The 230686-nt window shown below is 66.4% G+C and carries 217 protein-coding genes, 4 tRNA genes and 2 pseudogenes (2 of these 223 only partly in view); 91 read left to right on the forward strand and 132 right to left on the reverse strand.

The window, feature by feature from the left end:
- The 9 genes from GO591_RS13870 to GO591_RS13910 all read right to left on the reverse strand — a co-directional run.
- On the reverse strand, positions 1-296 hold the beginning of the coding sequence (locus tag GO591_RS13870) for an electron transfer flavoprotein subunit alpha/FixB family protein (protein ID WP_157157357.1). 688 nt of this gene lie to the left of the window's left edge; the window shows 296 of its 984 coding nt (coding positions 1-296); the start codon lies at positions 294-296; the stop codon falls past the left edge of the window.
- Between the two features lie 14 nt (positions 297-310).
- Positions 311-1087 (reverse strand): electron transfer flavoprotein subunit beta/FixA family protein, encoded by a 777-nt coding sequence (locus GO591_RS13875; protein ID WP_157157356.1) that lies wholly within the window; start codon positions 1085-1087, stop codon positions 311-313.
- Positions 1088-1219: 132 nt separating this feature from the next.
- Positions 1220-2014 (reverse strand): HpcH/HpaI aldolase/citrate lyase family protein, encoded by a 795-nt coding sequence (locus GO591_RS13880; RefSeq protein ID WP_157157360.1) that lies wholly within the window; start codon positions 2012-2014, stop codon positions 1220-1222.
- Positions 2011-2496 carry a MaoC family dehydratase gene (locus GO591_RS13885; RefSeq protein ID WP_157157361.1) on the reverse strand — a complete coding sequence of 162 codons (486 nt, stop codon included), beginning with the start codon at positions 2494-2496 and terminating at the stop codon, positions 2011-2013. Before GO591_RS13885 ends, GO591_RS13880 begins: the two co-directional genes overlap by 4 nt.
- Positions 2493-4484 (reverse strand): acetyl/propionyl/methylcrotonyl-CoA carboxylase subunit alpha, encoded by a 1992-nt coding sequence (locus GO591_RS13890; RefSeq protein ID WP_157157362.1) that lies wholly within the window; start codon positions 4482-4484, stop codon positions 2493-2495. Before GO591_RS13890 ends, GO591_RS13885 begins: the two co-directional genes overlap by 4 nt.
- A 5-nt stretch (positions 4485-4489) precedes the next feature.
- Positions 4490-6046, reverse strand: coding sequence for a carboxyl transferase domain-containing protein (locus GO591_RS13895; RefSeq protein WP_157157363.1), 1557 nt, complete (start codon positions 6044-6046; stop codon positions 4490-4492).
- Positions 6046-6687 (reverse strand): biotin transporter BioY, encoded by a 642-nt coding sequence (locus GO591_RS13900; RefSeq protein WP_157157364.1) that lies wholly within the window; start codon positions 6685-6687, stop codon positions 6046-6048. Before GO591_RS13900 ends, GO591_RS13895 begins: the two co-directional genes overlap by 1 nt.
- Before the next feature lie 228 nt (positions 6688-6915).
- On the reverse strand, positions 6916-7752 hold the full coding sequence (locus GO591_RS13905) for an MBL fold metallo-hydrolase (RefSeq protein ID WP_232466187.1): 837 nt from the start codon (positions 7750-7752) through the stop codon (positions 6916-6918).
- 76 nt (positions 7753-7828) lie between these two features.
- Positions 7829-9187 (reverse strand): MFS transporter, encoded by a 1359-nt coding sequence (locus GO591_RS13910; RefSeq protein ID WP_157157365.1) that lies wholly within the window; start codon positions 9185-9187, stop codon positions 7829-7831.
- Between the two features lie 123 nt (positions 9188-9310).
- Between GO591_RS13910 and GO591_RS13915 the strand changes: the two genes are divergently transcribed.
- Together GO591_RS13915 and GO591_RS16160 are read left to right on the forward strand one after the other, a co-directional pair.
- Positions 9311-9874 (forward strand): cysteine hydrolase family protein, encoded by a 564-nt coding sequence (locus GO591_RS13915; protein ID WP_157157366.1) that lies wholly within the window; start codon positions 9311-9313, stop codon positions 9872-9874.
- A 146-nt stretch (positions 9875-10020) separates the two neighbouring features.
- Positions 10021-10791, forward strand: a complete 771-nt coding sequence (locus tag GO591_RS16160) for an alpha/beta fold hydrolase (protein ID WP_370455356.1) — start codon at positions 10021-10023, stop codon at positions 10789-10791.
- 66 nt (positions 10792-10857) lie between these two features.
- Here the strand turns inward: GO591_RS16160 and GO591_RS13925 are convergent, their stop codons facing one another.
- From GO591_RS13925 to GO591_RS13990, 14 genes are all read right to left on the reverse strand, one after another.
- Positions 10858-12048: an acyl-CoA dehydrogenase family protein gene (locus GO591_RS13925; RefSeq protein WP_157157368.1), complete on the reverse strand. Its 1191-nt coding sequence runs from the start codon at positions 12046-12048 to the stop codon at positions 10858-10860.
- Positions 12049-12154: 106 nt separating this feature from the next.
- Positions 12155-13117, reverse strand: coding sequence for a MaoC family dehydratase (locus GO591_RS13930; RefSeq protein ID WP_157157369.1), 963 nt, complete (start codon positions 13115-13117; stop codon positions 12155-12157).
- A 279-nt stretch (positions 13118-13396) separates the two neighbouring features.
- Positions 13397-14629, reverse strand: a complete 1233-nt coding sequence (locus tag GO591_RS13935) for a CoA transferase (protein WP_157157370.1) — start codon at positions 14627-14629, stop codon at positions 13397-13399.
- A 79-nt stretch (positions 14630-14708) separates the two neighbouring features.
- Positions 14709-15824, reverse strand: a complete 1116-nt coding sequence (locus GO591_RS13940) for a CaiB/BaiF CoA transferase family protein (RefSeq protein ID WP_157157371.1) — start codon at positions 15822-15824, stop codon at positions 14709-14711.
- Positions 15821-16897, reverse strand: coding sequence for an FAS1-like dehydratase domain-containing protein (locus tag GO591_RS13945; RefSeq protein WP_157157372.1), 1077 nt, complete (start codon positions 16895-16897; stop codon positions 15821-15823). Before GO591_RS13945 ends, GO591_RS13940 begins: the two co-directional genes overlap by 4 nt.
- Positions 16894-18099, reverse strand: coding sequence for an FAS1-like dehydratase domain-containing protein (locus tag GO591_RS13950; protein ID WP_157157373.1), 1206 nt, complete (start codon positions 18097-18099; stop codon positions 16894-16896). Before GO591_RS13950 ends, GO591_RS13945 begins: the two co-directional genes overlap by 4 nt.
- Entirely contained in the window at positions 18096-18953 is an 858-nt protein-coding gene (locus tag GO591_RS13955; protein WP_157157374.1) for an enoyl-CoA hydratase-related protein, read from the reverse strand. The genes GO591_RS13950 and GO591_RS13955 overlap by 4 nt, the downstream gene beginning before the upstream one ends.
- Before the next feature lie 59 nt (positions 18954-19012).
- Entirely contained in the window at positions 19013-19795 is a 783-nt protein-coding gene (locus tag GO591_RS13960; RefSeq protein ID WP_157157375.1) for an SDR family NAD(P)-dependent oxidoreductase, read from the reverse strand.
- 1 nt (position 19796) lies between these two features.
- Positions 19797-20597 (reverse strand): enoyl-CoA hydratase/isomerase family protein, encoded by an 801-nt coding sequence (locus tag GO591_RS13965; protein WP_157157376.1) that lies wholly within the window; start codon positions 20595-20597, stop codon positions 19797-19799.
- A complete protein-coding gene (locus GO591_RS13970; protein WP_157157377.1) occupies positions 20594-22366 on the reverse strand; it encodes an AMP-binding protein in 1773 nt (590 codons plus the stop codon). Before GO591_RS13970 ends, GO591_RS13965 begins: the two co-directional genes overlap by 4 nt.
- Complete coding sequence (locus GO591_RS13975; RefSeq protein WP_157157378.1) at positions 22332-23522, reverse strand: acyl-CoA dehydrogenase family protein; 1191 nt, start codon at positions 23520-23522, stop codon at positions 22332-22334. The genes GO591_RS13970 and GO591_RS13975 overlap by 35 nt, the downstream gene beginning before the upstream one ends.
- Positions 23523-23750: 228 nt before the next feature.
- A complete protein-coding gene (locus GO591_RS13980; protein ID WP_157157379.1) occupies positions 23751-25106 on the reverse strand; it encodes a vWA domain-containing protein in 1356 nt (451 codons plus the stop codon).
- On the reverse strand, positions 25103-25981 hold the full coding sequence (locus tag GO591_RS13985; protein WP_232466189.1) for an AAA family ATPase: 879 nt from the start codon (positions 25979-25981) through the stop codon (positions 25103-25105). Before GO591_RS13985 ends, GO591_RS13980 begins: the two co-directional genes overlap by 4 nt.
- Complete coding sequence (locus tag GO591_RS13990) at positions 25978-26766, reverse strand: SDR family oxidoreductase (protein ID WP_370455292.1); 789 nt, start codon at positions 26764-26766, stop codon at positions 25978-25980. The genes GO591_RS13985 and GO591_RS13990 overlap by 4 nt, the downstream gene beginning before the upstream one ends.
- Positions 26767-26876: 110 nt before the next feature.
- On the opposite strand from GO591_RS13990, the gene GO591_RS13995 reads away from it, so the two are divergent.
- The gene (locus GO591_RS13995; RefSeq protein WP_157157381.1) at positions 26877-27554 is read left to right on the forward strand and encodes a GntR family transcriptional regulator; all 678 of its coding nucleotides are present in this window, start codon (positions 26877-26879) and stop codon (positions 27552-27554) included.
- Between the two features lie 57 nt (positions 27555-27611).
- Here GO591_RS13995 and GO591_RS14000 read toward each other — a convergent pair whose 3' ends face one another.
- From GO591_RS14000 to GO591_RS14035, 8 genes are all read right to left on the reverse strand, one after another.
- Positions 27612-28790, reverse strand: a complete 1179-nt coding sequence (locus tag GO591_RS14000; RefSeq protein ID WP_157157382.1) for a CaiB/BaiF CoA transferase family protein — start codon at positions 28788-28790, stop codon at positions 27612-27614.
- A 212-nt stretch (positions 28791-29002) separates the two neighbouring features.
- Complete coding sequence (locus GO591_RS14005) at positions 29003-29677, reverse strand: GntR family transcriptional regulator (protein ID WP_157157383.1); 675 nt, start codon at positions 29675-29677, stop codon at positions 29003-29005.
- Positions 29678-29790: 113 nt separating this feature from the next.
- Positions 29791-31137, reverse strand: coding sequence for an amidase (locus tag GO591_RS14010; protein ID WP_370455293.1), 1347 nt, complete (start codon positions 31135-31137; stop codon positions 29791-29793).
- A gap of 84 nt (positions 31138-31221) precedes the next feature.
- A complete protein-coding gene (locus GO591_RS14015) occupies positions 31222-32733 on the reverse strand; it encodes an ABC transporter substrate-binding protein (protein WP_157157385.1) in 1512 nt (503 codons plus the stop codon).
- 74 nt (positions 32734-32807) lie between these two features.
- Complete coding sequence (locus tag GO591_RS14020) at positions 32808-33641, reverse strand: ATP-binding cassette domain-containing protein (RefSeq protein ID WP_157157386.1); 834 nt, start codon at positions 33639-33641, stop codon at positions 32808-32810.
- Positions 33641-34624, reverse strand: coding sequence for an ABC transporter ATP-binding protein (locus GO591_RS14025; protein ID WP_157157387.1), 984 nt, complete (start codon positions 34622-34624; stop codon positions 33641-33643). Before GO591_RS14025 ends, GO591_RS14020 begins: the two co-directional genes overlap by 1 nt.
- The gene (locus tag GO591_RS14030) at positions 34621-35496 is read right to left on the reverse strand and encodes an ABC transporter permease (RefSeq protein WP_157157388.1); all 876 of its coding nucleotides are present in this window, start codon (positions 35494-35496) and stop codon (positions 34621-34623) included. Before GO591_RS14030 ends, GO591_RS14025 begins: the two co-directional genes overlap by 4 nt.
- Positions 35493-36446: an ABC transporter permease gene (locus GO591_RS14035; protein ID WP_157157389.1), complete on the reverse strand. Its 954-nt coding sequence runs from the start codon at positions 36444-36446 to the stop codon at positions 35493-35495. Before GO591_RS14035 ends, GO591_RS14030 begins: the two co-directional genes overlap by 4 nt.
- A gap of 215 nt (positions 36447-36661) precedes the next feature.
- On the opposite strand from GO591_RS14035, the gene GO591_RS14040 reads away from it, so the two are divergent.
- The 5 genes and pseudogenes from GO591_RS14040 (at position 36662) to GO591_RS14060 (ending at position 41558) form a co-directional block, all read left to right on the forward strand.
- The gene (locus GO591_RS14040) at positions 36662-37834 is read left to right on the forward strand and encodes a CaiB/BaiF CoA transferase family protein (protein WP_157157390.1); all 1173 of its coding nucleotides are present in this window, start codon (positions 36662-36664) and stop codon (positions 37832-37834) included.
- Positions 37835-37936: 102 nt separating this feature from the next.
- The gene (locus GO591_RS14045; protein ID WP_232466190.1) at positions 37937-38461 is read left to right on the forward strand and encodes a TetR/AcrR family transcriptional regulator; all 525 of its coding nucleotides are present in this window, start codon (positions 37937-37939) and stop codon (positions 38459-38461) included.
- A 548-nt stretch (positions 38462-39009) separates the two neighbouring features.
- Positions 39010-39834 carry a helix-turn-helix domain-containing protein gene (locus GO591_RS14050; RefSeq protein WP_157157392.1) on the forward strand — a complete coding sequence of 275 codons (825 nt, stop codon included), beginning with the start codon at positions 39010-39012 and terminating at the stop codon, positions 39832-39834.
- Positions 39810-39893 (forward strand): annotated as a pseudogene (locus tag GO591_RS16165) (hypothetical protein); the annotation flags it as partial. The gene GO591_RS14050 and the pseudogene GO591_RS16165, both read left to right, overlap by 25 nt.
- A 461-nt stretch (positions 39894-40354) precedes the next feature.
- A pseudogene (locus GO591_RS14060) lies at positions 40355-41558 on the forward strand (IS481 family transposase).
- Positions 41559-41616: 58 nt separating this feature from the next.
- Here GO591_RS14060 and GO591_RS14065 read toward each other — a convergent pair.
- Both GO591_RS14065 and GO591_RS14070 read right to left on the reverse strand, forming a co-directional pair.
- Positions 41617-41706 (reverse strand) — tRNA-Ser (locus GO591_RS14065).
- A 98-nt stretch (positions 41707-41804) separates the two neighbouring features.
- Positions 41805-43010: a flavin-containing monooxygenase gene (locus GO591_RS14070; protein WP_157157393.1), complete on the reverse strand. Its 1206-nt coding sequence runs from the start codon at positions 43008-43010 to the stop codon at positions 41805-41807.
- A gap of 216 nt (positions 43011-43226) precedes the next feature.
- Here GO591_RS14070 and radA point away from each other — a divergent pair, with 216 nt between their 5' ends.
- Positions 43227-44576, forward strand: a complete 1350-nt coding sequence (radA, locus tag GO591_RS14075) for a DNA repair protein RadA (protein ID WP_157157394.1) — start codon at positions 43227-43229, stop codon at positions 44574-44576.
- Positions 44577-44663: 87 nt separating this feature from the next.
- Here the strand turns inward: radA and GO591_RS14080 are convergent, their stop codons facing one another.
- From GO591_RS14080 to GO591_RS14105, 6 genes are all read right to left on the reverse strand, one after another.
- A complete protein-coding gene (locus GO591_RS14080; RefSeq protein WP_157157395.1) occupies positions 44664-45062 on the reverse strand; it encodes a dehydrogenase in 399 nt (132 codons plus the stop codon).
- 103 nt (positions 45063-45165) lie between these two features.
- The gene (hpaD, locus tag GO591_RS14085; protein WP_157157396.1) at positions 45166-46308 is read right to left on the reverse strand and encodes a 3,4-dihydroxyphenylacetate 2,3-dioxygenase; all 1143 of its coding nucleotides are present in this window, start codon (positions 46306-46308) and stop codon (positions 45166-45168) included.
- A gap of 51 nt (positions 46309-46359) precedes the next feature.
- Entirely contained in the window at positions 46360-47874 is a 1515-nt protein-coding gene (gene hpaE / locus GO591_RS14090; protein WP_157157397.1) for a 5-carboxymethyl-2-hydroxymuconate semialdehyde dehydrogenase, read from the reverse strand.
- Positions 47871-48833, reverse strand: a complete 963-nt coding sequence (gene dapA, locus GO591_RS14095; protein ID WP_157157398.1) for a 4-hydroxy-tetrahydrodipicolinate synthase — start codon at positions 48831-48833, stop codon at positions 47871-47873. The genes hpaE and dapA overlap by 4 nt, the downstream gene beginning before the upstream one ends.
- The gene (locus tag GO591_RS14100) at positions 48830-49537 is read right to left on the reverse strand and encodes a GntR family transcriptional regulator (protein WP_157157951.1); all 708 of its coding nucleotides are present in this window, start codon (positions 49535-49537) and stop codon (positions 48830-48832) included. Before GO591_RS14100 ends, dapA begins: the two co-directional genes overlap by 4 nt.
- 14 nt (positions 49538-49551) lie before the next feature.
- The gene (locus GO591_RS14105) at positions 49552-51051 is read right to left on the reverse strand and encodes a fumarylacetoacetate hydrolase family protein (RefSeq protein WP_157157399.1); all 1500 of its coding nucleotides are present in this window, start codon (positions 51049-51051) and stop codon (positions 49552-49554) included.
- A 194-nt stretch (positions 51052-51245) separates the two neighbouring features.
- Here GO591_RS14105 and GO591_RS14110 point away from each other — a divergent pair, with 194 nt between their 5' ends.
- Positions 51246-52898 (forward strand): thiamine pyrophosphate-binding protein, encoded by a 1653-nt coding sequence (locus GO591_RS14110; protein WP_157157400.1) that lies wholly within the window; start codon positions 51246-51248, stop codon positions 52896-52898.
- Between the two features lie 7 nt (positions 52899-52905).
- On the opposite strand, the gene GO591_RS14115 is transcribed toward GO591_RS14110, so the two are convergent.
- From GO591_RS14115 to GO591_RS14130, 4 genes are all read right to left on the reverse strand, one after another.
- Complete coding sequence (locus GO591_RS14115; RefSeq protein ID WP_157157401.1) at positions 52906-54825, reverse strand: FAD-binding monooxygenase; 1920 nt, start codon at positions 54823-54825, stop codon at positions 52906-52908.
- Positions 54826-54971: 146 nt separating this feature from the next.
- On the reverse strand, positions 54972-55592 hold the full coding sequence (locus GO591_RS14120) for a DUF4232 domain-containing protein (RefSeq protein ID WP_157157402.1): 621 nt from the start codon (positions 55590-55592) through the stop codon (positions 54972-54974).
- Between the two features lie 71 nt (positions 55593-55663).
- Positions 55664-56164: an amino-acid N-acetyltransferase gene (locus GO591_RS14125; protein WP_157157403.1), complete on the reverse strand. Its 501-nt coding sequence runs from the start codon at positions 56162-56164 to the stop codon at positions 55664-55666.
- Between the two features lie 182 nt (positions 56165-56346).
- A complete protein-coding gene (locus GO591_RS14130) occupies positions 56347-58851 on the reverse strand; it encodes an ATP-dependent Clp protease ATP-binding subunit (RefSeq protein WP_157157404.1) in 2505 nt (834 codons plus the stop codon).
- A gap of 291 nt (positions 58852-59142) precedes the next feature.
- On the opposite strand from GO591_RS14130, the gene GO591_RS14135 reads away from it, so the two are divergent.
- Positions 59143-59799 (forward strand): hypothetical protein, encoded by a 657-nt coding sequence (locus GO591_RS14135; protein WP_157157405.1) that lies wholly within the window; start codon positions 59143-59145, stop codon positions 59797-59799.
- Complete coding sequence (locus GO591_RS14140; protein WP_157157406.1) at positions 59736-59954, forward strand: helix-turn-helix domain-containing protein; 219 nt, start codon at positions 59736-59738, stop codon at positions 59952-59954. The genes GO591_RS14135 and GO591_RS14140 overlap by 64 nt, the downstream gene beginning before the upstream one ends.
- A gap of 26 nt (positions 59955-59980) precedes the next feature.
- On the opposite strand, the gene GO591_RS14145 is transcribed toward GO591_RS14140, so the two are convergent.
- Positions 59981-60364, reverse strand: a complete 384-nt coding sequence (locus GO591_RS14145) for a tautomerase family protein (protein WP_157157407.1) — start codon at positions 60362-60364, stop codon at positions 59981-59983.
- Positions 60365-60475: 111 nt separating this feature from the next.
- Here GO591_RS14145 and GO591_RS14150 point away from each other — a divergent pair, with 111 nt between their 5' ends.
- Together GO591_RS14150 and GO591_RS14155 are read left to right on the forward strand one after the other, a co-directional pair.
- Positions 60476-61186: a hypothetical protein gene (locus GO591_RS14150; RefSeq protein WP_157157408.1), complete on the forward strand. Its 711-nt coding sequence runs from the start codon at positions 60476-60478 to the stop codon at positions 61184-61186.
- 12 nt (positions 61187-61198) lie between these two features.
- Entirely contained in the window at positions 61199-62233 is a 1035-nt protein-coding gene (locus GO591_RS14155) for a pirin family protein (RefSeq protein ID WP_157157409.1), read from the forward strand.
- 113 nt (positions 62234-62346) lie between these two features.
- On the opposite strand, the gene GO591_RS14160 is transcribed toward GO591_RS14155, so the two are convergent.
- From GO591_RS14160 to tilS, 17 genes are all read right to left on the reverse strand, one after another.
- A complete protein-coding gene (locus tag GO591_RS14160; RefSeq protein WP_157157410.1) occupies positions 62347-63873 on the reverse strand; it encodes an ATP-dependent DNA ligase in 1527 nt (508 codons plus the stop codon).
- Positions 63874-63987: 114 nt separating this feature from the next.
- Positions 63988-64161, reverse strand: coding sequence for a hypothetical protein (locus tag GO591_RS15815; RefSeq protein WP_167137957.1), 174 nt, complete (start codon positions 64159-64161; stop codon positions 63988-63990).
- A 163-nt stretch (positions 64162-64324) separates the two neighbouring features.
- Complete coding sequence (gene lysS / locus GO591_RS14165) at positions 64325-65818, reverse strand: lysine--tRNA ligase (protein WP_157157411.1); 1494 nt, start codon at positions 65816-65818, stop codon at positions 64325-64327.
- A 31-nt stretch (positions 65819-65849) separates the two neighbouring features.
- Positions 65850-66728, reverse strand: coding sequence for an alpha/beta fold hydrolase (locus tag GO591_RS14170; protein WP_157157412.1), 879 nt, complete (start codon positions 66726-66728; stop codon positions 65850-65852).
- Between the two features lie 7 nt (positions 66729-66735).
- Positions 66736-67281 (reverse strand): hypothetical protein, encoded by a 546-nt coding sequence (locus GO591_RS14175; protein WP_157157413.1) that lies wholly within the window; start codon positions 67279-67281, stop codon positions 66736-66738.
- Positions 67282-67325: 44 nt separating this feature from the next.
- The gene (gene panC / locus GO591_RS14180) at positions 67326-68156 is read right to left on the reverse strand and encodes a pantoate--beta-alanine ligase (protein ID WP_157157414.1); all 831 of its coding nucleotides are present in this window, start codon (positions 68154-68156) and stop codon (positions 67326-67328) included.
- Positions 68153-68869, reverse strand: coding sequence for a DUF2520 domain-containing protein (locus GO591_RS14185; RefSeq protein WP_157157415.1), 717 nt, complete (start codon positions 68867-68869; stop codon positions 68153-68155). The genes panC and GO591_RS14185 overlap by 4 nt, the downstream gene beginning before the upstream one ends.
- Entirely contained in the window at positions 68866-70542 is a 1677-nt protein-coding gene (locus GO591_RS14190; protein ID WP_157157416.1) for a PH domain-containing protein, read from the reverse strand. The genes GO591_RS14185 and GO591_RS14190 overlap by 4 nt, the downstream gene beginning before the upstream one ends.
- Positions 70539-71036, reverse strand: a complete 498-nt coding sequence (locus tag GO591_RS14195) for a PH domain-containing protein (RefSeq protein WP_157157417.1) — start codon at positions 71034-71036, stop codon at positions 70539-70541. Before GO591_RS14195 ends, GO591_RS14190 begins: the two co-directional genes overlap by 4 nt.
- Before the next feature lie 9 nt (positions 71037-71045).
- Positions 71046-71522 (reverse strand): DUF3180 domain-containing protein, encoded by a 477-nt coding sequence (locus tag GO591_RS14200; protein WP_157157418.1) that lies wholly within the window; start codon positions 71520-71522, stop codon positions 71046-71048.
- Complete coding sequence (gene folK / locus GO591_RS14205) at positions 71519-71995, reverse strand: 2-amino-4-hydroxy-6-hydroxymethyldihydropteridine diphosphokinase (RefSeq protein WP_157157419.1); 477 nt, start codon at positions 71993-71995, stop codon at positions 71519-71521. Before folK ends, GO591_RS14200 begins: the two co-directional genes overlap by 4 nt.
- A complete protein-coding gene (folB, locus tag GO591_RS14210) occupies positions 71992-72357 on the reverse strand; it encodes a dihydroneopterin aldolase (protein WP_198295484.1) in 366 nt (121 codons plus the stop codon). The genes folK and folB overlap by 4 nt, the downstream gene beginning before the upstream one ends.
- Positions 72354-73214 carry a dihydropteroate synthase gene (gene folP / locus GO591_RS14215; RefSeq protein ID WP_232466192.1) on the reverse strand — a complete coding sequence of 287 codons (861 nt, stop codon included), beginning with the start codon at positions 73212-73214 and terminating at the stop codon, positions 72354-72356. Before folP ends, folB begins: the two co-directional genes overlap by 4 nt.
- Complete coding sequence (gene folE, locus GO591_RS14220) at positions 73204-73791, reverse strand: GTP cyclohydrolase I FolE (protein WP_232466193.1); 588 nt, start codon at positions 73789-73791, stop codon at positions 73204-73206. The genes folP and folE overlap by 11 nt, the downstream gene beginning before the upstream one ends.
- 7 nt (positions 73792-73798) lie before the next feature.
- Entirely contained in the window at positions 73799-75802 is a 2004-nt protein-coding gene (gene ftsH, locus GO591_RS14225) for an ATP-dependent zinc metalloprotease FtsH (RefSeq protein ID WP_157157421.1), read from the reverse strand.
- Positions 75803-75932: 130 nt separating this feature from the next.
- A complete protein-coding gene (hpt, locus tag GO591_RS14230; RefSeq protein ID WP_157157422.1) occupies positions 75933-76484 on the reverse strand; it encodes a hypoxanthine phosphoribosyltransferase in 552 nt (183 codons plus the stop codon).
- Positions 76485-76504: 20 nt separating this feature from the next.
- Positions 76505-77683: a tRNA lysidine(34) synthetase TilS gene (gene tilS / locus GO591_RS14235; protein ID WP_157157423.1), complete on the reverse strand. Its 1179-nt coding sequence runs from the start codon at positions 77681-77683 to the stop codon at positions 76505-76507.
- A 46-nt stretch (positions 77684-77729) separates the two neighbouring features.
- Here tilS and ppa point away from each other — a divergent pair, with 46 nt between their 5' ends.
- The gene (gene ppa / locus GO591_RS14240; protein WP_157157424.1) at positions 77730-78221 is read left to right on the forward strand and encodes an inorganic diphosphatase; all 492 of its coding nucleotides are present in this window, start codon (positions 77730-77732) and stop codon (positions 78219-78221) included.
- Positions 78222-78362: 141 nt separating this feature from the next.
- Here the strand turns inward: ppa and GO591_RS14245 are convergent, their stop codons facing one another.
- Both GO591_RS14245 and GO591_RS14250 read right to left on the reverse strand, forming a co-directional pair.
- On the reverse strand, positions 78363-79709 hold the full coding sequence (locus GO591_RS14245; protein WP_157157425.1) for a C40 family peptidase: 1347 nt from the start codon (positions 79707-79709) through the stop codon (positions 78363-78365).
- A gap of 28 nt (positions 79710-79737) precedes the next feature.
- A complete protein-coding gene (locus GO591_RS14250) occupies positions 79738-80988 on the reverse strand; it encodes a M23 family metallopeptidase (protein WP_157157426.1) in 1251 nt (416 codons plus the stop codon).
- A 298-nt stretch (positions 80989-81286) separates the two neighbouring features.
- On the opposite strand from GO591_RS14250, the gene GO591_RS14255 reads away from it, so the two are divergent.
- The 3 genes from GO591_RS14255 to GO591_RS14265 all read left to right on the forward strand — a co-directional run bounded on the left by GO591_RS14255 (position 81287) and on the right by GO591_RS14265 (position 81589).
- Positions 81287-81362, forward strand: a tRNA-Glu gene (locus GO591_RS14255).
- 19 nt (positions 81363-81381) lie between these two features.
- A tRNA-Asp gene (locus GO591_RS14260) sits at positions 81382-81455 on the forward strand.
- Between the two features lie 58 nt (positions 81456-81513).
- Positions 81514-81589 (forward strand) — tRNA-Phe (locus GO591_RS14265).
- 35 nt (positions 81590-81624) lie between these two features.
- On the opposite strand, the gene GO591_RS14270 is transcribed toward GO591_RS14265, so the two are convergent.
- Positions 81625-82797: a M20/M25/M40 family metallo-hydrolase gene (locus GO591_RS14270; protein ID WP_157157427.1), complete on the reverse strand. Its 1173-nt coding sequence runs from the start codon at positions 82795-82797 to the stop codon at positions 81625-81627.
- Between the two features lie 150 nt (positions 82798-82947).
- On the opposite strand from GO591_RS14270, the gene GO591_RS14275 reads away from it, so the two are divergent.
- Positions 82948-84228 (forward strand): wax ester/triacylglycerol synthase domain-containing protein, encoded by a 1281-nt coding sequence (locus tag GO591_RS14275; RefSeq protein ID WP_232466194.1) that lies wholly within the window; start codon positions 82948-82950, stop codon positions 84226-84228.
- An 18-nt stretch (positions 84229-84246) separates the two neighbouring features.
- Here GO591_RS14275 and GO591_RS14280 read toward each other — a convergent pair whose 3' ends face one another.
- Both GO591_RS14280 and GO591_RS14285 read right to left on the reverse strand, forming a co-directional pair.
- The gene (locus GO591_RS14280) at positions 84247-84888 is read right to left on the reverse strand and encodes a response regulator (protein WP_157157428.1); all 642 of its coding nucleotides are present in this window, start codon (positions 84886-84888) and stop codon (positions 84247-84249) included.
- Positions 84885-86876, reverse strand: coding sequence for a sensor histidine kinase (locus tag GO591_RS14285; protein ID WP_198295485.1), 1992 nt, complete (start codon positions 86874-86876; stop codon positions 84885-84887). The genes GO591_RS14280 and GO591_RS14285 overlap by 4 nt, the downstream gene beginning before the upstream one ends.
- Positions 86877-87000: 124 nt before the next feature.
- Here GO591_RS14285 and GO591_RS14290 point away from each other — a divergent pair, with 124 nt between their 5' ends.
- The 13 genes from GO591_RS14290 (at position 87001) to GO591_RS14350 (ending at position 100582) form a co-directional block, all read left to right on the forward strand.
- The gene (locus tag GO591_RS14290) at positions 87001-87435 is read left to right on the forward strand and encodes a hypothetical protein (protein ID WP_157157430.1); all 435 of its coding nucleotides are present in this window, start codon (positions 87001-87003) and stop codon (positions 87433-87435) included.
- Between the two features lie 222 nt (positions 87436-87657).
- Complete coding sequence (locus GO591_RS14295; protein WP_157157431.1) at positions 87658-88389, forward strand: ZIP family metal transporter; 732 nt, start codon at positions 87658-87660, stop codon at positions 88387-88389.
- A 56-nt stretch (positions 88390-88445) separates the two neighbouring features.
- A complete protein-coding gene (locus GO591_RS14300) occupies positions 88446-89093 on the forward strand; it encodes an acyltransferase (RefSeq protein ID WP_157157432.1) in 648 nt (215 codons plus the stop codon).
- Positions 89094-89095: 2 nt separating this feature from the next.
- Positions 89096-89713: a hypothetical protein gene (locus GO591_RS14305; protein WP_157157433.1), complete on the forward strand. Its 618-nt coding sequence runs from the start codon at positions 89096-89098 to the stop codon at positions 89711-89713.
- Positions 89714-89716: 3 nt separating this feature from the next.
- A complete protein-coding gene (locus tag GO591_RS14310) occupies positions 89717-90967 on the forward strand; it encodes an MFS transporter (RefSeq protein WP_370455296.1) in 1251 nt (416 codons plus the stop codon).
- The gene (locus tag GO591_RS14315; protein ID WP_157157434.1) at positions 90964-91968 is read left to right on the forward strand and encodes a hypothetical protein; all 1005 of its coding nucleotides are present in this window, start codon (positions 90964-90966) and stop codon (positions 91966-91968) included. The genes GO591_RS14310 and GO591_RS14315 overlap by 4 nt, the downstream gene beginning before the upstream one ends.
- 172 nt (positions 91969-92140) lie before the next feature.
- On the forward strand, positions 92141-93274 hold the full coding sequence (locus GO591_RS14320; RefSeq protein ID WP_157157435.1) for a hypothetical protein: 1134 nt from the start codon (positions 92141-92143) through the stop codon (positions 93272-93274).
- Positions 93271-94083, forward strand: a complete 813-nt coding sequence (locus tag GO591_RS14325; protein ID WP_198295486.1) for a WecB/TagA/CpsF family glycosyltransferase — start codon at positions 93271-93273, stop codon at positions 94081-94083. Before GO591_RS14320 ends, GO591_RS14325 begins: the two co-directional genes overlap by 4 nt.
- 5 nt (positions 94084-94088) lie before the next feature.
- Positions 94089-95345 (forward strand): UDP-N-acetyl-D-mannosamine dehydrogenase, encoded by a 1257-nt coding sequence (wecC, locus tag GO591_RS14330; protein WP_157157436.1) that lies wholly within the window; start codon positions 94089-94091, stop codon positions 95343-95345.
- A gap of 12 nt (positions 95346-95357) precedes the next feature.
- Positions 95358-96500: a non-hydrolyzing UDP-N-acetylglucosamine 2-epimerase gene (wecB, locus tag GO591_RS14335; protein WP_157157437.1), complete on the forward strand. Its 1143-nt coding sequence runs from the start codon at positions 95358-95360 to the stop codon at positions 96498-96500.
- Positions 96501-96760: 260 nt separating this feature from the next.
- The gene (locus GO591_RS14340; RefSeq protein ID WP_167137904.1) at positions 96761-98176 is read left to right on the forward strand and encodes a DUF4082 domain-containing protein; all 1416 of its coding nucleotides are present in this window, start codon (positions 96761-96763) and stop codon (positions 98174-98176) included.
- A gap of 94 nt (positions 98177-98270) precedes the next feature.
- Complete coding sequence (locus tag GO591_RS14345) at positions 98271-99479, forward strand: GNAT family N-acetyltransferase (RefSeq protein ID WP_157157439.1); 1209 nt, start codon at positions 98271-98273, stop codon at positions 99477-99479.
- A complete protein-coding gene (locus GO591_RS14350; RefSeq protein ID WP_157157440.1) occupies positions 99437-100582 on the forward strand; it encodes a glycosyltransferase family 4 protein in 1146 nt (381 codons plus the stop codon). The genes GO591_RS14345 and GO591_RS14350 overlap by 43 nt, the downstream gene beginning before the upstream one ends.
- Here the strand turns inward: GO591_RS14350 and GO591_RS14355 are convergent.
- Positions 100541-101449 (reverse strand): glycosyltransferase, encoded by a 909-nt coding sequence (locus tag GO591_RS14355; RefSeq protein WP_157157441.1) that lies wholly within the window; start codon positions 101447-101449, stop codon positions 100541-100543. The two genes, GO591_RS14350 and GO591_RS14355, sit on opposite strands and share 42 nt — an antisense overlap.
- Before the next feature lie 100 nt (positions 101450-101549).
- Between GO591_RS14355 and GO591_RS14360 the strand changes: the two genes are divergently transcribed.
- Entirely contained in the window at positions 101550-102395 is an 846-nt protein-coding gene (locus GO591_RS14360; protein ID WP_157157442.1) for a glycosyltransferase, read from the forward strand.
- Here GO591_RS14360 and GO591_RS14365 read toward each other — a convergent pair.
- The gene (locus GO591_RS14365; protein ID WP_157157443.1) at positions 102355-103038 is read right to left on the reverse strand and encodes a hypothetical protein; all 684 of its coding nucleotides are present in this window, start codon (positions 103036-103038) and stop codon (positions 102355-102357) included. The two genes, GO591_RS14360 and GO591_RS14365, sit on opposite strands and share 41 nt — an antisense overlap.
- 92 nt (positions 103039-103130) lie before the next feature.
- On the opposite strand from GO591_RS14365, the gene GO591_RS14370 reads away from it, so the two are divergent.
- The 3 genes from GO591_RS14370 to GO591_RS14380 are packed head-to-tail and all read left to right on the forward strand — an operon-like array spanning position 103131 to position 106287.
- Positions 103131-103847 (forward strand): hypothetical protein, encoded by a 717-nt coding sequence (locus GO591_RS14370; protein ID WP_157157444.1) that lies wholly within the window; start codon positions 103131-103133, stop codon positions 103845-103847.
- 5 nt (positions 103848-103852) lie between these two features.
- Complete coding sequence (locus tag GO591_RS14375; protein WP_157157445.1) at positions 103853-105253, forward strand: O-antigen ligase family protein; 1401 nt, start codon at positions 103853-103855, stop codon at positions 105251-105253.
- The gene (locus GO591_RS14380) at positions 105250-106287 is read left to right on the forward strand and encodes a glycosyltransferase (RefSeq protein ID WP_157157446.1); all 1038 of its coding nucleotides are present in this window, start codon (positions 105250-105252) and stop codon (positions 106285-106287) included. Before GO591_RS14375 ends, GO591_RS14380 begins: the two co-directional genes overlap by 4 nt.
- A gap of 8 nt (positions 106288-106295) precedes the next feature.
- On the opposite strand, the gene GO591_RS14385 is transcribed toward GO591_RS14380, so the two are convergent.
- The 12 genes from GO591_RS14385 to GO591_RS14440 form a co-directional block, all read right to left on the reverse strand.
- Positions 106296-107393 (reverse strand): glycosyltransferase family 2 protein, encoded by a 1098-nt coding sequence (locus GO591_RS14385; RefSeq protein ID WP_157157447.1) that lies wholly within the window; start codon positions 107391-107393, stop codon positions 106296-106298.
- Positions 107377-108546: a glycosyltransferase family 4 protein gene (locus GO591_RS14390; RefSeq protein WP_157157448.1), complete on the reverse strand. Its 1170-nt coding sequence runs from the start codon at positions 108544-108546 to the stop codon at positions 107377-107379. The genes GO591_RS14385 and GO591_RS14390 overlap by 17 nt, the downstream gene beginning before the upstream one ends.
- On the reverse strand, positions 108546-110066 hold the full coding sequence (locus GO591_RS14395; protein ID WP_157157449.1) for an oligosaccharide flippase family protein: 1521 nt from the start codon (positions 110064-110066) through the stop codon (positions 108546-108548). The genes GO591_RS14390 and GO591_RS14395 overlap by 1 nt, the downstream gene beginning before the upstream one ends.
- Positions 110063-111220, reverse strand: a complete 1158-nt coding sequence (locus GO591_RS14400; RefSeq protein WP_157157450.1) for a DegT/DnrJ/EryC1/StrS family aminotransferase — start codon at positions 111218-111220, stop codon at positions 110063-110065. The genes GO591_RS14395 and GO591_RS14400 overlap by 4 nt, the downstream gene beginning before the upstream one ends.
- Complete coding sequence (locus GO591_RS14405; RefSeq protein WP_157157451.1) at positions 111217-111855, reverse strand: NeuD/PglB/VioB family sugar acetyltransferase; 639 nt, start codon at positions 111853-111855, stop codon at positions 111217-111219. The genes GO591_RS14400 and GO591_RS14405 overlap by 4 nt, the downstream gene beginning before the upstream one ends.
- A complete protein-coding gene (locus GO591_RS14410; protein WP_157157452.1) occupies positions 111848-113005 on the reverse strand; it encodes a DegT/DnrJ/EryC1/StrS family aminotransferase in 1158 nt (385 codons plus the stop codon). Before GO591_RS14410 ends, GO591_RS14405 begins: the two co-directional genes overlap by 8 nt.
- The gene (locus tag GO591_RS14415) at positions 113002-113994 is read right to left on the reverse strand and encodes an NAD-dependent epimerase/dehydratase family protein (protein ID WP_157157453.1); all 993 of its coding nucleotides are present in this window, start codon (positions 113992-113994) and stop codon (positions 113002-113004) included. The genes GO591_RS14410 and GO591_RS14415 overlap by 4 nt, the downstream gene beginning before the upstream one ends.
- Positions 113991-115055, reverse strand: coding sequence for a Gfo/Idh/MocA family protein (locus GO591_RS14420; RefSeq protein WP_157157454.1), 1065 nt, complete (start codon positions 115053-115055; stop codon positions 113991-113993). Before GO591_RS14420 ends, GO591_RS14415 begins: the two co-directional genes overlap by 4 nt.
- 28 nt (positions 115056-115083) lie before the next feature.
- Positions 115084-120663: a DUF4082 domain-containing protein gene (locus GO591_RS14425; protein ID WP_157157455.1), complete on the reverse strand. Its 5580-nt coding sequence runs from the start codon at positions 120661-120663 to the stop codon at positions 115084-115086.
- A 156-nt stretch (positions 120664-120819) separates the two neighbouring features.
- Complete coding sequence (locus tag GO591_RS14430; protein WP_157157456.1) at positions 120820-120981, reverse strand: hypothetical protein; 162 nt, start codon at positions 120979-120981, stop codon at positions 120820-120822.
- Between the two features lie 33 nt (positions 120982-121014).
- Complete coding sequence (ypfJ, locus tag GO591_RS14435; protein WP_157157457.1) at positions 121015-121881, reverse strand: KPN_02809 family neutral zinc metallopeptidase; 867 nt, start codon at positions 121879-121881, stop codon at positions 121015-121017.
- A 3-nt stretch (positions 121882-121884) separates the two neighbouring features.
- Positions 121885-122568 carry a pyridoxamine 5'-phosphate oxidase family protein gene (locus tag GO591_RS14440; protein WP_157157458.1) on the reverse strand — a complete coding sequence of 228 codons (684 nt, stop codon included), beginning with the start codon at positions 122566-122568 and terminating at the stop codon, positions 121885-121887.
- Between the two features lie 66 nt (positions 122569-122634).
- Between GO591_RS14440 and pdxR the strand changes: the two genes are divergently transcribed.
- Complete coding sequence (gene pdxR, locus GO591_RS14445; RefSeq protein WP_232466195.1) at positions 122635-124032, forward strand: MocR-like pyridoxine biosynthesis transcription factor PdxR; 1398 nt, start codon at positions 122635-122637, stop codon at positions 124030-124032.
- A 6-nt stretch (positions 124033-124038) separates the two neighbouring features.
- Here the strand turns inward: pdxR and GO591_RS14450 are convergent, their stop codons facing one another.
- The 8 genes from GO591_RS14450 to GO591_RS14485 form a co-directional block, all read right to left on the reverse strand.
- Positions 124039-124815 (reverse strand): PIG-L deacetylase family protein, encoded by a 777-nt coding sequence (locus GO591_RS14450; protein WP_157157459.1) that lies wholly within the window; start codon positions 124813-124815, stop codon positions 124039-124041.
- 91 nt (positions 124816-124906) lie between these two features.
- Positions 124907-125617, reverse strand: a complete 711-nt coding sequence (locus GO591_RS14455) for a lysophospholipid acyltransferase family protein (RefSeq protein ID WP_232466196.1) — start codon at positions 125615-125617, stop codon at positions 124907-124909.
- A gap of 94 nt (positions 125618-125711) precedes the next feature.
- Positions 125712-126239: a GNAT family N-acetyltransferase gene (locus tag GO591_RS14460; RefSeq protein WP_198295487.1), complete on the reverse strand. Its 528-nt coding sequence runs from the start codon at positions 126237-126239 to the stop codon at positions 125712-125714.
- A 52-nt stretch (positions 126240-126291) separates the two neighbouring features.
- The gene (recQ, locus tag GO591_RS14465; RefSeq protein ID WP_157157462.1) at positions 126292-128109 is read right to left on the reverse strand and encodes a DNA helicase RecQ; all 1818 of its coding nucleotides are present in this window, start codon (positions 128107-128109) and stop codon (positions 126292-126294) included.
- A gap of 47 nt (positions 128110-128156) precedes the next feature.
- Positions 128157-130070 carry a dipeptidyl-peptidase 5 gene (locus tag GO591_RS14470; RefSeq protein WP_157157463.1) on the reverse strand — a complete coding sequence of 638 codons (1914 nt, stop codon included), beginning with the start codon at positions 130068-130070 and terminating at the stop codon, positions 128157-128159.
- Positions 130071-130117: 47 nt separating this feature from the next.
- Complete coding sequence (gene cysE / locus GO591_RS14475; protein WP_157157464.1) at positions 130118-130627, reverse strand: serine O-acetyltransferase; 510 nt, start codon at positions 130625-130627, stop codon at positions 130118-130120.
- A 4-nt stretch (positions 130628-130631) separates the two neighbouring features.
- On the reverse strand, positions 130632-131567 hold the full coding sequence (gene cysK / locus GO591_RS14480) for a cysteine synthase A (protein WP_157157465.1): 936 nt from the start codon (positions 131565-131567) through the stop codon (positions 130632-130634).
- 154 nt (positions 131568-131721) lie between these two features.
- The gene (locus GO591_RS14485) at positions 131722-135741 is read right to left on the reverse strand and encodes an ExeM/NucH family extracellular endonuclease (protein ID WP_157157466.1); all 4020 of its coding nucleotides are present in this window, start codon (positions 135739-135741) and stop codon (positions 131722-131724) included.
- A 187-nt stretch (positions 135742-135928) separates the two neighbouring features.
- On the opposite strand from GO591_RS14485, the gene GO591_RS14490 reads away from it, so the two are divergent.
- From GO591_RS14490 to galU, 4 genes are all read left to right on the forward strand, one after another.
- The gene (locus GO591_RS14490) at positions 135929-136858 is read left to right on the forward strand and encodes an EamA family transporter (protein ID WP_157157467.1); all 930 of its coding nucleotides are present in this window, start codon (positions 135929-135931) and stop codon (positions 136856-136858) included.
- A gap of 261 nt (positions 136859-137119) precedes the next feature.
- Positions 137120-137995, forward strand: coding sequence for an endonuclease domain-containing protein (locus tag GO591_RS14495; RefSeq protein WP_157157468.1), 876 nt, complete (start codon positions 137120-137122; stop codon positions 137993-137995).
- Positions 137996-138314: 319 nt separating this feature from the next.
- Complete coding sequence (locus tag GO591_RS14500; protein ID WP_157157469.1) at positions 138315-139193, forward strand: universal stress protein; 879 nt, start codon at positions 138315-138317, stop codon at positions 139191-139193.
- 82 nt (positions 139194-139275) lie between these two features.
- Positions 139276-140226: a UTP--glucose-1-phosphate uridylyltransferase GalU gene (galU, locus tag GO591_RS14505; RefSeq protein WP_157157470.1), complete on the forward strand. Its 951-nt coding sequence runs from the start codon at positions 139276-139278 to the stop codon at positions 140224-140226.
- Positions 140227-140286: 60 nt separating this feature from the next.
- Here galU and GO591_RS14510 read toward each other — a convergent pair whose 3' ends face one another.
- Complete coding sequence (locus tag GO591_RS14510; protein ID WP_157157471.1) at positions 140287-141540, reverse strand: NAD(P)/FAD-dependent oxidoreductase; 1254 nt, start codon at positions 141538-141540, stop codon at positions 140287-140289.
- 135 nt (positions 141541-141675) lie between these two features.
- On the opposite strand from GO591_RS14510, the gene GO591_RS14515 reads away from it, so the two are divergent.
- Complete coding sequence (locus tag GO591_RS14515) at positions 141676-142905, forward strand: NAD(P)/FAD-dependent oxidoreductase (RefSeq protein ID WP_157157472.1); 1230 nt, start codon at positions 141676-141678, stop codon at positions 142903-142905.
- Positions 142902-143789, forward strand: a complete 888-nt coding sequence (sigJ, locus tag GO591_RS14520; protein ID WP_157157473.1) for an RNA polymerase sigma factor SigJ — start codon at positions 142902-142904, stop codon at positions 143787-143789. The genes GO591_RS14515 and sigJ (GO591_RS14520) overlap by 4 nt, the downstream gene beginning before the upstream one ends.
- 48 nt (positions 143790-143837) lie before the next feature.
- On the opposite strand, the gene GO591_RS14525 is transcribed toward sigJ (GO591_RS14520), so the two are convergent.
- Positions 143838-145826, reverse strand: a complete 1989-nt coding sequence (locus tag GO591_RS14525; RefSeq protein ID WP_157157474.1) for a DEAD/DEAH box helicase — start codon at positions 145824-145826, stop codon at positions 143838-143840.
- Between the two features lie 211 nt (positions 145827-146037).
- Here GO591_RS14525 and GO591_RS14530 point away from each other — a divergent pair, with 211 nt between their 5' ends.
- Together GO591_RS14530 and GO591_RS14535 are read left to right on the forward strand one after the other, a co-directional pair.
- Positions 146038-146997 (forward strand): alpha/beta hydrolase, encoded by a 960-nt coding sequence (locus GO591_RS14530; RefSeq protein ID WP_157157475.1) that lies wholly within the window; start codon positions 146038-146040, stop codon positions 146995-146997.
- A 15-nt stretch (positions 146998-147012) separates the two neighbouring features.
- Positions 147013-148371 carry an MFS transporter gene (locus GO591_RS14535; RefSeq protein WP_232466197.1) on the forward strand — a complete coding sequence of 453 codons (1359 nt, stop codon included), beginning with the start codon at positions 147013-147015 and terminating at the stop codon, positions 148369-148371.
- A 3-nt stretch (positions 148372-148374) separates the two neighbouring features.
- Here GO591_RS14535 and aroQ read toward each other — a convergent pair whose 3' ends face one another.
- Entirely contained in the window at positions 148375-148818 is a 444-nt protein-coding gene (gene aroQ / locus GO591_RS14540) for a type II 3-dehydroquinate dehydratase (RefSeq protein ID WP_157157476.1), read from the reverse strand.
- Between the two features lie 216 nt (positions 148819-149034).
- Here aroQ and GO591_RS14545 point away from each other — a divergent pair, with 216 nt between their 5' ends.
- The 3 genes from GO591_RS14545 (at position 149035) to GO591_RS14555 (ending at position 151801) form a co-directional block, all read left to right on the forward strand.
- The gene (locus tag GO591_RS14545) at positions 149035-150609 is read left to right on the forward strand and encodes a peptidoglycan DD-metalloendopeptidase family protein (RefSeq protein ID WP_157157477.1); all 1575 of its coding nucleotides are present in this window, start codon (positions 149035-149037) and stop codon (positions 150607-150609) included.
- Between the two features lie 187 nt (positions 150610-150796).
- A complete protein-coding gene (locus GO591_RS14550) occupies positions 150797-151462 on the forward strand; it encodes a DUF4386 domain-containing protein (RefSeq protein WP_157157478.1) in 666 nt (221 codons plus the stop codon).
- A 9-nt stretch (positions 151463-151471) separates the two neighbouring features.
- Entirely contained in the window at positions 151472-151801 is a 330-nt protein-coding gene (locus tag GO591_RS14555; RefSeq protein WP_157157479.1) for a hypothetical protein, read from the forward strand.
- 10 nt (positions 151802-151811) lie between these two features.
- Here the strand turns inward: GO591_RS14555 and GO591_RS14560 are convergent, their stop codons facing one another.
- Positions 151812-155162, reverse strand: a complete 3351-nt coding sequence (locus GO591_RS14560) for an efflux RND transporter permease subunit (RefSeq protein WP_157157480.1) — start codon at positions 155160-155162, stop codon at positions 151812-151814.
- Positions 155163-155329: 167 nt separating this feature from the next.
- Between GO591_RS14560 and yczE (GO591_RS14565) the strand changes: the two genes are divergently transcribed.
- Positions 155330-155935 carry a membrane protein YczE gene (gene yczE, locus GO591_RS14565; protein WP_157157481.1) on the forward strand — a complete coding sequence of 202 codons (606 nt, stop codon included), beginning with the start codon at positions 155330-155332 and terminating at the stop codon, positions 155933-155935.
- 102 nt (positions 155936-156037) lie between these two features.
- On the opposite strand, the gene yczR is transcribed toward yczE (GO591_RS14565), so the two are convergent.
- Complete coding sequence (gene yczR / locus GO591_RS14570) at positions 156038-157456, reverse strand: MocR-like transcription factor YczR (RefSeq protein ID WP_157157482.1); 1419 nt, start codon at positions 157454-157456, stop codon at positions 156038-156040.
- A gap of 62 nt (positions 157457-157518) precedes the next feature.
- Here yczR and yczE (GO591_RS14575) point away from each other — a divergent pair, with 62 nt between their 5' ends.
- Positions 157519-158151 carry a membrane protein YczE gene (yczE, locus tag GO591_RS14575; RefSeq protein WP_157157483.1) on the forward strand — a complete coding sequence of 211 codons (633 nt, stop codon included), beginning with the start codon at positions 157519-157521 and terminating at the stop codon, positions 158149-158151.
- A 96-nt stretch (positions 158152-158247) separates the two neighbouring features.
- Here the strand turns inward: yczE (GO591_RS14575) and GO591_RS14580 are convergent, their stop codons facing one another.
- A complete protein-coding gene (locus GO591_RS14580; protein WP_157157484.1) occupies positions 158248-159012 on the reverse strand; it encodes a MerR family transcriptional regulator in 765 nt (254 codons plus the stop codon).
- Between the two features lie 188 nt (positions 159013-159200).
- Here GO591_RS14580 and GO591_RS14585 point away from each other — a divergent pair, with 188 nt between their 5' ends.
- On the forward strand, positions 159201-160001 hold the full coding sequence (locus GO591_RS14585; protein WP_157157485.1) for a DUF4097 family beta strand repeat-containing protein: 801 nt from the start codon (positions 159201-159203) through the stop codon (positions 159999-160001).
- The gene (locus tag GO591_RS14590) at positions 159998-160579 is read left to right on the forward strand and encodes a PadR family transcriptional regulator (RefSeq protein WP_157157486.1); all 582 of its coding nucleotides are present in this window, start codon (positions 159998-160000) and stop codon (positions 160577-160579) included. The genes GO591_RS14585 and GO591_RS14590 overlap by 4 nt, the downstream gene beginning before the upstream one ends.
- A 4-nt stretch (positions 160580-160583) precedes the next feature.
- Here GO591_RS14590 and GO591_RS14595 read toward each other — a convergent pair whose 3' ends face one another.
- Positions 160584-161222 (reverse strand): hypothetical protein, encoded by a 639-nt coding sequence (locus tag GO591_RS14595; protein WP_157157487.1) that lies wholly within the window; start codon positions 161220-161222, stop codon positions 160584-160586.
- Positions 161223-161257: 35 nt separating this feature from the next.
- On the opposite strand from GO591_RS14595, the gene GO591_RS14600 reads away from it, so the two are divergent.
- The 3 genes from GO591_RS14600 to GO591_RS14610 are packed head-to-tail and all read left to right on the forward strand — an operon-like array spanning position 161258 to position 164059.
- Complete coding sequence (locus GO591_RS14600) at positions 161258-161641, forward strand: fluoride efflux transporter FluC (protein WP_157157488.1); 384 nt, start codon at positions 161258-161260, stop codon at positions 161639-161641.
- Entirely contained in the window at positions 161638-161991 is a 354-nt protein-coding gene (locus tag GO591_RS14605; protein WP_157157489.1) for a fluoride efflux transporter FluC, read from the forward strand. The genes GO591_RS14600 and GO591_RS14605 overlap by 4 nt, the downstream gene beginning before the upstream one ends.
- Before the next feature lie 46 nt (positions 161992-162037).
- A complete protein-coding gene (locus tag GO591_RS14610) occupies positions 162038-164059 on the forward strand; it encodes an APC family permease (protein ID WP_232466198.1) in 2022 nt (673 codons plus the stop codon).
- Here GO591_RS14610 and GO591_RS14615 read toward each other — a convergent pair.
- Positions 164056-164253: a hypothetical protein gene (locus tag GO591_RS14615; protein ID WP_157157490.1), complete on the reverse strand. Its 198-nt coding sequence runs from the start codon at positions 164251-164253 to the stop codon at positions 164056-164058. The genes GO591_RS14610 and GO591_RS14615 overlap by 4 nt on opposite strands.
- Complete coding sequence (locus GO591_RS14620) at positions 164250-165350, reverse strand: NAD(P)-binding domain-containing protein (RefSeq protein ID WP_157157491.1); 1101 nt, start codon at positions 165348-165350, stop codon at positions 164250-164252. The genes GO591_RS14615 and GO591_RS14620 overlap by 4 nt, the downstream gene beginning before the upstream one ends.
- Positions 165351-165468: 118 nt before the next feature.
- Here GO591_RS14620 and GO591_RS14625 point away from each other — a divergent pair, with 118 nt between their 5' ends.
- Complete coding sequence (locus tag GO591_RS14625; protein ID WP_157157492.1) at positions 165469-165666, forward strand: DUF3073 domain-containing protein; 198 nt, start codon at positions 165469-165471, stop codon at positions 165664-165666.
- Positions 165667-165777: 111 nt separating this feature from the next.
- Here the strand turns inward: GO591_RS14625 and purM are convergent, their stop codons facing one another.
- On the reverse strand, positions 165778-166884 hold the full coding sequence (gene purM, locus GO591_RS14630) for a phosphoribosylformylglycinamidine cyclo-ligase (protein WP_157157493.1): 1107 nt from the start codon (positions 166882-166884) through the stop codon (positions 165778-165780).
- A 126-nt stretch (positions 166885-167010) separates the two neighbouring features.
- Here purM and purF point away from each other — a divergent pair, with 126 nt between their 5' ends.
- Positions 167011-168468 carry an amidophosphoribosyltransferase gene (gene purF, locus GO591_RS14635; protein ID WP_157157494.1) on the forward strand — a complete coding sequence of 486 codons (1458 nt, stop codon included), beginning with the start codon at positions 167011-167013 and terminating at the stop codon, positions 168466-168468.
- A gap of 31 nt (positions 168469-168499) precedes the next feature.
- Here the strand turns inward: purF and GO591_RS14640 are convergent, their stop codons facing one another.
- Complete coding sequence (locus GO591_RS14640) at positions 168500-168829, reverse strand: hypothetical protein (protein WP_157157495.1); 330 nt, start codon at positions 168827-168829, stop codon at positions 168500-168502.
- Positions 168830-168889: 60 nt separating this feature from the next.
- A complete protein-coding gene (locus tag GO591_RS14645; protein WP_157157496.1) occupies positions 168890-169258 on the reverse strand; it encodes a sterol carrier family protein in 369 nt (122 codons plus the stop codon).
- 54 nt (positions 169259-169312) lie between these two features.
- On the opposite strand from GO591_RS14645, the gene purD reads away from it, so the two are divergent.
- The 4 genes from purD to GO591_RS14665 all read left to right on the forward strand — a co-directional run bounded on the left by purD (position 169313) and on the right by GO591_RS14665 (position 172990).
- On the forward strand, positions 169313-170554 hold the full coding sequence (gene purD, locus GO591_RS14650; RefSeq protein ID WP_157157497.1) for a phosphoribosylamine--glycine ligase: 1242 nt from the start codon (positions 169313-169315) through the stop codon (positions 170552-170554).
- A complete protein-coding gene (locus tag GO591_RS14655; RefSeq protein ID WP_157157498.1) occupies positions 170551-171477 on the forward strand; it encodes a phosphoribosylaminoimidazolesuccinocarboxamide synthase in 927 nt (308 codons plus the stop codon). Before purD ends, GO591_RS14655 begins: the two co-directional genes overlap by 4 nt.
- 1 nt (position 171478) lies before the next feature.
- Positions 171479-171928 carry a GNAT family N-acetyltransferase gene (locus GO591_RS14660; protein WP_370455299.1) on the forward strand — a complete coding sequence of 150 codons (450 nt, stop codon included), beginning with the start codon at positions 171479-171481 and terminating at the stop codon, positions 171926-171928.
- Positions 171929-172123: 195 nt separating this feature from the next.
- The gene (locus GO591_RS14665; protein WP_157157499.1) at positions 172124-172990 is read left to right on the forward strand and encodes a VOC family protein; all 867 of its coding nucleotides are present in this window, start codon (positions 172124-172126) and stop codon (positions 172988-172990) included.
- Here the strand turns inward: GO591_RS14665 and GO591_RS14670 are convergent.
- The 3 genes from GO591_RS14670 to GO591_RS14680 form a co-directional block, all read right to left on the reverse strand.
- Positions 172974-173558 carry an alcohol dehydrogenase catalytic domain-containing protein gene (locus GO591_RS14670; RefSeq protein WP_157157500.1) on the reverse strand — a complete coding sequence of 195 codons (585 nt, stop codon included), beginning with the start codon at positions 173556-173558 and terminating at the stop codon, positions 172974-172976. The two genes, GO591_RS14665 and GO591_RS14670, sit on opposite strands and share 17 nt — an antisense overlap.
- A gap of 113 nt (positions 173559-173671) precedes the next feature.
- Positions 173672-175165, reverse strand: coding sequence for a catalase (locus tag GO591_RS14675; protein ID WP_157157501.1), 1494 nt, complete (start codon positions 175163-175165; stop codon positions 173672-173674).
- The gene (locus tag GO591_RS14680; protein ID WP_157157502.1) at positions 175158-175655 is read right to left on the reverse strand and encodes a Fur family transcriptional regulator; all 498 of its coding nucleotides are present in this window, start codon (positions 175653-175655) and stop codon (positions 175158-175160) included. Before GO591_RS14680 ends, GO591_RS14675 begins: the two co-directional genes overlap by 8 nt.
- 187 nt (positions 175656-175842) lie before the next feature.
- Here GO591_RS14680 and GO591_RS14685 point away from each other — a divergent pair, with 187 nt between their 5' ends.
- The 5 genes from GO591_RS14685 (at position 175843) to GO591_RS14705 (ending at position 178679) form a co-directional block, all read left to right on the forward strand.
- Positions 175843-176355: a PadR family transcriptional regulator gene (locus tag GO591_RS14685; protein WP_157157961.1), complete on the forward strand. Its 513-nt coding sequence runs from the start codon at positions 175843-175845 to the stop codon at positions 176353-176355.
- A 2-nt stretch (positions 176356-176357) separates the two neighbouring features.
- Positions 176358-177125 (forward strand): alpha/beta fold hydrolase, encoded by a 768-nt coding sequence (locus GO591_RS14690; RefSeq protein WP_157157503.1) that lies wholly within the window; start codon positions 176358-176360, stop codon positions 177123-177125.
- A 42-nt stretch (positions 177126-177167) separates the two neighbouring features.
- Positions 177168-177446 carry a phosphoribosylformylglycinamidine synthase subunit PurS gene (purS, locus tag GO591_RS14695; protein ID WP_157157504.1) on the forward strand — a complete coding sequence of 93 codons (279 nt, stop codon included), beginning with the start codon at positions 177168-177170 and terminating at the stop codon, positions 177444-177446.
- The gene (gene purQ / locus GO591_RS14700; protein WP_157157505.1) at positions 177443-178141 is read left to right on the forward strand and encodes a phosphoribosylformylglycinamidine synthase subunit PurQ; all 699 of its coding nucleotides are present in this window, start codon (positions 177443-177445) and stop codon (positions 178139-178141) included. Before purS ends, purQ begins: the two co-directional genes overlap by 4 nt.
- 70 nt (positions 178142-178211) lie before the next feature.
- The gene (locus tag GO591_RS14705) at positions 178212-178679 is read left to right on the forward strand and encodes a VOC family protein (RefSeq protein ID WP_157157506.1); all 468 of its coding nucleotides are present in this window, start codon (positions 178212-178214) and stop codon (positions 178677-178679) included.
- Positions 178680-178685: 6 nt separating this feature from the next.
- Here the strand turns inward: GO591_RS14705 and GO591_RS14710 are convergent, their stop codons facing one another.
- Together GO591_RS14710 and GO591_RS14715 are read right to left on the reverse strand one after the other, a co-directional pair.
- The gene (locus GO591_RS14710) at positions 178686-179486 is read right to left on the reverse strand and encodes an alpha/beta fold hydrolase (protein ID WP_157157507.1); all 801 of its coding nucleotides are present in this window, start codon (positions 179484-179486) and stop codon (positions 178686-178688) included.
- 114 nt (positions 179487-179600) lie between these two features.
- Positions 179601-180767, reverse strand: coding sequence for a mechanosensitive ion channel family protein (locus tag GO591_RS14715; protein ID WP_157157508.1), 1167 nt, complete (start codon positions 180765-180767; stop codon positions 179601-179603).
- Positions 180768-180909: 142 nt separating this feature from the next.
- Here GO591_RS14715 and purL point away from each other — a divergent pair, with 142 nt between their 5' ends.
- Positions 180910-183207 carry a phosphoribosylformylglycinamidine synthase subunit PurL gene (gene purL / locus GO591_RS14720; RefSeq protein WP_157157509.1) on the forward strand — a complete coding sequence of 766 codons (2298 nt, stop codon included), beginning with the start codon at positions 180910-180912 and terminating at the stop codon, positions 183205-183207.
- A gap of 8 nt (positions 183208-183215) precedes the next feature.
- Positions 183216-183668, forward strand: coding sequence for an NUDIX domain-containing protein (locus GO591_RS14725; RefSeq protein WP_157157510.1), 453 nt, complete (start codon positions 183216-183218; stop codon positions 183666-183668).
- Here the strand turns inward: GO591_RS14725 and GO591_RS14730 are convergent.
- From GO591_RS14730 to GO591_RS14745, 4 genes are all read right to left on the reverse strand, one after another.
- A complete protein-coding gene (locus GO591_RS14730) occupies positions 183665-184531 on the reverse strand; it encodes a D-hexose-6-phosphate mutarotase (protein WP_157157511.1) in 867 nt (288 codons plus the stop codon). The genes GO591_RS14725 and GO591_RS14730 overlap by 4 nt on opposite strands.
- Positions 184528-184842, reverse strand: coding sequence for a chorismate mutase (locus tag GO591_RS14735; protein WP_157157512.1), 315 nt, complete (start codon positions 184840-184842; stop codon positions 184528-184530). The genes GO591_RS14730 and GO591_RS14735 overlap by 4 nt, the downstream gene beginning before the upstream one ends.
- A 9-nt stretch (positions 184843-184851) precedes the next feature.
- A complete protein-coding gene (locus GO591_RS14740) occupies positions 184852-185775 on the reverse strand; it encodes a DMT family transporter (protein WP_232466199.1) in 924 nt (307 codons plus the stop codon).
- Between the two features lie 78 nt (positions 185776-185853).
- Complete coding sequence (locus GO591_RS14745) at positions 185854-186510, reverse strand: GNAT family N-acetyltransferase (protein WP_157157513.1); 657 nt, start codon at positions 186508-186510, stop codon at positions 185854-185856.
- A gap of 83 nt (positions 186511-186593) precedes the next feature.
- Between GO591_RS14745 and GO591_RS14750 the strand changes: the two genes are divergently transcribed.
- Positions 186594-187199: a maleylpyruvate isomerase family mycothiol-dependent enzyme gene (locus GO591_RS14750; RefSeq protein ID WP_157157514.1), complete on the forward strand. Its 606-nt coding sequence runs from the start codon at positions 186594-186596 to the stop codon at positions 187197-187199.
- A gap of 155 nt (positions 187200-187354) precedes the next feature.
- Here the strand turns inward: GO591_RS14750 and GO591_RS14755 are convergent, their stop codons facing one another.
- From GO591_RS14755 to GO591_RS14765, 3 genes are all read right to left on the reverse strand, one after another.
- Positions 187355-188641: an adenylosuccinate synthase gene (locus GO591_RS14755; RefSeq protein ID WP_157157515.1), complete on the reverse strand. Its 1287-nt coding sequence runs from the start codon at positions 188639-188641 to the stop codon at positions 187355-187357.
- A 166-nt stretch (positions 188642-188807) separates the two neighbouring features.
- The gene (locus GO591_RS14760) at positions 188808-189182 is read right to left on the reverse strand and encodes a nuclear transport factor 2 family protein (protein WP_157157516.1); all 375 of its coding nucleotides are present in this window, start codon (positions 189180-189182) and stop codon (positions 188808-188810) included.
- A 50-nt stretch (positions 189183-189232) separates the two neighbouring features.
- Positions 189233-189898, reverse strand: coding sequence for a TrmH family RNA methyltransferase (locus GO591_RS14765; RefSeq protein WP_157157517.1), 666 nt, complete (start codon positions 189896-189898; stop codon positions 189233-189235).
- A gap of 75 nt (positions 189899-189973) precedes the next feature.
- On the opposite strand from GO591_RS14765, the gene GO591_RS14770 reads away from it, so the two are divergent.
- The 3 genes from GO591_RS14770 to GO591_RS14780 all read left to right on the forward strand — a co-directional run bounded on the left by GO591_RS14770 (position 189974) and on the right by GO591_RS14780 (position 192403).
- On the forward strand, positions 189974-190843 hold the full coding sequence (locus tag GO591_RS14770; RefSeq protein WP_167137700.1) for a DNA-methyltransferase: 870 nt from the start codon (positions 189974-189976) through the stop codon (positions 190841-190843).
- Between the two features lie 107 nt (positions 190844-190950).
- Entirely contained in the window at positions 190951-191445 is a 495-nt protein-coding gene (locus tag GO591_RS14775) for a P-loop nucleotide/nucleoside kinase family protein (RefSeq protein ID WP_198295489.1), read from the forward strand.
- A gap of 160 nt (positions 191446-191605) precedes the next feature.
- Entirely contained in the window at positions 191606-192403 is a 798-nt protein-coding gene (locus tag GO591_RS14780; protein WP_157157518.1) for an HAD-IIA family hydrolase, read from the forward strand.
- A 50-nt stretch (positions 192404-192453) separates the two neighbouring features.
- On the opposite strand, the gene GO591_RS14785 is transcribed toward GO591_RS14780, so the two are convergent.
- Together GO591_RS14785 and pyrE are read right to left on the reverse strand one after the other, a co-directional pair.
- On the reverse strand, positions 192454-193305 hold the full coding sequence (locus GO591_RS14785) for a hypothetical protein (RefSeq protein WP_157157519.1): 852 nt from the start codon (positions 193303-193305) through the stop codon (positions 192454-192456).
- The gene (pyrE, locus tag GO591_RS14790) at positions 193302-193853 is read right to left on the reverse strand and encodes an orotate phosphoribosyltransferase (RefSeq protein WP_157157520.1); all 552 of its coding nucleotides are present in this window, start codon (positions 193851-193853) and stop codon (positions 193302-193304) included. Before pyrE ends, GO591_RS14785 begins: the two co-directional genes overlap by 4 nt.
- A 33-nt stretch (positions 193854-193886) precedes the next feature.
- On the opposite strand from pyrE, the gene GO591_RS14795 reads away from it, so the two are divergent.
- Entirely contained in the window at positions 193887-194510 is a 624-nt protein-coding gene (locus tag GO591_RS14795) for a hypothetical protein (protein ID WP_157157521.1), read from the forward strand.
- A gap of 9 nt (positions 194511-194519) precedes the next feature.
- Positions 194520-195359: an exodeoxyribonuclease III gene (locus GO591_RS14800; protein ID WP_157157522.1), complete on the forward strand. Its 840-nt coding sequence runs from the start codon at positions 194520-194522 to the stop codon at positions 195357-195359.
- Between the two features lie 66 nt (positions 195360-195425).
- Here the strand turns inward: GO591_RS14800 and GO591_RS14805 are convergent, their stop codons facing one another.
- Both GO591_RS14805 and GO591_RS14810 read right to left on the reverse strand, forming a co-directional pair.
- Positions 195426-196346, reverse strand: coding sequence for an AEC family transporter (locus GO591_RS14805; RefSeq protein WP_157157523.1), 921 nt, complete (start codon positions 196344-196346; stop codon positions 195426-195428).
- Positions 196347-196386: 40 nt separating this feature from the next.
- On the reverse strand, positions 196387-196848 hold the full coding sequence (locus GO591_RS14810; protein ID WP_232466200.1) for a hypothetical protein: 462 nt from the start codon (positions 196846-196848) through the stop codon (positions 196387-196389).
- 116 nt (positions 196849-196964) lie between these two features.
- On the opposite strand from GO591_RS14810, the gene GO591_RS14815 reads away from it, so the two are divergent.
- From GO591_RS14815 to GO591_RS14860, 10 genes are all read left to right on the forward strand, one after another.
- Complete coding sequence (locus tag GO591_RS14815; protein ID WP_157157524.1) at positions 196965-197756, forward strand: IclR family transcriptional regulator; 792 nt, start codon at positions 196965-196967, stop codon at positions 197754-197756.
- A 181-nt stretch (positions 197757-197937) separates the two neighbouring features.
- Positions 197938-199287: an FAD-binding oxidoreductase gene (locus tag GO591_RS14820; RefSeq protein WP_157157525.1), complete on the forward strand. Its 1350-nt coding sequence runs from the start codon at positions 197938-197940 to the stop codon at positions 199285-199287.
- Between the two features lie 59 nt (positions 199288-199346).
- The gene (locus GO591_RS14825; RefSeq protein ID WP_157157526.1) at positions 199347-200162 is read left to right on the forward strand and encodes an alpha/beta fold hydrolase; all 816 of its coding nucleotides are present in this window, start codon (positions 199347-199349) and stop codon (positions 200160-200162) included.
- A 128-nt stretch (positions 200163-200290) separates the two neighbouring features.
- Positions 200291-201673 (forward strand): DUF6421 family protein, encoded by a 1383-nt coding sequence (locus GO591_RS14830; RefSeq protein ID WP_157157527.1) that lies wholly within the window; start codon positions 200291-200293, stop codon positions 201671-201673.
- 117 nt (positions 201674-201790) lie between these two features.
- Positions 201791-203050 carry a sensor histidine kinase gene (locus GO591_RS14835; protein ID WP_157157528.1) on the forward strand — a complete coding sequence of 420 codons (1260 nt, stop codon included), beginning with the start codon at positions 201791-201793 and terminating at the stop codon, positions 203048-203050.
- A complete protein-coding gene (locus tag GO591_RS14840) occupies positions 203047-203760 on the forward strand; it encodes a response regulator (RefSeq protein ID WP_157157529.1) in 714 nt (237 codons plus the stop codon). Before GO591_RS14835 ends, GO591_RS14840 begins: the two co-directional genes overlap by 4 nt.
- Positions 203761-203827: 67 nt before the next feature.
- Complete coding sequence (locus tag GO591_RS14845; protein WP_157157530.1) at positions 203828-204166, forward strand: ArsR/SmtB family transcription factor; 339 nt, start codon at positions 203828-203830, stop codon at positions 204164-204166.
- The gene (locus GO591_RS14850; RefSeq protein WP_157157531.1) at positions 204159-204614 is read left to right on the forward strand and encodes an SRPBCC family protein; all 456 of its coding nucleotides are present in this window, start codon (positions 204159-204161) and stop codon (positions 204612-204614) included. The genes GO591_RS14845 and GO591_RS14850 overlap by 8 nt, the downstream gene beginning before the upstream one ends.
- Positions 204615-204696: 82 nt before the next feature.
- On the forward strand, positions 204697-205581 hold the full coding sequence (locus GO591_RS14855) for an ABC transporter ATP-binding protein (RefSeq protein ID WP_157157532.1): 885 nt from the start codon (positions 204697-204699) through the stop codon (positions 205579-205581).
- Positions 205578-206672, forward strand: a complete 1095-nt coding sequence (locus GO591_RS14860; protein ID WP_232466201.1) for an ABC transporter permease — start codon at positions 205578-205580, stop codon at positions 206670-206672. The genes GO591_RS14855 and GO591_RS14860 overlap by 4 nt, the downstream gene beginning before the upstream one ends.
- A gap of 87 nt (positions 206673-206759) precedes the next feature.
- On the opposite strand, the gene GO591_RS14865 is transcribed toward GO591_RS14860, so the two are convergent.
- Positions 206760-207374, reverse strand: a complete 615-nt coding sequence (locus GO591_RS14865) for a GyrI-like domain-containing protein (RefSeq protein ID WP_157157533.1) — start codon at positions 207372-207374, stop codon at positions 206760-206762.
- 52 nt (positions 207375-207426) lie between these two features.
- On the opposite strand from GO591_RS14865, the gene GO591_RS14870 reads away from it, so the two are divergent.
- Both GO591_RS14870 and GO591_RS14875 read left to right on the forward strand, forming a co-directional pair.
- On the forward strand, positions 207427-208515 hold the full coding sequence (locus tag GO591_RS14870; RefSeq protein ID WP_232466202.1) for a threonine aldolase family protein: 1089 nt from the start codon (positions 207427-207429) through the stop codon (positions 208513-208515).
- A gap of 77 nt (positions 208516-208592) precedes the next feature.
- On the forward strand, positions 208593-210293 hold the full coding sequence (locus GO591_RS14875) for a long-chain-fatty-acid--CoA ligase (protein WP_157157535.1): 1701 nt from the start codon (positions 208593-208595) through the stop codon (positions 210291-210293).
- A 43-nt stretch (positions 210294-210336) separates the two neighbouring features.
- Here the strand turns inward: GO591_RS14875 and GO591_RS14880 are convergent, their stop codons facing one another.
- From GO591_RS14880 to GO591_RS14915, 9 genes are all read right to left on the reverse strand, one after another.
- Complete coding sequence (locus GO591_RS14880; RefSeq protein ID WP_198295490.1) at positions 210337-210834, reverse strand: DNA alkylation repair protein; 498 nt, start codon at positions 210832-210834, stop codon at positions 210337-210339.
- The gene (locus GO591_RS15820) at positions 210741-211097 is read right to left on the reverse strand and encodes a DNA alkylation repair protein (protein ID WP_198295491.1); all 357 of its coding nucleotides are present in this window, start codon (positions 211095-211097) and stop codon (positions 210741-210743) included. The genes GO591_RS14880 and GO591_RS15820 overlap by 94 nt, the downstream gene beginning before the upstream one ends.
- 29 nt (positions 211098-211126) lie before the next feature.
- A complete protein-coding gene (locus tag GO591_RS14885) occupies positions 211127-212143 on the reverse strand; it encodes an alcohol dehydrogenase catalytic domain-containing protein (RefSeq protein WP_157157536.1) in 1017 nt (338 codons plus the stop codon).
- A 79-nt stretch (positions 212144-212222) separates the two neighbouring features.
- Positions 212223-212957: a FadR/GntR family transcriptional regulator gene (locus GO591_RS14890; RefSeq protein WP_198295492.1), complete on the reverse strand. Its 735-nt coding sequence runs from the start codon at positions 212955-212957 to the stop codon at positions 212223-212225.
- 51 nt (positions 212958-213008) lie between these two features.
- Positions 213009-214415, reverse strand: coding sequence for an Nramp family divalent metal transporter (locus tag GO591_RS14895; protein ID WP_157157538.1), 1407 nt, complete (start codon positions 214413-214415; stop codon positions 213009-213011).
- 173 nt (positions 214416-214588) lie between these two features.
- Positions 214589-215425: an ABC transporter permease gene (locus tag GO591_RS14900; RefSeq protein ID WP_157157539.1), complete on the reverse strand. Its 837-nt coding sequence runs from the start codon at positions 215423-215425 to the stop codon at positions 214589-214591.
- The gene (locus GO591_RS14905; protein ID WP_232466203.1) at positions 215422-216363 is read right to left on the reverse strand and encodes an ATP-binding cassette domain-containing protein; all 942 of its coding nucleotides are present in this window, start codon (positions 216361-216363) and stop codon (positions 215422-215424) included. Before GO591_RS14905 ends, GO591_RS14900 begins: the two co-directional genes overlap by 4 nt.
- Before the next feature lie 100 nt (positions 216364-216463).
- On the reverse strand, positions 216464-217273 hold the full coding sequence (locus GO591_RS14910; RefSeq protein WP_157157541.1) for a DUF4097 family beta strand repeat-containing protein: 810 nt from the start codon (positions 217271-217273) through the stop codon (positions 216464-216466).
- Between the two features lie 52 nt (positions 217274-217325).
- Complete coding sequence (locus tag GO591_RS14915; RefSeq protein ID WP_157157542.1) at positions 217326-217829, reverse strand: toxin-antitoxin system HicB family antitoxin; 504 nt, start codon at positions 217827-217829, stop codon at positions 217326-217328.
- A 199-nt stretch (positions 217830-218028) separates the two neighbouring features.
- Between GO591_RS14915 and acs the strand changes: the two genes are divergently transcribed.
- Positions 218029-220083: an acetate--CoA ligase gene (gene acs, locus GO591_RS14920; RefSeq protein WP_157157543.1), complete on the forward strand. Its 2055-nt coding sequence runs from the start codon at positions 218029-218031 to the stop codon at positions 220081-220083.
- A gap of 60 nt (positions 220084-220143) precedes the next feature.
- On the opposite strand, the gene lhgO is transcribed toward acs, so the two are convergent.
- Positions 220144-221349 carry an L-2-hydroxyglutarate oxidase gene (gene lhgO, locus GO591_RS14925; protein ID WP_157157544.1) on the reverse strand — a complete coding sequence of 402 codons (1206 nt, stop codon included), beginning with the start codon at positions 221347-221349 and terminating at the stop codon, positions 220144-220146.
- A 245-nt stretch (positions 221350-221594) separates the two neighbouring features.
- On the opposite strand from lhgO, the gene GO591_RS14930 reads away from it, so the two are divergent.
- Together GO591_RS14930 and sigJ (GO591_RS14935) are read left to right on the forward strand one after the other, a co-directional pair.
- Positions 221595-222146, forward strand: a complete 552-nt coding sequence (locus tag GO591_RS14930) for a carboxymuconolactone decarboxylase family protein (RefSeq protein WP_157157545.1) — start codon at positions 221595-221597, stop codon at positions 222144-222146.
- Positions 222125-223018: an RNA polymerase sigma factor SigJ gene (gene sigJ, locus GO591_RS14935; protein WP_198295493.1), complete on the forward strand. Its 894-nt coding sequence runs from the start codon at positions 222125-222127 to the stop codon at positions 223016-223018. Before GO591_RS14930 ends, sigJ (GO591_RS14935) begins: the two co-directional genes overlap by 22 nt.
- Here sigJ (GO591_RS14935) and GO591_RS14940 read toward each other — a convergent pair.
- The 3 genes from GO591_RS14940 to GO591_RS14950 form a co-directional block, all read right to left on the reverse strand.
- Positions 222999-224060, reverse strand: a complete 1062-nt coding sequence (locus tag GO591_RS14940) for an FUSC family protein (protein ID WP_157157546.1) — start codon at positions 224058-224060, stop codon at positions 222999-223001. The genes sigJ (GO591_RS14935) and GO591_RS14940 overlap by 20 nt on opposite strands.
- A gap of 4 nt (positions 224061-224064) precedes the next feature.
- Positions 224065-226227 (reverse strand): ATP-dependent Clp protease ATP-binding subunit, encoded by a 2163-nt coding sequence (locus GO591_RS14945; RefSeq protein WP_157157547.1) that lies wholly within the window; start codon positions 226225-226227, stop codon positions 224065-224067.
- Positions 226228-226338: 111 nt separating this feature from the next.
- Positions 226339-227019 carry a helix-turn-helix transcriptional regulator gene (locus GO591_RS14950; RefSeq protein WP_232466204.1) on the reverse strand — a complete coding sequence of 227 codons (681 nt, stop codon included), beginning with the start codon at positions 227017-227019 and terminating at the stop codon, positions 226339-226341.
- A 181-nt stretch (positions 227020-227200) separates the two neighbouring features.
- On the opposite strand from GO591_RS14950, the gene GO591_RS14955 reads away from it, so the two are divergent.
- Positions 227201-227896, forward strand: a complete 696-nt coding sequence (locus tag GO591_RS14955; RefSeq protein WP_157157549.1) for a hypothetical protein — start codon at positions 227201-227203, stop codon at positions 227894-227896.
- A 71-nt stretch (positions 227897-227967) separates the two neighbouring features.
- Here GO591_RS14955 and GO591_RS14960 read toward each other — a convergent pair whose 3' ends face one another.
- A complete protein-coding gene (locus GO591_RS14960; protein ID WP_157157550.1) occupies positions 227968-228831 on the reverse strand; it encodes a DUF817 domain-containing protein in 864 nt (287 codons plus the stop codon).
- Entirely contained in the window at positions 228831-229589 is a 759-nt protein-coding gene (locus tag GO591_RS14965) for an SDR family NAD(P)-dependent oxidoreductase (RefSeq protein WP_157157551.1), read from the reverse strand. Before GO591_RS14965 ends, GO591_RS14960 begins: the two co-directional genes overlap by 1 nt.
- A gap of 158 nt (positions 229590-229747) precedes the next feature.
- Between GO591_RS14965 and GO591_RS14970 the strand changes: the two genes are divergently transcribed.
- A protein-coding gene (locus GO591_RS14970) for an LLM class F420-dependent oxidoreductase (RefSeq protein ID WP_157157552.1) crosses the window boundary here: on the forward strand, positions 229748-230686 show its 5' portion. The gene runs 54 nt beyond the window's last position; only the first 939 of its 993 coding nucleotides appear in the window; it begins with the start codon at positions 229748-229750; its stop codon lies beyond the right edge, outside the window.

The raw sequence follows: 230686 nt of genomic DNA on the forward strand, positions 1-230686 counted from the left end.
TTCGAGATCAGCACCGCATCTGGACGCACCGCATCCACGGCCGCGACGAGAGCATCAACCACCGGCACGGTCAAGCTTGCCGGATCTGCGTTCTCAGCGACGACCACGTTCGCGGCACCCAGAGCGCCAGCGGCGTCGGCTGCGGCATCCCCCGCACCTGGCGCGGTCACCACCAGCGCCACCGGGGTGCCGACCTGAGCGGCCGCGCCCAGAAGGCCCGCCGCGTTGCCCGCGAGCCCGCCGGACGGCGTCAGCTCGACCAGGACGAGAATGGAATCTGCTGCGTAATCGGTCATGGTTAGTTAGTTCCTCACACGAGTCGGTTCTGCAGGAGGAAATCGGCGAGCTGCTCGCCCGCGTCCCCCTCGTCGACAATCTTCACGCCAGCGTCGCGGGCCGGCTTCTCCGCGATCGCGATCATGATCGACCGTGCGGCCTCCGAACCATCCGTATCGATCGAAAGATCGGCCAGAGACAGCGTCTCGAACGGCTTCTTTTTCGCCGCCATGATCCCCTTGAAGTTCGGGAACCGCGCATCCGGCAGCGCCTCCGTGATCGACACCACGGCCGGGAGCGGTGCGCTCACCTGCATCGTGCCGCCGTCCGTTGAGCGAACCCCGGTCACGGTGTCTGCGGCGATCTCGATCGAGGTCAGCGAAGTGGCGTGAGGCACCCCGAGCAATTCGGCGACCATCGCCGGGAGAACGCCGCCCGTGCCGTCGGTGGACAGGTTCCCGGCGATCACCAGATCGAACCCGGTGCGCTGGATTGCGGCGGCGAGTACCTCGGCGGTGAGCCCGAGGTCCGCGCCTGAGAGTGCCTCGTCGGAAATTTGCACAGCGGATGCCGCGCCCATCGCGAGCCCCTTGCGCAAGGTCGCTGCGGCGGTTTCAGGAGCCATCGACAGCACCACTACCTCGGTGTCGGCGTTCTTATCCGCAAACGAGAGCGCGACCTCGAGCGAGCGCTCCCCGATCTCATCGAGCACGACATCCCCGGCGGCGCGATCGGCGAGCCCCGTCTCCAGGTCGAGCTTGCGATCCCCGTACGTGTCGGGAACCTCTTTCACCAAAACGATAATTTTCATCAAGATCTCCTCACGCCGCCATGTTGGTCGCGACGGCTGTCGCAATCACCCACTCAGAGAATGAGCGTCCCACCGCTCCCCACTCGACGATGGGCGAATTCCATCGAAACGGTCCACGCCCGCCACTGGGCATCAGCCGACAATTCGTCTAGCTTGTCGCAGGATGGGCTCGTCGATCATCCGGCCGCGAAAGCGGAAGACCCCCGGCGCTATGCGCGCCTCCGCCAACACGGCTTCCGCCCACTCGCGCTCTTCAAACCCCACCCCATAGGCCTCACGGATCACATTGGCTTGGGCGGGATGGATGCAGGCGGTCGCTGCGAACCCGGATTGTGCTGCATCCTCCGACTCCGCGCGCAGCCCGGCGACATCGGCGATGTCGACGTGGACAGCGTCGATCGCATCCTTCCCAGCAGCGGCAGCCGCGACCAGCAGGCGCGAGCGGGCATACCGTGCCACGTCACGGTAGCGGCCGTCCGTGAACCGGCTGGAGCGACCAGCCATACTGACGATGAGATCCTCCGCGCCCCACATCAGGGCGACTACTGCCGGATGCCGGGCGATCTCGCTGACGTTCTCGATCCCGGCCGCTGTCTCGCAAAGAGCGATGACGCTATAGTCTGCCTCGTGCAGGTGGTCGAGCTGCGCGGCGGATTCCGCCTTCGCGAGCATGAGAGTGCGAAATGGCGCGCCGCTGAGCGTCTCGAGGTCAAGCGCGTGCTCGACTGTGTCGACGGCGTTGACCCGCACGATCGTGGACGCTGGGTCCAAGGTCGAAGCTGCGACGTACGCCCGTGCTGCTGGCCTGTCGGCAGCCGCAACCGCATCCTCGAGGTCGAGAATGACGGCATCCGCCGCTCTCGCCGCCTTCTCGAACCGATCTGGTCGATCGGCCGGGCAGAACAGAATGGCAGGTCCGAGTGTCATTTGACCCCACCTTCCGGCGAGACCTGCATCAGCGTCGAGCGCTTCGCCATCGCGACGACGACGCGGTCCTGATTGCGGAGGGTGTGCTGGAATACGACGATGCCTTGGTTCGGCCGCGACGCCGACGGCCGCTTTGATTCGATCAGCGTTTCGGCATAGATGGTGTCGCCGACCCTGACCGGCGTCGGGAAGGCAACCTCGCCGAAGCCGAGGTTCGCCACGATTGTCCCCTGGGTGAGCTGCGAGACTGAAAGTCCGACCATGGTCGACAGCGTGAACATGCTGTTCACGAGCCGTTCGCCGAATTCGGTTTCGGCCGACCATGCGGCGTCCAGATGCAGCGATTGGGCGTTCATGGTGAGAGTCGTGAACAGTACGTTGTCGGCCTCGGTTACCGTGCGACCGGGGCTATGAACATACACCTCCCCTGCCTCCATCTCGTCGAAGTACAGGCCTCGCTGCACGATGCGTTTCTCGGTCATGCCGCCTCCTCGCCGTCGGTGTTATTGGTGGTCGGGGTGATGACCGCCAGAGTCTGCCCGCGCGTCACGGTGTTCCCCACCGCCGCGTGCAGTGTCACATCACCCGCGATGTTCGCGCGGATAACATGCTCCATCTTCATCGCCTCGACCACGATCACCGCGTCACCCACCGCCACGACATCACCGTCGCCGACCGGTGTGAGGACGACCGTGCCTGGCATCGGAGACTCGAGCGTCGGGTTCGAATTCACCTCGCCGTCCGTCGTGTGATCGGTCACGGCAAGTGTGAGCGTGAATACGGCGCCCTCTCGCGTGAGGTGTACCTCATGCTGGCCAACAACGATGGCGATAAAGGTTCGCGCGACGCCACCGATGGTCACGGTGACGCGGTCGTCGCCGTGCCAGCGGACCTGCCCCGGGCTCTCTCCGGAGTCGGTGATGACAAGTGGGGCATCGAGGGTACCCGCGAGACGCACGGTCTGCACGGTGCCGACCGCGGCGAGCGGGAACCGTCGCGGTGCGGGGTTGCCCAGACGCCAGCCGTCCCGACGTCCCCAGGGATCGGATGCGGCACTCCGCGCGACATCCAAAATCAGGGCGGCTTCCTGGAACGTCCGGTCGTCCGGACTGGCGAAGGCAATCCCGTCGAACTCGCGCGCGATTAGCCCAGTGTCGAGGTCGCCAGCGATGACCGGGGGAAGCTCAAGCAGCGCGCGTAGGAACTCGACGTTGGTGGTGAATCCCACCACTGCGGTGTCCTCAAGCGCGCGCACCATCCGACGTCGCGCCTCTTCCCTGTCGTGCCCCCAGGTAATCACCTTGGCGAGCATGGGGTCGTAATCGACCGAGACCGCCAATCCGTCCTCGATCGCGGTGTCCACACGCACGCCCTCCGCCCGGGGATGCCGCACCTTGGTAACAGTCCCACCGGTGGGCAGGAAACCCGCGGCCGGGTCCTCCGCATAGACGCGTGCCTCGATCGAGTGGCCACGCAGCACGACGTCCTCCTGCCGGAGCGCGAGCGGCTCGCCTGCTGCAATCCGCAGCTGCTGCTCAACGAGGTCCACGCCGGTGATCTCCTCGGTCACCGGGTGCTCCACCTGTAGACGGGTGTTCATCTCCATGAAGAAGAACTCGTCCGGGCGGTCGGCGGCGACAATAAACTCGACCGTCCCCGCACCGCGGTACCCGACGCTGCGGGCTGTTTCGCAGGCCGCCTCGCCGATACGCGCACGTGTGGCCCCGTCGAGGAGCGGGGAGGGCGCCTCTTCGATCACCTTCTGATGCCGGCGCTGGAGCGAACACTCTCGCTCGCCCAGATGAATGACGTTGCCGTGCGCATCCGCGAGCACCTGTACCTCGATGTGGCGCGGTGTCAGCACGTACCGCTCGAGGAAGAGCGCGTCATCACCGAAGCTTGCCGCGGCCTCCCGCCGCGCGGCCGCGAGGGACGTGACGAGCTGATCTGCGGACTCCACGACGTGCATCCCCTTACCCCCACCGCCCGCGGAGGGTTTGATCAACAGGGGGTAACCCACCTCATCTGCCGCGGCGGCGAGCTCAGCATTCGTCAATCCCGGCCTGGCGATGCCAGGAACCGTTGGCACGTTGCGCTCCTGCACAGCGAGCTTCGCGGTGATCTTGTCACCCATCACCGAGATCGCGTGCGGCGTGGGACCGATGAAGATGATCCCGGCGTTCTCGCACGCCTGGGCGAACGCGGCGTTCTCGGCGAGGAAGCCGTATCCGGGGTGGATCGCCTCCGCCCCGGCTGCCTTCGCCGCCGCGATCACGGCGGGAATGTCTAGGTAGCTCTGCGCAGCGGGGGCAGGACCGAGCCGCACGGCGACATCAGCAAGGCGCACGTGACGGGCGTCGGCATCCGCATCGCTGTACACGGCCACTGCGCGGATCCCAAGCTTGCGAAGCGTGCCAATCACCCGGCAAGCGATCTCGCCGCGATTGGCGATCAATACGGTTTTGAACATGGCGCTCACATCCTGAAAACGCCGTAGCCCGGCGCGTCGAAGGGTGCTCGCATGCATACATCGAGGGCGAGCGCGACGATGTCGCGAGTCTGAGAGGGTTCGATGATCCCGTCGTCCCACAATCGAGCCGTGGAATAGTAGGGGCTGCCCTGGTGCTCGTACTGTTCCCGAATCGGAGCCTGGAAGTCGGCCTCCTCCTCGGCGCTCCACTCGCCGCCGGCGCCCTCGATCTGATCGCGGCGAACGGTCGACAGCACGGACGCCGCCTGCGGGCCGCCCATCACTGAAACACGCGCGCCGGGCCACAACCAGAGGAAGCGCGGCGAGTAGGCACGCCCGCACATTGAGTACGTGCCGGCGCCAAACGAGCCGCCAACGACGACGGTAAGCTTCGGCACTGATGCGCAGGCGACAGCGTTAACCATCTTCGCGCCGTGCTTGGCGATACCGCCGGACTCGTACTCGCGGCCCACCATGAAGCCAGTGATGTTCTGCAGGAACAGCAGCGGGATGCCGCGCTGATCGCACAGTTCGATGAAGTGTGCCCCTTTCAGCGCAGACTCACCGAACAGCACGCCGTTATTGGCCAGGATGCCGACACGGTGGCCGTGAATGCGGGCGAACCCGGTGATCAGGGTGGTGCCGTACTCGCGTTTGAACTCGTGCAATGTGCCGGCATCGATGATCCGGGTGATTATCTCCCGCGCGTCGTACGGCGTGGTCAGCTCGACTGGTACCACGTCCGTGAGCGTCGCCGGCGATTTCTCCGGCTCGATAGTCGCCTCTAGTGGATGTGGCAGCGGCGGCGTCGGCGGGAGGGTCGCAACGATGTCACGCACAATCTGCAGCGCGTGCTCGTCATTCTCGGCGAGGTGGTCGGTGACCCCTGACACCCGAGAGTGCACGACGCCGCCGCCGAGGTCCTCGGCCGTGACGATCTCACCAGTCGCGGCCTTCACGAGCGGCGGCCCTCCAAGGAAAATCGTGCCTTGGTTGCGGACGATGACCGTCTCGTCGCTCATCGCCGGCACGTAAGCGCCGCCCGCGGTACTGGATCCGAGCACTGCCGCGATCTGAGGGATGCCGTCCCGGGACATCCGTGCCTGATTGTAGAAGATCCGCCCAAAGTGGTCGCGGTCGGGGAATACCTCGTCCTGCATCGGCAGGAATGCACCGCCGGAGTCCACGAGGTAGATGCACGGCAATCGGTTTTCAGCCGCGATCTCCTGTGCACGCAGATGCTTCTTCACGGTGATCGGGTAGTACGTACCGCCCTTCACGGTTGCGTCATTAGCCACCACCATGACGTGGCGACCCTGGATCAAGCCGATCCCCGCGACGACACCACCGGCCGGAGCGTCGTCTCCATACATGTCGAAGCCGGCGAGCGGAGCCACCTCGAGGAATGGGCTACCCACATCCAACAGCGCATCGAGGCGCTCGCGTGCGAGTAGCTTGCCCCGGGCCCTGTGTTTCTCGCGCGAATTCGCCGGTCCTCCTACCGCGGCCGCTTCCCGGCGCTCGTGCAGCTCAGCGATAAGTTCTGCGTAGGTCGTGGACATCAGCTCCGACCGCCTTCGCTGCGTTCGTTGAAGCGGGCCAGGCGACGGTGCACCGACCACGCCAGCGGGAGGGCGAGTGCAGCGATGATTGCCTTTAGGACGCCGCCCGGGAGGAACGGGAGCACTCCCCATTCCATCGCCTGAACGAACGACGGCGCTTGGCCGCCAAGCGCGAGGATGGCGGCCATGTAGGGTACCCCGAGCGCGAAGGGCACGATGCTTGCGACGGTGTTCGCGAAGATACCGCGCCCGAAAGTTCGATCCCAGCCGCGCTCCGCGAGCCGCCCCACGATCCAGGCGCAGGGAATGAAGCCAAGGATGAAGCCGAATGAGGGCGACAGCAGGTAGCCGAGCCCGGCGCCGGGGCCCGCAAATATCGGGAGACCCGCGAGACCGAGCACCGCGTAGAAGAACATTGTGACCGCCCCACGAGCGGCGCCGAAGGCAGCGCCGACAAGCAGGACGCCGAGCGTCTGCCCTGAAAGCGGAACGGGACCCAAAAAGATACTGACTTTCGCGAGGAGAGCGACAAGCACGACTCCACTTGCGACGACGCCAATTTCCACCGCCCAGCGCTGCGAGCGACCAACGAGAGCTCCGCCTACGAGCGTCTGACTCGGATGAGTGATTGCCGTGGACATTCTTACCCTCCATTGGGTTATCAAGTAGTAACTGAATTTAGGTTACCGGATGGTAACCTAAATTGTCTAGGACGGTTTTTCGATCGCACCGCCCAACCGCTGCGCTTCGCCGGGTACTCTGCCGATTTGCTGCGCAGCCGCGTAACGCACCACGGGATATTGGTCATATCGCGTTCCGCTTTATCGAGAGTGAGCCGCCGCGCTCCATGGACCGGCACGGAACGACGCCTACAGCGCGTCCCTGTCCTCACTGATCAGATACTGCAGTTGTGCTCGGGCGCTATGGCGCGCCGCGGGAAGTAGCCCCTCGTCGACAGCGCCGTACACGTGCTCGACGATCGTCGCGATGGTCGCCTCATCCGTCGCGGCTACCATCGCGAGCGCTCGCAAAGCCGCTCGCACCTCTGCTATGCGTGATTGACGGTGCGCCAAAATCTGGTCGCAGACCACAGTGAGGGAGGGATGCATTCCACCGTGTCCGGGCAAGACTGCCACTGGACCGAACTGTCTCAGCCGGGTCAGTGATCGAAGATAATCACTTAGAGCATCATCACCGCCTAGCAGCACGGTCGTGCCCCGCCCGAGGATCGTGTCACCGGTCAGCATGACCCCGTCCGCGCCCGCATGTGGGGCACCGCCGCTGACGTGGAAGCACACCGAGTCGGTGGTGTGGCCCGGTGTCGCGACTACCTCTATCTCGTGCCCTCCAGCGCGTATCACCTCGCGGTCTCGAAGCGGGGGTGCATCCACGCAGAGCTCGGCGTCGAATGCGCGCACCGTTGCGCCTGTCATCCGCGACAGTGTCACGGCACCCTCGGTGTGGTCAGTGTGATGGTGCGTCAGCAGTATCAGTTCAACCTCGCCGCACCCGACAAGAGTGCGCAGGTGCTCCCCGTGGTCCGGTCCCGGATCCACCACGACGACCCGATCCGATGAGGGCGATTGCACGACGAGCGAGTTGGTGCCCTCCAGAGTCATCGGGCCGGCGTTGTCGGCGAGAACCCGGACTGCGTGCTCCGTCCACCCCTCCATGCGTATCCCGGCAATCATGTGCCTGTCTATCACTGGGACCACCACCTTGTCTCTGCGTGTATGTCGGCCTACGCGCAGAGAACCCCAGGCACGCAAGCACGAGGAATTGCTAGCCGCCAAGCCGCCGCAGGCGCGTCAGCCACGTGGCGAGGCCCGCGAGAATCCAGATGGCTCCTCCTATTATCAGGGTTACGTCAGCGACTGAACCTGCCGAGGTGCCGCCGCCCGCGGGCGCCCATGAGGTCATTGCTCCGGCGAGCGCGCTGCCACTCGCAAACCCGACAAACTTCAAAAGCTGATTGAACGCCAATGCGCTTCCCAACTCGTGGAATGGGACCGCTCGAGCAATCGCTATTGGCAACATGGCGAAGACGCCACCGCCTCCAACCCCTGCCAACGTCATCATCAGGAAGAGCACGACCAATGAATCCGGAAGCACGACTAGCCCCAACATTGCAACCGCGAAAGCAAGACAACCGATGGCGAGAGTCGTTGCCGGACCACCCTTTGCACTCAGCGCCCGAGCGCCGTAACTTCCGACGAGGCTCATGATCGAATAGGGCACGAGTAGTAGTCCTGCGATTGTGATCGGCTGGGCAAAGCCGCCTAGCGCCTCCGGCGCTTGCACGACCAGCATCACAACGCTAAGTAGGACATACATACCCGTCCCGGCTAATGCGCCAGTGAGGTGCACGCCCCCAATGTCGCGACGCAGGGCGAGCCGCAGATCGACCAAGGGCGCGGCCGTGTGGAGAGACCTGCCGACCCATGCTGCTAGCGCTGCGATTGAGGTGACGATCAACGTTATTACTGCCCAACCTTGCCAAAGGCCAAGCGAGGAAAGAAGCAGGAGGACTGCGCAGACGCCGATGCCCAGAAGGATCACTCCTGGCCAGTCCAATTGCACACGGGGAGAGTCATCTCGACGAGGTATTACCAAGAACACCAGGACAATGGTCGCCGCGACGAGGATCATCCCAGCGAAGTAGGCCATGGAAACGCCGAACTCCTCAGCAACCCAGGCTGCGAGAGGATATCCGAAACCCGCACCTACAAGGGTGCTAACTGAAAGGATGGCAAGCGCCCTCGGGGCACTTGAGGCCGGAAGTAGTCGGCGCGCGAGGGTCATGGTGACGGGCACCAGCCCCAAGCCGATTCCCTGGACGCCGCGTGCCACGAGGAGAACGACGAACGACTGAGTGATAGCTGCTACGAACAAACCCGAGCCGACCAAAGCCAAGGTCACGATTACAACCCACGTCGCCTTGGAGCCCGTCGCCAGTCGGCCGAGGAGAGGCACGGAGATCGCTCCGGCGAGGAGGGCAATCGTAAGCGTCCACTGGGCGTCGGCGAACGACACGATGAATGTTACTGCGAGTGCTGGCACCAGGGGCGCGCCTAGACTGGTCACGAGCGCGGTGATGCTCGTGACCAGTGCCAACGTCGGGAGAAGGAGGCGTCCGCGCACCGGATGCGCCGATGGCCTTGTCAAGTTACCCCAGGTAATGCATTAATAGATCCAGTATACCGTATATCAATTGGATACCGGGAACGTGCGGTTCTCCGGAGTTAACTCAAAGGGGAGTTACACATGTCTCAGATCAAAAGTGCACTGCTGCTCATGGATTTTATGCCGATCGTCGTTCCCGCTTTCGGCGGCGACGACAATGTCTTGGCGCGGGCTAACGAGGCGTCGGCGCGGGCTCGTGAGAAGGGGGTGCCGGTAATCCACGTGCGGGTGAGGTTCCGGCCGGGTTATCCCGAGGTTGACGCCAGTAACCGTATTTTTGGTCCGTTGAGCGAAGCGTTTGATTTCACCGAGGCGAACCCAGCCACCGGCGTGCATGAACTTGTTGATGTCGAGGCGTCGGACATCCTCGTGACCAAACGTCGGGTGAGTGCATTCGCGGGCAGCGATTTGCAAGAGCTGCTCAGGGGGTTCGGCGTTCGGGAGATCGCGCTCAGCGGTGTGGCGACCTCCGGTGTTGTCCTATCAACTCTGCGGCAGGCCGCCGATCTCGATTACCGGATTGTCGTGCTGGAAGACGCTTGTGCGGACGATGATCCTGAGGTTCATAGCGTCTTGACGGAGAAGGTCTTTCCACGGCAAGCGGAGGTCACTTCGACGGCCAACTGGATTTCCGCGCTCGGATAGTGACTACCGATGAGTTCGCATGGCTTCCTGATGTCGCCAAGCGAGTGGGATTTGGCGGTGCCCTCCCACCCGTGAAGAGGCACGACGGCGACGACCGTCACCTGAGTGCGCTCATATGGGGAAGCGGAAGCCACCCAGCGGAAACAGTGTTCTTGCACGGCGGTGGTCAAAATGCCCACACATGGGACCCAGTCATAGTTGCGCTCGACAAGCCGTCTGTCGCGATCGATCTGCCGGGTCACGGTAGGTCGGCGTGGCGCGTCGACCACGACTACGGCCCGAGCGCCAACGCCAGCGCGGTCATTCGGCTGCTTGATGAACTTGCGATTACGCCGAAGGTGCTTGTGGGGATGTCATTGGGGGGGCTTACTGGAATTCAGCTCGCTGTGCAGCGCCCCGACCTCGTTCCCCAGCTGGTTCTGGTGGATGTGACACCGAACTCTGGGATTCGCGTGCGTAACCTTGGCAAGAGACGGCCCAGTTCGCTCTCCCTGCTGAATGGTCCAGTATCCTTCCCCTCGTTTGACGCGATGCTCGAACACGCGCAAAACCTTAGCCGCGGGCCGGCCCGGCCGTCTCTGTACTCCGCAGTCTGGCACAACGCTGTCGAGGGTGATGACGGGCGCTGGCGCTGGCGCTCAGATTTGCATGGGGGCCCGGGTTCCTGGTCGCCGACTGACCACAGCGGGATGTGGCCGCTGCTTAGCCTCGTTCAGGCCAGATTGACATTGGTGGTCGGCCGGTCGGGCATCGTCACTCACGGCGACATCAGACAAGTTCGCGATCGCTGCCCCGAAGTCAGAGTTATCCATCTGGACAGCTCCGCACACTCCTTGCAGAGCTCACGGCCCATCGAGGTCGCCGACATAGTCCGAGCGGCGTGGGAATCGGCGCGCAAGGGCTCAAGGCTGCCCTGAAATTCCACGGCGCGTTCGCCTGCATCACCGGCCGCGTACTCGTTCGGGAGGTCCGAAAAGCCTGCTCTAGCTGTACGCGCGGAGAAGAGCGCGCCCGATGATCATCTTCTGGATATCAGAAGTACCTTCGCCGATCAGCATGAATGCCGCCTCGCGGTACAAACGCTCAATCTCAAACTCCTTGGAGTAGCCATATCCGCCGTGGATACGGAACGAGGCCTCCACGACCTCGTTGCAATACTCCGAGGCGAGCATCTTGGCCATACCCGCTTCCACGTCGTTGCGCTCGCCGGCATCCTTCTTCCGTGCGGCTCGAACGACCATTGCATGCGCGGCTTCGACTTTGGTTGCCATCTCCGCCAATCGAAACAAAATGGCTTGGTGATCGGCGATCCGCTTTCCGAAGGTCTCACGCTGCTGGGCGTACTCGATCGCAAGCTCAAAAGCCCGGTTGGCGATGCCAACGGCGCGCCCGCCGACATTGACCCGGCCAACCTCCACGCCGTCCATCATCTGGTAAAAACCACGGCCAGCGGCGCCCCCCAAGATCTGATCCGAGGCGATGTTGTGGCCGTCGAGGACCAGCTCCGTTGTCTCCACCCCCTTGTAGCCCATTTTTTCGATCTTGCCTGGAACGGTGATGCCTTGTGCAGTCTCACCGAAGCCCGGCTCTTTCTCAACGAGAAACGTGGTCAGGTTACGGTACGGACTCTCCGACCCCTCATCAGTCTTTGCGAGCAACGCGACGAGAGTGGACGTGGCTCCATTGGTCACCCACATCTTCTGACCGGTTATTGCATATGAGCCGTCAGCCTGTCGCGTTGCTTTCGTAGACACCGCTGCGACATCCGAACCCAACCCGGGTTCGGACATAGAGAATGCGCCGCGCACCTCGCCGGTGGCCATACGCGGAAGATACTTTGCCTTTTGTTCTTCAGTGCCGTGCTGGACGAGTAGGTAGGCGACGATGAAGTGGGTGTTGATGACCCCCGCTACGCTCATCCACCCGCGGGCGATCTCCTCAACCACGAGGGCGTATGTGAGGACCGACTCGCCAAGACCTCCATACTCCTCGGGTATTGTGATGCCGAAGATGCCGAGGTCCTTGAGAGCCTCGATGATCTCGGTTGGATATTCGTCCGCATGCTCCAAACTGTTTGCTACAGGAAGAATTTCCTTATCAACGAAATCACGAACTGTCCGGAGGATCTCCTCCTGCACGTCAGTGAGGCCATCGGTGGTTACTAAGCGAGTCATTGCATTCCGTTCCGTCGAGGGCCCACAGTCCGCGTCCCCCGGGACCCGGACTTTTCCCTGTTTTTATGTATACCTTGATGGACGAGCGCAATCCTCGACCCAGAGCTCACCGGCTTAGAGCAACGAACCTCCAGTCGAGAACTTGGTCATTCTGGGCCTCCGCCCTCTTCGCATACACGAGTACCCGTAGCGTCAGCGCGCGCAATCCCTCACCGACTTCGGCTACATCCTCCACCGAGATAGTTGATGCGAGCGTGTCACCTTCACGAACCGGGCCGCTGTGGTCGCAACTGTGCCAGGCCGCGACAGTGATGATGTCGGGAAGTGTGCGAGTTACCTGCGCGAGGGCGATCCCGATGGTGTGACCGCCGTAAACGAGCCGACCGTTCGGCTGCGCGAACCGATCATGGTGAACGTGAGCCACGTTGAGTGTCAGGCGAGCCAATTCCGGGGCGCTGGTGACGACGTCGCCAGCGTTGAGTGCCCAGGAGTCGCCGGCAACAATGGTGGGAGCATCCGGGAGTGCGTCGAGGTTCCAGCTGCGAACCGCGTTCATGATCGGCTCGACGGACCCTTCACTTCCTACGGTGCCCAGATCATCCGAGAAGCCGGTCCGCACGTCGGGTGAGCTGAGTGGCAGCATCGCGCAACGCCAGAAGTCGAGTACAAGCCGGTCGTCCTGGTCTCGCGTCGTTACACGCAAGGCAGCGAGACCAGCGGGACGACTCGAGGCCTGACGCAGGCCGACGACTTCTGTCAGGGTGTGTAGCGTGTCACCGGTTGAGGGCAGGTGATGGAAGGCGAGCCCCCTGTAGAAGAGGTTTGCAATTACCCGCCGGGTGACCACCGTGGACTGGCCTATCGCTACATCCCAGACGAATGCCGGATCCGCGAGCTCGACGCCCGCCGTCGCCCGCGATAGATGCGCGTCGAGCGAAAGCCGAAGCCGACTGCCAAGGATCGCTTGGTGCGCTGCCGCGCGTCCGGAGGTCAGCGTCAGGCTCGGCGCGCTATCGAATGTGTCTCCCACCTTGAGCTCGTCGAAGTACGGTCCTTCATCTGCTCTCACGCGGATCTCCTGACGTTAAAGTTCGGCGGGCCCCCGCGGCGATGGCCTCATCGAGCATTCGCCCGCGCCACTCCACCGCGCCACGGGCCGCAGTATCCGTGGCGATAACTCCCTGAGCGCGCGACTCCATGTCGGACAGGGCTCGTCGAGCAAAGTCCTTTAGCCGCAGCGGCACCGAGTTCTCCAGATCAACGACGATCTCACCTGCACGGCAGGCTGCGGCCCTAATGACTTTCGCCGGTTCGCTCCCAGAGACGGAATCTACTGCACGACGGGCCGTCATACTGTCGTGCCGATGACTCCGGCAGCGCTCAATTCGCTGATCTCGCGGCTGCTCAAACCAAGCAACTCCTCCAACACTTCTTCGGTATGCTCTGCCAGAGAAGGTGCAATGTGCGTGTCACCGTATTCCGATCCTGCACGCAACGGGGAACGAGCCGAGACGACCCTACCGGTGCCGGGTTGATCGATGTCTACAAGCACGGACGAATCCGGAGCTTTACGGAAGTCGGCTAGCGTCTCAGTAAAAGTCCGGTACTTGCTCCAGAGCGCTCGTCCCTGCGTCAGAGCAGCGGAGACTTCATCCATCGTGCGCACGGAGAACCATGGTCGCAAAATCGAGGTAATGACTTCTCGGTGAGAGAATCGCGCACCCTCATCAGCCCAATCGACGTCCAATGCGTCCCCTAACGCGGCAAAGATGGCTTCCGTACCCGTGACACGGCATAGCGCATCCCATTGCCGACCGGTCAGCGCAACCACCATTAGTCTCTCGCCGTCACTCGTGCCGAAATCCACCCCGTAGCTGCCATAGAGATAGTTTCCAACGCGATCGCGATCGTGGCCGAGTTCGTCTGCCTCAGTGAGCCATCCCATGTTCGCGACCCCTGCGAGCGCGACATCCGCGAGCGCAATTTCGATGTTTGCGCCTTTACCGGTGTGGTCACGATGACGCAGCGCGGCGAGTAGCCCGCTCGTTGCCGTCATACCGGTGAGCAGATCCCACGCCGGCAATGCGTGGTTGACTGGCAGGACGTGATCCTCCGGGCCCGTGATGCTGGGCATACCGACTTCCGGGTTGACGGTGTAGTCAACGGCTCCACGCCCGTCTGAGTGTCCCTGAATGTGGACTTTGATGACGTCGGGACGTCGCGCCGCGAGGCTTTTATAATCCAGCCAGGACGCGTTCGGCGTGTTGTCGATGAGAATTCCGGCGTTATCGTCTGGTGCTGTCGCAAGTGCGATGAGCAGTTCGCGCCCCTCAGCACATCGAGTATTGAGTGCGATGGAGCGTTTGCCTCGATTGAATGACGACCAGAAGAGGCTGTGGCCCGAACGCTGCGAAACGGGCCAGCGACTGTAATCGGGGGCACCTCCCAGAGGGTCGACACGAATGACGTCGGCGCCCAGCTGTGCGAGCGTCACGCCCGCGGAAGGGCCTGCGACAAAGCTCGCATGCTCGATCACCCGCAAGCCAGTAAGCGGCTTCGCTGGGGGAGTGAGAGATGCCATGAAGATCTCCAGTTTTAGATATGTGAAACGAAATGATCACCTCCGCAGCGCCTCGCGCTCTGAAGAGGAGAGCGCGGGCTCAACCGCCCTGTGATTTGACCCCGAGCTCACTGAGGATCTCTTCGGTGTGTTCGCCAAGGGCGGGAACCCGGTACTCAAGCTGGCCGTGAAAACCTCGCGTCAATGGGGAGCGCACGGCGAAATGCGTCCGGCCCTGTGCATCGACGGCAGTAACGAACATGTTGCGAGCAACCACATCCGGTGCCGTTGCTACATCCTCCAAGCGTCGAGCCTGGGAGCAAGGAACTCCGCGAGGCGCCAGCCGGCGCATCCATTCTTCATCCGTTTCTGCTGACAGGGCAGATGCGATGAGTGGCCGCAGTTCGTCCCTCCGATCCACACGTGCATCGTGATCAAGATCAGTAAAACGCTCCAGACCCAGCTCAGCGCACAGCTCGCGCCAGAAGAGGTCCTCGAAGGCGATTCCCAGGGTGAGGTACCCGGCCTTGCACTCGAAAACGCCCCAGGCAGCTTCTCGCCGTGTCCAGGTCTCCGCCCCTGCCAGCGCTCGCGTGAGGGGAGGCGCCAGAGCGAGCAGCAGCGCGTCCGCGATGGCGATGTCCAAGAACGTTCCGACCCCACTCTTCGACGCTTCATGCACCGCGGCCACAACGGCGAGTGCCGCCGTCATGCCCGCCATGATGTCGCCGAACGGTAGGGCGGCCTCGTTGTAGAGAGGTCCGTCCGGATAGGTGAAAGGGTCGAGAGCTCCCACGACCGCTTCGTAGTTGATGTTGTGACCCGTCAATGCCTGGTTCGGGCCCGACTGTCCGAAGCCAGACATCGAGCAATACACAAGCCTCGGATTCAACGATCGAAGGTCATCGTAGGCGAGGCCGAGGCGGGACATCACACCTGGTCGGAAACCCTCAACCAGGACGTCAGCCGAGCGGACTAAAGCCAAGGCGGCTTCCTTGCCAGAGACTGTTTTCAGGTCGAGCGCGACGCTCTTCTTGTTGAGTGCCGCCGCGCGATGCAGTTCGGGATTCAAATCGCGTTGTGGATCGCCCTGTCCAGGGCGCTCCACCTGAATAACCTCCGCGCCCAGCTCTGCGAGCAGGAACGTGGCGAGCGGTCCCGGGTACTGTTCTGCAAGTGAAATGACTCGAATACCGTCCAAAGCACGCTTGATCACGCTACCTCCCCAACTCGTCGATCCAGCTCTACTCGCGCGGTTCCTCGACCGGTCACAACACCGAATTGGTTCTCAGTCCAAACCTCGAGAACCACGACTCCGCGACGTGACTCCTTCTCACCCTCAATTGCAACGACACGCCCGCGGCACCAGCTCGTGTCACCGAGCATTACCGGCACCAGAAGCTGTTGCTCGAACGAGCGCAGTGATCCGCGCGGGCCCATCCATGAAGAGGGCAAGGAAGCAGCATAGGAAACGCGATCGATCCCTAAGTCGTGGGCGGCCGGGAAACCAAGCTGTTGGGCGCTGGTGTCATCGACACACCCGGCACCATACGTTTCGTATGTCCCGGACCGCGGGTGAATGAACGAGGGCATTTCACCCGCCAAACGTGCCCTGGTGAAGCTCTCCAGGCCAGGGATTGGCCGGGTGGCGCCCACGAACATGGTCATCTCTTCTGAGGTGACCGGCCCCCGCACGATCGGTTCCAAGTCCTCCCCAACCGTGAGGTCATCGATGTAGCGAACATGCCTTGGCCGTGCGTCCTCGGCGTCGTACGCAGCTTCGATTTTCAAAAGCTGTTCTTCGGTGTATCGTGTCCGAACCCAGGCAGCATACTTCTGACGCTTCCGCGCCTCAACGGGATCGATGTGAAACAGTGTGGTGCGAGTGGTGGCGAGTACCTCGTCACGAACATCCAGATAGTCGACCTCTACCACCTGCACGAGGGTCAGGCCGGCGTGTTGACCCGAAACCTGTCGTTCAGAAATCAGACGTCCTTGAGGGCGGATGATGTCGCCACAACGCACTGCGCGATGAAACGTCCAGGAGGCGTCAGCAACCACCGGAACGAGCTGCGCCCCGCCGACGTGCACAACTGTGTCATGGACGCTGTAGAGCCAGCACGGATGCGCCTCGAAATTACCGTCTGACGGGGTGCGTGTTTCGCTGTCGTCCACGTAACGGGGATTGCGTTCTCCGATAGCTCGCGCCCAGAATCGAAGACTCGACGAAGTCGCAACCGAATTATGCGCGATGAGGGGCAAGACATCGCCCGGTACGACTTGCTTCATGACCCCAGCCCTCCCTTTGACACGCTGCGCGTCAGAAGTGCGATAGATGCCTTACCCGTCACGGTCACTTCATCGTGCTGGTTGCGGCCGAACAATTCGCATTCGATGATCGCTTCTTCTCCGCGGCCAGACTTGCTGACCACCCGACCACCGATCCACGTGACATCGCCGACGATATTGGGGCGGCGCAGCCAGCCTTCCAAGGAAAGTAGGCGAGCGTCGTCGCCCATCCAATCCGTGACCACGCGCGTAAGCCACCCGAGGCGTTGATAACCGATGTCGTAGATGCCGGGCATACCGACCTCGTCAGCCATGTACTGCTCCCAGTGGCCTCGATGCGGGTGCTCCGTCACGCCAGTTTCCGGGTTCACAAAACTGTCCGCGGGGTGGGCACGATAATGATCGAGCATGTAGCCGTAGCCGCCGTTGTCTTCTCGACCGCCGCCGACTATTCCGTAGACGATCGTGCCGCGAGTAAGCGCGATGTCGCTCAATCTCAACGGGCCGCACAGCACCAATGGGATCTCCTCACCCACCGAGGTGTCGTCCCAATAGCGGATCTCCCGCCCGCGGACCAAGCCCTCTTGGCTAACGAGCGTCTCAGCGAAGCCGTCCAGCTCGCCCTGGGTCCAAGACACTGCACGGGGAGCGTAGTTCAAGCTACCCTTGCCCGCTCCACGGCGTGGGATGCGCATGGTGTAGACCTCCGTCTCGACAATCAAGCGTCCAGCGGCGTCACGGCACTGGGTTACGCCCTTCTGCATGATCATCGAGGACGCAGCTCGTCCGGACTTCTCTTCGGCGGACACCAACCGCCCACTCTGTGACAGCACATCGCCCGGCCCGTAGAGACCGTGAAAGCGCCAGCGCGCTCCACCATAGATCCATTGGACTCCGCGCAATCCGGGCGCGATGATGGCCGTTCCAACCATGGTGGGTGGCGCGAGCGGCCGCCCCCAACGAGAACGATGGCCGCGCGTTGGATCGCGATATAGTGGATTGGTGCTGCCGATGTAGCTCGCGTAGTCGCGGGTGTTGTCCGCGGAAACCTCGATGGTCGTACGAGCGCCCCGGAAGTCGTAGCCCAAGAGCCTTCGCGCGTCCGCCAGGCTCTCATCGGTGAGGTCGGATCTTAGAGCTGAGCGACGAAGCACATCCGCCTCCGACCCGCTTAGCGAGCCGGAGAGAGCCTTGTCAGTCATCTTGCTGCCTGGCCCTCTACAACACGCTCAGGGTCACGGAACTTCCAGAAGTCAGGCTCGCGCTTCTCCCAGAAGGCGGTCTGCGCTTCCTGAACTTCGGGCCCAAGTGGGAACTGCGGGGCCATCATCTGCACGAAACGGCGAATCGAACCAGACATCTCATCCACCTCTGAGTCGAAGGTTGCCTTCAGAATCTCGATGCAGGTCGGGTTCTTCGTGAGAATCTCTTCGGCCCATCGGTCCGCTTCGGCGTCCACCTCGTTGAGCGGGACCACCGTGTTCACCAAGCCCATCTCGAGGGCTTGGGCAGCGTCGTATTTCCGGCAGAGCATCCACATCTCCCGTGCCTTCTTCGGGCCCACCACGCTTGAGGCGTAACGGACGAAGTAGCTGTCTGCGGGACTGGCGACTACCGGACCGTTCTGACCAAAGACGGCGTTCTCCGCAGCAATCGTGAAATCACACGTGTATGCAAGGTGGTTTCCGCCGCCGATCGCGTAGCCTTTGACGACCGCTATGACGGGCTTGCGGCAGAAGCGAATGATGCGGTTGAGTGGCTCATCCATGAAGAACTGCGCGCGGGTTCGAACGCCCTCCCACTTGATGTCACCGCCAGCGGAGAATGCCCGATCGCCGGCACCGGTCAAAATCACGACTCCGACCAGCGGGTCGTTGCTCGCATCGTCGAAGGCTTCGACCATTTCATCGACGGTGTGGTCAGTGAAAGAGTTCAGCCGCTCTGGCCTGTTGAAGGTGACTCGAGCAACCTTGCCACCCTCGACACGATCCTTTTTCTCGTAGATGAGGTGATCAAAATCAAATCCCTCAACGCGTTCCCATTCTTTCCAAGCCATGACCATTCTCCTTTGCTAAACCAGCCGAATAGATTCGTGCGATTGCCTTGCTCGCAAAGTCACATCGTGTAACCACCGTTCACGCTGATGTTCTGTCCGGTGATGAAAGATCCGGCATCCGAACCCAAGAACACAATGAGGTTTGCAACTTCGCTCGGCCGCCCCACCCTACGGAGGGGGTAGCGCTTGATCACCTTTGCCAGGAACTCTTCCGAATGGTCACGATCGCGATGCATTGAGTGGGCGCCTACTTCGTCGCTCGACTCGGGGAGCGTCATACTTGGGCACACTCCGTTGACCGTGATCCCGTGCCGACCGACCTCGCGAGCGAGAGTACGAACGAAGCCCATTACTCCCGCCTTCGCCGCCGAATAGATCGACTCGGTGTACTCTCCCGTCTTCCCGGCATCCGAGGAAATGCAAATCACACGCCCGGACTCCCGCTTGAGCATGCCGGGAAGGACTGCCTTCGTGACGTACAGCGTCCCCCACAGATTGAGATCGACCTCCCGCTCGGCCACAGCCCAATCCTTCTCCACGAACAAGCGGTGCTCAGACCAACCCACGTTGTTGACAAGAACGTCGGGAACACCGAACTTCTCGACCGCCGTCTCCACCAACCGATCTGCATCGTCACGGTTTGTGACGTCGCACTGGACAGCGATCGCGTTCCCGCTTCCACGACTGTCGACTAGTCGCGCTAGGGTCTCTGCCGCTTCTAAGTCAATGTCAGCGATGACGACATTCGCACCCTCTGCGGCGAACTGGAGCACCGCGGCCCGTCCAATGTTGGACGCACCCCCGGTGACAATTACGCACCTGTTCTCCAGGTCAAGTTGCATATCAGACGCCCTTCTCGTTGAACGCCACAACGCCTGCAGTAGCGTCCGGGTAGCAGCTGAAATACTCTTGAACGGTCAACCGCTCAAGATCCAACGCGTCCCGCAACGGAAGCTCGACGCCGCGGGCGGCAACGCGTTTCGTCATACCGAGTCCGGTCCGGCTTTTGGGCCGAAGCTGGCTCAACAGCTCTTCCAAGCCCGCATCCAGATGCTCTCGTGGGTAGCTTCGGAGCGCGATGCCATATGCCACTGATTCTGGACCGTTGAGTCGGCGACCTGTGTACAGCAGTTCCAGTGCGGGCTGCATGCCTACGCGCCTAGGCAAACGTTGCGTACCGCCAGCGCCTGGGATCAGGAACCTGTTGGCATGTTGGTCACCGATGGACGAGTCGTCCGTGCAGATGATCAGATCACAACACAAGGCCAGTTCAAGCCCCCCCGCAAGCGCGTAGCCGTCGATGACCGCGATCGTGGGCAATTCAAGATTCTCGACTTTGAGGAAGAGATCCCGCATCGCAGCCGTGAAAGCGAGGTGGCGGCCAGCATCTTCCATCATGTTCTCTTCATGAAGTGCCTTCAGGTCTCCGCCTGCCGAGAACGCGCGCCCGCCTGCTCCGCGAACCACCACTGCGACAACTGAAGAATCTTCCTTGGCAACATCGAGTGCCCCAGAAAGATCGTCCATGAAGTCCCAGTTGATGGCATTCATCGCGTGCGGACGGTTCAGCGTTATATGGGCAACGCGATCTCGAATGTCGAGTAAAACGGCCTGATTGCTCTCGGAAACATTTGTCTGGGTCATTTTTCCCCCATTGTCGTGTGGTTGGTCTGAGGCAGCGCCTCACTTCTCTCGAGCTCGCGCCGAGCCAGAATTTTTTCCTTAAGGGCGAACTTGCGTAGTTTGCCCAGCGAGGTCCGCGGGAGTTCATCGACTGTTTCCACGTATTCGGGAATGAACTGTCGCGTCAACCCCGCCTCATCGAGGTATTCGCGTATCTCCTCGACGGTTAATTGCTCGCCAGGATCGACCAGCTCAAGGACCGCACACACTCTCTCGCCAAGCCGTCGATCTGGCAGCCCGATAACGGCGGCTTGACGGATCCTCGGATGGCCGTTAAGGAGATGCTCCACTTCCACGACCGGGACGTTCTCCCCTCCGCGAATGACCAGTTCTTTTGATCGACCCGCGATCGTCAGGAAACCATCTTCATCAAGGAAACCAAGGTCGCCACTACGAAACCAGCCGTCGGCGGTCAAAGCCTGCTGCGTCAGGTTCTCACGTCCGTAGTAACCCGGCGTAACCGAAGGTCCGCGCACCGCAATCTCCCCGACGCTGCCGGTGGGCACGCTTTCGCCGGCCGGCCCGAGGACCCGGATCTCGGCCGACAAAAGAGGTCGTCCGTCAGACGTGGCTAGCTTCTCGGCTGGATCGTCAGGACTTCCACAGGTACCGTAAAGAACCTCGCTCATCCCCCACCCCGGGCACAGCCGAAGCCCTGGCATGCGGTGCTGAAGCTCGGCTATGACCTGGCGAGGAATCGCGCCACCACTCACCCGAACTCGTGTCCAGCTAGAAATGTCGCGCTGGCTGAAATCGCTGTGGTCCAGAATGTCCATGAGGTAGGTGGGCATAGCCGGCCCATAGGTGACCCGCTCGTCCTCGATTACCCTTAGCGCGGTGCCTGCATCCCACGAGTCCATATATATGGTGGTGGTCCCCAACGCCAGTGGGACATAAAGCCCGTTGAGGAAGCCTGCCGCGTGCCCGAGCGTGGTGGGGACGAAGAACCGGTCCTCGCTCGTCAATTCCAGTCGCTCGATCAACGCGCGCGCGCTGGACAGAATTGTACGGGCGGTATGCATGACACCCTTCGGCTCACCCGTTGTTCCGCTCGTGAAGTTCAGGAGGAGGAGGTCGTCCGGCCCCCGCACGAACTCGCCAGCGCCGATTGCGGCGCGGGCGCCGGCAAGCTCGGGTGCGTTGCCTGCTTCAAGAAGCTCCTCCCAAATCAAGGCGCCCTCGGTGTCGCCGGTCTGTCCGATTGCGATGACCTGCCGAAACAGAGGAATTCCGCCGGCGCTGGCAAGGTCGAGGGCCTCGTGGACGTACTCACGCTTCCCCAGCCGCGCCGGGACGAACATCGTAGTCGCCCCACCGATGGCGAGCTGGCGTGACAGGTCACGGCCGCGGTAGATCGTAGAGATCGGCATCACAACGGCGCCTATTGCGGTGGCCGCAAGGTAAGTCACGTACGACTGGTGCCAGTTCGGGACCTGCAGGGCGAGAACATCTCCCGCTCCGACCCCAAGCTTCTGTAAGGCAGCACCAAATGCCGTCACCTGATCCCAAAGCTCGGCTACCGTTAGCCTGCCACTGAGGACTGGCGCGCCGTCTCGTTTCGATGCGGCGACATCGTATGAACAGACCGCCTCTTGCTCCGGCGACCGCTGCCTCCAGGACCTCAAGAGTGAGATGACGTTCAGCTGCATGCCCTCACCACCTATCGGTTCACGCTTCCTGAGGTTCGGCGTCATTTCAAGCAGCAGGTTTGCTATAGGGGAGGGACTCACTCACCTTAGGCTTGCCATAGGGGAGGGACTCACGACCGATCACCTCACGCGCGACAATCATCTTCATGATCTGAGCGGTTCCGTCACCGAGTTCGAAGCCCATAACGTCCCTCATACGGCGATCGTGCGGGAGATCGGAACTGAATCCGGGCCAACCGGCAAGAAGGACGCAATCGTGCAAGGCCTGGAAAGCTGCCTCGCAGCCGTACCACTTGACCATTGCGGCCTCCTTCGAGTGCGGAAGGCCCGCGTCCTTTTGCGCGAGAACCTTGTAAGCCAGCAGCTTTGCGGCTTCGAGCTTTGTGGCATGTTCAGCGATTGGGAAGTTCACTCCCTGAAACCGGGAAAGTGAGCCACCGAACGCCTGCCTAGCCCGGACGTACTCGGTAACCTCCGCGAGGGACTTCTCTGCGGCTCCGATGCACACGAGGGCGAGGAATGCGCGGTTGTAGTCAAAGAACTGCATAGCCTCCCGGAATCCCTCGTTCTCGCGGCCGATCAGATTCTCAGCGGGGATCCGGAGGTTGTCGTAGTACGCCTGCCCCCGTTTGGTGACACGCTGTCCCGCGCTCTGATAGATGCGGGATTCAATCCCGTCGACATTCCAGTCCGTGGCGAAGAGCGACACACCTTTGGCACCAGGGCCACCCGTCCGCGCAAAGATGAGCCCCCAGTCGGCCAGGCCTGCATAAGAGACCGACCCCTTCTCACCACTGATCACCCATTCGTCACCATCACGCTCAGCGGTAGTCCGCAATGAGCCGGCGTCGGAGCCTGCCTCAGGCTCGGTGATTGTAATGGCGAAGGGAGAACCGGCGGCGACCATCGGAGCATATTTATCACGAACAGTTGGGCTCATCAAGTGCATGAGTTCACCGAAGAAAACGCCGTTCACGACCATAATCGCAAGCCCGACGTCGGCGCGTCCCATCTCGTAGGCCGCTGCGCCACACTGGACGAACGTTGCGGAGGAACCGCCATTCTCCGACGGGATGCGGAGACTCGTCAGGCCGGTTTCGGCGAGGTCCTTAAAGATCTGAGGATCAATCGTTTCTCCGCGGTCCCAAGATTCGGCGTGCGGGACGATGCGTTCCTCACAGAATGCGCGTGTCATGTCCGCGAGTGCGATCGCGTCTTCGTCCAGTCTGAAATCCATGGCTATTCAACCCTCCGATGTCGTGTGTATCCTGTATACCGCATCGCCATGGGCGCCGCAACACAGGCGTCCCAGATGATAGAAACCACGGGTTGCGAAAGGAGAGCGTCTACCTCGCGGGGGCCGCTTTAGAGGCGATAGTCGCGAATATCGATGGGTTTTAGAATGCTGGATGGCTTGCTACGATCAGCAACCTCAAGCGCAGTGAATGGTCGACGGGCCAATCAGTCAGCCAGTGAGGGTCCGCCGCACAAAATGCTCCAACTGCGCGACGTTGCGGCATTCGTGCATGGCGACAGCCGTGGCATACTCCGAGGCGTGGGAGTCCCCCGTTCCCCATAGGGCGAACCGCTCGGGATTCAGCCAGTAGAGTCGCCTCGCTCGAGCCGCAATTTCCCTGAGCGCACCGGTGCAGGGTGGACGTCCGTTGCTCCGAGCATCACCGAGAATCAGGACAGTAGTTCTAGGGCTAACCGCCGCAAGATGCTGCTCACAAAACTCCTCGAAGACTTGTCCGTAATCGCTGTTCCCGTGCCCCGATCGGATTCGCGGATCATCGACGAGCCCGGTCAGGAACGCATCTGGAGATCGAGTCTGGCGTAGCAACCCTGTCGATTCAGCGACCCGGTTGACGAATGGATACAGCCGGACTTGCCGAACACTTTGCGCAATTCCCGCGAGCAGCATTGAGGTGAAGCCAGAGAATCCAGCAACTGAACCCGACACATCACAGAGGACAACCAGTCGAGGACGCGTCGGCCTCCGCCGCTTTGCCACAGGCTTGACCGGGATGCCACCCGTCGAAAGTGCGGCGCGCATAGTCCGACGTACGTCAATGTGCCCGCGACGACTCTGGTGCGATTTCAGCGACATGGCGCTCGCTATCTGCCGCGCCAGGGGCGATACGAGACGCTGAATCTGTTCGAGTTCGTCAGCGCTCGCGTTGAGAAAGTCTCGTCGATTAATGTTCGCTAGTACCCCGTAATCGGCTACCCGCTGGGCGCCTTTCTGTGCGCCCGTCCGGAGCCGGACCTCCCGCTGGATGCGTTGCGAGAACACATCCCAGCCCCTGGAAGACCGGGCAGCGATGATGCTCCCACCAACTTCGTCGTCCAGCCCTCTTGCCAGTGTCAAGACCTCGTCTCGACCAACTGCTCCCAACGTCTGCAATGCGGACCAGGCCGAGAGGGATCCACGGGACTTGGCGACGCGTCCGTGCGCTTCAACCGCGACTACAGCCAAGCGTTCCACCGTGCGTATGTCGCCCGTTCGGAGCGCGCGAGCGAGGCGAGCGTTCAGATCATCGACGGACGCATCCGCAGGATACCGATCCGAGTCAGAAGGCCCCCCAAACCACAAATCGAAGAGCGCATCAAAAGTGGTCTGGTCGCCGCCGCGCCGGATCAAGGTCGCCTTTAAAGCCTCTCGGACCGTGTCTCGGTCGGAAACGCCAAGCGCCACCATCGCATTCGCGGCGTCGAGGGTTTCCCCTGTCCCAACGGGTATTCCCTTATCCCGGAGGGAGGACACAAGCGTGAGCAGGGTGGCTGTCAGACCACGATCATCTTGCGTTGCAGTAATCACGATGCCAGTTCAGTCAGGGCTGTGGTCGCCTTCTCAATGTCGTCGTGATGTTTCAGCACTACACCCAGTGTCTCGGTGATGACGCCGCCCGTCATCTCAGTCGCACCCATGGCCACCAGGGTTCGGGCCCAATCAAGCGTCTCGGACATGGAAGGCGCTTTTCTGAGGGGCAGCGCTCGAAGATCGTCTACGAGGGCCACGAGCGCACTCGCAAGCTCGCCGTCGAGCTCCGGGACTTTCAGGCGGACGACACGTTCCTCGAACTCACGCGTCGGAAAGTCGAGGTGAAGGAACAGGCACCGCCGCCTTAGCGCCTCGGATAGCTCGCGAGTTGCGTTCGAGGTCAGTATTACGAACGGCTTTCGTTTGGCGCGAATCGTTCCCAGCTCGGGGATAGTTACTTGAAACTCCCCCAGCACTTCGAGCAGGAGGCCCTCGATCTCAACATCGGCCTTATCTGTCTCGTCGATGATCAGAACGGTAGGCTCGGTCGACCTGATCGAAGAGAGGAGCGGCCGCTCCAACAGAAACTCCTCCGAGAAGATGTTGTCCCGAGCCTCTTCCCACCCGCGTTGCTTCTCTGCAGTCAGCCATAGAATCTGGCGCGCGTGGTTCCATTCATACAAGGCCCTGGACTCATCGACGCCCTCATAGCACTGCAGCCTCACGAGCCGCGCACCAGTGGCCTCGGCTACCGCGCGGGCAAGTTCTGTCTTTCCGACGCCTGCCGGTCCCTCGATCAGGAGAGGCTTGTCGAGCGCGTCAGCGAGGAAAACTCTTGTCGCAACAGCTCGGGTTGCGAGGTATCCGACATCAGCGAGCCGATGAATGACGTCGTCGACCGAAGAGAACAGACGGTCTTCTTGAATGCTCACAGTGCTGGGTTCCTTCCACCTGCGACGACGATTAACTGTCCAGACACCTGACCCGAATTCGGACCGACCAGGTAAGCGACCGCCTCGGCGACATCAGCCGGTTGGTTACGCCGGCCCGTAGGAGGAGGACTATCCGGCAACTCCACGTCGGTGCGCCCTCCGAAGCCGGTGTCAGTCCTTCCGGGGGCAACTGCGTTCACCGTTACGCCGAAAGGCGCAAGGGCGTCAGACGCCGAACGGGTCAGGGCCACCAATCCGGCTTTCGCAGCGGAGTAGTGGGCACGAGCCGCATCGCCCGCCCAAGCCACTGAGCTAGTGTTCACGATTCGGCCGAAACCCTGCTCGCGCATCCGTCGGCCAGCCGCGCGCATGGAGTAGAAGGCAGACGAAAGATTCACTCGGAGCGTGCCGTCCCAGGCTTCATCATCGATGTTCCAAAACTCCGTGGTCACGTCGCCAACGATGCCGCCCACGACGTTCACGAGAACATCAAGCCGCCCATACGTTGAGTAGACGCTGTCGATAAGGTCCTCCACCGCGGCGCTCCGAGTGACATCCGCCACAAACCCTTGGGCACTATGAACGACTGGTCGAAGCTCATCGAGGGCGGCACTGACGAGCTGTTCGCGTCGGTCAGCGATGACGAGATGCACATCGCTTGCCGCCAGGCGGCGAGCGACAGCTAACCCCATTCCGCTCCCGGAGCCGGTGATCAGTACTACCCGTAGATCCATAGTGCCCTCCCGTATACAGGATACCTTGTACTGGGGTGCTAAGTTTGCCATTTAATTGGCAGTTTCCCCTTGGTCGCGAGCACGGAGGGCCAGAGAGGTCAGAGTTCGAGTTTCGAGCTGGCCTAGTAAAGGATTACGGCATTAGGAGAGGACAGCATCAGATGGCGAGAAGCCCAATCAAGCGCCGACCGCTGAACGAGCAGGTCGCCGACCGGATACGCGGCGAAATTCTTTCTGGTGTGATCAGGCCTGGTTCGCGCCTGGTTCAAGGTGAGTGGGCTGAGTCCCTCGGAGTGAGTCGCATGCCTGTTCGTGATGCGTTTCTGCAGCTTCAGTCGGAGGGTGTCCTGACCTCGGGCGGTGACGGAACGGCTGTGGTCGCCGCCACGACACAGGAAGAGATCCACGACATGTACCAACTCGCTTCGGTGGCCAGCGCCATCGCGGCTCGAAGGGCGTGCATGCGTATGTCAGAGCAGGACCTGGAAGAGTTGGACGCCGCCCAGACCGGCTTTATCGAGGCCGTGCGCCACGAAGACACCGATACTGCGTTCGGCAGTAACAACACGTTTCACCGGTTAGTGAATATTCACAGCGAATCACCACGACTCATCGCGCTTCTGCGAAATATCTCCGCGGGTATGCCCGCCCTTGGAGTCCGCGAAATTCCCGAGTGGCGAGGGCAAGCCATTCACGCTCATGAGGAACTCTTGGACGCCTTCCGACTGCGCGACGCGTCGAGGGCGGCTGAGGTCATGGAGGCTCATGTGCTCAGTGCCGCTGACGTCGTTATCGATCATCTGAGTAAGAGCGGACTCTGGGACGAGGTCGACGTCTGACCCGTGCCGGCGGCACTTTCCAATGGTTCGGGCCCGCTTGGCGCTCACCCGATGAATCTAGATGATCCGTTGAGCCCGCAACTCGTTCCGTTCCTCGTTGGAATAGCCGAGTTCCGCGAGCACGTCATCCGTACTCGATCCCAGACCCGGGACGCCAAGACGACTATATGGACGCGAACCATCAATCCGGAAGGGAGCTTTGAGCATGCGAATTTTTCCCGCGTACGATTCGACGTCGTCGGCGACGGCGTCTGGATTGCGGGCCGCGAAGAACTCCAACGATTCCTCGATCTCTAGGACAGGTGACACAGGAACGTCTTCCCGTTCAAATGTCTCGACCCAGTAGGCAAGGGTGTGCTTGCGCAGTTCCGCAGTCACAATGGCATTGATTTGATCGCGATGCCGTACACGCAGGGCGTTGTTCTCGAATTCAGGGACTTCCAAGAGATCCTCTCGCTCGATCGCGCGACAGAATCGCCGCCACGACTCCTGATGGAAGGCTCCTACGACCACGAACTGGTCATCCTTGGTCGGATAGGACTCATAGGGAACCAGCTGAGGGTGACCGCTCCCCAAGCGCCGGAACTGGGGGGAACCGTTCAGAACGCTCGCCGTGAAGTTCGGCATCAGGGCGTGTCCCGCCTCGATCAAAGAGGTTTCAATCCGCGCACCTTGACCCGTTGTCATCCGGCGAACTAGGCCCGCCAGAATGCTGATGGTCGCCATGCATGCCGTTGCGACATCGATCACGGGGGCCCCGGCTTTCGAGGGCGCCTCCTCAGCCCTTCCAGTCATCGCCATCAGGCCAGAGTAGGCCTGAGCGACGATATCGTTCCCGCTGCGCCCCTCGAATCCGCGCGCTTCCGCGAATGCGGAGACTGAACAATAGATGATGTTGGGCTGGACCGCTTTCACATCCTCATACGAGAGTCCCCACTTATCCATCATGCCGGGGCGGAAATTCTCGACGACGACGTCTGCCTCGCGACACATCTGAAGTGCAATATCGCGACCCTGAGGCACACGAAGGTCGAGGGTGACGCTTCGTTTCCCGCGGTTCATGCCAAGAAAGTACCCACTCTGGCCAGAGATGTATTCGTCGGTGTAGCGGATCAGATCGCCGCGCAACGGTTTCTCGATCTTGATCACCTCGGCACCCAGATCGGCGAGCAGCATGGCCGCGTAGGGTGCAGCTAGAGCTGATCCGAAGTCCAGCACCTTTAGTCCGTTCAACATTATTGCCTCCAATGGATACCGTATACCAACCATACACAAGGTCGCTCGGTTGCATGCCGCAGGAAGTGCGGCAAATCACTTGGCCGACCCCCTTGCGTCTACGAAGACCACAAGAACTGTCAGCTCTTAGCGCAAGCCACCGCGCGGTCCGGATCTGCATGGCGGCGCGGTGGTCGGCCGCCGCGCGCTCTACCACCGATCCCTATCGAGCTTCAGTCGCTCCAAAAACCCCGTTTCCTCAGATGCGCCACCACTACATCAGCGGCTTCCATAATGTGCGACTGCATGAGCCCCCTAGCTCGCTCGGCGCCGCGAGAGCCCTCCAGAAGCGCCTCGAGGATTAAGGCATGACTCTCTACCGATCTTGCGCGCCAACTCGGCAGGGTCCGGGTCCCCACGTGCGGAAGACTGGCGGAGAGCAGTTTCAGCACCGAGACGAGGCGCGGGGAGTTGCTTTGAAGGTTGACCAGCCGGTGGAAGCCATGGTTTGTGTCGAGAGCCCGGGCGACATCTCCATTCTCGACCGCGCACGCGAACTTCGCGTGGATCGATTCCAGAGCGTCCGCCGACGTCCGCGTCATATTCAGCGCAGCTCGCTGCGCAGCGATGGACGCCGCGAAAGCGTTGAGCTCGTAAGCATCACGAATATCTTGCTCGGAGAGTAGAGCCACCATCGCGGCGCCCTTGTCGGCGGCCGTCAGTATTCCCTCGGATTGCAGCCGAAGGAAGGCGTCGCGCACCGGCATCCGGCTCGTACCAAGCTTGTCTGCCCACTCCGCCTGAACCATGCGGGTCCCAGGCAACAGTTCCCCTGAGAGTACCTGTTCGCGGATGTGAGACGTTACCTGATCATTCAAGGGTAGCCGTGAAACCGGGTTGGTAGGCATAACTCGTCTAATCCACGCGATTCATCTCGCGATCCCTGCGGCCTGGACAACAGCACCCGAGACCCGACGCTGCGGGTGCCCCAAGGGCAACCGTCCGACAGTCCCCGGCCAGGTCATACGCCGACCGCGCGTGGGGGCAGATGCGTGTGCCACTCGGTCACACGCTGGTACGCAACCGCGGCCCTGAGGAGGACGTCGTCGCGCCACCAAGGCGCTGACAGCTGCATGCCGACCGGCATCCCGTCACGATGGAAGCCGCATGGCACCGAGATCGCCGGAATACCCGCGAAAGCCTGCGCATACGTGAGCCGCGTAAGCGCGCCACCCTCTGTGAACTTGTCGTCGGGTTCAGCTCTGGGCGTAGGAATCGCGACGGTCGGCGACAGGATGACGTCCACGGTCTCGAAGACGCCGGCGAGGTTGTGAATCCACTCCTGCCGAAAACTCGCCGCATCGGCGAACTCCGTGCCAGAAACCGCGCGACCCAGCTGCAATCTTCGAGTAATGTCCTTGCTGATGAGATGCGGGTGCGTATCAAGCAAGTGTCCGTAGATGGCGGCGTAGTCAGCTGTGAGCATTTTGGTCATGTGCGGTTGTGTCAGATCCGCGCCTGGCACGTCGCATTCGATGAGCTCCGCCCCCAGACTCTCCAACACCTTTGCGCTCTCGCGGACCAGCCGATCTATGTCCGCATCGATATTTTCGAAGAAGAAGCGGGTTGGAACGCCGATGCGCAGCCCCTCGATACCCTCATGCAGGGAGCTTAGGACGCTCACGCGCCGTCCGGGCTGCGCCACTTTATCCCGAGGGTCGTACCAGTCCAGAACATCCATCATGCGTGCAACATCGACCGCCCGACGTGCCATTGGGCCCGCAACCGAAAACATGCCCACACTATTCTTCGCACCGCGGTAATTGGAGACCCGCCCTGCAGTTGGGCGCAGCCCAACAACCCCGTTCAAGCTCGCCGGAATACGGACGCTACCGCCCGAATCCGTGCCAATCGAGATCTGAGACATCCCCGCGGCGACGCCGGCGCCGGACCCACCGCTAGAGCCCCCAGGAATTCGCTCCAGGTTCCACGGGTTCCTACACCCACCATGATGCGGATTCTGGGTCGTTGCACTCAAGCACAGCTCTGGAAGGTTCTCCTTGGCGATGAGCACGCCGCCCGCCTGCCGGATTAGCCGAACCACCGTGGAGTCTTCAGACGCGATGTACGACAGCTCATGCGCGAGGCCGTTCGTCGTGCGTACGCCTGTGACGTTGAGATTGTCCTTCAACGACACCGCGACGCCATGGAGCAAACCTAGCCATTCCCCACGCTCTGCTGTTTCATCGGCCCAAGCTGCTGCTCGTTGAGCCTGATCCCGCATGACCGTGATCGTCGCACGCAGTTCCCCATCGGTTCTGTCGATGTTGGCCATGCACCGCGCTGTAACCTCTGCAGATGTCAACAAACCTGATCTCTCCTAAATATCAAAAGTGCCGGTGGTGGGACCCTGAAGTCCCACCACAGCTCAACAGCCTGGGTGTCCCTGAACTCACTTCATGACAGCAGAGGTGAGATTGATGGAGAACGCGATGTTGTCAGCACGGAAGCTCTCGACTTTGTTGGTGTTGATAATGCCCAGCGCTGGCTGCTCAAAGAGCGGGACGGTCGCTACATCTTTCGTGACGATCCGCAAGACTTCCTCGTATGCCGCATCCCGATCCTCGATTGTGGCGGCCGCGTCACCCTCCGCGAGAAGCGCCGCCACTTCCGGGTTGTCGTAGTGATAGTAAATGCCAGGGTTGCCGAAGTAATAGAGGTCCCCGAAGCGGGTCTGAATGCCAATTGTCATGTCGTAGTCTTGCGCCCCGGAAAAGACATCAGCGATCCAAGATGCCCATTCAATGTTCTGAATTTCAACATTCATCCCCACTGCATTGAGTGAGTTCGCAAGGAACTCCGAGGATTTGCGGGCGAAGGATTGCGGCGGCGCCAAGATGGTTAGTGGCGTCGAAGCGTCGTAGCCCGCGTCGGCAAGCAGTTGCTTGGCTCGGTCAGGGTCGTACTGGTAGTCAGTAGTGAAGTCGACGTACCACGGATCAACGGTGACCGAGTAACCCGCAATGGGGTCACCGTATCCGCCGTAGACCGATTTGATTAGCGCATCCCTATCGATGGCAAAACTGATCGCTTCCCTGATGCGGACATCTGTAAACGGTTCCCTCGCGTTGTTCACCGCCAAGATGATCTTCCCGGCTGTCTTGCCCTGGATTACTTCGAGATTGGGAGCGCCTTCGACGGTAGGCAGCAGCTCGGGCGAGGTGAGGTCGTCTAGCACGTCGACAGCACCCGTTCTCAGCGCGTTGATTTGCGCATTCGGATCCGCAATATATTTGAACGTGACCTTTTCGACTTGGGGTTTCTCACCCCAATATTCATCGAACCGTTCCAAGACAAGGCTGTCGCCGCGGCGCCATTCAACGAACTTCAGAGGACCCGTTCCGACGGGATTTGCCTCCTGGGTGGCGTACGACTGTTCCGAGACAATGACACCTGCTGGGCCGGCCATCGATGTGAGCCATCCCCAGCTAGGGCGGGAAAGCGTCACACTGACAGTCTTATCGTCGATGACTTCAACGCCTTCTACCAGCGCCATCTCGGCTTTGAAGACGCTTGGTACTGCCTGATCCGCGTTGTGGAGTCCGATTGAAAACTTGACGTCGTCAGCGGTCAGAGGAGTTCCATCATGGAACGTCGCATCGACCAAGGAGAACTTATAGGTCGTCCCGTCCGGCGAAATCTCGTACGACTCCGCAAGCAAAGGCTCGATTGTGCCATCATCGGACAAGCGCACGAGGCCTTCGACCATGTTGTACAACTGATACTCGGTGGTTGCAGATGAACGATTCCCGAAGATGTTGAGGGCGGGTGGTTCGACTTCTACCGCAATCCGCAGATGGCGGTCCTGTGCCGGCGTGCCCTCAGACGCAGTACTGCACCCAACTAGCGTGGTTACGACCAGTGCCCCCACCAGCAAGCTGGTGCCGATCTTAAAGAATTTCATGCGTGCTCCTTTGCACCTTTGAACGAACAACTTGACAACTCTTCAGAATTAACGCCTTGTGGCGCCGATACTCACTAGGACGTCCCTGCCCGCGCTGATTGACGTGCCCCCTCGCCTTCGGCTCGTTTCGGCATGCGAGGGACCGCTGCCAGCAATGACTTGGTGTACGAATGTTGAGCGTTACCAAACACCTGATCCGTCGCACCCTGTTCGACAACGATGCCTCGCTGCATAACGGCAACGCGTTCGCAGGCGTGCCGCACAATGTCCAGATCGTGAGCAACGAGGAGCAGGGTGAGCCCTTGAGACTCCTTGAGATCGGTGAGAAGATTCAAAATTTGGGCTCGGATGGATACATCCAATGCACTGACTGGTTCGTCTGCGATAAGCAGTCGCGGCCTCGGGGCGAGAGCCCGGGCAATGGCGATGCGTTGGCGTTGGCCCCCCGAGAATTCATGCGGCTTGCGCCCCGCCGAGCCTGCAGGCATCCCGACGGCGTCCAACAATTCTTCAACGCGCGCTTTGATATTCACCCTCATGCGGAACGCTCGAAGTGGCTCGGCCACGATGTCGAAGACATCCATGCGCCCGTCCATGGCATCGGTGGGATCCTGCATGACGACCTGAACGCCTCGACGCAGCTGTCGTAGGTCGCTCTTGCCGGATCCGAGAACACGCTTGCCATCAAAATGAACGCTGCCGCTCGTGGGCGTCTCGAGCCCCAACAGGATCTTCACGAGGGTTGTCTTTCCTGAGCCAGACTCCCCGACCACGCCGAATGTCTCATTCTCATCAACTTTGAGCGTCACATGATCAAGGGCAGTGAGCGTTGGCCTAGGCGAGAAGAGCGACGTCTTGCGAAGTTCGAATACCTTCGATAAGTCTTCGACACGTAGCAGCTCAGCCATTAAAGTCCCACCTCTGAAAGGTCGTGCCAGCAGGCTACGTGGCGAGCGGACCCGTCAGAGCGCCCCGACGAAAGCACACGCGTGGCGGGCATCTCACTGCATAGCTCGTCCGCAGACGTGCATCGGTCGCGGAACGGACATCCGCTTGGAAAGCCGTTCAGTGGCGGAACGTGCCCTGGAATGGTCGGCAATCTCACGAGCCGACCGTTGCCCCAATCATCAGATGGCGTCGCGGCCACCAGCCCCGCGGTGTACGGATGAAAGGGGTGAACTAATGTGGAATCGATCCGACCGGCCTCAACGATGCGCCCCCCATACATAACCAAGACCTCGTCACACAACCGAGACGCGACGGGCAAGTCATGCGTAATGAGAAGGAGCGAGGTACCCGTCTCGCGCGTGATCGATTTGAGCAACGATATGATTTCAGCCTGGACTCGCACGTCCAAAGCAGTTGTGGGCTCGTCTGCTATCAAGACCTCCGGCTCGCAGGCAAGCGCCATCGCGATGACGACCCGCTGGCGTTGGCCGCCCGAGAGCTGGTGTGGGTAAGCGCGGAGTCGGGTCTCCGGGTCCGGAATACGTACCATGTCGAGGAGCTCGATCGCGCGACGCCTTGCCGCAGCCCCGGACGGTCCACCATGAAGGCGCAAGCATTCGACAAGCTGCCGACCGATCGTGTGCACCGGGTTCAGAGCACTTAGAGTGTCTTGAAAGATCATCGCGACCCGCGGACCGCGCATCTTCACGAGTTCTGGTTCAGCCAGTGCCAGCAAGTCGGTGTCACCGAGGATGGCTCGCCCGCCAGCCACGTGCATGTTCTCCGGAAGCAACCCCATTATCGCAAGGCCGGTAAGGCTCTTTCCTGAGCCGGACTCCCCAATCAGCGCGGTTGACCCGCCCGGTTTAAGCGCGAACGTTACGTTCCGGACAACCGGGATGTTATCGAAGTGAATCGACATATTCTCGACGGACAGAGTCATCGCTTGTTCCTCCTCATCCGTGGATCGAAGCGGTCTCTCAACCCGTCCCCCAAAAGGTTAAAACCCATGACACCGCCCATGATCGCCAGTCCCGGCCAAATCGCCAGTCCCGGCGCTATGCTGGCAAACGTTTGCCCTTCGCGTAGCATCGCTCCCCACGACGGCGTAGGGGGTTGCGCACCCAGCCCCAGGTAGGACAGACCAGCCTCCGCCAGCAACGCGTATGCAAACAGGACGGTTGCTTGGACCGTGATCACCGCACTGATGTTGGGTAGGGCATGCCTGACGTAAATGAAGATCGACTTTCGACCGTAGGTTCGCGCGGCCGCCACGAAACCCCTCTCAAGTACTTGCATCGCGGCGCCACGAGTCGTGCGAGCGACGATCGGAGTGTACGCAATACCAATCGCAACCATGGCCGCGAGGAGACCCGGCCCAGTAATGGTGATGAGGAGGATCGCCAGAACGACGGCTGGCAGCGCGAATATCACGTCGCTTATGCGCATCAAGACCTCATCGACCCACCCACCCCTAGCCGCTGCGAGCCCGCCTAATGGGATCCCAATCAGCATCGCAACCGTGACAGTCAGAACCCCGACCAGAAGCGCGCTTCGAGCGCCGAACATTAGCCGACTAAGGACGTCCCGCCCGAAATTGTCCGTTCCAAGGATGTGGTTCACGCTCGGACCTTCCAACGCCTGTCCCGCCCACATGGCAGTAGGGTCGTACGGGGTCCAGAGGTACGAGAGCAGTGCGCCGGAAACAATCAGCCCCACTAGCGCGGCTCCGATGATGAGGTTCCACGGCTTGCGGCGGGCACCAGGAATCTGGACTGAAGCGTCAGGAAGAACGCGCAAGCGCAGGATGCTCATGCGCGCGCTCCATGCCGGAGCCGAGGATCGAGTAGCCGGTAGCTGATGTCAACGAGGAAATTCACGATCAGGATGGTTGCTGCGATCAGCATGACGATCGACTGGACGACGATGACGTCCCGAGCAAGGACGGAACTTAGGATAAGCGAACCCAGCCCCGGTAGGAAGAAGACTGCCTCGACGACGATCGTTCCCCCGATCAAGGCGGCGAGCTCCAGTCCCAGCACGGTCACCAAAGGGATAGACGCATTCTGAAGTCCGTGACGCCACAGAGCGCCAAGACGGGTCAGTCCTTTCGCTCGTGCTGTTCTTATGTAATCCGATCGCATCGTCTCGAGGATCGATGATCGAACGTACCGGGTGAGCACCGCCCCCTGGGCCAGGGCGAGAGCAAGCACTGGCAGGATGAGCGACCTGAGCCAGTCGATCGGGCTCTCGCCAAAGGGTACGTAGCCCCCTGATGGGAGCCACCCGAGACGAACGGCGAAGAACGTGACGAACATCAGGCCGGCCCAGAACGCCGGAACAGCGATACCTAGCTGAGTTAGCGCGCTGATCAGGTGGTCTGCGAGTCGCCCGTGATATGCGCCAGCCAGGATTCCCAGGGGGACTCCGATGATGATCGTGCCGAGAAGCGCGAGAACAGCCAGTGGCGCGGTCACGGCCAAAGCCCGCTCGGCGGACGCCGCCACACTAAAGCCGGAAATGTACGAGACCCCCATGTCCCCCCGGATAAGACCACCGATCCACTCCACGTACCTCATAAGAGCCGGTTGGTCGAGACCGAGTTGTGCCTCGAGAGCCGCGACAGACTCGTCGGTTGCCTCCGAACCAAGGATGGCGTGCGCCGCACTACCGGGAAGAACGTTGAGAACCGCAAAGATGACGGCGGACGCGAGAAGGAGGGTGCCGACGAGAATCCCTACCCGCCTCACGACATATATGATCATCGCTTCTCCGTCACGAACATCATTGTTTGATCTGCAGCCTTGCCATTTCGCGGCTTTGCATACGGGATACCGTATAGCGATGATCAGAACCCGTCAACCGTATTGCGCAACGAGCTCGTCGCCTCTTGGAGTTCTTTCCCACATGATCCGATTTGCTCGCGACTAAACCAGCCGGCGGGAACGCCCGCAGAAACACGGACAAGGGTATTTCTAGTATGACTTCTTCGCCTCTGCCCCTCAGCGGCATTCGCGTGGTCTCAATGGAGCAATATATCGCGGGGCCATACTGCACTAGCATTCTCGCTAGTCTCGGCGCCGAAGTACTTAAGATCGAGAACCCCCGCAAGGGCGGAGATCCTCGCCGCGCATACACCCCTCAACGCGGAGGCCTCAGCAGCGGCTTCGCGAGTTATAACCGCGGCAAGCGTTCGGTGGCTGTCGACCTCGACGCGCCCGCTGATGTCGCGCGGCTGAAGGCGCTCATCAGCGAGGCTGACGTCCTCGTCTCCAATCTGCGCCCTGGCGTGCTACACAAGCGAGGAATCGGTGCGGATCGACTGCGAGCGGAACATCCGGCTCTGATTATCTCGGAAATTTCTGGTTTTGGCACGACGGGCGGCCCATATGGCGACTGGCCCGCTTTCGACTCCGTCATCCAGGCTATGAGCGGGTTAAGTAGCCTTCTGACACCACGTGATGGGGACCGGCCGGCCCTCGCACCAATGTCGACGACGGACATCCAGGCTGGCACATGGGCGGCGTTGGGGATTCTCGCGGCGCTCGTTCGTCGCGCGGTGACACCTGACGGGGTCCATATCGACGCGGCAATGTATGACATCACCGTGGCATCACTCGAGCGTCCACTCGCGCTCCTCGAGTTCGGCATGGAGAGCAATTCGGCCGGATCAGACTCCCAGAGTCCCGTCGGCACCTTTCGCGCGATCGGCGGATGGGTGGCAATCGTGGTGCCCACGGACGAGATGTGGCGCCGCTGCTGCACTGCCATCGACCGCGAAGATCTACATAACGATCCGCGGCTTGGAACGATCGAAGATCGGGCGGCCTTGATGGACTCGATCATCATTCCCGCATTGGAGAACTGGGCCATCGAGAACCGGCTCGACGAGCGTGAGTGTGCCGCGCAACTGAGAGCGTATGGCCAACCGGCGGGACCGGTTCAGACGATCGAGGAGGTCCGCACGTGCCCGCAGCTGGCCTCTCGAGCCTTCTTTGAGCCGCTTGTCGGCGGACCGAGTGGGGAAAACGGCGCTCCCATCGCACTTGCGCGCTTCCCCTTGCTCTTCGATGGCGAGCCGCTTCGCTCTGGACAAGTACCTCAGTTGGGCGAATACAACCCCTCCGAAGCCGATCAATCGATGGAGGCATGAGCCGGGAGACGCGAGAGCCGCATTGCCAATGGTCCGAATACCATGGGCAGCATGACACCGACCTGGAGGGCGACTCAAAAAGCGAATCGTCGAGCCTCACTCATGCGTTCAGCGGCGAAGTTGTTCGCCGAGCGTGGCTTCGCCGCGGTGTCCACCGTCGACTTGGGCGACGCGGTCGGCATGAGCGGCCCCGCCCTTTATAACTACTTCCCGAGCAAGGAATCGCTGCTCGCGGAGTTGCTGATCGACGCCAGCGAACGGCTCCTGAATGGATGTCAATCGATCCTCGCGGACACCGATAACCCCGATGAGGCACTGACGCTGCTCATCAAGTTTCACCTGGAGTTCGCTACCGCTGACCCCGACATCATCCGGATCCAGGATCGCGAACTCCCTCAACTCGCGGTGGACGTGAGTCACCGCGTACGCCGGCTACAGCGCCAGTACGTCCAGACGTGGGACGAGGTGCTCAGGCAGCTGCGGCCAGCCCTCGATGACGATGAGCGTCAGACGCGACTTCTCGCGACCTTCGGTCTTCTAAACTCCACGCCGCACAGCGCGCAGGGGACCGAAGGACGCGCGGGTCCGATTCTCGCGGGCATGGCCCGCCGGGCGTTGCTCGACTGACGCCGATGAGCGTCAGCATCTCGGAGCCCCAGATTTCGATGAGGCGGATCGAGTACCCGCTGCACTGACCGACGTGGCGTGGCGCTCATAGGCGTCTCGTATTTCTTCCCCAGCTGATTCGACGCTTCGTGCACGAGGCCCTGGCCAGCCACAGCGAGCACTACCGGCACCAGACCGCGCAGTGCCTCGCATCCTCGTGACCCGCTTCAGCGAACCCGCCCGGAGCGAGCCGCGCGGGACCTCCCCCAACGGGCAGGCATTTACTCTCCACGGGAACTGCTGACGTTCAGCTCGGCTGCGCGACGCAGCAACCTCAAGCGACGTGCCAACGCGAACCTGTTGCTCGGCCTCGGCGCAGTTGCCGGCTTGTGTGCGGAAAAGCATGAAAAAAACTCCGAGAATTCGGAGCCCACTCTTGTTTTGGGAATCTAATCGACCTGTTCTCGGCTGATCCCAATGGCAATGGCGGTACCGGTGGTGTCTGGTTTCAGGACCTTGTGAACGGGTTTCGCACGACATTGTGAACGGCGCAATGGCGTCCACACCGGATGTCGCACGACCTTGTGAACGCCTCGACCGGGCACCGTCAGAAGGTGAGCAAACCGGAAGTCCTGATCAAGGCGGTCACCGTCCTCGGCTTCAGCTATGGCCAGACCGCGAAACGCTACGGCGTGTCCAAGACCCTGGTGCACCGCCTGCACCACCGCTGGCTCGAGGAAGGCGACCAAGCATTCCAAGCACGGTCCTCCCGGCCGAAGACACAACCCGCGCGGACACCCGATTCAGTTCGCGACCGAGTGCTGCAGCTGCGTGAGCATCTCACCAGAGATGGCCTGGACGCCGGCGCCGACACCATCCACACCCACCTCACCGCCGAGGGCCACCAGCTCAGCCGCGCCACCGTCTGGCGGATCCTGAAACGCGCCGGCCGGATCACCCCGCAACCGCAGAAACGTCCACGCAGCTCCTACATCCGCTTCAACGCCGACCGCCCCAACCAGATGTGGCAATCCGACTTCACCCACTGGACCTGCGCCGACGGCACCGAGGTCGAGATCATCGGCTGGCTCGACGACCACTCCCGGTTCCTGCTACACCTGTCCGCCCACCACCGGGTCACCGGGAAGACCGTCACCGACACCTTCACCCACACCGCCACCGCCACCGCCTCCGCCACCGCCACGGCTACCCGACCTCCACGCTCACCGAGAACGGCAACGACTACACCACGAGATACGCCCGCGGCGGCCAGGGACGCGGCGGCCGAAACGCCTTCGAAACCCTCCTCGCCCTGGAAGGCATCACCCAGAAAAACGGTCGCCCCTACCGACCCACCACCCAAGGCAAGATCGAACGCTTCTGGCAGACCCTGAAGAAACACCTCACCGCCCGCGCACCCGCCGACGTCCACGACCTCCACGACGCCCTCGACAGCTTCCGCGACTACTACAACACTCAGCGTCCGCACCGGGCACTGAACCGGAAGACCCCGCGCTTCGCCGACACGCTGATCCCGAAAGTCACCCCGACCAAACCCACCGACCCCGGCATCTGGCGAGTGCGCTACGACACCATCGACAGCACCGGCAAGGTCTCCCTCCGCCACGCCAACCGCATCATCGCCCTCATCCGCAACGCCCAGGCACCGTGATCACCCTCGACGGCACCGTCCTCGGCGACTACGAACTCGACCCAACAACCAGCTACCAGCGCAAAACGAAAAACGGGTGAACCCACTAAACCGTGGGTTCACCCGTTCACAATGTCCTGAGACATCACATGGCGGTACCGGTGGTGTGTTCCATCAGGACATAGGAGACACATCTCTCAAGACATCGGAGACACGTCTCTCAAGTGATCGGAGACAGCAGCCGGATCGGCTGATCCTCGATCATGTCGAAGGCCCGCCTGGTGATCACCGCCCTGTTCATTGACCGTCAACCGCCGCCGAGGTCGCCGCCCGCTATCAGGTGAACCGGTCCTGGGTCTACAAACTCAAAGCCCGCTACGAAGCCGAGGGCGAAGCCGCGTTCGAGGCCCGCTCGCGGCGGCCGAAGACCTCACCGACGGCAATCCCCGCGGCCACCGTCGAGCTGATCGTCCGGCTCCGCAACGAGCTGGCCACCGCCGGTCATGATGCCGGCCCCGACACGATCGCCTGGCACCTTCAGCACCGGCACGACATTGTGGTGTCGGTCGCCACGATCAGCCGCTACCTCACCCGGGCCGGACTGGTCACCCCGCACCCCAAGAAACGCCCCAAGTCCTCCTACATCCGCTTCCAAGCGGCGCTGCCCAACGAAACCTGGCAATCCGACTTCACCCACTACCGGCTGGCCGATGGCCGTGACCTGGAGATCCTGACCTGGCTGGATGACCACTCCCGCTACGCCCTGTCGATCACCGCGCACAACCCGGTCACCGCCGATGCCGTCGCCAACACCTTCCGCCGCACCGTCACCAGCCACGGCATCCCCGCGTCCACCCTGACCGACAACGGCATGGTCTTCACCACCCGCCTGTCCGGACGCGGACGCCACGGCGGCCGCAACGCCCTCGAACACGAACTCCGCCGCCTGCACGTCAGCCAGAAGAACTCAAGCCCCGGCCACCCCACCACCTGCGGCAAGGTCGAACGCTTCCAGCAAACGATGAAGAACTGGCTGCGCGCCCAACCGGTCCAACCCGCCACCCTCGCCGAGCTGCAGCAACTCCTCGACCAGTTCCAAGGCGAATACAACCACCGCCGGCCACACCGCTCCCTGCGCACCGGGCAACCCCGGCAGCCGCCTACGCCAGCAAACCCAAGGCCCTGCCCACCACCAGCCGCGACGCCGACACCCACGACCGGATCCGCCACGACCGGGTCGACAAAACCGGCTGCGTCACCCTCCGCCACAACAGCCGACTACACCACATCGGCATCGGCCGAACCCACGCCGGAACCCACGTCGTGCTCCTCGTCCAGGACCTCGACATCCGCGTCATCAACCCGATCACCGGCGAGGTGCTCCGCGAACTCACCCTGGACCCGAACCGCGACTACCAACCCCGCGGAACCCTCCACCGGCCGGCCACTCGATCAGCCCAGAAATGACAAAGGCCGAACCCACGCAAATGGGTCCGGCCTGTCTCCGATCTCTTGAGAGATCACATGGCGGTACCGGTGGGATTTGAACCCACGGTGGGCGTAAACCCACACAACTTTTCGAGAGTTGCACCTTCGGCCGCTCGGACACGGTACCGCCGACGAGTTTAGTACACGATGAGCAGTGAGTTGAAACAGGGGATTGCTCGGCTCGAGGTCTCGGCAGGCTCGACCAGAGGGGAGAACAGGATGGGACTACGCCGCTACCCGCCGAACAAGCTCCGCGGCATCCTCCCCAACCCCAAGCACCAGCGGCGACTTGCGCGTCCGCATCCACGGCATCCCAAGGAAGTGCAGCCCGTGCACCCTTGCGCTCTCCCCTTCACGGTGATGCGGGAACCCCATCTCGTCGACGAGCCCCGGCACCTCAATCCAGCCATAGTCAGGACGGAAGCCACACGCAACAACCACCGCGTCCAGGTCATCCAGACTCGGGGTCGGCGCTGCGACCACCGAATCCGACTGCATCACCGGCAGGTCAGGCACCGGCCATCCGCGCCCCTCGGCGACCCGCACGGCGAGCTGAATGATCTGCTGGTAGCCCTGCTCCGCGCCCGCGACGGTCTCCGCCAGGCCATCGTCGATGACCAGCCGGCCATCTTCCACGCCGCGCACACGCCCGATCAGCTGCACACCATCGGCAGCCAACGTGTGCAGGTTCAGGTCCCTTCCCCCGTGGGCGCCCGTGACCGTCGGGTTTGCGGCGAAGCGCACGGCAGGCCCAGGCATGTCGACGAGGGTCTGGTCGAAGAACCCCGCATCCCACAGCCAGTCGAAGATGTCCCGCCCCGCGATCCGCCTAGGCATCGCCGGAGCCCGACCGGGCGCGAGCGTCACCTGACGCCCGCTGCGTTGCAGCTCGTCGGCGATCTGAGAGGCCGTTTGCCCGCCGCCGATGACGAGCACTCGGCTTCCCGGCACGGTGGCGGGTGAGCGGTACTCGGTCGACCGGATGACCGGCAGCTTCCGCTCCAAGTCGGTGGTGAACGAGGGCACGTACTCACGCTGATAGGCGCCGGTGCAGACCACAACGTGTCGAGCGCGCACCGTGCCACCGCTCGTGATGGCGGTGAAGCCACCATCAGACGGCGTCAGCGCCTCAACCTCGACGCCTTCCTCGACCGGCGCTCCGAATGAGGCGCCATAGTCGCGTAGCAACGCCACCATCTGATCGCGGCTCAAGAAACCGTCCGGCTCGTCGCCCGCGTACTCGCCCCCGGGAAGCCGGATCAGGTGATTGGGCGTCACCAGGCAGAAGGAATCCCAGCGGTGTGCCCAGGCCGTTCCGACCGACTCACGCTCCAGCACGACATGATCGACCCCGGCCGCCGTCAACTCATGACTGGCCGCGAGCCCGGCTTGCCCAGCACCGATGATAAGCACGTTCACGTCCGTGAACATTCCCACAGGATACGCCGGGCTCCCGCATGAGGGACCGGATGCCGCCAACTCAACGAGCTCAAACCAATGAGCCGTCCGCCGAGCAGTTGGCATCGCCGGCGTAGGGGGTCTCGGCACGCTCGACCAGCGGGGTGCTCGACCGGCGCTTCGTGCTCGAGAAGCGGGGAGACCAGCGGAGGACGGGCAGTGTCGGCGGCCGCAACTAGGCTTGCCCGCATGGCCCGCCCCTCCACCACCTTCCGTTGCTCCGAGTGTGGTTGGACAAGCGTCAAGTGGGTCGGCCGCTGCGGCGAATGTCAGCAGTGGGGCACCGTCGTCGACTCCACCGAGCCGACCGCCCGCGTCACCCCGGCCCGGGTCAGCGACGCCCGCGCAGCAAAACCGATCACCGAGATCACCTTCGACGATGCCTCTTCGCACTGGCCGAGCGGCATCGAGGAGTTCGACCGCGTACTCGGCGGCGGCATCGTCCCGGGCGCCGCGATCCTGCTCAGCGGCGAGCCCGGCGTCGGCAAGTCCACGCTGCTGCTCGAAGTCGCCCGCACCGCCGCCGAGGTCGGCCGCCGCGTGCTCTACGTCAGCGCCGAAGAGTCCACCGGCCAGGTGCGCCTGCGCGCGGAACGCACCGGCGCGGTGCATCCGCAGCTCTACCTCGCCTCGGAAACCGACCTGGCCACCATCCTCGGCCAGATCGACGCAGTCAGCCCCAGCCTGCTCATCGTCGACTCGGTGCAGACCGTGTCAGCCTCGACCACCGACGGCCTCGCCGGCCAGCCGGCCCAGGTGCGCGAAGTCGCCGCGACCCTGATCCGCGTCGCCAAGGAACGCAACCTGCCCACGCTGCTGGTCGGTCACGTCACCAAGGACGGTTCGATCGCCGGCCCCCGCCTGCTCGAGCACCTGGTCGACGTGGTCTGCCACTTCGAGGGCGACCGGCAGACCAACCTTCGCTTCGTGCGCGCCCTGAAGAACCGGTTCGGCCCGACAGATGAGGTCGGATGCTTCCAAATGACCGGCGACGGCATTGAAGAGGTCAGCGAGCCGAGTGGTCTGTTCCTCTCCCGCGGCACCATGCCGGTCAGCGGAACCTGCGTGACGATCGCCCTCGAGGGTCGACGCGCGCTGCCGGTCGAAGTGCAGGCGTTGGTCGTGAAGTCCGGTGCCCCGCAGCCGCGACGCGTGGTCAACGGGGTGGACGCCTCCCGCGTGGCCATGCTGCTCGCCGTGCTCGAACGCCGCGCCGGGCTCAAGCTGAGCGAGTTCGACGTTTACGTGTCGACGGTCGGCGGCATCCGGCTCACCGAACCCGGCGCCGACCTCGCCATCGCCATCGCGATCGCCAGCGCCTATAGCGACAAGACACTCGCCATCAACATGGCTGCCGTCGGCGAGATCAGCCTCGCCGGTGAGATCCGGCCCGTGGCCCAGGCCAAGCAGCGCGCGAACGAGGCTGAGCGGCTCGGCTTCGCCTCGATGATCGACTCCGAGGCGATCCACCTCCGCGAGGCGCTGCGCAAGGCGTTCGCCGGCGCGAGCGATCAGCGGGTTGCGGTTCCCGAGTTCTAAACGGCGGATGTCGCCGGCGGATGCCGCGAGCGGATGTCGCAGCAGGCGGATGTCAGGACCTGAGTCGTCCGGCTATGAATTGACGCTCTACGCCTCGAGCGCCCGCAGCAGCTCGGCGGGCGGCGCCTGCATCGGGTGCGGCCCGGCGATGTCGAGGAACACCGTGGTGATCGTCTCCTCGTGCTCAGCCAGGAATGACCGCAGCCACTCGGGACTCTGCAGCCCGACCGCGGGCGGCAGGTTTGCCGGCTTGTTCTTCGCGTCGCTGAACAGGAGCAGCGCGACGTCGCCGGTGTTCGGGTCGCGGAAGGTCCAGACCTCGCCGGCGCCGCCCTTGGCCGCTGGCTTCAGCAGCGGCACCACGGTGTTGCCGTTGCGCAGCGCGAACGCGACTGCGGCCATGTCCTGACGCTCGAGAGCATCGGCAAGCACCTGCGAACGGAACTGCGGGGTCGGCTTTTTCGCGGGCTTCTTGCTCTTCGGCATTGCTCCAGCCTACGAGGCACCCTTCGCGAGCCTGCACAAATGGGGGTTATGGCGGTTGCATAACCCCCATTTGTGCAGGCTCACGGCCGGATCCTCCAGAGGCTCAGAGGGATACGCCCAGCTTGAAGCCCTGGTCGACGTCGTCCTTCCGCGTGTACGAGAAGCCATCCGCACCGACTGTCACGGCCATTTCGCTGGCGTCAGTGCGGGCAACCACGGGCTGCGGGTTGCCGTCCAGATCGAGCACGGTCGACGCCTCGGTGTACCAGCTGGGCACGACCGGGTTGCCCCACCAGTCGCGACGCTGGTTGTCGTGCACATCCCAGGTGACCACCGGGTTGTCGGGGTCGCCGGTGTAGTAGTCCTGCGTGTAGATCTCCACCCGGTGCCCGTCGGGGTCGCGCAGGTACAGGTAGAACGCGTTCGAGACGCCGTGCCGACCGGGGCCACGCTCGATCACGTCCGACATCCGCAGTGCGCCGAGCTTGTCGCAGATCGCAATGATGTTGTGCTTCTCGTGCGTCGAGAACGCGATGTGGTGCATGCGCGGACCGTTGCCACCCGTCATCGCGGTGTCGTGCACGGTGGGCTTGCGGCGCATCCACGCGGCATAGGTGGTGCCTTCCTCATCCTGGATGTCCTCGGTCACCCGGAAGCCGAGGTCCTCCATGTACTTCACCGCGCGCGGCACATCGGGGGTGACCTGGTTGAAGTGGTCGAGCCGCACCAGCGCACCCGGCGTGTACAGGTCGTAGCGCCAGGCGAGACGCTCGACGTGCTGCACGTCGTAGAAGAACTCGTAGGGGAAGCCGAGGGGATCCTCGACCCGCACCGAGTCGCCGATGCCGCGGGTGAAGCCCTCGGCGCGGCGCTCGACGCGGCATCCGAGCTCCGTGTAGAACTCGACCGCACGGTCCAGATCCTCGGGCGTGCGCACCCGGTACGAGAATGCGGCGGCCGCGGCGATCGGGCCCTTTCGCAGCACCAGGTTGTGGTGGATGAACTCCTCCATCGAGCGCAGGTAGACCGCGTTCTCGTCCTCTTCGGTGACCACGAGGCCGAGCACGTCGACGTAGAACGCCCGCGACACCGCGAGATCGGTGACGACGAGCTCCATGTACGCGCAGCGCACGATGTCCGGCGGGGTCGCCGACGGCGTCGGGATCGGGTTGCTCGGGGCGGGAATCGGGTCGGTGGAGCTGACGGCGGGCTCGGGGGCGCCGTCGCTGATGATCGGTTCCGTCATGGTGATGGTGCTTTCTCTTCGTTGAGCGGATGTCTCGGCGCGGGCGCCGAGTCAGCGGGCGCCGAACCGGGGCGAGTGTGCCTCGTTCAGCGTGATGTGCACCGCCTGCTGGTCGGTGTAGAAGTCGATCGAACGGTAGCCGCCCTCGTGGCCCAGGCCCGATGCCTTGACGCCACCGAACGGGGTGCGCAGGTCGCGCACGTTGTTCGAGTTCAGCCAGACCATGCCCGCGTCGACCGACTGCGAGAAGTTGTGGGCGCGCTTGAGGTTGTTCGTCCAGATGTAGGCGGCGAGGCCGTACTTCACGCCGTTCGCAAGTTCGAGCGCTTCTTCCTCAGTATCGAACGGGGTGATCGCGACCACCGGTCCGAAGATCTCCTCCTGGAAGATCCGGGCATCCGGCTTCACATCGACGAACACCGTGGGGGCGATGTAGTTGCCGGTGTCGAAGCCTTCCGGGCGGCCACCGCCGGCGACGAGGCGCCCCTCGGTCTTGCCGATCTCGACGTAGCTCATCACCTTGTCGTAGTGCTCGGGGTGCACCAGGGCGCCGACCTCGGTCTTCGGGTCGTGCGGGTCGCCGACGACGATGTTCTTCGCCCGCTCGGCGTACCGCTCGACGAACTCGTCGTAGATCGGGCGTTCGACCAGGATGCGCGAGCCGGCGGTGCAGCGCTCGCCGTTCAGCGAGAACACCCCGAACACGGTGGCGTCGAGCGCCGCTTCGAGGTCGGCGTCGGCGAACACCACGGCTGGGGACTTGCCGCCGAGTTCCATCGACATGCCCTTCAGGGTCGCGGCGCAGTTGGCGAAGATGATCTGCCCGGTGGAGCTTTCGCCGGTGAAGGAGATCAGTTGCACGTCCTCGTGCTTGACCAGCGCGTCGCCGGCCTCCTCGCCGAATCCGTTGACCAGGTTGAAGACGCCGTCGGGCACCCCGGCCTCGCGGAAGATGTCCGCCCAGAGGCTCGCCGACAGCGGCGTGAACTCTGCAGGCTTCAGCACCACGGTGCAGCCGGAAGCCAGCGCCGGCGCGAGCTTCCAGCTCTCGAGCATGAACGGGGTGTTCCACGGGGTGATCAGACCGGCGACGCCCTTGGGTTTGCGGTTCACGTAGTTGACCTGCCGGCCGGGCACCTTGTAGGTGTCATCGGCCTGGGCGACGATCAGGTCGGCGAAGAACCGGAAGTTCTCCGCCGCCCGCTGGGCCTGCCCGAGGGCCTGGGTGATCGGCAGGCCGGAGTCGAACGACTCCAGTTCGGCGAGGCGGGCGTCGCGCGATTCGACGATGTCGGCGATGCGGTTGAGCACCCGCGACCGGGCGCGCGGCAGCATCCGCGGCCAGGGTCCTTCATCGAAGGCCTTGCGGGCGGCGGCGACCGCGCGATCCACGTCTTCCCGCTGGCCGGCAGCGGCCTGCACGTAGGTCTGGTTCGACACCGGGTCGAGCACGTCGAACGTGGCGCCGCCGATGCTGTCGACGAACTCGCCGTCGATGTAGTGCTGGATGCGCTCCGGCAGCCCCTCGGGGATGTGCTGGATGCGCGGGCTCTGTTGGATCGTCATGATTGATTTCCTCCGACGCTGAGTTCGACGTTGAAATCCCCCGTGGGGGTGAGGTAGTCGGCGCCCTGCTCGAGGTACGCCCGGATCTTCGACAGGCCGCCGTCGGTGGGCGTGATCAGCGGCGGGCGAACGTAACCGGAACGGATCAGGCCGCGCTGCTCGAGCACCCACTTGGACGGTGCCGGGTTGGTCTCGACGAACAGCAGGTCGACGAGCGGGTGCAGTCCGTAGTGGATCTCGCGGGCCGCTTCGATGTCGCCCGCCTCCCACAGTTCGTACATCCTGGCGTGGGCGGCCGGGGCGATGTTCGCGGTGGCGGAGAGGAAGCCGATGCCGCCGAGCGCGAGCAGCGGCAGGCAGAGCAGTTCGATCCCGGACCAGACGATCAGCTCCTTGCCGCACAGCTGCAGCACGCGGGAGAAGTGCTCGAAGTCCTTGGTGGTCTCCTTGACGCCGACGAAGTTGTCCACGTCGCGGTAGAGCCGGGCGATGGTCTCCGGAGCGATGTCGACCGCGGTCCGCACCGGCACGTTGTAGGCGAGGATCGGCAGGTTCGGGAACTCTGCGGCGATCGCCTTGTACCAGACGTACAGCGCCTCCTGGGTGGGCCGGGCGTAGTAGGGCGTGATGATCAGCGAGGCGTCGATGCCGGCGTCCACGGCGCGACCGGTGAGCTCAATGGTCTCATCGAGTTTGGCGCTGCCGGTGCCGGCCACAACGGGGACGCGACCTCCACCCGCGTCGATGACGGTCTTGATCGCCGCGAAACGTTCATCGATGCTCTGCGAGCTCGGTTCACCGGTCGACCCGCCGATCGAGAGGCCATGCGTGCCGTTGGCGAGCTGCCAGTTCACCAGATTGGCCAGGCTCTCGTGGTCGACAGCACCCTCGGCGGTGAACGGGGTCACCAGCGGGGCGATCGATCCGCGAATCGAATGGGGGTTGGTTCGGAACGTCATCGTCCTGCGCTTTCGGTCTGGTGAGTGGCTTGGTAGGAGAGCATGGCGTCGAGCGTGCTGGTGCGGTGGGCTCGGGCAGCGAGCTCGATTTCGAGGGGAGTCGCGCCCGTTTCGATCAGCTGCAGCAGGCGCTCGTGCTCGTCAACGGATTCACGGGCGCGGCCGGGCACGAAACTGAAAGTGGAGTCGCGCAGCACGGCGAGCCGCTTCCAACCGCGGTGCACGAGGTCGAGCACGTGCGGGTTCGGGCAGTGCTCGAAGATCACGGAGTGAAAGGCCCGGTTCAGCTCCGTGAACTGGCGCGGGTCGAAATGCTCGAGGCTGTCGATCATCTTGCCGTTGATCTCGCGGGCCTGAATGAGGTCGCTGCCGGTCACGAACGGGGCCGACAGCGCGGTGGCAGCGCCCTCGACGAGGCTCAGCGTCTCCATCGTGTAGAAGTATTCGCGTTCGTCGACCATCGCGACCTGGGCGCCGACGTTGCGCTCGAAGGTCACGAGTCCCTCGGCCTCGAGGCGGCGGATCGCCTCGCGCACGGGCACCACGCTCACGCCGAGTTGCTTGGCGATCTGGCCGAGCACCAGGCGGAAGCCGGGCGTGTAGCGACCATCGTCGATGCGGGCGCGGACGAACGCGTAGGCCTGCTGGGACTTGCTCGGCCTCGAGCTCGGCTGGGAGTTACTGGGCACCGCAGCATCCGTCATGGAGTCCGTCGCTTTCATCGTTCGCGGGCCTCCTCGTAGCGCTTCTTCCAGGTCGCGTTCATCGGGTAGAGCCCGTCGACGCTCTCCCCCGCGGCGACCTGCTCGGCGATGTACTGCTCTTCGCGTTCCTGGACGATGGCGGCTTCGACGACCTCCTCGACGTACCGCGGCGGGATGACCAGCACCCCGTCGTCGTCGCCGACGATCACGTCGCCCGGCTGCACGGCGGTGCCGCCGCAGGCGATCGTCAGATCGGTGTCCCACGGCACGTGCCTGCGGCCGAGCACCGCGGGGTGCCCACCCTGCGAGTAGGCGGGAATCGTCAGCGCCGCCACGGTCGCCAGGTCGCGGATGCCGCCGTCGGTCACGATCCCGGCGGCCCCGAGCACCTGTGCCCGCAGCGCGAGGATGTCGCCGACCGTTCCGGTGCCGGCTTCGCCGCGCGCCTCGATCACGAGCACGTCGCCCTCACCGAGCGAGTCGAAGGCACGCTTCTGGGCGTTGAAGCCTCCGCCATGCGATTCGAAGAGGTCTTCCCGGTTCGGGATGAAACGCAGGGTGCGCGCGCGGCCGATCATCCGCTCGCCGGGATGCGTCGGGTGCACGCCATCGATGGTCACGTTGTCCAGGCCGCGCTTGCGCAACTGAGCGCTGAGCGTGGCGGTGCCCACCGAGGCGAGCTTCTCGCGCAGCGAAGCGGTGAGTTCGAACGGCTTCGGCGCAGCGGGGATGCCCGCCGCCTCAGGGCTGCCCCAGGCTTCCGCGCGCTGGAGGTCGTCGACCTTCGGCCCCGCGCCGTGTGCGCCGGGTGCGACCCGGCCCTCGACGACGCTGGTGACGAGTCGGCCGCTCGATGGCGCACCCGCGGCGCCCGGGGCATCCACTTCCACTTCCACGGTCTGCCCCGGCGCAACCACGCTAGACCCGGCTGGGGTGCCGGTGAGGATGACATCTCCCTCTTCCAGGGTGATCAGCTCGGACAGGTCGGCGACCAGCTGGTCGAACGTGAACGCCAGTTCGGCGGTGGTGTCATCCTGGACGAGCACACCGTCGACCCAGGTGCGGATGCGCAGCGCGGCCGGATCGACCGAGCGCGCGTCGATCAGGCGCGGTCCGAGCGGCGTGAACCCGTCGCCGCCCTTCGACCGCAAGTTGGAGCCCTTGTCGGCCCAGCGCAGGTCGTAGACACCGAAGTCGTTGGCGGCGGTCACCGCGGCCACATGCGACCAGGCGTCCTCACGAGCGACGTTCTTCGCTGCGGAGCCGATCACCAGGGCGATTTCGCCCTCGAAGGCGAGCAGTTCGGTGCCGGCCGGGCGTTCGATCACACCGCCGCTGGAAGCCACCGACGTGCTCGGCTTGAGGAAGTAGGAGGGCTGCTCAGGCGCCCGGCCACGCTGGGCAATGCGGCTGGGGTAGTTCAGATGCAGCGCGATAATCTTGCCGGGCCGTCGCAGGCTGGCTTCGGCGTCGATGCCAGTCCCGGTACGGCCCGCAGGCTCATGATCGGTCATATTTTGATCGTATATCTTTTCGTACATTTGTCTAGCCCTCGGCCGGATCACTAGACTCGCGACGTCCGGTCGGCTCACTGCCGACGAGTGCTCGAAAAATGGGCACGAAGCCAAGCGGCACTGCATCTGGTCGCACCGCCGCCGCGCGAGACACATACGGAACCTGTCCCGTCCCTGTCTCGAAAGGCTTGCGCATGCCTTGCGTTTCCGCCCACGTCGCCATCACGCTGGCCCGCCACGTCGACCACGTTTTCGGGGTGATGGGCAACGGCAACGCCTACTTCCTCGACGCGCTCGAGCGCGAGACATCCGCCTCCTTCACCGCGGTTCGCCACGAGGGCGGCGCCGTTGTCGCGGCCGACGCCTACCACCGGTCGGGCGGCGGCCTGGCCGCGGCAACCGCCACCTACGGTGCAGGGTTCACCAACACGCTCACGGCCCTGGCCGAGGCGGTGCAGGCGCGGGTGCCACTGGTGCTCGTTGTGGGCGACGAGCCGACTTCCGGGCGCCGGTCGTGGGATGTCGACCAGATCGCGCTCGCGTCGGGAGTCGGCGCGCGCACCTACACGGTGGGGCGAGCGGATGCCGCGGCCACCACCATCATCGCGATCGAGCATGCACTGTCCTACCGGGTGCCCACGGTGCTCGCGATCCCGTACGACGTGGCCACCGTCGACGCCGGCCCGGTTCCGGTCACTCCCGAGCCGCAGCTGCCCGAACCGCTGATCCCCACCGGCCCCTTCGCCACCGCCGCAGTGAAAGATGCGGCGGCAGCGCTGGCCGGCGCGCACCGGCCGGTGCTGTTGGCCGGTCGTGGGGCCTGGCTGGCCGGCGCCGGCGAGGCGCTCGGCGCCCTGGCCGAGGCCACCGGTGCCCTCACCGCGTCGACCGCTCTCGGCCGCGGCCTCTTCCCCGACGCACGCTACGATCTCGGCGTCACCGGAGGGTTCGGCGCCGAGGCTGCGATGGCCCTGATCCACGACGCCGACGTCGCCGTGGTGTTCGGTGCCTCGCTCAATCAGTTCACCATGCGGTTCGGCGGCCTGTTCGCGCCCGGCACCCGCGTGATCCAGGTCGATGTCGCCCCGACGGCCACGCACCCACACATTGGAGCGTTCATTCGCGGCGACGCAGCAGTCGTGGCGAATGCCCTGGTCGCGGAGCTCGGTGCTCGAGGAGCGGCGCCGCGCGGATGGCGCGAATCGCTGGACCTCAGCGGAGTCACCGAGCACGATCCCGGCGAGCCCCTCGCCTCCGACGGCCGCCTCGACCCGCGGTCGGCGGCGCGACGGATCGCTGAGCTGCTGCCGTCCGATCGAGTGGTGGTCTCCGACGGCGGCCACTTCCTCGGCTGGTCGAACATGTACTGGCCGGTTGCGTCGCCGGATCGGATGGTCATGGTCGGCACCGCGTACCAGTCGATCGGCCTTGGCTTCCCGAGCGTGCCAGGAGCAGCGATGGCCAAACCAGACGCCACCATTGTGCTGAGCACGGGCGACGGCGGTGGGCTCATGGCGCTGGCCGACCTGGAGACCGCGGTGCGCGTCGCCGGCGGGCGCGGGCTTGCCGTGGTCTGGAACGACGCTGCCTATGGCGCCGAGGTCAACCTCTACGGGCTGAAGGGTCTCGCCGACGGCCCGATGCGCATTCCCGAGGTCGATTTCGCATCCCTCGCGTCCGCTGTCGGCGCCGAGGGCGTGGTGGTCCGGGAACTGCCCGATCTGGACACGCTCGCCGACTGGACCGACCGGCCAGCCGACGAGCGACCATTCCTGTTGCTGGATCTGCGCATCTCGGGCGAGATCATCGCGCCGTATTACCAGGAGATTTTCCGCGTGAACAGCTGACCCGAACTCAGGCCTCAGCGAGTTCGGCGCGCGCACCGTGCGCTCCGTGCGCGGCGAGCATGTTTCCGGCGAAGAACTCAGCGAGTTCGGCGGTCGCGGTGAGCGGCAGGACGTGCGCCACGTACTGGTCGGGGCGCACCACCACCAGGCATCCGGCCTCGCGGTCGATGCCGCGCTGCTCGAAGATGTCCTCGTCGCCCGCCGCGTACACCTTCTCGTAGTCGATCAGCTCGAATGGGCCGACGCGGGGCAGGAAGATCTCGGGGACGCTCATGATGTCGACTTCGACGTGCGCCCCGGGGTAGACCACCTTGACGTCGAACACGCTGTCGATATCCGCATCGGCCGGCGTGTAGGCCACGACCGGTGATTCCGGTGCGGTCGCCAGCCACTCGGCCCAGTCACGGAAGACCGCGTCACCGCCTGATCCAGCCCTGCCGGGGAAGGCGTACATCCGCCACCGGCCATCCGCGCGGTGGTGGTGCCCCAGGTGAATGGGGTTTCCGTCGGCGACCCGCATGACCGGCACCGACTTGAAGCGCTTGCCGATCGGGAACCCGGTCGCGAGGTCTTGATGCGTCGCCTCGCCGATCAGCATCGACGGCGGATACTGCGTCATGAACCCGGCCGGGAATTCGGCGGTGCGCACGTAGAACTCCCCCAATTCCTTGGGGCTCTCGAACTCCTCGGGTTTCTTCGCCATCATCGTCGACCACACCTTGTCGAAGTCGATGAGGTTCTGCGCGATCACCTGCCGCTCGTCGGAGTAGGTCTGCAGCAGCTTTTCCGGGCTTCGACCGGTGAGCACGTGTGCGAGCTTCCAGCCGAGGTTGAAGCCATCCTGCATCGACACGTTCATGCCCTGGCCTGCCTTGGCACTGTGCGTGTGACACGCGTCGCCGGTGATGAACACGTGCGGCGAGCGGCCGGTCTCGGGGGTCGCGTCGTCGAACTTGTCGGTGAGACGATGGCCGACCTCGTAGACGCTGTACCAGGCGACGTTCTTCACGTCGAGCGTGTAGGGGTGCAGGATCGCATTGGCCTTGACGATCGCTGTCTCGACCGTCGTCTGCCGGACCCTGTGGTGGTCTTCGTCCGCGATCTCTCCGAGATCGACGTACATGCGGAAGAGGTAACCGCCTTCGCGGGGGATGAGCAGGATGCTGCCGACCTGCGACTGGATCGCACACTTGGTGCGGATGTCGGGGAAGTCGGTTACTGCCAGCGTGTCCATCACCGCCCAGGCATGCTTGGCGTGGGTGCCGACGAGCTTCCTGCCGATCGATTCACGCACGGCGCTGCGCGCGCCGTCGCACCCGACGACGTACTTGGCACGCACCTGGCGTTCCTCGCCTGCCCGATCCCCGGCACCCTCCCGCAGCGTCACGGTTACGGGGAAATCGCCCTCGTCGGCTACCTCCAGTCCGACGAACTCGAGCGCGTAGTCCGGGGTCAACCGGGTCGGCGAATTCGCCGCCACCTCGGCGAAGTAGTCGAGCACCCTGGCCTGATTCACGATCAGGTGCGGGAACTCGCTGATGCCGGTCTCGTCGTCCACGGCCCGATCGGTCCGGATGATCTTCGTCGGATCCTCCGGATCCGGGCCCCAGAAGCACATCTCGGTGATGTGGTAGGCCTCGCTGGAGATCTGCTCGGCGAAGCCGAACGCCTGGAAGGTTTCGACGCTGCGAGCCTGGATGCCGTCGGCCTGGCCGATCTCGAGGCGACCGGGCCGCTGCTCGATGATTCGCGTGTTGATCTGCGGGAACTGGGAGAGTTGTGCAGCCAGGATCATGCCTGCCGGCCCGGAGCCCACGATGAGCACGTCGACCTCGTCGGGAAGCTGCTCGGGGCGGTTCACCCCGGTGCCTGCCGGGGGACTGATGCGCGGATCGCCGGATACGTAGCCGTGGTGGTGGAACTGCATGGGGTCCTCACATGTCGCCGTTGACTTCCTTCGACGGCGCTGTCGAAGGGCGTTTCCATTATTGAACGGACCGGCCCGCAGTGCGGCGAGGACCAAGGGTTTCGAGACGCGTGCTCGCAAGCTCGCGCACTCCTCACCCACCGGAATTAGTAGAGCAGGAACCGCTTGCTCTCGGACTCGATCTCACCGAGGCGCACGGTCAGGTGGTAGCTCGCACCACCGGCGGTGACCTCGGGGCGGTCCTGCTGCTCGCAGGTGTCCACCGAGGAACGGACCCGCTCCCACGGGATCGGCGAGGTCGTCTGCGGCTTGCCCGGTTCGAGCGTGATCGGCGCTGCCGCCGGGTTGGTCTGGCAGTCCTTCGACGACCAGTACTGCTCCTGGCCACTGCCGACCACGAGTTCCTGCACGTCGGTGCCGGCGTTGATTGTGCACGCCACGGCGCCGTTGTTGGTGAGGGTCATCGAGATCATCGGCGTCTCGCCGGCCGCGTATTCGCCCTTGTCGGTTACCGCGTCAAGCTTCAGCACCGACGGGTCGCACTCAGTCGGATCGCCCGTCGCCGCCGGCGCGGATGACTCGCCATCCGTCGGCTGGTTGGACTCAGTCGCCCCGGTCGGCTCCTTGCCGGCATCCGCCGATCCGGGCCGCGTGACGATGAGCACGATGATCACAACTACGGCGATCAGGCCGAGCAGCACGATCAGGCGCCGCCGCCAGTACACGCTGCTGGGCTGCGGGCCGACGGGATTGCGGAACGTCGACATGTGCACAGGGTAACTAAGCGTCCGTCAGCATCCGGGGATTGGCCTGCGTGTCCGCCGCACTCCCACCGGATTCAAAGGTGTTTCAGCATGCGGGTGTTGCCGAGCGTGTTCGGCTTCACGCGGGCGAGGTCGAGGAACTCGGCGACGCCCTCGTCGGTGGACCGCACGAGTTCGGCATAGACATCCGCATCGACGATCTCATCGCTCATCGCCTGGAAGCCGTGCCGGGCGAAGAAGTCCACCTCGAACGTCAGGCAGAACAGCCGGCTCAACCCGAGCGCCTGCGCGTCGGATTCCAGGGTGTCGAGCAGCGCATGCCCGACGCCGCGGCCGAGCCAGTCCCGGGCGACGGCCAGCGTGCGCACCTCACCGAGGTCTTCCCACATCACGTGCAGGGCGCCGCAGCCGATGAGGTTGTCGTCGGCGTCCTCGGCGACGCGAAACTCCTGCACGGCCTCATAGAACGACACCCGTTCCTTGCCGAGCAGGATGCGCTCGTGAACAAGCGGTTCGATCAGTCGCTGGATGCCGGGCACATCACTGGTCCGGGCGGGGCGCACAGTGAAGGTCACGTCACGATCCTAGGGGTGCACCGATGGCCGGCCTGTCGCCGACGGCCAGACTTTCCGCCCATGGCGCACGCCGAAACCCCTGCCATCGACGGAAAGGTCGGCCGCGGCGGCATCCGGGCACGCGAAAGGGGGCGGCGGATGTCTCCGCCGCCCCCTGTGGTCTCGACAAGCTCGACCAGCTACTACTTGGCCTCGCCCGCGGTGATCGCCGGGTCGGCGCTTGCAGCGAGGGCGTCCTCGCGGCCGGGCTGCCGGCTGGTGCTGAAGATGAACTCGCCACCGACCATGTCCACGTGCACGTGGTCGCCCGCGTTGAGCTCGCCGTGCAGGATCTTCTCGGACAGGCGGTCCTCGATCTCGTGCTGCACCGCGCGCCGCAGCGGACGCGCGCCGAGCGCCGGGTCGAAGCCGAGCGTGATCAGCTGCTTCTTAGCTGCTTCGGTCAGGTCGATCGTCATGTCGCGGTCCATCAGGCGCTCACGCAGCCGCTTGACGAACAGGTCGACGATCTGAAGCAGCTCGTCCTGGCCCAGCTGCGGGAACACGATGGTCTCGTCGACACGGTTCAGGAACTCCGGCTTGAAGTGCTTCTTCAGCTCCTCAACCACCTTCGCGCGCATCGCCCGGTACGAGTTCTCGGTGTTGCCCTCGAGCGTGAAGCCCACGGGACCGCCGGTGATGTCCTTCGTACCGAGGTTCGTCGTCATGATGATGACGGTGTTCTTGAAGTCGACCACGCGGCCCTGACCGTCGGTCAGGCGACCTTCTTCCAGAACCTGCAGCAGCGAGTTGAAGATGTCCGGGTGGGCCTTCTCGATCTCGTCGAACAGCACAACGCTGAACGGCTTGCGTCGCACCTTCTCGGTGAGCTGGCCGCCCTCTTCGAAACCGACGAAGCCTGGAGGGGCGCCGAACAGCCGCGAGACGGTGTGCTTCTCGCCGTACTCACTCATGTCGAGCGAGATCAGCGCGTCCTCGTCGTCGAACAGGAACTCGGCGAGCGCCTTGGCCAGTTCGGTCTTTCCGACGCCGGTCGGGCCGGCGAAGATGAACGAACCGCTGGGACGCTTCGGGTCCTTGAGTCCGGCGCGGGTGCGGCGGATGGTCTTGGACAGCACCGAGACGGCCTCGTCCTGGCCGATCACCCGCTGGTGCAGGGCCTTCTCCATGAAGATGAGCCGGGCGGATTCCTCCTCGGTGAGCTTGAACACCGGGATGCCGGTGGCCTGCGCCAGCACTTCAGCGATGACACCCTCATCGACGGTGCCGCTGGCCGCGACATCCCCGCTGCGCCACTGCTTCTCGAGCCGCAGCCGCTCGCCGAGGAGTTTCTTCTCCTCGTCGCGCAGCGATGCCGCCTTCTCGAAGTCCTGGTCCTCGATCGCGTCTTCCTTCTGCTTGCGCACAAGGGCGATCCGCTCGTCGAACTCACGCAGCTCCGGCGGGGCCGACAGGATCGACAGGCGCAGGCGGGCGCCGGCCTCGTCGATCAGGTCGATGGCCTTGTCGGGCAGGAAGCGGTCCTGCACGTAGCGGTCGGCGAGGTTCACTGCCGACACCAGCGCGCCATCGGTGATGGACACCTTGTGGAACGCCTCGTACTTGTCGCGCAGGCCCTTCAGGATGTTGATCGCGTGGGCGAGCGACGGCTCCTGCACCTGCACCGGCTGGAAGCGGCGCTCGAGCGCGGCATCCTTCTCGAAGTGCTTGCGGTACTCGTCGAGCGTGGTCGCACCGATGGTCTGCAGCTCGCCGCGGGCAAGCAGCGGCTTCAGGATCGAGGCCGCGTCGATCGCGCCCTCGGCGGCACCCGCACCAACCAGGGTGTGGATCTCGTCGATGAAGACGATGATGTCCCCGCGGGTACGGATCTCCTTGGTGACCTTCTTCAGGCGCTCTTCGAAGTCACCGCGGTAGCGGCTACCGGCGATGAGCGAGCCGAGGTCGAGCGAGTAGAGCTGCTTGTCCTTCAGCGTCTCGGGCACATCACCCTTGACGATGGCCTGGGCAAGGCCCTCGACGACGGCGGTCTTGCCGACGCCGGGCTCACCGATCAACACCGGGTTGTTCTTCGAGCGGCGGGAGAGGATCTGCATGACCCGCTCCATCTCCTTCTCGCGTCCGATGACCGGGTCGAGCTTGCCCTCGCGGGCCGCCTGGGTCAGGTTGCGACCGAACTGGTCGAGGATCTGCGAACCCTTGGCGTCCGCGGCAGCATTGTCGACGCCTGCCGCGACGGCTTCCTTGCCCTGGTAGCCCGAGAGCAGCTGGATGACCTGCTGACGCACCTTGTTCAGGTCGGCGCCGAGCTTGACGAGCACCTGGGCGGCGACGCCTTCACCCTCGCGGATCAGGCCGAGCAGGATGTGCTCAGTACCGATGTAGTTGTGGCCGAGCTGCAGCGCCTCACGCAGGCTCAACTCGAGGACCTTCTTCGCGCGCGGCGTGAACGGGATGTGCCCGGTCGGCTGCTGCTGGCCCTGGCCGATGATGTCCTGCACCTGGTCGCGCACCGCGTCGAGCGAGATGCCGAGCGCCTCAAGGGCCTTCGCGGCGACGCCTTCACCCTCGTGAATCAGGCCGAGCAGGATGTGCTCGGTACCGATGTAGTTGTGGTTGAGCATCTTGGCCTCTTCTTGGGCCAGGACGACGACACGACGGGCTCGGTCGGTGAATCTCTCAAACATTTCGAACTCCCAAAGGGCACTGGGCAGGGACAGTGCCGATCTATACATCGAGGGTAACGAGCCGAGGGGTCGAAAACTGCCCCTGTTCGCCGTAGGCGTGACGGGAGTGCGCACGAGGTTCCGGATGACTCGAGCCTGAGGCATCCGGACGCATTCTTGCCTCAATCACCCGTTGCCATGGTTATCGAGAATCGTTATGTTAACGATTGTCGTTGTGGTCATTGAACATTGGGGTTGTGGTCATTGAACATTGGGGATGGAATGCGTGCAGTCAGAGGTAACGGACTTCGGATGTCGGAGCGCCTGTCGCTCGTGCTGTTCGCGGTGCTCGCAGGGGTGTACGGGATCGCCGCGACGGTGACCGCAGTGACGGCGTTCATCGAAGTGGTCGGAGGAGCCGAGGCGACCGTGACGCTCAGCACCCAGTACCCGGTGCCGCCGGACGCGGCGGTCGGTACGGCGACGGTGCTCTCAGGCAATTTCGACAGTGCGACCGTGGTCGTCTCCGGGTTGGACTGGTGGTCGCGGGCGTTCCTCGGAGGCGGCATCCTGGTCACCGCGCTGATGCATCTGACGATTGCCGCGACGATCGTCTACCTCTGCCTCGGTCTGGTCCGGGGTCGCCCGTTCGCCCGGCCGATGACCTGGCTGCTGGCGACAACAAGCGGCGTGCTCATTCTTGGCGGCCTGATCGGGGCGGGCTTGACGATCGCCGGCCAGTTCTCGATCGCGTCGCAACTGGATCCGGATCCCGCCGAGACGGTGTTCCCGATGGCCGGATACGCCGACTTGGCGCCACTCGTCGTCGGTGTCGCCCTTGCCGCGGTCGCCGCCGCCTTCGAACTCGGCGAGCGCCTGCAGCGCGACACCGAGGGGCTGGTCTCATGGGCGAAGAGCTCACCGGAATTCACTGCCGTCTCGACGAACTGCTTGAGGAGCGCGGGATGACCCTGACCCGACTCAGCGAACTGGTCGGGGTCAGCATCGTGAACCTGTCCGTGCTGAAGAACGACCGGGCCAGGGCCATCCGCTATTCGACCCTGCGCGCCGTCTGCGACGCGCTCGAGTGCGAGGTCGGCGACCTGCTGGTGCTCGCGGACTAAGCCACCGGGCCGCTGCCGTGACCGGATTACTCGGTTACGTACTGGGCTTCCCCGTTGCCGAAGGACCAGTTCTCCTTGGGCACCTCGATGAGCCCGATGAACACGTCTTCGGTGCGCAGTCCCACCCGCTCGTGAAGCCCGTCGGCGATCGCGCGATACAGGTCCTTCTTCACCTGGGTGGTGCGCCCGGCGTTGAACGTGATCTGGATGATCAGCGCGCGGTCGGTGCGCTCGACCATGTATGTGGGGTCCATGACGAGGTTGCCGGGCTTGTGCTCGGACACCACCATGAACCGGTCAATCTCCGGCACCCCGGCCACTCGCCTGAGGGCGTCGTAGACCACCTCGACGATTGCCGCCCGGTAGTCCGGGGATGTCCCCTCGGTGAGATCGATACGCACTAGCGGCATGGCTCTTCCATTCGTTTGACAGCAGTTCACCCCGACGGTGCAACAGAGAGACTCTCACAGACTCGGCCTCAGAGACCGTGGGTAGGCTGGCGCCCGGATAGGGGTGATTGCATGCCACAGGACCCGAACATGCCCGGACCGAACGACGACTCCACGAAGCCGCTGCCAGCGGTACCCGGGGGTGAGCCGGGGGCCGGGCAACCGGCGGCCGACGAGCCGACCGCTCCGCTTCCGCCGGCCACGGCGCCCGGATCCGACGCCGATGCGACGCAGGTTCTCGGCACCCCGGGGCTTCCGCCGGATGAGGGTCAGGGCGATCTGCCGGCCGCCGCCACGGTCCCGATCGCGCCCCACGTGCCGATCGCCGACGTCGGCGCGCCGACGGGTGCCGCTGCAGGGGCCACCGCGACCGAACCCGTCGCCGGTGGAGCAACCGCGGCCGGGACATCCGGGAAACGACCGGTGCTGCCCTGGGTGCTCGGCGGCCTGGCTTTGCTGATCGTGATCGCTCTGGTGCTGCTGGTGCCGATGCTGTTCCCCTCCACGGAACCGGTGTCCACGCCCACTCCGACCCCGACGGCGCCCACTCCGACGCAGACGCAAACCCCGACTCCCACTCCCACGCCGACGGAGACCGCGACGCCGACACCGACGCAGACGCCGACTCCTACCGAAACGGCACCGCCCCCGACCGAGACGGCCCCGCCGCCGCCACCGCCAACCGAGACGGCACCGCCACCGCCGCCGACGGAGACAACGCCACCAACTCCCCCGACGACACCGCCAGCGACTCCTCCCGCAACTCCTCCGAGCGGGCCGTAACCTCGAAGCACGATGAGCAACCTTGAAACCGACCCCCAGGAACTGATCTGCGAAGACGAACCCGGCAACGGGCGCGTCGAGATCCTTGAGCCGCGCGAGGTTCCTCTAGGCGGGCCGCGCGCGATGCCCGTGCGTCGCACCCTGCCGCAGCGGGGGCGCTCGCTGATCGGCCCATGGTGCTTCGTCGACCATTACGGGCCGGATCCGGTGGCGATGGATGTTCCCCCGCACCCGCACACCGGGCTGCAGACGGTGAGTTGGCTGTTCGCCGGCGAGATCGAGCACCATGACTCCTCGGGCGGAGCCGCGATCGTGCGGCCTGGGGAGCTCAACCTGATGACCGCCGGGCGGGGCATCCAGCATTCCGAGGTGTCGGTCTCGGCAGGCTCGACCAGCGGGGTGGGCTCGACCACGGAGGTGGGCCTGACCAGCGGAAGCGGCTCGACCGGTGGGGCCGGCATCCTGCACGGCGCCCAGCTGTGGACCGCACTGCCCGACGAGCACCGGCACGCAGCGCCGTTCTTCGAACGCTATGTGCCGCCGGTGACCCTGCACCAGGGCGCCCGAGTGAGCGTATTCCTTGGCAGTCTGCTTGGTCAGACCTCGACCGCGAGAGCGTTCTCGCCGATCGTCGGCGCGCAGATCGACCTGCCGCCGAACACCGAGATCGCGCTCCCGGTCGACCCGAGCTTCGAGCACGGGGTGCTGGTCGACAGCGGCGCCGTCACCGTCGACGACGAAACCGTCCCCGCCCATGCGCTCGGCTACCGGGCCCCCGGCGCTGAGACCCTCGTGCTCGCCGCCGGCGATGAGCCAGCCCGTCTGCTGCTGATCGGCGGCACCCCGTTCGGCGAGCAGATCGTCATGTGGTGGAACTTCATCGGCCGCTCCCACGACGAGGTGGTCGCCTTCCGCGAAGAGTGGCAGCGCGACGTGATCGACGGGCAGACGGATGCCGGACGCTTCGGCCGCGTCGACGGCTACGACCGTGGCGGGGCGTTACCCGCGCCGACCCTGCCCACCGTGCGGCTCAAGCCGCGCGGCTAGCACTGTCTGATCCAGTTCGGTGCGTTTGTGCATGCTGGGGACATCCGTGCCTGCTCGAACGGGCACCAACGCCCCAACGGGCACGAACATGGCCCCGCACGACCCACGACACGTCACCCCGATGCGAGCAGCGCCCGCAGTGTCTGGATCGTGTCGGCGTCTTCGGGACGCTTGTCGTCGCGATAGCGCTTGACGCGGGCGAATCGCAGCGCGATCCCGCCCGGGTACCGGCTTGACCGTTGCACCCCGTCGATCGCGATCTCGACCACCGTGGTCGGCGCAACCCACACCGTGTTGGCCGTGCGCCGTACCTCAATCTGCGGGAAGTATTCGGTCTGCCAGCGCAGCACCGCGTCGGTCAGGCCTTTGAATGTCTTGCCCACCATGACGTAGTCGCCCGGCTCGCCGAACTCTCCCACAGGATCGAGCGCGCCCAGGTGAAGGTTGGAGAGCCAGCCCTCGCGCCGCCCCGACCCCCACTCGCATGCCAGCACCACGAGGTCGTAGGTGTGCACGGGCTTCACCTTGATCCAGCTCGATCCTCGGCGGCCAGCAGCGTAGGGAGAGCCGATCGCCTTCACGACCACTCCCTCCTGGCCGGCGGCGAGGGCGTCGCTGGCCACGCGCTCAGCGACTTCGGCGTCGGCGGTGACCTCGCCGGGAATCCGGTGCTCGCCGGCGATGCGCTCGAGCTCGGCCAGCCGCATCGAGAGCGGCTCATCGAGCAGGTCGCGCCCGTCGACATGCAGCACGTCGAAGAACCACGGATGCAGCAGCGTCTCCCGCGCGGCATCCGCACCGAATCGAGACATCGTCTCCTGGAACGGGCGCGGCGCGCCGTCCTCATCAAGCGACAGCGTCTCGCCGTCGAGGATGACGTCGCGCACCGGCAGAGCACGCACCACCTCGACGACCTCGGGCAGTCGGTGGGTGACGTCGGCGAGGTTGCGGGTGAAGACCCGCACATCATCGCCCAGGCGATGCACCTGGATGCGCGCGCCGTCGAGCTTGTATTCGACGGATGCCTCGCCGGTCGTCTCGAGCGCCGCGGACACGCTCGGCGCGGTCGCCGCGAGCATCGGCAGCACCGGGCGCCCGACCTCGAGCCCGACTGATTCGAGTTCCGCCTCACTGCCGGTGAGGGCGATGCGCGCGGTCTCGCCGAGGTCGCCCGAGAGCATCGCGGCCCGCCGCACGAGGTCGCCGGGACGGTCGGCCGCCCGCGCGATCGCGTCGGTGAGCACACCCTCGAGCGCGCCGGTGCGCATCTCGCCGAGGAGCACCCCGCCGAGGAACCGTTGCTCGCGGGCGGTGGCACGCGCGGTCAATTCGCGCAACTCTCGGGCCCTTTCCCCTGCCGACCCGGCACCGGTTGCCCCGGCCAGCCGGTCGAGCAGTGCGTCGACCTCGGCGATGGTGATGCTCGGAGCATCCGCTTCCTCGCCCATCGCCGCGCTGAGACCGCGCCAGCCGATGCCCACCCGACCCTGGCGCGGCTTGCCCACGAGGTAGCCGACGGCGATCGCGATCTCGTCGGGATCAAGCCGACCCAGTAGCGCCGCTAGGGCGTCGACTTTGGCGAGCCGCGATCGCGTCGAGGCAACAGTTTCGGCGGTGGTGACGAGCTCGTCGAGCAGCACGGGGCCAGTCTGGCACCGGCATCCGACATCGGGGGTGCGCTTCTGATCCAGTTCGTCGTGACTGAGCCGGTGCGCGGTGGCTCAGACGCGACAGAGTGGCTCAACCGCCCGCAGCTAGGAGCCGGAGTGCTCCGCCTCGAACTTGGCGCGCTCTTCGGCCTCGATCTTCGCGTAGACCTTGCGCTCGACACTGTCGGCCCGAATCACGGACCGCATCACGAACCAGAAGAGCAGCCCGACGAGAACGGTCGGAGTGACGCTCCACAGCGCGGCGGTCCAGAAATCCATACCTCGAGGGTACCTGTTGTTGCTGGGTCAGGCCTTGGCGAGGATGCCGATCACGCCCGACACGACCGAGTATGCGGCGACCAACCCGACCATCACCCAGAGGGCGATCCGCGGCAGCGGCGGCTTCTTCTTTGGTTCCTCTGTCATCGCTGGACGGGCCTCGCTACTTGACCAGCGGGAACAGGATCGTCTCGCGGATGCCGAGCCCGGTCAGCGCCATCAGCAGGCGGTCGATGCCCATGCCCATTCCGCCCGACGGCGGCATGCCGTGCTCCAGGGCGCGCAGGAACTCCTCGTCCAGGCGCATCGCCTCGAGATCGCCGCCGGCGGCGAGCTTCGCCTGCTCGACGAACCGTTCGCGCTGGATCACCGGGTCAACGAGCTCCGAGTACGCCGTCGCCAGCTCGAAACCGCGCACGTACAGGTCCCACTTCTCGACCACGCCGGGCTTGGTGCGGTGCGCCCGGACCAGCGGGCTGGTGTCCACCGGGAAGTCCATCACGAAGGTCGGCCGCACCAGGTCGCCCTTGACGTAGTGCTCCCACAGTTCCTCGACGTACTTGCCGGGCAGCGGGTGCGGCACCTCGATCTCAACGGCGTCGGCCATCTCCCGCAGCTTGGCCATGGGCGTCTCGGGCGTCACCTCGGTGCCGGATGCCTCGGACAACGACTCGTACATCGAGAGGCGTTCCCACTGCCCGCCGAGGTCGTACTCGGTGCCGTCCGCCCAGGTCACCACGTGTGAACCGGCGACGGCCGTCGCGGCGTTTTGGATCATCTCCTGGGTGAGGTCGGCCATCTGGTTGTAGTCGCCGTACGCCTGGTACGCCTCGAGCATTGCGAACTCGGGGCTGTGTGTGGAGTCGGCGCCCTCGTTGCGGAAGTTGCGGTTGATCTCGAACACCCGCTCCAGCCCGCCGACAACCGCGCGCTTCAGGTACAGCTCGGGCGCGATGCGCAGGAACAGCTCGGTGTCGAACGCGTTCGAGTGGGTGACGAACGGACGAGCGGATGCCCCGCCGTGCATCGTCTGCAGCATCGGCGTCTCGACCTCGAGGTAGTCGTGGTTCGCGAAAGTCTGCCGCAGTGAGCTCACCGCGAGCGCACGCGCCCGCACGGTCTGCCTGGCCTGGTCGCGGGAGATCAGGTCGAGGTAGCGCTGACGAACCCGGGTCTCTTCGTTCAGCTCGGAGTGCAGGTTCGGCAGCGGCAGGATCGCCTTGGCTGCGATCTGCCAGTCCTTCACCATGATCGACAGCTCACCGCGGCGGCTGGAGATCACCTCGCCCGAGACGAAGACGTGGTCACCGAGGTCGACGAGTTCCTTCCAACGGTCGAGCGACTCCTGGCCAACCTCGCCGAAGCTCACCATGGCCTGGATCCGGGCGCCGTCACCGGACTGCAGCGCGGCGAAGCAGAGCTTGCCGGTGTTCCGCGAGTGCACCACGCGACCAGCGATACCAGCGATGACGCCGGTGGTGGCATCCGCCTCCAACTCGCCGTACTCCGCGCGGATCTGCGGAATCGTGGACGTGATCGGCAGGCTCACCGGGTAGGCCTCACCGTCCTCGAGCAAACGCTCGCGCTTAGCGAGGCGCACGGCCTTCTGCTCCGAGACCTCAGCCTCGGTCAGTTCTGCCTGCTCGGTCTCGCTCATGTGCGCTCCTGTGGTGCCGTTTGCCAACCTGTCAATGGTAGTTGGTCGCGGCTGGGCGAATCCGGCGGACGAAGTGCAGGAGCAGGGCGGCGACCCGGTCGGGGTCATCCCAGAGCACCAAATGGCCCGCACCGTCGACGATGGCGAGCTCGCCGCCGAGGTCACGGCGCAGCGCTTCAGCATCGCTCAGGTCGAGGAAGGAATCATCCGCCCCGTGCATCACGAGCGTCGGCGGTGGATGCCGCGGCGGTATGGGAGGCGGCGCAGAAGTCAGCCCGGTCAGCGTCTGCTGCCAGACGCGCGCGGGGATCAACCGCGCATCCCGGGCCACCGCGTCGCTGACCGCTTTGGGGAGCGTCGGAGGTGCCGGGAACAGGTCGAGAATCGGCGCGAGTGACTCAGGGGAGATCGGGTCTTGCAGTTGCTCGACCGCGTCGGCGAAGCCCGGCCGCCGTCCATGCAGCGAGTACGGCGAGCCGATAAGCACAAGGCCGGCTATCCGATCGGGATACGCGGAGGCCGTCGCTCGCGCAATGTAGCCGCCGCTGGAGTGCCCGACCAGGATCGCGGTCGCGGTGTCCACTTCGCCACGCGCGTCGACCGGATTGACCCCGTCGACCCCGTCGAACGGGTCGACCGCGTTGACCGCGTCAAGGAAGAGAATCATGTCCTCGGCGAAGTCGGCGAGCGCGTACCCGTTCTCCGGGGCGTCGGCGCCGCCGTGGCCGCGACCCGCCGGGACGAGCGCGTGAACCGTCGACGGCAGCCGGTCAAGCAACGGCCGCCAGAACTCAGGCGAGTCACCCCAAGCGTGCAGCAGGACCACCGGCGGGGCTCGTCCTCGATCACCCTGTTCCAGGTACGGGATTCGCAACCCGTTCCCAAGCCGAACGGCGAGATGCTCGGACACTGGAACCCTAGACGTCGGTGCCGAACGCCCGCTTCGTCAGAATCTGCACGTCACGGTCGAGGTTGTCCAGACGCTTGTCGATCGAGTCGACCCGGCGGTCGATCGAGTCGACTTTGGTGTCGATCGCCGCGAAATTGCCGTTGACCTCGGTGCGCAGGCCTTCGAACTTCGCATCCATCGCCTCGAAACGGTTCTCCAATTTGGCATCCATCGCCTGGAAGCGGGACTCAAATTTTGCGTCCGTTGCATTGAAACGTTCATCCATTCGCGCAAACCGCGCGTCCATCACCTCGCGAAGTCCGCCGATCGAGGAGTTCACCTCCCGCAGTGAGGCACGCAGCGTGACGCTGAACATTGTCGTCATGACACCCAGCACAGCGAAGATGGCTGCGGCGAAAACACCGATCAGCACCCAGACCTGTGGTTCGGACATGTTGCCCATCCCTTTCATTGTCTGGCACGAACACCGCTGAGGATAGGGGTGGGGTGTGACATGGGTTTCGATACGCGCTGGAGCTAAAGGGATCGCGTCAGCGATCCGCGACGCCAGCACCACCGGAGCCTACGACGGTGGTTCTCGTCTTCGTCGGCCGCTATTCAGCCGATGGTGAGACGCGCAGTGTCGATCAGCCGGGTGGTGCCGACTCGGGCAGCGATGAGGGCAGTGGCGGGGCCGGTGTAGGCAGCGTCGACAGGAAGGAACGTTGCCGGGTTCACCAGGGCGACGTAGTCCAGCGCGACATCCGGAACCGCATCGATGGTCGCGTAGGCGGCCGTCAACGCGGCTTCCGGCGACGACGCGGATGCCACGGCCGCATTCAGCGCACGGGACAGGGTCAGCGCCGCCTGCCGTTGGGCGTCCGACAGGTACTGGTTGCGGCTGGAGAGCGCCAGTCCATCGTTCGCGCGCACCGTGTCCACCACCTCGATCTGCACCGGCAGGTTCAGATCGCGCACCATGCGCTGCACGAGGAAGACCTGCTGGGCGTCCTTCTGGCCGAACACAGCGATGGCCGGCTGCACCGCGTTGAGCAGCTTGGCGACGACGGTGAGCATGCCGTCGAAGTGGCCGGGCCGCGACGCTCCATCGAACAGGGTGCCGACCACGCCGGCACTGACCCGGGTCTCCACGTCGCCATTCGGGTACATCTCGGTGACCGTCGGCGCGAACACGTACTGCACGCCGCGATTCTCGAGCGCGGCGACATCCGCATCCAGGGTGCGCGGGTACTTGTCGAGGTCCTCGGTCGGGCCGAACTGCAGCGGGTTGACGAAGATCGAGACCACCACGGTCTCGGCAAGCTCCAGCGCCCGGTCCACGAGCGCGAGATGCCCCTCGTGCAGCGCGCCCATGGTCGGCACGAGCGCGACCGGGCGACCGCCCAGTTCGCTGCGCAGTTCGGCGATGGTCGTGATGACGCGGGTCACAGTCGGTCCTCCGGGGGAATCAGGTCGGGGTCGGATGCCGCGGCCAGCGCGTTGTCGACCGATGAGCGCACCAGGGAACTGAGCACGGACCCGGGCGACTCGACCCCGATGCCGGCCAGCAGCGAGACCGCCTGGCCGATGATCGCGGCCGAGAAGCTCGTCGCCGTCTCCACCGCCTCGGCGTAAGCGGGTCGGTCGGCCTCGGCGACGAGCACCGGTTCGGCTCCCATCTCGACGACGAGTGCCTGGCCGATCGGCTGCACCGGTCCCGGCGCCGTCACCGCGCACCAGCTCTCGCGCAGGCGCACCAGGTCGATGCTGGTCCCGGTGAACGACATCGCGGGGTGCACCGCCAGCGGGATGACCCCGGCCGCGGTGGCCGGGCCAAGCACGCCGTACCCGTAGCGGGCGGAGGTGTGCATCACGAGTTGTCCGGGAATCCAGGAGCCGGTGGCGGCAAGTCCTGCGACGAGGCCCTCCAACTCGGCATCCGGCACCGCAAGGATCACCAGTTCGCTGCGCTCGATGACCTGCGGCACGTCAAGGATCGGTACGCCCGGCAGGATAGCGTCGGCACGTTCGCGGCTCTGCTCCGAGAGCGCGCTGATGCCGGTGAGCGCGTGACCGGCGCCCGCGAGCGCGGCGCCGAGGATCGGTCCGACCCGGCCGGCACCGACGATGCCGACGCCGAGCCGCGCGGAGGGTGCACTCACGCCGTCGGTCCCGGCTGGGGCGGCTGCTGGCCGCCGCCCGGAACGTGCACGGGCGCGGGCGCGTCGAGGGATGCGGGGACGTCGACTGGCGCAGCGACGTCGACCGGCGCTGCCGCGGCCCCGCTCGCACGCCAGCGATGCGTCGTGTCCTGCGCGGCGGACAGGACCGCGGCATCCGCCACCGTCCCGAAGAAATGAAGCGCCTGGTCACGATCGATCGCACCGAGGGTCGGCGTGATCGGACCGGCGACCGTGTGCACATGTATGGCCGCGAGCCGCAGCCAGCGCAGCAGCGGACCCTGGCGTACCGCCACGCTTTGCAGGCGGGCGTGCGGCACGATCACCAGCGAGCGCCAGATCGCGCCCTTCCGCAGCACGAGTTGGCGAGGCAGGATCGCGAACCCGTTCCGGCGCCAGCTGAACCAGCGCAGCACCGCCGCGCGCGGCGGCGAGTTCACGAAGCCGTCATCCCCACCCTTGGAGATCAGCGCCGAGGAGCCGATGCGCGCCTGGTCGAAGTCGGGCATCACCAGGGCGAGCACCCGTCCGACGTCTTCGGCGGTGCCGACCGGAAGAATCGTGGTGTTCGCCTGGCCGGCGGCTCCCTGGGTGGATGAGCGCGAGGCCCGGTTGACCTTGACCTCCCACCAGCCGAGTCCGCGCCAGAGCAGCGACTGGCTGATCTGCACCGAGTGCACGCGCCCCGGAGGGAGGGTTTCGTTGCTCGTCGAGAGCAGCCCGTAGCCGATGCGCACCCCGTCGGGGGTGCCTGCGATCGAATAGCGCAGCGACTTCGTGAACCGCGACACCAGGTAGCTGCCCATACCGAGGATGGCCGGGATCACGCCGAACGCGGCGACGAACTCACCGGACACCAGGATGGCGATCATGGAGCCGATGGTGATCAGGTAGAAGATGATCGCGGTCTCGCTGAGCGCGATCGCACCGGCCAGCCGGCCCGCGTGCATCTTCACCACCGACTCGATGGGTGCGGCGTTCGGGTCGAGTTCAGGGGCAAGCAGCTCCTGCACGCGGCGGTCGATGATGCTGCCGGATGCCTCGGCCCGAGCCTCCGCTGCTGCCTGCTCGGCACGCTGAGTGCCGGACGCGAGCAGCAGGATGTCGCGGCGTAGGTCATCGGCGTTGGTACTGCGAAGGTAGGCGAGCTGCACGTTGGCGTCCTGGCCGGCCTGGTTCACCTCAAGCTTCGCGGCGCCGAACAGGCGGGCGAAGAACGGTCGCACGATGTTGATGCCCTGGATCCGGTCGAGCCTCGCCCGCCGGTTGGTGCGGAAGAGGATGCCGCTGCGCACCTCGACGACCTCGTCGGTGATCCGGAACGTGTGCATCCGCCAGCTGAGGTAGAAGCCGACCACGAAGAGCACCAGCACCAGCGCGACCACGCCCAGCACCATGGGCAGCAGACCCTCGCTGAGCACCCAGTCGATCGGATCCTCGCCCGGTCGCCCGGCGCCGACGAACAGGTCGATCAGTCGCTCACGCAGGTTGGCGATGATGATGCCGAGCATGGCGATGAGCGCGATGCCACCCTTGAGCAACGGCGTCGCCGGGTGCAGCCGGTGCCAGTTTCCGTCAGCAAGCCCGGTGGAATCGTCAAAGACCTGCCTGACCTCACGGCCAGTCGGCTCGGGAAGGGCGTGCGATTCGGTCACAGCCCGGCCCGGCGGCTTTCGGCGAGGGCGACCAGCTGGTCACGCAGGTGCTCCGCGTCGGCCATCGCCAGCCCCGGGATGGTGATCGCGGTGGACGCGGCGGCGGTGACGAACTTGAGCTCCGACAAGCCAACGGCGCGCGCGAGCGGCCCCCGGTTGATGTCCACCAGCTGCATCCGGCCGTAGGGCACGGCGACGAAGCGCTGGAACAGGATGCCGCGGCGATAGACCAGGTCGTCGGCGCGCAGCTGATAGCCGATGGCGCGGACCCGGCGCGGGGTGAGCGCAATCGTGATCAGGAAGATGATCGCCAGCGAGGCGGGCAGCGCCCACAGCCAGACGTTTCCGCTCAGGATGGCAGGCAGGGCGACTGCGCCGACCGCGATGATGCCGAAGATGACGTAGCCGATGACGTCGACGACGATGTACTTCGGCGATACCCGCTGCCAGGTGGTGTCCGACAGCTCGAGGCTTCTTGCGTCAGTCTGGCTCACTGGGTCCTTCTAGAGTCTGGACGCCGCCGGTCCTTGCTCGGGACTGTCGTCGTCAGGCGGGAGGGTGCACATTCGTTCGGCGATCAGTCCGGCGGCGAGCAAAATGGCCGCCCCCACGACTGTGGCGACCGCCATCAGGATCGAGCTTACTCCGGGCACCACCGTGCGGCTCAGCAGGTACACCGTGATTCCGAGGCCGAATCCGGCGAGCAGCGCCCCGGACAGGCTCGAGGCCTTGGCCAGCACCACCGCGCGGGTGGCGTAGAAGGGGTCCACCCGGTTCAGTTCGCGGGTGCGCACCGCCGTGCGCACCGGCCAGGCGATGACGACGACGATCACGCCGATCAACATCAACGCGAGCGGCAGGGTCAGCGGTGGAATCACGACGGGACGTCCGGATGCCGCCAGCCCAGCATCGAGGAACCAACCACCGACGGTCCCGATCACGGCAAGCAGAATCAGCGGGCCGGCGGTCGACGGTCTCACAGGTGTCCTCGCAACTTGGCGAGGACGAACTCCACCCGGCCGCGACCCGAAAGCTCGGCATCCTTGTCGACCTCGAGCCACGGGGCGAGCACGAACTCGCGCTCGTGCGCGTGCGGATGCGGCAGCACCAGGCGCGGAGTGTTGCGGCGCTGGCCACCGAAGTCGACGATGTCGAGGTCGAGGGTGCGGTCCCCCCAGCGTTCCGTGCGCACACGACCATGATGGTCCTCAATCGCGTTCAGGGCGTCGAGGAGCACGTCCGCGTCGAGGTCCGTGTCGATCAGGATGACACCGTTCAGATACGCCGGCCTGCTCTCATCGACCCCGTCCGGGGTGACCGCAGGAGTTTCGATGAAGGAGGAGACCGCGACCAGGTGCACATCGTCGAGCTCGGCGATCTCGCGAACGGCGTGGGTGACGGTGGCCTTACGGTCGCCGAGGTTCGCGCCGACGGCGATGACGGCGCGGGTCACGACCGACTCCGGGAGATGGTCACGGCGACGTCGGTGAACGGCACGGTGAGCGGTGCCTGCGGCTTGTGCACGGTGACGGTGGTGGACTGCACGGCCGGATGGGCGAGCACCACCTCGGCGATCCGCTCGGCGAGGGCTTCGATCAGGTCGACCGGGTCGCGTTCGGCGGCGGCCACCACCTGCTCGGCAAGCTCGCCATAGTTCACGGTGCGCGCCAGGTCGTCGCTGGCCGCTGCGGTGCGCAGATCGAGTTCCGCGGTGACATCGATCACGAAGTCCTGGCCGTCGCGGCGTTCGAAGTCGTACACGCCGTGGTGGCCTCGCGCGACGAGGCCGGTGAGGGTGATCGAGTCGAGGCTCACCGTCGGCGCCCCGCGGTCCACGCCGACGCGACCTCGAGGGCCTTGCGCGTGGATTCGACGTTGTGCACGCGCACGCCCCAGGCTCCGGCCTCGGCCGACAGCGCCGAGATGATCGCCGTCGCGTTGTCCTTGTCGCCGCCGAGGTCTCCGAGGAAGCGCTTGCGGCTTGCGCCGATCAGGATCGGATGGCCGAGCGCGGCGAGTTCGTCGTAGCGGGCGAGCAGCTGCCAGTTGTGCTCGGCCTTCTTCGAGAAGCCGAGTCCCGGATCGATGATCACCCGGGCGGGATCAATGCCCCAGACGATCATCTCGGCCAGGCGCTGTTGCAGCTCGTTCTTCACATCGGTGACGACATCGCCGTACACGGCGAGCTTGTCGAGCGCGCTGGAGTCCTTCTCGCCGAGCAGGCCCCGCCAGTGCATGGCGATGTACGTGGCCTCGTTCCCCGCCATCACCCGGTACATGTCGGGGTCGGCGAGACCACCGGAGACGTCGTTGATGAACTCGGCACCGGCCGCGACGGTCTGCTTCGCGGTTTCGGAGTTCATGGTGTCGACGCTGACCCGGATGCCCTTCTCGGCCAACGCGGTGACCACAGGCAGCACGCGCGCGAGCTCGTCAACCACGCTGACGCGGGGCGCACCGGGCCTGGTCGATTCGCCGCCGACGTCGATGATGTCGGCGCCCTGCTCGGTGAGCTCGAGGGCGTGCGCAATGGCGGCATCCGCGTCAAGGAATTCGCCGCCGTCGCTGAAGGAGTTCGGTGTGACGTTCACAATCCCCATGATCAGGGTGCGCTGGCTTGCCGCGGAGCGGCGCGCGCGCCGGCGACGCACGGTTTTCCGCTCAGCCGTCATCCCGGCCTCCGATCAGGGCCACCACCTCGGCGCGGGAGACCGGGTCGGTGAGCACCCCGCGGCTGGCCATGGTCAACGTCGTGCTCTGGCTTTGCCGGGTGCCGCGCGCGGTGACGCAGCTGTGTCGTGCGTCGAGCACCACCAGCACCCCGCGGGGGGCCAGTCCTTGATCGAGCGCGTCGGCGATCTGCTCGGTCAGGCGTTCCTGCAGCTGCGGGCGGGAGCTGAGCGTTTCGACCACCCGCGGCAGCTTCCCGAGGCCGACTACGCGGTCCCCGGGCAGGTACGCGATGTGGGCGACGCCGATGAACGGCAGCAGGTGGTGTTCGCACATCGATCGGAACTCGATGTCGCGCAACAGCACGAGCTCGCCGGTTTCGTCGCCGACGCCCACCGTGTCGGTGAGGTGCTGCTGCGGGTCGGCGGACACTCCGGCGAAGAAGTCGGCGTAGGCCTCGGCGATCCGTTGCGGCGTCTGGGTGAGGCCCTCGCGGTGCGGGTCTTCACCGATCGCCAGCAACAGTTCGGTGACCGCCGCTTCGATCCGGCCGGTGTCGATCGATGTGGACGTGGGCACGGCGCGCCTACGCCGTGGCGATGCCGGGCGACTTGCGCGGCCGGGGAGTGCGCTTCGGCTTGCTCGGCTCGGAGTCCACACCGCCGTCGACGGCCTCCGGGTCGATCGGGGTCTTCGCCGCGATCGTGATCGGGGGCACGTCAGACACCGGGCGCTTGTCGCTGGACAGCCACTGCGGGCGCTCCGGGAGCTTCCTCACGTCGGCGAAGATCTCTTCCAGCTGCAGGTGGTCGAGCGTCTCCTTCTCCATCAGCTCGGTCGCGAGGCGGTCGAGGATGTCGCGGTTGTCGTTGATGACCTGCCACGCCTCGTCATGCGCCTGGTCGATGAGCACGCGCATCTCGGCGTCGACCGTCTCGGCGATGGTCTCCGAATAGTCACGCGGCTGCTGCATGTCGCGGCCGAGGAACGGCTCGCCGGCACCGTGGCCGAGCTTGATCGAGCCGACCTTGGCGCTCATGCCGTACTCGGTGACCATCCGACGCGCGATCGACGTGGCCTTCTCGATGTCGTTCGAGGCGCCGGTGGTGGGGTCGTGGAAGACGATCTCCTCGGCGACCCGGCCGCCCATCGCGTAGGCGAGCTGGTCGAGCAGCTCGTTGCGGGTGACCGAGTACTTGTCCTCGATCGGGAGCACCATGGTGTAGCCGAGGGCACGGCCGCGGGGCAGGATCGTGATCTTGGTGACCGGGTCGGTGTGCCGCATCGCCGCCGCAGCGAGGGCGTGGCCACCCTCGTGGTAGGCGGTGATGAGCTTCTCTTTGTCGTTCATCACCCGGGTGCGGCGCTGCGGGCCGGCCATCACGCGGTCGACGGCCTCGTCGAGGGCCCGGTTGTCGATGAGCTGCGCGTTGCTGCGGGCGGTGAGCAGCGCGGCCTCGTTCAGCACGTTGGCCAGGTCAGCGCCGGTGAAGCCGGGGGTCTTGCGGGCGAGCACGGCCAGGTCGACGTCGTCGGCCATCGGCTTGCCCTTGGCGTGCACGTCGAGGATCTGCTCGCGGCCCTTGAGGTCCGGGGCATCCACCGCGATCTGCCGGTCGAAGCGGCCGGGACGCAGGAGCGCCGGGTCCAGCACGTCTGGCCGGTTGGTCGCGGCGATCAGGATGACGTTGGTCTTGACGTCGAAGCCGTCCATCTCAACCAGCAGCTGGTTGAGGGTCTGCTCGCGCTCGTCGTTGCCGCCGCCGATGCCGGCGCCGCGGTGGCGGCCGACGGCGTCGATCTCGTCGACGAAGATGATCGCGGGCGCGTTCTCCTTGGCCTGGGTGAACAGGTCACGTACGCGGCTGGCACCGACACCGACGAACATCTCGACGAAGTCCGAACCTGAGATCGAGTAGAACGGCACGCCCGCCTCACCGGCGACCGCGCGAGCGAGCAGGGTCTTACCGGTGCCGGGAGGGCCGTAGAGCAGCACACCCTTGGGGATGCGCGCGCCGACGGCCTGGAACTTCGCGGGTTCCTTGAGGAACTCCTTGATTTCGTTCAGCTCTTCGATGGCCTCGTCGGAGCCCGCGACATCCGCGAAGGTGACCTTCGGGCTCTCCTTCGAGACGAGCTTCGCGCGGGACTTGCCGAACTGCATGACCTTGTTGCCGCCGCCCTGCATCGAGGACAGCAGGAACCAGAAGATCGCGCCGATGATGATGAAGGGGAGCAGGATGCCGAGCAGGCTGAGCACCCAGTTGGTCTGCGGGACTTCGTCATCGAAGTCTGCTCCGGCCGCGGAGTTGACCGCGTCGATGACCTCATCGCCGCGCGGGGCGACGTAGTAGAACTGCACCTGCGTGCCGTTGTCACCGTCGGCCTTGCTGAGGGTCAGGTCGACTCGCTGCTCGCCGTCGACGATGACTGCTTTGTCCACGGTGCTGCCGTCGAGCAGCTCCAGACCTTGCTGCGTAGTGATCTCGCGGAATCCCGAACCACCGATGAGGCTGAAGCCGATCCACACGGCAATCGCCCCGACCAGCACGTAAAGCAGGGGCCCGCGGAAAATACGCTTAAAGTCCATGATCCTGCAAGGTTACAGCCCGGGCGCTGGACGGGCTCTGGATGTTCGCCGTGAGGGGAACGGCGCATTCCGGTGACCCCGGAGCGCCGCGAGCGAAGCGAGTGACGTGTCTCGAAATCCCCGGCGGAGCCTACGAGTACACGTGCGGGGAGAGCACTCCGACGCCGCGCAGGTTGCGGTAGCGCTCGGCGTAATCCAGCCCGTAGCCGACGACGAACTCGTTCGGGATCTCGAAGCCCACGTACTTCACATCGACCTCGACTTTCGCGGCATCCGGCTTGCGCAGCAATGCGCAGATCTCGACCGAGTTCGCGCCGCGGCTTTCGAGGTTGGCGCGCAGCCAGGACAGGGTCAGACCAGAGTCGATGATGTCCTCGACGATTAGCACGTCGCGTCCGGTGAGGTCGGAGTCGAGGTCCTTCAGGATGCGCACCACACCGCTCGACTGCGTGCCGGCGCCGTATGAGGACACTGCCATCCAGTCCATGTCGATGTGCAGCTTCAATTCGCGGGCCAGATCCGCCATCACCATCACCGCGCCCTTCAGCACGCCGACCAGCAGCGGGCGCGTGTCCGCGTAATCCACCTCGATCTGCCGGCTGAGCTCGGCGATCTTGTCGTTGATCTGCTGCTCGGTGACGAGCACCTTGGTCAAGTCGGCCGAAACGTCGGTGAGTTCCATGGGTCCTATTCCGCGAGGTCTTATCCGGTTGCGCGCGCTGCCGTGAAGACGATCAGTCCGTCCGCACGTTCCACTCTAATGCCGGGCAGATCAAGGGGTCCCTGCCCGTGCCAGTCGGTGACCAGGCGCGCGACTTCGAGGGTGTGTGCCCGGCTGAGAGACAGGTGGAACTCGCTCTGCACGGCCAACCTGATCAGCCGATGCCGGAGCGCAGGCGGGTTCGCGGCGAGCGCGCCGACCGGTAGGGAGATGCCGGCTTCGGCAACCTCGGCGAGTTCCTCGGCAACCTCTTCGGCGAAGTGGTCGAGCGCCGCGGCATCCTCGCGCAGCTGCTCGGCGGTGCGGACGAGCGCCTCGGCGATGCCTGGGCCGAGCTCGTCCTCGAGCAGCGGCAGCACCCGCTCGCGCACCCGCACCCGCGTGTACGCGTGCTCGGAGTTGTGCGGGTCGGTCCAGTAGTCCAGCCCGGAGTCATCGCAGAACTGCGCGGTCGTCACCCGGCGGATCCCGAGCAGCGGCCGCAGGAAGAGCAGTTCACGTTCCCCTGCGCCGGGTGCGCGGGACGTCGTGTTCACCAGACCGTCGGGCAGCTCGATGCGCCAGTCGTTCGCGGATGCCGCCGGGACCGGCACCGCGAGCGATGCCGCCATGCCCTGCAGGCTGGTCGCACCACTGCCCCGCGCAAGTCCAAGCAGCACGGTTTCTGCCTGGTCGTCGAGCGTGTGGCCGAGCAGGACCGCGGTCGCCCCGTGCTGAACAGCGGCAACGGTCAGCTCGTCGTACCTCGCGGTGCGGGCGGCGGCCTCGGGCCCGCCCTCGCGGCCCACCATTACTCGGCTGATCTGCACCGGGTCGAGCCCGAGCTGGGTGGCCTGGCGGGCGGCGCGGGCAGCGACATCCGCGGACCCTTCCTGCAGCCCATGGTCGACGATCACCGCCCCCGCCCTGAACCCCGCGCGCGGCGCCTCGAAGGCGGTCGCCGCCGCGAGGGCGAGCGAGTCGGCCCCACCGCTCAGTGCGACGAGCACGAGTGGCAGACCCGACGCTTCTCCGCGTGAGAATGCTGGTCGCCCGCCGCCCGGACTAGCGTTTTCGGCTAACTCAGAAGAGAGGGTGGCTCGGACGGCACGGCGCACGTCGGCGATGGCGGGGGTCAGCCGGGGGCGGCGGGGCCCGGACTCAGGCGGCGCAGAGTGCATCCGATAACGTTATTGCAGCTATCACCAGACTTGAGGAGTACGCCCTATGGCCGCTTACGACGCCGTCATCGAAATCCCCCGCGGGAGCCGCAACAAGTACGAAGTCGACCACGAGACCGGCCGTGTCTACCTCGACCGGGTGCTCTACACGACCTTCGTCTACCCCACTGACTACGGCTATTTCGAGAACACTCTCGGCCTCGACGGCGACCCGGTGGACGTGCTCGTGCTCACCTCGTACCCGCTGTTCCCGGGCGTCGGCGTGAAGGCGCGACCGGTCGGTGTGTTCAACATGACCGACGACGGCGGTTCCGACGCGAAGGTCATCGCGGTTCCCGCTGGCGACCCGCGCTGGGATTACATCCAGGATGTCGCGGACATTCCTGAGTACACCCGCAAGGAGATCGAGCACTTCTTCGAGCACTACAAGGACCTCGAGCCCGGCAAGTGGGTCAAGACCGAGGGCTGGGGTGACGCGGCCGAGGCCGACCAGATCGTGCGCGACGGCATTGAGAAGCTCAAGGCGGAAGGGCACTAGTCCTTCGGCTTGCCGCTAGCGAAACGGCCCCGCGCTCCCGAAATCTTGGGAGCGCGGGGCCGTTTCTGTAGCGCCAAGCGCTGGGAGCAACCGGTTCGGCCGGCGGGGTCGTGCCGCTGAACCAGCGGGCAGGCCGCTGGCTCAGCCGGTCGGGCGGCCGACGTAGGGCTTGAGTTCTCCGTAGCGGACGTTGGCGATGCGCACCGGGACTCCGCGGCGCGGAGCCTCGATCATCTGCCCGCCGCCGATGTACATGGTCACGTGGTAGAAACCCTGGCTGCCCGAGTAGAAGAGCAGGTCACCGGGCTGCATCTGGTTGTACGGCACGAGCAGTCCGCGCGCGGCCATGGTGTTGTACTGGCTGCTGACCAAGTGCGCGCCGATATGGATGCCAGCTGCCGCGTAGGCCGCCTTGGTGAGGCCGGAGCAGTCCCAGACATCCGGACCGGCGCCGCCCAGTTGGTACATCTTGCCGAGTTGCGCCTTGGCGAACGCGATCGCGGTCTGCACTGCGCCCTGGTTCGGCTGCGGAACCGGGTTCGGCGCAGGTGTCGGCGCGGGAGCCGGTGCCGGAGCCGGCGCTGGATTGGAGGGTGCCGGGTTCGACGGGGCCGGGTCGGCCGGGTCGGTCGGAGTCGGCGCAGGTGCTGGCGCTGGGGCAGGAGCCGGCTCGGGCGCAGGGGCGGGGGCCGGCTGTTGCAGCACCGGCGGCACGGGCGGCGGAGATCCGGCGGCCTGCCGGCGTTCCCATTCCAGCCCTTCGTAGTACTCGCGCTCGGTTGCGGCGCTCGTTCCCCGCAGCGCGGCCAGTTGCGCGAACAACTCGTCGCGCACGGTGCCGTGCGTGGCGACGTTCGCGACCGAGGTATCGGCGCTCGCCTGCGCCTCGGCGAACACCTGCTCGGCCGAGGCGGCGATCTCGTCACGCTCGGTCTGTGCCGCTTCCGCCTGTTCGGCGAGGGAATCCGCGAGGTGACGGTCGGCGATCGCGGAATCGTACAGCGACGCCGACTGCCGGGTGAGCTTCGAGGCGGTGCCAAGACTGCGCAGCAGGTCGTTGCCAGCGCCGCCAGTCACCAGTGCGAGGGTGACGTCGCCGCCGCCGGTGCGGGCCATGCTTGCCACCAGAGCGCCGACCTGACGGGCGGATGCCGCAGCCTGCGCGGCTGCGGTCTCGGCGGCTTTCTGCAGGCGTTCTGCCTTGGCGGTGGCCTCGTCGAGGGCGATTCGTGCGGCGTTGTACTCTTCACCGTGCACCAGCGCGGCCTTGCCGAGCTCGGCGGACTCGTCGCTGAGGGTGGCGAGCAGCGCTTCAATTTCGGCGACCTTGGCCTGAGCTGTGGCTTCGCTCGAGCGTGCTGCTTCCACTTCTTCCCAGGTCGGGAAGTCCGGAGCTGCGTAGGCAGCACCACTCGTGCCGACGGTGACCCCGAGGGTACCGGCGAGCAGGAGGGCTAGTGAGCCTGAGGTGCGGCGAGGGCGGGGCATCCGAAACCCTTACCTGCCCGCTGAAGTGTCAGCCAACGGGGACCCCCTTGGCCCGCACGAAGTCAAGCGGGTCGATCGGCACATTGTTGCGGCGAATCTCGAAGTGCAGGTGGTTGCCGGTGGACGGGCCGGTGCTGCCCATCAGGCCAACGAGCTGGCCGGCGCCCACGTGCTGCCCGTGCGAGACCCGCAGGCCGCCGTTCAGGATGTGCGCGTAGATGCTCGACATGCCGTTGCCGTGGTCGATCTTGACGTAGTTGCCGAAGCCACTGCTGTAGCCCGAGTAGATCACTCGGCCGGCGGACGTGGCGTAGATCGGGGTGCCGCCGCCGTTCGAGACATCCTGGCCGTTGTGCATGCGCATGTAGTTGTAAATCGGATGCAGCCGCATGCCGTAGCCACTGCGAAGGGTCCCGGCGGCGGGCCAGGCCCAGCCGTTCACTACCTGACCGGAGGCGACGCTGCCGCCGCCGCTGTGCGAAGTGCCCCCAGCTGCCGCAGCAGCCGCAGCAGCCGCAGCAGCCGCAGCTGCACGCCGCTGCCGTTCCTGCTCTTCACGAACGCGCACGCCCTCGGCGAACCCGGCCTCAGTCACTTCCTCAGTCGCCTCAAGTGCCCGACGCTGCTCCTCGAGGACGATCCGATGCTCTTCCTGCTCGGCGAGCGCGGCTTGGGCGGCGTCGTAGGCGACCTGCGCGGCCGCCATTGCCTCCTCGGCCTCGACCCGCAGACGCTCGCGCTCCTCGGCGGCGACGTCAGCTTGATCGGTGAGCGCCTGGGCGGAGTTCATATCCTGCAGAGCCTTGGAGTAGAGGCCCTCGGACTGCTCGGTCAGCTTGCTGGCGTAACCAAGTTTCGACAGCAGGGTGTCGGCCTCGCCGGCGTTGACGAAGAGATTCGCGCTGAGATCGCTGCCTCCTTGGCGAGCGAGTTGGGCGACCATCTGGCCGGCTTGCAGCCGGGACTCTTCGGCAACGGTGTGCGCGGCATCCGCCTGGGACTGCAGGCTCTCGGCCTTCTGCGCAGCCTCAACGAAGGCGGCGTCGGCTGCTTCGAAGACGTCCGCCGCCGCCCGGGCTTCGGCTTCCTTGGTCTCGACGTTGACCTGCAGCTGCACCAGCAGGTCGTCGATGCGCTTGATCTCGGCTTGCTTGGCTGCGGTGTTCGCGCGCGCCTTTTTGACGTCATCCCACGTCGGGTAGTTCAGCGCATAGGCGGCAGGCGCAGGGGCGCCGAGCGTGATGGTGCCGGTCGTGGCGATGCCAACGGCGATCGCCAATGCGATCATTCGGCTCCGGCGCACACGTCGAGATGACGCCCGCTCCCCCCAGCTGGTGTCCGTCGTGCGCAATCGGTCCCCTTTTATAACGCCAGTCACATCCGTAACGCCGTTAACAGTAACAACGTTCGGCAAAGTTTCAACAACTACTTGAACCTAACCACGGAGAACGGTTTTAGGCCGCTCATTTCGGGGGCGTTTTGGGGGCGCGGCGTGGGTTCGGATCGCTCGGTTTTGCATTTCCCGAGCGTCCACGTATGCTTGTCCCTCGGTAAAGCTATGAGGTTCTGAACCGCATGGCCCCATCGTTTAGTGGCCTAGGACACCGCCCTTTCACGGCGGCAGCACGGGTTCGAATCCCGTTGGGGTCACCAAACCAGAATTAAATAGCAAGGCCCTGTAGCGCAGTTGGTTAGCGTGCCGCCCTGTCACGGCGGAGGTCGCGGGTTCAAGTCCCGTCAGGGTCGCTCAGGCGACGAGCCCCTCTCGAGGGGCTCTTCTCCTAATAGGGGGCAGAGTCCCTCTGGCTCTGTAGCTCAGTTGGTAGAGCGTTCGACTGAAAATCGAAAGGTCACCGGATCGATGCCGGTCGGAGCCACCAATGAAACCCCCGAGAAATCGGGGGTTTTTTGCGATTCAGGATGCTGCGAATCGCAAGACCGCCTCGACGACGGCGACCGGGAATGCGCGCAGTTGATTCAGATCAACCCACTCGTCGATCGCGTGCAGTCCCCCACCTGCTGGCCCGCAGACGACGGTCGGGACGCCGGCCTCATCCCACAGCGCCGCCTCCATCCAGTACGGAAACCCTCGTCGCCTGGGTTTCGATGCGCCGGCGTCGACGAGTGATTCGGCGAGGTGGACGCTCAACTCCTGTGCCGCACCGTCGGTCGCCAATTGCCACGCCGACCGTCGGATGAGCGACCGAGCCGATGCACTCATCCCGGCCGGTAGCTCGAGCGAGGCGAGGATCGCGTTCACCTCCTCGTACCCGGCATCTGCCGACTCGGAGGGCAGCGTGCGCCGTTCGACCAGGATTTCGGCCGACGCCGCGATGGTGAACGGCGCAGACCCGGCGCGGACCACGGTCGCCATCAGCGAGCCGCGATCGAGTTGCGGGTCCGGGGTGATCCGCTGAAGTTCGCGGTCACGCTCGGCGATGGCCGACAGCGTGTGCGCTACGACCGGGATGACGTCGAGTCCCTCATGCGGCTGAGAGGAATGCGATGCACGGCCCGTCAACTCGACCCGGACAACCTCGTAGCCCCGGTGAGCTTCCGCAATGTCGAGCCAGGTGGGCTCAGCGATGAGGCACACGTCGGGACGGCCTGCGATCCGCTCGAGCTCCGCGAGAACGGCCGTCGCTCCGATGCTTGCATCCTCCTCGTCAGATACGAGCGCGACGATCTGCCGGCCTGGTGCGTCCAACGCGGCGAGCTCCTCGGCAGCGACAACCAGGCCGGCGACCCCGCCCTTCATGTCGCTGGCGCCGCGACCGTACAGCCGGTCGCCGTCGACCCGCGGGACGAACGGCTCAGCCATCCCGTCGACGGGAACCGTGTCCAGGTGACCGTTCAGCACCACGGACCGTCCGGGCCGTGAGCCGTCACGAATCGCCACCACGTTCGGGCGACGGGGATCGGATGAGGGGATGCGCTGCACGGCGAACCCGGCCATGGCGAGCCGGCCAGCTACGACGTCGGCGATCCGTTCCTCACCGGGGGCTCCAGGCGCCAGGCTCGGGCTGACTGAGTCGATGGCGATGAGCTCCGACGTCAGTTCGACGGCGCGATCCCCGAGGTCATTCATTGACACAGGGGCTAACGTACCGAGCCCGGCGCCCTGTCCTGCGCACGACCCGCGCCGCGGCACGCGACTTATCGTCCGCTGGTGATCGCCTGCCGGATGCGAGACGGTTTCCATGTTTGTTCAGGTCATTCGCGGAAGTAGCCTGCGAGCATGCGCACGGCGAAGCCGCGGATCGCAGCAGTCGACCAGGCGAATCTGGTGCTCGACCACACGGGCCAGGTGAATGTGTTCCTCGTGGCCGGTCTGCTCGCGAACGAGGGGTTCGTCGGCGCGGACGGCGCCGTGGACATGGCACGTCTTCGCACAGCGGTCGGCGAGCGGATCGCGTCACGCCCCCAGCTGAGCAAGCTGTCGGTGGTAGTCGGGCGCGGGCACCATTGGGCAGAGGCGACGCCCGATCTTCGGCACCACATTCGCATTACGGAGGCGGTCGATGGCGTCGAGGGACTCGAGCGCCTCTGCGGGGAGTTGATGAGCGCACCGCTGCCACGGGATCGACCGATGTGGGAACTTCTACTCGTGCCCGGCACAGGTGTCGGTCGAATCGCGGTGGTGCTGCGCATCCATCACGCGATCGCCGACGGGATGGCGGCCGTCGCGATCGTGCGACAGCTGTTCGAATCAGAGGCGGAAAGCCGGATGCCAGCGCCCGAGCCGGTCGTCACTGAACTCCCACGGCCGCAGCAACCCACCACTCACCGGAACCTGCGGCGCACCCTCGGCAAGTTTGCCTTCGGGTTGTCGCGCATGCGGATGACCCTCAGCGGCCGGGAGGTCGCAGAGACCGTGTTGCTCGGTGAGCGCAGCCCGCGCCGAGGAGTTGCGTTCCTGACCGCTGACCTCGCCGCGCTCGAGACGAGGGCACGATCGCTCGGTGCCACCGTGAATGACGCTCTCCTTGCTGCTGTCGCGGCCGGTTACCGAGCGGCGCTGCCCGCCGCCCACGAGGAGCTCCCGGCCTGGTTGCCCGTCTCGGTTCCGGTGGCACTGCAGCGGCACGGGACATCCGGAAACCAGGTGGGCGTCATGCTTGTGCCGCTGCCGCTGGGCGAACCTCAGCCAGACGAGCGCCTCCGGTTGATCGCCAAGCAGACTCAGGCGGAGAAGGTTCGCGCACGGGAGCAGGGCACGCTCGAATTCATGCGCGGCCCGCTCGGCGCGCGCATCATGGACCGGGTCGCACACCGGCAACACCTCGTCGCCGGCTTCGTCACCAACGTTCCAGGGCCGGGCGAAACCCTCCGCCTCGCGGGAGCACGAATCGTCGCAATCTGGCCGGTGGCCGTGCTCGCTGCCAACGTTCGGCTCGGGGTGGCAGCTGTCTCCTACTCCGGTCGGTTGTATCTCGGCATCCACTTCGACGCCGCGAACGTGCCCGGCGCGGAGTTCACGCAGGCCGTGACCGACGAGCTCAGGCGCCTCGGCGCGTGACGGTGGCTTAGCGCCGGCTCATTGCCCCATGCCCGCGTCGCGAGCCCGAGCGACCGCTTCGGCCCGTCCCGCCACGTGCAGCTTGGCGAAGACGTTCGACACGTGGTTGCGAACGGTCTTGTCGCTGACGAACAGTCTCCTGGCCACTTCGGCGTTGGTGAGTCCGCGGGCGACCAGGTCGAGCACCTCCCGCTCTCGCTCGGTCAGCTCGGGAAACGGCGCCGATTCGATCGATCGCCCGGTCGAGAAGTAGGCGAGCACCCGCCCGGCGATCGCGGACGAGAACGCCACCTCGCCATGCGCCGCGGCGGTGATCGCCCGCCCGATCTCTGCACGATCGGCACCCTTGAGCAGGTAACCGCGCGCGCCAGCCCGCATCGCCGAGAAGACCGACTCGTCTCCCTCGAGCATGGTGACCACCAGAACCGCAATCCCCGGGTCGGCTGCGACGATCTGCCGGGTCGCGTCGGCGCCGCCGAGCGTCGGCATGTTCAGGTCCATCAGCACGACGTCTGGCCGGAATTCAAGCGCCGCCGCAACCGCCTCAGCACCATCAGCGGCCTGGGCGACCACCTCGGTACCCGGCATCGCGTCCACCGCAGCAGCGAGTCCTTCGCGGTAGAGCGGGTGGTCATCCGCGATCAGCACCCGCACGCTCATGTCGCCGTCACCCCCACCCGGTCGATGTCGACAGCCGGGACGTCGGGCTCAGAGGTGATCGGGATGCGTGCCCGCACGCTCGTCCCGATGGCCTGCGACGACACCGTCAACTCCCCACCGAGTTCCTCGGCCCGCTCCCGCATCGAGCGGAGACCGATTCCGGGCACGTGATCGTCGGGCAACCCGACGCCGTCATCCGTCACACTGACGCTCAGAGTCTGCTCGTCCACCGTCAGATCCACCTGGATTATCGACGCTCGCGCGTGACGAACCGCGTTCGTGACCGCCTCGGCGGTGATGCGGTAGACCGCCACCTCAACCGCAGCCGAAAGCTCGGGAAGCTCAGGGATGCGCGCCTGCACCGGGGTACCGGAGGTCGACATCCTGACGGCGAGTTCACGCAACGACACCGTCAAGCCGAAATCGTCAAGGGTCGGCGGGCGAAGCTCGTGCACCAGCGCCCGGACATCCGCGACCGCGGAATTCAGCCTCGGCACCAGCTTCCCCAGCATCTGCGCCGCGGCCTGAGGCTGATCCGCAGCCAGGTCGCGGGCGAGTTCGGCCTGGAGGGCGAGTGCGGCGAGCGCCGGGCCGATGTCGTCGTGCAGGTCGCGGCGCAGTCGCCGCCGCTCTTCCTCCCTGGCGACAACCACCGACTCTCGGGCGCGGTGGGCATCGTGGGCAAGCAACACCGTGTGCGCGGCAACCGCCGCCTGCGCTGCCAGCCGTGAGAGCACCACGAGGTCCGACTCGCTCAGGCCGCCGCGGCGCGACACCGAGAGCTCGCCCGTTGAGTACCCGGCGTGGCTCAGCTGCACGGTCGTGGCGCTGCCGGCGTCCAATCTGCCGAAGGAGGCACTTGTTCCATCCACCAGCACCAGCCGGGCGCCATCGAGGTGAAGCGAGCGAGTGACCTGCTCGACCACGGCCGGCAGCACTCGTGCAGAGATTTCGCCTGGATCGGATGCCGCGGCCAGCCGGTCGCCCAGCCGTGCCAGCGCGATATGCGGCTCATCGGCCTCGCCATGCACGATGAGGTTCACCCTGCGTTGAAGCCGAGCGTGCAGCGGCAGAACACCGAGCGCTGCTAGCGCGGTGGCGATGACGGGGACACCGGTCCAATCTCCCAGTGCGGAGCCGAGCAGCCACACTGCTCCCAGATAGATCCCGATCACCGCAACGGAGAGCACGACGTAGACGATCGACCTCGAGATCACGACGTCGATCTCCCAGAGGCCGTGCCGAAGCACCGCGACGGCGATGCTCAGCGGAACCGGCAGCATTGCGAGCGCCACGACGACTTCTCCCAGGGGCATCGGGAGCACCTGCGCGATCGCGGCAAGGCCCACCGTTGACGCGACGCCAAGCACCACCCACTTGAGCTGCTGCCGCTCCACGCCGCTGGACCGGCGCCAACGCCCAGCAAGCGACAGTGCCGCCACCACTGTCGCCACGATGAGCACCGCCACCGTCACCGCGATCACCACAGGCTCAGCGGCGACGGATAGCCCGAAGGGATTCCGCGCATCGAGGTGAGGGTGCGGGTAGTCCTGCCGGTCGTAGGGTGTCGTCGCCCACAGAGCCGAGACGAGGACGACAGCCACGATGGACAGCCACAGTGCCGGCATCCGCAGCGGGGCGATCGCGCGCGGCAACAGGTGCGGCAGCACGGTCAGGATCACCGCGTACGCCGGCGCCCAGAGCCAGGACCCGACCCACAACGCGGCGGCGGCCGGCGGGCCTTCGCCAAGCCACGCCGCTTCCCGGGCAAGGAGCGCGATGCCGCCGGTCAGGCCGATGAACGCCGCAGCATGCCGGATCCAGGCCGCCTTGCTGTGGCGCAGCAGGATCGCCACCGCGCCATACGCCACCGCGATCGATAGCCCCATGAGCCAGAAGGACGGGCTCTGGGCTCGCCCAGCCGCGTCATTCACGGCATGCAGCATGGCACCGCCGAGGGCAGCGAGGATCGCAACCGCGCCAGCCACTGCCGCTCCCATAAGCCTGATTATTCCGCGAGAAGGGCTCAGGGTCACGGGACAGGAAGTCCCGAGTCAAATCAGGACCAGAACCCCTGCCCCGTGGGACCGCGCCCGCGGCACCGTTGGGGCCATGAACACACAGAACATCACCTCAGATTCCCGATCCGTCGAAACCCGTCCGGCCACGACTCGCCTGCCCGCCACTGTGATCGTGGCAGCGGTGCTGACCGTCCTCGTTGCTGCGGTGGGCACCTACGGCGCCGTGTACTTCTCCGGGTTGGACGGCTATGACCCGATCGACGCCACCTTCATCTCCGTCTACGGCTATTTCTCGGTCGTGGGCGCCGGGGCTGCGATCGCCCAAGTGCGGGGCAGCAGGATCGGCCGCGCCGGGGTCATCATGTGGGCCATCTGGATGCTCGTCTTCACGATGGTCAAGATCGTCACCATCCTCGAGACCGAAGCCATCCCGTTCGGCGTCGTCGCACTCGTTGTGCTCGCCCTCACGCTCGCCTCGCCTACCCGACGCTTCATCGACGCTCACAACACGCCGGCACGCCACTGACCGCCCGTCCGTTGGGCGAGCGTGTCGCTTGGCGCTAGCGTTTCGGCTCCACGCCAGCGGAATTCTGCGCGCTGAAGGCCGAAACACTGGCGGCAGTGGATGCGACACGTTCGACCAGCGGATGGTCCGCTCAATGCATTCACCCGGAAACGGGCGTTCAATGGGCGCAGTTTCGTGAGGACCGCCGGAGCCTGACGCCGGAACGGAGGGCGGTGACATCCGATGGGTGCAGCATTCCTCTGGGGCGCCATCGCCGCGTCGTCGCTGATCATCGGCGCACTGCTCGCGTTGTGGGTGAATCTGTCCTATCGCCTGATCGGGCTGATCATGGCGTTCGGTTCCGGCGCACTGATCAGCGCCGTCGCCTTCGACCTGGTCGAGGATGCCACCGAGCTGGCGACGGGGTTCGGCTGGGCCGCCGTCGGACTGTTTGCGGGCTGCTTCGTGTTCTTCGGCGGCGACTGGCTGATCGATCGGCTCGGCGGCGGCGACCGCAAGAACAAGACCGGCCTGCAGTCGACGGGGTCCCCGCTGGCGATCGTGCTGGGCACCGTGCTCGACGGTATTCCCGAGTCCGCCGTGATCGGCCTGACGATCTTCCAGGGCGGCGAGGTGGGCTTCGCCTATCTGGCCGCGGTCTTCCTCTCCAACCTGCCGGAATCGATCTCGTCGACGACGGGTCTGGTGGCGGGCGGCTGGAAACGCGGGCACGTGCTCTGGATGTGGGTGGGAATCGCCGCCGTGTCGGCGCTGTCCTCGCTGGGCGGCTTCGTGCTGTTTCAGGATGCCCCGCCAGACACCATCGCGTTCGTGCTGGCATTCGCGGCCGGGGCCATTCTCACCATGCTTGCCGACACGATGATGCCCGAGGCGTTCGAACACGGCGGGAAGCTTGTCGGCGTTGTCGCCACCGTCGGGTTCGCCGTGGCTTACGGACTGCACATCATCGCCTGACAATCGCGACGACTTTGGCTCTAGCGGGTTCTGCCCCCGCGCCCTACTCTTTCTCCATGACAGGGAACCCGAACCTGATCAGCTCCTCCGTCGCCGCCACTGCCGATGTCGCTGCCAGCGCCGATATCGCCGCCACCGCCGATGTGGATGACCGAGCCATCATCGGCGACAAGGTCAAGATCTGGCACCTCGCCCAAGTACGCGAGCACGCCCGCGTCGGCCCCGGCTGCACGCTGGGCCGAGGCGCCTACGTGGGACCCGGTGTCGTGCTCGGCACCAACTGCAAGGTGCAGAACTACGCACTCGTCTACGAACCTGCGGTCCTCGAGGACGGTGTCTTCATCGGCCCGGCCGTCGTCTTCACCAACGACGTCTACCCGCGAGCGGTCAACGTGGACGGTTCGCTGAAGAGTGCGGATGACTGGACCCCCGTCGGCGTAACCGTGAGGACCGGGGCATCCATCGGCGCCCGCGCCGTCTGCATCGCACCGGTCACCATCGGCGAATGGGCCCTCGTCGCCGCTGGCTCGGTGGTCACCCGCGATGTGCCCGCGTTCGCGATCGTCGCGGGCGTGCCCGCACGCCGGGTGGGCTGGGTCGGGCGGGCGGGCGTTGCGCTCGTGCCGCAGCCGGATGCCACGTACCGCTGCCCGAAAACCGACGAACTCTATCGGGAAGACGACGGCGTCCTGGCGCTGGTGTGATCATGACCAGACGACGCCTCCTCTTCACCATCCTCGGAGTGCTCGCGGCGGCAGCGCTGATCACGGTCGTGCTGGTCAACCTGGGTGGCGCACCGGCCGCCACCCCGGCCACCCAGGCAACGCCGAGCCCGACGCCGACCGCGGGCCCGGGCCGCGAAGCGCGCAGCGACCCGCCCGGCGACACGGAGACCAAAGCCGATACCGACGGCAAGATTCCCGGCGAGACGACGCTCCCACGACCGCCAGCCGACGATCGCCCGCCGCTCGTGCAGCAACCGCTGCCGCCATCGGGCAGCGCACAGGGCGAACTGGTGGCGGGCTTCCCGTCCGACCTGCTGCCGATCGCGACCGAGGATGCCGTGGCCCGCAGCTCGGTGACCACCGAGGGTAACCACATGCAGGCGGGGGTCGAAGCCAGCTCACCGCGCTCCGCGACCGAGGTGATCGCCTACTATCAGGCCACCTACGCCACCCTTGGTCTTGCAGCCCGCGAGATCGAAGCCGTCAGCGGATCCACCGCTTACGCCTTCGCCCGGGGCGACAACACCATCACGCTGACCGTTGTTCCCGCCACCTCGGGCAGCACCTTCACCCTGTTCGGCGCGTTCCGGGCCGGGTGACCCGTGTACATTTCGCTGCGCAACTCCCCCGAGAATGCGACCACGCCCCGGGCCAGCACCACCGCCCGAGTGTCCTCCGTCGTCATCACGCTCGGGATCGTGAGCATGCTGACCGACATCTCGTCGGAGTCGGTCTCCGCGATCCTGCCGCTGTACGTCACCGGCGTGCTCGGCCTGACGACGATCGCCTATGGCTTCCTTGATGGCCTCTACCAGGGGGTCAGCGCGCTCGTGCGAATCGCTGCGGGCTGGGCTTCCGACACCGGCGGACATCCGAAATGGGTGGCCATGCTCGGTTACGGTCTCTCCGCCATCGCGCGCGTCGGCTTTCTGTTCGCCTCCGGGTTCGGCGCGCTGACCGCCGTGATCACCGCCGACCGGATCGGCAAAGGCATCCGCACCGCCCCGCGAGACGCCATGATCAGCGAGGCCTCTGAGCGGCAGAATCTCGGCCGCTCGTTCGGCGTGCACCGCATGCTCGACACCGTCGGCGCAGCGATCGGCCCGCTGCTGGCCTTCGTCATCCTGCTGGTGATCCCGGGCGGCTACAGCACGGTCTTCGTGGTCTCGCTGGCGTTCGCCGTGCTCGGTGTGGCCGTTCTGGGGCTGATGGTGCCCGGCCGAGCCCGATCCAGGCCGGCAGCCACCGACCGCCGCCCCCGCTTCCGTTGGAGCCAGCTGCGCGATCCCCGGCTGCGTCGACTGCTGGTGGCCGCCGGGCTGTTCGGCCTGCTGGCCATCGGTGACGGGTTCATCTACCTGCTGCTCGCGAGCCGTGGAGCGTTCGCCGCCGAGTGGTTCCCGCTGTTCTACGTCGGCACGAACGTCGCCTTCCTGGCCCTCGCGATTCCGTTCGGGCGTCTGGCCGACCGCCTCGGCCGCGCTCGCATCTTCGTCGTCGGCCAGCTGCTGCTGCTGGCCGCGTACGTGGCCGCCGCCGTCCCGGTCAGCGGCCCGGTGATCGCGATCACCTGCCTGCTGCTGCTCGGTGGCTTCTACGCGGCCACCGACGGCATCCTCGCCGCCCTGGCCGCAGAGTTCACGCCGCCGGAGGCCGTGGCCACCGGCATCGCAGCCGCCCAGACCGTGGTCGCGGTGGCCCGCCTGATCGCTGCGACCGGCTTCGGTGTGCTCTGGTACGCGTTCGGCCGGGAACCCGCCGTGATCGTCGCATCGCTCGCCCTCGCCCTGGTCATTCCGGTCGGCGCCGCCCTGCTGCTGCGCGGCAGCCGTACCGCGCCGGAGGCACCATGAACCCCCGGCGTCGTATTGCCCTGCTCGCCGCGATCGCCGCGGTCGTCCTGGTCGGCGCGACGCTGTACGGCGTTCTCCAGTGGCAGCGGATGCAGCAGCCACCGTCCGTCGCCAGCACGGTGGCTGTCGCCACCGGCCCGGAGCTCGAGGGCGCCCGCATCGTCTTTCGCAACACCGCGAGCGGTGAGGGCTACGGGCACGTCGCCGCGGTGCCGCTGAACAATCCGGGCGCACCCCGCTCGGTCGGCGACATGGTCTGCGACCGCGTGGATGCGACATCCGCTGCCACAATCTGCCTGCGCACCAAGCGCGGCATCGTCACCACGTTCGAAGCCGAGCTCTACACCGACCAGGCACTGGCCCGCAGTTGGCCCCTCGCCGGAATCCCCAGCCGCACCCGCCTCTCGTCGGATGGTGAACTGGTTGCCACCACGTCGTTCGTGACCGGGCATTCCTACGCGGCGGTGGGCTTCTCGACGGAGACGGTGGTGACGGATGCCTCGGGCGCAAGCCATGGCAACCTCGAAGAGTTCACGCTCAGCGTCGACGGCGCCCCGCTGTTCGCGATCGACCGGAACCTGTGGGGCGTGACCTTCGCCGACGACGGGAACACCTTCTACGCGACGGCCGCCTCGGGTGGACGCACCTGGCTGGTCGAGGGTGACCTCGAGCGCCGCACGCTGACCGCGGTCAGAGAGGGCGCGGAATGCCCGTCCCTGTCCCCGGACGGCACCCGTGTCGCCTACAAGAAGAACGTCGGAACCGGCTCGGAAGCGCGCTGGAGCATTGCCGTCTATGACTTCGCCACCGGCGAGGAGACGCTGCTGCCGGTGGAGACCGTCGACGATCAGGTCGAGTGGCTCGATGACGACACCCTGCTCTTCGGCCTCGCCCGCGCCGACACCCCGGGGGACAGCGACATCTGGGCGGTGACCGCGGATGGCGGAAGCGAACCCCGGCTGTTGATCGAACACGCCTGGTCACCGGCGGTGATCCCATGAACCCGTGGCACCCGTTCGGGGGTGATGCGCCGAAGAGTTGACGCGATACTCTCCTACCGAACACACATGAGGGGCTCGAGCCGTCGACGGCGCCAAGCGTCAGCTCGCGACCTGGGCTCTCCAGGGATGACTCCCTACCCGACCCCATACCTGTAGACCCGAAATGCAGGCCATGTCCAGTGATTCCGTTCGCCTACCCGACCCCAAAACTCACCGCGCCTCAGCCCGTGCCAAGGCCCTGATCCCGCTCGCGGTGCGCGGGCTCGCCGCCTCCTACGTGCCCGACACCGCCGAGTTCGTGCAGACCATGCGGTTGCACCGAACCGACGGCAGCCTGCGCCAGGAAGGCAGAAGCCTCCGGTATGCGGCGATCGCCGCTCTCGGACTCGCCCGCGCCGGGCGCGCCGCCAGCGATGACGTCCTGCGCGGCCCCACCCTCGAAGAGTTCACCCGCACGGTGGCCAGGCGTGCCCTCGATCATCCCGACCCCGGAGCGGTCGCGCTCGCTGCCTGGGCGGTCGCCGAGGTGCTCGAGGATCCCCACACTCCTCTGCTTGACCGGCTGCTCGCCATCCTCACCAGCGAGCATCCACTCGCGACCGTCGACACCGCGTGGATGCTGACCGCCGCGGTCGCCGCCGGCCGCGACGACCTCTCCGTGGTGGCGCGCGCCCGGCTGCTCGATGCCCAGGGCACCGACGGCATCTTCCCGCACGCGATCCCGGCACGCTCACTCGGCCGATGGCGAAGCCATGTCGGCAGCTTCGCCGATCAGGTGTACCCGATCCAGGCCCTGGCCCGCTTCGCGGGCAGGAACGCGGATGCCGCCGCCCTCGCCGCGGCGAACCGCACGGCTGCCCGTCTCTGCGACCTGCAGGGCTCCGCCGGGCAGTGGTGGTGGCACTACGACGCCCGCGACGGATCGGTGGTCGAGGGCTACCCGGTGTACAGCGTGCACCAGCACGGGATGGCACCGATGGTGCTGGCCGATCTCGCGACCGCCGGCGGCGACGACCACAGTGACTCCGTCGACCTGGGCGTGGACTGGCTCGCCGCCAGGCCCGAGAGCACCCGGTCGCTGGTGTCGCAGAAGCACTCGATGATCTGGCGCAAGATCGGGCGTCGCGAACCGGCGAAGTTCGTGCGCAAGGCCTCGGCGGTGACCACGTCGCTGCGCGCCGGCTTCCACCTTCCCGCGCTCGACACGCTCTTCGCGCCCGGACCAGTCGACCACGAATGCCGCCCTTACGAACTGGCGTGGCTTCTCTATGCATGGGCGGCGCCCGCCGCCAAGGAGTCGAAATGACTGAGGCAATGTTCCACCTGGGCACCCGGCAGCCGTTGTTCGGGTTGCGGGTCAACGCGCTCACCATGGAGCAGGTGCTCCAGGAGGCCGCGCTCCACGCCGCCGACCGATCCCGTTTCCTGATCGGTGTGGTCAACGCGGCGAAGATCGTGAAACTGCGCAAGGATCCGCTGCTGCGCGACTCCCTGCTGGTGCCGGATGTGCTGCTCGCCGACGGGCAGTCGGTCGTCTGGGCCAGTCGACTGCTGGGACACCCGCTTCCCGAACGGGTCGCCGGAATCGACCTCTTCGAACGCCTGCTGGCACTTGCCGACGAGGATCATCGCTCGGTCTACTTCCTCGGCGCGAAGCACGAGGTGCTCGAGGCGATGGTCGAGCGGGTGCAGGCCCGCTACCCGGGGCTCGTGGTCGCCGGATATCGCGACGGCTACTTCGCCGTCGACGACTCAGCCGAAGTCGCGACCGAGATCGCCGCGACCGGCGCCGACATGTTGTTTCTCGGCATCACCTCGCCGAAGAAGGAGATCTTCCTCGCCCGCCACGGCGACCATCTGGGCGTCCCGATCCTGCACGGGGTCGGCGGGTCCTTCGACATCCTCGCCGGCGTCACCAAACGTGCCCCCGAGCGCTGGCAACGCCTCGGCCTCGAGTGGGCCTACCGCTTGCTGCAGGAACCGCGCCGCCTGTTCGCCCGGTATGCCTCCACGAATTCGGTGTTCATCGCGTTGACCATTCGCGAGCGCTTCCGCCCCACCCGCACCTACGAGCTCTCCGCGCCGCCCGGCGCGCCGACCGACAGAAAGAGCTGACACCCATGGATGAAGTGTTCACCGGTCGCGTCGCGATCCTCGGGCTGGGCTACATCGGCCTGCCCACCGCGGTCGCGCTAGCCACCCGTGGGATCGAAGTTGTCGGCGTCGACATCAATGAGAAGACCGTGAAAGCGGTCTCCGAAGGAATCGTCCCGTTCGTCGAACCCGATCTCGCCATTGGCGTGAGCGGCGCGGTCGGCGTCGGCCGGCTCACCGCGACGACCACCGTGCCGGAGGCGGATGCGTTCATCATCGCCGTGCCGACGCCGTTCCTGGACGACAAGACCGCCGACCTGTCGGCGATCCAGGCGGCCGCGACGCAACTGGCGCCGCGCCTGCAACCGGGCAATCTGGTGGTGCTCGAGTCGACCTCACCGCCGGGCACCACGGAGCAGGTCAGCCGCTGGATCGGGGAGTTGCGGCCCGACCTGCACATGCCGCACAACACCGAAGGCATGCCGGACATCTGCGTCGCGCACTGCCCCGAGCGGGTGCTTCCCGGCAAGATCATGATCGAGATCGTCACCAACGACCGGGTCATCGGCGGGGTCACCCAGCGCTGCGCCGCGAAGGCGGCGAGCCTGTACCGGGTGTTCACGCAGGGCGCGATCCTGACCACCGATGCGGCGAGCGCCGAGATGGCGAAGCTGGTGGAGAACGCCTACCGCGACGTGAACATCGCCTTCGCGAATGAGCTCTCCCTGATCAGCGACCGGCTGAAGCTCGACGTGTGGGAGATCATCCGACTGGCGAACCGCCACCCGCGGGTGAACATCCTCTCCCCGGGTCCTGGCGTCGGCGGGCACTGCATCGCCGTCGACCCGTGGTTCATCGTCGGGGCTGCCCCGGATCTCGCCAAACTCGTCCGCGTCGCGCGTGAGGTGAACGACTCGAAACCGCACCACGTCGCCCGGCAGGTACTCGAGCGCGCATCCCGGTTCCGGGAACCCACCATCGCGTGCCTCGGCCTCACCTTCAAGGCCAACGTCGACGACATGCGCGAAAGCCCCGCAGTGGACGTGGTCCGGGCCTTGGCCGACGCGGCACCGGATGTCGACATCCGCGTCGTGGAACCGTTCAGCCAGACCCTGCCACCGTCCCTGGAGGGACTCGCCCACGTGCGCATGCAAGCCACCGGGGACGCGATCGATGAGGCCGACATCGTCCTGCTGCTGGTCGACCACGACCAGTTCAAGACCATCCCCCGCTCGCGCCTCGAAGGGCGGGTGGTATTCGACACCCGCGGCGCCTGGCGCTGAGCCGAGGATGTCATGCACAAGGTTCTGGTGGTCTACGGCACCCGCCCGGAGGCGATCAAACTTGCGCCGGTGATCCACGCGCTCGCGGCATCCGCTCACCTGACCCCGGTCGTCGCGGTCACCGGCCAGCACCGGTCGATGCTCGACCAGGTGAACTCGCTGTTCAGGATCGAACCCCAGTACGACCTCGACCTGATCCGCGACCGGCCGAATCTCGCCGGGATCACGTCGGGCGCGCTGACCGGGCTCGAACCGATCCTGGAGCGCGAGCATCCCGACCTCGTGATCGTGCAGGGCGACACCACGACCGTTTTCGCGGCAGCGCTGGCGGCGTTCTATGCGCAGATCCCGGTCGCTCACGTTGAGGCGGGGCTTCGCACCGGCAAGCGCTACGACCCATATCCCGAAGAGATCAACCGGCACCTGACGACGTCGCTGGCGAGCCTGCACTTCGCGCCGACACCGACGTCGCGCGCCAACCTGCTGGCCGAGAACGTCTCCGACGAGGACATCTACGTGACCGGCAACACGGTGATCGACGCGCTGCTGGATGTCGCCGCCCGGCGACTGCCCATCAGCGACGTCGCCCTGACCCGCCTCGCCGATGCCAACCGGGTCATCTCGGTCACCAGTCACCGCCGCGAGAACTGGGGCGAACCGATGATGCGCACCGGGCGGGCGATCTCCCGGCTGGCCAGGCGGTACCCGGACACCCTCGTCGTGCTGCCGGCCCACCTCAACCCGATCGTGCGGGAGTCGCTGCTCCCGCCGCTGGAGGGGCTCGCCAACGTGCTGGTGACGGAACCGCTCGGCTACGTCGACATGGTGAACACCCTGGCGGCGTCGCACATCGTGGTCACCGACAGCGGCGGCATCCAGGAGGAGGCGCCCAGCCTCGGCAAACCTGTGCTGGTGCTGCGCGAGACCACCGAGCGGCCGGAAGCCGTCACCGCGGGAACTGTGCGATTAATAGGTACTGACGAGGACCGCATCGTCGACGAGGTCACCCGCCTGATGAGCGACCCCGCCGCGCACCTCGCGATGGCGCGCGCGGTGAACCCCTACGGAGACGGGCGGGCATCGGCTCGGATCGTCGCCGCGATCGAGCATTTCTTCAGGGAGGGACCGCGACCAGAACCGTTCATCGCAGTGTGAGACACAACACCGATGTGTAATAGTGGAGATGCTTCACCGTGGCCCCCATTGTGGGGACGGCACTGAGGCCGCAACAGAATATCTCCCACGCATATCCCCGGTTCTCCCAACACATTGGAGTACCCGCGAGCATGGATCGACACGTCCCTTCGCAGGAAGATCCGAAGCCTACGATCAGAAAGGCGCCGAGGTGGTTCGCCTTCGTCGGTGTGGCAGGCATGGTGATCGTGGGCTCCGGCGCGCTCCCTGCGGACCCGAGCGTGACAGGTTTGACCGCCACCGCGACGATCTGGAGCGACGCGACGCCAGGTGAGGCAACCGTCGACGGCGATGGCGAGAGTGTCGAACTCGGGCTGAGATTCACTCCCACCGTGGCGGGCGAGATCCGCGGCATCCGGTTCTGGAAGACCGCCGAGAACACCGGCACCCACGTCGGTAGTCTCTGGAGCTCGACCGGGAAGCGACTGGCGTCGGCGAAGTTCACCAAGGAATCGAAGAGCGGATGGCAGACCGTCACCTTCGCGAAGCCGGTCGATGTCGCCGCCGATAAGACGTACGTCGCGTCATATCTGGCTCCGAAGGGAGGCTACGCGTCGACCGTCGACTACGACAGCCGAGCAGCCTCCACCGACCTGATCACGCTGCCGAGTCGCGCAGGCGTGTACTCGTATGGCACGGAGCGTTCCTTCCCCTCTGAGACTTGGGAGTCGAGCGTGTACTGGGTGGACGTGCTGTTCGCCCCTCAGAACGCGCCGAGCGAGCGGACGCCCGCCACCACCGAGCCGGAGCAGGACGATCCGGCGCCAGCCGATCCGGCGCCGAGCACTCCGACCACCGCGCCCGCGCCCAGCGGTCCCAGCGCGGGCACCACCTCCTCCGCATTCGCGAACGCGTCGAACACCGGACCGCAGGCGGCCGGCTTCGCACCGACCGTGCCGTACACCGGCCCGATGACGATCACGCAGCCGGGCACCGTGGTGCAGAACCAGATCATCCCCGCCGGGTTGCGGGTGGAAGCTGACAACGTCACCATCCAGGGCAACCTCATCGTCGGGGCAACGGATGTCACTTGGGACGACCCTGCCCTGTATGTCGAAGGCTCCAACGCGAAGGTGCTCGACAACGAGATCCGCGGTGAGTCGGCAACGGACTGGCGCAAGACTCCCGTGAATGGCGTGAAGCTGTACGGGGATGACGTTCAGTTCGAGCGCAACAACGTGCATCAGATCGCAGGGGACGGCATCACGCTCGATGCGGCGAATGCCCGCGTGATCGGGAACTGGGTGCATGACTTCGTCGTGCGGACCGACGGGGCACATTACGACGGACTGCACTACCCCATCGACTCGATCTCATCTCCCGGGCTGATCAAGGACAACACTGTAGAGCTCTGGATCATGAATGCGGGATCCAGTGGCATGACAGCATCCCTCGCATTCCCCGATCACGCACCGAAGTTGGTTGTCGAGCACAACCTCATCGCCGGAGGCGGCTACGGCATCATGGGAGGCAGCGACGGAATCACGTTCAAGGACAATGTGTTCTGGACGAAGTTCTCGCCCAATGTGGGCGAGTACGGCCCGGTGGCGCATGTTGGCAAGTACGGCACCATCACGTGGACCGGGAACCGGTACACCGACGACGGAGTGACAACGCGCGGCATTGTCCGCTACTGAGGTCAGCTACTGAGGCGATCGGTCCTGTCCTGATCGCGACCAACGGCACCTGGACCCCTCGACAATCGCGATCGCGATCAGTCACAATGCAACAGTGACCCCCGAGCCCGATCGGATCCAGGTAACCTCGAGCACCGTCTCGGGCCCCGTCGTGTCGGTCGCCAGGACGACCGACGAGGTCGAGGCGCTCCGACCGCTGTGGAGTTCACTCCCCGTCTCAAACCTCGACGCGGACATCGACTATTTCCTCACCGTGGTCGAGAAGCATCCGTCGGTGATCAGCCCGTACGTCCTGTCGGTCACACCAGCCGGACGCGAGCCCATGCTCGTGGTCGCCCGTCTCGAGAAGCACGAGTTCCCGGTGACTGCCGGATACCGCACGCTTCTACGGCTTCGGCTGCGGACACTCGTCGTGTCGTTCGACGGAATCGTCGGGGCGACCACGCCGGAGGATGTCGCCACCTGCATAGGCGCTGTCCACCAGGCGCTTCGCCGGCGTGACGCCGATGCCGTCGCGTTTCAGAAGCTCGAGCAGGACGGGGCACTCCACGAGCAGGTGCTCGCCAGCAGCACCAAGATCACCCGGGTGCGTGGGCTCGACTCCGTGACCCGGTGGGTGGCGGATGTGCCGGACTCCATGGAGGCGTTCCTCGCCCGGCGGTCAACATCGTCGCGACAGCGCATTCGCACAGACAACCGCAAGCTGCTGAAGAAGTATGGCGAGGTGCGAGTCGAACGGCTGCACACCGGTGACCTCGAGTTCATGCTGGATGAGCTGGAGAAAGTGTCGAGCAAGGCGTACCAGCGCGCGCTCGGTGTGGGCGGCACGAACACCGCTCTCGGCCGAGCCCTGATCTCCACCTGTTTCGAGCATCGCTGGCTCCGGGCCTGGATGCTCTACCTCGACAATGAGCCGGTCGCGTTCTGGCTGGGTAGCCTGCACGACGGGGTCTTCTCGATCGACTCCCCGGCGTTCGATCCCGCGTACACCAAAGACAGCGTTGGCATGTATGCGATGTACGCCATGGTCGAGGACCTGTGCGCCGACCCTTCGGTTCGCGTGCTCGACTTCGGTCACGGCGACGCGGAGTACAAGCGTCGCTGGTCGAACCGCACAAGCGTCCTGCGCGACGAGACGGTTGTCGCCTCCAGGCCGCTGCCCGTGCTCACCGCAATCGTGCTGAGCGCGCTGTACTCGGCCCGTGGGATCGCGTATCGCGCCGCCCGCGACACGTCGTTCGGCCGGGGCCTGCGACGAGCGTGGCGGTCGAAACTAACCGCCAAGAACTCGACCGCGAGCTGACGATGACGGCCGCGCTTCCCCGGGTGAACATCCTGTTCCGCTCTGAGACCGATGTTGATGCCTGGCGCACGGCGCACGCCAGACGGGAACGGCCGGATGCCACTCCCTATGGCCTGCACCGGATTGGCGAGCACGGCTTCGACGTGTCCTGGGAATCGGCAGCCCCTGCGTCGAGACTGCAGAAGCTCAGCCTGCTCGCACCAATGCGGCCCACCAGTGCCAGCTCGACCAACGGTGCCGGCGCCGGGCTCGCGGTGACGTGGGATGAGCACACCGCCATGCGTATGCAGGTGGCCAAGAGGGGCGGGCTCCAGGCGACCGGGGTGATTTGGGCAACGGACACTCTGTCAGCTGCGCGCCTGCGGGCTTCTATCGAGCTGGCCGTCCTGCGCCGGGTTCTGCGCCGGATGACCATGCTGTGGTGTCTGAGCCGGGCGCAGCTTGACCCGTTATCCAGGTGGCTCGGTCCGGGCCACCCGCCGATCGAGTTCATCCGGTTCGGGATCGACGAGGACTTCTTCCGGCCAGCCGCGAAGCCAGGACAACGCACGATTCTGAGCCTCGGCAACGACCAGGACCGCGACCCGCGCTGTTTGCTCGATGCATTCTCGATTGTCCGCGAACGCCTGGGTGATGTCGAACTGCGACTGCAGACGAAAGAGGATCTGCCGCTGCCTGAGGGCGCGACGCGTCTGCCGCACCTGCCGCACGCTGCCCTCACCGCCGAGTACGCGCGAGCACATGTCGTCACGGTCGCCACCAAGCCGAACCTGCACGTCTCTGGCATGACGACCGTGCTGGAGGCGATGGCGTCTGCTCGCCCGGTCGTGCTGAGCGATACGCCAGGCGCGTCGGACTACGTGGCCGATGATCGCTGGGGTTACCGGGCGGTGCCGAGCGACCCGCAGAGCCTTGCGCAGGCGATGATCCGGGCACTCGACGCCGACACCGGCGCGCGTCTCGGCGCGGCGGGGAGGCAGGCCGTCGAGGAACGGTTCACCTCGCGGCACATGGTGGCAGCGCTGTCCGTCGCACTGCACAAAGCGGCAGCCCTGGCGGCGTCAGGTTCCCGGTTGCGCCGCGACGCCACGCCGGCCGAGTAGCCCCAGCAGCGCTGCACGGTGCACCGGGTGCGCCGAACGAATCAGTTCAGCGACCAGCGCACCGAAACGGAACGCCGCCGTGCTAATCGGCCCGTGCCTCTTGCGGAACAGCCGCACGCGATTGACCGCGAGGAGCGCATACAACGAGGGTGATTGGTGCGAGTCCCCCTCGAAGTGCACCGCGAGGGCATCCGGCGTGTACCGCACCGAGAAACCGGCGTCTCGCGCGCGAAGCGCGAAATCCGTTTCTTCCGAATAGAGGAAGAAGGACTCATCCCAGGCTCCGACAGCGCGTGAGCACTCGCGCGAGATGAGCATTGCCGCGCCCGTCGCCCAGTCCGTGGAACAAGGGGAGCGATACATCCACTCACGGCATTCCATCTCGCCGAGCAGGGCAACCCGACCGGCGCGGGTGCCTCCGAGCAAAGCCTCACCCCAGGCGCGGAGGACCGACGGGTCTCTGCGCATTGACCAGCGCAGCACGCCGGACTCGTCGGTCAGCCGGGGTACGACAATGCCTGCACCGGACGCACGCTGCTCGTCCACGAGTGCCTGAATCGCGGCGGGATCGAGTCGAAGATCCGGATTGACCAGCAGGTAGTAGTCGGCATCTGGGACCGCTGCGACGCCACGATTCGCGCCCGCCGCGTACCCGGCGTTGCGTCCGGTGGGGATCACGCGAGCTTCCGGCAAAACCTGAGCAGCAACCGCGGCGGTGTCATCGGAAGAGTCGTTATCGACCACCACCACGACAATCTCGCCCTCGAAGTGCGAGTCTCGGACAGACCGGAGCAGCCCCGGAAGGACGGCGGCGCTGTTCCACGTGACCGCGACCACCGCGACCTTTATGGTTCGTCCCGTCGTCATCGCCCGCCCCGGTCTCGTCGGTCGGAATCGCGCGACCGGACTGGTCGCCGTTGGGGTTGAATCTCTAGCCTGAGCAGGAGCATACCGATAGGCTCACGCCATGTCACAGGGTGGGCTGTCGGCGACGATCGTCATTCCCGCGCACAATGAGGAAGCCGGGCTCAGGCGCCTGCTCCCCGCCCTTCTGCGCGATTCAGCACCCGGCGAACTGCGCGTGATCGTTGTGTGCAACGGATGCTCGGACGACAGCGCCGCCGAGGCGAGGCGCCACGGGCCGGACGTGGAGGTGACCGAACTCCCGGAACCCTCAAAGGCACAAGCTCTGAAGGTAGGCGGAAGTCTCGTCACCGACTTCCCAGTGGCATTCATCGACGCTGACGTCGAACTTGACACCACCTCGGTGCGTCGCCTCGTTGCGGCTCTGCGCGATCCGGGCACGCACGCAGTGGCCCCTGCCCGTCGGCTTGCCCGCGCCGGCGTGTCCAGGCGCGCACGGTGGTACTACGACGTCTGGGAAGAACTGCCGGCCGTACGCTCCGGGCTTTTCGGTCGAGGTGTCATCGCCCTATCCGATGAGGGCTACAACCGGGTCGTGCGCCTGCCGCACTACCTGTCGGACGACCTGGCGTTCAGCGAGGCATTCGACGTGAGTGAACGCGCAATCGTGCAGGACGCGGTAGTCACGGTTTGGCCAGCACGCACCTGGCAGGCGTTGAAGCAGCGTCGCATCCGAGTCGTGCGCGGAACGGCAGAAATGCGGGACGCCGGCGCGCTGAGTGAGTCAGCGACCACTCACCCCAGTGACCTGCTTCGCCTGATGCTCCGCGATGTCCGATTGGTACCGAAGATGCCATTCTTTCTGGCGATGACGATCGCCGCACGCCGCAAGGCGCGAGGCGGCGGGGTCACCGAGTGGAATCGGGACGAGTCGAGCCGCGTGCTGTGAGGTCTGATTTCGGATCAGCGGACCGACCACGTCGACCTGGCATGCCGAGCGCCAGGAACGTGACGAGCCCTCCTGCTGCCAGCGTTCCCGCGAGGGCCCGCACTCTACTGCCGCCGTACTCCATGACCTGCGGTTCGCTTGGGCTCAGTTGAAGGCGAACGCGGGAGTGGGCCGGCACATCGAGCCGAGCCTGCATCTCGGTCAGTTCGCCCTTGATCCTGGTGACGGCGCCGGCGATCTCCCGTTCGACGGCTTCCCCCGTTGCTCCGACTGCCTGGACATCGAGCGCGGGGGTGTCGAACGCGTACGCCCATTGGCCGCCGATGTTCGGTTGGCGGATGGCGTGCCCGTCACGCTCTCCCTCACCCACCATGGTGACACCCTGAGAAACCGATCGCGCGTCGCTACTGCCGCCCTCCAATGCACGACCGACCGCGCCGGCGAGTTCGACGAGCGACTGGGATGTGCGCGCGTAAGGGTTCGGTGAGATGTCTGCCGGGGGAAGGAAAACAACCCGGACCTCGGCAAAGTAAACCGGGCGGGCGTCAAGGACCCAAACGGCGGCTCCAGCCGTGAGCAACAACCCGGCGAGCAGAATCGGCCAGCGGCGCAGGGCCCGTGCCAGCACATCCCAGAAAGTCATTGCTGACCAGCTTTCCTGCAGCCCTGTCCATCAGGCGACCGTTTCCCTATACTCGACCCTACTTCCCTAGTACCCGACGATGGGAGTGTCCCGTGAAGCTTGCCGACATCCTCCGCGCTGCCGGACGCCGATGGTATGTGCTCGTCGCAGGTTTCCTCGCCACCGCCGGACTCGCTTACGGCATCCTGCAGATCGTTCCGATCACCTACGACCTTCGCGCATCCTTCCTTTTGATTCCGCCGCCGCTCAGCACGGAGGAGCGCGACGCGAACCCGTTCCTGCACCTCGGCGGGTTGGATATCGTGGCCGGCGTCCTCGCGAAGGCCCTCAATGACGAGTCCACGGTGGAGGAGGTCATTCCCAAGGGCGACACCACGGAGTACACCGTGCAGGCCGACGGCAGCGTACCGGGTTCAGTTCTGGAGATTGTCACCGTCTCCGAAGAACCGGACGTGGCGCTCAGTGTCACAAGAGATGTGCTCGCTCGGGCAGAAGTGCGCTTGGCGGAACTCCAGGACGCGGTCGATGCGCACCCACGCGCCGAGATCGGCATGATGGTCATCACCGACAACACGAAGGCGACGCCGGACCCGTCTGGCCTCGTTCGCGCGCTCATTGCTGCGATTGGGGCCGGCCTCGCCATCACTTTCCTCCTTGCCGTCTCTGTCGACGCCCTCGTCCTTCGCCGTCGGGATCGCCGCAGCCAGCGGAGCGTCGGACACGCGGATGCCGTTCGGCGGCAGCCTTCACGGGCGATCCCCGGAACAGTGGCGCCCCAGGCAACCGCAGTGGGACACGACGCGAGATGAAGCGGATGTCGCGGCCGGGAATGCCGGATACTGCGCGCCTGTGGCCCCTTTCGGGCGTGCTGCGACCGGAGCCGCGACGCGCGCATCTCGCCGCTACCGGCCTCACCCCGCGAGGAGTCGACGCCCTGTGGTTGGTCAGTGCGTACGTGATCGCGCTCCTGGCGATTCCGGCGAACCTTACGGTCCCCCCTCTCGGGTCTGTCGGCACGCCTGCGGTCATTATTGGGCTGGGTGCGCTGATGTGGTGGATCAGCGCGCAGATGAACAAGAGCCGCGCCACCCTGTCGCCGTCCCAGCCGGTACGGCGGTCCATGATCTGGTTCACGGTGGCCGTCCTCATCAGCTACGTCGCTGCTACCACGCGGCCCATCGAAGCGGTTGAGTTGTCCGGTTCCGACCGAGGGTTGCTGCTGATCGCGTCGTGCCTGGGCATAGTGCTGCTCGCTTCGGATGGGCTTCGCAGCGTGTCAGAGATCGAGCAGAGCCTGCGGGTCCTGGTCGCTCTGGGCGGCCTCGTCGCAGTACTCGGCGTCACCCAGTTCGTCACCGGTCAGCCGATCATCGATGGGATCCAGATTCCCGGGTTGAGTCCGAACAACGCGATCCAGAACATCACCGACCGGGACGGGTTTGTTCGTGCGGCGGGCACATCGACGCATCCCATCGAATTCGGGGTCGCCCTGTCCATGATCCTGCCGTTGGCGCTGCACCTTGCCTTCGCCGACCCGACGAGAAACCGTCTTGCCCGCTGGTTCCCGATTGCCGCCATTGCCATTGCAGTGCCGATTACGATCTCACGCTCTGCCCTGGTCGGCGTTGTCGTCGGCCTGGTCATGATCTTGCCCTCGTGGCCGCGCCACCGTCGGCACATGGGCTATCTTGCGATCGGAGTGCTGGCGGTTGGCATCTACCTCACGATCCCGGGCATGCTCGGAACTCTCACGAAGATGTTCACGGGCATCGGGGAGGACGGAAGCGCCGCCTCCCGGGTCGACAGTTATGCGCTGGCGTTCGACTTCATCGCCCGGTCACCGATTATCGGACGTGGACTGTCCACGTTCTTGCCGCAGTACCGAATTCTGGACAACCAGTACCTCGGGTTGCTGATCGAAGTGGGCATCGTCGGCACGGTGGCCCTCCTGGCGGTGTTCTTCGTGGCAATCCGGACCGCGCTGATCACGCGTCGCCGCAGCGCTGATGAACGAACCAGAAGCCTGGCACTCGCCCTCGCGGCCTCGGTGGCCGCCGGAGCGTGCAGTTTCGCGACATTCGATGCGTTCGGGTTCCCGCAGGTGTCCTGCGTCGTGTTCCTCTGTATCGGGATGATCGGTGCCTTGTCGAACCTCATGGGGCGTGAAATCTTGAGCAGCGGCCTGCCAACTCCAACCACCGTGAGGACGCGATGAGCGCGGTGCCGCCAACGAGGACGCTTGAAGCAATCGCCAGGATGCGTGCCGCCAGAAGACGGGCCCTGCCGCGGCTGAGTGTCGGGCCGGCCACGGAGGTGACCAGCGTCTATTACCTCTCTCCCCACGGGCGCCAGCCGAGCGGAGGCGTGCGGGTGATCTATCGGCACGTGGATCTGCTCAATGAACTCGGCATTCCGGCAGCCGTGCTGCACGAACCGGAGGGCTTCCGTCACACCTGGTTCGCCAACAGCACACCAACGGTGTCGCCTCGCACGATCAACCTGCGCGAGAACGACATCCTCGTTGTTCCCGAGTACTACGGAGCGGGTCTGCGCGGCCGCCGCCCTGCCGTCCGGACCCTTGTCTTCAATCAGGGCGCGTACCACACCTTCGACGAGATCAGCTTGTCTGATTCCGGGCGAGGTGCACCGTACTCCGGGGTTGATCAGTTGATTGGCTTGATCACCGTGTCAGTCGACAGCGCGGCACTGCTGCGCTACGCCTTCCCTGACCTGCCGGTTCATCGAGCCCGCCCGGTGGTCGATCCGACGATCTTTCACCCACGGACTGGCCCTCGTCGCCGCGCGCTGGCATATTTCCCGAGCCGACGACCGGCGGAGCGCCACCAGCTGATGCATCTTCTTCGCGCGCGCGGAATTGACTGGGAGTTGGTGCCGATTGCTGGCAAGGGTGAGGCAGAGGTCGCCGCCCTGCTGCAGCAATGTGCCATTTTCCTGAGCTTCAGCGAAAGGGACGGTTTCGGCCTTCCGCCGGCAGAAGCCATGGCGAGCGGGTGCTACGTAGTCGGCTACCCCGGTGGCGGCGGTAAGGAGTTCTTCGACCCGGACTACTGCACGCCGGTAAGTGACCTCCTCCAGTTCGCGCAGGCCATCGAGGACGCAACCGGGAGAGAGCTGTCAGATCTTGCTGCGGCCGGCGAACGGGCATCCCGTCGAGTGCTCGCCGATTACAGCGTGGATGGCCTGCGCGAAGATCTGCGCAAGCTCTATGAGCCGCTGTGGCACGGGTAGGTGCGCGCTCAGTACCCGTACCGCCGCCACCGCCGCCAGCGCATCCGGCCCTCAAGATCGCGTTGAATCGCTCTCGCCCAAGCGGCGGAACTGGGGCGCACGGCGCCGGCGGCCAGGTCTCCTGCCTGCACACCCAGCAGCTTCTGGCAGTCTCTCCAAAGCGGGGAACGTGTGACATCGGGATCGACGGCGGTGGCGAACGCGATGGCCCTCGGTCCCAGCTGCTCCGACGAATCCGAGCCGGTTCGCACGGCGTCGACGACCAAGCCCAGCGCTTCACTTGCCAGGCGCTGTGCGGCGAGCTTTCGCCATGCCTCCGCTTTGGCTGGTTCGACTCGGGTGCGTGTCAGGAAACTCTCATATGCGAGGCGGCGGTGCTCGAGGTCATCGACCGGAGCGGAGAAGTTGGTTTGCATCATGCTTGCCTGGTGGACCCGACGGTACGCCTGGTCAGGGCCGTTCACGCGGGCCACATCGGCGATCTCAGCGATGCGCAGCCACATCTCGAGATCGCCAGAGTGGGGTAGCTCTGGTCGGTAGTAACCCGCTTCGTGATGCACCGACGTCCGCACGACGGCCTCTGGGCTGTAGATGATGCTGAGGCCGCGACGAAGCTGAGCGGTGATCCAGTCGAGACCCTTCCAGATCGACCAGTTGCGTAGCCGGGCTTCCCGAATGGTCGGCGCAGTCTCGAACGACTGCGGGTGCCCGTACACGAGCCCTACTTCGCGCCGATGCTCCATGATTGCGGTCGCCCGCTCGAGCGCTCCGGGAGCCAGCAGGTCGTCGGCAGAGAGCAAGACAACGTAGTCGGAATCAGCCTGTGAGAGGCCCTCGTTGTAGGTGGCGATGTGGCCCCTGTTGATGCGGTGCTCGGTCAAGCGCACGTCACGGTAGCGGTCGACGAGGCGCTCGGCGACGCGGACGCTGTCGTCGGTCGACGCATCGTCGATGATGTGTACTTCTGCGGTGACACCCGGCTGCTCGACGATGCTGCTGACGCAACTCTCCAGGAAGTGGCCGTAGTTGTAGCAGGGCACGACGACCAGCACGTGCGGCCGTCGCCCGGCTGGTAGTCGTCTGGCTGTGCTAAACACCGGGCTCACCAGCCAGATCCCGGTCGGCCCTAACAGCACGATGCATCCCTGGTTGGCTGGGGAATGCATCGAGGATGCGGGAAGCGACCTGCTGCCAGGTTGCGTCCGCGGCAGCCGTCGAGGCGGCTGATCCCCGACGCGGCCCATCCACCGGATCGGTCAGGCGCAACATTGCTGCGGCGATCGCGTTGATGTCACCAGGCGGCACAGTCAGAGCTCCTTCGCCAAGCAACTCGCCCGCGCCTCCTTCGCTCGTTGCAACCACCGGTAGACCCGCCGATCCAGCCTCCAGGTAGGCGATCGGCGACGGGTCGAACTTGCTCGGCAGCACAAAACAGGTCGAGCTGGCGAAGAGCTCGTCAAGAAGCTGCTGCGCAGCGAAATCGTCGCGTTTCAGCAGACCATGTGAAACCACGCCTGGCTCGTGGATCGGCGGAATACGACCGACCAAGTGCAGTGTCGCGGTCGGCTGCCGTTCCCGGACCAGCCGGAACGCTGCGATGACGGCATCCCCGTTCTTCCGCTCCCAATCGATGCCGACGAACAAATAGCGGGGGCTCGACCAGTCGCGGAGGTTCCCGCCCAGTTGGCTTCGTGAGCGATGTCCCATTCCGACGACTCGGACGGATTCGGCGGGAACTCCGTAGTGCCGGGAGAACGATGCCGCCGCCCATTGCGTGCTGACGCAGTTCACGTCCGCGGCCCCAGCACTTTGGCGCTCCCAGTGAATCCAGCGCTCGACAAAGCGGCGCTCGTAGCCGTATTGGCGGAGGTCGGAGTCCGGATGCTCCCACATCTGGGCCAGCGTGGCATCGTCGTACGTGACACAGGGAACGCCCTCCGGGATCACAGCAGCGAGGTCGTAGAGCTCGGTGCTCATCGCAACTATCCCGTCGAGGGGAAGCGCCCGCTCAATCGTCAGACGGAGCACAATCCCTCGTGCGGCGCGCCGTATCGGCAGCCGTTCATTGATCGCCATGTTCCGAGTGCGAATCCTGGCCAGGAGGGCGACCGCATGGTGGAACCCGGGAGGGAGGCCGGCACCGATAGGCACGACCTCGACGCCGAGGGCAGCGAATCCGCTTGCCAAACCGGCCGGAGTGCCGGACCATTCGGTCGGCCCGATGGGATCGTCGCTGGGGTAGAGCAGGCCGATTCGCATTATTGCCTCCTTCGCCGAAGCGATATCCGGCGCCAGCGCGTGGGCAACTGGCGCAGCAGGATTTTTCGTGTCGCAAACGCGTACGATGCGGCCCCCACGACAAGGCCGATGATCAGGCGTAACCACTCAGGCTGCACGGTCACTGTGACGGCCCACGCAAGCAGGCCCGCCGCAATTGCTGCCGCGGACGGGAGCATCAGAGCGCGAAGCATCGCAGTGAGGCGAACTCCTGAAACGTGCCGGAGCACCGTGAGATACACCGGGAGCGTCACCAGGGCGGCGACGATGATGTGCGCAGCAGCCACCCCTGGCAGGTCCCAGAAGGTGATCCCGATCCACATGACGGGGGCCAGCACGGCAAGCACCGCAAGCTGCACCCCCAACAGCACGCGCGTTCGGCCGAATGCGATGACAATGTTGGCGTAAAGCAGCCCGAGCACTGAGATACCGCCGTAGCAGGCGAGAACCCGGAGCACTTCGGCGGCTTCGCGCCACTGATCGCCGTACAGCGTCACAATCAACGGTTCTGCGAATACAAACAGGCAAGCCGCGAGCGGGAACGCTACCCAAGCCACCAGTTGTGTCGCGTTGACGATTGCGGCGGGGACGTCGCCATCGTCGCGGCGAACTGCCGAGATGGCCGGCAGCACCAGCCCGTTGAGCATTGCCCCGATGATGGCCGTTGCCCACATCGAGACCCCGAAAGCGAGGGTATAGAGCCCGAGGTCTACGACTCCGAGCATGCGACCGATGAATACATAGTCGATGTTGGCCACCAGCTGACTCAGAAGGTTTGCAGCCGCGAGCGGCAGCCCGAACGCCAAGAGGGGGCCTACGAACCCGCGATCGAATCCGGGCCAGTATCGGGCGGAGGCGGGGATGAGGAGCATGATTCCGGCGACCAGATGCCCCACGACGCGTGACCACGCGAAACCCTCGGGCCCCCAGCCCGCCACGCTCAGGCCGATCAGCACAGCACTGCCAACCACGAACGACACCGCGGTTGCCCTGAACACGAGGTCCTGTCGGAACTGCCGTTGCAGTAATGCCCCGGGGACGGCAAATGGGCCGATCATCGCCACGCTGATCGCCAGGATTCGCACGGCATCCGAGGCTGCGGCGGCTCCCAGGGCGGCCGCTATTACGTCGGCGAAGGATGCCATGAGGATGCCGAGCCCCACGCTGGTGGCGATTGCGATAGTCGCGACGGTTGGGGCAATCCGGTCTGCGTCGAGATCCGCCCGTGCCACCGCAGAGGCGATGCCCAGTTCGGCGATGCTGACCACGAACGCGTGCACGGTGACCGCGATGGCGAACAGCCCCACTACCTCAGGAGCGACGAGGCGGGCTACGACCACCATCACCAACACATTGCTGACGCGCATGATCATCGTTCCGCCAGCCGCCCACAATGCCCCCCTGCGCACATTGGTCGCGAGCGCTGTCCCCGACGATTCCGCCGGCGCGTCAGCAGATGGCAGCCGCGGCAGACCAGGGGTGTCGGTTCGGCGAGTGCTCACCGCAGCATCCGTTCCCTGCTGAGAGCATCGTTCACGCTGGCCAATGCATCGGCGACCCGTTCCTGCTGTGAGCGTGTGATGTGCGGGAACATCGGCAAGGAGAGGATCTGCTCTGCCGCGGTTTCCGCGATGGGAAACTGGCCGCGGCGATACCCGGCACCCGCATAGGCGCCGGTCAAGTGCAGAGGCGTCGGGTAGTGGATGGCGGCGCCAATCCCTTGCTCGAGCAGCGCATCGAGCACGCGGTCCCGCGAGGCCGCCAGTATCCGGATGACGTAAAGATGCCACACATCGGTGGATCCCGCTCGAGAACGGGGAAGCCGGATGGCCCCGCTCGCCTCGAGCGGTCCCAGCAGCTCGGCGTAGGCAGCCGCGGCCACACGACGCCGGGCGTTCCACTCCTCGAGCCGCCGGAGCTTCGCCGAGAGCACTACCGCTTGGAGCGCATCCAGCCGAGAGTTCACGCCGATGCGGTCGTGCACGTACTTGACTGAGCTTCCATGTGCACCGAGAGACCGGACTGCGTGAGCGAGTTCAGCGTCGTTCGTCGTGACGGCGCCGGCGTCGCCGGCTGCCCCCAGGTTCTTGCCGGGGTAGAAGCTGGTCGCGGCAATTGCGCCCAACGCACCGGTACGTCCTTCCGTGCCTGACGCCCCCTGAGCTTGCGCGTTGTCTTCGACGATCGGGATCCGCGCACCGACCGTGGTCGCGGTGAGAGAGTCGACCGGCGACACCTGACCGTAAAGATGGACGGGCACGATCGCTTGCGTGCGGGGCGTGATGGCAGCCTCGACGGCGGGAGGCTGGATGAGCAACTGCTCATCGTCGACGTCGACGAAGATCGGCCGCGCCCCGATGCGGGACACCGCCTCCGCGGTCGCAACGAAGGTGTTGACCGGCACTATCACCTCACCTCCGGGCATCACTCCGACCGCGCGCATCGCCAGCTCGAGTGCGTCGGTGCCATTCGCCACACCGATGCAGTGGCGCACCCCGGTGAAAGCGGCGAACTCGCTCTCGAACTGATCGACTGCCGGTCCGCCGACGAACGCCGCTGTCTCGAACAGCTCCTCCCAGGCGGGAAGTACCTCTGCGACGACCTCGGCGTTCTGGGCCGCGATATCCAGGAATGGGATGGCTTGCTGCTCGGTCATACTCGAACCTCCAACGGCCGCGCGGGCACGCCGATCCAGGTCTCGCCGGATGGGAGCTCTTTCGTCAGTACGGCACCCATTCCCAGCACGCTTCTCGACCCGACCCGAGTGTTCTCGCGTACTGCCGCGTTCATGCCGAGATAAGCCGCCTCGCCCACCCAGACGTGTCCGCCCAGGGCCACACCTGCGCAAATGGTGGCGAACCGCTCAACGAGAACATCGTGTGTGAGCGTCGCGTTCGGCATGATCACGACGTGTCGGCCGATGGAGACATTGGACGTCATCACCACGCCGGCCAGCAGGATGCTCCCCGCACCGACGACGCAGCTGGGAGGAATCTCAACCCCGGCGGCGACGACGGTCACGTAATCACGTTCGGTGCGACCCTGGTCGGCTAAGCGATGCTCCAGGCCTGCTCGGACGGTCCCGGCGCCGGCGCACAAGAGCAAGCGGACCCCGGGGAAGCGTTCAGCGTCGGCTACGGTACCAACCACGGTCATACCGTCGATGGTGCGCTCGAGCTTTTTCGGGTCATCATCGAGAATCCCGATCACCTCATGCTCGCCGGAGCGGCGGATCACCTCGAGCGCCTCTCGTGCCAATCCGCTCGCGGCGACCAACAGCACGTCAGCCATGACGCACCGCCGTAGAGGAGACGATGGCGTCGACGACGACGGCAAGCTGGCTCTCGTCCAGCTGGTGGTACAGCGGAAGGATCAGGGTGCGCTCGGTCAGCCATTCGGTGACCGGCAGCGGCACCCGCAGTGACCGGCTGCCCAGGTACGGTGGCTGCCGGTGCGCCGCCATGATGCCGCGCCTGGCGGAGACGCCCGACTCGGCGAGGTGGATGAGGAGCCCTTCCCTGCCAAGCGGGTACTGGTCATCCAGTTCGATCCACATCGACTGGAAGTTGCCGGTCCCGTGTGCCGGATCGGCGACCACGCGGATGCCGGGCACGCCCACCAGCGCGCGGGTGTACTCGTCGGCCAGTCGGCGACGAGTGCGCACCAGCTCGGGCAACTTGCCGAGCTGCACGATGCCGACCGCGGCTTGCAGGTCGGTCATCCGGTAGTTGAAGCCGATTTCGTCGTAGACCTCGGCCGGCGCGACCAACGCGCTGTGGCGTTCGGCCGCGGACACGCTCATGGCGTGCTCACGCAACCGGCGAGCGCGCTGCGCCCAGTCCGCCCGGCTGGTGGTCAGCATCCCGCCCTCGCCCGTGGTCAGCAGCTTCCTCGGGTGGAACGACCACGCCGTCAGCTCGGCACCTGCGCCGACCGGGCGGTCGTGATAGCGGGAGCCGGCGCCACAAGCGGCGTCCTCGATGACGGTGATGCCGAGCGGGTCGCAGAGCGCCCGGATCGGCTCGAGGTCCACCGGCACCCCACCCTGGTCCACCGCAATCACCGCCCGGGTGCGGTCGGTGATCAACGGCGCCAGGGTCTCGGCGGTGACGTTGCCGGTGACCACATCGACGTCGGCGAAGACGGCGAGCGCGCCGACGTAGCTGGGCGCATTGGCAGTGGCGATGAAGGAGAACGAGGGAACGATGACCTCATCGCCGGCCCCGATTCCGGCGACCACCAGCGCCAGATGCAGCGCGGTGGTGCAGTTCGAGGTGGCGACAGCGTGCTCAGCCTGCATGGCTTCGGCGAACAGCTGCTCAAACCGGGCCACCTGCGGGCCCTGGGCCACCCAGCCGCTCTCGATCACCGCGGTGACGGCGGCGACCTCGTCCGCTCCGAGCCACGGCTTCATCACATTGATGCGATCGGTGCCGGTCATGATGCGACCGCCCGTCCGGCGGTGATCTCTTCGCGGAGCGGCTGCCACCATTCGACCAGTTCACGCAGTCCCTGCTCGAGGCCGACCTCGGCCACGAAGCCCAGGTCGCGTTCGGCGGCGGTGACATCCGCGAGCCGTCGCACGACGGAATTGACGGCACGTTCCGGGCCGTGCTCGACGGCGAGCTCGGAGCCCATCACGCGGAGCAGCGCTTCGGCCAAGCCGAGGAGGCTGGTTTCGGTGCCGCTGGCGATGTTGTAGACGCCCTCACGCACGTCGCTTTCGGCGGCCAGCAGGTTGGCCCGGGCGATGTCCCGGGTGAAGACGAAGTCCATGGTCTGTGCGCCATCACCGAAGATCAGGGGGGCCCGGCCATCCGCGATCCGCTCCATCCACCGCACCAGTACCTCGGTGTACAACCCGTGCACGTCCATCCGAGGGCCGTACACGTTGAAGTAGCGCAGCAGCACGTAGTCGATGCCATACATCGCCCGGAAGCTCCTCACCATCCCCTCGTTGAACGACTTCGCGGCGCCGTAGAAGGTGTCGTTGTTGTGGTGGTGGTGCCGTTCCGAGGTGGGGAATTGTTCGGCCATGCCGTACACCGACGCGCTCGAGGCGGCGATGAGCTTGCCGACCGAGTGCCGCGCCGCGGCTTCCACGACGTTGAAGGTGCCGTCCACGAGCACCTCGAGGGCGAGTCGCGGGTCTTCGGCACACTGGGTGATCCGGATCGCGGCCTGGTGGAAGACGATGTCCTTGCCGCGGACGAGATCGTCGACCAGGTCCTTATCGCGCAGGTCGCCCTGGATGAGGCTTACCCGTCCGCTGGCGAGGGCCGGTTCGAGATTGCCCAGTCGGCCACGGACGAGGTTGTCGAGCACGTCGACGTGCTGCACCCCGGTATCCAGCAATTGGTCGACGATTGTCGATCCGATGGTGCCTGCTCCGCCGGTGACGAGCACGCGGGATCCGGCGAGTGCGGTCATGCGACAACCTCCAGTTCGGGTTCGGTGAGGATCAGCGGGACGGCGGCTCCGGCCGCGCGGAGGCTGACGGCTGCGGCGTCCAGTACGGAGAGCACCCGCAGACCGGAGCCTCCGTCGGTGAGTGGCGCCCGGCCGTCGCGGATGGCGCCGGCGAATTCGGCTGCCATCAGCGAGAGTGCCTCCCGTTCCGGCAGGGCGGGTGACCAGGTGTCACCGAGCCGGTAGGACACCGTGGAGGCCTTGCGTTCGACCGTCGCCGCGGATTGACGCTCGATGTCGACGCCGCGGTCGTAGATGCTGAGCCGCTGCTGCGGATTCAGGTCGTCCCAGACCAGGGTGCGCTTGGTGCCGCCGATGACCATCTTGCGGATCTTGGTCGGACTCAACCAGTTCACGTGGACGTGGGCGATGGCTCCGTCACCGAACGGGATGGTCAGGTAGCCGACGCAGGCCTTGCCTGAGTGCAGCGGGTCGGCGCCCTGCGCGGAGACCGAATGTGGCCGGAGCCCGCCGGGGATGATGAAGTCGAGAATCGACAGGTCGTGCGGGGCGAGGTCCCAGAACACGTCGACGTCGGGTTGGATGAGGCCCAGGTTGATGCGCACCGAGTCGATGAAGAGGATGTCGCCGAGGACACCCTCTGCCACCAACTCGCGGATCTTCTGCACGGCAGGCGTGTAGCAGTACGTGTGGTCAGCCATCAGGACGAGCCCCCGCTCGGCTGCCGTCCGCACCATCATGCCGCCCAGCGCGCGATCATCGGCGAGCGGCTTCTCCACCACCACGTGCTTGCCGGCTTCCAGTGCTGCGGTCACGAGCGCGTGGTGGGTACGTGCGGGCGTCGCTATTGCAACAGCGTCAATGGCGTCATCCGCCAACGCTTCCTCGATGTCGGTGAGCACCGACGCCCCGCCGACCTGTTCGGCAACGCGCTGGGCGCGGTCGGCATCCTTGTCGCAGATCGCTGCCAGCGTCCAATCAGGGCTGCTGCGGAAGTTGCGGGCGAGATTCGGACCCCAGTAGCCGGCCCCGATGATCGCAATGCGAAGAGAGGTTGTCATAGTTTTCCCCCGGAGTGGTTCTCAGGTGTCACGGATCGATGGCGAAGAGCACATCAACCCAGAAGTTGTGTGCGGTGAGGTCGGTTGGGTAGTCGGTGCCATAGACGTACGTTCCGCCGGTGGCTGGTGTGGACAACGGTCCACTGACCCGTGGGTCCTGCAGTCCGTTCAGGTCCACGGCGTACCTGCCGGTTGAGCTGTGGACCGTCACGCGGTATTCCCGGCCAACCTCGAGACGGACCGATTCCGGCAGCATCGCGAGCTGCCAGCCACTAGGGCTCTCATCGGTGAAGGCCACTTGAGCCACCCGGGTGCCGTCGGTGCTCCACAGAGATCCGGTGTGCACGCCGGTGTTGGCTGCGCCCTTGTAGAAACGGATGCCGAGGACCTCACCGGCGGCACTGGCCGTAAACCGGGTGCCGAATTGCACGGCTCTGGGGTCGTCCCACGCTGGGTGCTGAGGGATGGCGTCGGTGCCGAACAACGAGACGACATCAACGGTGGGCGGAGCAATCGCGGTCGTGAACGACCAGGTGCCGCCGCTCAGAACGGTTTGGCCGACTGTGATCGTTGCCGTGTATCGGGTGGCCCACGCCAACGGGTCCGTCGGTGTGAATGTCAGCGTGCTGGTCGTCTCATCCCATGTGGTTGCGCCGACAACGGCACCGGCCGACCCGGTCAGGGTAAAGGTCGGCTGCTCCGAGACGTTGCTGACCTGCGCGCTCACGCTGGTGGTCGGGGCAATATCCGAAGCGCCGTCGGCTGGGCTACCACCGGTCACAATCGGCACAGGCGTAGGTTCGGGTTCCGGCTCGGGGTCCGGTGGCGGCGGGGGTGGCACCACGGCGTCCGGCTGGAACAGCACGTCAACGAAGTAGTTGGTCGCATTCCAGCTCTCGGTCGGGTACCCGCCGGTCCCGTAGAGAAAGCGCCCATTCGCGGCAGTCTCCGCGCTGAGCGGCCCGTTGGTTCTCGCGGTTGAGAAGTAGTCGGGGGTCGCCGAGTAGGTGCCTTGCGGAGCGTAATAGGAGACGATGTAGCGCTCGCCGGGGGTCAACGCTAGCGGTGTCGCCAGGGCAGCGGTCTGCCAGCCGGCGTTCGTCTCTCCCGTGAAGGTGACCCGGGCGAGCGGCGATCCCGCGGCGGACCAGATCGTGCCGACATGCGTTCCTCCGTTGCCCAGCCCCTTGTAGAAGCGGATCGCGGTCACCGTTCCCGGCTGGTTCGTGGTGAAGGCCATGCCGAGTTCGATGGATGACGAGTCCGAAGCCGACGCGAACCGTGGCAGGGTTCCATCCAGCAACGAGTAGACGCCGGTTGGCAGGGGTGCGGCGACGGTCGTGAAGCTCCAGCCGCCGCCGGTCGGCATGCGGCCATCGATCAGCACTGTCGCGGTGAAATCGGTCCCGTAAGGAAGTGGTGCCGCCGGGGTGAAGGTCACGGTCCGGGTCGTCGGGTCGTAGCTGCTCGATCCATCGACCGCTGCAGTGCCGGCCTGCAGCCGAATCGTCGGCTCGGCGGGAGGTTCGGCGCCCAGCGTCGCGCTCACCGCGGTGGTGGGCTGCACCGGCGCTTGACCCGGCGTGGGACTACTCGCCGTCACCGACGGCAAGGCAGCAGGCGGCACGTAGCTCGTCGAGAACACCACGTCCACGAAGTAGTTGGAAGCATTCCAGGATGCCTCCGGCATCACTCCGCCGCCGCCATACCGGTACCGGCCGTTGGCGACGGTGTCCGCTGTGAGGGGACCGTTGGTGTGCTGCGTCGTGAAGTATCCGCCGCTGTAGGAGTAGTAGCCGTTCGGCGCGTGGTAGGAAACGACGTACCTGACTCCGGGATTGAGCATGACCGGCGTCGCGAGTGCCGCGGTCTGCCAACCCTGAGCGGTCTCACCCGTGAACGTGACTTGAGCCATCCGCTCTCCGGTCGACGACCAGAGCGACCCGACGTGGGTTCCGGTGTTGCCTGGCCCTTTGTAGAAGCGGATCGCCGTGACCGCTCCTGGCTCGGCCACCGAGAAAGCCGTGCCCAGTTCGACCGGCGCGCTTTCGGGCACTGTCACTGTGGCGGGTAGCTCACCAGCGAACAGCGAGTAGTCCCCGAGCTGCGGCACGTAATCGGTGGTGAGGAAAGACCATTGTCCGCCGACGATCGTGGCGGCACCGACTTGCACCCGTGCCTGGTAAACCGTGCCTGGCTCGAGCGGGCTGCCCGGCGCAAAACTGATTGTCTTGGACGTGGCGTCCCAGGTCGCCGTCCCCGAAACCGGACCGTCGGTGTTCGACACCGTGATGGTCGGTTCGGCTCCCTGCGGCGCGCCCGAGAGCACCGCGCTGATCTGCGAGGCCAGGGGCACATCGGTGGCGCCCGACACCGGCGTGGTCGACGTCGTCATGATTGCCGACGGGTCATCAGGGTCGGTGACGAAGATCACATCGACGAAGTAGTTGGTTGTTGAACTCGATGCGGGGAACCCGGTGCCGTACGTGTAGGCACCACCCGAAGCGGGAACCCTGAGCGGCCCGCTGGTGTAGGGGCTCGCGAAGGCACTCAAGGTTGCCGAGTAGCTGCCGGCGGTGGCCCGGTAAGACGCGACATAGGTCGACCCGGCTCGAACATCGACGGGCGTACTGAAGTAGACCGTCTGCCAGCCGCTGGTCGTCTCACCGGTGAAGGTCGCTGAGGCGAGCTGCCGCCCATCGGCTGCCCACAGAGTGCCGACGTGTGTGCCGACATTGCCCGCACTCTTGTAATACTTCAGCCCCATGATCGAACCGCTGGTCTGCGGGGTGAACTTCACGCCAAGCTCGACCGATGCCCGATCGCCGACCTCGAGGATCCCGGGCACCTCGTTGCCCTGGAACAACGAGCATGGGCAGCTCGCACTGACGTCGGTGGTCGCCGTGGTGAACGACCAGCCCGCCCCCTCGACGAGCGGCTCTCCTCCAATGCTGGTCGCAGCCAGTTGCACGAAGTAGGTGCTTCCCGTGGCCAGCGCGCCGGCCGGCGTGAACGTCACGATTCGCGCATCGGGGTCGTAGCTCGTTGCGCCGCTGACGGCGGAGCCGAGTCCATCTCGCATGGTCACGGCGACCGAGGACGGGTCAACCTGCGTCGTGAATCGAGCGGTGATGGCCGTCGATGGCACTACTGCGGTCGCGCCGGGGGCGGGCCACTGTTCCACGGCGATCAACGGCGTCCGGTCAGAGGTATCGAAGACGACATCCACGAAGTAGTTCGACCCGTCGTACCGATTTGCAGGGAACTGGCCCAGGTTGCCGTATACACCGGCTGTCGCGCCTTGATATCCGGGTGCGATGGTGATGGGTGACGATGATCGGGCGGCGTACGGCCAGTAGCGCGGGCTCACGGAATAGTGGCCCGCGGGTGCGCTGTACGACACGGTGTAGACCTGTCCCGCCAAAACGGGCACCGCTTCGGTGAAGTAGGCGGTCTGCCAGCCGGCTGCCGACTCCGAAGTGAACGCGACGGACCCGAGAGCGCTACCCGCGGCGTCCCACAGGGTTCCGACGTGGTTGCCGGTGTTGAGCTCGCTCTTGTAGAAACGCACGCCTGCGACGTAACCGTCGGCCTCTGGCGAGAACTGCAGTCCGAGCTCAACTGCGGAGCGATCGCCCGAGTCGACCGTTGCGGGAACTTCCGTTCCGAGCGCGCTCGCCGGACCCGTCACCGTAAGGCTCACGCTGGTGGGCGTCGACGGATAGTTGGCACTGTCATCGATCGCGCGCGCCATCAGCGCGGCGGCTCCCAAGCCGGATTGAACGTACGTATAGCTCCAGTTCGTCGTGCCCTCGGCCAGCCGCCAGGTCGCACCACCATCGGTGGACACTTCGACGCCCGCCACCCGTCCGCCGGCATCATTCGCCGTGCCGGTAACGGTGACTTGCGCACCGTTGGCGATCGATGCGCCATTGACGGGTGAAACCACACTTGCCGTCGGCGCGGCACTGTCCGTGCTCGCAGAAGCCTGGACAAGCCCGGCCATCAGCGTGGCCGGCTGCGCACCCATGTCGGCGAGGACATTGACCTGCGCTTGCTGCATTCGCGGATCCGGGGGTGCGCCATCGCCATCATGAAAGTCGTCGAGACCCCACGACCACTGCACGCTGGCCGACGAAAAGACAAGGGCCCCGCTGGCAGCCCGATACAGGGTCAGGTTATGAGTCGTGGACCCCGGCTCCACGGTGTTTCCATAATCCAGCAGGTACTGCGGAGTGGGACCGGTTGTGGTGGACAGGTGGATGAGACCCTGCGGTCGGAAGCCGTTGTCGATGTCCTCATTGGACTCGTACCCCACCGTGTGGGGAGCCAACTCGGCTGACGTCCCGGCAGCCATCGAGGCCAGGCTGGTGTTTCGCCAGAGGCGCAGCTTGCCTTCCTGAGCGCTGACGGTGACCGGAAGGTCATCGTGGTTGACCATGTACATCGTGCCGGTGAGGGCATTCTCTGGCGTCCCTGCCCCCGAACTCTGGGGAGCGAACCGGGGGTCACGCCAGGTTCCCGTCCACTCAGTCGAGGGGTCGATCTTCGAGTTCGACCAGGTCTCTTTGTACGACACAAGCGTCCGATAGGCCGCGCGATCCGAGGACGCCGCAGGCTCATAACGTGTGCGCCAGTACCCTTCATTGCCTGTCAGGAACTGCAGATTCACGCCCGCGTCCCGAGCGGCCTCGATGTTCCGTCGCTGTGCACCGGACCAGTACTCGTCGTGACCGACAGACAGGAAGACGTCGTGGTTCAGCAGGTGGCCGCCGAACCGATCCGTGTCCACCCCACTTGCGTAACTGACGTCATAGCCGTTGCGTTCGAGGAAGCGGACCAGGGCGTACTCGCTGGAGAAATAGAAGTCCCGCTGGGTGTCGCCATTTCGGGTGGCGAACGGCCGGTTGTAGCTGATCTTGTACGCGCGCCCGTTGGCGGCCCCTTGGTAGAAGTCAGAGCCGCCGTAGCTGTTATAGGCATGCCAGGTCGGATCGGATGTCTGGAACAAGATGTCTGAAGTGCTGCTGTCATCGCGAACGATGAAGGTGATGTGGCTCTCGTCACCGTTGTCGGTCCGAAGCAGATGAGCGATGTAGACGCCGGAGACGGCGTTGCTCGGGACGCTCCACGAGGCAGACACCCCCCAGGTGCCGCAGTCGTAGAGTTCGGTCGCCTGGTCGCTGATGCATTCCGGTTGCATCTGCGGTAGCGCTGCTGACGGCTCAACCGATGTGATGTAGCGCGCACCCAGGCCCTGATACCAACCGGTGCGGTAGATGTCGATCGTGTAGTCAGCGGCATCCGTATCGATCTTGAAATCGACGCGACTGCCGATGTTCACGCTGATGTCAGTCGCGAAGCCTTGGATGCTGGGGTCACCTGCGCCTCGGATATCCCAGATTGCCGGGTCCGTGCCGGGTTGGCTGTTCTCGCAGGAGATCTTGTTTCCGCCCGCCCCGCACGGCTCAGCTGCCGAAGCGATCGAAGCGGGGCCAAGCACCGTCAGCGAGGTGAGCACGAGCGCGCTCGTCGCGAGCAGGCTCGCGAAACCGGCAACACGGCGACGCAACGGGGCGTCGCGCGGGTCCACTGACGCTTCAACCATGTGAGCCTGCATTCGGGTTACAGGAACTACGCGGCAAGAAAAGGGGGTGCTACGCGGGGGTAAGCCGCGTCGTGTCGGCGTCAGGGAACGCCGGTATCGGGTGTGCAAACACTAAGCCAGCGTGTCTGCGAGGGTCAATAGCTGACTTGTGCTAGCTCACCGCAAGCCGCGGTCTTCGAGCCATTCCTGGTGATCGCGGAGAGCGCGGCGCACCGCCGCTCGCACCACCGTGTAGAAGATCAGCAAGCCGATGGCGCCGCCAACGATCCAGAACAGGACGGGGACGACGATCGCCATGAGCTCGCCCAGTTGCGCCATACCCGAACGTTAGCGGCCCCGGGCAGCGTCGGGCTAGAGCTGGTCAGCGGGCGCGGCGAACGTGTCGCACGCGCCGGTGCCGTTCTCGAAGCCGGCTCTGAACCACTTCTGCCTGCTCTCGCTGGAGCCGTGCGTCCAGGATTCCGGATTCACCTGACCCTGCGTCTGCTCCTGGATGCGGTCGTCACCGATGACGGATGCCGCGTCCAGCGCCTGGGCGACCTGGTCCTGGGTGATCGGCTTCAGGAATGGCTGCCCGGAGGCATCCTCGGTCGTTGAGGCTTCCCCTGCCCAGGCGCCCGCGAAGCAGTCTGCCTGCAGCTCGAGGCGCACCGCGTCGGATGCGGGCCCGGTGTCACCGCGCTGGGCCTGGCCCATGATGCCGGTGATGTTCTGGATGTGGTGTCCCCACTCATGCGCGACGACGTACATCTCGGCGAGCGGCCCGCCTTCGGCTCCGAACCGGTTCTGCAGGTCGTTGTAGAAGGAGAGGTCGATGTACACGGTCTGGTCGGCGGGGCAGTAAAACGGGCCGACCGCGCTGGTGGCATTGCCGCAGCCCGTCGTCGTTGCTTGGTCGAAGAGCGCGAACGGGGGCTCCGTGTACTCCGCGCCAAGCTCGTTCGCCCAGAAGGCGTCGAGCGAGAGCGCTGCGCCCTCCATCCGGCACTCAGTCCGCGCGTTCGCGTCAGCCCCGGTGTCGCAGTCCTCGATCGCGGTCCCGGTGGGCTGCCCGCCGGAACCGCCGCCGAGGATGCCGGTCAGATCCACGCCGAGCAGTTGCGAGAGCAGCACTAGGGCCACCACGCCGATCCCGCCGCCGCCGACCGCCAACCCAGTGTTTCGCCCCCGGTGGCTGACCCGATTTCCGCCGAGATTCGCGTTGTCATCGAACGTCATGGGTCAGACGGTACTCCCGGCGAGCACCCCTTCCACCTTCGCGGCAGCCTGCCGAACTGAGGCAGGCACGGTCACCGTCGCCGGAGTCAGTCCGGAGCTTTCCGGCTCGCCGGCGACCCGCAGGATAGGCAGCACGCCGGCCCAGACAGAGCGGTCTTCGCCGTCGTCGGCCTCCTCGGATGCGCCCTTCGCCCGCACCTTCATGCTGGCCTCGGTCAACGGGATGCGCAGGACCAGGGTCGCCGCCAGCTCCCGCTTGGTGATCGGGCGCACCTCCTCGCGGCGGCCGGGCATCAGGTTGTCGACGATCACCTCGAGTGCGGCGCTCTTCTCTGCGTGCTCGAGCTTCTCGGCGCGGCCGAGTACGACGACACTGCGGTAGTTCATCGAGCTGTCGAAAGTCGACCTGGCAAAGACGAGTCCGTCGAGATGGGTGACGCACACCGCCACCGGACGCCCGTCGGCGATCTCGCGGAAGATGCCGGAACCGGTGGAGCCGTGGATGAAGAGATCATCGCCCGATCGGCCGTATCCGACCGGCAGCACCACCGGATAGCCGTCACGGACGACGGCGACGTGGGCGACCAGGCCGGCGTCCAGTGCGGCATAGATCTGCTCCCGGTCGGTCTGCTGGCGTTCGGGGAGGCGGCGGATGCTGGTGCGGGAAGTGGTCGGGATAGTGCTCATCCTCCCAGCGTGCTGATAAGACTGGACTATGACTAGTGCCAGTTCATGCAGCTTTGAATGGTCCAGATGATGCTGGACCTTCCGATCACGCTTGACCGTGCGGGCTCCGAGTCGCTCGTGGCTCAGCTCGCCACCGCCTTGCGAGATGCCGTGCATGCTGGGCTGCTGCGCTCGGGCGAGCCGGTGCCCTCCAGTCGCGCACTGGCAACCAGTCTCGGATTGTCGCGGGGCACGGTCACCGCCGCGTACGACCAGCTCAGCGGTGAGGGCTATCTTGAGTCGCGACCCGGCGCGGCCACCCGGGTGCGGACGCTGCCGGCACCCGGCACCATGCCCGCTTCTGCGCCGGTCGCTACGAGGGCGGCGGACGCCGCACCGGTGATCGACCTCACTCCGGGGCACCCGAGCAGCCGCGGCATCGCCGATCCGGCCTGGCGGGCGGCCTGGCGCGAGGCTGCAGCCGCCGATCCCGGCTCCTCCGCGCCGCCGGCGGCCGGCGCCGATGAGCTTCGCCGGGCGATCGCCGACCACCTGCGGCGGGCGCGCGGCCTCAGCTGCGATCCGGACGATGTCATCGTGACGGCAGGCACCTCCGACGCCCTGCTGCTGATCGGCCTGGCGCTGCGGGGGCGAAGCGGCGAGCCGCTGCTGGCGGTTGAGAACCCTGGATACCGCACCGGCTACCGCGTGCTCGTGGCCACCGGGGCCCGGTTGCTGCCGATCGGTATCACCGCCGATGGTCTCTCGGTGGACGCGTTGGAAGCCGCCGATCCTGCTCCCGACGCCGTGCTCGTCACGCCGAGTCATCAGTATCCGTGCGGCGGGCGACTGCCGGTGCAGCAGCGCTTGCAGCTGCTGGCGTGGGCCGAGGCATCCGGTGCCGTGATCATCGAGGACGATTACGACAGTGAGTTCCGGCATGATTCGCTGCCGCTTCCCGCCCTGGCCTCACTCGACCGTGCGAACAGCGTGGTGCTGGTCGGCACGCTGTCGAAGGTGCTGAGCCCTGGACTCCGCGTGGGCTATCTGGTTGCTCGCGGCGAGGTGCGAGAGGAGCTGCTGCGGCTGCGTGAGGTGCTTGGCGGGCCGGTCGCCGGGACGGTGCAATCGATGATGGCGCGCTACCTCGGCTCCGGTGCGCTCGCCCGGCACATCAGTCGGCGGCGACGGGAGTACGCGCACCGGCGCGCGCTGGTCATCGAGAAACTGGGTGCGCTGCCCGGCATCCGGCTCGGCGCGCTGGATGGCGGTTTGCATGCGGTCGTGCACACGCCGGATGCCGCCGCGATCGTGCAGCGCATCACCGAGCGCGGCGTGCTCGTCGCCGAGCTGGCCGACTATGACCTGGATGGGAAGGCGGAGGGTTTCGTGCTCGGCTACGGCGCAGTGACGGATCTTGAACTGGACCGCGCGCTCGGGGTGATCGAGGCCGAGTTGCTCGAGTCGGAATCGCGCTCTGGCTGATTCCAGTCACCGCCGGAAGAACACCTCAACCGGCTCCCCCGCTGCCTCCATCACCGCTTGGGGAAGGACATCCCAATGCTCACCGTCAGAAACCCACGACGGCCGGGCGACCTGCGAGCGATGGGCATCGAGCGCGTGCAGCTTCGTCGAGACGAAGTCGGCGGCCTCGACCACTACCGCGCGCCGGCCGAGCACAGCTGCCACGGCATCGACGAGGGATCCCAGTCGATGGCCAGGCTGGAGCGGCCAGGAGCGCCACATCCACACCGGATACTCAAAGAGGGCACACGTCCTGGCTCCGGCCACTGCGCGCCGTGCCGCCCGCCCGACCGCCGCGTGGTCGGGATGCGGTTCATCGGCGCACGTGGCGAAGACGTCGTCGGGCTGGAACTCATCAATCAGGTCGCCGAGGAGTCCAACCAGGCGGTCCTCATGAACCGCGACGGTTCCGTCTTCGATGTCGAGCCATCGCACCGCGCCGGCTTCCAGCCCGAGCCGCTCGGCGGCGACCCGCATCTCGTCGCGCCGAATCTCAGCGAGCTCGTCCGGGCTCATCGCGGTGCTCCGGTGCGAATGCCGGCCGTCCGTGACGATCACGATCATGACGCTCATCCCGGTCGCGCGCCTGCGGAGAATGGTCGCGCCGCAACCGAGCGTTTCATCGTCGGGGTGTGGGGCGATGACCAGCGCCGATCGGCCCGCCGACTCAGCGGTGACGTCGCGTGCCCGCCGGATAATGGCGGCACGGGCGAGCCGGCGGATGCGAGCGACGATGGCTGACACGGGCGCGACCGACCTTCCTCGAACCGGGTCGGCGCTGCGTCACCGGTGACGTGAGCGGAACATGACCAACCTAGATGATTAAGGCATTGCCCTAGATAGCGCCCGGGCGACGGAAGACCCTGCGGACCTTCTCGCCGATGGTGGCCGGTGGTGGCTCGTTGTAGGCGTGCGCCAGTTCCTGCTCGGACATCCGCGCGATCGCCGCCATGATCTCGTCGGTCGCATGCCGGCGGGCGCGACCGGACCTCGCCTCGCCGTGCTTGCTGACGTCGATCGGAATGCCGAACTCGACGCTGATGCGATGCAGGCGCACCCGGCGGGAGCCCACCGGCTGCAACTGCTCGGTTCCGGTCAGCGCCACCGGCACGACCGGTACGCCTGCGGTCAGCGCCAGCCAGGCGACGCCGGTGCGACCGCGGTACAGCCGGCCATCGAGCGAACGGGTGCCCTCCGGGTAGATGGCGAATGCGTTTCCCTCGTCGAGGATGCCGAGGCCAGCGTCGAGTGACTCCTGGGCGGCGGCTCCGGCTCCGCGGACGACGGGAACCGCGCCGATGCCGCTGAAGAAGTTCCGTGACAGCCATCCCTTGAAACCGCGACCGGTGAAGTATTCGGCCTTGGCGAGGAAGGACACCGAGCGCGGGGCGACCAGCGTGATCACGATGCTGTCGATGAAGGACAGGTGGTTGCTCGCGAGGATCACTGCGCCATGCTTCGGCACATTCGCCCGGCCGATGATCCGGGGTCGCCAGATCAGGCGGGCGAGTGGGGCGAGCAGCAGGCGCGCGAGGAACTTGAGCACGACTCCCGAGTTTATTGAGTCGTCTATTCCTGGAGCGGCATAGACGCGCTCGCCTCTGGCGATCGACCAGCGGAGGGGCGCGCGGCCGCCGCAGTTAGCTGATGGGCTGTCGCATCCGGTAGAGGACATGACGCTGCAGCGGATGCCCGGGCAGCAACGGGTGGTCGAAGTCGTCGGCTGGATTATGCGTCATTCCGATTCGCCGCATCACCGCCCGCGAGGGTTCGTTCGTCACGGTCGTGAACGCCACGATCTCGTCGAGCCCGAGTGTCTCGAAGCCGAACGTCAGCGCTGCGCGCGCCGCCTCGGTAGCGAAGCCGTTGCCCCACGCCGAGCGGGCGAATCGCCAGCCGACTTCGACCACGGGCGTGAAGTGCGCATCGAACTTCGGCCGGCTGAGGCCGGTGAATCCCAGGAACTTGCCCTCCCGCTCGACCGCCCAGAACCCGAAGCCTTCCGACTCGAAGCGGGCTTCGATCCGTTCCACCATCGCGTCGCTTTCGGAGGCCGTCAACGCCATCGGAAAGTACCGCATCACTTCCGGATCCGCGTTCAGCGCGGCAAATGGCTCGAGGTCTGACGCTGTCCAGCGTCGAAGAAGGAGTCGCTCCGTCGTGATCACGTGAACCACGGTATCGCGGGCGGACATCGGCACGAGTGACTCGGTCTCGCGATTACGGCACTGCGGCGGCCACGCCCGCGACGATCCCGAGCACCGCGTCGCCGTAGGTTTCGAGCTTCTTGGCGCCGACTCCGCTGATCGTCCCCAACTCGTCAAGGGAGGTCGGGCGGGTCACAGCGATGCCCCGCAGCGTGGCGTCACCGAAGACGACGTAGGCCGGCACGCCCTGTTCCCGGGCGACGCCGGCGCGCCAGGCGCGCAACTGCTCGAACAGGTCGGATGCCGCGGCGGGCAGGTCAGCCGCGACCGTCCGCTTCTGCGCCCGAGCCGGTCGCGCCACTTCCTTGCGCAGTCGCACTGTGCGAGCGCCGCTCAGCACCGCGCCGCTGGCTTCACTGATCACCAGCGTGCCGTAGCCGTCGGCGGAAACCGTGAGCAGCCCTTGCGCGAGCAACTGCCGGACGACACCGCGCCATTCGCTCTCGGGGATGTCTTGCCCGATGCCGAAGGTGGCGAGGCCGTCGTGCCGCTGCTGGGTGACCCGATCGGTCTGCTTGCCGAGCAGGATGTCGATGATGTGGCCGGCGCCGAACTGCTGGTTCCGCTCGCGCTTCAGCCGCACCACCGTGGACAGCAGTTTCTGCGCGGCGATCGTGCCGTCCCAGCCCTCGACCGGTTGCAGGCAGGTGTCGCAGTTGCCGCACGGAGAGGAGTCCTCGCCGAAATAGTTGAGTAGCTGCATCCGGCGGCACTCGATGGTCTCGCACAGTGCGAGCATCGCGTCGAGGTGCCTGCTGAGCTGCCGCTTGCGGGCGGCGTCTCCTTCGCCATCGGCGATCATCCGCCGCTGCTGCACCACGTCCTGCAGCCCGTAGGCGAGCCACGCCGTCGATGGCAGACCATCGCGGCCGGCGCGACCGGTCTCCTGGTAGTAGCCCTCGACGCTCTTGGGCAGGTCCAGGTGCGCGACGAAACGCACGTCAGGCTTGTCGATGCCCATCCCGAACGCAATGGTGGCGACCATGACCAGGCCGTCCTCGCGCAGGAACCGGGCCTGGTTCGCCGCCCGCACGTTGGCCGGCAAACCGGCGTGGTACGGCAACGCCGGGATGCCGTTCTCGACAAGGAACTGGGCGGTCTTCTCGACGGATGCCCGGGACAGGCAGTAGACGATGCCCGCGTCACCGTCGTGCTCGGAGCGGATCAGGCTGAGCAACTGCTGGTTCGGTTGCTGCTTCGGCACGATCCGGTACTGGATGTTCGGACGGTCGAAGCTCGACACGAAGTGCCGCGCCTCGCCGAGCTGCAGCCGGGCGGTGATCTCTTTGTGCGTGGTCTCGGTCGCGGTTGCGGTCAGCGCGACCCGCGGCACGGTCGGCCAGCGTTCGTGCAGCATCGACAGCGAGAGGTAGTCGGGACGGAAGTCGTGGCCCCACTGGGCGACACAGTGCGCCTCGTCGATCGCGAACAGGGCGACCTTGCCCCGGTCAAGCAGGTTCACGGTGGACTCGAGGTTGAGCCGTTCCGGGGCGAGGTAGAGAAAGTCGAGCTCGCCGGCCAGGAACGCCTGCTCGACCGCGCGCCGCTCGTCAAGCCCCTGGGTTGAGTTCAGGAATGCTGCCCGCGCGCCCACCGCGGCGAGCGCGTCGACCTGGTCCTGCATGAGCGCGATGAGCGGCGAGATGACCACGCCGCAACCATCGCGGACGAGCGCCGGGATCTGGTAGCACAGCGACTTGCCCCCGCCGGTGGGCATGAGAACGAGCGCATCGCCGCCGCCGATGACCTGGTCGATGATCTCGGCCTGCTGCCCGCGGAATGAGCCGTACCCGAACGTCGTCTCGAGTACGGACAGGGCGGTGCGGGTCATGCGATCAAGGCTAGCCGCGACATCCGACCAGATGCTGCGGGTGTGGATTACGGGCGCCAGAGCTCCAGTTCGGGGGTGCCCGGCGGCTCGAAGCCCATCACCTGGCCGTAGAAGGACAGTTCGGCCTGCGCTGCGTGGATGATGGTCTCCGCCTTGCGGAAGCCGTGCGACTCCCCCTCGTACCCGACATACGCATGCGGGACGCCACCTGCCACCAGCGCGTTACGCAACGTCTCGGACTGCGAGGGCGGCACCACCGGGTCATCGAGGCCCTGCAGCAGCAGCACCGGCGTCGACAACCGGTCCACGTGGCCAAGCGGCGACCGGTCGCGATACACCTCGGTCGCCTCGGGCAGTGGGCCGACGAGCCCGTCCAGATAGCGGGCTTCGAAGTCGTGCGTGTCGGCGGCCAGCGCCGCGAGGTCGGCGACACCGTAATAAGAGGTACCGCAGGCGAAGACATCCGATTCCTCGAGCGCGGCGAGCACCGTCAGCCCACCCGCCGAGCCGCCGCGAATCGCGAGCCGGGCCGGGTCGGCGATGCCGGCGTCAGCGAGTGCGCGGATGGCCCCCACGGTGTCCGCGACATCGACCACGCCCCACTGCCCCTTGAGCCGGTCGCGCCAGGCCCGCCCGAAGCCGGTGGAGCCTCCGTAGTTCACTTCGACCACGCCGATTCCCCTGGAGGTGAAGTAGGCGGTGGACAGGCTCAGGCTGGGCGCGACATGCGCGGTCGGACCGCCGTGCACGAAGGCGACGAACGGGGGCAACTCGCCATCGGGAGCGGTGTACTCGGGGTTTCGCGGCCGGTAGACGACGACGGGCACCCCGCCGAACTCGGACGGTTCCGCCGTCGGCAGGTAATCGGCATCCGGCAGTTCATCGACCGCCAGCCGGATGTCGCGGACCCCGCCGTCGGTGAGCCACACCTCGCGCAGGCCTGCCGCGTGCTCTGGCCCGCCGCACACGGTGAGCAGACGGTTCCCGTTGACCCCGCCGAGGGTGATGCTGGCGAACGGCAGGTCGATATCGCGGAACTCGCCCGTCGAGAACTCCAGCACGGCGAGGCGGTCAGTGCCGTGGGTGCGCACGCTCAGCAGGCTGCCGTCATCCAGGATCGAGTACCAGCGCGCACCGAGCTGCCAGAGCGCACCGCCCATGTCGGCCTCGATCGGGTGCAGTGCGGTGGTGAGCCCGCCCGCGTCGATGCGGTAGAGGTTCCACCAGCCGGAGCGGTCGCTGATGGCGTACAGCGCGTCGTTGCCGACCCATTCCGGCTGCAGCACCGATTCGGACTTGCCGCCGATCAGCAGCCGCCAGGTCGTGACCACACCGTCCTCGAGGTCGCCGACGCGCAGTTCGGTGCCGTCCCATGGCATCTGCGGGTGCTGCCAGGCGATCCAGGCGATGCGGTTGCCGTCGGGGGAGATCCGCGGGTAGGCAAGGAAACGCGAGCCGCCGACAATGGAGCGGATGCCGCCGGCCTCCGCCTGCGCGGACCCGTCCAGCGGCACGGCGACAATGTCGCGGGCGACTCGTTCTTCGCCGTGCGTCTCGCGCACCGCGATCACCTCGGAGCCGCGAATGCTGAGTTCGGCGAACCGCATGCCCTGGTCGGCGGGGGTGAGCGGCACGGGCTCGGTCGCACCGGGGTCGAGCCGGTACAGCCGCTGGTCGGAGTACTCGGCGAAGACCAGCGTGCCGTCTTCGGTCGTCGTCCATGCGCCGCCGCCGTACTCGTGCACGCGCGTGCGGGCGTTCCACGGCGCAAGCAGCACGTCCGTCGGTTCGCCGTTCTCCATGCGGCGCACGGCGAGGCGGCCGGCTTCCTCGGGGCGCGCTTCGAGCCACCAGATGTCGTCGCCCACGAAGCATCCGCCCGACACCGGGTGCCCGCTGGAGACCAGGTCTGCGGCGGAAATCGGTGAGACCCAGGATCCGTAGGGGGCGACGATGCTCATGCGATTCAGCCTATGGGGTTCGCCTGTTCCGTTGACCAGCGGAGGGCCTAGTCGCGCGGGCGGTGTTTCGCCGGGACTCCCGCCACGAGCGAGTTCGGTGGCGCCGAGCGCAGCACGACGGCTGCGGCGGCCACGACGCTGTCGGCGCCGATCACGACGTCGCCGAGCACGGTCGCCCCGGCACCCACGACAACCCGATCCCCGATGGTCGGATGCCGCCGCCCATGTTCGCCGCCCTTACCGCCGAGGGTGACCCCGTGATAAATCAGCACGTCGTCGCCGATCACCGCGGTCTCGCCGATCACGACCCCCATGCCGTGGTCAATGAACAGCCGGCGACCGATGCGCGCCCCGGGGTGGATCTCCACGCCTGTGAGGAACCGCACGAACTGCGACACCACGCGGGCGAGGAACTTCCAGCGGCGAAGCCAGAGCCGGTGAGCAAAGCGGTATCCCCAGATAGCGTGCAGCCCGGAATAGGTGAGCCAGATCTCGAACGCGCCGCGCGCGGCCGGATCGAGGCGCTGCGCCGCGCGAATGTCTTCGCGGACCGACACTCGGTTAGTCCTGAAGGTTCTCGTACAGCACCGTCGACAGGTACCGCTCTCCGAAGCTCGGGATGATCACCACGATGGTCTTGCCGGCGTTCTCCGGCCGGTTGGCGACCTGCAGTGCCGCGTGCACGGCGGCTCCGGACGAGATGCCGGCGAGGATGCCTTCCTCGGTGGCGAGTCGACGGGCGGTGCCCACCGAGTCGGCGATGTTCACGTCGATGACCTCGTCGTACACGGTCGTGTCGAGCACCTCGGGCACGAAGTTGGCGCCGATGCCCTGGATCTTGTGCGGTCCGGGCTGGCCGCCGTTCAGGATCGGGGATTCCTCGGGCTCCACCGCGATCACCTGCACGCCGGGCTTGCGCTCCTTGAGCAGCTGGCCGGCGCCGGTGATGGTTCCGCCGGTGCCGATGCCGGCGACGAGGATGTCGACCTCGCCATCCGTGTCGGCCCAGATCTCCTCACCCGTGGTCGCCTTGTGAATCGCGGGGTTCGCCTGGTTCGCGAACTGCTTGGCGAGGATCGCACCCGGCGTCGCCGCGACGATCTCATTCGCCTTCTCGACCGCCCCGCGCATGCCGTCCGGTCCGGGGGTGAGCACGAGTTCGGCGCCGAAGGCGCGCAGCAGCATCTTGCGCTCGGCGCTCATGGTCTCGGGCATGGTCAGGATGACCCGGTACCCGCGGGCTGCGCCGACCATGGCCAACGCGATGCCGGTGTTGCCGCTGGTGCCCTCGACGATGGTGCCGCCGGGCTTCAGCTCACCGGACTGCTCGGCGGCGTCGACGATCGCGACACCGATGCGGTCCTTGACGCTCGCGGAAGGGTTGTAGAACTCCAGCTTGGCGAGCACGGTCGCGCCGGCCCCCTCGGTGACGCGGTTCAGGCGAACGAGCGGGGTGTTGCCGACGACATCAGTGATCGACGAGTAGACGCGAGACATTTTTCTCCAAGGTAGGGATCAGAGAGAGCAAACTCCCTCAACCGTAAAGGTATTCCGCGGGTGTTACCGCTGGGGTGCTGCTGGCGTCTGGGGCGCGAGCTGTGAGCATCGAAAAGGGGCGCCCGCGCTAGCGGACGCCCCTTCTCGTGTGTGGTTAGCTGAACAGCCAGCCGAAAATGCCGACCGGTGCGTTCACCTCGACCTTCTTGGTGGTCGCGGTGCCGGGAGCGAAGCCCGAGGCACTAGCGGTGACTTCGACGCTGATCTGGTGACCTGCGTCCGCCTGCGTCAGCTTGTAGCTCTCGCCGGTGGCGCCGTCGATCGGCTGACCGTCGCGCAGCCACTGGTAGCCGAACTTCGGCTTCTCGACGCTCCAGTTGCCCTCGTTGACCTTGAGCGTCTTGCCTACCCGGGCGTCGCCGGTGATCTTCGGCGCCTTGGTGTTGGCGATCTCCTCCAGGTTGGAGACGATCTGCAGCGGCACGTCGATCGAGGTTCCGGTCTCGACGACACGGATGGTGAGCACGAGTGTGCCCTCCGCCGCATCCGCCGGGATCGTTACCTGGACCTGCGCGCGGCCCTGCTCGTCGGTGGTGTCGACGATGGTGCCGTCGATCGTTGCCGAGCCGAGCACCGTGCTGCCCGCGAGCACCTCGACGGTGCCGGTCGTCGGGCCGCCACGGCTCAGCAGCAGCGAGGACAGGTCGAGGGTGACCTGGTCGCCGGCGCTGTAGCCATCGGCATCCGGCGCCGAGACGTGCACGCCGACGGCGCGCTGCTCGAACGACGGGGTCGCCACCGGGTTGGCCTTGAAGTAGTCGACCATGCTCTGCAGGTCGATGCGTCCGCTGTCGGCCCGGTTGGTGCCCTCAGCCAGGGTGAAGAAGTTGTCTCCACCCGCTGCGAGGAACGAGTTCGCCACCACCGTGAAGGTGTCCGCAGCCTCGACCAGTTCGCCGTTCAGGTAGATCGCGGTGATCCGCGATCCGACTGGCGACGTCGGGTCGTAGGTGTACTCGAGACCCTCAGAAACGGCGAGCTTGAGGAACGGCCGCTGCGCACCGGCAGGCTGCCACTGCTCTTCGAACACCTGCTTCAGCTGGGCGCCGGTGAGCGTCAGCGTGGTCAGTGTGTTGGCGAACGGCTGAACGTTCGCCGCCTCCGCGTAGGTGACGTTGCCGTCCGGATCGCTCGGCCCGGAAGAGGCATAGACCAGGTCGGCCCGCAGCCCGCCCGGGTTCATCAGCGCGATCTGTGCACCGAGTTCCTGGGCAGCCCAGAGCTGGACGTCGGCGACGAAGTTGCCGAGCGTCGACTCTCCACCGCGGTTCTCGGGGAACGGGTTGGTCGCGGTCGGGTTCTGCACCGCGCGGTAGAAGTTGTCGGTGATCTCACCGACCTTCACCGAACCGAGTTCCTTCGCCACCGCCACTGCATCGGCGACGATGGCCGCCACCTCCGCGTCGGGGGTGAAACCGGACAGCGGCAGCACCTCGGCGGTGAAGCTCACCAGTTCCTTGGTGATCGGGTCGACCGTCAGGTCCATGTGCCCGTAGAACGAGCCGTACTGACCAGCCGAAAGGACCAGACGCGGCCGGTCCATGCCGGGCACGGTCACTTCGTGGTCGTACGCGAGATGCGTGTGACCGGAGACGATCGCCGAGATCTCGGGGTCGATCCCCATCACGATCTGGCCGAAGGCCGAGTCATCCGTCGAGCTCTCGATCGCCGGAGTGGCCGCGCCCTCGTGCACCAGCAGCACCAGCACGTCGGCTTCACCATTCGCGGCGTTGCCGTCGCTGAGGTAATCGGCGACCCGGTTGACCTCGTCGATGATCGAGCGCACCTCGAGCGTAGCGATGCCGGCCGGGCTGACCAGCTCCGGCAGCGCCTCGGTCACGGCGCCGATGAAGCCGACGCTCACGCCCTGGAACTCCTGCAGGAAGTACTCGTCGTAGGCGGGAGCACCGGTTGCGCGGTCGTACAGGTTCGCCGCAACGTACGGCCAGTCGGCGGCGTCGAGGATGCGGTCATCCACGTCGGCACGGCCCTGGTCGAACTCGTGGTTACCGAACGACGAGCCGTCGAAGCCCATGGCGTTCAGGGCGTCGATGGTCGGCCGGTCGTTCTGGATGAACGAGGTGAAAGTGGACGCGCCGATCATGTCACCGGCTCCGACGAACGTCGTGTTCGGGTTCTGGGCTTCCCAGAAGTCGACCATTCCGCCCATCTGGGCGGCGCCGGGAATCGGCGGGTTGCCTGCGACGAACTCGAGGCGACCGTGGAAGTCGTTCACCGTGAGGATCTCGATCTCCACCGGCGCAACCTCGGCGCTGACGCCGACCTTGATCGGGTCGTGGTCGCTTGACCGGAACACGGTTCCCGCCTCGGCGGCGTCGAACTCGTAGCCGCGGTCGCCCCACTCGGGGGAGTTGATGTTCCAGACACCGACGCCGGTGACGGATGCCGCCACGGACGCACTCGCGAACACGTGGTCAAGCGAGCCCAGCTCGCCGTCGAACGTGTAGGTGTACTGGCCGTCGGTCTTCGCCGGAACCAGGTCGACGTAACCGGCCGAGGTGAACACCTGGGCCGGGTCTTCCTCGGCGTAGGCGTTGAAGTCGCCGATCAGGAAGACGTCCTCGCTGCCGCTGGCCGGAATCACCGTGTCGTTCACGAAGGCCAGCAGGCTGTTCGCCTGCTCGACGCGCTCGGCGTTGAAGAAGCCCTGACCGTCGGCGGGCTCGGCACCGGTGCCGCCACCCTTGGACTTGAAGTGGTTGGCGACGACGCTGAACACCTTGCCGCTGCTGTTCGCGGTGAACGCCTGCGCGAGCGGCTCACGGGCGATGTCCCACACGGTCTCGTCGACCTGCGTGAGGCTGGCACCGCTGGGGGTGACGGCGGCCGGCTTGAAGATGATCGCGTTCGTGATGAAGTCGGTGATCGCGGCATCCTGCAGCGCAGCCGGTGTGCGCACGTAATCCCACGTGCCCGCCCCTGCGGCCGCGTTCAGGCCGGCGACCAGGTCGGCGAGGGCCTCGTCGACGGTCTCACCGAGCTTGACCGAGTTCTCGATCTCCTGAAGCGCGACAACGTCGGCATCGAGACCGTTGATGGCCGCGATGATCTTCGACTTCTGAATGGCGAAGTCGGCGGCGGTGTCGGCTCCGCGGGCCTGCGAGTTCTGGCTCGTCAGGGTCGTGAAGTAGTTGAAGACGTTGAAGGCAGCGACGCTGAAGTCTCCGCCGACCTCGGGAGCGGCCTCCGGACGCGGGTTCAGCATCTCGAACGTCGGCTTGGCCGACGCGGGGCTGGCGTCATTGATCGGCGTGGTGGGCTGCAGGCGCCACTCGTTGAAGCCCCAGGCGAGGATGTACCCGGCCTCGGGGAAGTCGACCCGGTCGCCGTTTCGCACCACCGTGTCGGCGGTGAAGTACGGCTGGGTGCCGGGGTGCTGCGCGTTGTCGACGCGGATGCTGTAGCCGTCATCGAGCAGGATGCGGCTCGCCCGGTTGGCTGCGGCGATCGCGTTCGCGTCGGGTCCGGCATCCGTGGTCTCGGTGCTCTTAACCGGCAACTCGCCCGGGTCGAGCCACAGTTCGCCGAAGCTGAACAGGTTGTGGCTGGAGATGACGCGGTAGTCACCGGTCGGGCTGACCAGCATGTTCTCGTACGGCTCGCGGTCGCTGCCGACAACGCTGTCGGGTAGCGGGGTAGCGGCGGGGACGCCGACGCCCGCGGCCACGAGTTCCACGACGCCGGTCGCGCCACTCGCGTTGATCTGGGTCTGGTCGAAGTTCTCACCCGCGGTGCCGGTGACGGTCACCTTGTCACCGATGGCGATGCCGGCGGGGTTCTTGCTGCCGAGGAAGACGAAAAGTGCGTCGGAGACGCCGGGCGTGACATCCGCGCCCTCGCTCTGAACGACGATGCCGCGATAGCCGCTGACACCGCGGTAATCCGCGGTGACGATGCCCTCGACCGTGACGGTCTGGCCAGCGATCGGGGTGGTGGCAGCGGAGCCCTGAACATCAGCGATGCTGTGGGTCGGGGTTGCGGCGTATGCCGCCGGGACTGTCAGCCCGGTGATGGCCAGCGTGGCAGTGGCGACGGCCGCCACGCCGATGAGCCGCCGCGCGGGGCGCCGGGGCTCGAGTTGGGGTGTTCGCATCAAGTGTCTCCCTTATGAGGTGGAACCGAGCTGCGGAGGCACCCCAAAGGGGGCCACCCGCGTGGGGGTGATCCGTAGCCTAGGAGTCAGCTACAAATATGACTAGAGCCAGCACAGAATCGTCACGTTCTGGCCACCCGGCGGTCACATTCGGCGTAGGGTGCGCCGGGTTCGCTAACGTGTTCGGGTGCTCACCGCGATCTTCGGCCTGACGGGCGCGCTGCTGTTCGGCGCCGCCGACTTTCTCGGCGGGCTGGGGTCGAAGCGGATCAGCGCGTTGCGGGTGACCGCCGTGGCGGGCGCGACCGGTTTCGTCGTCCTGCTCGTGGCGCTGCCGGTGGTCGGTGGCGCCTGGTCGACGGAGGCGGTGCTGCTCGGCGCCCTCTCGGGCATCACCGGGGCGGCCGCGATCGCGCTGCTTTATGCGTGCCTGGCGATCGGCCCGATGAGCATCCTGTCGCCGTTGACCGCGGTCGTCTCGGCGATCGTGCCGATGACCTGGGGGCTTCTGCAGGGCGAGGCATTGCGCCCGGTCGGCTACTGGGCGCTCGCGCTGGCGCTGGTCGCCGTCGTCCTGGTCGGCTTCGTGCCCGAGCGAGGAGCGGTGCGGCCGACCCCGCGCGGACTGGGGATGGCGGTGGCATCCGGAACCCTGATCGGAGCGTTCCTGATCATCATCGACGCGACTCCGGATGACTCGGGGCTCGTGCCGCTCGTGGTGAACCGCCTGGTCAACAGTGTGTCGATGTTCGCGGCCGTCGCCGTTCTCGCTGTCGTTGCGCTGCGCCGGTCGCGCGCCAGGGCAGCGTTGGGCGCCCGCACGTCGGCGACTGAGGGTGAGTCGCTGGCGGTGCGCGACTTGCGGTCAGGGGGCGGTCGCTGGCTGCCCGGTTTGAAGTTCGCGCTCGCCTGCGGCGTGGTCGACGCCATCGCGAACGCGCTGCTGCTGGTCGGATTGCGGCTGGGTGAGCTCACCGTGATGAGCGTGCTCACGGCGATGTATCCGGCGGGCACCATCCTGCTCGCGGCGATCGTGCTGCGAGAGCGGATCACGCCCGTGCAGATCATTGGCCTGGTGCTCGCGCTCGCTGCGGCGGGGATGCTCGCGCTGGCGTAGTGCGGGTGGGCTGAGCCGGTGGTGTTCAGCGGAAATGGCGGAGAAATTGACATCCGGTGACGGAAGTTCCTCCATTTCGCGCTGATCCGAAATCCATTCCTCCATTCCAGAGGGCCGCCGCGAGAGGAACTCCTTCTTTCCGGTCACCGGGGCGTTGGGAGCACCCCAGTCCAGTCCTCCATGGAGGGATGGGGCCCCGCAAAGTGCGCAGAAGTCAGGATTCCCGCAGCGCTCGCCCCTCGACATCCCGACACTGCTCGCATGACAATCCTCGACACCGTAAACGCCGTCGGATCTCTCGCATCGAGGCGACAACTCGCCGCTCTTGGACTCAAACGCTCCGCGGTCGACGCCGCGCTCGATCGCGGTGAGCTGCTACCAATACGCCCCGGGTGGGTTGGAACGCCCACCGCGAACCAGCTCGCGGTCACGGCGGTGCTTCATGGCGCGCGTCTCACCGGCTCCACAGCCCTGCGTGCATTCGGAATCTGGAACGGAGAAGACGCCGGGCTGCACCTGCAGGTGCCGCCGAATTCGCATCGCCGGCTCCAGCAACCAGCGACTCCGGTGGCCATGTTCACGCCGCCAAAGTTCGTGCCGAGCGGAGTCGTCGTTCATTGGGTGCCGGCCGCGCCGACCGCGCCAGACGAACCCGCCTGGCGAGTCACCGTCGCCGACGCCTTGCTCACCTTCGCGCGGTCCGACAGCGAGGAGCACGCGCTTGCCGCGATCGAGAGCGCCGTCTACCTGAAGCGGGTGTCGCGAACCGGAATGGCCGCGCTCCTCACCCGGATGCCGCGGCGCATCCGACGGCGCGCGAAGCGGCTCATGTACCTATCCGAGTCGGGACTCGAGACCATCGGGTTGATCCGCTGCGAGCCGTTCGGCCCCCTCCAGCAGCAAGTTCGAATCGGACCGGACCGTGTCGACCTCGTCATCGACGGCTGGCTGATCATCGAGTGGGATGGCGACGCCTACCACGATCCAGTGCAGGACCGGCGACGGACGAACCGGCTCATTCGTGCCGGTTATCGCGTGCTCCGCTTCGGCGCCCACGACCTCTTACGTGCGTGGGAAGAGACGCGCGAGACCATCCTCGAAATGCTCCGCGCGAAGGATGTCGCAGGCGTTGCGTAGCCCGACGACTCGTCGCTCAGCACTCCAACGCGGAATGAAGGACAGATTGCCCGTGCCGTCGCGCCTCTCTCCGCCGGAATGACGGAGGATCTGCCATCCGGTGACCGAAGTTCCTCCATTTCGCGCTGGTCGCGATGAGTGTCCTCCTTCTCGGCGGTCGACACCCGTCGCGAGACGCTGGAATCCCTTCCCCGCACATGAATTTCTTGCCAGCGGACAAGCGTGACTGAGTCAGCCGCAAGCCGACCGAAATGGCTGGACGTCCGCAGCGCGGCGGAATAGCGTGAGAGCCACCATCGCACAGGAGCAAGGAGGCCCCATGGCCGCGCAACTGCTGGTCGGCGTCAACGGTTCACCCGCGAGCGATCGCGCGGTGCAGTTCGCAGCACAACGCGCGGCGGCGCGCGGCCTCGAACTCCGTCTGCTGCACGTGATCGATGAGTCGGTGCGGTCGAGCAGGAATGCCGAAGTGAGAGAACGCGCGCAGGCTCGGGCCGATGAGATTCTGCAGCAGGCGACGGATGCCGCACACAAGCTCGCCCCGAATGTCCCGGTGCACGCCGAGGCTGTTTCCGGTGACCCGTTCCGCGTGTTCGTTGAACTCTCGCAGGATGTCGAGTTGCTGGTGGTCGGCAGCGACTCGTCGGGCGGTGAGCGGCCGGTGAAGCGCGGGGTCAAGAGTTTTCGGATTGCGGCGGCCGGGCATGCTCCTGTTGCGGTGATCCCCGACATCGATCTCGCCGAGCGCCGTGGGGTGGTCGTCGGTGTTGACGGGTCGGACATCTCCAACCGTGCGCTCGAGTTCGCGGCATCCGAAGCCGATCGCCGACGCGAGCCGCTGATCGCGGTGCACGCCTGGACGATCCCGATCGTCCCTGGCGCGGAGTACTCCTACTCGGACGCCTACTTCGATGACGCGGAGCGGGGCGCCGAGTCCACTCTCTCCACGGCGCTGGCCGAGGTTCAGGCGCGGTACCCGGGTGTCGAATTGCGACCGGTGGTACTGAACGCGAACCCCGCCCACGCGCTCACCGCGGAGGCCGAGAATGCGGCGATGGTCGTCGTCGGCAGCCACGGCCGGGGCGCCTTCGGCCGGTTGCTGCTCGGCTCGGTCAGCCACGGCGTGTTGGCGCACATGGTCGCTCCGACGGTAATTGTTCGTCAGGTGGCATCCGAGTCCGCCGAAAACCCCGCATGAAACGTACCCCCCGAGTGGGGGTAGACGAAATGTTTCACTCTCGGTTACCTGAATGACACGAGTCGCCGATAGCCTCCCCCATATGAGGGACAACATCACACCTATTACCAAGGCCGTCATTCCTGCCGCAGGACTCGGCACTCGCTTCCTGCCCGCGACAAAGGCCATGCCGAAGGAGATGCTGCCTGTCGTGGACAAGCCGGCCATCCAATACGTGGTCGAAGAGGCAGCGGCATCCGGGCTGGAAGACATCCTGATGATCATCGGCCGCAACAAGAACGCCCTCGCGAACCACTTCGACCGGGTGACCGAGCTTGAGATCGCTCTGCAGAAGAAGGGCGACCAGACCAAGCTGGATCGAGTGAACCACTCCAACTCGCTCGCCGACATCCACTTCGTGCGCCAGGGCGACCCGCTCGGTCTCGGCCACGCGGTGCTGCGGGCGCGCAAGCACATCGGCAACGAGGCGTTCGCGGTGCTGCTCGGCGACGACCTGATCGATGAGCGCGACGATCTGCTCTCGACCATGATCACGGAGAGCGAGCAGCGCGGGACCACGGTCATCGCGCTCATGGAGGTGCCGGCCGAGTCGATTCACCTGTACGGCTGCGCGGCGGTCGAGGAGACCGACAACCCTGACGTTGTGAAGATCACCGGGCTGGTTGAAAAGCCCTCGGTGGAGGACGCCCCCTCGAACCTGGCCATCATCGGCCGTTACGTGCTGCGCCCCGAGATCTTCGACGTGCTCGAGGTCACCGAACCCGGCAAGGGTGGCGAGATCCAGCTGACCGACGCGCTGCAGACACTCGCCGCTGACAAGAATTCGGATGGCGTCTACGGCGTCGTCTTCAAGGGCCGCCGCTACGACACCGGCGACCGTCTCGACTACATCAAGTCGATCGTGCAACTCGCGCTCGCCCGCGAGGACCTCGGCGCGCAGCTCGCTCCCTGGGTGCGGCACCTCGCTGCCGGCATGCCCGAGCAGCCGCTGGCCGAAGACGAGAAGAAGGCCTTCGAGGAGATCGTCGGCTGACGCCTCGCACTCGAACCGGAGCCCCACCCCGCAGGTCCAGCGGGGTGGGGCTTCTTCGCGCTAGGACGACTTCGCCTGGCCGAGCGCCACGTGCGAGCGGGTCGGGCTGAGGTAGTCCTCGGCCCACGAGAACAGGGCGCGCATCCGTTGCCTGTTCCCGGACAGCAGCGCGACGTGCACCGCAAGCCATGCGAGGAACGCGATCGGCCCGTGCAGCCGATAGCGGTTCTTACCGAGCTCGGCCACAGCCGCGCCCCGGCCGACCATCGCCATGTAGCCCTTGTCGACATAGCGGAACGACTCCCGCCGGCCGCCGTTGAGGTCAGCGAAGATGTTCCGCGCCGCCCACTTGCCCGCCTGCTGTGCCACGGATCCCAGCTGTGGCAGCTTTGCGCCCGTCTGGTCGGTGATGTTTGCGGAGTCCCCCAGTACATACACTCCGTCGACACCGGGCACGGTCAGGTCGGGTTTCACGTCGACGCGGCCGCCCTTGCCCTGCGGCAGCCCGGATCCGTCGATCAGCGGACCCGCTTTCAACCCGCCGGCCCACACCACCAGCCGGCTGCGGATCGCGGTTCCGTCGGCCAGCATGACGCCATTCGCGCGCACCTCGGTCACTCCAATGCCCAGCTTCAGCTTCACGCCGACCTTCTGCAGGTGCTTCCTCGCGTAGTCCCGGGACTGTGGCGAGAACGCCATCAGCACGTTCGGCACGAGGTCGACGAGCCGGATCCGGCACCGCTTGGCCAGATCCCGGGAGAAATACTCGGGGATGACGTAGCGCATCATCTCGCCGAGCGCGCCGGCGGTCTCCACACCGGTAGGTCCGCCGCCGACCACGACGATGTTGACTCGCGCATCGCCACCCAGCCGGTCGGCCTCGTCGATGAGCTCGACAACCCGGGTTCCCAGCCTGGTCGCGTCGGTGATCGAATACAGCGGATACGCGAACTCCTCGGCTCCGGGGGTGTTGAAGAAGTTGGGCACGGCTCCGGTCGCGAGCACGAGGATCTTGGCCTGGAAGGTCGCCCCATCCGCCGTGGTGACCGTATGGCTTGCCGCATCGACGGCCGTGACATCGGCGGTGAGCACCCGGACCAGATGCCGCTGCTTGCGGAAGATTCCGCGCAGGGGTCTGGTGACGTCCGAGATGCCAATCTGCGCGGTCGCCACCTGATAGATCAGCGGCTGGAACTGGTGGTAGTTGTTGCGGTCGATGAGCAGCACCGAGACACCCTTCTTGGCGAGTGCCTTGGCTGTCTCCACCCCCGCGAATCCTCCACCGACGATGACGACTTCATACGTCTTCTCCATGGGGGCGACGGTACTCCGGGCCTTCGGATCCAAACACGGATTCCCAGACATCCGCCATGATGTCAAAAGCGCCTCACATCCGGCACCGCTATTTCGTCGTAGGGGTAGAAGAAGCTCTTACGTGAAGGGAATTCAGTGCGCTCAGTCACCGAATCAAGCCACACCGTCCTCGTGGTCGGCGGCGGATACGCCGGGATCATGGCCGCGAACCGACTGCGCTCCTCGCTGAGCCCGGCCGAGGCCGCCGCGGTTCGGATCACCGTGATCAGCCCGTCGGCGCAGTTTGTGGAGCGCGTCCGGTTGCACCAGGTGGCCGCGGGCAGCCTCGCTTCGGCTGCGCGACCGCTGCAGGAGATGCTGCACGGCGACATCGACGTGGTCTCCGGCTCGGTGACGACCATTGAGTCGGCTGCCCAGCAGGTGAGGGTGACCACCCCCAATGGCACCCGGGTGATGCCGTACGACTCACTGGTCTACACGGTCGGCAGCATGGCAGCACTGTCCACGCCCGGCGTCGCGGAGCACAGCCACCCACTCGCCGATCCGAACGCCGCCAGCCTCGCGCAGGCGACGATCGCGGCGGGCGGGCCGGGGCAGCGGATCGTCGTAGTCGGTGGTGGATCGACCGGTGTGGAGGCTGCAGCCGAGATCGCCGAGCAGCACCCCGCGGCGCAGGTAACCCTGCTGTCATCCGGGCCAGTCCTGGGCCGCATGCGGCCGTCGGCGCAGCGTGACATCCGTCGGGTGCTCGATCGGCTGGGCATCGGAATCCGCGAGGGAGCACGGGTGGATCGAGTCCAGTCGGATGCCGTCATCCTGACCCATGGCGCCACCGTCCCGTTCGATGTGTGCATCTGGGCAGCATCGTTCGCGGTGCCGCAGTTGGCCGCCGACAGCGGCCTCGCCACCGACTCGAGCGGACGGCTGCTGGTGGATGAGTGCCTGCGCAGCGTCGAGTATCCCTCGATCGTCGGGGCAGGCGACGCGGTGCGGGTACCCGCGTCGGTCGGCGCGCACCTGCGGATGAGTTGCGCGGCTGCCCTGCCACTCGGAGGCGCAGCGGCCGACACCGTGCTCGCGCGGCTGCGCGGGCAGCAGCCCAGGCCGATCTCGATCGGCTACGTCGTGCACTGCCTGAGCCTCGGTCGGAAGAACGGATACATCCAGCTGCTCGCCGCAGACGACCGCCCGCGGCGCCTGCACGTCCGCGGTCCACTGGCCGCTCGCATCAAGGAAGCCATCGTGCGGATAACCGTCAGCGGTCCACTCAAGGAGCGCAGCAAGCCTCGCTCCTACTGGGCGCCACACGGCCCCCGCCGACTCACCGCCGAGCCCGTGTCGGCAGAAGCAGGAGCGATCCGATGACGGTGTTCGCCCCTGGTAGCGCCGAGTACCGCCAGTTGTTCGGTGTGAGCTACCGGCTGCTCGGGTCAACGCACGACGCCGAGGACGCGGTGCAGGAAGGGCTGGCACGCTGGCAGGAGCTGACCGCGGACCAGCAGGCAGAGATTCGCGAGCCGGTGGCATGGCTGACCACCGTGGTGAGCCGGATCTCGCTGGATGTGCTGGGCTCGGCCCGAGCACGCCGCGAGAACTACACCGGGATCTGGCTGCCCGAGCCGGTGCTCGGCTCGGCCGGCGTCGCCGACCCGCTGCACAGCAACCGGTTCACCGATCCCGAAGATGCGGTCACCCTCGACGAGTCGGTGTCGCTGGCACTGCTCGTGGCGATGGAACAGCTGACGCCGGGAGAGCGCGTCAGCCTGATCCTGCATGACGTATTCGGTCTGCCGTTCGCGGAGATCGCCGAGATCGTCGGCCGGTCCCCCGATGCCTGCCGGCAGCTGGCGTCCACCGCGCGGCGCCATGTGCGGGCCGGTCGCCGGTTCGAGGTGCCGGGGCCGGACCGGGACCGGGTGGTTCAGGCGTTCGCGGCAGCGTGCCTGGGTGGCGACATCCGGGCGCTCGTTTCTGTGCTGGATCCGGATGTCGTGTCCCGCGCCGACGGTGGGGAGCACGTGAATGCGGCGAAGCGCACGCTCACGGGCGCCGACGCGGTTGCCCGGTACCTGCTTGGTCTGGTGTCGAAGTATGGGGCTGACGGCACTGCGTCGATCGAGCTGGTGAACGGGCGCACTGGGATTGTGCTTCGCACGGCCGGTCAGGTGACGGGCGTGCTCGATCTCGGCGTCGTGGATGGCCGGGTCGCCGAGATCGCGCTCGTTGTCAATCCGGAGAAGCTCGCCTAGGACGACGAAGGCGCCCACCCCGTGAGGGATGGGCGCCAGCGAAGGTGGTTACGCGTTCGCGAGGTCGGTCAGCAGCTGGTCGCCGGGGAAGACCTCGGCGTACTCGGCCGTGATCTCGGCCCGGTCCAGCAGCTCATCCACGCGACGGCGGCGGTTGCGGCCGACGAGGGTGACCACGGTGCCCTGCTTGCCGGCGCGGCCGGTGCGGCCGGAGCGGTGCAGGTAGGTCTTGTACTCGTCGGGGGCATCCGCCTGGATCACCAGCGAGATGTCGTCGACGTGGATGCCGCGGGCAGCGACATCCGTTGCCACCAGCACATTCACCCGACCACTCGTGAGCTTCTCGAGGTTGCGGGTACGGCGCGACTGGTTCAGGTCACCGTGCAGGCTGACCGCGGGGATGTCGGCATATTCGAGCATTTCGGCAACCTGCTCGGCGAACGCGCGGGTGCGGGTGAAGATAAGCTTCTTGCCCTCGCCCGCGGCGAGCTGCTCGATGATCGCCGCCTTCTCGCGGTGGTCGATCAGCAGCACCCGGTGGTCGATCGTCGAGGACGCCTGGTCCTCCCCGGCGACCTCGTGCACGGCCGGCTCGGTGAGGAACTCGTTCACCAGCGCGGCGACACCCTTGTCCAGGGTGGCGCTGAACAGCAGCTTCTGGCCGTCTGGCGCGGTGCGACGGATGATCCGCTGCACCGGCTCGAGGAAGCCCAGGTCGCACATGTGGTCGGCCTCGTCGAGCACCGTGACGACGACCTCGCTGAGGTCGAGGCGACGCTGTTCGATGAGGTCCTCGATGCGGCCGGGCGTTCCGATCACGATGTCGACACCGCGCTGCAGCGCACCGACCTGCTTGTGCTGCGGCACGCCGCCGTAGATCTGGGTGGTGAACAGGCCGACTGAGCGCGCGATCGGCTGCACGGTGCGGTCGATCTGCAGAGCCAGCTCGCGGGTCGGGGCGAGGATCAGCGCGCGGGGCTTGCGGCCCATCTGGCGCTTGGTGCCGCCACCGTTCTCCATGAGCTTCTCGACCAGGGGAGCCCCGAAGGCGATGGTCTTGCCGGAGCCGGTGCGGCCACGGCCGAGCACGTCGCGCCCGGCGATGACATCGGGGATGGTGGCAGCCTGGATCGGGAACGGCGACGCGGCGCCGAGTTCGGCAAGCGCGCGCTGGATGTTGCCGCCGATGCCGAGGTCGGCGAACGAGACGTTCACGATCTCGTCGGCGGTGGTCATCTCGGCTTTGAGCTTCCCGAGCACGACGTCGTCCTGCTGAGTGAACGGCTGCGCGTCCTTCGACGGGTAGTAGTTCGACTCGCGGCGCGGTGCACGGTTGTCGCGGTCCTGCCGGTCGGAACGGTGGTCACCGCGCGGGGCGCGGTCACGGTCACCGAAGGTGCGCTGCGGGCGGTCGCCGAAGTCACGGCGCGGGGCGCGGTCGTCATACGAGCGCTGCGGCCGGTCGGAACCGTACTCGCGACGGGGAGCGCGGTCATCGTTGGAACGCTGCGAACGGTCGGAACCGAACTCGCGACGAGGGGCACGGTCATCGTTCGAACGCTGCGGACGGTCGGAACCGAACTCGCGACGCGGAGCGCGATCGTCGTACGAACGCTGCGGACGGTCGGAACCGAACTCGCGCCGAGGAGCGCGGTCATCGCGGTCCTGGCGCTGCGGGCGGTCACCGAACTCGCGACGCGGGGCACGATCGTCATACGAACGCTGCGGACGATCCGAACCGTACTCGCGGCGCGGGGCACGGTCGTCGTTGGAACGCTGCGGACGGTCGCTGCCGAAACCGCGGCCGTTGGCCGGCTTCTCGCGCGGGGTCCAGTCGGGGCGACGGTCAGCCCGCGCGCCCTCGCCACGGGGGCGTTCGGCGTTGTGGCCGCGAGAGGCGCGCTCGTCGGCGTTCCAGCGGGCCTTCTTCGCCGGGGCGGCCGGCTCGGCCTTGTATCCGCGGTGCTTGGGGCTCTTGCTGCCGGACTTGGGGGCAGCCGAGCGAGGGGCGCGTTTGGGCGCATTGAAATTGGGCATAGTTCTTTCCGGGGTTCTTCGTGTGCATGAAAGAGAAACCCGGGCAGCCTTTGGCCGGGGCCGTTCACATCAGTGACTATTCACCAGCGGATGTACTGGGGAAACCGGCCCGCAAGACTTACAAACCCGCACGCGAAAAATCGCGCCGTCTTGTGCCGACTGGTCTACGTTACCTGACGCTTGCTGAAAAAGCACTAGGTTTGTGCGCACCATGCCTTCGCCGCTCCGAACCGTCAGCGCTCTCGTCGCCCTGACCGTCGGAGCGATCCTCGTCGGCTGCACCCCCCTCGGCACCGGGCAGGAGCAGGTAACCCCGGACGCGCAGCCCATCTATCCGATGCTGGCCGCGAACCCCGATATCACCGTCCTGGAGGATGTCCGCTACGGCACGATCGACGGTGTTCCGGTGTTGCTCGATGTCTGCCTGCCGCCCGAGACCGACCACGCCGCACCCCATCCAGCGCTCATCTCGGTACACGGCGGATCGTGGACCCGTGGCGACAAGGCGGCGCCGGGCTGGCGAGCGGTATGCACCTGGCTTGCGTCGGAGGGCTTTGCCACCTTCTCGCTGAACTACCGGCTCGCCCCGAAGCACGTGTTTCCTGCAGCGATCACGGATGTCGCGGCGGCCGTCGAATGGATGCGTTCAGCCGACCAGGTCGACCGATTCGGCATCGACCCGGAGCGCATCGGGGCATTCGGCGGCTCGGCCGGCGGCAACCTGGTGTCGCTGCTCGGGGTGACCGGCTCGGGGTCGCTGAGCAAGGGAGCTCGCGTGGCGGCGGTCGCTTCACTGAGCGGCCCCATGGACCTGACTGGGGCGCACGCGACCGACTCCTTCTTGCCGGTACAGCTCAGCTACCTCGGTTGCATCGACTATCAGGCGTGCATGAGTACCGAAGCGGCATCCCCACAGTTCCATATCGACCCGAGCGACCCGCCGTTCCTGATCGCCCATTCCACCGTGGAGATGATCCCCCTCGGGCAGGCGACGCGATTCGTCGAGGAGTTGCGCGCTGCGGGCATTGACACGGAGTTCGTGACCGTCGAGGGCGACCTGCACGCGCTCGAGCTGCTGGATGAGAGCATGTCAGCGCGCGTGCTGGAGTTCTTCCGGAAGGCACTGGTCGCACCCGATGCGGTGCTTGCCGAGGCAGAACAGCCCGGATGATGAAGGTTCCGCCCGGTGCGCACTGACCGGAGAGTTCCGGGGATCGCCTACCTGGTAGCGGTCACCTTCTTCATGGAGACCCTGGACGGCACGATCCTCGTCACCGCTGCGCCCCAAATCGCCGCCGACCTCGGCGTCGCTTCGGCCGACGTCAATGTGACGATGAGCGCCTACCTGATCGCCGTGGCGTGCGCGATCCCGCTCGGCGGTTGGCTAGCCGCTCGCCTGGGTTCCCGCGCCGTGTACTGCACGTCGATTGCCGTCTTCACGCTGGCGTCGCTGCTGTGCGCGCTGAGCGGTGACCTCACCGCGCTCACCGTCGGCAGGATCATCCAGGGCATCGCCGGCGGGATGATGGTGCCCGTCGGCCGCCTTGTCGTGCTGCGCGGCACCGAACGGCGTGATCTGGTGCGTGCCATTGCGATCATCACCTGGCCCGCTCTCGTGGCTCCGGTGCTCGCCCCCGTCGTCGGCGGTTTCATCACGACCATCGCCACCTGGCAGTGGATCTTCCTGATCAACCTGCCGATTGGGGTGACGGTGTTCATCGTGGCGCTGGTCACAGTGCGCGACAGGACCACCGAGCGTCGCGCCCTTGACTGGCCTGGGCTGGTGCTGGTCACAGTCGCGGTACTCGGGCTGATGGTGGCCATGGAACTCGCAGCCGGCTCAGTGCCGCTCGTGACGGTAGCGGCGGCCGGTGTCGCACTGCTGGCGGGAACCGCCGCGGTGTGGTGGTTGCTCCGCTCGCGACATCCGCTGCTCGATCTGCGGGTGTTCCGGCTGCCGACCTTTCGCGTAACCAACTCAGGCGGTTTCGTCTACCGCGCGGTGGTGAATGCGGTGCCGTTCGTGCTGCCGCTACTGCTGCAGGATGCCTTCGGCTGGACGCCGCTGGAGTCGGGAATTGCAGTGGCGTCACTGTTCTTCGGCAACCTTGCGATCAAATCGGTGACCACGCCGCTGCTGCGCCGACTCGGCTTTCGGCCGGTGCTGCTGATCGGCGTGATCGGCACGATCGGATGCCTATTGCTGTTCGCTCTGCTGTCCCCTGGATCGCCGGCCGCGCTCGTGGCGACGCTCGGCTTTGCGAGCGGCGTGTTCCGTTCGATCGGTTTCACGGCCTACAACACCATCCAGTTCGCGGACGTTGACCGAGACGAGCTCGGGGCGGCGAACACCCTCTCGGCGACCCTTGCGCAACTGGCGGCCGGGTTGGGGATCGCGGCCGCCGCCACGATCCTGCGGCTCGCGGATGTCGCAGCCGACCCTTACCGGGTGACCTTCGTGGTGCTGGCGATGCTCTGCGTGACCGCGCTGATCGGCGCGCTGCGGTTGCCGCGGGACGCCGCCCGGCATATCAGCGCGGGCTAGCCGTCACTCGGCCGGGTTCACGAGTACAGCAAGGTGGCGCAACGCAAGCTCGTAACCCTGCACGCCGGCACCGACGATGACGGCGCTGGCCGCCGACGACACACGCGAGTGCTGCCGGAACTCCTCACGACGGTGGATGTTGCTGATGTGCACCTCAACGACCGGCTTCTCGACGGCCAGCAGCGCATCGAGGATCGCCACCGAGGTCGTGGTGAACCCGGCGGGGTTGATGATGACACCGTCGAAGTCGGTGCGGGCTGCCTGAATCCAGTCGACGAGTTCGCCCTCATGATTGCTCTGCCGGAACGAGATCTCGAGCCCAAGCTCGGCGGCCGTTCGCGAGCACAGCTGCTCGAGTTCGCCGATCGTGGTGCTGCCGTAAATGTGCGGTTCGCGCATCCCGAGCAGGTTGAGATTCGGTCCGTTCAGAATCAAGACGGTGGTCATCGGTGGCTCCAGAGTGTCGTACGCCGGGCCGAGGCGCCCGTGAAATCCCGATCCTCAACCTATCGCGGCGGCGGCTGCCCCCCCGTTGCAGTAGCCAATATGTCGGCCTAGTCTGGCGGGACAGGCACCGACCCCCTCCTGAAGAGCAGAACCCGTCCCGTGGAACCATCCTCGCTTCCCGGTCGTGAACGGAACCCCCGCTCGCGAGGACTCGTCGTGCTCACTGCGGTCATCGTTGGGCTCTCCTCACTGAATCCTGCCGCGGCGTGGGCCACCGAGGAACCGGTCGAAGACCCGACACTGAGGGAGCAGATCCTCGACGCGGTGACCGATGCCCTCACCGGGGCGGACCCGGTGCCACCGACCGTGCCACCGACGGTGCCGCCTGCCGAGGAGCCCGCCGGGCCGGTCGAAGAACCCACGGCACCACCGGCCGAGGAACCCGCTGAACCGCCGACGCAAGAGCCGACACCACCGGCCGACGAGCCGGCCCAACCGCCGACCGAGGAACCCCTCGCTCCTCCGGCCGAGGAACCGACTAATCCGCCAACCGAAGAACCTGTCGATCCTCCGACGGAGCAACCGACAAATCCGCCAACCGAAGAACCGGTCGATCCACCGGCCGAGGAGCCCGTCGATCCACCGGCCCAGGAACCGACGAATCCGCCGGCTGAGCAGCCGACCGCTCCGCCGACTCAGGAACCTGCCCCTCCGCAAGCGCCCGGGCCCGTCATTTCCCCGGCACCGCGTGACCGTGAGACACCGCCCGCCCACCGGAGTCCATTCGGCCGGACAGCCGACGACGCAGCTGAGCTCGAGGAACAGCGGAAGGCACTCGAGGCGATCTCGGCAGCGAGGATCCGTCTCGAGGAGGCCCGTGATGCGCATGCCCAGGCCGCAGCCGTGCTGGCAACCGCGGAGGCGCACTACCGACAGGCCGAAGCTGCGGCCCAACGCCTCGATGAGCGTGCCGCCGCCGCGGAAGACCTGGCCAATGCCATTGACCGGCTCTTCGTGAGCGTGGTGCGCGCACGAACAGTCTCCCCGGATGACTGGGCGCTGGTCTTCGGGCAGCAGGATGGAAACCTGTCCTCGCTCGGTACCGCCGGTCGGCTGCGTGGGCTCGCCAGCGATGCACTGGCACTGGGAGACCTCGCAGCCCAGCACCGCGAACGAGCCATCGCCCTGCGAGCGCAGGCCGACGCCGCCGACGCAGAATTGGCAGCGGTCGGCATCGAGGAGTTGCGAGCAGCCGAGCGCAGCGCGGCACAGGACGTGGATGCCGCGGAGCGCGAGTTGCGCCGATTGCAGGCCGCCCGACTGGCAGGGCTCAACGACGACACTGTTCCGTTGGCCCGGGACTCGGGTCAACTGAGCGACGTCGGCTGGGCGCTGCCGGTGACCGGCGTTCTCAGCGGCGGCTACGGATGGCGCGCCGTGAAGCCGCTGCCGGGAGCAAGCTCCTTCCACAGCGGTCTGGATCTCGCTGCCGGCTGCGGCACCCCCGTGTTCGCCGCGGCGGCCGGCACCGTCACAGACGCGGGCTGGGCTGGCGGCTACGGCGCGATGATTCTGCTCGACCACGGCTCGGGAGTCCAGACCGGTTACGCGCACCTTCCGACGAACGGCATGGTTGTCGAGAAGGGCCAGGAAGTGGCAGCCGGCCAACTGATCGGCGTCGTCGGCACCACCGGAGTCTCCACCGGATGCCACCTGCACTTCGAGGTGATGATCGACGGCGGCCGGGTGAACCCGATCCCGTTCCTCACAGCCCGTGGCGTTGCCTTCTAACCTTCCGCTAGTCGAGCCACATCCCGCCGGTCGAGCCACATCCCGCTGGTCGAGCGTGCCGAGACCCGCAGAATCTCGCCACGCTCGATTGACGACCCTCGGGGCCGAGTAATAAATGTCTGACATCTAGTCAAGCACGCTTTACATTCGGCTATGTCTACTTTTCTTTACACCAAAGGGGTTCGCCATGACCGCCGTGATTCGCTCTCCGCGCAGCGCGACCAACCTGCGCACGCCCGCCCTCGTCGCAGGAATCGGACTGCTGCTGATGGCCATGCTCGCCGCGTTCGGCAACTTCGGCGCCGTCGAAGCAGTCGTCGTTCGCGAAGACGCGGCAGCGACCGCGCGCAACCTCATGGAATCCGAGGCGCTCTTCCGGGTCGGAATTGCGGCGCTGCTGGTCGTCGTCGTGCTCGACATCGTCGTCGCATGGGCGCTATTCCTGCTGCTCGAGGAGGTGAACCGCGCACTGGCACTGGCCGCCGCCGGTTTCCCAGCCGCCGTGTTCGCGGCCGCCACGAGCCAACTCGTCCTCATGCTCGACCTGCAGGCCTCGCCCCCGGCGGCGCTGCAGGCGTTCACGACGTTCGAGCGAACCTGGAGCGTTGCGCTCATCCTCTTCGCCGTGCACCTCCTGTTGATCGGGTACCTGGTTGGGCGCAGCGGATTCATCGGCTGGCTGATCGGCGTGCTCGTGCTGATCGCCGGGCTCGGCTACTTAGTGGATTCCTTCGGCGCGGTGATCGTGCGCGGATACACGCTGGAACTTTCGACGTTCACATTCGTTGGCGAAGTCGCCCTGATGCTGTGGCTCCTCATCAAGGGCCCGCGCCTCCAGCGGCACTCGGCGTAGCATCCCGATATGACCGCAGAAGCCGTGTTCGACGAGCTCGCTGAAGAGCTCGAGCCATCCGGTGCCACGCCGGGCAAGATGTTCGGAGCTCGCGGGATCATTTTCAAGAAGAAGGCGTTCGTCTGCCTCGTGCAGGAGCACCTCGCGTTCAAGCTCGGCGCCGGCACCGACGCGCACGCCACGGCGCTCGCGCTGCCCGGCGCTGAACTGTGGGATCCGTCGGGGATGGGCCGCCCATTCAAGGACTGGGTGGCGATTCCGGCGACGGATGCCGAGAGCCTGACACCGCTCGCCGAGGCAGCGCTGGCCTATCTGCAGTCGACCCTTCCTGCGACCTGATCGGGGCCGGTTACTCGGTCAGGGCGGCTCGCCGGGCCTCACGCCGCTCGCGCGCGCCCTCGACCAGGTAGTACAGCGCGGGCAGCACGACCAGGGTGAGGAAGGTCGATGAAATCAGTCCACCGATCACGACGATCGCAAGCGGCTGCGAGATGAACCCGCCATGCCCGGTCAGGCCGAACGCCATCGGCACCAGCGCGAAGATGGTCGCGAGCGCCGTCATCAGGATCGGCCGCAGACGCCGGGATGCCCCGTGCACGACCGCATCGCCGACGAGCATGCCCCGGTCACGGTACTGGTTGACCAGGTCGATCAGCACGATGGCGTTGGTCACCACGATGCCGATCAGCATCAGCACGCCGATCAGCGACGGCACACCGAGCGGCACTCCCGACACCACCTGAAGCAGGATCGCACCGGTCGCCGCGAACGGCACCGAGATCAACAGCAGCAGCGGCTGCCGGAGGCTGCGGAAGGTGGCCACCATCACGATGTAGACGATCAGGATCGCCACCAGCAGTGCGATGCTGAGCTGCGTGAACGCGTCGCCCTGCTGCGCGGTGACGCCACCGAGTTCCGCCGTCGCACCGGCCGGCAGATCGACCTCATCGACCGCAGCCTGAACCTCGGCCGATGCGGTGCCGACGTCATCGGAGTTCGGGGTGACCGAGACCGTTGCCGCCCGAACGCCGCGGATGGTGGTGATCGACGCCGGCCCGTCAACCTGGTCGATGCTCGCGACCTGCTCGAGCGGCAGCGGCCCGGCGGCTGTCGGCAGCACGAACCCGCGCAGCTCGTCGACCGTGGTCGGGGCATCCGAGTTGCCGATGTAGATCGACATCGTCTTCTCGTCGATCACGGCCGAGCCGACCGTGCTCGGTTGCATCGCCTGCGAGACCATCCCGCCGACCGCGATCTCGCTGAGGCCGACCTCGGCCGCCTTGGCCCGGTCGACCACCACGGCGATGTACGGCTGTGTCTCGGACAGGTTGCTGGTTGCCTCGGCGGTGATGCCGAGGTCGCTGACCGTCGCGAGCAGGGCGTCGGCCGCTTCCTGCAGGTCGGCGTGGCTGTTGGCCTTGATGTCGATGTCGATCGTCGACGAGGCGAAACCACCGCCGGTGGCCGCGACCTCGATGTCGCCGACATCCTCAAGCGCATCGAGTTCGTCGCGCACGGTCTGCTGCAGCACGGCCTGGTCAACGTCCGGGTCGGTGGTGATCGAGTAGGTGATGTCGCCGCCACCACCGAATGCGGCGAGCAGAGAGCTGCCGCTTGACCCGATCGAGGTTTGCACCGTCTCGATGCCGTCGATGGCGAGCAGTTCGTCTTCGACCACGCCGGCCGCGGCATCCATCGTCTCAAGGCTCGCGCCAAGCGGCAGCGTCTGACTGACCGACAGGGTGTTCTGGCCGCTCTCGCCGATGAAGTTGGTCTTCATGCTGGGGACCAGCGCGATGGTTCCACCGAGCACGAGGGCGGCGGCCAGCAAGGTCACCGCGGGGCGTTTGATGGTCCAGTGGATGACCGGCAGGTACGCCTTCTGCAGCCGGGTCGGAGTGTCGAGCTCATCCTTCGAGCCGATCCCGCCGGTCGAGCCGGTCCCGTCCGTCGAGTCGATCCCGTGTCGCGGGCCCCTCCCGTTAGGCGAGCCCGCCGAGACGCCTGTGGAACCTGTCGATACTCCGCCGGCCCGTCTCGCGCCGTGTCCGAGCGACGGCGCATCGAGTTCTGTGTCGACGGGGTCGATCGCCGGAGCCGGATCGGCGACCACGGGGGAGGCAGAGGCGGCAGCGTGACCCGACGTGACGGTGACCAGGTCGCGCGGCTCCTCCGCCGGCTGGGCAGTGTCCGCGGCCAGTCGCGCGGTTTGCGCGGCCTTCCGGTCCGCCTTCTTGCCGAGGAACCAGTATGCGAGCACCGGCACGATGGTCAGCGCCACGAACAGCGACGCCCCCAGGGCGATGGTCACGGTCAGCGCGAACGGCCGGAACAGCTCGCCGGTGATGTCGCCGACCAGCGCCAGCGGCAGGAACACCGCGACCGTGGTCACGGTGGAGGAGGTGATCGCGGTGGCGACCTCGCGCACGGCGGTGCGGATCGCGTGCATCCGGTTCTCGCCGAGGCCAAGGTGCCGTTTGATGTTCTCGATCACGACGATGGAGTCGTCGACGACCCGGCCGATCGCGATCGTCAGCGCGCCGAGCGTCAGGATGTTCAGCGTGTAGTTCGCCGCCTGCATGCCGATGAAGGTGATCAGCACCGACACGGGAATCGAGATCGCGGTGACCAGGGTCGACCGGATCGACCCGAGGAAGATCAGGATGATCAGCACGGCGAAGACCAGACCGAGCATCCCCTCGGTCGCGAGCGCCTCGATGGACTGTTCGATGAAGGGCGCCTGGTCGAACACCACGGTGAACTCGGTGTTGTTGCCGAGGGACTCCTCGAGTTCGGGCATGAGATCCTGCACGGCGTGCGACACGTCGACGGTGTTGCCGTCAGGCATCTTGGTCACCGCGATCGTCAGCGCCGGTTCACCGTTCACCCGCGAGATGCCGGTGACCGGGTTGTCTTCAACCTCGACGCTTGCCACGTCGCCGATCGTCGTGACCGCAGACCCGCCGATCAGTGGGAGCGCCGCCAGTTGCGCGGCGGAGTTCAGGCGCTCGCCGGCCTGCACGCTGAGGGTGGAGTCACCCTCGGTGATCGAGCCGGCGGGCAGCAGCACACCGTTGGCATCGAGCGCGTCTCGGATGGACTGCACCGAGAGTCCGGCAGAAGCCAGCTGCGCGACATCCGGAGTGATGGTGACCCGCTGCCCGGTCTCGCCGAGCAGACTGGCCTCGCGCACGTTGTCGAGCGCGGTGATGTCGGCGATCGCGGACCCGGCGAGCGCCGCCGAGAGGTCACGCTGGTCGAGGTCGCTCGTGACCGCGATCTGCACCACCGGCAGGTCATCGAGTGATCCGGTGACCACCTGCGGTTCGACATCGGCAGGTAACTGCGACGCCAACCGGTTGATGGCCAGTTGCACCTTCTGCTCGGCGGAGACCAGGTCGGTGCCGTACTCGAAACTTGCCGACACGAAGGAGAGATCGGTGCTGGAGGTCGCTGTTGTGGACTCGAGTCCGGTGACGCCCTGGATCGCGGTCTCGATGGGAGTCGACACGTCTTCGTTGACCACTTCCGGCGCGGCACCGGGGTAGGTCGTGAGCACCACCACCTGCGGGAAGCTCACCGACGGGATGAGCTCCTGCTTGAGGGTGTTCAGCGAGATGAACCCGAAGATGCCGACGACGATCGTGACCAGCGCGATGAGGGCTCGGTTACGCAGGCTGAAGACAGAGAGAAGATGCACTGTGCTCCGGATTCGGTGAGAGGGCGGATGCCGCGGCTTTCAGTATTCCAGTCGGTCGAGTGGATCTTGCAGCCTCTGCACGATTGTCAGCGCCCCACTCAGTGGATTCGCAGCGGGGGTTCTGGTTTGAGTGCCCCCTGCTCAACCGGTTGGATGAGGGAGTGCTCATGCTCCGACGCGTTGCCCAGTTGTTCATCGGGCTCGCGTTGTTCGGGCTCGGGATCGCGCTACTGATTCGCGCCGAGATCGGGTTGCCGCCGTGGGATGTGCTCGCTCAGGGATTGTCGCGGCAAACGGGCCTTCCGTTCGGGCTGTTCACGGTGGCTATCAGCCTGGTCGTGTTGCTGCTATGGATTCCGCTTCGGGAGCGACCCGGGTTCGGCACCGTCGCGAATGCGCTGCTCGTCGGTCCGTTCATCGAAGTCGGACTCCGATTTATCCCGACCCAGACGGTGCTGTGGGCGCAAGTGCTCGTGTTCGCAGCCGGGCTGGTGATCACCGGACTCGCCAGCGGCCTGTACCTCGGTGCCCGGTTCGGCAGCGGCCCGCGCGATGGGCTGATGACCGGCCTGATGCGGGTCACTGGCCGGCCGATCTGGGTCGTACGTACGGCGATCGAGCTGGTCGCGCTGATTGCCGGGTGGCTGCTCGGCGGCACGGTCGGCGTCGGGACGGTCGCTTTCGCCCTGCTGATCGGACCGCTGATGGGCTTCTTCGTGCCGCGGCTGCGAGTGCCGGACGCGCCGGGGCGGCGCGGGCGCTGGTCGCACTGACCCGTCACGCGGGCGCGGGCGCGACCCGGCGCGTTCGTGCCTGTTTGTGACGTCTGGGCCTGCGCGAACCGGCACAGTCGCGCCGAACATGCACAGACGCGGCTAGACCACCTGCGCAAACAGCTGCGCGTCCACCGGCAGCGGGTTGCGCTGCACCTGCGCCCACGCGCGTTCGAGCATGTCCACCCCGCGCTCGAGTTCGTCATCGGAGTAGCTGAACGGGATGCGCAGGAAGCGCTCGAACGCACCGTCGAGGCCGAACCGCGGGCCGGCCGCGATGACCAGCCCCTCGTTGCGGGCGGCGAGCGCCAGCTGCGAGCTGACCGGTTCGCCGAGGTTCGCCCAGACCGTGAGTCCGCCGCCGACCCTCGGCACGCGCCATCCGGGCAGCCGTTCAGCCAGCAGCCGCGTCAACTGGTCGTGACCGCGCCGGAGCTGCCAGCGGCGGTCCTCGAGGATTGTGTCCATCTCGCCCAGCAGTCGGCAGACCACGAGTTGCTCGAGCAGCGGCGTACCGAGGTCACCGCTCGACCGAGCATTGGCAAGGCGGGCAATCGTGACTCGGTCGGCGCGGATCCAGCCCACCCGCAGTCCACCCCACAGGCTCTTGCCCACCGAACCAACCAGGATGGCCTCGCCGTGCGCCGCGAACGGCAGCGCAAGCGGCGTTCCGTCGAAGCCGAGTTCGGCCATGGTCTCGTCGGCGATGAGCCGGGTGCCCTGGCTCTCGGCCAGTTCGAGCACGCGCGTCTTCAGTTCGACCGGCATGGTCTGTCCGGTCGGATTGTGGAAGTCGGGCATCAGGTAGCCCAGTGTCGGACTAGTGCGCACAAAGGCCTGCTCGAGTTCGGTCTCATCCCAGCCGCTGTCCGCGTCGACGCTGACCGGCACCAGGCGCGCGCCGGCCGCGCGGAGCGCTTCATAGCCGTGCGGGTAGGTGGGCGCTTCGATCAGGGCGCGATCGCCACGGCCGAGCAGGGTGCGCGCGATCAGGGCGATCGCATGCTGCGCCCCGATGGTGACCATGATCTGCTCGGGATCGGTGGGAAGACCGCGTGCACTGTAGCGGTCGGCGATCGCCTGACGCAGCACCGGCAGTCCGACCGGGTCGAAGCCCGACTGGGTCAGGTAGCAGGGCAGTTCATGCGCTGCCCACTCGGCGGCTTCAATGATCGCCGGCGCTGGCGGCAGCGTCGCCTTGCTGAAGTCGAGGTATCCGTCTGCGGATGCTTCCGGCCCGGGGTCCGCCGGACGCGGCAGCCGCGCAACACTGCCCGAGCCGCGCACGCTCTCGAGGTAGCCGGCGTCGCGCAGGGTGGCGTATGCCGTGGAGACCGTGGTGCGGCTGATGCCCAGGTGGCTGGCGAGCTCCCGCTCGGCGGGCAGCCGGGAGCCGAGCACGATGCGCCCGTCAAGCACCAGCAGCCGGATTCGATCGGCGAGCGCCGCATAGGTCGGCCCGGTCGGCCGGTTCCGCCAACCGCCAAGAAGAACGTCGAGCGCGCGCGCCGAGATCTGCATAAGGCCACCTTACGCAGATTGGCCTCTTGATCAAGGGCCAGTTTTCTAATTGGATTGCCAACATGTCTCCACAGCTCGTCATGGCCCGCCGAATCACCCAATTGGCCGTCGGCCTGTTCTTCTACGGGTTCGGCATCGCGTTGATGCTGCGCGCGGGCATCGGTCTGGCTCCCTGGGACGTGCTCACTCAGGGCATCCAGCGGCAGACCGGGTTGAGCTTCGGGCTCATTATCGTGCTCACCAGCATGGTCGTGCTGCTGCTCTGGATTCCGATCAAGCAACGGGTCGGCATCGGCACCGTCGCCAACGCCCTGCTGATCGGGCCGTTCGCCGACGTCGGCCTGATGCTCGTTCCGCAGCAGCAGACCGAGTGGTGGGCCCAGGCGCTGGTCTTCAGCGCGGGCCTGGTGATGGTCGGCATCGCCACCGGACTGTACATCGGTGCCCGGTTCGGTCCCGGTCCGCGAGACGGACTGATGACCGGCCTGGTGGCGAGGACCGGCTGGCCGATCTGGGTGGTGCGCACCGGCATCGAGATCACGGTGCTCGCCATCGGCTGGCTGCTCGGTGGAACGGTGGGCATCGGCACGGTCGCCTTCGCCCTGCTGATCGGGCCGCTCGCAGGCATCTTCATCCCGCGGCTCACCGTGCCGGAGCCGAGGCGGCGCGAACTCGAGGTCGTCGAGGTCGCCTGACCGGCGCAAGTCACCCGCCAGAACCACCGAGGGGTCGCAAACTGCTCCACCGCGGAATGCGGACGGCGCAGACTGCGACCCCTCGGCGCAGTTCCACTAAAGGTGGCGGTCGGCGTAGACCTTCATCGCGTCGCGAACGAAGGCCGCGCCATCCGTACCGCCGTAGTTCGCCGCGAAGCGATCGTCGGCGACGTACATCTCGCCCAGTCCGGTGAAGTACTCCTTCGTCGGACCGGCCGCTCCTCCGCCCGGCGTGCCCGGAATCCCGCGCAGCCACTCGAAGTGCCGCTGGGCGAGCGCTTGCGCCTCATCACTGTCGGGCGCGATCCCGCGCTGCGATGCGGCAATCCAGTCTTCGCCGAGCCGTTTCGCGAGCTGCTGCCATTCCGCCTTCTCGGTGGCGCTGAGCGACCGCCACCAGCGATCACTCGACGCGTAGGCGTCCTTGCCCCACCGCTGCTCGACCTCCTCCTTGTACTGGGTGTGGTCGAAGCCATCGAACATCTCTTCTGCCATCAGTTGTCCTCCTCCTTCGAGTTTTTCGATCGTGGTGCTCACACTCGCGATCTGCCGATCGATGCGCTGCTTCTCTTGTTCGAGCAAGCGCAGGTGCGACTCGAGCGCCGCAGTGTTGCTCTGCTGGCCGTCCAGGACCTCGCCGATCGCCGGCAGCCCGAGCCCGAGATCGCGCAGCAGCAGGATCCGCTGCAGCCGGGTGAGCGCGTCCGCGTCGTAGTAGCGGTAGCCGTTGCCCGCGGTGCGGGTCGGTCGCAGCAGCCCGACGTCGTCGTAATGACGCAGCGTGCGGCTGGTCGTCCCGACCAGCCGGGCGACGTCCTGAATGCTCCACTCGAGTGCCATGACTCCACGGTAGAGATTGACGTAGCGTCAATGTCAAGCCGGATTCTGACGCGCGCTTCAGGGGTTTCCCTGACTGATCCCTGAAGAGGGTTGTGGCCGCGACACTCGCGATATATCTTGATTTCAATCAGACGCGATATATCGCGAACTCGGATGCCTCGGGCATCCCCACAACTCAGGAGAATCAGATGGCGCACGAACAGTGGCTCGTCGATGGCCCCAAGGTCATCGACATTGAATCCATCAGCAAGCTCAAGGTCTCACTGGTCGCCGGCCAGGTCGACATCGTCGGCCACGACGAGCCAGGCACCCGGGTCGAGGTGCACTCGGTCAGCGGCCGCGACCTCAAGGTCTCGATCGAGGGCGACACGCTCGAGATCGACCACCCGCAACTGAGCTGGGAGAACTTCCTCGACGCGTTCAAGGCGTACAGCGGTCGCGCCAGGGCCGAAGTCAGCATCATGGTGCCGCGCCACGTCGCCCTGAAGTTCGGTGTGGTCTCGGCCTCCGCCCTGATCAGCGGGCTGACCGCGGATGCCTCGATCAGCACGGTCTCGGGCGACGTCGTCGTCGACTCGGTCGCCGCCAACCTGAACCTGAACTCGGTGAGCGGCGAACTCGCCGTGCGCAACCACACCGGCAACATCGCGGTGCACACCGTCGCAGGCGACGTCACCGCGACCGGCCGGATCGACAAGTTCTCGAGCGACGGCGTGAGCGGGGACGTGTTCCTCGACGTGGCGGGCAACCCCGACGACATCCGCGTGAACACGGTGAGCGGCGCGGTGACCACCCGGCTGGAACCTGGTGTTCCCGCGCAGTACAAGATCAGCACCATCAGCGGCAAGCTGCAGCTCGACGACTCCTCAATCAGCGGCGTGCGCGGCAGCTACACCGGCAAGTACGGTTCACTCGACGGCAGCTGGCTGGAGTTCAAGGCCAACACGGTGTCGGGCAACGTGAGCGTGCTGCACGCGGTGAGCGTATGACCCCGGTATTCGGGCACGGCCATCTGCGGCTGTACCTGCTCAGCCTGCTCGCCGAGCGACCGCAGCACGGGTACGAGCTGATCCAATCGCTCGAGGAGCGCTTCGGCGGCACGTACACGCCGAGCGCCGGCACGATCTACCCGCGCCTCGCCAAGCTCGAGGAGGAGGGCCTGGTCACCAAGAGCGCGGACGGCCGCAAGACCGTCTATGAGATCACGGATGCCGGACGCGCCGAGGTCACCGCCCGGGCCAGCGAGCTCGACGGCATCGAGAACGAACTGACCGATTCGGTGCGTCGGCTGGCCGACGAGGTGCGCTCGTCGGTTGGTGAGGCGATGAAGTCGCTGCGTGCCGACTTGGCGTCGGCAGCCCGCGAGGCCCGCACGGCCAGTTCCGGTGCGGTGAAGACGACGCAGCTCGGTGCGCGTGAGCGCCTGCGTGACGCCGAGATCCTGCTGGCGGAGTTCCGGCACGAGGTGCGCTCGGAGTTGCGTCTTCGCGCGGCTAAGGGAGAACTGCCGGCCGAGACCGTCGAGTCCCTTCGCGCCCAGCTCGACGCCGTGCGCCGCTCGCTCTGACCGGCTACCGGAAGGCGACCGGAACGTACAGGTCCTGTACCCGGTCGCCGGCGGCGGTGTGGTCGTTGCGGGTGAAGATGCCGCAGTCCTGCTCGCGGCAGTCGATGCCTTCGCCGACCGGCGCCGGCACTTCCAGGTATGCGGTGAACGTGCCCGACGCAGCGTCGTCGTAGGAGCGCGCGCCGAACAGTCGCCACGCCCAGTCGTCGTTGATCCAGTTGCTGGGCGCGAACTGCACGCTGCCCTCTTCGAAGCTTTCGCCTTCCTCGGTGGACGGCACGCCGCCGAGGCAAGGCCCGGGCTTGCCGCCCGGCTCCGGGATCACGCAGATCGCCACGTAGATGCCGCGCGACGCGTCAAAGCCGCTGCCGCTGACGACCAGCCGATCCCCCGCGGCGAGCGCCGAAGTATCGACCGGCCCGCCGGGTTCTGCCGACATCACCTCAATGCTGCGGTCGCGGCCGTCTTCGCCCTCACCGGTCGCGGCGGTCGGCCAGTCCTCGGTGAACGGCTGCTGCCCGGACGCCCCGGCGTTCTGGTGCGTGAGGATCGGCACGGCGATGACCGCAATCACGATCAGGAGGGCCGCAACAATGGCCCCGGCAACCAACCACGGCCAGCGACGCCGACGAGGCTGCTTCATATCTCAAGTCTAAGAGCCCACTAGAGTCGGGTTCCGTGCCGCTGACCCTGCTTGCCGTCTTCCTCGGCGGCACCGCGGGCACCGGCCTCCGGTTCGGCGTCGACATCCTGCTCCCCGCCACCAGCGGATTTTCCGTTGCCACCCTCGCCATCAACCTGCTGGGTTCATTCGCGCTCGGAGTTCTCGTCGGCCGGGTCTGGCCGGTGGTGCCGCACTGGCTGCGCGCGGCCCTCGGCCCCGGCTTTCTCGGCGGCTTCACCACGTTCTCGGCGGTGACGCTCGCGGCGATCACACTGCCGCCGCCCATCGCGGTTGCCTATCTGGCGGCTTCCTTCCTCGGCGGGTTCGCTGCCGCACTGGCCGGACTGCGCCTCGGCCATGCCCGCCGCAGTGCCGACGAGATCGGACCCGAGCAGTGATCGCTCTTGCCGTCATGGTCGCGGGCGGCATCGGGGCGGTGCTGCGCTACCTGGCCACGCTGCTGCTTCCGCTGCCGTGGGGCGTGTTCGCCGTGAATGTGGCCGGCTCTGCGAGCGCCGGCGCGGTGCTGGCATTGTCGGATGTCGCGGCCTGGGACGCCGGCATTCAGCAGATCCTCCTCACCGGCTTCTGCGGAGGCCTGACCACTTTCAGCACCTTCGCTGTGGAGACCGTCGAGCTGGCCCGCGACGGCCGCTGGCGAACGGCCGTCGGCAGCGCCGCAGCCCATCTGATCGTCGGCGTGGCGGCGGCCGCCGCGGGGTGGTCCCTGATCGTTACTTTCACCTGATCAGAGGCCATTGACAACCGCCGCAAACGGCGTAACGTCGCCGCTCGTGACATCTGAGAGCCGCTCTCCGAAGCGGTGGATCATCGGCGACCCGCTGCCATCACATCACCTGGACGCGCAACTGCTGCCGAAGCACCTGGCGCTGCCGATCTTCGCCAGCGACCCGCTCTCGTCGGTCGCCTACGCCCCGCAGGAACTGCTGCTGATCCTCAGTCTCGGCGGGGTGGCCTTCCTCGCATTCGCGCCCTGGGTCGCCCTCGCCGTGATCGTTCTGCTCGCCACGATCGTCGTGAGCTACCGGAGGCTGATCAAGGCGTACCCGGGTGGCGGCGGCGACTACGAGGTCGCCTACAAGAACCTGGGTGAGAAGCCGGCGCTGGTCGTGGCATCCGCGTTGCTCGTGGATTACATCCTCACGGTCGCCGTCAGCGTCGCGAGCGGCGTCGACAACATCATCTCCGCGCTGCCGGTGCTGCACGACGCCCGCATCGAGCTGGCGGTCGGCTTCGTCATCCTGCTCGCCGCCATGAATCTCCGGGGCGTGCGCGAGTCCGGCCGCGCCTTCGCGTTGCCGACCTACGTGTTCATCGGCAGCCTGGGCCTGCTGGTAGTCACCGGCCTGGTCCGCACCGTCATGGGGGATTCGCCCGTTGCCGAATCGGCGCAGTTCGCCGTGCAGGCTGAGGAGCTCACCCAGGCGGCCGCCATCCTCCTGCTGTTGCGCGCATTTGCCAGCGGATGCTCCGCCCTGACCGGTGTGGAAGCGATCTCGAACGGGGTTCCGGCCTTCCGGCGACCGAAGATCAGGAATGCCCAGCAGACCCTCGTGCTGATGGGCGGCATCGCGATCACCCTGTTCGCCGGTGTCACCGCGCTCGCCCTGATCAGCGGGGTGCACTACGTCGAGAATGCCTGCCATCTGATCAGCTGGGGCGACTGCGCCACGCATCCGCAACGCAGCGTCATCGCGCAACTGGCCGCCGCGGTGTTCGGCGACAACAGCGCGCTGTTCTTCCTGGTCCAGGCTGCCACCGCTGCGGTGCTGCTGCTCGCCGCGAATACCGCGTTCAACGGTTTCCCGCTGCTCAGCTCGGTGCTCGCACGTGACCTTTATGCGCCGAAAGCCCTGCAAACCCGAGGCGACCGACTGGTGTTGTCGAACGGGGTGGTGGTGCTCGCGCTCGCGGCGATCCTGCTGCTGCTGGTGTACCGGGCGAACCTCACCCAGCTCATCCAGCTCTACATCATCGGCGTCTTCGTGAGCTTCACGCTCGGGCAGTCCGGAATGGTGCGGCACTGGATCCGGATGCTGCGAGCCCCACGCCGGCGCAAGGAGGCGGTCAGCGGCCTGATCATCAACGGTTTCGGTGCCGCGATGACCGCGTCGGTGCTGGTCATCGTCACGATCACCAAGTTCACCCACGGTGCCTGGCTGGTCTTCGTGATCATGCCGGCGCTGTTCGCGCTGATGCTCGGCACGAACCGCTACTACCGCAAGGTCGAGCAGCAGATCACCGTCGATGACAGCACCGTCTATGGTTCCCAGGGCGACCACGCCATCGTCCTGGTCGGCCGGATGCAGCAGCCCACGCTGAAAGCGCTGGACTACGCGATCGCCGCCCGCCACGACAGCCTCGAGGCGGTGCACATCGCGATCGACGATGACGCCGCCGCTGAGCTGGAGCGGGCATGGGAGCGGCAGCACATCGAGGTGCCGCTGCGGATCGTGGCATCCCCGTACCGCGACATCAGCCAGCCGCTGATCGACTACATCCGCCGGCACCGGGAGGAGCACGGCTCGGAAGTGGTGACCGTGTACCTGCCGCAGTACATCGTCGGGCATTGGTGGGAGAACCTGCTGCACAACCACAAGGCCCGGCGCATCCGGCAGAAGCTGATGCTGTTCCCCGGCGTCACGGTGGCCCTGGTGCCGTGGCTGCTGGACTCGTCGAAGGCGCTGTTCCAGCGGCAACCGCGCCCGATGCCGGGGCAGGACCGCCGCGGCGAGCCGCGCCGGCCGGTGGTGCGCAAACAGTTGGCGCCGGCTAAACGGCGTCGCCGGTCCTAGGGCTGGTGACCCTCGGCGTCGCGTCGTTCGATCTCGGCAGCGCGCCGCTCGATTTCGAAGCGCATGCGCTCCTCGCGGAGCCGCTTTCGTGCCGGCGGCAGCACGACGGTGGCGACGATCACGCCGAGCACCAGCACGAGGACGCCGAACACGATCGGCACGAAGACCAGCAGCGCGGTGCCGAGATCAGTCACGAGGACAACCTCGACAGGGTGGCGACGACCTGGCGGGCGATCGCCCGGCCGGCACGGTTCGCGCCGATGGTCGACGCGGTCGGTCCGTAGCCGGCGAAGAAGATGCGCGGATCCTTCCACGAGGTGTGCTTGCCGACGGTGATGCCGCCGGCCTTCTCCCGCAGCCGCAGCGGCGCCAGGTGGCGCAACTCGGGACGGAAGCCGGTCGCCCAGATGATGACGTCCGCGGGGGTGAAGGAGTTGTCGGCGAAGCGCACGCCGTCCGGTTCGATGTGGGTGAACATCGGATGCTGCGTCAGCAAGCCGCGGTCGATGGCCGCCTGGATGCGACGGGTCCGAGCGACCCCGGTGCCGCTGACGATGCTCGGCAGCGCCCGGCCCTCACGGGCTGCTTCGTCCTGCATCGCCTCGGCCGCGCGACCGCCCTCGATCGGCAGTTCCTGCTCGTGCAGCCACTCCACCGGGCGGCGGCTGACCCAGGTCACCGAGGCGGCGACATCCTCGAGTTCCATCAGGAAGCCGATCGCGCTGGTACCGCCGCCGACGATGACGACGTTCTGGCCGGCGAAGTCGCCTGCGCCGGAGTAGTCAGAGGTGTGCAACTGGCGGCCGCCGAAACCGTTCAGTCCGGGGTACCAGGGAATGAACGGCGACCCCCAGGTGCCGGTGGCGTTCACGACCACCCGGGTGATCAGTCGCTGCTTCCCAGCCGGCGCGGTGAAGTCGACGGCCAGCTCGACTCCATCGTTCTCGACCCGGGTCACGCTCGCGGGCCGGATCACCGGCAACTCGAAGTGCTGCTCGTATCGCGCGTAGTAGTCGGCGACGACGTCTTTCGCTGGCAGCGTACGGTCGGCGGTTTCAAAACTCACGCCGAGGTCAGCCATCCCGGGCAGGTCGTGCACCTTATGCGCGGAACCGAGCCGAAGCGAGTCCCAGCGGAACTGCCAGGCACCACCGGTGGCGGGTCCGCGATCAAGCATCAGAAAGTCGGTACCGGGCTCAAGGCCGAGCCTGCGCAGGTAGTACCCGACCGCCAGACCCGCCTGACCGGCACCGATTACGATAACCTCAGTGTCGTAGCGGGCAGACTTCACCCGGACAACGTTACCTTCGCGCGGTTGCCTCACGCCGCAGCTTCGGAGCGCCCGCATGGTAAACTCTTCGCTAGATTTCTAGTCCCTGTTCGCCGTTTGATTCATAAGGGGGTCACGCATGGGGCGCGGCCGTCAGAAGGCAAAGCACACCAAGGTTGCCCGGGAGCTGAAGTACTTCAGCCCGGACACGAACTATGGTGCCCTCGAGAAGGAGCTAGCCGGCAATCCGCGTCTTGAGGAGGACCTCGAGAAGTGGCCGGAATACACCGCATACGAAGACAAGTACGGCGACGAGGACGAGTCCAACATCGCCTGACCTGTCGTTCGAATGCGAGCGCCGGTGAAGCCGGCGCTCTAGTTCTCTTCGGTGGGTGAGTTCACGCCGCTCAATCGTGTTGATTGAGCGGCGTTACTTCGTGCCTCCGCGTCAGTTCGCGTAGGCCGAGACCAGGCGAACCGCTCCGCCGTCCACGCCCTTGGCGCCCTGCTCGAATCCGGCGAGCTCGCGCTCTTCGGTGCTCACCGTGCCGGCGACCCAGGCCGGGATGCCGCGGGCTTCCGACGCGCGGATGACCGAGGCGGCGGCATCCTGCGCCACAACCGCGAACATGCCGATGCCGAGGTTCCAGGTGCCCTCAGTGTCGTTCAGCTGCAGCCCGCCCCAGTCCGCGAGCACGCGGAACACCGGCAGCGGCGACCAGGTGGAGCGGTCGATCTCCGCCCAGGAGCCGACCGGCAGCACGCGCGCAAGGTTGGCGGCGATGCCGCCGCCGGTGACGTGGCTGAGCGCGTGGATCGCGCCGGGCTGCTCATCCAGGATGCCGAGCAGCGGCGACGTGTAAAGGCGGGTCGGTTCGAGCAGCACCTCGCCGATTGCGCCACCGAGGTCGTCGGAGTGGTCGCTGTAACCCAGGTCGCGGCTGGCGAGGATGTGCCGCACCAGCGAGTATCCGTTGGAGTGCAGTCCGCTCGCGGCGAGGGCGACGATCACGTCGCCGTGCTGCACGCGATCCGGGCCCAGCATGGCGTCAGCTTCGACCACGCCGACAGCGGCTCCCGCGACGTCGTAATCGTCCGGGCCGAGCAGGCCGGGGTGCTCGGCGGTCTCACCGCCGACCAGTGAGGTGCCGGTCGCCTCGCAGGCTTCGGCGATGCCGCGCACGATCGTGGCGATCCGCTCGGGGACAACTTTGCCGCAGGCGATGTAGTCGGTCATGAACAGCGGCTTCGCGCCCACCACGACGATGTCGTCGACGACCATGCCGACGAGATCCTGACCGATCGTGTCGTGCTTGTCGAGCGACTGGGCGATCGCAACCTTGGTGCCGACGCCGTCGGTCGAAGTGGCGAGCAACGGGCGACGGTACGAGGTGAGGAAGCCGACGTCGTAGAGGCCGGCGAAGCCGCCGACCCCGCCGAGCACGTTCGCGGTGTGGGTCTTCGCCACCGCGGCTTTCATCAATTCGACGGCGAGGTCACCTGCCGCGGTATCGACTCCGGCCTGTTGGTACGCGTTGGCGGTGTTGTCGGTCACCCATTAAGCGTACCGGGGGGCAAGCTCCCCAAACGGCATCCGAAATGCCACCCAGCGAGGTGTGCGAGACTTTATTGGCGCCGGATCCCGGGCGCTCTGCCCTATCTTCTGGAGCCTGCCTAAAGCATGTGCGGCATTGTCGGCATCGTCTCGTCCCATCCCGTCAACCAGCTCGTTTACGACAGCCTTTCGCTGCTGCAACACCGTGGCCAGGACTCGACCGGGATCGCGACCGCAGAGGGCAGCATCCTGCACATCCAGAAAGCCAAGGGGCAGGTGCGCGAGGCGTACCGCACCCGCGACATGCGCAGCCTGCTCGGCACGATGGGCCTCGGCCACGTGCGTTACGCGACGCGTGGCATCGCCTCGTCCGAGGAGGAGGCCCAGCCGTTCTATGTCAACGCGCCGTACGGCATCATCCTCGTGCACAACGGCAACCTGACGAACACGCGGGAGCTGACCCGCGACCTCTTCACGAACGACCGGCGGCATCTGAACACGTCCTCGGACACCGAATTGCTGGTGAACGTGCTCGCGCATGAACTGCAGCAGGAGGTGTCCGGCCTCGACCTCGACCCCGACCAGGTGTTCAACGCGGTTTCCCGCGTGCACGAGCGGGTCGAGGGTTCCTATGCGGCGATAGCGCTGATCGCCGGCCACGGAATGCTCGCCTTCCGTGACCCGTTCGGTATCCGCCCGCTGATCCTCGGCGTTCGGCACGTCGACGGCGAACCCGACGAATGGGTCGTCGCCAGTGAGTCGCTGGTGCTCGAGGCCGGCGGCTACGAGATCGTGCGCGACGTGGCGCCCGGCGAGGCGGTCTTCATCAGCCGCGATGGCCGGATGGAGTCCCGCCAGTGCGCGCAGAACCCGCGGTTGATCCCCTGCTCGTTCGAGTACGTCTACCTCGCCAGGCCCGACTCGATCATGAACGGCATCTCGGTCTACGAGGCACGCCTGCGCCTCGGCGAACGGCTGGCGGACACCATCGCCGCGCACGCCTCGCTGGGCGACATCGACGTGGTGATGCCGATTCCGGACTCGTCGCGGCCGGCCGCGATGCAGGTGGCCCGCAAGCTCGGCATCGAGTACCGCGAGGGCTTCTACAAGAACCGCTACGTCGGCCGGACCTTCATCATGCCGGGACAAGCGGAGCGCTCCCGCTCGGTGCGTCAGAAGCTGAACGCCATGAGCTCGGAATTCAAGGGCAAGAACGTGCTCATCGTCGACGACTCGATCGTCCGCGGCACGACGTCGAAACAGATCGTCGAGATGGCCCGCGCTGCTGGGGCGAACAAGGTCACCTTCACCTCCGCCGCCCCGCCGGTGCGCTACCCGCACGTGTACGGCATCAACATGCCGTCGCGGAACGAGCTCGTCGCCCACGGCCGGAAGATCCCGGAGATCGCCACCCTGCTCGGCGCTGACCGGATGATCTACCAGGAGGTCGCCGACATGCAAAGCGCCATCATCGAGGGCTCGGATGTCACATCGCTCGAGATGAGCTGCTTCACCGGTGAGTACGTGACCGGCACCGTCAGCGACGAGTACCTCGCTTGGGTTGAGGCGAATCAGCTGAGCTGAGACCCGGGTGAGCTCGGCTGGGTTAGCTTGGCTACGGCTCGATCTCGCCTTCGACCTCTTCGGGCACGGCGTCGGCGTGTGAGCGTTCCGCGGCAATCACCCGGGCCCGCCGCGTCGACACCCGGTCGATGAAGAGCGCGACGAGCGCCCCGATCAAGACGCCGGCAGGGACGCCGAAGATCATCAGGTAACCGACGAGCACCCCAAAGCCGATGTTCGGGTCGGTGGGGTACAGAGACGCGATGATCAACGTGGCGATCGCGCCCAGCGCACCGCCGATGATGAGGAACGTCGGGATCTTGGGTGCGCGGCGCACCCGCACCTCATCGGTGCCTTCGACGGTCTCGCGCTCGTTCATCACCCAACCATTGTCGCGCATCGTCGCCGAGCGAATGCCGTTCGACTCAGGTCAGCGAATCACTCAGCGGTCGCCGACCGGCAGCACCGGAAGCACGTCGATGAGATCCGCGCGCGAGCCCGAGGCGCTGACGCGGGCAGCGGCGAGCGCGTCAGTCCAGGCCAGCGAACCCGTGGCGAGACCGAGCCAGGTGGAGGCATCCATCTCCACAACGTTCGGCGGCGTGCCGCGGGTGTGCCGGGGCCCCTCGATCGCCTGCACCGCCCCGAATGGCGGCACGCGGACCTCGACCGAGTTGCCGGGCGCCTGCTCGGCGAGCAACTGCAGCAGATAGCGCACTGCCAGCGCCATTGCCTCCCGGTCGTCGTCGCCCTCGAGTGCCTTGTGCACGGCCGCTACTCCGACGATCTCAACGATCTTCGTCTTGCTCACGCTTCCACGGTACCTGCCCAGATTGGTGGCTGAGACGCCCGGTACGCTGACGAGGTGAAGATTCTCGTGCTTGGATCCGGTGCCCGCGAACACGCCATTGTCAGTGCGTTGCTCAGTGAAGAAGCCGGCCACGAGATCACCGCCGCCCCAGGCAACGCGGGCATCGCCGCGGATGTTCCGGTCGTCGCCCTCGACCCGACGAACGGCGCGATCGTCTCCGAGTACGCGCTCGAGAACGACATCGAGCTCGTCATCATCGGACCGGAGGCGCCGCTGGTGGCCGGGGTCGCCGACGACCTGCGCGGCCGCGGCATCCCGGTATTCGGACCTGGCAAGGCCGCCGCACGGCTCGAGGGGTCCAAGACGTTCGCGAAGCACATCATGGAGACGGCCGGGGTGCCCACCGGCCGCGCCGACCGCGCCGGCACCCTGGATGAGGCGGTGGCACTGCTCGACGGCTTCGGCGCACCGTACGTGGTCAAGGCTGACGGACTCGCCGCCGGCAAGGGCGTCATCGTCACCGATGACCGGGCCGCGGCGGTCGCGCACGCTGAGCACTACCTGCAGCAGGGCTCGATTCTGATCGAAGAGTTCCTCGAGGGGCAGGAAGTGTCGCTGTTCCTGCTCAGCGACGGGCACACCGTGCTGCCACTGTCTCCCGCGCAGGACTACAAGCGCATCGGCGACGGCGACACCGGCCCGAACACGGGCGGGATGGGCGCCTACTCGCCACTGCCGTGGCTGCCCGACACCTTCGTCGACGAGGTGATCGAGACGGTCGCGCTGCCGACCGTGCGGCAGTTGGCGGCCGAGCAGACTCCGTTCATCGGCCTGCTCTACTGCGGCCTCATCATCACCCCGAACGGTCTGCGGGTGATCGAATTCAATGCCCGCTTCGGCGATCCGGAGACCCAGGTCGTGCTGCCCCGGCTGATCACCCCGCTCAGCGGGCTGCTGCTGGCGGCGGCGACTGGCCGGTTGAGCGAACGGGAGCGTCCGGAGTTCCGACCCGAGGTCGCGGTCACCGTCGTGCTCGCCAGCGAGGGTTACCCGGAGTCTCCGATCACCGGTCGTGCGATCAGCGGCCTGGAACGACTCGAGGGTGTGACCGTCGCGCACGCGGCAACCGCCGCCACCGACGATGGCTTCATTGCCACCGGCGGACGCGTGCTCAGCGTCGTTGCACTCGCCTCCGATTTCGCCGAGGCGCGGGCACGGGTCTACCGCGAGCTCGGCAAGCTGTCGCTCGAAGGCGGCCAGTATCGCACCGACATTGCCGCGCGGGTCGCCGAATGAGCGTCGAGCTGCCGGGCTGGGAGCACCGGTATTCCGGCAAGGTCCGCGACCTGTACGCACCGGTGGACGGTTCGACCGACCGAATGCTCGTCGTCGCCTCCGACCGCGTCAGCGCCTTCGACCACGTGCTCGAGCCGGGCATCCCTGGCAAGGGAGCGCTGCTGACGAAACTCACCCTGTGGTGGTTCCAGCAGCTCCGGGACATCCCGAATCACCTGCTCGAGGGCGGCGAGGCGACCGGCGCCGCGCTCGGCGGCGGCTCGATCAATGAAAGCGGCTCCGTCGGCCTCGTCGGATCTCCCAGCGATGTCCCCGAGACGGTGGCCGACCGCGCCATGCTCGTGAAGGCGCTGGACATGTTCCCGGTCGAGTGCGTGGTGCGCGGTTACCTCTCCGGCAGCGGCTGGGTCGAGTATCAGCAGTCCCAGAGTGTCTGCGGAATCGCCCTTCCGGCCGGGCTGCAGGATGGCGACCGCCTGCCCGAGCCGATCTACACGCCCGCCTGGAAAGCGCCGATGGGCGAGCACGACGAGAACATCACCTTCGAGCGCACTGTTGAGTTAGTGGGGGCGGATGTCGCAACCTCCCTTCGTGACCTGTCGCTGGAGATCTTCAGCCGAGCCTCTGACATCGCCCTCGCCCGCGGGGTGATCCTGGCCGACACCAAGTTCGAGTTCGGCGCCGACGCCGACGGCGTGATCACCCTCGGCGACGAGGTGCTCACCTCGGACAGCAGCCGCTACTGGGACGCCGGGCTGTACGCCACCGGAGATCGCACCGCGAGCTTCGACAAGCAGATCGTCCGCGACTGGCTTTCGAACAACTGGGACCGGACCGGCACCCCGCCGACCCTGCCTCAGGAGATCGTCGAGCGCACCGCTCACCGCTACCGTGAACTGATCGACCGACTGACAGGAGTCTGACGTGCCCGAGATTCGCGAAGTATCGTACGAGCACGCCGACAGCACGATGTTGCGTGCTGCCCAGAAAGCGGAGCTGGCCGCACGCTACGGCACCCCGGACTCCGAACCCGGCGTTGCGCCCTCGGGCGCCGACATGACGGCGTTCTTCGTGGCCTACGAAGATGGCATGCCGGCCGGCTGCGGAGGCCTGCGCCAGCTCACCGACGACGAGGCCGAGATCAAGCGGATGTATGTCACCCCCGCCCACCGCGGCACCGGGATCTCGGTCGCCGTGCTCGAGGCGATCGAGGCGTTCAGCCGCGAGAGCGGTCTCAGCAAGCTGGTACTGGAGACCGGCACCCTGCAGCCGGACGCGATGCGCTTCTACGAGCGCGAGGGGTACACGCGCATCCCGAACTTCGGCGCGTACATCGGCTCCGAGCTTTCGGTCTGTTACGCCAAGAGCCTGTAGCAACAACCGGCTTCAGCGCGAGGCATCCCTCCCCCTTCCCCACCGGCGCAAACGCGCGTGTAATGGCTTCGCGCGCCCGTTTTTTCAGGCGCGGCGGGCCGGAACCCGAGCGCCGCGCTGCCAGACGCGGGAATGCCGACGTGCGCCCGGCGTTGAAGTGTGCGAGAATACTTGAACATTCAAGGAAGTGGTGAAATGAGCACAAAGGACATCCTCGCGGCTGGCACAGGCATGGGCGCGGTCACCCTCAAGGTGGCAAACCTCGACCGCATGGTCGCCTACTACCACCAGGGCGTCGGCCTCGACTTGCTCGCGCAGGAAGGCAGCAGCGCGATCCTCGGTCGTCCCGGCAACCCCGCCCTCATCCTCGAGGTCGCTCCCGAGCTCAAGCACGCCCCGGAGACTGCCGCCGGCCTGTACCACAACGCGTTCCTGTTCTCGGAGAAGTCGGATCTAGCCGCCTCCGTCTACTCGGTCGCTCGCAAGTACCCGCAGACCTTCACCGGCAGCTCCGACCACCTCGTCAGCGAGGCGTTCTACTTCAACGACCCCGAGATGAACGGCGTCGAGCTGTACTGGGACCGCCCGGCAGAGTCGTGGGAGTGGCAGAACGGGAGCGTGAAAATGGGCACGCTGTACCTCGACCCCAACCGCTTCCTGCAGGAGAACATCACCGAGCAAGGTCTCGCCGAGACCGGCGACGGCGACGCGGCCATCGGCCACGTGCACCTCAAGGTTGGCGACATCAAGACTGCCAAGGAGTTCTACGTCGACACGGTCGGCTTCGAAACCACCATCGAGTACGGCACCCAGGCGCTGTTCGTCTCAGCCGGTGGCTACCACCACCACCTCGGCATGAACACCTGGCACAGTGCCGGTGCCGGCGCGCGCACCCCCGCGCTCGGACTCGGCGAGGTGTCGATCCAGGTGCCCACCGCGGATGACCTCGGCGCGCTCGCCGAGCGGCTGACCGCCCGGAAGGTTCAGATGCGCAACACCGGCACCGAGGTCACCTTCGATGACCCGTGGGCGAACCTGGTCAAGGTCACCGCCGCGGCCTGACCAGCGCCCGGCCGGTGCGCGCGGCGAAGTCCAGCGCGTCACCGGCCTGCAGCAGGTCGAAGGCGACGCCGGATTCCTCGACGGGTTCGGCGATCCGGATCACGCTGCGACGCAGCAGGTGCACGTGCGTCGCCAGCGTTCCGCTGAGTTCCCAGCCCCGTTCGACATGAGCGGAGCCGTACTGGCGGGCCCGTGAACAGGACGCTCCGAGCCGGCAGGCGCCGCACCGGCCGCAGCTGACGGTCGCCTCCCAGGCGACGCGCATGCCGAGCTTGATCGGCAGGTTGTCGGGCGTGCGCGGCGGCCGGCCCGCCCCGAGAGCGACGACGTGACCGACCCCTTCGGAGCCGAGCACCACGGGCGTGAAGCTGCGCCGTCGGCCGACTGCGGTCTCGGCATCCTGTACCGACAGCACGGCCAGTTCGATGCGCACCAGCACGTCCCCGCGACCCAGCGTGACCAGCGGCACAGCCATGCGCTCCAGCGGTTCGCCGGCACGGCGCAGCACCATCGCCTCGGCCGGCGGTGTCAGTTCGATCGACCGCGGCGTCTTCGCCCCCTGGTGCATTCCTGCACGCTAAGCAGGTCGGGTGAACAGTCCCCCAACAGGGGGTGTCTTGCCGGAGCGGGAACGCGAGACGCCCGGCCCCACGAAGGGACCGGGCGTCTGCAGCGGTGTCGTTACTCGGCGACGCCGACGTACTCTGCGGCCTCGATCGGCGTTTCGCCGGGAGTCTCGAGGTTCACGCGCAGCTTGGCGCCGAGGGTGGCGTCGACGTTGGTCCAGTACTGGATCGCGCGCTCACGGATCTCGGGGCTCTTCACGCCACCGACCGCCCCGGTGATCGTCTCGAGGAAGCGCTCCTTGGCGGCGTCATCGAAGACATCGCGGTACAGCGTGCCCGCCTGGCCGAAGTCGTCGTCCTCGGAGTGCAGCGTGGCGGCCGCGCGCACGAGGGCGCCGTCGGACTCCCAGCTGCCAGCACCGGCGCGGGCAGCATCCGCCACCGGTCCTGCCTTCGAGTTCGGAGCGTAGACCGGCACCTCGGGGGCGTTGAAGTAGTGACGCTGCGCGCCGTCCTGCGAGTAGTTGTGCACCGGAGCGGCGTGCGGGGCGTTCACCGGGATCTGGGCGTAGTTCGTGCCCACCCGGTAGCGCTGCGCGTCGGGATAGCTGAACACGCGGGCCATCAGCATCTTGTCGGGGCTGATGTCGATGCCCGGAACCGTGTTCGCCGGCGAGAAGGCGGCCTGCTCGATCTCGGCGAAGAAGTTCTGCGGGTTGCGGTTCAGCGTGTAGGTGCCGACCTTGATCAGCGGGTAGTCCGCGTGCGGCCAGACCTTGGTGATGTCGAACGGGTTGAACCGGTAGGTCTTCGCGTCCTCGTACGGCATGATCTGCACGTTGACGTCCCACGACGGGAAGTCGCCGCGCTCGATCGCCTCGTACAGGTCGCGACGGTAGTAGTCGGCGTCCTCGCCGGCGATGCGCTCAGCCTCGGCACCGGTGATCTCGTGGTTGCCCTGGTTCGAGGTGAAGTGGTACTGCACCCAGAAGCGCTCGCCCTCGGCGTTGATCCACTGGTAGGTGTGCGAACCGAAGCCGGGCATTTCACGCCAGGAGCGCGGGATGCCGCGGTCACCCATCAGATAGGTGACCTGGTGTGCCGACTCGGGCGAGTTGGTCCAGAAGTCCCACTGCATGTCGGCGTCGCGCAGGCCCGAGCCCGGCAGGCGCTTCTGCGAGTGGATGAAGTCGGGGAACTTGATGCCGTCGCGGATGAAGAACACCGGGGTGTTGTTGCCGACGATGTCGTAGTTGCCCTCGGTTGTGTAGAACTTGATCGAGTAGCCGCGCACGTCGCGCCAGGTGTCAGGGCTGCCCTGCTCGCCGGCGACCGACGAGAACCGGATCAGGATCTCGCTCTTCGCGCCGGGCTGGAACACCGCGGCACGGGTGTACTTGGAGACGTCTTCGGTCACGACGAACTCGCCGAATGCGCCGCCGCCCTTGGCGTGCACAATGCGCTCCGGGATGCGCTCGCGGTTGAACTGGGCGAGCTTCTCGACGAGGTAGCGGTCGTGCAGCGCGGTGGCGCCGTCCGGTCCGGCAGTCAGCGAGTGCTCGTCGCTGGCGACCGGGGTTCCGGTCTGCGTGGTCGTGAAGTTAGACATGGATCTCCTTCTGGTCAGGGTGGATGGAATGAGGGGAATTGGGAGTCTCGACGGGCTCGACCAGCGAGGTGGCGGCCTGACAGTTCGGGCAGAGGCCCCAGAATGTGACCTCGGCGGCATGCACGACGAAGCCGGCGGCGTGAGACGGCGTCAGGCAGGGAGCCTCGCCGACGACGCAGTCCACGTCCTGCACGGCGTGGCAGCTCGAGCAGATCAGGTGGTGATGATTGTCATCGACCCGGCGCTCGTACAGCGCGGGGGAGCCGGCCGGCTCGATCCGGCGAACCAGTCCGGCGTCGGCGAGCGCGGCGAGCACGCCGTAGACCGCCTGTAGCGAGGTACCCGGCAGTTCGTCGTGCACGGCGGCGAACAACTGTTCGGCGGCAGCGTGCGGGGAACGCTCGAGGGCATTCATCACGGCCAGTCGACCGGCGGTGACCTTCAGCCCGTGATCACGCAGCGTTTCGCTGAGCACATCGGTTCCGGTCATGCGACCAGCATATCTGTTGTTTTGATCTACTCAAAACAAGTGGTTCCAACCAGCGTCGAGCCTGCGCAATTTGGGGTTATCCGCGCTGATAACCCCAATTCGTGCAGGCTCGCGGCCAAAGTCAGGCTCGCGGCCAGAGTCATGCTTGCGTTGTCCTATATGTGTGTTGTCTAATATCAGGGTGAGCATGAAGCACGCCATCCTCGGCCTCCTCGACCTGGCTCCGATGACCGGCTACGACCTGAAGAAGAACTTCGACGCCACCATCGCCCACTTCTGGGCCGGGGATCAGGCGCAGATCTACCGCACGCTGACCGCCCTCGTGCAGTCCGGCCTGGCGGAGGTGTCGGTCGTCGAGCAGACTGGCAAACCCAACCGCAACGTGCACCGCCTCACGGAGGCCGGCCGCGCCGAACTGGAGCGCTGGCTGCGGTCTCCCCTCGAGCAGGACAGCCCGCGGGAACCGTTCCTCGCCCGCCTGTTCTTCGCCGGCCGACTCGACGACGACGCTGTGCGGCACCTGATCGCCGAGCGCCGGGAGCGCGCGCAGGCTGAACTGCAGATTTTGACCTCGATGCGCGACCGCGAACCCGCGGCATCCGACCTCGCTCACCGCCTGCGACTCGCAACTCTCGACAACGGCATCGCCCACACGACCACCGAAATCAGTTGGCTGACCGACCTGGAGTCCACACTATGAACATGCACGTCACCGAACTCGGCGACCTTCGCGGAGAGACCGTCGTCTTCCTGCACGGCGGCAACGTCGCCAGTTGGATGTGGGGCCTGCAACTCGAGGCCGTGCCCGACTTCCACTCGATCGTGCCCGACCTGCCCGGTTTCGGCGCCTCTAACGGGGAGCCGTGGCTGTCCCTCGCCGACACCGCCGACCAGGTCGCCACCCTCATCCGCGAACGGGCGAACGGCGGCACCGCGCACGTGGTCGGGCTCTCGCTCGGCGCCATGGTCGGCACCGTGCTTGTGGCGCGGCATCCGGAGCTCGTCCTCTCGGCGATGCTCACCGGCGCCCCGCTGAACGGGGTGCACGGCTTCACCCGCTGGATGGGAATGGCGCAACTGCGATTGTGGGGCAGCCGGGGCTACTGGAAAGGGCTCGCGCGCGCGTTCCGGATGCCGGAGGACTCCGTCGACTTGTTCGTCGAGACCGGCCTCGGCATCGACATCCCGAGCGCCCGCCGCATGATGACCGAGGTCTACGACGGTCTCGGCCAGCACCTGCCCGGGTTGGTGAGCAGCACCGTGCCACTGCTGGTGCTCGCCGGCGAGAAGGAGCACGGCAGCGTCGCGGCGTCCTTCCCCGAGTTCACCTCGCGCACCGATGCCGTGACCACCCGGATCGTGCCCGGCATGCACCACGCCTGGAACGCCGAGGACCCGGAATTGTTCAACCGGATCATGCGCGAGTGGCTGATCAGTCGCACAGCGTCTGCCGAACTTCTGGCCCGGTAGACTGGCGGCATCCCCTTTCTGGCGAACCTCCGGGAGTGATTCGTGCCCACCATCGTCGTCGAAGTCATGCCCAAGGCTGAGCTTTTGGACCCGGCCGGCAAAGCCGTCGCCGGATCGCTCGCCCGGCAGGGCAAGACCCAGTTCACCGGTGTCCGCATCGGCAAGCGTTTCGAGATCACCGTCGACGGTGAGATCACGGATGCGGTGCTCGCCGAAGCCCGCGACCTGGCTGAGCACATGCTCGCCAACACGGTGATCGAAGACGTCGTGAACGTCGCAGTGCTCGACTCGACTCCGGCCGCCGCCGAGGTCACCCAGTGAGAGTCGGCGTCGTCACCTTCCCCGGCTCCCTCGACGACCGGGACGCGCAGCGCGCGGTTCGCCTCGCCGGCGCCGAGCCGGTAGCACTCTGGCACGGCGAGCATGACCTCAAGGGCGTCGACGCGATCGTGCTGCCCGGCGGCTTCAGCTACGGCGACTACCTGCGCTGCGGCGCCATCGCCGCCCGCTCGCCGATCATGGCCGAGGTCATCGACGCCGCCAATGGCGGGATGCCGGTGCTCGGCATCTGCAACGGCTTCCAGATCCTCGTCGAAGCCCACCTGCTGCCCGGCGGACTGGTGCGCAACGACCACGGCGCGTTCATCTGCCGCGACCAGAAGCTGCGGGTCGAGAACACCTCCACCGCATGGACGAACGGCTTCACCGACGGCCAGGAGATCACCATCCCGCTGAAGAACGGTGAGGGCGGTTTCATTGCGGATGCCGCAACGCTCGAGCGTCTCGAGGGCGAGGGTCTCGTCACCTTCCGTTACCTCGAGGTGAACCCGAACGGGTCGATGAACGACATCGCCGGCCTGCGGAACGAGCGCGGCAACGTGGTCGGCCTGATGCCGCACCCCGAGCACGCCGTCGAGGAAGGCTTCGGTCCGGACACCGCTGAGGCGATGGCCTCCGGCACCGACGGATTGACCTTCTTCACCAGCGTTCTGCAGGCGCAACTGGCGTCGGTCTAGAGCCTCTCGAAACGCTTCCTGTTCGGGCGTAGCGTTGCTGCCACGCAACCGATCGAACAAGGAGTCTTCAATGGCCGAGCTCTCTCCGATCCAGCCGTGCCTGTGGTTTGACAACCAGGCGCGCGAGGCGATGACGTACTACGTCGACGTCTTCCCGAACTCCCGGATCATCAGCATCGACGAGTACCCCGACGAGTCGCTCGACGAACACTTCGTCGGGATGTCCGGCAAGGTGATCAATGGACAGTTCACACTGAACGGCGTGGACTTCGTCTGCCTCGACGGCGGGCCGCTCTTCACCTTCAACGAGGCGATCTCGTTCATCGTCTCCTGCAAGGACCAGGAGGAGATCGACTACTACTGGTCAAAACTCTCGCACGTGGCCGAGTCCGAGCAGTGCGGCTGGTGCAAAGACCGGTTCGGGCTGAGCTGGCAGATCATCCCGGCGAACATGGGCGAACTCACCCGCACTCCCGCGCAGGTTCAGGTGATGATGGCGCAGAAGAAGATCGTCATCGCCGAGTTGGAGAACGCCTGAGCGGCCTCAGCGGGCGGCGGTGAAGAACTCCACCGCCGACTGGCGGAACACCCGCGACCCGGGCGCGTTGAAGTGATGCCGGTCGGGTAGTTCCACGAAGGTGCTGTTGGGCGTGGCATCCGCAAGCTTTCGCGATTGCTCAAGGATGGCGTCCTCGCTGCCGGTCGCGAACAGGATCTGCTGCTTGGGCGGGTTCGCCGGATCCGGGTCGGAGTCGGCGTAGCGCATGCCCTCGGCGAGCGCGAGGAGTGCCAGCAGGTCGTTGCCGGCGACGCGCTCGGCGACCGTGCAATAGTTCTGCGTCACCCGATCCTCAACCGGGATGCCGTGCTCCGCGTAGGCACGCGCCTCATCGAGCTTCAACCGGGCCAGCGGGCGACCATCGGGAATACCGCCGAGCACGGCAAGGTCGATGTGCTGAGGAACGAGCGCGGCCAGCTGCCAACCGATACGTGCGCCGAGCGAGTATCCCGCGTAGTGCACGGTGTCGAAAAGGTAGGTGTCCAGCACGGTGACCAGGTCTTCGATGAGGGCGTCCATGCCGTAGGCCCTGGCCTGGTGCGGCTTGTCGCTGACTCCATGGCCGCGCTGGTCGACGCCGAGCACCCGGAACCCGGCGCGCGTTAGGTCGCGCACCCAGCCTGTGTTCACCCAGTTGTCGCGGGTGCTCGAGGCGAACCCGTGCACGCACATCACCACCGGGGCATCCTCGTCCCCCCACAGGTAGGTCGCGATCCGGCGGCCGTCGGACGCCATCACGTACTGCGGCGTCGGCATCTCGGTCAAGGCGGGGATCGCAGCGCTCATGTCAGCCATTCTCCCGGGTGGACGGCTCTGGTCCGCGTTTGTGCCCGTGTGGAACCAGTGTGCCCGTTCGAGCGGGCACCCTCGTCCCGAACAGGCACACTCGCCACCGCGGGCTCAGCGGGTGGCATCCGCGTTCACGATCGGGATCGACTGGGTGAACTCGTGCGCCCGCTCCTCCGCCTCGGGGCTGCCGCTGAAGAGGCCCGGACGTTCCGCGATCGGAGCCGGCGAGACATCCGCCGTCCGCGCTTCACGGACCACCTCGAAGCGCTGCCTCGGCAGGCTCTCGTCGGCTTCGACGCGCACGAACTCGACCAGTTCCTCGCGCACGATGCAGCGCAGGTCGAAGAGCCTTCCGGCGTCCGAGGCCGACACCAGCACCCGAATGCGAATCAACCCACCGATCGCATCGGTGACCTGCAGCACCGCGGTGCGGCCATCCCACAGGTCGGTGCCGGTGAGCACGATATCCAGCTGGTCGCGCAACCGCTGCACCGGCACCTGCCAGTCCAGGTCCAGCTCGACCGAGCCGATCAGGTCACTGGTGCTCCGCGTCCAGTTCTCGAACGGGGTGGTCGTGAAATAGGTGGAGGGCAGCACCAGCCGCCGGTCGTCCCAGATCTTCACGACGACGTAGGTGAGGGTCATCTCCTCGATCCGGCCCCATTGGCCCTCGGCGATCACGACGTCGTCGACCCGCAGCGCATCGCTGAACGCGAGTTGCACGCCGGCGAACACGTTGCCGAGCGTCGACTGGGCGGCGAGGCCGGCGATGATACTGATCACGCCGGCCGAGGCGAGGATGCTCGCGCCGACCGTGCGCACTCCGGGGAAGGTGAGCAACACCGCGGCAAGCGCGATGACCACGATGAGCGCGACCCCGAGCCGCCGCACAATGGTGAGCTGGGTGTGCACCCGCCGGGCAACCCGGTTGTCGGCGACATCGATGCGGTACCGCGTCATCGCCTGGCCGATCACGAACGACAGCAGCGCCGAGAGCAGCCATGCGCTGATGATGATCACCAGGATGCTCAGAACCTGCGCGACCACCGCGCGCAGTGCCTCACCCGGCAGCGACAGGGCAAGCGCAGGCCACAGGGCGATCGTGACGATCAGCAGCCGGAACGGCAACCTGGCCTTCTCCATCAACGGTTTCGGCCATTCCTTGTGCCGGGCGAACGTCCTCATCAGGATCGCAGTGATCACGATGACGACGATCGCCGCCACCAGCGCGATCCCTATTGCAACGAGCACTCCCGGCCACGATCGCCATTCGAACATTCGGATGCCTCCCCCTGACTGGTCTCAGACACGTCCTTTCCACACTGACATGACGGTCTGGACTGTGCACGGATCCGGACACAGGCTGCGCCGGTAGACTGAGGCGGCCCGGCATCCGTTCCCTCCAGGAGAGTCCGCCCACGTGAGCACGCCCGTTGACACTGTCGCCCATGCCGCTGCAACCCCTGAGAAGGAGCAGCCGTACGCGGCGCTCGGGTTGAAGCCTGACGAGTATGACCGGATCCGCGAGATCCTCGGCCGCCGCCCCACCTCGGGCGAACTGGCGATGTACTCGGTGATGTGGAGCGAACACTGCTCCTACAAGAGCTCGAAGAAGTACCTGCGCCAGTTCGGGCAGAAGGTCAGCCCGGCGATGAAGAAGAACCTCATGGTCGGCATGGGCGAGAACGCCGGCGTCGTGGATGTCGGTGAGGGCTGGGCCGTCACCTTCAAGATCGAGAGCCACAACCACCCCAGCTACATCGAGCCGTTCCAGGGCGCCGCGACCGGCGTCGGCGGCATCGTCCGCGACATCATCTCGATGGGTGCCCGCCCGGTCGCCGTGATGGACGCGCTGCGCTTCGGCGCCATCGACCACCCTGACACCGCCCGCGTCGCGCACGGCGTGGTCTCGGGCATCAGCTTCTACGGCAACTGCCTCGGCCTGCCGAACATCGGCGGCGAGACCTACTTCGACCCGATCTACCAGGGCAACCCGCTGGTCAACGCGCTCGCCGTCGGCGTACTGCGGCACGAAGACCTGCACCTGGCCAACGCCCGCGGTGTGGGTAACAAGGTTGTGCTGTTCGGCGCCCGCACCGGCGGAGACGGCATCGGCGGAGCCTCCATCCTCGCCTCCGACACCTTCGCCGATGGCGGACCGACCAAGCGCCCCGCGGTGCAGGTCGGCGACCCCTTCGCCGAGAAGGTGCTCATCGAGTGCTGCCTGGAACTGTTCCAGCAGGAGCTGGTCGAGGGCATCCAGGACCTCGGCGCCGCCGGCATCAGCTGCGCGACATCCGAACTCGCCTCCAACGGCGACGGCGGCATGTTCATCGAGCTGGAGAAGGTGCTGCTGCGCGACCCGTCGCTCACCGCCGAGGAGATCCTGATGTCGGAGAGCCAGGAGCGGATGATGGCCATCGTCCGCCCCGAGAAGCTCGACGCCTTCCTCGCCGTGGTCAAGAAGTGGGATGTCGAGACCAGCGTCCTCGGCGAGGTCACCGACACCGGCCGACTGATCATCAACTGGCACGGCGAAGAGATTGTCAACGTCGAGCCGCGCACCGTCGCCGTCGACGGCCCGGTCTACGACCGCCCGGTCGTCTACCCGAAGTGGATCGACGCGCTGCGCGAGGACTCGGCATCCACTCTCCCGCGCCCGACTGACGCCGACGAGCTCAAGGAGCAGGCGCTGCGCCTGCTCGGCTCGCCGAACCTGGCCGACAAGAGCTGGGTGACCAACCAGTACGACAAGTACGTGCTCGGCAACACCGCGCTCAGCTTCCCCGACGACGGCGGCATGGTTCGCATCGACGAGGAATCCGGTCTCGGCTTCGCCGTCGCCACCGACGCCAATGGCCGCTACTGCCAGCTCGACCCGCGTCTGGGCGCACAGCTCGCACTCGCGGAGGCGTACCGCAACGTCGCTGTCACCGGCGCGACCCCGGTCGCCGTCTCGGACTGCCTGAACTTCGGCTCCCCCGAGAACCCCGAGGTGATGTGGCAGTTCAGCGAGGCGGTCGCGGGTCTGGCGGACGGATGCCTCGAGCTCGAGATCCCCGTCACCGGCGGCAACGTGTCGTTCTACAACCAGACCGGCGACGTGCCGATCTTCCCGACCCCGGTGGTCGGCGTGCTCGGCGTGATCGACGACGTCGCCCGCCGCATCCCGTCCGGCTGGCAGGACGAGGGCGACAACATCTACCTGCTCGGCACCACCTCGCTCGAGCTGGACGGCTCGGCCTGGGCCGGCGTCATCCACGACCACCTCGGCGGACGCCCGCCGGCCGTCAACCTCGAACGCGAGAAGGCCCTGGCCCAACTGATCGCCGCCGGCGGCCAGGAGTCGCTGATCGGCTCGGCGCACGACCTCGCCGACGGCGGCCTCGCTCAGGCGCTGGCCGAATCGGTGATGCGCTTCGGTGTCGGCGCGCGCGTCTGGCTCACCGAGATCATGGAGCGCGACGGCGTGGACGCCGCCACCGCCCTGTTCAGCGAGTCCACCGGCCGGGTGATCGTGTCGGTGCCGCGCGAGGACGACGTCAAGTTCCGCGGCCTGTGCGAGGGACGCGGCTACCCGGTGCTGCGCATCGGCGTGACGGATGCCGCGAACCCGGCGCTCGAGGTGCAGGACCTGTTCACCCTGAGCGTCGACGAGCTGCGCGCCACCCACCGTGCGCCGCTGGTCGAGGCCTTCGGCGCGGTCGTCGGGGCGTAGCAGCCATCGTGGTCGACCGGTTCCGCGTGATCCCGGCCGCCTACGTCTTTCTGCGCCGCGGCGACGAGGTGCTGCTGCAGTTGCGGCGGGACACCGGCTACTACGACGACCACTGGGCCGCTGGAGCGGCCGGACACGTCGAACAGTACGAGTCGGTGTTCGACGCTGCCCGCCGGGAGGCATCCGAGGAACTCGGGATCTCGGTGGCATCCGCCGACCTGCTGCCGCTGACCGCCATGCACCGCACCCACCCCGGGCACGCGCCGATCGATGAGCGCGTCGACTTCTTCTTCGAGTGTCGCGCCTGGACCGGCGACCCGGTGCTGCAGGAGGCGAAGGCGGCCGACCTGCGCTGGTTCGGACTCGACGCGCTGCCGGAGCCGGTGGTGCCGCACGAGCTGTTCGTGCTGGAGCACCTGCGCGACGGCAGCATGCCGCCGATGGTGACGTTCGGGTTCTAGAGTGACGCCAGCTCGAACCGCACCGACATGGTGTGGCTCTCCCCGGGCGGCAGGCTGATAGCGAGCGCGCCGACGTTGCTGGCCTCGACGCAGAGCATGCCCTGCCACTCGTCATCGCCGAAGTCGGACATGCCGTGCGCCTTGTCGACCCACGGGTTCCAGACCACGGTCGTCTCGGAGCCGGATTTGGTGACGGTGATCGACCGGCCGAGAGCCGGGTCTTCGACGACCGTGGGCTCGGCCGGGCCGAGGTAGATCCGGTCGGTCTCCCCGGTGATCGTGAGCGGCCCCGCCTGGCCGGGCAGCGACGGCCCGCCGAGCACCTTGTCGAGATACGGGATGTCCTCGAGACCGCGGATCCGGATGTCGCGGACGTCACCGACCGTCAGATACGTGTGCAGTGCCTGCTCGTACCGGAACGCCACGTCGTCGCGGTTGGCCACCGTGAGCGACAGGTCGAGCTGCTCGCCCACACGAACCGTGTAGAACGCCTCGAACCGGTGCGGCCAGGCCGACGCCCGGGTTTCATCGGTGTCGGTCAGGCGCAGTGTCACCGTGACGGCGTCATCGGACTCGTCGGCGCCGAAAAACTCCCAGTCAGTGGTCCGGGCGAAGCCGTGCGCAGGGGCGGAGGCATCCGTCCCGTGTGGTCCGAACCACGGAAAGCAGATCGGCACGCCGCCGCGGATCGCCGAGCCGGCGCGGAATCGGCTGTGCTCGCTCAGCCAGAGCGCTTCGCCGTTGCCGGCCGGCGCCCAGCTGGTCAGTTGACCGCCGTGCAGGTACAACTCGGCGTTCGCAGCGGAATGATCGATCCGCACCCGGTCAAGGCCGCCGGCGCCGCTGTCGCGGGTGAGCGTCATCCGTGCTGGTCCGCGCTGTTGGCGATCTGCTCGTGGTGGTGGATGACCTCGGCCACGACGAAGTTGAACCACTTCTCGGCGAACGCGGGGTCCAGCTGCGCCTCTTCGGCGAGCGCCCGGAGGCGGGCGATCTGCGTGGCTTCACGGGCCGGGTCGGACGGCGGCAGGTTGTGCGCTGCCTTGAGCCTGCCGACCTGCTGGGTGAACCGGAACCGCTCCGCCAGCATGTGAATGAGCGCGGCATCGATGTTGTCGATGCTCTTGCGGATGCCGGCCAATTCTTCGAGGACGTCGGGCTCGCGTGGTGCCATGGTTCGACCCTAATTGATCGAGGCAGCCGCAACCTTCTCGCGCACGCGCGCCTTCTTCTGGGTGAGCAGGATGCCGAGCAGCACCAGCACCGCCCCGACCGGCTCGTGCCAGCTGAAGGTTTCCCCGAGCAGCACGGCGCCGAGCACGACCCCGACGACCGGGGTGATGTAGGTCACCGTCGACGTGCTGGTGGGCCCCCAGGCCTCGAGCACGTTGTAGAACCAGACGTAGGCGATCCCCGTACCGAGGGCGCCGAGCAGCACCAAGCTGCCGACCACGCGCCAGTCCAGCTCGACCGGCTGCCAGGCGAGCACCGGGGTGAGAAGCAGCATGATCACGGCGGCCAGGCCGATGTTCATGAAGGCCTGCGTGGTGCCGGGCAGCTTGTGCTTCGCAACGAACTTGCGGTTGTAGCCGAAGCTGAAGCCGTAGCAGGCGGTCGCAGCGAGGCAGGCCAGCTGCCCCCACAGTTCCCCGGTCAGCGCACTGTGCTGCCACGGTCCGATGATCATCAGCACGCCGAAGATGCCGAGCAGGATGCCGCCGACCTGGCGCTTGGACAGCGACTCCACCCGGAAACCGAGGGTGACCACGAGTGCGGTCATGATCGGGGTGACCGCGTTGTAGATGCTGGCCAGCCCGGAAGACACGTACTGCTCACCCCAGGCGAAGAGCAGGTGCGGCAGGACGCAGTTGGTGATGCCGAGCACCACGAAGTGCAGCCACAGTTTGCCGTCCCGAGGCAGCCGCTGACGGCTGATCAGCAGCACGATCCCGAGCGCCGCGGCACCGAGGATCTCACGCGACCAGGCGACCTGGCCGTAACTGACGCCGTCAAGCGCCACCTTCATGAACAGGAAGCTGGCACCCCAGATCAGGCCCATGCCGAGGAACTGCAAGGCGATAGACAAGGTGGATGTGCGCGCGATCACGAATCGACGCTACTCGCAGCCACCGACACGGCGGGCGCCAGTCATCCGCGAGTTCCTGCCATTCTCAGGCGGATGCGGTCAGGCGGATGCCTCGAGCCCCGGGGTGCGGAACAGCACGGGCTGCGATCCCCAGCGTGCCAGCCGCTGCTCGAGCCGGGCGTACACGGTTGGCCACTCGTCGATGAGGATCGAGAACACCGCGGTGTCGCGCCAGCTGCCGTCCGGCCGCATCCGGTCGCGCCGCACGATGCCCTCGAAGCTGGCGCCTATCCCCTCGATGGCGGCGCGGGACCGTTCGTTCAGCACGTCGGCCTGGATCTTCACCCGGCCAAAGCCGTGGTCGAAGGCGAGCCCGAGCAGCAGTTGCTTGGTCTCGGTGTTGACCTGGCTGCCCCACACGTGCGGGTCGAGCGCGGTCCAGCCGAGGTGGGCATGCTCGTTGACCAGGTCGAAGTCGCCGAGCGCGGTCGTGCCGACCAGCCATCCGTCCCGCGGTCCGCCGTTCACCAGCACCGCGTAGACGTTGGCCCGCTGCCACGGGAAGAACTGTCCCGCCCAGGCCACGAACTGTTCCCGGCTGGGTGGCAGACCGGCTGGTCCACCGCCGAATCCGCCGGCGAACACCTCGGGGTGCCCGATGACGTCGTAGAGCTCCGGCAGGCGCTCGCGGGTAAGCGGTTCCAGTCGGACGAAGCGGCCCAGAGTGGTGGTGAGGGCAGGTCGCAGAGCGGTCACCGGCACATCGTGCAGTCGGCAGGTGACGTTCAGGTGAACGGTGCCGATTCGGTCGGTTTGGTAAGTAGTGCCACGATGGAGCAATGGGTCCAGCTCAACTGTTCAGCCTGTCGTCTCGCGCGTTCATCGATGTGGTGAGCAATGTTCCCCAGGAGCAGTGGGATGCACCGGGCTTGGGCGTGTGGGACGTGCGCGGACTCGTCGGGCACACCTCGCGCGCGATGCTGACGGTGGAGAACTACCTGCAGGCCGACGAACCCGGTATGCCATCACTGCCGGACGCCGAGGCGTACTACCTGACGGTCTCGCAGCAGTTCGACAACGACTCGGTTGCCGCCCGCGGCGTGGAGGCTGGCGCCTGGCTGGGCGATGACCCGGTGGGCATGCTGAACCAGCTGCATGAGCGCGTCGACGCCCTCATCGAGGAGCAGGATTCCGGCCGGCTGGTGTCCATCGGCGGCATGGGCATCGCACTGGACGAGTATCTGCGCACCCGCATCTTCGAGCTGGTCGTGCACACCATGGACCTCTGCCAGGCGACCGGGCTCTCGCACACCCTGCCGGTGGAGGCGGTGTCGGACGCGGCCGTTCTGGCCACGCGGATCGCCGTGGCCAAGGGCAACGGCCGTGACATCCTCTTCGCCCTGACCGGCCGCGGCAGCCTGCCCGAGGGCTTCAGCGTCGTCTGAGCGCGGCGGCGCTAGCCTTCCGGCCTGGCGCTAGCCTTCCGGCACGCTCGACTCCGTTGGCGCTAGCCTTCCGGCTCGGCGCTAGCAAAACTTCAGTGGCGCGGGGCCGATTCGCTAGCGCCGCCGTGGAACGGTCAGCGGATGTCTCGGACGGCTCAGTCGACCAGGTCGTGCCGCACGATGACCTCTTCGCGGCCGGGGCCGATGCCGATCACCGAGATGCGTGAGCCGCTCATCGCCTCGATCGCCAACACGTAGTCCTGGGCGTTCTTGGGCAGGTCGTCGAACGAACGGGCCTTGCTGAGATCCTCGGTCCAGCCGGGAAACTCTTCGTAGATCGGCTTCGCGTGGTGGAAGTCCGACTGGGACACCGGCACCTCGTCGTAGCGCACGCCGTCGACCTCGTAGGCAACGCAGACCGGGATCCGCTCGAGGCCCGTGAGCACGTCGAGCTTGGTGAGCACGAAGTCGGTGACACCGTTGATGCGCGCCGTGTAGCGGGCGATCGGGGCGTCGTACCAGCCGGTGCGGCGGGGCCGACCGGTGGTGGTGCCGAACTCCCAGCCCGCGGAGCGCAGGAACTCGCCCGACTCGTCGAACAGCTCGGTCGGGAACGGGCCGGCGCCGACGCGGGTCGTGTACGCCTTGACGATGCCGATCACACGGTCGATCCGGTTCGGGGCGACCCCGGACCCGGTCGCTGCGCCGCCGGAGGTCGCGTTGGACGAGGTGACGAACGGGTAGGTGCCGTGGTCGACGTCGAGCATGGTGGCCTGGCCACCCTCGAACACCACGTTCTTGCCGGCATCCAGTGCTCGGTTCAGTTCCAGCGCGGTATCGGTGACCATGGGCCGCAACCGGTCGGCGTAGCTCAGCAGATCGTCGGCGACCTCGTCCACGCCGATCGCGCGACGGTTGAACACCTTGACCAGCAGGTGGTTCTTCTGGTCAAGGGAGGCCTCGACCTTCTGCCGCAGGATCTTCTCGTCGAAGATGTCCTGCATCCGGATGCCGACCCGGTTGATCTTGTCGGCATAGGTCGGGCCGATGCCGCGACCGGTGGTGCCGATCTGGCGCTTGCCGAGGAAGCGCTCGGTGACCTTGTCGAGAGTGCGGTGGTACTGGGTGATCACGTGCGCGTTGGCGCTGACCATGAGCTTCGAGACATCGACACCGCGCGCGGCCAGTGCGGTCAGTTCGTCGAAGAGCACCTCGATGTCGACGACGACGCCGTTGCCGATGACCGGGATGACGCCGGGCGTCAGGATGCCCGACGGCAGCAGGTGCAGTGCGTACTTCTCCTTGCCGACAACCACGGTGTGGCCGGCGTTGTTGCCGCCGTTGAACTTGACCACGTAGTCGGTGCGATCACCGAGTAGATCTGTCGCCTTCCCCTTGCCTTCATCGCCCCATTGGGCGCCGATGATGACGATTGCTGGCATGGGTGGTCCCTTCGGGATTGGCGGGGGATTGCACCTCAGTCTACCGAAGGTCCCTCAAGCCCTTCCCCATCCCGCTGATCGAGCCGCGCCGCTGATCGAGCCGCGCCGCTGATCGAGCCTGTCGAGATCTCGGCAAGCTCGATCCGCGAAGATGCGGGGGCTTGACTCAGAACGTGGCTGGGGTCTGCTGGTGGGCAGCCACCTTCCAGCCGCCGTCTTCCCAGACGTAGGTGGTGCTGGCGAAGAACTCCATCGGTTGTCCGCCGCTGACCGCGACTGCCCGGTAGACGAGCATGCCGGCGTGATCGCCCAGGCGGACGACGCGGGGCTCGCGGATCTCGTACGACTCGAACGGCGGCGCCCCACCGAACGACGCGGCAACCTCGTCCCGCCCGCCGATGAGGCCGGGCAGCACCATCACCCCGTCGGCAGTCATCTCGCGCTGGAAGTGGGCACCGGCGGTGCCGTCGCACAAGGCGCGCCAACTGTTGTGCTCTTCGCGCAGCAGCCGGGCGGGAAGGTCATCCGTGATCTCGGTCATGGGTTCAACCTAGTCGCGCGGCCGAGTGGGCGACAGGGACGATCGTGGGGCTACTGCCGCGCTGACACATCGGTCTCGAATGACACGTGCTGCATGACCCAGGCGTGCATCGCCACGGCGGCGGCCGCGGACGCGTTGATCGACCGGGTCGAGCCGAACTGGCTGATCTCGACCACGGCGTCGGACGCGGCGATCGCCTCCTCGGACAGCCCCGGTCCCTCCTGGCCGAACAACAGCACGCAGCGCTCCGGGATCTCGAAGGTCTCGATGATCACCGATCCTGGCACGTTGTCGATCGCGATGATCGGCAGGCCGTGCTCGTGCGTCCAGGCCACGAAGGCCGCGACATCCGGATGATGCAGCACATGCTGGTAGCGGTCGGTGACCATCGCGCCGCGCTTGTTCCAGCGCTTCCGGCCGATGATGTGCACCGTGTCGGCGGCGAACGCGTTGGCGCTGCGCACGATCGAGCCGATGTTCATGTCGTGCTGCCAGTTCTCGATCGCGACATGGAACGGATGCCGCTTCTCATCGAGATCGGCAACGATGGCGTCCATCCGCCAGTAGCGGTACCGGTCGATCACGTTGCGGGTGTCGCCGCGGGCCAGCAGTTCCGGGTCGTAGTGCGGCTCGGTCGGCCAGTCCGCCTCGTCGCCGGGCCACGGTCCAACGCCGTGGGTGGACAACTCGTGGGTGGGGGCGGGCTCGTCGGACACGGTTTCGAGGGTACCCGCGCCCGCCCCGCTCGAAATCGCCGAGGTGCGCGCCCAGGCGCCTGTTAAGGTCGGAACGTGAGCGGGCAGACGGCAGAGCAGGTGGCGCCGTTGTGGACCCCGGATGGCCCCAACCTCGTTGTCCGCGGCGACAACCTGGCGGTGCTCGGGCAGTTGCCCGACGCATCCTTCCGGCTGATCTACCTGGACCCGCCGTTCAACACCGGACGCCCGCAGAAGCGCCAGTCGATCACCACCGTGCGCAGCGCCACCGGCACCAGGGTCGGCTTCAAGGGCCGCAGCTACGAGACCATCAAGGGCACCCTCTACGGCTACGACGACAGCTTCGCCGACTACTGGGAGTTCCTCGAACCGCGACTGGTCGAGGCCTGGCGGCTGCTCGATGAGACCGGCACCCTCTACCTGCACCTGGACTGGCGCGAGGTGCACTACGCCAAGGTCGTGCTGGATGCGATGTTCGGCCGGGAGTGCTTCTTGAACGAGATCATCTGGGCGTACGACTACGGCGCCCGGGCGCGCAGCCGCTGGCCGTCGAAGCACGACACGATCCTGGTCTATGTGAAGGACCCGGCGCGGTATCACTTCGACAATGAGGCCGTCGATCGGGAGCCGTACATGGCGCCCGGGCTGGTGACGGCTGAGAAGGCGGCTCGCGGCAAGCTGCCGACGGATGTCTGGTGGCACACCATCGTCTCGCCGACCGGCCGCGAGAAGACCGGGTACGCCACCCAGAAACCCGAGGGCGTGCTGCGCCGCATCGTGCAGGCCTCCAGCGAACCGGGTGACTGGGTGCTCGACTTCTTCGCCGGCAGCGGCACGACCGGTGCGGTCGCCGCAGCGCTCGGCCGCCGGTATGTGCTGGTCGACTCGAACCCCGAGGCCATTGAGATCATGCGCGAGCGGCTGCCCGCGGCATCCTTCGTCTAGTTCACGCTCGCGAGGCGTGTGGGCCGATGGCCGAGGTTTCCGCCGATGGCGCATGCCGAAACCCTGGCCATGGGCGGGACGGTGCGCCATCGCGATAGCGTCGCGGGGTGGACGACTCCAACCCGCCGACGGTCGTGATGATGTGCGGTGTCGCCGGATCCGGCAAGACCACCTACGCGACCGGCCTCGAGCAACAGGGATTCGTTCGGCTGTCCATCGACGAGGCGATCTGGGCGGCGATCGGCAAGGACGGCGCCGAACTGGAGCCCGCCGAATACGAAGAACACAAGGCCGCCGCCGAGCGCGTGCTGGAGTCCGAACTGCTGCGGCTGATCGCCGACGGACGATCCGCAGTGCTCGACTACAGCTTCTGGCAGAAGGCGACGAGGGACCGCTACAAAGCCCTCATCGAGCAGGGTGGCGGCCAGTGGGAACTGGTCTACCTCCGGGTTCCCGCCAGCACCCTGCGCCGCCGGCTCGCAGCGCGGAACGAGCTGACCGGCGCCAATGCGGTGACCGTCTCCGAGGAACTGCTCGATCGCTATCTGACTGGTTTCGAAGCGCCCCGCGGCGAAGGCGAAAGGATCATCGAGCAGGCCTGAGGCGCACGTCAGCGATGGCCGAGCTTTCCGCCGATGGCGCATGCCGAAACCCCGGCCATCGGCAGAACGGTGCGCCATCGCGCCCCCACGGCGGCCTAAGGCGGCTCCCGCAGTTCCCCTCCCAGCAAGTTGACGGATGCTCCGCCCGTAGGATTGCGGCATGGGGAAGCGCACTGAAATCGCGAGCTGGCTGACCGACATGGACGGCGTGCTCGTCCACGAGAACCAGGCCCTGCCGGGCGCACAGGAGCTGATTCAGCAGTGGCGGGCGGCCGGCACCCCGTTCCTGGTGCTCACCAACAACTCGATCTTCACCCCGCGGGACCTGAGTGCCCGGCTGCGCGCCTCGGGGCTCGAAGTGCCCGAGGAGTCCATCTGGACTTCCGCCCTCGCCACCGCCGACTTCTGCCACTCGCAGATGCCGGGCGGCTCGGCGTTCGTGATCGGCGAGGCCGGGCTGACCACCGCCCTGCACGAGGTCGGGTTCATCATGACCGAGACCGACCCGGACTATGTCGTGGTCGGTGAGACGCGCAATTACTCGTTCGAGGCGATCACCAAGGCGATCCGGCTGATCCGCAACGGCGCCCGCTTCATCGCCACGAATCCGGATGCCACCGGCCCGAGCGCTGAGGGACCGCTGCCGGCGACCGGGGCGATCTCGGCGCTCATCACCAAGGCCACCGGACGCGAGCCGTACGTGGTTGGCAAGCCGAATCCGATGATGTTCCGCTCGGCGATGAACCGCATCGGAGCCCACTCGGAGACCACGGCCATGATCGGCGACCGCATGGACACCGACATCGTCGCCGGCATCGAGGCCGGACTGCACACCGTGCTGGTGATGACCGGGATCAGTGACACCGCCGAAATCGCCCGCTATCCGTTCCGGCCCTCGGAGATCCTGAACGGCGTGCACGAGCTGCTCGTCGCCGAGCCGGTCGAGTCCGAGCTCTAGACCCGGACTCCAAAACGCGAGCTCCAGAACGCGTGTTCTAGACCGCGGCTCTAGACCCCTGGTACTCCGACGCTCAACGGCAGCGGCTCACCCGACGAGCGGCTGACGAAGCAGAAGTAGTCGTGGTGGCCGGCATCCCACTCCTCCGCGGTCGCCGCGTAGGTGGCCTGCACCTGGATGTCGGCGAACTGGCCGGCCGCTGCGAGGTCGATCACGCTCGGGCTGGTGCAGAGCAGGTTGATCTGCGACTGCAGCGCCTCGGCGCCGGGGTACGCCTGCTCGGCGAGATCCGTGAAGGTGCCGCGATCCACCAGCTGGGCACGGTGCGGGATGCCACAGTCGACCACGGTGAACTCCTCGGCCCACGGGTCGGCGAACGGCTCGAGGCACTCGCCGCCGAGGAGTTCCTGCCAGTCGTAAGTGCCGGGGCTGACCGGCCCGGCCGGCAGCGCGGTCGGTTCCGGGGTCGGGGTCGCCGTCTCGGACGGCGTGGGGCTGGGGCTGGCGACCGGCTCGGGCTGCGCCGCGCCGAGGCGGGTGCCGAGAAAGTACAGGGCGACCAGCAGCAGCACTGCGACCAGGCCGCCTGCCACCCACATCAGCACCTGCTGGTTCCTCGGGATCGGTCCACGCGGCGCCTTCGCGGGTGTCATCCGCTGGTCGAGCTCCGTCCGCTGGTCGGGCTCCGTCCGCTGATCGAGCCCACCGAGATCTCGGCCCGCCCGATCACCGGAGGACGCCTGATCCCGCCGCGGAACGGCGATCAGCGGCTCGTCGCCGTAGTCGCGGAAGGCCGACTCGCCGAAGACGTCGTCGAGGCCGGGACCGGTTGCTTCGGCACCGGTTGCTTCGGGACCGGATGCCTCGGGCTCGAGTGGCCCGGGACGCTCGGGTCCGCTCATCCTTCCAAGCCCAGGTCCGCCAAGCCGATCGCGGCGAAGTACGGGTAGCCGGCGGCCTCGATGCGTTCCTTGGCGCCGGTGTTCCGGTCGACTACGACCGCGACGCCGGCGACGATCGCGCCGACCTTCTCGAGCGCCTCGATCGCACCCAACGGCGAGCCGCCGGTGGTCGACGTGTCCTCGAGCACGATGACCCGCTTGCCCTCGAGCTCCGGTCCCTCGATCTGCTTGCCGCGGCCGTGGTCCTTCGGCTCCTTGCGGACGACGAACGCGTGGTACTCCTTGCCCTGGGCGGCGCCCTGGTGCAGTACAGCGGTGGCGATCGGGTCGGCGCCCATGGTCATCCCGCCGACGGCGAAGATGTCCGGGACATCCGAAATCAGCTCGACCATGACCTGACCGATCAGCGGCGCCACCCGGTGGTCCAGGCTGACCTTGCGCAGGTCGATGTAGTAGGTCGCCTTCTTGCCGCTCGTCAGGGTGAAGTCGCCGTGGAAGACGGCTTCCCGCGAGATGTGGTCAATAAGCTGCTGCCGTGCGTCAGTCACGCAGCAAAGTTTAGTGATCAGCGGAGGAAGTCGATGCCGAACCGAGTTCGCAACCGCCTCCCGTTCGTCCTGGCCGGGGTGGGCGCGGCCGTCTGGGCGTTCTTCCTGCTGCCGCCGCAGCTGCATACCTGGGTGACCAGCTACGGCATGCCGGCCTGGCTGCGCGCGATCAACGACCTGCCGGTCTACGACGGCCTTCGCGCGGGCCTCGATAGCGTCGGGCTCACCGACCACTACGCGGTGTTCGGTGCCGCGATCGCGCCATCGTTCGTGCTGCTCGCGATCGCGTTCCGGCCGGTCACGCGCACGCTCGGTCTGCTCGGCGGGGTGCTGTACTGGGTGACGCTCCTGAGCGCGGTGCTCGTCGTGCTGAGCTACCTGACCCATGCGCTGCCGAGCCCGTGGAACGCCCTCTGGGGTTCGGAGGCGTTGGCGCTCGCGGTGATCGGGCTGCTTGCGATCGCCTGCGCGATCCTGGCACTGGTCCGGCGGGTGCGTCCGGGCTGGCCGGCGGTCATGCTGATGCTGCTGTTGCCGATCGCGGTGGCGAGCACCCTGCTGTTCGGATACTGGCCTCACGGTTCGCTGATCCTGATGGGCCTCTGGGTGGCCGTCATCGCGTACGGCTGGCCCGGAAGCGCCGGTGACCACCGGTAGCGTGGATGTATGCGTGTCGCCACCTGGAATGTGAACTCGATCCGTACTCGTGCCGGCCGGGTGGTCGACTGGCTGGTGCGCGAGGACGTCGATGTGCTGGGCATGCAGGAGATCAAGTGCAAGCCCGAGCAGTTCCCGGTCGAGCTGTTCGAGCAGGCCGGCTACGAGGTCATCGCGCACGGCACGAACCAGTGGAACGGCGTTGCCTTCGCCAGCCGGCTGCCGATGACCGACGTCGAGACCCATTTCGCCGACCAGCCCGGCTTCCTGAAGGGCGTCGAGGGGGACGACCTGCCGATCGAGGCGCGTGCGCTCGGGGTGACCGTGGCCGACCTGCGCCTGTGGAGCCTGTACGTGCCGAACGGCCGGGCGCTCGGTGACCCGCACTACCACTACAAGCTCGACTGGCTGGCGCGGCTGCGCATGGATGCGCTCGGCTGGCTCACCGCGAACCCGGATGCCGCGATCGCGCTGATGGGGGACTGGAACGTGGCGCCGACCGACGCCGACAACGGCGACCCCACCGTGATCGAGGGGGTAACCACGCATGTGTCGCCGCAGGAGCGGGCCGCGTTCAACGCGTTCGCCGAGGCGGGGTACATCGACGTGGTGCGGCCGCACGTGCCGGAGGGGCTGTTCACCTACTGGGATTACAAGCAGCTGCGCTTTCCGCGCAACGAGGGTATGCGGATCGACTTCATCCTCGGCTCGCCGGCGTTCGGAGCGGCGGTGACGGATGCCGCCATCCACCGCAACGAGCGCAAGGGTGACGCGCCGAGCGATCACGTGCCCGTGGTCGTCGACCTGGCCCTGGACGACGAGGACGACGACCGTCCGATGATCTTCTGACGCCTGGCCTACTTACGCCGCGGGTAACCGCTGCCGCTAACAGTGTGCGGTGCTCAGTGCAGCAGCTCAGTGCAGCAGCGCGGTCCACAACAGCAGCACGGCGACCGAGCCGAGCGTCGTGATGAACACGGTGTCGCGGGCGATGATCACGCCCCGGTCGTAGCGCTGGGCGTAGTTGAACACGTTCTGGGCGGTCGGCAGCGCGGCCAGCACGACAACCGCGAACAGCTCCTGCCCCGACAGCCCGAACACGAACTGGCCCAGCAGCCAGGCGAACACGGGCATCAGCGCGAGCTTGATGAACGACGCGAGCAGCACATCACGCCGACCCGAGCCGACTTGCAGGATTCGCTGCCCGTGCAGCGACATCCCGTAGCTGATCAGCATCACCGGCACCGCGGCGCCGCCGATCAGCCGGATCGGCTCCATCACCATGGTGGGCAGTTCCACCCCGGTCAGTGACACCACGAGGCCGAGCGCCGATCCGATAATGATCGGGTTGCGCACCGGCTGCAGCAGGATCCGGCCGAGCGAGGCGCGACCGCCGGTGCGGATGTCGAGGATGGCGAGGATGATCGGGGTGAAGATCAGCAGCTGCAGCAGCACGACCGGGGCCGAGTAGGCGGCGTCGCCGAGCACGTACAGCGAGACCGGGATGCCGATGTTGTTGGCGTTGACGTAACCCGCGCTGACTGCGCCGATCGTCGCCTCGGGTGCCGGGCGCTTCCAGATGAGCACCGCGACGACGGCGAACAAGGCGGTGGCGGCGAGCGCCGCGCCCAGCGAGACGACCAGCAGGGGAGAGAACAGCCGGTCCACGTCCGCGTCGGCGAGCACCGTGAACAGCAGGAACGGCGACAGCACATAGAAGACCGTCCGCGCGATCACCGGTTGGGCATGATCGCCGAGGACGCCGCTGCGACCGGTCAGATAGCCAACGAGGATGATGGCGCCGATGACCACGAAACCGGTAATGACGCCTGACACTCCCCCATTGTCTCAGGCGCCGGATGCCGTGCCTGACTGGTTAGGCGGCTTCGCGTTCCTTGATCAGGTCGAGGGCGACGTCGACGATCATGTCTTCCTGGCCGCCGACCATCTTGCGACGGCCGAGCTCCATCAGGATCTCGATGGTCGGGATGCCGTAGCGGGCCGCCGCGCGCTCGGCGTGCAGCAGGAACGACGAGTAGACGCCCGCGTAGCCGAGCCCGAGGGTCTCGCGGTCGACCTGCACCGGGCGCACCTGCAGCGGGCGGACGATGTCGTCCGCGGCATCCATCAGCGCGAACACGTCGGTGCCGTGGTTCCAGCCCATCTTGTCGGCCACGGCGATGAACACCTCGAGCGGTGCGTTGGCCTTGAGGATTCCGCTGCCGCGGATGATCTTGATCATCAGGTCGGTGCCGATATTGCCCGAGCCGATGATCGCTGCGTTCGCTGGCTGAGTCTTGCCAGGCCCCTTCACTTCGTTGTGCGCCAGTTCGAGCATTTTGTTCGAAACTTCGGCATCCGTTCAAGATATCGAACAATACCAGCGCGGGTGAAGTCAAGTTCACCCGGCGCGCGGCATTTGCACGACCGGTTGTCGTGGCGTATTCATAAGGCATGCCTCGACTGACCCCCGCCGTGTTGCGGACGCTCGACATCCTCGAGTTGTTCCTCGATGGTGGAGCGCCGCTGAGCGCGCCGGAGGTGGTGAAACTCACCGGCCTGCCCCGCACCACCGCGCACGAACTGCTCGGGACGCTGACCGCGCGCGGGTATCTGCAGAAGGATGAGCAGGCGGGCACCTATCGACTGGGCGTGCGGCTGCTGCACCTGGGCAACGCCTATTCGTCGCGATTGGACATCCTCCAGGAGGCCAACGAGGTGGCTCGGGATGTCTCGGACGCCACCGGCGAAACGGTGAGCGTCGCCCTGCTCCAAGGGGCCGAGGTGTTCTACCTCGCGAAGATCGAGAGCCGTGACATCCTGCGCCTGCCCTCCAGCATCGGCCAGCGACTGCCCGCGAACGTCACCGGCCTCGGCAAGGCACTGCTCGCCTACCTGCCGCCCGCGCGGGTGCGCGCCCTCTTCCCCGATCCGCAGAACCTGCCGGTGATGACCGAGCACTCGATCCGCACCCTCGGCGAGCTGGAGCGTGAGCTGGAAACAGTACGCGCGAGGGGCGTGGCCTTCGAGCGCGAGGAATCAACGCCGAATATCCGATGTGCCGCGGCGCCGGTCCGCGACGTGCGCGGCGACGTCGTCGCCGCGATCAGCGCGTCGGTGTCGACCACGCGGTGGCAGCAGTTCCCCGAGCAGCACTGGGTCGACATCGTGACGGATGCCGCCGCGCACCTCTCCGGGCTGCTGGGTTACGAGCCGCGGGCCGAAGGGTTGCCCGGCACCGCCTGACCGGTTGGCGTACCGGTTCCTAGGCGTCCGCGCTCGGAAGCGCTTGCGGACGGAATTTCACTGCGCGTAGCCTCGTGGAGTGCTCGCGCGTCGGACGCCGAGGCGCGAAAAATCGCCCCGCCCCGCCCACCTCGCAGCACACGACGATCCTTGTCGAGGGTGCCGAGAAACTGGAGACGTCATGGCCCACGACACCACCGGTGCGGACGCCATCCGTGCCCAGCTCGGTGGAACGCTGCTGCTGCCGGACGAGTCCGGCTACGACGAAGCCCGCACCGTCTGGAACGCCATGATCGACCGGCGGCCTCGCATGATCGTCCGCTGCGCCAGCGTCGGAGACGTGGTGGTAGCGATTCGCACCGCCCGTGAGCAGGAACTCGAGATCGGCGTGAAATGCGGCGGCCATAGCGTGGTCGGCCATGCGGTCCCCGACGGCGGGTTGATGATCGACCTGACGCCGATGGGTGCGGTGCGGATAGACCCGGAACGCCAGACCGCGCACGTGCAGGGAGGTGCGCTGCTCGGTGCGCTCGACCGCGCGACGCAACAGCACGGGCTGGCCACCACGGCCGGCAACGTCTCGCACACCGGCGTCGGCGGGCTGACCCTCGGCGGCGGAATGGGCTGGCTGGCGCGCCGCTTCGGCCTCACCTGCGACAACGTCCTCTCGTTCGAGATGGTGACCGCCGACGGGGAGGTCGTGCGGGCCAGCGCTTCCGAGAACCCGGACCTGGATTGGGGACTGCGCGGCGGAGGCGGCAACTTCGGCGTGGTGACCGATTTTGAGCTGCAGCTGCATCCGGTGGACGGCCGGACCTTGATCGCCACCCTGTCTTTCCCGCTGGAGCAAGCCCAGTCGGTGCTGAGCCGCTGGCGCGACCTCAGCGCCGAGGCTCCCCGCGAGGCGACCTTCACGGCGTTGATCGCATCGGATGGCACCGTGAGCGTCGGCTTCGTCTGGGTCGGCGACCCCGACCGCGGCCGGCTGCTGCTGCCGTCCTTGCGCGCACTCGGTCGGCCCATATCCGAGCAGGTGATGGAGAAGACGTACGTCGACCTGCAGCGAATGGACGACACCGGTCGGGGCGGCACGGTCCGGAAGTACTGGAAAGGCCATTACCTCACCTCCCTGCCCGACGGGGCCATCGATGCCCTGCTGGTGCGGGACGGTGTCGACGGTCACCGCGACATGCTTCCCGATGCATCGCTCCAGGCCTACGGCGGCGCCATCGCCGACGTTGCCGACGAGGCCACCGCCTTCAGCCACCGCGGCACGCTGTTCGAGTACGTCGCGGCGACCGGTTGGACCGACCCGGCCGAGGACGAGACCCGGATGGCGGTCGCCCGCCAGAGCGCGGCGGCGCTAGAGCCGTTCGCCAGCGGCCTGTACGTCAACGCGATGGCTGACGAGGGGGCCGCCGGCGTCCGGCGCGCGTACCCGCCCGCCAAACTCGAACGACTCCGGGCACTGAAGGCCAAGTACGACCCGCACAACGTGTTCCACCTCAACGCCAACATCACGCCGGCTTGATCTCGACGGCGCTGGCAGTGATCGGTGCGCACACGGCGGTCCACCGCTAATCTCGGCACATGGCCCACATCGATGTGACTGGCGGCGAACTGTACGTCGAGACTGATGGTGATCCGGCAAACCCTGCCGTCTTGCTCATTCACGCCGGCATCGCGACACTGCGGATGTGGGACCCCATCGTGCCGCAACTGAGCGCCGATCACTATGTCATCCGCTATGACACGCGGGGTTTCGGCAAGACGCGTACCGAGAATGTCGAGTTCTCGAACCGGGCCGACGCTCTAGCGGTGCTCGATGATCTCGGCGTGCAGCGTGCCACCCTCGTCGGCGCTTCCCGAGGCGGCGTGATCGCGATTGACACCGCACTCGAGTTTCCGGAACGGGTCGCCGGCCTGGTGGTCGTCGGGGGTGCGCCGAGCGGATTCTCGGATGTCGACCTGACCACCCACGAGGACCAGCTGTTCGACGCCATCGACGCCGCGTACGAGAAGAAGGACTGGGAGCGGATGCTCCGGCTCGAGGTCGAAGTATGGAGCTTCGGCCCGCACCGAACGGCCGATGAGCTCGACCCTGGCTTCGTGCAGACCGCCTACGACTTGAACCTCGCCAACCTGCCGCACGTCGAAGAGGACCCGAGCCCGATCCCGATCGACCCGCCGGCCGTTGACAGGCTCGGCGACATCGACGTTCCCGCCCTGATCATGGTCGGCGAGCACGATGTCAGCGAAACGCTCGTGCAGTACGAGTACCTGCTGTCGACGCTGTCCGACGCCACCGGAGCCCGATTCCCCGACGCGGCCCACCTGCCGAGCGTCGAGCAGCCCGGCGACTTCGTCCGGGTGCTGACCGACTGGCTGCGCGCCAACCGGCTCTAACGCAACGAAGACCCCGTCTCCGCGGAAAAGCACGCAACAAACCCTCGCCAAACACAATCAAACGCCGCGATTCGCCACCTAGGCTCGATATCAAAGCCCTTTTGATGCGCACGACGGGAGGTTGAACCATGTCGCACACCATTCAGCAGAACGCGATCATCGGCGAACCCGAGGTCGTCGAGGATGTCACGAAGAACACGGCCTGGGTTGCCCTCAAGGCCGCGGCATCCGCCCTGCGCCCATTGCAGGTGCACGACGGCAGCATCCCGGATGAGGCCGCTCATGCCGATGCCCGCGCGCACGTCGCGACCATCACCGAGAGCCTGCGTGCGCTCGCCCCGGTGCTGCCGCATGACGCCACCTACCTCGAAGCCTGCGCGGTCGACTTCGACCGGTGGGCGGCGGAGGGCTTCAGCGTCCCCGACTTCTACGACTCGTTGGTCGCGTTCCACCCGGAGCAGAGCCGCGCCGACGGCGTCAAGCACGTGGTTGTCTTTCCGATGTACACGCAGAACGGCTCGACCGACCGGCTGGTCGAGGCGGTGCTGGTCGAGGTGATCTGGCCCGAGTTCGTCGCCGACCTGGAGGCCGGCGCCTACTCGAACAAGCTGTTCGTGCCGATCCGCTTCCTCGACTTCACCGACGGGTACGACACCAACTCGGCCGTGCTGTTCCCGGAGACGGTCGCGATGCGCGAGATCCCGCGATTCACCTGGGGAGCGATCTTCGCCGACCGGGAAGCCGCTCGGTTCCGCCGGGTGGTCGCCGCGGCATCCGAGATCACCAAGCTCGACCTGCCCGAGGACGCCCAGCGGTTGATCGACGACCAGGCACTGACCGAGCAGACCTTCGTGATGTGGGATTTGATCCACGACCGCACGCACATGCGCGGCGATCTGCCGTTCGACCCGTTCATGATCAAGCAGCGGATGCCGTACTTCCTCTACTCCCTTGAGGAACTGCGCTGCGACCTGACCGCGTTCCGCGAGGCGGTGCGCCTGGCGCGGGCCGAGGACACCGACGAGCTCACCCGCGACCGGGCGAAGCTCGTGCAGTACGCGGTGATCTTCGACCGGATCTTCCGGTTCGCGATCACCGGCAGCCGAGTGCGCAACTACGACGGCCTCGGCGGCCAGCTGCTGTTCGCCTGGCTGCACCAGCACGGCGTGCTGCACTGGACCGACACCCAGCTGGCCTTCGATTGGGACGAGGTGCCGGATGTCGTGAACCGACTGGGCGAGGCAATCGACGAACTCTACTGGCGGTCGATCGACCGGCCCAAGGTCGCGCACTGGCTGGCCGCGTACCAACTGGTATCGACAACGCTCACCCCGCACCCTGCATCGGCATGGGCTCGCGGACTTCCCGACGAGGTGCTCGCCGGGCCGCCGAAGGGCTACACCGACCAGATGCTGGACGACGAGTTCCCGCTGTCGATGTTCTACGAGGCGCTGCAGAAGAAGATGACCGGCGTGATCGAGTCCACCTCCGGGATCACCGGGCGGTCGTAGACCCCCGTTGGTCGAGCTTGTTGAGACCGAATCGGCAAGCTCGACCAACGGAAAGCCCGACGCCGTCTCCGTCGAACGGCGGATGCCGAGGCATCCACCGTTCGTTACGTTTGAACGATGACCACCGACGAATGGGTGCGCCCGCGCCCGGATGCCTCGGGCGTGCGGCGCGACGCACTGTCCGCCGCCCTGCTCGCGCTCGGAGCCGCGATCTCGGCGCTGCTGTACACGCGCGTCGGCTGGTACGAGGACCCCGCGCCGCTCTGGCTGTCCGCCCTCGCGATCGCCGGGTTCACCGTGCCGCTCGCGTTCCGCCGCCGCGCGCCCGAGCTGGTCGCCATCATCGTCTCGGCCGCGTTCTTCGTCACCGCTCAGTTCCGGGTCCCCGAGCTGCTGTTCTGCAACATCGCGCTGTTCATCGCCATTTACACCCTGGGCGCCTGGGGCCCGAACCGGCGGCGGGCGACCCTGCTGCGGGCGGCCATCATCATGGCCATGCTGGTCTGGGTGGCGGTCAACCTCATCGTGACCGTGAACAATCCGGACTGGATGCCGGAACTCTCCCGATCCGGGATCTTCTCGCAATTGGCCGCGCTGGCGGTGATCCAGGTGCTGACCAACCTGCTCTACTTCGGTGCCGCCTACTTCTTCGGCAACGTGGGCTACGCGGCGGCGCGAGAACACGCAGAACTCGAACGGCGCACCGCCGAACTGCACGCCGCTCGCGAGCGGAACGCCGCCCAGGCGGTCGCCCTCGACCGGGTGAACATCGCCCGCGAGCTGCATGATGTCGTCGCGCACCACGTCTCGGTGATGGGCGTGCAGGCCGGAGCCGCCCGCCGAGTGATGCACGCCGATCCAAACCAGGCGGCCGCTTCGCTCGCGGTGATCGAACAGAGCGCCCGCAACGCAGTCGACGAATTGCACCGGCTGCTCACCACGCTGCGCGAGTCGGACACGGATGCCGCCAGCTCCAGCGCGTCGACCAGGGGCGTCGATCAGCTCGGCGACCTTGCCGAGGAGGCCAGGTCTGGCGGGACACCGGTGGAGCTCAACGTCATCGGCACCCCTCGACCGGTAACCCCTCTGATCGGTTTCACCTTGTACCGGGTTGCACAAGAAGCACTGACGAACACCCGCAAGCACGGCGGACCGCAAGCCGGCGCCGACATGCGACTGCGATACCTCGACGATCAGGTCGAGCTTGAGATCGTGGACACCGGCGTCGGCCGGAGCCTCGCCCCGGACCGGGGCGGCCTCGGCCAGGTCGGAATGCGAGAGCGGATTGCCGCGGTCGGCGGAGAACTCGAACTCGGGCCGCGCGCTCGGGGCGGCTACCTGGTGCGTGCCCGCATCCCGTTGGGAGCCGCCCAGTGATCCGGGTCCTGCTGGTCGACGACCAGGAACTGGTGCGGGCCGGGTTCCGGATCATCCTGAAGAGCGAGCCAGGCATCGAGGTCGTCGGCGAGGCGACATCCGGATCGGACGCCATCCGGCTGGCCCGCGAGCTGAACCCGGATGTCATCTGCATGGACATCCAGATGCCAGGGATGGACGGACTTGAGGCCACCCGCGAGCTCGTCAGTGATCCGACGGTCATCAGCCGCGTGCTGATCCTCACCACCTTCGACCGCGACGACTACCTGTTCTCGGCGCTCAGCGCCGGGGCCAGCGGATTCCTGCTGAAGACCGCGTCGCCCGAGAATCTGGTCGACGCGGTGCAGGTGATCGCCCGTGGGGACGCGCTGCTCTCACCCAAGGTCACCGCCCGGGTGATCGCGGAGTTCGGGTCTCGACAGGCTGCCGTGCTGAGCCCGTCGAAGCATCGACCAGCGGAGGGGGCTCACCCAGCGGAGGAGCCGCGTCCAGCGGGTACGCCCGACCACGGGCTGACGGACCGCGAGTACGAGGTGCTCAGCCTGGTCGCGCAGGGCTGGTCGAACGCCGAGATCGCCTCCGCACTTTTTGTCGGCGAGGCAACCGTGAAGACCCATGTTTCGAAGGTGCTCATGAAACTCGGGGTTCGCGACCGGGTGCAGGCCGTTGTGTACGCCTACGAAAACGGACTGGTGCGAACCGGCAAATAGGGGTTGACCCCACCCGCCCACCGATCTAGCGTTTAAGCAATCCGTTAATTAAGGAGTTGCTTACTAAATGGCGAATGACGAACTCAGCACCGTCTTCGCAGCCCTCGCTGATCCGACGCGGAGGGCGATCCTGTCGCGGCTGCGGCAGGGCGCGGCGACGGTGGGTGAGCTCGCCGAACCGTTTTCGATGAGCAGGCCGGCCATCAGCCAGCACCTGCGGGTGCTGGAGAAGGCGGGACTGATCGAGCGGGCAGCCACGGCGCAGTGGCGCACCTGCACCCTGCGCACCGAACCGCTCGAGGATGTCTCCGACTGGATCGACCGCCACCGCGGCGCCTGGAACGAGCGCTTCGACCTGCTCGATGAGCGACTCCGTGAACTCAAAAGAGAGAACACCGATGCCTGAGCGCAACACCACGCAACAGAAGCAGTTCACCATCGTCCGCGTGTTCGATGCCCCACGCAGCGTCATCTGGCGCGCCTGGACCGACCCCGACGAAGCGGCCACCTGGTGGCACCCGCGCGAGGTGGTCACCCCGCGGGCCTCCGTCCGCATCGACGCACGCGTCGGCGGCCGCTACGAGCACCGGATGATCGCCCCCGACGCCACCGAGTACCCGACCGGCGGCGAGTACCTCGAGGTGCAGGAGCCCGAGCGGCTCAAGTTCACCTGGGCAGACCCGGGCGATCCGCTGGAGGACGCCCCGGTGATCACGGTCGTGCTGGCCGAGCTCGACGGCGACCGCACCGAGATGACCTTCACCGTGCAGGGCGTCGACGGCCAACCCGGTGATGACTACATCTACGACGGCTGGGACCAGGCGTTCGACATCCTCGTCGAGCACCTTCGCTGAGCAGCATCCCCCTCAAGGCGGACAGCCGAAACCCACCACGAGACGGATGCCGCGGGCATCCGGGCATCCGTAACGTGGAGGCATGCTCGAATTAAAGGGACTTAACCGGTCGTTCGGCGACCGGCACGTGCTGCGGGATGTCAGCTTCGCCGTCGCCCCCGGCCGGATGACCGGCTTCGTCGGCGGAAACGGCGCAGGCAAGACCACGACGATGCGCATCATCCTCGGCGTGCTCGCGGCGAACTCGGGAACGGTGACGCTCGATGGCCGCCCGCTCACCGCCACCGACCGCACTCGCTTCGGCTACATGCCGGAAGAGCGCGGGCTGTACCCGAAGATGAAGGTCGCCGAGCAGACCATCTACCTGGGCCGGCTGCATGGCATGTCGACGGATGCCGCGACCCGCGCCACCACGGAGCTGCTTGAGCAGCTTGGCCTGGCCGAGCGCGCGAACGACCCGATCGAGAGCCTGTCGCTCGGCAACCAGCAGCGCGCGCAGATCGCGGCCGCGCTGGTGCATGACCCCGAGGTGCTGATCCTCGACGAGCCGTTCTCGGGGCTCGACCCGATGGCGGTCGAGGTGGTGCAGTCGGTACTCGCCGGCTATGCCGCCAGGGGAGTGCCGGTGCTGTTCTCCTCGCACCAGCTCGACATCGTCGAGCGACTCTGCGACGACCTGGTCGTCATTGCGGACGGGCAGATCAGGGCCAGCGGGTCCCGCGAGGGGCTGCGCGCTCAGCACTCCGGCGAGCGCTACGAGCTCGAGGTTGCCGGTGACGCCGGCTGGCTGCGCGACGAGCCGGGCATCGACGTGCTCGAGTTCGACGGCGGATATGCCGTATTCGACGCGACTCAGGATGGCGCGGCCCAGCGCGTGCTGCAGAAGGCCGCAGCATCCGCCCCCGTCCAGCGCTTCGCTCCCAAGCAGCCGAGTCTCGCCCAGATCTTCAAGGAGGTCATCAAGTGACCAGTCGCCACACGTCACCCGGAACCCTGCAGGGCACCTGGCTCGTCGCCGAACGCGAGGTGCGGATGCGGATGCGCAGCAAGAGCTTCCTGATCTCCACCGGCATCCTGCTGCTGCTCGTGCTCGCTGGTGTGATGCTGCCCTCCCTGTTCGCCGACAACTCGCTGCCCAAGGTGGCCGCGGTCGGCTCGGCGGTTTCGGTCGCCGAATCCACCGGCGCTCTCGAGGTCACCGAGGCCGCCTCGGTGGACGAAGCTGAAGAGCTCGTCCGCTCGGAGGAAGTCGCCGCCGCGCTGGTGCCCGACCCCGGGTCACCGACTGAGGTGGCGGTGATCGCGCTCGAGGAAGTGCCGGGCTCGGTGCTGAACCTGCTCAGCGTCGCCCCGACGATTGAACTGCTCGAGCCGTCGGACGCGAACCCTGCGCTGGCGTACCTGGTGGCATTCGCGTTCGGCCTGATCTTCTTCGTCTCGGCGATCACCTTCGGTTCGATGATCGCGCAGAGCGTGGTCGAGGAGAAGCAGACCCGCATCATCGAAATCCTGATGGCCACGCTGCCGGTTCGCGTGCTGCTCGCCGGCAAGATCGTCGGCAACAGCATCCTCGCGTTCGGTCAGATCCTGCTGGTGGCGATCGTCACCGGGGTCGGCATGCTCGCCTCCGGTCAGGACCTGCTGCTCGCTGACGTCGGACCGTCGATCGTCTGGTTCGTGGTGTTCTTCCTGTTCGGCTTCGTGCTGCTGGCGGCCATGTTCGCCGCGACCGGTGCGATGGTGTCGCGCCAGGAAGACCTCGGCGCGACCACGACCCCGGTGACGATGCTCATCATGGTCCCGTACTTCGCGATCATCTTCTTCTACGACAACCCACTGGTGCTGACGATCATGTCGTACGTGCCGTTCTCCGCTCCGGTCGGGATGCCGATGCGGGTGTTCCTGGGCGAAACGCTGTGGTGGGAGCCGGTGCTCTCGCTGATCGTGCTGATCGTCTCGACCATCATCGTGATCGGGATCGGCTCGCGGATCTACTCGAACTCGCTGCTGCGGACCGGCGCCCGGGTCACCCTCAAGGAGGCGCTGACCGGCGCGTAACCGGCCCCGCCCCTTCCCTTACGGTGAGGTGCCCGAAAGTCCTAGTGCAGCCGCCCGCGCACTAGGACTTTTGGGCACCTCAGGGCGTCAAGCAGGGGCGACGGGCTGCCGCAGGATCGTCTTGAGCTTCTCGGCAGGGGTTCGGCGCGGGTCGCTGAGGTAGATCTCGTGGTGTTTCCCCGTCATCCGCAGTCCCTGGGCGGGGATGAACTCGTTGTGCATCGCCTCGAGCACCGGGCCCTCATCGTCGTAGGCGCCGACGTGCAGGGTCTGCACACACAGTCCTTCGTCGAATCGTTCGAGGCGCAGGGCGTCGAGCAGCGGTGCGCCGTTCTTTCGGGCGATGGTTTCGCGCGCCTGATCGAACTGTTCGGGCGTGATCCACTCGGGGACCAGGTTCATCAGCGTCCAGTCCCACCGCGATTTGTCCCGCGCGGTGGTGAAGCTGGCCATGTCGTCGGACCACCAGAGCGCTTCGAGCGGCATCACCGCGTAGTCGCGTCCGAGCTCACCCTTGCTGAGGAACTTCAGCGCGTACGCGACGGGATAGATCGTTGTCAACGCGCCCTGGTAGGCCTCGGCATTGTTGGGGTCGCCGTGCCCGTCGATCATCAGGAACTGCATCGCGGGCACCGTCACGACCGAGAATTTGCCACGCGCCGCGGTGTAGCTGTCGATCTGGTTCTTGAAGTCGACCTTCACGAGCACCAGAGTATGCGGCGGGATTCCGCCCCGAGACGACAGAATGGAACGCGTGACTCAACTCCACGATGTGAACGTGCGCGGCTTTGCTTCTGACAACTACGCGGGCGCGCATCCCGAGGTGCTTGCCGCGATCGCGGACGCCAACGGCGGCCACCAGATCGCCTATGGCGAGGATGTCTACACCGCACGCTTGCAGGAGGTGTTCCGCGAGCACTTCGGCGAGCAGGCCGAGGTGTTCCCCGTCTTCAACGGCACCGGAGCGAACGTCACCGCGCTGACTAGCCTGCTGCCGCGCTGGGGCGCGGTGATCGCCGCGAAGACCGCGCACATCAACACCGATGAGGCCGGCGCCCCGGAGCGGGTGAACGGCCTCAAGCTGCTCACCGTCGACACCCCGGACGGCAAGCTCACCCCCGAGCTGATCGACGAGGAAGCCTGGGGCTGGGGCGACGAGCACCGCGCGCAACCGCTCGCGGTGAGCATCACGCAGACCACCGAGCTGGGCACGCTGTACTCGGTCGACGAGATCCGCGCGATCGCCGACCACGTGCACGCCCGCGGGATGCGCCTGCACATGGACGGCGCCCGGCTGTCGAACGCGGCCGCCGCGCTGGGCGTGCCGTTCAGGGAGTTCACCACGGATGCCGGCGTCGACATCCTCAGCTTCGGCGGCACCAAGAACGGGCTGCTCTACGGTGAGGCCATCGTGGTGCTGAACCCCGAGGCATCCAACGGCCTGATCTACCTGCGCAAACTGAACATGCAGCTGGCCTCGAAGATGCGGTTCGTGTCTGCGCAGCTGATCGCGCTGCTTAGCGATGAGCTGTACCTGCGCTCGGCGCGGCATGCGAACGACATGGCGACGCGGCTGCGCGCGCGGCTCGAGTCGGAGATCTCGGCAGGCTCGATCAGCGGGGGAGGCTCGATCAGTGGGGTCAGCTTCACCCAGGCCACCCAGTCGAACGCGGTGTTCGCGATCCTCCCGCCGGGGGTTGCCGACCGGCTGCGCGAGCAGTTCCGCTTCTACGACTGGAACCCGGCGACCGGGGAGGTGCGCTGGATGTGCTCCTTCGACACCACCGAGGACGACATCGACGCCTTCGCTGCGGCGATCCGCGAGGAGCTAAGCCGCGCATAGGCATTTCCGGCACTGACGCGCTAACCCACTGACCCCTCCGGCAGCACCTTCCCAGCGAAGCGGAGGAAGGTGGGGATGTGAGCGTCTTTGCAACGAAACCCTGGTTGAGTGCCTACGCGAAGGGGGTTCCGAGCGAGATCCCGCCGAGTGACGAAACCCTGGTTGATCTGATCGACGCGTCCACGCGCAAATACCGCGGCAAGCCTGCACTCGACTTCTTCGGTGCGACCACCCGGTACTCCGAACTGGGTGAGCAGATCACCAGGGCGGCGGAGGGTTTGCGCCGACTGGGCGTCGCCCGCGGCGATCGGGTCGCGCTGGTGCTGCCGAACAGCCCGCAGCATATCGTCGCGTTCTACGCGGTGCTGCGCCTCGGCGCCATTGTCGTCGAGCACAACCCGCTCTACACAAAACCGGAACTGCGTCACCAGTTCGAAGACCACGGCGCCCGCACCGCCATCGTCTGGGACAAGGTCGCGGAGACCGTCAACGATTTTCCGTCGGATCTGCACGTCGACACCGTCATCGGCGTGGACATCACCCAGGGAATGCCTCTCAAGACCCGGATGGCGCTCAAGCTTCCGCTCAGGAAGGCCCGCGACGCGCGTGACCAACTCACCGCCGGGCGGCTGCCCCGGGGGGTTGTGCCGTGGGAAGACGTGGTCAATTCGCCCCGATTGCGGCGCTCGCATCCACGTCCGGTCGCCGACGACGTAGCGGTTCTGCAATACACGAGCGGCACCACCGGAGCGCCGAAGGGTGCCATCCTGACGCATCGCAACCTGCGGGTGAACGCTGCCCAGGGCGAAGCGTGGGTGCCCGGACTGCGTCGCGGTCGGGAGGTGTTCTACGCGGTGCTGCCGATGTTCCATGCCTACGGGCTGACGCTGTGCCTGACCTTCGCGATGGCGATGGGCGCGCGACTGGTGCTGCTGCCCAAGTTCGACGAGAAGCTCATGCTCGACGCGATGAAGCGCACGCCGGCAACCTTCCTGCCCGCGGTTCCGCCGATCTACGACCGGTTGGTGCGCGCTGCCCGCGAGAAGCACGTCAGCCTGCGCAGCATCCGCTACGGCATCTCCGGGGCGATGAGCCTGGCGCCCGCCACCGTCGAGACGTGGGAGAAGGCAACCGGCGGGCTTCTCGTCGAGGGCTACGGGATGACCGAGTCCTCACCGGTCGCGCTCGGCAATCCGATCGGGCCCAGCCGCCGCCCGGGAACGGTTGGCGTGCCGTTTCCGTCAACCGAGATCCGCGTGGTCGATCCGGATGACCCCACCGTCGATCGCGGGTTCGAGGAGGAAGGCGAGCTGCTGCTGCGCGGGCCGCAGGTGTTCCTCGGCTATTGGAAACGGCCGAACGACACCGCCGAGTCGCTGCTGCCCGGCGGCTGGCTACGCACCGGCGACATCGTGCGCGTGTCGGTCGATGGCTACGTGACGGTGGTCGACCGGATCAAGGAGCTGATCATCACCGGCGGGTTCAACGTCGCACCGAGCGAAGTGGACCGGGCGATGCTCGCCCACCCCGCGGTGATCGATGCCGCGACCGTTGCCCTGCCGAACAAGTACGGCGGCGAGGACGTTGCCACCGCGGTGATCCTGGCCGATGGCTCTTCGCTGGACGTCGAGGCACTGCGGGCCTGGTGCCGCGAGCGGCTCGCCGACTACAAGGTGCCGAAGACCGTGGTCCAGTTCACCGAACTACCCCGCTCGCTGGTCGGCAAGGTGCTGCGCCGGGAGGTCCGCGAACAGCTGATCCAGCAGCGCCCAGTGTAGGACGGACCTCGGCGCGCCGGTTGCGGCGCAGGTGAGGCGCGGGTTAGGGCGCGCGCAGCGCCCGGTAGTGCGCCCGCTCGGCCGGGTCGAGGTGCTCGGTGGCATAGCTGAGCATCGTCCGCGGCATCCGTGCCGCCTGCGCATCGAGGAAGCCGGTGAGCGTGGCACGGTCGACGCGCTTGCCGACCTCGCGCAGCATCCAGCCGACCGCCTTGTGGATCAGATCTTCCCGGTCGGCCAGCAGCCGTTCGGCGAGGTGCAGGGTCGGCGCGGCGTCGCCCTGCTTGATGAAGGCGAAGGTGGCGAGCACGGCGACGCGGCGCTCCCACAGCGACTCGCTCGCCGCCAAGTCGTCGAGCAGAACGAGTGACCGACCGGCCTGGGACTCGCCTGCCAGATATTCACCGACCAGGTACTCGGCCGAGCAGTCGACGAGGTCCCAGTTGTTCACCCGTCCGGCGCGCACCGCGTCGAGGTAGGCGGCGTGCAACGCCGCGCGCGCCGGCTCGTCGCGGGTACGCGAACGTTCGCCCGCTTCCACTGGGCGACCATCACGAAGAGCGCGGCAAGCCGGTGCTCGTGCACCGGACTCAGCAGCAGAGCGGATGCCTCGGCGAGCGGCATCCGATCGAATCCGCGCACCATGGCACGCGTCGCCGGCACCCGCAATCCGATGAAGACATCGCCCTCGCCGTACTGGCCCGGACCTGTCTTGAAGAAGCGCTGCAGAAAGGCGGCGTCCTCAGGGTTGCCGGCCGCGTCGAGCGCCGCCGCAAGTGCGGATGCGGTGGACGACTCGGTCATGCCGGAACCCTAGTTGAACCGCGGTCCCGCTACGACCCGTCGAACTCGAGCAGCACCTTGCAGCTCTCCTGGCCATTCGTCGCAACGGCGAAGGCCTCGGAGGCACGGTCCACGGGGAACGCGTGAGTGATCAGCTCATCGGCGGCGGGGGTCTCCGCAAGGATGGCGAGCGCGCGGTCCATCTCACTGGCGAAGCGGAACGAGCCGCGCAGATCGAGCTCTCGGCTCACGAGCAGACCCATCGGCAGCGAGATCGGATCGAGGGGGAGATTGCCCACCTGGACGATCGTGCCGCCAATGGCGACCGTCTTGATCAAGTGCGCAAGCGAAGCTCCGGCTCCCGAGGCTTCGATGGCGACGGTGTGCTCACTCGGCACGGGCTGCCCGACGTCGAGCACCTGGTCGGCACCGACCTTGAGCGCTCGTTCCCGGGCGGACTCCGCAGGGTCGATGGCGGTGATCTGCGCCGCTCCTGCAGCGCGGAGGGCGATGATGGCGAGCGCCCCGACCGGTCCGCATCCGCTGACCAGCACCTTCTGGCCGGCGACATCCCCGGCGCGGGAAACAGCGTGCAGCGCCACGGCGAACGGCTCCGCCAGCGCGGCCCGGCGCTTGCTCAGACCCTGAGGGATGATGCGCACCTGGCTCGAATGCACTGCGATCTCGTCGGCGAACGCGCCATCACGGTGCGGCGCCACGGCCGCGGAGCCGAGGTAGGACAGCTGCGGGTGCAGGTTCTCACGTCCGGTGAGACGAGAAGGCAGCGGCCCGGTCGTCGATGCTGGGTACACCGTCACGGCCGTCCCGGGGCTGACCGAGCTGACGGACTCGCCAATCGCGGTGACCGTGCCCGACAGTTCGTGACCAAGAACGAACGGATGCGATTGCACCGCGCTGCCCGACCGGCCGGACTTCCAGTAGGAGGTGTCCGAGCCGCAGATTCCAGCCCAGGCCACCCGGATCACAACGTCCTCAGGACCAACCGTCGGCGACGGCCGGTCTGCGAGCCGCAGATCGCCTGCCGCATGGAGTTCGAGGACGCGCATTAGGGCTACCTTTCCGCAGGTTACAGAACCGATGCGGAACGACATCGGCGCTCACATCAGCGTAACAGTACCTGTATGCCTATATGACAGGTTGGGATGCCTGGCCGGATGTTTCGGCTTCGACCGCGCGCACGAGGAGCGCAGTCCTGTCCATGTGGAAGCGCATCGCCGCGGCCGCGGCCTCGGAATCTCCCGCCACGATCGCGTCGACGATGCGCGCGTGCTCGTCATGCTCGTCGCCGACCAGGCCCACGGCTTCGCGGTGGGCGCGCAGGCGGGTCATTGCTTCGAACACCAGGCCGCGAACGGCTTCGGTGACGCCGAGCAGGGCCGGGTTCGCGCTCATGACGGCAATTTGGCGGTGCAGTTCGAGGTCCAGCGCCACGTAGGCGTTGGCATCCCCCACCGCATCGCGCATCGCCTTCTCGAGCGAGACGAGATCTTCCCGCTGCCGCCCTGTTGACTTGGTCGCCGCGAGAAGGGCCGCTTCAATCTCGAGCGGGCCGCGCAACTCCATCAGTGTTGTCAGCGGTTCGACCGACGTCCGGATCGCTCGAGACAGGAACAGGGCGACGAGATGCGAATCGAGTTGCCGAACGACCGCGTTGCGGCCGTTCGACAACTCGATGAGTCCCAGCGCCGCCAGTGCGCTCAGGGCTTCCCTGATCACGGGACGTGACACATTGAATCGCTCACTGAGTGCTGCAGTGGACGGCAGGGAGTCACCTGGCGCAAGCCGCGCCTCGTCGATGTAGGCGATGAGCGCTCGGTGCACCTGCGCCGTCAGGGGTTCGCGCATGAGATCGGTCGACACGGCTCCCAGCGTACTCATCACCGGTATCCCGAACTCTCGCGAACTGCCGGGCTAGAAGGTGTTGACCAAGCCCATGACGCCCACAAACATGATGGCCGCCGCGGAAATGAGGAGCATGACCGTCGTCGCCTTGCCGTCCTTGACGCGTGGGTCGGTCTGCTTGCGCGACAGGTAGATCGTGGCGATTGCGACACCGATCAGGAACACGGCGTTGAGCACACCCGCGAAGATCACCAGCGGCAGCGGAGAAGACACGATCGTCCCGAACAGGCCCCAGACGACGGGGAGGATGATCATGATCCACCGCATCCAGCGGTCTCGCTTGTCCTGGTCGAACCAGTCGAAGGCGCCGAACAGGGAGATCGTGTTGCCGATCTGGCGTCCGAGGCTCGGAACGTTGGCGATGATCGTCTTGAACAGCGCGAGGCCGGCGCCCAGCAGGAAGACGACTGCGCCCCACTCGCCCACGCCCGCCTCGAAGGTGCCGGACAGGGTGGTCATCACTTCGGTTCCTGCCGGCACGATGCCCTGAGGGTGCAGGACAGCGGCGCCAAGCATGTAGAACGCAGCGGTGCTCAGCGTGTAGATGACCCAGGAAACCCACGCGTCGACCTTCATCACCGAGATCCAGCCGCGAGCCCGTCGCGCCCAGTCGACGGACGAATCCCGGGGACCGGTCCACGCCGCGTATCCCTTTTCCACGCACCAGTAGGTGTAGGCGGTGGTCTCGCCGGCACCGATACCGGTGAGGCCGAACATCGACAGGGCGACACCCATGGCGCCGATCGCGATCTGGAACTGCATGCCCTCGGCGAGGTCGCCACCGGTCCAGGCGAACTCCGTGCCCTGGAGGATGAAGACCATGGCGACGGCGAACGCCGTCACGGCGAAGACGAGCACCGTCGATACGCGCTCAACCACGTCGTACCGGTTGAAGGCGTGGATGCCGATCGCGACGCCGGCGAGGATGGCGACCCAGGCGCCGATCGAAAGCAACGAGTAAGGCTCGCCGCCGATGGGGAACAGGCTGCTGAAGGCGAACGCTGCCGCGCTGATGACGCCAGCCTGGCTCGTCAGGAACTGCAGGAACATGAGCAGGACCAGCCAGGCCATCCAGCCGCGCTTACCCAGCCGGGGCGGAACGTCGTCGTAACCGGCAATGGCGACACGGCCCGTCGAGATCGTCCACCGGGCGAGCTCGATCTGTACCCAGACCTTGACGAATGTCGAGATGAAGACGAGCCAGAAGAGCATGAACCCGACCTGGGCACCGAGTGCGGTCGCGGTGAGAAGCTCGCCCGATCCCACGACGGCTGCCGAGGTGATCATCCCGGGGCCGAGGAAACGGAACCGGCCGCGCAGGGTCGTCGGCGGTTCCTTGATCTGGGTTCCGTCGACCACGTAGGGGTCGGTGCGCCGCACCGAACTCGACGGATTCAGCGTGTGGGTTGTGGTCATATCTGTGGCCTCCTCGCCAGTTCGCATCGCAGCTGCCCGACGCGTCCGGGAAAACCTAGCAGCCAGTAAGATAGGTTGCTAAATCCGTGCCGGAAATTCCCCCCGACGGCGCGCAAAAGGCCCCGATCCGATGAGGCCATCCAGCCATCGGATCGGGGCCCCTGCCGCAGGACTCAGCGCACCGACTTGCGTTCGTAAATCGCCGTGGACCACGCGTAGCCAATGCCGATGATCACGGCGCACCAGCCGATCGCGAGCACCGGGCTCCAGCCGAGCGGGGTGCCGAGCAACAGCCCGCGGATCGCCTCGATGAACGGCGTGAACGGCTGGTATTCGGCGAACCACTGCATCCACTCCGGCATCGACTCGGTCGGCACGAAGCCGCTGCTCAAGAACGGCAGGAAGGTCAGCAGGAGTGGCCAGTTGCTGGCCGTCTCGACCGACTTCGCCTGCATGCCCATGGCGACCCCGATCCAGCTGATCGCGAACGCAATGAGCACGAGCAGACCGGCGGCGGCGAGCCACTCGATCGGTCCAGCGGTCGGGCGGAAGCCGATCATCAGACCGACGCCGAGCACGAGCGCGACCGCGATGACCGCCTGGATGGTGTTGCCGAGGACGTGCCCGGCGAGTACGGCGGCCCGCGAGATTGCCATCGTGCGGAAGCGCGCGGTGATGCCCTCGGTCATGTCCATCGCGACCGTGGTCGCGGTGCCACCGGCGCTGCCCGCAATGGTCAGCAGCAGGATGCCCGGCATGATGTACTCCACATACGCCTCCCGCCCGCCCGCTGAAGTCGCCCCGGGCAGGCCGGCGCCGAGAGTGCCGCCGAACACGAACACGAAGAACAGCAGCAGCACGACCGGTCCCAGGATCGTGAACACGGACAGCCCTGGGTAGCGCACCATGTGCAGCAGGTTGCGTCGCAGCATTGTGATCGCGTCCGCGACGACGTGCGACTGTCGACTGGTGCCCCTCGTCATCTGGCGCTGGGCGGTGATGGTGGTCATGACTCGGTTCCCTTCGACTCGACCCGGCCGGTGAGCGCGAAGAACACGTCATCGAGGTCCGGGGTCTGGATGGTGAGGTCATCGACCTCGAGATTTGCCGCATCGAGACGGGCCAGCACCGTTCGCAGGGCGCCGACCCCGCCGTCGCTCGGCACCGTGAGGGCAAGCTCGGCGTTGTCACGTGCGGACTCATCGAGCACCCGCGAGGCGGCATCAAGCGCCGCGACATCCGCGAATCGGAGCCGGATGTGCCCTCCGGGCACGAGGCGCTTGAGCTCGTCCGGCGTCCCCTCGGCGACGATGCGGCCGCCGTCGAGCACGGCGATGCGGTTGGCGAGCTCGTCCGCCTCCTCGAGGTACTGGGTGGTGAGCAGCACGGTCGTGCCGTCTGCGACGAGGCCGCGCACGATATCCCACATGGTGTGTCGGCTGCGCGGGTCCAGGCCGGTGGTGGGCTCGTCGAGGAAGATCACGCTCGGCGTCGCGACGAGCGTCATCGCGAGATCGAGGCGACGTCGCATCCCGCCGGAATAGGTGGCGAGCGGTTTACGGGCGGCTTCGACGAGGTCGAATTGCTCGAGCAGCTCGGCTACCCGCGCCTTCGAGCGCTTGGCGCCCAGGTGCCGGAGCCGGGCCATCAGCATGAGATTCTCCTCGCCGCTGAGCAGGCCGTCCACCGCGGAGAACTGGCCGGTGAGGCCGATCGCGGCGCGCACGCCGTCCGGATCGCGCACCACGTCCGATCCGTTCACGAGCGCCGTGCCGCCGTCCGGACGCAAGAGTGTGCTGAGGATGTGCACGGTCGTGGTCTTGCCTGCGCCGTTGGGGCCGAGCAGCGCGAAGACGCTGCCGCGTGCGATCTCGAGATCGACACCGTCGAGCACCATCTGGGTGCCGAACGACTTGGTAAGGCCAATCATCTGAATGGCAGGGGACATCATCGTTTCCTTCCGTGGGGTCGTCGAAGAGACCCGTGTGGGGTCATTGATTGGACCGGCGGGTCAGTGGGACCCGGCGGGAGCGCGGAGCGCGCGAACGCTAGTGAGCGGCTCCGGGTGGGGCGTGGTACAGCGTGATTGCACCGTGACCGGTGCGGGCGTACAGCTCGAGAGTTTCCTCGCCCTCGGCGGGCGGTCCGGCGTCTGCCGACAGTTCGTTGCGGATGACACCCTTCTGACTGGACGCGTCGAGCCAAACCGCCGCGCCGCGCCGAACACCGAGGGTGATCGCGGCGCTCGTCGTTTGGATGCGTGCCGCGCCGCGGGTGAGTTCCTTGACGCGAACCGAACCGTGCGCGGAGCTGATGGTGAGCGCGGGGCCCGGATCGCCGAGTTCGACGGCCCCGGTCGCGGTCGTGATGTCGGCGGCGCCTCCGACGCTGCCGACATCGATGCCGGCATGCGAACCCTTGACCTTCAGGGCTCCGTCGACGCGTCCGATCCGAGCGTGCCCGGATTTGAAGGTCATGTCAGCGTCGCCCCGAATCTGTCCGATTCGAAGCTCGACGTGGCCGAGTTCGAGGTCAGCTTTGCCAACGCTCTCGATGGACGCGTCGCCGTAGCCGAACACCAGGCGCGTGTCGCCGAGGGTGCCCTTGAGGTGCACGGCGCCGTATTTCACCGTCGCGGACATCTCGGATGCCTCGGGCACCCGCACCACCACATCGATGTTGTCGCCCGGGCCGAAGATGCTGAGACGGGACGGACCGATGATGCTCACGTCAGCACCGGTGTGGGTGACTCGCACCGCGTCAGCGGCAGCGATGTCGCCGGAGCGGTTGGGGTTTGCCGGAACGACTTCGACGCTGACATCGTCGCGGGGCTCGGCGAACACTTCGACGTGGCCCATCTGCACTTCGAGTCGAACCGAAGCGGGACCAGTTACGGGGAAAACAGCCATGTCAGCGCACCCATCCGGAGAAGCTGGAGGAACGGGACTGGGTCTCGCCAGTCGCCGGCACGAGCGCCGCACCGATCGCGCGGACGAGCCAGGTATTGAGAGAGACGCCCTCTTTCGCCGCGGCCGCTTCGGCCCGAGCCTTGAGCGCATCGGGCAGCCGAAGCGTCGTCCGTGAGGTGGAGGCATCCTCCGTGTCGTCGGCCTCCGCCATCGGTGCCGAAGTCGTCGGGGCGGACGCGCTGTCACCGGGGGACTCGAACTCGGCTGGTGAAGTGACGACGAACTCCACGTCACGACCGCGCAGCCGAAGGTCGACCGATCCGGGAGCGAGGTCGAGAGTGATCTCGCCCGCGGCGTCGGACAGTGCGTCGAGGATCGCGAGCCTGGCGGCGGCGTCCAGCGCGGCGGCGAGACGCTCGGCGACCTGCTCCGTTTCCGGGCCGCCTGCAGCGGCTGCGGAAAGGAGCTGGCGCTGCAACGCCTGGACGTGCGGTGAAATCTGCATGACACCATGCTGACACCAGCATGGTGTCACTGTCAAGAACTTTGATGCCGCGATGACACCAAACGGCCGCTGGTCGCTGGTCGCATTGTGTGAGGAACCCCGCGTTGTCGGGAGGCGCTGGACGACGGATCTCGGCGAACTATTGCCGCGCGTTACGGCGGGATTAGAAGAGGACCAGTCGCGCCCGTAGCGTGCTGGCATGCCTGATCGCCCGACTATCGCCAACCTCCTCGCCGAGACCCGCAGCTACCCGGCCCCGGCTGCCTTCGCCGCGCAGGCGAATGTGGAGGCGAGCTGGTGGGCGAAGGCGGATGCCGATCCAGTTGCCTTCTGGGAGGAGCAGGCTCTCCGGCTCGACTGGCACACCCCCTGGCACACCGCGCACACGTGGGAGGGGGTCTCGGCAGGCTCGACCAGCGGGGATGGCTCGACCAACGCGGGCGAGGGTGCAGATGGCCAGCTGAGTATTCCGAAAGCGGAATGGTTCGCCGGCGGCACCCTGAACGTGGCGGTGAACTGTGTCGACCGGCACGTGGCGAACGGCCTCGGCGACAAGGTTGCCCTGTACTTCGAAGGCGAACCGGGCGATCGCCGGGCGATCACTTACGCCGAGCTCGAGCGAGAGGTTGCCAAGGCTGCCAACGCACTGACCGAACTCGGCATCGTCAAGGGCGACCGTGTCGTGATCTACCTGCCGGTGATCCCCGAGACCGTGATCGCCACCCTCGCTGTGGCCCGCATCGGCGCCATCCACTCGCTGGTCTTCGGTGGGTTCAGCGCCGAGGCGCTGCGCTTCCGGGTCGAGGACACCGAGGCGAAGCTGCTGATCACCACCGACGGCCAGTACCGCCGAGGCGGCGCGGTCGCTGTTAAGGAGAACGCGGATGCCGCGGTCGCCGGGGTACCCAGCATCGAACATGTCCTGGTGATAGGCCGCACCGGCTCCGACATCCCGTGGACCGAGGGTCGCGACGTCTGGTGGCGCGACACGGTGGGCCAGGCATCCGATATTCACGAAGCGGAATACTTCGACGCCGAGACGCCACTGTTCATCATCTACACGTCGGGGACCACCGGCAAGCCCAAGGGTCTGGTGCACACGAGCGGCGGCTACCTGACCCAGGCGAGCTTCACGCACTGGGCGATCTTCGACGCCAAGCCCGACGACGTGCACTGGTGCACCGCCGACCTGGCCTGGGTGACCGCGCACACCTACGAGATCTACGGCCCGCTGTCGAACGGACTCACCCAGGTGATCTACGAGGGCACCCCGAACACGCCGCATCAGGCGCGGCACTTCGAGATCATCGAGCGCTACGGCGTGACGACCTACTACACGGCGCCGACCCTGATCCGCACGCTGATGACCTGGTTCCCGGATGGCGCGCCGATTGAGTACGACCTGTCGTCGATCCGCCTGCTCGGCACGGTCGGTGAGGCGATCAACCCGGAGGCCTGGGTCTGGTTCCACGAGAACATCGGTCGCGGCGAGGCGCCGATCGTCGACACCTGGTGGCAGTCCGAGACGGGCGCGGCGATCATGGCTCCGCTGCCCGGTGTCTCCACGCTGAAACCGGGTTCGGCGAACCGCGCGCTGCCCGGAGTGTCCACGCTCATCGTCGACGAGAATGGCGACACCGTGCCGTTCGGGCAGGGCGGATACCTCGTGGTCGACCGGCCCGGCCCCGGACTGGCCCGCACGGTGTGGGGCAACCCCGAGCGTTACCGTGACTCGTACTGGACCCGGTTCGCGAAGCAGGGTTACTTCTTCTCGGGCGACGGCGCCAAGTGGGACGAGGATGGCGACATCTGGGTGCTCGGCCGGGTCGACGACGTGATCAACGTGTCGGGGCACCGGCTCTCCACGATCGAGATCGAGTCCTCACTGGTGGCACACCCACTGGTCGCCGAGGCCGGAGTCGTCGGCGTGCACGACGACATCACCGGGCAGGGCATTGCCGCGTTCGTGATCCCGGCAAGGGGTGAGCCGCAGGTGACGGATCCGGCGTACTGGACGGCGCTCGGTGAGAGCCTGACCGCCCGGTTGCGAGAGCATGTGGCGACCCACATCGGCCCGATCGCGAAGCCCCGCGACGTGATCGTGGTGCCGGATCTGCCGAAGACCCGCTCGGGCAAGATCATGCGACGTCTGCTCGGCGACATCCGTGACGGGCGTCCGCTCGGCGACGTGACCAGCCTGCAGGACGACACCGTGCCAGCCCGCATCGCCGAAATCGTCGCTGCCAGACTGTGAGGTGCCCAAAAGTCCTAGTGCGCCGCCCGAAACACCAGGACTTTCGGGCACCTCACGCGGTCAGGCCTGCGCGTAGACGTAGTGCTCGATGACGTAGTCGGCGATCGCCATGGAGGATGTCGCGGCCGGCGACGGCGCATTGCGCAGCAGCGTCACCAGGCCGACCTGGTCGACCGCGAAGTCATCCAGCAGCGAGCCGTCTCGTCCCCAGGCCTGCGCACGCACGCCCGCCGCGGTCTTCGCGGCGAGATCCGACATCCGCAACTCCGGGATGAACCGCCGCGCCTTGCGGAAGTACAGCGACTTGATCAGCGAGCCGCTGATCTCGTCGATCCCCATCCGCCAGTGCTGTTTCGCGAGCGCGCCGGCCCCCGGCCAGCGCAATGATTCCCAGGTGTCCTTCGCCGAGATCCGCAGCCAGCCGTAGCCCTCGCGCGCCAGCGCCGGCACCGCGTTCGGGCCGACGTGCACGTCGTCGTAGACCCCGCGGGTGAAGTGCACGCCGAGGAACGGGAAGCGCGGGTCGGGCACCGGGTAGATCATGCCGCGCACCAGGTCGGTGCGCGCGGCATCCAGCGACCAGTACTCGCCGCGGAAGGGCAGGATCTTCGGCGAGGCGTCGGCGCCGACCAGCCGGGCGACCACATCGGAGTGCAGGCCGGCGCAGGCGATCACCCGGTCGAAGACGTGCTCAGACCCGGCCGAGGTGCGCACCCGCACCGTCGCACCGTCGAGGTCCATCGCCACGACCTCATGGCCGAGCAGGATGCTGCCGCCCGCGGTGCGCACGTCCTCGGCCATCGCCTCGGTGATGGCCGCGTAGTCGACCGCCGCGGTGTGCGGCGAGTGCACCGCAGCCACGCCGGCGACGTGCGGCTCGATGTCGCGCAACTGGCCGACATCGTCGATCCGGGCGAGGTCGGGCACGCCGTTCTGGCGAGACCGCCGCTCGATCTCGGCGAGCGCCGGCAGTTCGGACTCGTCGACCGCGACGACGAGTTTGCCGACCTCTCGGTACGGCAGGCCCTTGTCCATGCAGAAGTCGCGCATCGCGATCCGGCCGGCCGCGCACAGCTGCGCCTTCAGCGACCCCGGCTTGTAATACAGGCCCGCGTGCACGACGCCCGAGTTGTGCCCGGTCTGGTGCGCGGCGAGCCGGTCCTCCTTCTCGAACACCGTGACGTCGCCGAGGCCGCGCTGCGCGAGGGCGCGTGCAAGAGCAATGCCGACAATGCCGCCGCCGATGATGCCGATGCGTTCCGTCATGTCAGTGCGTCCTTCGACCAGTGGCGCAGGTGCAGCGAGGCATCCGGTTCTCGCCGGATGGGGTGTAGTGATCGTAGGGCTGTGGAGGCGGGTGCGTCGAGACTTCCGTCCTCCGTGAGTTAGCCGAAAACGCTGGTGTTCCGGCCGCTCAACTAGCATTTCCGGCTAACTCATGCATGCGATGTCACACTTTGCGCGCGGGCGGTGTCTACCCAGGTAAGACCACTCACCAAGGAGGAAACATAATGGCCCGCATCCCGCTCGATCACCCCCGCACGCTGAAAGTCCGCATCATGGAGGCCTACAGCAAGCGCAAGTACGGCGGAGTGCTCGACCCCGGCCTCGTCGCGTACCACAACCCCAAAGTGCTGGGCACGATGATCCGGCACGAGGCGCGCGTCGCCAAGTGGGATGCACTCGACCCCACACTGAAGGCCCTGGCGACGATGGCCACAGCCTCCGAGATCGGCTGCAGCTGGTGCATGGACTTCGGCTTCTGGGAAGCGAACAACCACGGCGTCGACCAGGCCAAGCTCCGCGCGGTGCCGAACTGGCAGGCCAGCGACGTGTACACGCCCCTCGAGCGTCGGGTGATGGAATACTCGGTCGCGATGACTCAGACCCCGCCGACGGTGACCGATGAGATGGTCGATGCCCTGCGCACCGAGCTATCCGACCCTGAGCTCGTCGAACTCACCGCGGTCATCGCCCTGGAGAACCAGCGCTCGCGCACCAACGCGGCGATGGGGCTGACCAGCCAGGGCTTCAAGGACCTGTGCGAGCTGAGGCCAGTGTGACCGAGAACGCCACCGTCTTCGCTGAGCACCGCCCGGCAATGGTCGGCGCCGCGTACCGCGTGCTCGGCAAGATCACCGACGCCGAAGATGCCGTGCAAGAGACCTGGCTGCGTTTCGCCGATGTCGACCTGGCGCGCGTTGAACACCCGCGCGCCTACCTGCTGCAGGCGGTGACCCGCCAGTCGCTCAACGCCGTGCGGCACCAGCAGCGCCTGCGGGAGACCTACATCGGACCCTGGCTGCCGGAACCGATCGCCGACGTCACTGAGGCGGGGGCGGATGCCGCGGCCGAACTCTCCGACTCCGTGTCGTTCGCGATGCTGGTCGTGCTGGAGTCGCTGTCTCCCACCGAGCGGGCAGCCTTCATCCTGCATGACGTGTTCGGGCTCGGATTCGACGAGATCGCCGACACCCTGGGCAAGACGCCTGCCGCCGTCCGGCAGGTGGCCAGCCGGGCACGCGGCCACGTGCGCGAACGCGCGCCGCGGCATCCGGTCGACAAACGCACCCACCGGGAGGTCACCGAGCGGTTCCTCGCCGCGGCGGTCGGCGGATCGCTCGAGGACCTGGTCTCGATGCTCGCCCCGGACGTGGTCATGTACACCGACGGCGGCGGCTTCAAGAAGGCGGCGCTGCATCCGATCCGCACTCCCGAGAAGGTGCTGCGGTTCGTGTTGGGCGTGCTCAACAAGCCGGATGCCCCGATCAGGCTCGAGCTCACCGAGCTGAACGGCGAAGCGGCGATCCTCGGGCTCGATCCGACCGGCGTCGACAGCGCGATCTCGTTCGTGCTCGACGGCGACAAGGTCACCGAGATCTACGTCGTCCGGAATCCGCAGAAGCTCGGGCGCGTCAGTCGACGAACCCGCTGAGCACCAGCTGGATCCGCTGCAGCATGGTCGATGCGGTCATCGCCACCCGGAGCGGCGCACCCCGCTCCTCGGCAGCGTCAACCGTCTCGACGAGCTGAGCAAGCTGCGCTTCCGCGTCATCCAGCCGCTCCGGCGTGAGTTCACCGTCGTTCCAGGCGGCAATCGCATCGGCGGTGACGCGCCCGACAGCGGCGAGCGGCATCCGCAGTTCCGAATGCGCGTACCGTTCCCGCGGTTCGTCCGCCGCGCCTTCGGCGATGTCGCCGATCTCCTCGATGCAGCGGGTGATCCGCTCCAGCGCCCGCAACTGCTTCTGTTCGTTCTCCATTGCGCCGGGATGCCGCCGCGCCCGCGGGTTGCCTCGACGGCTCTCGTCCGCCGACTCCACCATCGACCGTGCCGCGGCGACCGCCTGCCGAAGACTCTCGCCGTCGTCATCCGTTTCGGCGTCGTCGCTTTCCAGCAGGTCCGCCAACTGGCGCAACCGGCGTTCCGCCGCCTGCCGACCCGCGGTCAGGGCGCGCTGCCCCTCGCTGAAGTACAGCGGCGGGAACAGGAAGTTCACGAGAAGCCCGATCACGACACCAATCAGCATCTGGACGATGTAGCCGAACGAGTACTCCTCGGCCTGTGAATAACCGATCAGCAGGACGAACAGTGCGGCCGAGGCCACCCAACCGCGCTGTTCCCCGAATATGCGGGCGCTTGCCAACAGCACGGCCAGCCCGACCGCCAGGCCGACCGTGATCGGTGTGGGCCGGCCGAGCGCGACCACGCCGACGGCGATGACCGCCCCAAGCGCCAGCCCGAGAATCGTCTGCAATCCGCTTTTCGCGGATCGCGCAACGGTCGGACTCATCGCGATGATGGCCCCAAGCGGCGCGTAGTACGGGTATTCGGCCGCGACACCCGGAACCAGCAGGGCCACCGCCCACGCAGCACCGGCCGCGATGGCGGACTTCGCCGCCATCAGCAGATGGGACTGCGTGCTCGACGAGCGCATCCAGGTGCGGAGTCGGGCGCCGACGCTTGCGCGCGACATCCGGTTACACCAACGCCGGATCGAACCTCTCGACCGTGAGCGTCTCGCCGTCGTCGGCGATGCCGACTCGGACGGTGTCACCGTCGCGGATGTCTCCGGCAAGCAGTGCCCGTGCGAGCTTGTCGTCGATCTCGCGTTGCATCAGCCGGCGCAGCGGGCGGGCGCCATACGTCGGGTCGTAGCCGCGCTCGGCAAGCCAGCGCCGCGCGTCCGGGGTGACGGCCAGCTCGAGCCGCCGTCCCTCGAGTCGCGTGGTGAGGCGGTCGATGTACAGCTCGACGATCTCGCCGAGTTCCTCGGTCGACAGCGGCGAGAACACCACGATGTCATCGAGCCGGTTGACGAACTCGGGCTTGAACGCCTGACGCACCAGTTCGAGCACGCCCTGCTTCTTCTCGTCCCAGCCGAGCGTCGGATCGATCAGGATCGGGCTGCCCAGGTTCGAGGTGAGGATCAGGATGGTGTTGCGGAAGTCGACCGTGCGTCCCTGGCCATCGGTCAGCCGGCCATCGTCGAGCACCTGCAGCAGCACGTCGAAGACCTCGGGATGCGCCTTCTCGACCTCGTCGAACAGGATCACCGAGTACGGCCGACGCCGCACGGCTTCGGTCAGCTGGCCGCCCTGCTCGTAACCGACATAGCCCGGAGGAGCACCGACCAGGCGGGACACCGAGAACTTCTCGCCGTACTCGCTCATGTCGATGCGGACCATGGCCTTCTCGTCATCGAACAGGTGGTCGGCGAGCGCCTTGGCCAGTTCGGTCTTGCCGACACCGGTCGGTCCAAGGAACAAGAACGAACCGGTCGGCCGGTTCGGGTCGGAGATACCCGCCCGGCTGCGCCGGACCGCTTCACTGACCGCGCTGACCGCTTCCTTCTGGCCGATCAGCCGCCGGCCGAGCTCCTGCTCGAGATGCAGCAGCTTCTCGGTCTCACCCTGCGTGAGCCGGTCAACCGGGATGCCGGTCCACGCCGCCACGACGGCGGCAATGTCGTCTTCGGTGACCTGGTCATTCACCATGCGGGGGCCCTTGGGCTCCTCCGACTCCGCGGCCGCGATCTGCTTCTCGATGTCCGCGATCACCTCGTAGTTGAGGCGGGCGGCGTCTTCGTAGCGGGCCTCGCGCATGGCTCGGTCCAGGTCGATGCGGGCGTCATTGAGCTTGGTCTTCAGCTCACCGACATCCTGCAGCGACGCCTTCTCGGCCGCCCACGCCTTCTCCAGCTCATCCAGCTCGGCCTGCTGTTCGGCGATCTCCTCGCGCAGCTTTTCGAGGCGCTGGTGGGATGCTTCGTCCTTCTCGCGCTTCAGGGCGAGTTCTTCGAGCTTCAGCCGGTCGACCGAGCGCTTCAGCTGATCGATCTCCACGGGAGAGGAGTCGATCTCCATCTTCAGCCGGCTGGCGGCCTCGTCGACCAGGTCGATCGCCTTGTCGGGCAGTTGACGGCCGGTGATGTAGCGGTTGCTGAGCGACGCGGCGGCGACCAGCGCACTGTCCGCAATGGAGACCTTGTGATGCGCCTCGTAACGCTCCTTGAGTCCACGCAGGATGGCGACGCTGTCTTCGACGCTCGGCTCGCCGACGTACACCTGTTGGAAGCGACGCTCCAATGCGGCATCCTTCTCGACGTACTCGCGGTATTCGTTGAGGGTGGTGGCGCCGATCAGGCGCAGTTCACCACGGGCCAGCATGGGCTTCAGCATGTTGGAGGCCGCGACGGAGCCCTCGCCGCCGCCGGCGCCCATCAGCAGGTGGAGTTCGTCGACGAAGGTGATGATCTCGCCCTCGGCGTCGTTGATCTCCTTGAGCACGCTCTTCAGGCGCTCCTCGAACTGGCCGCGGTACATGGCGCCGGCGACGAGCGCCGCGATGTCGAGCGCGATGAGCTGCTTGCCCTTGAGCGAGTCGGCGACATCCCCCGCGACGATGCGCTGCGCGAGGCCCTCGACGACCGCGGTCTTGCCGACACCGGGCTCACCGATCAGCACCGGGTTGTTCTTGGTGCGCCGGGTGAGCACCTGGCTGACCCGGCGGATCTCGGCGTCACGGCCGATCACCGGGTCGAGTTTGCCCGCGCGAGCGATCTCGGTGAGGTTGATCCCGAACTGCTCCAGCGCGGACTTCTGCTTCTCTTGCGTGCCTGGGGCGCCCTGCATGTTAGCCATTGAGCTACTCCACTTCAAAGTTGAGTCTGTGCGACTCAAGTTTATGGCGCAATCGGATCGTTCGCCAGTTCTGGGGGCCGGCTCTGGGCAAGTTCCCCGTCAGCGAACGACTCAACGGGTGCCCAGGCGCACGCAGCAGTAGCCCGGCGCGGGATCCCGCCGGGCAGTGAGGCCATCAGCGGGCGCCGCCGCCTCAATGACCGCGCCGAGCAGTTCGAGGTTCATCCCGCACACCAGTTCCTGGTGCCGCTCCGCGAGTCGGTGGAACGGACAGTTGGCGAGGGCGATATCCGCCTTGCCGACCTCGGGCTCGTAGCCCTGGTCCGCCAGGACTTCGACAACGCCATCGACCCCCCGCTGCGCGGCACCCTCGCCGAGGTGGCGCCCGGCGGCTCGCGCCGCACCTCGCAGGCAGCCAATCACCGGCTCGCCCGTTCGGGCAGACTCGGCAACCGCATCGGCCAGCAGCGTCCCGGCCAGGTCGTACCGCCGCTCCGGCACCGAGGCGTTCAGCTCCTCGAATCGCGGACGGTAGAGCTTCGAGGGCCGACCAGCCCCGGGCCCACTCCGACCGCTCGGCCGCTCGAAATGCACTTCGAGCACCCCGGCGTCGACGAGCTTGTCGAGATGGAATGCCGCCACGGATCGCGCGACGCCAAGCGCATCAGCGGCCTCGTCGCGGGTCGTCCACCCGTCCGTCGACGAGAGCAACCGGTACAGGTCTCGCCTCAGCGGTTGATCCAGGGATGCGATGCCGGCGATCCGGCGCTCGAGGTCAGCGATGGGCTCCACGCCCGTCATTCTAAAACACAAAACTATTGACGCAAGAGCGCTTCCGCTCTATAGTCAGCGAAAGTTGATTTTAGAGAGGGGAGGGATGGTCACAGTGACGTTCATTCGCCGCACCGGCGCACAACAACAACACAACCGCCCACGACGGCACTCGCCGTGGGAACCATGAAAGGACTCCCCCATGAACCACTCACCGCGCGTCGCCGCGATCGCGCTCGCGCTTGGCGTCGCGCTCGGTATGAGCGGCTGCGCGCTCCCTGCGGCTCCGCTCGAGACATCCGCCCCCGTCGCAGCCCACGACCCGAACGATCACGCCGCCGCACCGGCCCGTGGCCTCATCGATCAGGATGTCTTCCATCAGGACATGCGCAAGCTCTGGGAAGACCACATCACGTGGACCCGGCTCTACATCGTCTCGGCGATCGCCGACCTGCCTGACCTGGAGGCAACCGCGGGACGGCTGCTGCAGAACCAGGCCGATATCGGTGACGCGGTCACGGTGTTCTATGGCGATGAAGCAGGCGCCGCGCTGACCGAGCTGCTGCGAGAACACATCCTGGGCGCCGCCGACCTGCTTGCGGCTGCCAAGGCCGGTGATGCGGCTGCGGTGAAGATCCAGTCAGATCGCTGGTACCAGAACGCTGATGACATCTCCCGGTTCCTCGCGGACGCCAACCCGAACTGGCCGTTTGGCGTGCTGAAGAAGATGATGCGCGGCCACCTGGACCAGACACTGGACGAGGCCACCGCCCGGCTCACCGGCGATTGGGCGGCGGATGTCGCGGCCTACGACGAGATCCATCACCACATCCTGATGATGGCGGACGCACTCGCCGACGGCATCATCAAGCAGTTCCCCAAGCGGTTCACCGATTAGTCAACGAAGCTCAGCCGCCGGCGTCAGCCCGGCGGCTGAGCCATGCGTTCGCGCCGCGGGCTGTGAGCGACTCAGCGTCGGATCGCCGGCTCCCGCGGCGGGTACACCCAGGTGACCATCACCACCGAGATGATCATCAGCAGAAACCACGAGATCAGTTTCGACGCGGACACAGGCTCCCAGCCATCCAGCTGCGCCGGATACAGCCAGGCGCCCGCCCAGGTGGCAATGTTCTCGGCGAGCCAGATGAACAACGCCACCAGTGCGAAGGCCAGAAGAAGCGGCATCCGCCATACCCGCCGGTGCACCCGGAAGTACATGACCGTGCGCCACCAGAGCAGACCGACGGCCGCCAACAGGATCCACCGCGCGTCGACGACGAAGTGGTGCGAGAAGAAGTTCGCGTAGATCGCGACAGCGACCACGGTCGTCAGCCAGCGTCGCGGGTAGCGGGTGAAGCCGAGGTCGAACAATCGGTACACCCGCACCATGTACGAGCCGACAGCCGCGTACATGAAGCCGCTGAACAGTGGCACGGCGCCGATCCTGAGCACGCCCTCGGCGTCATAGCTCCACGAGCCGACGTCGGTCTTGAACAGCTCCATCACGGTGCCGGTGATGTGGAACAGCACGATCACCCACAGCTCCCGCCCGGTCTCCAGGCGGGTGGTGATCATGATCACCTGGATGGCGATCGCCGCCAGGGTGAGCGCGTCGTTCCGCGCGAGCGCAGCATCGTCGGGGTACCAAAGCCGGGCGGCGATGATCACCGCCAGCAGCGCAGCACCGAATGCGCACGCCCAGGCCTGCTTCGCCCCGAAGACGAGGAACTCGACGACCGACGAACGGATGCCCCGCACCGGCGCACGGGCGAGCAACCGGTTCGCGGCCCGGTCGATCGCGAGCTCAACCCGGGTGAGGCGGTGCTCTTGCACTACTGCGGGGCCATCCGCAGCGCCCCGTCCATGCGGATGGTCTCACCATTCAGGTAGTCGTGCTGGGCGATCATCAGCACCAGCTGCGCGTACTCGTCCGGCCGGCCGAGTCGCTGCGGGAAGGGAACGGATGCCGCCAGCGACTGGTTCACCTCGGCGCCGACCCCTGCCAGCATCGGGGTGTCCATGATCCCGGGCGCGATGGTGTTCACCCGGATCCCCGACCGGGCGAGATCGCGCGCGGCGGGCACGGTCATGGCAACGACGCCACCCTTCGAGGCTGAATAGGCGATCTGCCCGATCTGGCCCTCGAAAGCGGCCACCGATGCGGTGTTCACAATCAATCCGCGTTGCCCGTTCTCGTCCGCGGACTGCTCGGCGATCACCGCGGCGGCCAGGCGCAGCACGTTGAAGGTGCCGATCAGGTTGACCTCGATCGCGCGCCGGAACAGGTCGAGCGCGTGCGGGCCCTTCGACGACAGGATCCGTTTGGCCGGTGCGATCCCGGCGCAGTTGACCACCAGGCGCAGCGGAGGCTGGTCGGCGGTGATGCTGGACAGCGCGGCGGTCACGTCGTCTTCGTCGGTGACATCCGCAGCGACATAGCGGATGCGGCCGGGCGCATCTTTGCCTGCGATCGCGGCGCCGAGGTCGAGCCCGACCACCTGCGCGCCCTGCTCGACCAGCGCCTGCGCGGTGGCGGCGCCCAGACCGGAGGCAGCTCCGGTGACGAGTGCGGTGATTCCTGCGATCTGCATGCGGCTCCCTTGCTCAGCGTCCGGTCACCACCCTAGGAGACTGCCGGGCCGTCCGTCCGTCATCACCCTCCGTGAACCGTCGCAAACGGGCGGAATCGCGCGTTCGATCCACGCTTTTGCGGCGGTTCACCGCCTCGACGACTGGGTACGCTCAAGCCATGCGCTTCGGACTCTTCATTCCCCAAGGCTGGCGGCACGACCTGGTCGGTATCGAGCCGGCCGAGCAGTGGACGACCATGAACCAGCTGGCTCAGCACGCGGATGCCGGACCGTGGGAGTCACTCTGGGTTTACGACCACTTCCACACCGTGCCGGTGGCGACCGAGGAAGCCACCCACGAGGCGTGGACGCTGATGTCGGCGTTCGCCGCGACCACGTCGCGCATCCGCCTCGGCCAGATGTGCACCTGCATGTCCTACCGCAACCCCGCCTATCTGGCGAAGGTCGCCGCAACCGTCGATGTGATCTCGGGCGGCCGCACCGAGATGGGCATCGGCGCCGGCTGGTACGAGCACGAGTGGCGAGCCTACGGCTACGGTTTCCCACGTCCCGGCGAGCGCCTCGCGCGCCTCGATGAGGGCGTGCAGATCATGAAGCAGGCGTGGACCACCGGCACCGCCACCCTCGACGGCAAGCACTACCAGGTCGACGGCGCGATCGTGCGGCCACTGCCGCTGCAACCGGGTGGCCTCCCGATCTGGATCGCCGGCGGTGGCGAGAAGGTGACCCTGCGGATCGCCGCGCAGTACGCGGACTACACGAACTTCGCGGGCGGCAACGCCGACGACTTCGTGTATCGCAGCGACCTGCTGCGGCAGCACTGCGCCGAGCAGGGGACCTCATTCGAGGCGATCGTGCGCTCGACGAACTGGAACACCATCGTCGCCGCGTCCGAGGCTGAGGCCGGCGAGCGGATCGACGCGATCGAGGCACGGGTCACCCCGTATCTCGGCACCGAGAAGGCGGCCGAGTTCGTCAGGACTTACCGCGACGGCACCGCACTGGTCGGCACCCCTGAGCAGGTCATCGAGCGGCTGGTCCGGCTCAAGGAGCTCGGGCTCGGCTACTCGATCCACTACTTCCCTGAGGCGGCGTAC

The organism is Diaminobutyricimonas sp. LJ205, assembly GCF_009755725.1.
Classification (GTDB): Bacteria; Actinomycetota; Actinomycetes; order Actinomycetales; family Microbacteriaceae; genus Ruicaihuangia.

Excerpts from the sequence above, each read along its gene's own strand:
- tilS (WP_157157423.1), bottom strand. The coding sequence starts at position 77,683 with ATGCACTCTGCGCCGCCTGAGTCCGGGCCCCGCCGCCCCCGGCTGACC.
- GO591_RS14750 (WP_157157514.1), top strand. The coding sequence starts at position 186,594 with ATGGGTCCAGCTCAACTGTTCAGCCTGTCGTCTCGCGCGTTCATCGAT.
- GO591_RS14895 (WP_157157538.1), bottom strand. The coding sequence starts at position 214,415 with ATGACCACAACCCACACGCTGAATCCGTCGAGTTCGGTGCGGCGCACC.
- GO591_RS14525 (WP_157157474.1), bottom strand. The coding sequence starts at position 145,826 with ATGCCCAATTTCAATGCGCCCAAACGCGCCCCTCGCTCGGCTGCCCCC.
- GO591_RS14320 (WP_157157435.1), top strand. The coding sequence starts at position 92,141 with ATGTCCAGTGATTCCGTTCGCCTACCCGACCCCAAAACTCACCGCGCC.
- GO591_RS14005 (WP_157157383.1), bottom strand. The coding sequence starts at position 29,677 with ATGCCTACCAACCCGGTTTCACGGCTACCCTTGAATGATCAGGTAACG.
- GO591_RS14300 (WP_157157432.1), top strand. The coding sequence starts at position 88,446 with ATGACAGGGAACCCGAACCTGATCAGCTCCTCCGTCGCCGCCACTGCC.
- GO591_RS14510 (WP_157157471.1), bottom strand. The coding sequence starts at position 141,540 with ATGGAGAAGACGTATGAAGTCGTCATCGTCGGTGGAGGATTCGCGGGG.
- yczE (WP_157157481.1), top strand. The coding sequence starts at position 155,330 with ATGCTCCGACGCGTTGCCCAGTTGTTCATCGGGCTCGCGTTGTTCGGG.
- GO591_RS14710 (WP_157157507.1), bottom strand. The coding sequence starts at position 179,486 with ATGAGCGCTGCGATCCCCGCCTTGACCGAGATGCCGACGCCGCAGTAC.
- GO591_RS13880 (WP_157157360.1), bottom strand. The coding sequence starts at position 2,014 with ATGACACTCGGACCTGCCATTCTGTTCTGCCCGGCCGATCGACCAGAT.
- acs (WP_157157543.1), top strand. The coding sequence starts at position 218,029 with ATGCCTGATCGCCCGACTATCGCCAACCTCCTCGCCGAGACCCGCAGC.
- GO591_RS14830 (WP_157157527.1), top strand. The coding sequence starts at position 200,291 with ATGTCGCACACCATTCAGCAGAACGCGATCATCGGCGAACCCGAGGTC.
- GO591_RS13935 (WP_157157370.1), bottom strand. The coding sequence starts at position 14,629 with ATGGCATCTCTCACTCCCCCAGCGAAGCCGCTTACTGGCTTGCGGGTG.
- aroQ (WP_157157476.1), bottom strand. The coding sequence starts at position 148,818 with ATGACCACCGTCTTGATTCTGAACGGACCGAATCTCAACCTGCTCGGG.
- GO591_RS13955 (WP_157157374.1), bottom strand. The coding sequence starts at position 18,953 with ATGGCTTGGAAAGAATGGGAACGCGTTGAGGGATTTGATTTTGATCAC.
- GO591_RS14905 (WP_232466203.1), bottom strand. The coding sequence starts at position 216,363 with ATGTCCCCTGCCATTCAGATGATTGGCCTTACCAAGTCGTTCGGCACC.
- GO591_RS14755 (WP_157157515.1), bottom strand. The coding sequence starts at position 188,641 with ATGCCAGCAATCGTCATCATCGGCGCCCAATGGGGCGATGAAGGCAAG.
- GO591_RS14145 (WP_157157407.1), bottom strand. The coding sequence starts at position 60,364 with ATGCCGCTAGTGCGTATCGATCTCACCGAGGGGACATCCCCGGACTAC.
- GO591_RS13890 (WP_157157362.1), bottom strand. The coding sequence starts at position 4,484 with ATGTTCAAAACCGTATTGATCGCCAATCGCGGCGAGATCGCTTGCCGG.
- recQ (WP_157157462.1), bottom strand. The coding sequence starts at position 128,109 with ATGACCCGCACCGCCCTGTCCGTACTCGAGACGACGTTCGGGTACGGC.
- GO591_RS14785 (WP_157157519.1), bottom strand. The coding sequence starts at position 193,305 with ATGAGCGGACCCGAGCGTCCCGGGCCACTCGAGCCCGAGGCATCCGGT.
- GO591_RS14405 (WP_157157451.1), bottom strand. The coding sequence starts at position 111,855 with ATGGCTGACGTGCTGTTGGTCGCCGCGAGCGGATTGGCACGAGAGGCG.
- GO591_RS14780 (WP_157157518.1), top strand. The coding sequence starts at position 191,606 with ATGGGGAAGCGCACTGAAATCGCGAGCTGGCTGACCGACATGGACGGC.
- GO591_RS14390 (WP_157157448.1), bottom strand. The coding sequence starts at position 108,546 with ATGCGAATCGGCCTGCTCTACCCCAGCGACGATCCCATCGGGCCGACC.
- GO591_RS14425 (WP_157157455.1), bottom strand. The coding sequence starts at position 120,663 with ATGGTTGAAGCGTCAGTGGACCCGCGCGACGCCCCGTTGCGTCGCCGT.
- GO591_RS14485 (WP_157157466.1), bottom strand. The coding sequence starts at position 135,741 with ATGCGAACACCCCAACTCGAGCCCCGGCGCCCCGCGCGGCGGCTCATC.
- GO591_RS14035 (WP_157157389.1), bottom strand. The coding sequence starts at position 36,446 with ATGATCATATATGTCGTGAGGCGGGTAGGGATTCTCGTCGGCACCCTC.
- GO591_RS14070 (WP_157157393.1), bottom strand. The coding sequence starts at position 43,010 with ATGTTCACGGACGTGAACGTGCTTATCATCGGTGCTGGGCAAGCCGGG.
- GO591_RS14000 (WP_157157382.1), bottom strand. The coding sequence starts at position 28,790 with ATGTTGAACGGACTAAAGGTGCTGGACTTCGGATCAGCTCTAGCTGCA.
- GO591_RS14940 (WP_157157546.1), bottom strand. The coding sequence starts at position 224,060 with ATGTCGCGCGCAAGCGTCGGCGCCCGACTCCGCACCTGGATGCGCTCG.
- cysK (WP_157157465.1), bottom strand. The coding sequence starts at position 131,567 with ATGTCTCGCGTCTACTCGTCGATCACTGATGTCGTCGGCAACACCCCG.
- GO591_RS14825 (WP_157157526.1), top strand. The coding sequence starts at position 199,347 with ATGGCCCACATCGATGTGACTGGCGGCGAACTGTACGTCGAGACTGAT.
- GO591_RS14365 (WP_157157443.1), bottom strand. The coding sequence starts at position 103,038 with ATGACTTTCTGGGATGTGCTGGCACGGGCCCTGCGCCGCTGGCCGATT.
- GO591_RS14380 (WP_157157446.1), top strand. The coding sequence starts at position 105,250 with ATGAGCGCGGTGCCGCCAACGAGGACGCTTGAAGCAATCGCCAGGATG.
- GO591_RS14815 (WP_157157524.1), top strand. The coding sequence starts at position 196,965 with ATGCCTCGACTGACCCCCGCCGTGTTGCGGACGCTCGACATCCTCGAG.
- GO591_RS14685 (WP_157157961.1), top strand. The coding sequence starts at position 175,843 with ATGAAGCACGCCATCCTCGGCCTCCTCGACCTGGCTCCGATGACCGGC.
- GO591_RS14415 (WP_157157453.1), bottom strand. The coding sequence starts at position 113,994 with ATGACCGCACTCGCCGGATCCCGCGTGCTCGTCACCGGCGGAGCAGGC.
- GO591_RS14550 (WP_157157478.1), top strand. The coding sequence starts at position 150,797 with ATGACCGCCGTGATTCGCTCTCCGCGCAGCGCGACCAACCTGCGCACG.
- hpaE (WP_157157397.1), bottom strand. The coding sequence starts at position 47,874 with ATGACGATCCAACAGAGCCCGCGCATCCAGCACATCCCCGAGGGGCTG.
- GO591_RS14965 (WP_157157551.1), bottom strand. The coding sequence starts at position 229,589 with ATGCAGATCGCAGGAATCACCGCACTCGTCACCGGAGCTGCCTCCGGT.
- wecB (WP_157157437.1), top strand. The coding sequence starts at position 95,358 with ATGCACAAGGTTCTGGTGGTCTACGGCACCCGCCCGGAGGCGATCAAA.
- folP (WP_232466192.1), bottom strand. The coding sequence starts at position 73,214 with ATGACGGCTGAGCGGAAAACCGTGCGTCGCCGGCGCGCGCGCCGCTCC.
- lhgO (WP_157157544.1), bottom strand. The coding sequence starts at position 221,349 with ATGACGGAACGCATCGGCATCATCGGCGGCGGCATTGTCGGCATTGCT.
- GO591_RS14360 (WP_157157442.1), top strand. The coding sequence starts at position 101,550 with ATGTCACAGGGTGGGCTGTCGGCGACGATCGTCATTCCCGCGCACAAT.
- GO591_RS14280 (WP_157157428.1), bottom strand. The coding sequence starts at position 84,888 with ATGAGCGTGCGGGTGCTGATCGCGGATGACCACCCGCTCTACCGCGAA.
- GO591_RS14375 (WP_157157445.1), top strand. The coding sequence starts at position 103,853 with ATGTCGCGGCCGGGAATGCCGGATACTGCGCGCCTGTGGCCCCTTTCG.
- GO591_RS14900 (WP_157157539.1), bottom strand. The coding sequence starts at position 215,425 with ATGACCACCATCACCGCCCAGCGCCAGATGACGAGGGGCACCAGTCGA.
- GO591_RS14945 (WP_157157547.1), bottom strand. The coding sequence starts at position 226,227 with ATGGCTAACATGCAGGGCGCCCCAGGCACGCAAGAGAAGCAGAAGTCC.
- GO591_RS14420 (WP_157157454.1), bottom strand. The coding sequence starts at position 115,055 with ATGACAACCTCTCTTCGCATTGCGATCATCGGGGCCGGCTACTGGGGT.
- GO591_RS14810 (WP_232466200.1), bottom strand. The coding sequence starts at position 196,848 with ATGCTCGAACTGGCGCACAACGAAGTGAAGGGGCCTGGCAAGACTCAG.
- GO591_RS14730 (WP_157157511.1), bottom strand. The coding sequence starts at position 184,531 with ATGACGCTCACCCGCGACAGCGGCGCCGGCGGCCTTGACCGGGTGCGG.
- GO591_RS14855 (WP_157157532.1), top strand. The coding sequence starts at position 204,697 with ATGCTCGAATTAAAGGGACTTAACCGGTCGTTCGGCGACCGGCACGTG.
- GO591_RS14500 (WP_157157469.1), top strand. The coding sequence starts at position 138,315 with ATGGCCGCGCAACTGCTGGTCGGCGTCAACGGTTCACCCGCGAGCGAT.
- GO591_RS14595 (WP_157157487.1), bottom strand. The coding sequence starts at position 161,222 with ATGAAGCAGCCTCGTCGGCGTCGCTGGCCGTGGTTGGTTGCCGGGGCC.
- GO591_RS14800 (WP_157157522.1), top strand. The coding sequence starts at position 194,520 with ATGCGTGTCGCCACCTGGAATGTGAACTCGATCCGTACTCGTGCCGGC.
- GO591_RS14735 (WP_157157512.1), bottom strand. The coding sequence starts at position 184,842 with ATGGCACCACGCGAGCCCGACGTCCTCGAAGAATTGGCCGGCATCCGC.
- ppa (WP_157157424.1), top strand. The coding sequence starts at position 77,730 with ATGGCCGCTTACGACGCCGTCATCGAAATCCCCCGCGGGAGCCGCAAC.
- GO591_RS14555 (WP_157157479.1), top strand. The coding sequence starts at position 151,472 with ATGACCGCAGAAGCCGTGTTCGACGAGCTCGCTGAAGAGCTCGAGCCA.
- GO591_RS14040 (WP_157157390.1), top strand. The coding sequence starts at position 36,662 with ATGACTTCTTCGCCTCTGCCCCTCAGCGGCATTCGCGTGGTCTCAATG.
- GO591_RS14140 (WP_157157406.1), top strand. The coding sequence starts at position 59,736 with ATGGGCGAAGAGCTCACCGGAATTCACTGCCGTCTCGACGAACTGCTT.
- GO591_RS14690 (WP_157157503.1), top strand. The coding sequence starts at position 176,358 with ATGCACGTCACCGAACTCGGCGACCTTCGCGGAGAGACCGTCGTCTTC.
- GO591_RS13925 (WP_157157368.1), bottom strand. The coding sequence starts at position 12,048 with ATGACTCGCTTAGTAACCACCGATGGCCTCACTGACGTGCAGGAGGAG.
- GO591_RS14130 (WP_157157404.1), bottom strand. The coding sequence starts at position 58,851 with ATGTTTGAGAGATTCACCGACCGAGCCCGTCGTGTCGTCGTCCTGGCC.
- GO591_RS14135 (WP_157157405.1), top strand. The coding sequence starts at position 59,143 with ATGTCGGAGCGCCTGTCGCTCGTGCTGTTCGCGGTGCTCGCAGGGGTG.
- GO591_RS13990 (WP_370455292.1), bottom strand. The coding sequence starts at position 26,766 with ATGGCAAACTTAGCACCCCAGTACAAGGTATCCTGTATACGGGAGGGC.
- GO591_RS14590 (WP_157157486.1), top strand. The coding sequence starts at position 159,998 with ATGACCCCGGTATTCGGGCACGGCCATCTGCGGCTGTACCTGCTCAGC.
- GO591_RS14355 (WP_157157441.1), bottom strand. The coding sequence starts at position 101,449 with ATGACGACGGGACGAACCATAAAGGTCGCGGTGGTCGCGGTCACGTGG.
- GO591_RS14885 (WP_157157536.1), bottom strand. The coding sequence starts at position 212,143 with ATGCGCGTCCTCGAACTCCATGCGGCAGGCGATCTGCGGCTCGCAGAC.
- GO591_RS13945 (WP_157157372.1), bottom strand. The coding sequence starts at position 16,897 with ATGAAGCAAGTCGTACCGGGCGATGTCTTGCCCCTCATCGCGCATAAT.
- GO591_RS14580 (WP_157157484.1), bottom strand. The coding sequence starts at position 159,012 with ATGGCACTCGAGTGGAGCATTCAGGACGTCGCCCGGCTGGTCGGGACG.
- GO591_RS13950 (WP_157157373.1), bottom strand. The coding sequence starts at position 18,099 with ATGACTGACAAGGCTCTCTCCGGCTCGCTAAGCGGGTCGGAGGCGGAT.
- GO591_RS14080 (WP_157157395.1), bottom strand. The coding sequence starts at position 45,062 with ATGCCGAAGAGCAAGAAGCCCGCGAAAAAGCCGACCCCGCAGTTCCGT.
- GO591_RS13975 (WP_157157378.1), bottom strand. The coding sequence starts at position 23,522 with ATGGATTTCAGACTGGACGAAGACGCGATCGCACTCGCGGACATGACA.
- GO591_RS14295 (WP_157157431.1), top strand. The coding sequence starts at position 87,658 with ATGGGTGCAGCATTCCTCTGGGGCGCCATCGCCGCGTCGTCGCTGATC.
- GO591_RS14315 (WP_157157434.1), top strand. The coding sequence starts at position 90,964 with ATGAACCCCCGGCGTCGTATTGCCCTGCTCGCCGCGATCGCCGCGGTC.
- dapA (WP_157157398.1), bottom strand. The coding sequence starts at position 48,833 with ATGACGTTCCGAACCAACCCCCATTCGATTCGCGGATCGATCGCCCCG.
- GO591_RS13885 (WP_157157361.1), bottom strand. The coding sequence starts at position 2,496 with ATGACCGAGAAACGCATCGTGCAGCGAGGCCTGTACTTCGACGAGATG.
- GO591_RS14470 (WP_157157463.1), bottom strand. The coding sequence starts at position 130,070 with ATGAGCATCGTCGCCCCCTACGGATCCTGGGTCTCACCGATTTCCGCC.
- GO591_RS14030 (WP_157157388.1), bottom strand. The coding sequence starts at position 35,496 with ATGAGCATCCTGCGCTTGCGCGTTCTTCCTGACGCTTCAGTCCAGATT.
- GO591_RS14530 (WP_157157475.1), top strand. The coding sequence starts at position 146,038 with ATGCCTTCGCCGCTCCGAACCGTCAGCGCTCTCGTCGCCCTGACCGTC.
- pdxR (WP_232466195.1), top strand. The coding sequence starts at position 122,635 with ATGATGCTGGACCTTCCGATCACGCTTGACCGTGCGGGCTCCGAGTCG.
- GO591_RS13895 (WP_157157363.1), bottom strand. The coding sequence starts at position 6,046 with ATGTCCACGACCTACGCAGAACTTATCGCTGAGCTGCACGAGCGCCGG.
- sigJ (WP_157157473.1), top strand. The coding sequence starts at position 142,902 with ATGACGGTGTTCGCCCCTGGTAGCGCCGAGTACCGCCAGTTGTTCGGT.
- GO591_RS13960 (WP_157157375.1), bottom strand. The coding sequence starts at position 19,795 with ATGCAACTTGACCTGGAGAACAGGTGCGTAATTGTCACCGGGGGTGCG.
- GO591_RS13965 (WP_157157376.1), bottom strand. The coding sequence starts at position 20,597 with ATGACCCAGACAAATGTTTCCGAGAGCAATCAGGCCGTTTTACTCGAC.
- hpaD (WP_157157396.1), bottom strand. The coding sequence starts at position 46,308 with ATGACGGAACCGATCATCAGCGACGGCGCCCCCGAGCCCGCCGTCAGC.
- lysS (WP_157157411.1), bottom strand. The coding sequence starts at position 65,818 with ATGAGCGAGACCGAGCAGGCAGAACTGACCGAGGCTGAGGTCTCGGAG.
- GO591_RS13875 (WP_157157356.1), bottom strand. The coding sequence starts at position 1,087 with ATGAAAATTATCGTTTTGGTGAAAGAGGTTCCCGACACGTACGGGGAT.
- GO591_RS14930 (WP_157157545.1), top strand. The coding sequence starts at position 221,595 with ATGGCCCGCATCCCGCTCGATCACCCCCGCACGCTGAAAGTCCGCATC.
- GO591_RS13900 (WP_157157364.1), bottom strand. The coding sequence starts at position 6,687 with ATGTCCACGGCAATCACTCATCCGAGTCAGACGCTCGTAGGCGGAGCT.
- GO591_RS14410 (WP_157157452.1), bottom strand. The coding sequence starts at position 113,005 with ATGACCGGCACCGATCGCATCAATGTGATGAAGCCGTGGCTCGGAGCG.
- ypfJ (WP_157157457.1), bottom strand. The coding sequence starts at position 121,881 with ATGACGTTCGATGACAACGCGAATCTCGGCGGAAATCGGGTCAGCCAC.
- GO591_RS14050 (WP_157157392.1), top strand. The coding sequence starts at position 39,010 with ATGTCGCACGACCTTGTGAACGCCTCGACCGGGCACCGTCAGAAGGTG.
- yczE (WP_157157483.1), top strand. The coding sequence starts at position 157,519 with ATGTCTCCACAGCTCGTCATGGCCCGCCGAATCACCCAATTGGCCGTC.
- ftsH (WP_157157421.1), bottom strand. The coding sequence starts at position 75,802 with ATGGACTTTAAGCGTATTTTCCGCGGGCCCCTGCTTTACGTGCTGGTC.
- GO591_RS14245 (WP_157157425.1), bottom strand. The coding sequence starts at position 79,709 with ATGCCCCGCCCTCGCCGCACCTCAGGCTCACTAGCCCTCCTGCTCGCC.
- GO591_RS14045 (WP_232466190.1), top strand. The coding sequence starts at position 37,937 with ATGCGTTCAGCGGCGAAGTTGTTCGCCGAGCGTGGCTTCGCCGCGGTG.
- GO591_RS14705 (WP_157157506.1), top strand. The coding sequence starts at position 178,212 with ATGGCCGAGCTCTCTCCGATCCAGCCGTGCCTGTGGTTTGACAACCAG.
- GO591_RS14025 (WP_157157387.1), bottom strand. The coding sequence starts at position 34,624 with ATGACTCTGTCCGTCGAGAATATGTCGATTCACTTCGATAACATCCCG.
- GO591_RS14325 (WP_198295486.1), top strand. The coding sequence starts at position 93,271 with ATGACTGAGGCAATGTTCCACCTGGGCACCCGGCAGCCGTTGTTCGGG.
- GO591_RS14680 (WP_157157502.1), bottom strand. The coding sequence starts at position 175,655 with ATGACCGGAACCGATGTGCTCAGCGAAACGCTGCGTGATCACGGGCTG.
- radA (WP_157157394.1), top strand. The coding sequence starts at position 43,227 with ATGGCCCGCCCCTCCACCACCTTCCGTTGCTCCGAGTGTGGTTGGACA.
- GO591_RS14675 (WP_157157501.1), bottom strand. The coding sequence starts at position 175,165 with ATGTCTAACTTCACGACCACGCAGACCGGAACCCCGGTCGCCAGCGAC.
- GO591_RS14795 (WP_157157521.1), top strand. The coding sequence starts at position 193,887 with ATGCCGAACCGAGTTCGCAACCGCCTCCCGTTCGTCCTGGCCGGGGTG.
- GO591_RS14155 (WP_157157409.1), top strand. The coding sequence starts at position 61,199 with ATGAGCAACCTTGAAACCGACCCCCAGGAACTGATCTGCGAAGACGAA.
- GO591_RS15815 (WP_167137957.1), bottom strand. The coding sequence starts at position 64,161 with ATGGATTTCTGGACCGCCGCGCTGTGGAGCGTCACTCCGACCGTTCTC.
- hpt (WP_157157422.1), bottom strand. The coding sequence starts at position 76,484 with ATGGAACTCACCGACGTTTCGGCCGACTTGACCAAGGTGCTCGTCACC.
- GO591_RS14150 (WP_157157408.1), top strand. The coding sequence starts at position 60,476 with ATGCCACAGGACCCGAACATGCCCGGACCGAACGACGACTCCACGAAG.
- GO591_RS14495 (WP_157157468.1), top strand. The coding sequence starts at position 137,120 with ATGACAATCCTCGACACCGTAAACGCCGTCGGATCTCTCGCATCGAGG.
- GO591_RS14835 (WP_157157528.1), top strand. The coding sequence starts at position 201,791 with ATGACCACCGACGAATGGGTGCGCCCGCGCCCGGATGCCTCGGGCGTG.
- GO591_RS14665 (WP_157157499.1), top strand. The coding sequence starts at position 172,124 with ATGAGCACAAAGGACATCCTCGCGGCTGGCACAGGCATGGGCGCGGTC.
- GO591_RS14270 (WP_157157427.1), bottom strand. The coding sequence starts at position 82,797 with ATGAATGACCTCGGGGATCGCGCCGTCGAACTGACGTCGGAGCTCATC.
- yczR (WP_157157482.1), bottom strand. The coding sequence starts at position 157,456 with ATGCAGATCTCGGCGCGCGCGCTCGACGTTCTTCTTGGCGGTTGGCGG.
- GO591_RS14845 (WP_157157530.1), top strand. The coding sequence starts at position 203,828 with ATGGCGAATGACGAACTCAGCACCGTCTTCGCAGCCCTCGCTGATCCG.
- GO591_RS14820 (WP_157157525.1), top strand. The coding sequence starts at position 197,938 with ATGGCCCACGACACCACCGGTGCGGACGCCATCCGTGCCCAGCTCGGT.
- GO591_RS14100 (WP_157157951.1), bottom strand. The coding sequence starts at position 49,537 with ATGACGGATGCTGCGGTGCCCAGTAACTCCCAGCCGAGCTCGAGGCCG.
- GO591_RS14115 (WP_157157401.1), bottom strand. The coding sequence starts at position 54,825 with ATGCAGTTCCACCACCACGGCTACGTATCCGGCGATCCGCGCATCAGT.
- GO591_RS14625 (WP_157157492.1), top strand. The coding sequence starts at position 165,469 with ATGGGGCGCGGCCGTCAGAAGGCAAAGCACACCAAGGTTGCCCGGGAG.
- GO591_RS14020 (WP_157157386.1), bottom strand. The coding sequence starts at position 33,641 with ATGGCTGAGCTGCTACGTGTCGAAGACTTATCGAAGGTATTCGAACTT.
- GO591_RS14290 (WP_157157430.1), top strand. The coding sequence starts at position 87,001 with ATGAACACACAGAACATCACCTCAGATTCCCGATCCGTCGAAACCCGT.
- GO591_RS13915 (WP_157157366.1), top strand. The coding sequence starts at position 9,311 with ATGTCTCAGATCAAAAGTGCACTGCTGCTCATGGATTTTATGCCGATC.
- GO591_RS14305 (WP_157157433.1), top strand. The coding sequence starts at position 89,096 with ATGACCAGACGACGCCTCCTCTTCACCATCCTCGGAGTGCTCGCGGCG.
- GO591_RS14655 (WP_157157498.1), top strand. The coding sequence starts at position 170,551 with ATGAGCGTCGAGCTGCCGGGCTGGGAGCACCGGTATTCCGGCAAGGTC.
- GO591_RS14015 (WP_157157385.1), bottom strand. The coding sequence starts at position 32,733 with ATGAAATTCTTTAAGATCGGCACCAGCTTGCTGGTGGGGGCACTGGTC.
- GO591_RS14850 (WP_157157531.1), top strand. The coding sequence starts at position 204,159 with ATGCCTGAGCGCAACACCACGCAACAGAAGCAGTTCACCATCGTCCGC.
- GO591_RS14910 (WP_157157541.1), bottom strand. The coding sequence starts at position 217,273 with ATGGGCCACGTCGAAGTGTTCGCCGAGCCCCGCGACGATGTCAGCGTC.
- GO591_RS14440 (WP_157157458.1), bottom strand. The coding sequence starts at position 122,568 with ATGAGCACTATCCCGACCACTTCCCGCACCAGCATCCGCCGCCTCCCC.
- galU (WP_157157470.1), top strand. The coding sequence starts at position 139,276 with ATGAGGGACAACATCACACCTATTACCAAGGCCGTCATTCCTGCCGCA.
- GO591_RS14670 (WP_157157500.1), bottom strand. The coding sequence starts at position 173,558 with ATGCACCAGGGGGCGAAGACGCCGCGGTCGATCGAACTGACACCGCCG.
- GO591_RS14715 (WP_157157508.1), bottom strand. The coding sequence starts at position 180,767 with ATGTTCGAATGGCGATCGTGGCCGGGAGTGCTCGTTGCAATAGGGATC.
- GO591_RS14760 (WP_157157516.1), bottom strand. The coding sequence starts at position 189,182 with ATGACCGAGATCACGGATGACCTTCCCGCCCGGCTGCTGCGCGAAGAG.
- GO591_RS14105 (WP_157157399.1), bottom strand. The coding sequence starts at position 51,051 with ATGACCGATCATGAGCCTGCGGGCCGTACCGGGACTGGCATCGACGCC.
- GO591_RS14110 (WP_157157400.1), top strand. The coding sequence starts at position 51,246 with ATGCCTTGCGTTTCCGCCCACGTCGCCATCACGCTGGCCCGCCACGTC.
- GO591_RS13995 (WP_157157381.1), top strand. The coding sequence starts at position 26,877 with ATGGCGAGAAGCCCAATCAAGCGCCGACCGCTGAACGAGCAGGTCGCC.
- GO591_RS14585 (WP_157157485.1), top strand. The coding sequence starts at position 159,201 with ATGGCGCACGAACAGTGGCTCGTCGATGGCCCCAAGGTCATCGACATT.
- GO591_RS14430 (WP_157157456.1), bottom strand. The coding sequence starts at position 120,981 with ATGGCGCAACTGGGCGAGCTCATGGCGATCGTCGTCCCCGTCCTGTTC.
- wecC (WP_157157436.1), top strand. The coding sequence starts at position 94,089 with ATGGATGAAGTGTTCACCGGTCGCGTCGCGATCCTCGGGCTGGGCTAC.
- GO591_RS14275 (WP_232466194.1), top strand. The coding sequence starts at position 82,948 with ATGCGCACGGCGAAGCCGCGGATCGCAGCAGTCGACCAGGCGAATCTG.
- GO591_RS14915 (WP_157157542.1), bottom strand. The coding sequence starts at position 217,829 with ATGCAGATTTCACCGCACGTCCAGGCGTTGCAGCGCCAGCTCCTTTCC.
- GO591_RS14400 (WP_157157450.1), bottom strand. The coding sequence starts at position 111,220 with ATGACCGAGCAGCAAGCCATCCCATTCCTGGATATCGCGGCCCAGAAC.
- purF (WP_157157494.1), top strand. The coding sequence starts at position 167,011 with ATGTGCGGCATTGTCGGCATCGTCTCGTCCCATCCCGTCAACCAGCTC.
- GO591_RS14120 (WP_157157402.1), bottom strand. The coding sequence starts at position 55,592 with ATGTCGACGTTCCGCAATCCCGTCGGCCCGCAGCCCAGCAGCGTGTAC.
- GO591_RS15820 (WP_198295491.1), bottom strand. The coding sequence starts at position 211,097 with ATGACCGAGTCGTCCACCGCATCCGCACTTGCGGCGGCGCTCGACGCG.
- GO591_RS14955 (WP_157157549.1), top strand. The coding sequence starts at position 227,201 with ATGAACCACTCACCGCGCGTCGCCGCGATCGCGCTCGCGCTTGGCGTC.